This is a genomic window from Streptomyces sp. YIM S03343 (assembly GCF_054729195.1).
This window is the reverse complement of sequence record NZ_JBPUKX010000001.1, coordinates 2,693,148-2,923,833: the sequence shown is the minus strand read 5'-3', so window position 1 is coordinate 2,923,833 and position 230,686 is coordinate 2,693,148. Positions and strand designations below refer to the sequence as shown.

Below are 230,686 nucleotides of genomic sequence, written 5' to 3'. Positions count from 1 at the left end.
GACGCTCGGATCGAAGTCGTGTCCGTCGGTGTTCTGCGACAGACCCGAGGTCACCACGGGCTGCGGCACCACGGCCGTGAGCTCGCTCTGCGTCCACGGCGAGTACAGCAGGCTGTCGTAGGTGCGCACCTGCCACAGGTAGGTGCCGCCCCAGGTCATCTTCCCCGAGGGGACGGTCCAGTCACCACCGGTGATCAGCCCCGAGTCGGAGATCACCGCACCGGTGGAGGCGTCCAGGAGCTGGAACTGGTACTTCAGCGCCGAACCCGGGTAGTTGTCCGAGTCGTAGCCGTACGCCACCAGTTCGGGCTTCAGCGTCTGGGTGTTGTAGTTGTCCGGCGGGTAGGAGGCGTCGATCTGCGGGGCGACGTTCTCGTTCAGCGTCAGGTCCAGGTAGGGCCGGTAGCTGGTGGGGGCGTTGACCGAGTCGAACTGCTTCCAGTGCAGGGCGTCGGTGTTCGTCGAGTACAGCGCGAGACCGTGGTTGCTGACCGTTCCGCCGGCGATGCCGTTGAACCAGGTGGTGTTCAGCGGCACGTTCATCCACGTACCCGTGGTCCGCGAACCGCCGGAGTTGGTGCACGCCGCACCCGGGTTGGCGGTCAGCTGTCCCAGCGCGGGGCTGTCGTACGCCGGGCCTGGGTAGGACGTCACCGCCGAACCCGTCCACGAGGCACTGATCGGGGCGACGGAGAACGGCTCAGCGGTACAGGTCGCGGCCCAGATGTCGAAGAGGTGCAGGCTCGCCGCCGACACGGTGTGACCGGTGATCATGCCGGTCAGACCCGTCAGGTGCAGGAACGAGTTGGCGCTGTGCGTGCCGGAGTCGTACGAGCCGACCTTGAGCACGTCCTCCGTGGAGTGGTCGCCCGAGAGGCTGCTCTCGGCGTACGTGCTGTCGCTCACGGTCAGCGTCGGGTCCACCGTGACCGGCCACACCCGGTTCTTGGTGCCCAGCCACGAACGGTCAGCCGTCATGGTCAGGATCCAGTCGTCGCCGGACCGCGAGAGACCGTACTCCACCGCCTGCGAGGTCGTCGGCTCGCCGGACCTGCGGTTCACGCTCGAGTCCTGCATGAACGCGTGCGGAATCCGCTCCACCACGGCGCCCGAGGCGTCGGTGAACTCGACCGATCCCTGGTCGGCGAGGCGCGGCGTCAGACCCGAGGCGTCCAGCTTGAACGACCACGACGTCGGCGCCTTCGCCGAGGACAGGACGATCTTCTCCTTGACGCCGTCCGCCAGCGGTACCAGCTTCAGGTCCGTGTCCGGCAGCACGCCGGCATAGGAGACGGTGCCGTCCGCGTCCGTGACGCCCGGCACGTCCTGCGCGCCCTTCAGCGCGTACGCCACGTTGTGCCCGGAGCCGGACTCCACCGACGCCAGCCGCTCGTCGCCCGCCACACCGGCGAGGTCGACCGCCACGTCGTTGGCCTTCTCCCGCCAACGTCCGCCGGACTTCGCCGGCGTGGTGTCGATCGGCTTCCAGGAGCCGTCGGGGGCGCGGAAGTTGTGGCGGGAGAAGTACACGCGCCTGGTCGTCGTGCCGTTCGCGTTGCGGAACACGTCGACCTTCGCCGACGAGGCGGCCGCGTCGCGCTTGCTGGTCGCCGCGACGAAACCGTCACGCCCCTTGACCACCGCGGCACCCGTGGTGTGTTCCTTCGTGGCGCGGTGGTGCCGGGTGTCCGCGGGCAGTTCGCCCTTGCCGGAGCCCGGCTTGTGACCGTGGCCGCCGTTCGCGCGCGTGCGCGCCGCCGACGCGGCGTGGGCCAGCCCGCTCGCCGAACCGCCGAGCTGTTTGGGCAGCTTGAGCGGCGAGGTGTTGAGCCAGTCCCAGAGGCCGCTCAGGGTCATCTTCGGCATGGTCAGAGCCGGGAGCGTCATTCCCTGCGCCATCGCCTCTTCGGCGGACGGTATGAACGCGAGCAGGAAACTGACCATCAGGGTGACGCCGCGCGCCAACCAACGGCGGCGCAACCACCGTGGTTGCCGCGCTGAGCGGCGACGTTGAAGGGAGGACATGATCGATCCTTAGAGAAAACATTGCGAACACAAAGCAAGATCAATGTTTCCTTGGTGATCATGTTCTGACCACAATCAGTCGATCTTCTTACATGATCCTTACTGGGTATGAGGCAACTGTTGTCCGAAACCAGTCCAATATGCCTGGTTCGTAAGCGGATTGAACTCCTCGAAGGGGGTGTATCAGGACGCTCGGGTCAGAGAGGTGAGAAGTTCACGCACGTGCTCCCTCACCTTCGTCCGGTCGCCCTCCCGCACCACCGAGACGTTCGCGGAATCCGCCCCGTCGCCCACGACGACGAAATGCACGCCCTTCTGACGGGGTGCCACCGAACGCACGGCGTTCACCGGCGTCGAGCCCACCGCCACCACCACCGAACAGTGCTCCTGCACCAGGGAGTTGACGTACGGCACGACGTTCGCCTGGGTGTCCGGCCCCATCGCCGACAGGAAACTCGCCCGCGCCTTGGTCGCGAGGGAGGCGTCCTGCATGCCGGCCCACACCGGCGCTGCCGGTAGACCTGGCGAGATTCCGCGGCTGTCGGTGAGCAGACAGGCGTCCACGTCGCGGTAGGCCCGCGCCGTCGGCATCACATCGTCCTTCCCCGTGGACGGCCACAGGAAGACCGCCGCCACCGCGGCGGCGACCACGACCCCGAGTCCCACGCCGAAGACGACCGGACGCCCACGCACCGCCCCCTGCGAAGCCGACCGGATCCGCCCCAACCACTGCCACGACCACTGCATGTCCGTGTCCTTCCGGAATCCCGGAGTGACCATCACCCCGTGCGGAGGCGAGAATAGAACAGTGTTCCGACCTCAAGGGCTCTGCGTCAGCCGGGGCTTCGACCAGTGGATGAGTCGCTTGTTGCGCGGGTGCGGCTGCTTGATCAGCAGGGTCGGTCGGTGAAGGCGATCGCCAGGGCGATGGGGATGAGCGCCGCAGACGTTGTCGGGGTGCTGAATGGCGCGGTCGCGGCCTCGGGGCCGGGTCGCGGCGAGCCTCGTTGCTGGGTGAACGCCGGCTGGAGCCGCAGTGTGGATCTTGAGGGTGCGCCGCAGTGGGCGGGCCTTGACCCCGGCGCTTCCGACGCGGAGGAGGTGCGCGGCCTGGTCGCGGTGCGAAAACCGGCTCCACTTCGTCGGCGACACCGCCTTCCGCGCGGACGCCTCCAAGGTCCACACCGAGCACGGTCCGGAAAACATGGCCACGTTGCGCAGCTTCGCGATCAACTGCCTCCGTGCCGCCGGCCACCACAACATCGCCGCCGGGCTCCGCGAGATGTCCTACGAGCCGTTCACCCGTCCCCTGGCACTCCTCGGACTCCACTGACCAGCACAGACGCGCGAACAGCCGGACTTTGAAATCGCCCTGATGCCGACCTTCATGGTGTTCCGCGGCGGTGAGCCGGTGAAGTCGATGGTGGGCTCGCGGCCCGGACGGCGGCTGCGGGAGGAGCTGTCCGATGTGATCTGACCCGCGCCGGTCGGCGCTGACCTGCGGCGATGTGCTCCCGTGCGGGCGTAGGGCACACAAAAAATCCCCTGGACAATTGCGTCCGGGGGATTTTCTCGCGTATATTCGTCCATTCGCGACTTCGTTTCATCGAGCCGCAGAAGAACTTCACTGACCACAGTATATGGCTGCGGGAGCAGAATTGTCAAACAGCGAATTTCCGGACGATGAATTGCGCCGGGAGCAGGAATTCATCGACGGGCTGTACACGCGCGTCGACGCGCTGCGCGGCCACACCGAGGCCGGTGTCACCGACGCGCTCGCGCAGGGCAACACGCCCATGCAGGCCCGGCTGGAGCGGGACATCCTGGTCGCCGAGCGCTCCGGGCTGCTCGCCGCGCTGAACGCCGTCGACGGCTCGCTCTGCTTCGGCCGTATCGACCTCACCTCCGGCACCCACCACCACATCGGCCGTATCGGCCTGCGCGCCGACGACACCGAGCACACTCCGCTGCTGATCGACTGGCGCGCGGACGTCGCCCGGCCCTTCTATCTGGCCACCGGCCACACCCCGATGGGGCTGCGCCGCCGCCGGCACATCGCCACCGACGGCCGCAGGGTGAGCGCGCTGCACGACGAGATCCTCGACCTTGGCGACGCCACCCGCACCGGCCACGAGGACCCGACCGGCGACGCCGTGCTGCTGGCCGCCCTCAACTCCGCGCGCACCGGCCGGATGGGCGACATCGTGCGGACCATCCAGGCCGAGCAGGACGAGATCATCCGGGCACCGCACCGCGGGGTGCTGGTGGTCGAGGGCGGCCCGGGCACCGGCAAGACGGCCGTCGCCCTGCACCGGGCGGCCTATCTCCTCTACGAACACCGGGAGTTGCTGGCCCGCCGCGCCGTCCTGATCGTCGGGCCCAACCCCGCGTTCCTCGGTTATATCGGCGAGGTGCTGCCCTCGCTCGGCGAGACCGGCGTGCTGCTGGCCACCGTCGGTGAGCTGTACCCCGGCGTACGGGCCACCGCTGCCGACACCCCCGAGGCCGCCGCGGTGAAGGGCCGCGCCGCCATGGCCGACGTGCTCGCCGAGGTCGTACGGGACCGGCAGGCGCTGCCCGATCCGGTCATCGCCATCGAGCACGACCGTGAACTCCTGCTGCTCGACGACGGGTTGGTGAGCGTCGCCCGGGAACGCACCCGGGCCGCGCAGCTCCCGCACAACGCGGCGCGCGAGTACTTCGAGGGCCACATTCTCAACACCCTCACCGACATGGTCGCCGAGCGCATCGGCACGGACCCCTACGACGGCAGCAATCTGCTCGACGCCAGCGACATCACCCAGATCCGCGACGATCTCGCCGAGAACCCCGAAGTCTGGTCAGCCATCGACCAGTTGTGGCCCAGGATCACCCCGCGCCGGCTGATCGCCGACTTCCTCGCCGAGCCCGACGGCTACCTTCCGCCCGAGGACGCCGACGCCGTACGCCGCCCGGTGACCCGGCGCTGGACCGTCGCGGACGTGCCGCTGCTCGACGAGGCCGCCGAACTCCTCGGCACCGACGACCGGTTGGCTCGCGCCCGGGCCGAGCGCGAGCGGGAGACCCAGGTCGCCTACGCGCAGGGCGTGCTCGACGTGTCGTACGCCTCCCGCACCTACGAGTTCGACGGCCTGGACGACGAGGACAGCGAGGTGCTGTCCGCGCACGACATCATCGACGCCGAACGGTTCGCCGAGCGCCAGGAGGAGGAGGACTTCCGCAGCGCCGCCGAACGCGCCGCCGCCGACCGGACCTGGGCGTTCGGGCACATCATCGTCGACGAGGCGCAGGAACTGTCGCCGATGGCCTGGCGGCTGCTGATGCGGCGCAGCCCCACCCGCTCCATGACCCTGGTCGGCGACCCGGCCCAGACGTCGGAGGCGGCGGGCGTCGGCGCGTGGGCGGACATCCTCAGCCCGTATGTCGAGGACCGCTGGGAGCACACCCGCCTCGGCGTCAACTACCGCACCCCCGCCGAGATCATGGACGTCGCGGCGGCCGTGCTGCGCGCCGAGGACCCCGGCTTCCGGCCGCCGAGCTCGGTCCGCTCCACCGGGGTACGTCCCTGGGCGCGCGCCACCGACGACCTGCCCGGCGCGGTGGCCAAGGCCGTCGGCGAACTCACCCCGGACGAGGGGCGGCTGGCGGTGATCGCGCCGCGCGAGCTGCACCGTGCGCTCGCCGCGCGGCTCGACGGGGTGACGGCCGGTGCCGAGCCCGATCTCACCCGGACCGTCGTCCTCCTCGACCCCCGCCAGGCGAAGGGGCTGGAGTTCGACTCCGTCCTCGTGGTCGAGCCCGGCCGGTTCGGCACCAGCGATCTCTATGTGGCGCTCACCCGGGCCACCCAGCGGCTCGGCATCGTGCACGCGGCAGCGCTGCCGGAGCCGCTGGCGTCGGCCCTCGCCTCGGCCCTTGCGGCGGGAGCGGGCGGTGGTGCCGGTGCTGCTACGCGGGCCGCAGCCACACCGTCGCCAGAGGCGGCAGGGTGAGCCCGATGCTCGCCGGTCGGCCGTGCTGCCCCTGCGGGTCCGGCTTGACCGGATCCGGATTGACGATGTCACCGCCGCCGTAGCGCGCGCTGTCGGTGTTGAGGACCTCGTACCAGGCCGGTACGCCGTCGGGAACGCCCAGCCGGTAGTCGTGGCGGACCACCGGCGAGAAGTGGGACACCGCGAGCAGCGGGTTCCCGGCGGCGTCGTAGCGCAGGAACGCGAGCACGTTGTCGTCGGCGGCGTCGCCCACGATCCACTGGAAGCCGGACGGGTCGGTGTCGCGCTCCCACAGCGCGGGGTTCGCCCGGTAGACGGTGTTGAGGTCGCGGACCAGGTCGCGCACCCCACGGTGGTCGGCCTCGGCGCCGTAGGCCGGGTCCAGCAGCCACCAGTCCGGGCCGTGCGTCTCGGACCACTCGGCGCCCTGGGCGAACTCCTGCCCCATGAAGAGGAGTTGCTTGCCGGGATGGGCCCACATGAAGCCGAGGTAGGCGCGCTGGTCGGCCCGCTGCTGCCACCAGTCGCCGGGCATCTTCGACACCAGGGACCGCTTGCCGTGCACCACTTCGTCGTGCGAGACGGGCAGCACGTAGTTCTCGCTGTACGCGTACACCATCGAGAACGTCATCTCGTGGTGGTGGTACTTGCGATGTACCGGCTCGTGGCTCATGTACTCCAGCGAGTCGTGCATCCAGCCCATGTTCCACTTCAGCCCGAAGCCGAGCCCGCCGAAGCCGCTCGGGCCCTTGTGGTGCGTGGCCCGCGTGACACCGTCCCAGGCGGTGGACTCCTCGGCGATGGTGACCACGCCCGGCGCCCTGCGGTACACGGTCGCGTTCATCTCCTGGAGGAACGCCACCGCGTCCAGGTTCTCCCGGCCGCCGCGCTCGTTCGGGGTCCACTGGCCCGGCTCGCGCGAATAGTCGAGGTAGAGCATCGAGGCGACGGCGTCCACCCGCAGCCCGTCGATGTGGAACTCCTCGCACCAGTAAACGGCGTTCGCCACCAGGAAGTTGCGCACCTCACGGCGCCCGAAGTCGAACTCCAGGGTGCCCCAGTCGGGATGCGCGGCCCGCAGCGGGTCCTCGTGCTCGTACAGAGGCCGCCCGTCGAACTCCGCCAACGCCCAGTCGTCGCGCGGGAAGTGCGCGGGCACCCAGTCCATCAGCACACCGATCCCGGCCCGGTGCAGCGCGTCGACCAGACACCGGAAGTCGTCCGGGGTGCCGAGCCGCGCGGTCGGCGCGTAGAAACCGGTGACCTGGTAACCCCAGGAACCGCCGAAGGGATGCTCGGCGACGGGCATCAGCTCGACATGCGTGAAGCCGAGATCCCTCACGTACGAAGGGAGTTGCTCGGCGAGCTGGCGATACGTCAGCCCGGGCCGCCAGGACGGCAGATGCACCTCGTACACCGAGAACGCCGCCTCGTGCGCGGGCCGTTCCGCACGCCGCGCCAGCCACTCCTCGTCACCCCACTCGAAGTGCGAGGACGTCACCACCGACGAGGTGGCCGGCGGGGCCTCGGTGGCGCGGGCCAGCGGGTCGGCGCGCAGGGTCTTCGAGCCGTCAGGCCGGGTGATCTCGAACTTGTACAGTTCGCCCTCGCCGATGTCCGGCACGAACAGCTCCCACACCCCGGAGGAGCCCAGCGAGCGCATCGGATGCCCCGTGGCGTCCCAGAAGTTGAAGGTACCGGCCACCCGCACGCCCCGGGCGTTCGGCGCCCACACCGAGAACCGGGTGCCGGTCTCGCCCTGGTGGGTCATCGGGTGCGCCCCGAGCACCTGCCAGAGCTGCTCGTGGCGCCCCTCGCCGATCAGATGCAGGTCCAGCTCACCGAGGGTGGGCAGCAGGGCGTACGCGTCCACGACGTCCTGCACCGTCCCCTCGTACGCCACGAGCAGCCGGTACGACGGCACGTCCGTGAGCGGCAGCACCGCCGAGAAGAACCCCTCCCCGTCGTCGTGCAACTCGGCCCGCATCTCCCCGGCGACGACACTCACCCCGAGCGCATACGGCCGGAACACCCGGAAAGCGACCCCGCCACCGGGGTGGGCGTGGGCCCCGAGCACGGAGTGGGGGTCATGATGCGCACCGGCGAGCAGCCGCGCGCGGTCGTCGTCGCCGAGAGCGGCTGCCGCCGGTTCGGCGGGGGCGGGGGTGTGCGGGGTTGGTTCGGCGGGTGCCGGAGCGGCTGCGGCCGGGGTGAGCGGAGCCGGAGCGGCCGGGGCCGGGGTGAGCGGTGCCGGAGCGGCTGCGGCCGGGGTGAGCGGTGCCGGAGCGGCCGGGGCCGGGGTGAGCGGTGCCGGAGCGGCTGCGGCCGGGGTGAGCGGTGCCGGAGCGGCTGCGGCCGGGGTGAGCGGAGCCGGAGCGGCCGGGGCCGGGGTGACCTTTTTGGCGGGGGGTTTCTGGGCGGCGGTGGCCTTTCGGGCTGCGGGCTTCGGAGCGGTCGCCTCGGTGGTGGCGGCCTTCGCGGCGGGAGCCTTGGCGGGGGCGGGCGCCTTCTTCGTGGCCGCGGTGGTCCCGGCGGCTGTGGTCTTTGCCGCCGTCCGCTTGGCGACGCCCTTCTTGCTGACGCCCTTCTCGGCAGTTGCCTTCTTGGCAGTCGCCTTCTCGGCGGGGGTGGCCTTCTTCGCCGTGGTCTTCTTGGCGGCGGCCTTGGCAGGCGTGCTCTTGGCCGGGGCCTTCTTCGAGGGGGTCTTCTTCGCCGAGGCCATGATCGCCGCTGTCGCTCCGACGAGGGCAGTGTCCCCGGGCGGTGTCGTGGCGGGCGCTTCTTCGGGCGCCGCAGTCTTCGCCGTGGCCTTCGCGGGCGCGGCCTTCTTCGCGCCGGTCTTGACCGCCGCCTTCTTGGCGCCGGTCTTCTTGGCGGCCGTCTTCGCCACGGCCTTCGTGGCCCCCGCGTCCCGTGCGGGGACCGTGTCCCCGGGTGCTGCCGGCGCGGCGACAGCCTTCTCGGGCCCCGCTGTCCCCCCGGTGGCGCCCGCAGCCGTCGCCTTCTTGGCGGGAGCCGTCTTCTTCGCCGCGGTCTTCTTGGCGGCGGTGGGTTTCCTCGTAGCCGCCTTCGTTGCCGGAGCCTTCTTCCCCACCGTCTGCTCGGCGGGGACCTCGGCCCCGGGCGCCGTCGCGGCGACGGCCTCCTTCTCCGTGGCGGCGGCCGGCGTGGCCTTCTTCGCCACCGTCTTCCCGGCGGGAGCCGTCTTCGTGGGCGTCGGGTGTTGTTCCGGACCGCTGGACGGGGAACGGGGGGTCACGTGCGGTGCCTCCTCGGCGAGGGTGCTGGAGTGTGCGGCAAGGAGTGGAGTGAATGTGTTCAGATGACGTCGGTCGTGGCCAGGCGGCGCACCGCGGAGAGCGGTACGGGCAGCCAGTCGGGCCGGTGCCGGGCCTCGTAGACCACCTCGTAGACCGCCTTGTCGGTCTCGTAGGCCCGCAGCAGCACCGGATCGGTGCGCGGATCGCGGCCGCCGGCCTCCGCGTACCCGGTGCAGTACGCCGCCCGGCAGGCCGCCGCCCACGGCCCGGGCGCGCCCGCCGAATAGGCGGCGTAGTCGAAGGAGCGGAGCATCCCCGCCACGTCCCGGGCCACCGGCTGCGGCATCCGGCGCTCGGCGAGCGGCTTGGCGGGCTCCCCCTCGAAGTCGATCAGCGACCACTCCCCGGACGGTGAGCGCAGACACTGCCCGAGATGCAGATCGCCGTGGACGCGCTGGGCGGTCCACGTCCCGCCCTCGGCCGCGAGGTCGGCCAGCGCCTCGAACGCCGAGTACAGCCCGGGGACGTAGGGATGCAGCGCCGGTACCGCCTGCGCCGCCGCCTCCAGACGCTCGACCATGCCGTCCACCAGCAGCCGCAGCTGGGCGTGGCCCAGGGTGGCCGTCGGCAGGGCGCGGGCCAGCGCGGTGTGGACCTCGGCCGTGGCCCGGCCCAGGGCATGCGCCTCGGCGACGAAGTCCTCACCCTTGGCCACCTCGCGCAGCGCCAGCTCCCAGCCGTCGGCGGCGCCCTGGACGTAGGGCTGGAGGACACCGAGGACGTACGACTCGTCCGCCACCTCCGCCGTCAGCCAGGCCGTCGGCGCGGGCACCCGGGGGCAGCCCTCGCGGGCCAGGGCCAGCGGGAGCTCCAGATCGGGGTTGACGCCGGGCACGATCCTGCGCAGCAGCTTCAGGATGTACCGGTCGCCGTAGATCACGGACGAGTTGGACTGCTCACCGGTCAGCAGCCGTGGCACGAGATCGCCGCGGATGTCCTGCCGCAGGTCCCGTTCGAAGCGAAGCCCGCCGATGCGGGCCTGGGAGCGCAGCGCCTCCAGGAGCAGTTCGGCGGGCCGGGTGTCGTGCAGGGCCTCGTACACCGTGCGTCCGGCGAGCGGTCCGTCCGGTACATGCCCGATGAGCGCGGGCGCCAGCCGCGGCGGCAGCGCCTCGCGCTCGCCTATCAGGAGCTGGTAGCAGTCCCCGGGATGCGTCTCGGCGCCCAGCGCACTGGGCTGGTGGGCCCGCACCAGCAGATGGTGCAGGCCGAGCTTGCCGAGGGGGGCGCCGCCCTGCCCGGACGAGGCCGAGAGCGCCGAGAGCTTGGGGGAGGGCAGTAGCTCGGTCGCCGCGACCGGGGTGAAACCGGTGACCGGACGCCCCTTGCCGGCGAACCAGCGCTGCCGCGGCAGCCATTCCCGCAGCAGGGGATCCAGGGAAGCGAGGAGGCCCGGCCCGCTGGTGGTGACGGAGTGTGTCGCTGCGTCCGACATGGCGTGGCGTCCTTTCCCCGGATCGTCGGGGTGTGAGTGATGCGTGCCCCTGGTGGGGCGGGGAAAACCGCCCCGCCCCCGTGGTTCTGTCTCGCTCTGTCCACTCCGTGAACGGTCCGGCGGGTGACCGGTCCGTTCCGTGAACGGTGCGGCTAGTGATCGGTCCGTCCTATGACCGGTCCGGCCGGTGACCGGTCCGTCCTATGACCGGGTTGCCGGGACAGCCCCTTCCCATGCGCTGCCGACGCCGCGTAAAGGCCCTGCACGGCGTCTTGCACGGCGCCTTACACGGCGTCCTTGCGGAGCCGGAACCAGTAGAACCCGTGCCCCGCGAGGGTCAGCAGATACGGCAGCTCGCCGATCGCCGGGAATCGCACCCCGCCGAACAGCTCCACCGGGTGCCTCCCCTCGAACGCCCGCAGATCCAGCTCCGTCGGCTGCGCGAACCGGGAGAAGTTGTTGACGCACAGCACCAGGTCGTCCTCGTACTCCCGCAGGAAAGCGATCACCGCCGGGTTGGAGGAGGGCAGTTCGGTGTAGGAGCCGAGGCCGAAGGCGTGGTTCTGTTTGCGGATCTCGATCATGCGGCGGGTCCAGTGCAGCAGGCTGGAGGGCGAGGACATGGAGGCCTCGACGTTGGTGACCTGGTAGCCGTGGACGGGGTCCATGATCGTGGGCAGGAAGAGGCGGCCGGGGTCGCAGGAGGAGAAGCCGGCGTTGCGGTCGGGGGTCCACTGCATGGGGGTGCGGACGGCGTCGCGGTCGCCGAGCCAGATGTTGTCGCCCATGCCGATCTCGTCGCCGTAGTAGAGGATCGGGCTGCCCGGCAGGGACAGCAGCAGGGCGGTGAAGAGTTCGATCTGGTTGCGGTCGTTGTCGAGGAGGGGGGCGAGACGGCGGCGGATGCCGATGTTGGCGCGCATCCGCGGGTCTTTCGCGTACTCGGCCCACATGTAGTCGCGTTCCTCGTCGGTGACCATCTCCAGGGTGAGCTCGTCGTGGTTGCGCAGGAAGATGCCCCACTGGCAGTTGGACGGGATGGCGGGGGTCTTGGCGAGGATCTCGGAGACGGGGTAGCGGGACTCGCGGCGCACCGCCATGAAGATGCGGGGCATGACAGGGAAGTGGAACGCCATGTGGCACTCGTCGCCGCCGCTGGGGTAGTCGCCGAAGTAGTCGACCACGTCCTCCGGCCACTGGTTCGCCTCCGCCAGCAGCACCGTGTCGGGGTACTGCGTGTCGATCTCCTTGCGCACCCGCTTCAGGAACTCGTGCGTCGCCGGCAGGTTCTCGCAGTTGGTGCCCTCCTCCTGATAGAGGTACGGCACCGCGTCCAGCCGGAACCCGTCGATACCGAGGTCCAGCCAGAACTTCAGCGCGGAGATGATCTCCTCCTGCACGGCCGGGTTCTCGTAGTTGAGGTCCGGCTGATGGGCGAAGAAGCGGTGCCAGTAGTACTGCTTGCGGACCGGGTCGTAGGTCCAGTTGGACACCTCGGTGTCGACGAAGATGATCCGCGCGTCCTGGTACTGCTTGTCGTCGTCGGCCCATACGTAGTAGTCGCCGTACGGCCCGTCCGGGTCTCTTCTCGACTCCTGGAACCACGGGTGCTGGTCGCTGGTGTGGTTCATGACGAAGTCGATGATGACGCGCATGCCGCGGTGGTGGGCGGCGTCCACGAACTCCACGAAGTCGGCGAGGTCGCCGAACTCGGGCAGCACGGCGGTGTAGTCGGAGACGTCGTAGCCGCCGTCCCGCAGGGGGGACTTGAAGAACGGGGGCAGCCACAGGCAGTCCACGCCGAGCCACTGGAGATAGTCCAGCTTGGCGGTCAGCCCCTTGAGGTCGCCGACGCCGTCGCCGTTGCTGTCCTGGAAGGAACGGACGAGGACCTCGTAGAAGACGGCGCGTTTGAACCAGTCGGGGTCCCGGTCCTTGGCCGGGGTGTCCTCGAAGGTGTCCGGGACGGGCTCGTTGACGATCATGTTGTGGGTGACCCTCCGATCTGCGGGGTGGACGGTCGCAGGACGCTGAACACGTGCGCCGGCCGGACTCCCGGCTCCAGACGCACATAGTTGGTCCTGCCCCAGTGATAGGTCTCGCCGGTGAGCTCGTCGCGCACCGGCAGTGACTCGTGCCAGTCGAGTCCGAGGCGCGGCAGGTCGAGGGACACCGTCGCCTCCTGTGTGTGCTCAGGGTCGAGGTTGGCCACGACCAGAACCGTGTGGGACCCGCTGCGCCGGGAGTACGCGATCACCGCGTCCTGGTCCGCGTGATGGAAGTGGAGGTCGCGCAGTTGCCGGAGCGCCGGATTCTGCCGCCGGACCGTGTTGAGACGCTCGATGAGGGGCGCGATGCTGCGTCCCTCGCGTTCGGCGCTCTCCCAGTCACGGGGCCGGAGCTGGTACTTCTCCGAGTCCAGATACTCCTCGCTGCCCTCCCGCAGCGGGACGTTCTCGCACAGTTCGTAGCCGCTGTACACCCCCCAGGTCGGAGACAGGGTGGCGGCCAGCACGGCACGCACCTCGAACGCGGGCCGTCCGCCGTGCTGAAGATACGCGTGCAGGATGTCGGGGGTGTTGACGAAGAGATTCGGCCGCATGTACGCCGCCGCCTCACCCGACAATTCGGTCAGGTACTCGGTGAGCTCCTGCTTGCTGGTGCGCCAGGTGAAATAGGTGTACGACTGCTGGAAACCGATCTGCCCCAGGGTGTGCATCATCGCCGGGCGGGTGAACGCCTCCGCCAGGAACACCACGTCCGGGTCGGTGCGGGCGATCTCGCCGAGCACCCGCTCCCAGAACACCACCGGCTTGGTGTGCGGATTGTCCACCCGGAAGATCCGCACCCCCGTGCTCATCCAGTGCCGCAGCACCCGCAGCGTCTCCGCGACCAGCCCGTCCATGTCCGCGTCGAACGCGATCGGATAGATGTCCTGGTACTTCTTCGGCGGGTTCTCCGCGTAGGCGATGGTGCCGTCCGCGCGGTGGTGGAACCACTCCGGGTGCTTGTCCACCCACGGATGGTCCGGCGAGCACTGCAGCGCGAAGTCCAGGGCGACCTCCAGGCCCAGCTCCCGCGCCCGCTGAACGAACCAGGCGAAGTCCTCCAGGGTGCCGAGGCGCGGGTGCACGGCGTCGTGCCCGCCCTCCGGCGAGCCGATCGCCCACGGCACCCCCACGTCCTCCGGGCCGGCGGACAGCGCGTTGTTGCGGCCCTTGCGGAACGTCGTCCCGATCGGGTGGATGGGCGGCAGGTAGACCACGTCGAAGCCCATCCGCGCGATCGCCTCCAGCCGGCGGGCCGCGGTGCGGAACGTGCCGTGCGGCTCGGCGGCCGTGCCCTCCGAGCGGGGGAAGAACTCGTACCAGGACCCGAACAGCGCCCGTTCCCGCTCCACCTGCAGCGGCAGCGGCTCGGAGGCGGTCACCAGCTCCCGCAGCGGATGCCGGGCCAGCACCGCGTCCACCTCCGGCGTCAGCGCCGCCGCCAGCCGCGTCGCGGCCGGTCGGCTCTCGTCGCGCAGGGCGGCCACGGCGGCCAGGACGACATCCCGCTGCTCCTTGCCGGGCACGCCCTCGGCGGCCCGCTCATGGAGCCGGGCGCCGTCCGCCAGGACGAGCGCGGTGTCGATCCCGGCCGGGATCTTGATCTGCGCGTGGTGGCGCCAGGTGCTGACCGGATCGCCCCACGCCTCCACGTGGTAGGTCCACCGGCCGGGCCGGTCCGGCGTGACATCGGCGCCCCACCGGTCGGTGCCGGGGGCGAGTTCGCGCATCGGCGTCCAGGGGCCCGGCGTGCCGTCCGGGTCGGTGAGGACGGCATTCGCGGCGACAGCGTCATGGCCCTCCCGGAAGACGGTGGCCGAAACCTGGAACGTCTCGCCGGTGACCGCCTTGGCGGGCCTGCGGCCGTGCTGGACGACGGGGCGGACGTCGAGCACCGGTATACGGCCTACGGCGGGCCGGGTGACTGCGGCGGTGGTTTTGGCGGTGGCGGGTTTCCTGCTGCCGGGTGTACTGCCGCCGCCGGACCGGCCGCCGGACGTGCCGCCCGACCGCTTGCCCTTGCTGCTGTTTTTGCCGCTACCTTTACTGTTGCTTGTCCTGCCGCTGGATGTGTCGCCGGTCGGAGGGGACGGCGAGCTGGTCGAGGGGGCTGACGAGTGGTGCGTGGCGGGCATGACCGCTCCTGTCCGCGTCAACGAGGGTGTGGGCGGATGGATGGTGGGGGAGTGTGGTCCAGCTGATACACCGGTGAGGCGTATCCGAGGAGCCTTCCCACCCTATTCGGATGGGCAATCCGGAACTTTGTTGACTACTCCCGTGTATGTCTACACACAAATCCGGCCCCGTCCGGTGGCAACGGGGCCGATGACCGGCACTCTGCCACTACGACCACGGAACGTGCAGCAGTTTCCCCGGAGATCCGGACCCCGCCTCCGACACCACGCCGGACACGGCGCGCCCTCCCAGTGTCGCTCACGTCGGTCGCGGACGTGACGGCGACCCCGGGGGCGAACAGGTCCGGCGCGCCGCCCCAGTTCCATCCGGTCCCCCCTCCTCGGCCCCTCCTCAGGTGTGTGCCGTACGGCAGCCGCGACACGCCGGTACGCATGCGGGTGCACGCGGTGGTGGCCGACGGCAGTCGGCGAAAACGCCACCTGGGCAGCCTCTCGTGCCTGGTGGACCGCCACAAGGACGCGTGCGGGGGTGAAATCGGCCAACCCGGCCGAGGGGTGTTCTCGCCCCCGCCGCCCCTTCCCGTTCCCGTCCCTGGGGGCTGCGCCCCCAGACCCCCATATCGGCCCTTCGGGCCTCGTCCTCAAACGCCGGACGGGCTATATCAAGCCCCAGGAGCGGGGGTGCGGGGGCGAAGCCCCCGGGCCGGGTCGGGAAGGGGCGGCGGGGGCGAGTCACGCCGCGCCGCGCTCGGAGGCACCATGGTTGAAGAGCACCCCGCACCGATAACGTCTGGGGTCATGACGGGGCGCACACCGACGTGCGTCCTCATACGCACACCCCGCGTGAGGTGGAATGTGAAGGCGATCCGTCGGTTCACCGTCCGTCCCGTTCTCCCGGAACCTCTCCGGCCGCTCAGCGAGCTGGCGCGCAATCTGCGCTGGTCATGGCATGCGGAGACCCGTGATCTGTTCCAGTCCGTCGATCCCGAGCTGTGGTCCGACTGCGGCGGCGACCCGGTACGGCTGCTCGGCGGGGTTCGCCCCGCGCGCCTGGCCGAGCTGGCCGAGGACCGCCGTTTCCTGCGCCGTCTCACCGCCGCCGCCGACGACCTGGACGACTATGTGACCGGGCAGCGCTGGTACCAGGCGCAGTCCGCCGACCTCCCGGCCGCCGTGGCCTACTTCTCGCCCGAGTTCGGCGTCACCGCCGCCCTGCCCCAGTACTCCGGCGGCCTCGGCATCCTCGCCGGTGACCATCTGAAGGCGGCCAGCGACCTCGGCGTCCCGCTGATCGGCGTCGGCCTGCTCTACCGGCACGGCTACTTCCGGCAGTCCCTGTCGAGGGACGGCTGGCAGCAGGAGCACTACCCGGTGCTGGACCCCAACGAGCTGCCCGTGGCCCTCCTCCCGGAGGCCGACGGCACCCCCGCCCAGGTCTCCCTGGGCCTGCCCGGAGGCCGTCGGCTGCGCGCCCGGATCTGGGTCGCCCAGGTCGGCCGGGTCCCGCTGCTGATGCTGGACTCCGACGTCGAGGAGAACGACCCCGGCGAGCGCGGTGTCACCGACCGGCTCTACGGCGGCGGCAGCGAGCACCGGCTGCTCCAGGAGATGCTGCTCGGCATAGGAGGGGTGCGCGCGGTGCGGACGTACTGCCGGCTGACTGGGCACCCCCAGCCGGAGGTGTTCCACACCAACGAGGGCCACGCCGGTTTCCTCGGTCTGGAGCGCATCGCCGAGCTCGCCGACGAGGGGCTGGACTTCGACGCCGGCCTGGAGGCGGTGCGCGCCGGCACGGTGTTCACCACGCACACCCCGGTCCCGGCCGGTATCGACCGCTTCGACCGCGATCTGGTCGCCCGTCACTTCGGCCCCGACGCCGAACTGCCCCGTATCGACGTCGAGCGGATCCTCCGGCTCGGCAGGGAGACCTACCCGGGCGGCCAGGACAGCCTGTTCAACATGGCCGTGATGGGCCTGCGCCTCGGCCAGCGCGCCAACGGCGTCTCGCTGCTGCACGGCCAGGTCAGCCGGGAGATGTTCGCGGGCCTGTGGCCGGGCTTCGACGCCACCGAGGTGCCGATCACCTCCGTGACCAACGGCGTGCACGCGCCGACCTGGGTGGCCCCCGAGGTGTTCCGCCTCGGCGCCCGCCAGATCGGCCCCCAGCGCACCGAGGACGCGCTCAGCGTGGGCGCCTCGGACCGCTGGGACTCGGTCGGCGAGATCCCCGACCTGGACATCTGGGAGCTGCGGCGCGAGCTGCGCGAACAACTCGTCACGGAGGTCCGCGAGCGGCTGCGCGCCTCCTGGCGGCAGCGCGGCGCGGGCACCGCCGAGCTGGGCTGGATCGACGGCGTCCTCGACCCCGACGTGCTCACCATCGGCTTCGCCCGGCGGGTGCCGTCGTACAAGCGCCTCACCCTGATGCTGCGCGACCGCGACCGGCTGATGGACCTGCTGCTCCACCCGGAGCGGCCGGTCCAGATCGTCGTCGCGGGCAAGGCGCACCCGGCGGACGACGGCGGCAAGCGGCTGGTGCAGGAACTGGTCCGGTTCGCCGACGACCCCCGGGTACGGCACCGGATCGTGTTCCTGCCCGACTACGGCATGGCGATGGCGCAGAAGCTCTACCCGGGCTGCGACATCTGGCTCAACAACCCGCTGCGCCCGCTGGAGGCGTGCGGCACGAGCGGGATGAAGGCCGCCCTCAACGGCTGCCTCAACCTGTCCGTCCTGGACGGCTGGTGGGACGAGTGGTTCCAGCCCGACTTCGGCTGGGCCATCCCCACGGCGGACGGTGTGGGCACCGACCCGGACCGGCGCGACGACATAGAGGCCGCCGCGCTCTACGACCTGCTGGAGCAGCGGGTCGCGCCGCGCTTCTACGAGCGCGGCCAGGGCGGACTGCCCGACCGCTGGATCGAGATGGTCCGCCAGACCCTCACCCATCTCGGCCCGAAGCTCCTGGCGGGCCGCATGGTCCGCGAGTACGTGGAACGTCTCTACGCCCCCGCGGCCCGCGCCCACCGCGCCATGAACCCCTCCTCGGCGCGTGAACTCGCCGCCTGGAAGAGCAAGGTGCGGGCGGCCTGGCCGGATATCACCGTCGACCACGTCGAGACGACCGCCACGGCTGCCACCGCGGAACTCGGCACCACGCTCGGCCTGCGGGTCCGCGTCGGCCTCGGCGCACTCGGCCCGGACGACGTCGAGGTCCAGGCGGTCTCCGGCCGCGTCGACCCCGACGACACCATCGCGGACGCGGTCACGGTCCCGCTGAAACCGGCGGGCAACCCCGACGCCGAGGGCCGCTGGTGCTACGAGGGCCCCCTCTCCCTGGACCGCACGGGCCCGTACGGCTACACGATCCGCATTCTCCCGGCCCACCCGCTGGTGGCATCGGGGGCGGAGATGGGGCTGGTGGCGGTGCCGTCGGAGGAACTGGCGGCAGCGGCGGGGGTGTTGATGCGGTAGGAAGGCTGGTCGTGCGGCCTGGGCCGCAACTTTGAGGCCCAGGCCGGCACACATTCAGCCCGTCCGGCGTTTGAGGACGAGGCCGAAGGCCGATAGCCGGGGGTCCGGGGGGCGGCAGCCCCCCGGACGCTCACTCAAACTCGGCGCACAGTTTGCGAAGAACCGCCCCGCACCGCCGCGCATACGCCTGCTGCAACCCCCGGGTCGCAGGCCCACCTGCCCGCGCATACCACTTCGCAGCCCGGCTGAACGCGCTGATCGTGAGCCAGACGGTGCCATCCCCGGTCCGGTCCACGACAAATGCCTCCTCACCGCACTCCGGGTGACCGGGCAGCGTGCCGTAGGCCCACCCCGCCCGCCGGTACTCCTGCACCGTCCACACCACCCGGCACGGCGCCTTGATCACCCCGGCCAGGGTCACCGTGACATCGACGCCGGGCGCGGCCCGCTCGGCCGCGGCATCGACGCCCACGCCGATCGCGCGGTGCAACTCCCAGGTGAGCAGCGCCTCGGAGGCCCGTAGGAACACCTGCTCGCCCTCTCCCACCCGGGTGCGTACATGGAGCGGATGGAAGCCGGGCGGGTACGCGTCAGGGCTCTTGCGTGTCGCGCCGACGGCCTCGTACGTGAAGTCCTGCGAAGACATGGCACCCAAGAGTAGGGCGGCACCCGGGGTGAATGCGCCCCCAGGTGCCGCCGTTTTCAACTACCGGACTCTCGACTGCCGTGCGGTCAGCTGACGTTGACCCCGGACCAGGCCGCGGCGACCGCGTTGTACTCGGTGCTGCCGGAGCCGTACAGCGCGGCGGCGGCGCTGAGGGTGCCGGTGCGGGCCGACTTGTAGTTGGTGGTCGACGTGAAGTACGTCGTCAGCGCCTTGTACCAGATCGCGAGCGCCTTGGCGCGGCCGATGCCGGTGACCTTGGAGCCGTTGGACGTCGGCGAGTTGTAGGTCACGCCGTTGATGGTCTTCGAACCGCTGCCCTCGGAGAGCAGGTAGAAGAAGTGGTTCGCGACACCCGACGAGTAGTGCACGTCGAGGTTGCCGACCGACGAGGACCAGTAGTTGGCGGAGGCGCCGTCCTTGCTGGGCTGGTCCATGTAGCGCAGCGGGGTGCCGTCGCCGTTGATGTTGATCTTCTCGCCGATGAGGTAGTCGCCGACGTCGGAGGAGTTGGCGGCGTAGAACTCCACGCCGGTGCCGAAGATGTCGGAGGTGGCCTCGTTCAGCCCGCCGGACTCGCCGCTGTAGTTGAGGCCGGCGGTGGCGGAGGTGACACCGTGGCTCATCTCGTGGCCGGCCACGTCGAGCGCGGTGAGCGGGTGGGTGTTGCCGGAGCCGTCGCCGTACGTCATGCAGAAGCAGCTGTCGTCCCAGAACGCGTTGACGTAGCTGCTGCCGTAGTGGACGCGGGAGTAGGCGGCGGTGCCGTTGTTCTTGATGCCGTTGCGGCCGAAGGTGTTCTTGTAGAAGTCCCAGGTCTCCTGGGCGCCGTAGGCGGCGTCGGCGGCGGCCGTCTGGTCGGTGGTGGAGCTGGAGGCGGCGCCGGTGCCCCACACGTCGTCGGCGTCGGTGAACAGGGTCCCTTGCGAGGAGCTGCTGCTGTGGGCCTTGTTGTAGACCTTGTGGCCGCCGCGCGTGGTGTCGTAGAGCTGGTACGTCGAGCCCGACAGCGTGGTGTTGAGGGTCACCGTGCCCGAGTAGAGGGTCTTGCCGGTGCCGGTCTCGACGCCCTGGTACTCGTAGAGCTTCTTGCCGGTGGCCGCGTCGGTGATGACGTGGAGCTGGTTCGGGGTGCCGTCGTCCTGGAAGCCGCCCACGACCGTCTCGTACGCGAGGACCGGGGTGCCGGAGCCCGCCCAGATGACCTTGCGCGCGCCGTCGGCGGTGGTCTTCGCGGAGCCGAGGGACGTGGCGGCGGTGAGCGCCTGCTTCTCGGCCTTGGCGGCGGTGACCTGCGGCTTGAGCGAGGCGACCTTGATGGTGCTCTTGGTGGCCTTGGTGACGCCCTCGGTCGCACCGGACTTCGCGGTGTGCACGACCAGGTCGCCGCCGAGCACGGGCAGGCCCGCGTAGGTGCGCTCGTAGCGGGTGTGCACGGTGCCGTCGGCGTCCTTGACGACGTCCTTGACGATCAGCTTCTCCTGGGCGCCGAGGCCTATGTGCCGCGCGGTGCCGGCGGCGTCGGCCTGGGCCTTCTGTATCAGGGTGGTGCGGGCCGCCGCCGAGAGCGCGGTCGGCGCGGCGGCGAGGTGGGCGGTCTTGCCGGAGGCGGCGGCCGGGGTCTGGGCCGAGGCGCTGGTGGCAAGACCGGTGGTGAGGAGGGCTCCGGCCGCGACGGCGGTGGCGATGGCCAGAGTGGTGCGCTTGTGACGCGCGTAGAGGGGGCTCACGCAAGCTCCTTCTCGTGGGGGATTGCCGGTCAGCGTGGGGCACTGGCCGGGCGGTGCTGTGGCTGTACTGCTTGCGGCGTGGAGAGAGAGTGACACCCAGGGCGCGTACATGTCAGGACCCTGTCGTGATGTTGGCTCAAAGCGGGACGGTGGGTGAATGTTTCGGGGGTGTGAACGGGTGTTACAGGGGGCGGCCGGAGTGCCGAGAGGCGGTGTCGGCATGACATCTCGGCGCACACCCGCCACGACGATCCGTGTTCGATCCCCGCGCCCCGGGACGCCCGGTGCCGCAGAACCGTTTGCTCTCAACTGCCTTGTTCAACAAGGAACTTCGACATCCCCACACTCCCGGCAGCGCCACTGCCGACCCCCGCACCCCTCACACCACTCCGCCATCCCCCGCCTCGAAGCCACCACCACGGACCGCCCCCCCACCCACCGCTGTCAAGACGCGCCGCACCCTCGCACACCCGCCCCCCGCTTGGCGCGTTTTCACCCCCGCCGCACCCCCCGCACCGGACACACCTCCCCACCGAACCCCTTGTTCGACCACACCGCCGCTACGCCGCCCCTACACCCCCGCTAAACCGCCGCATCCCCGTGCCAGGTGTGCCACAGCGCCGCGTACGCCCCGCCCGCCGCCACCAGCTCGTCGTGGGTGCCGAGTTCGGTGATGAGACCGTCCTCCATGACGGCCACCCGGTCGGCGTCGTGCGCGGTGTGCAGCCGGTGCGCGACGGCGATGACGGTGCGCCCCTCAAGTACGGCGGCCAGGGCGCGCTCGGTGTGCCGGGCGGTCGTCGGATCGAGCAACGCCGTTGCCTCGTCGAGGATCAGGGTGTGCGGGTCGGCCAGCACCACCCGGGCCAGGGCGAGTTGCTGGGCCTGCGAGCCGTCCGTACGCCGACGCTCCGAACCCAGTGCCGTATCAAGGCCGTCGGGCAGCTCACGCACCCAGCCGTCCGCCCCGACCGCCGAGAGTGCCGCCCACAACTCCTCGTCGGAAGCCCCCGGTTCGGCGATCAGCAGATTGTCGCGGACCGTGCCCAGGAACACATGGTGCTCCTGTGTGACCAGCACCACCTGCCGCCGCAGCACCTCCGGCGCGAGCCCCGACACCGGCACCCCGCCCACGGTGACCGCACCGGTGCCCGGCGCGTCCACGCCCGCCAGCAGCCTGCTCAGCGTGGACTTCCCCGCCCCGGACGGCCCGACCACCGCCAGCCGCTCCCCGGGAGTCACCGTCAGGTCCACCCCGCGCAGCACCTCCCCGCCGTGCTCGTAGGAGTAGCGCACCCCGGTCACATCGATGCGGTCGCCGTCCGGCACCGGCGATACCGGCCCGGACCCGGCCCGCGGGGCTGCCGCGAGGCCCTCCACACGGGCGAACGAGGCACCGCTGCTCTGGAGTTGCTCCACATGCATCAGGATCTGGTCCAGCGGTTCGGTGAACTGCCGCAGATACAGCGCCGCCGCCACCACCGCGCCCAGGCTCACCGCCCCGTGCGCGTGCAGCGCGCCCCCGGCCAGCAGCACACCCGCCACCGGCAGCGAGTACGACGCCTCGACCACCGGGAAGAACACGGTGCGCAGCCACAGCGTGTGGAACCGGGTCCGCTTCGACTCGTCCAGCGCGTCCCGGCTCGCCGCGATCCGCCGTTCCTCCAGCCGGAACGCCTCCACGGTGCGTGCTCCGGCAGCGGTCGCGGCGAGGATCTCCGCGACCTCCGACGTGGCCGCGCCCTCGGCGAGATAGCCGTCCCGGGCGCGGCGCAGATACCAGCGCAGCACCAGCCAGACCGGCGTCAGCGCCAGGATTCCCACGGCACCCAGCAGCGGGTCGATGGCGAACACCGCGACCAGCACGAACAGTGCGTGCATGGCGTTCACCAGCAGTTCGGGCCCGATGTCCCGCAGCGCGGTGCCCACGGCGGCCACATCCGCCGTGCCGCGCGTGGTGAGGTCACCGGTACCGGCCCGCTCCACCGCCGACGCGGGCAGCGCGAGTGCCCGGTCCACGAACTCCTCCCGCACCCGGGCCAGGGTGCGCTCCCCGAGCCGGTAGCCCCGCTCGCGGGCCCAGCGCGCCAGCAGGAGCTGCGCCGCCGCGCACCCCAGGATCAGCGGCGCCAGCCGGTCCACGGCCCCGGTGCCCTGCCCGGCGCGCACCTCGTCGACGATCCGTCCCAGCAGCCACGGCCCGGCCGCTCCGGCCGCAGCGGCCACCACGTTCAGCGCCAGCACGGCGGCGAAGGCCCGCCCGTCGGCCCGCACCAGCCGCACCGCCGCCCGCCGCACCTCGGCCCGCCCCGCGACGGGCAGCCGCCCCGCCGTCGCGCTCACCCGGACACCTCCGACGCCTGTGACACGCCCGACGCGTGTGACACTTCCGCCCCCGCATCCGTCTCGTCATCCGGCTCGGCATCCGTCTGGTCATCCGTCTTGGCATACGTCTCGTCGTCCGCGTCCCGTGCGACCAGCGCCCGGTACCCCGGCTCCGCCGCCAGCAGCTCACGGTGCCGTCCGGTCGCCGCGACCTTGCCGTCGACCAGGTGGTGCACGGTGTCCGCGTGGTCCAGGACCAGCGGGGAGGTGGTGGTGACGACCGTCGTACGGCCCTCGCGGGCACCCCGCAGCCGTGCGGCGACGGTGGCCTCGGTGTGCGCGTCCAGAGCCGAGGTCGGCTCCACGGCCAGCAGCACCTCGGGATCGGCGAGCAGCGCCCGCACCAGCCGTACCCGCTGTCGCTGACCGCCCGACAGACTGCGGCCCTGCGCCGCCACGGCCGTGTCGAGCCCGTCGGGCAGCCCCTGCACGATGTCGTCGGCCGCCGCCGCCCGCACCGCCCGTGCCACCGCCCCGGCGTCCCGCTCCCGGCGCCCCCGCACCGTCTCGCGCAGGGTGCCCGCGAAGAGGTCGGCCTCGTTGTCCGCGACCAGGATCCGCTCCCGCACCTGACACAGGGGCACGGCGTCGACGCGTACGCCGCCCCACGTGACGTCGGACGGGGCGTACCGGCCGAGCCGGTCGACGATCTCGGCGGCGTCGCCGGGGCGGGCGCCGACCAGGGCGGTGAGGTGACCGGGTGAGACCCGTACGCCCGACTCCGGGTCGTGCAGCACGGCCGGGGCATCGGGTGCCGCGGCGCCGCCGTGGTCCGGCTCGGCCTCCAGACGCAGCAGCCCCACCACCCGCCGGGCGGCGACCATGCCCCGGTTGAGCTCGTAGCCCATCTCGACGAGGAACGCCACCGGCCCCACCAGGACCGCGACATAGCCGTACACCGACACCAACTCGCCCACCGTGATGTCCCCCTGGGCGGCGAGCCGCGCCGCGAGCCGGGTCACCACGGCAAGGAACAGCGTCGGCAGGCCCATCCCGAACGCCTGGATCCAGCTCGCCACCGCGCCGACCCGGTAGCCCTGTTCCCGCAGCCGCCGCGAGTCGTTCCGGAAGGCGTCCGCGAACAGCCCCTTGCCGCCCAGCCCGTTGAGGACGCGCAGGCCGCCCGCGAGGTCCCCGATCCGGGCGGTCAGCACGCTCTGCCGCTCCCGGTACTCGCCCTCCGCGCTCTGCAACCGCCCCAGCAGCGGCCCCGTCAGCACGGCGAGCACCGGCAGACCTAAGAGCACCACACCGGCCAGCAGCGGCGACATCGACAGCAGCAGCCCGGACACGACGGCGTAGACCACGAGGGCCCCGACGCCCGGACCGGTGATCGTCAGCGCCTGGCTGATGGTCTTGACATCGCTCACCCCGACCGTGACGACCTCCCCGGCTCCGGCCCGCCGCGGCAGCGCCGCCCCCAGCCGCACCGCCTGCCCGACGACCGCCTTCACGGTCCGGAAGTTGCCGTCCATCCGCACCCGGGTCATCGTGCGGTGCCGCACGATGCTCACCCAAGAGTTGAACATCCCGATGACCAGCAGTACGCCCGTCCACCCGGCCAGCGCCCACGGATCGCCCGCCACGATCCCCTCGTCCACGGCCCTGGCCAGCGAGTACGGCGTCACGGCCATCAGCACCATCCACACCGCGGACAGCACCGCCCCGGCCACCGCCCGCCCCGGCTGGCAGCGCACCAGCCACCACAGATACCGCCATCCGCCCCGCCGCTCGGGCGTCCCCGGATCCTCGTAGGCGTCGATCAACCCGTCCCCCTTCTCAGGCCGGTCGGTCTGGCAGGCGCTGTTGGAGGCTACCGAGGGGGACGACGGTCGCCCATCGAATAAATCGTTCGGCGATTGCTTCGAAGCGCGCGCACGCAGTACGCCCCCGGCCAGGGCACGCAGTCCGCCCCCGGCCAGGGCACGCAGTCAGCCCCCGGTCGGGAACAGGGCCCGCGACCGGGGGCGAATAGGACACCGCTCGGGCTAATGCCCGTCGAGGGCTTTGTCCAGGGTGATGGCCGCGTCGATGAGCGCGAGGTGTGTGAACGCCTGGGGGAAATTGCCCAGTTGGCGGCCCGTCAGGCCGATCTCCTCCGAGTACAGGCCCAGATGGTTGGCGTACCCCATCATCTTCTCGAACACCAGCCGTGCCTTGTCCGTCCGCCCCGCACGGGCGAGGGCGTCGACGTACATGAACGTGCACAGCGAGAAGGTGCCCTCAGAGCCGCGCAGGCCGTCGGGTGAGGCCGACGGGTTGTAGCGGTAGACGAGGCTGTCGCTGACCAGTTGCTGGTCGATGGCGTCCAGGGTCGATGCCCACATCGGATCCTCGGGGCTGACGAACCCGACCGTCCCCATGCGCAGCAGCGAGGAGTCCAGTACGTCACTGCCGTAGTGCTGGACGAACGCCTGCTGTTCCTCGCTCCACCCCTTGGCCATGACCTGTTCGTAGACGGCGTCCCGCTCGGTCTGCCAGCGCCCGGCCTCCGACGGCCAGCCCTTCGACTCGGCGAGGCGCAGCGCGCGGTCGAGCGCCACCCACGACATGACCCGGCCGTAGGTGAAGTTCTGTTTCCCGCCGCGGGTCTCCCAGATACCCTCCTCCGCCTGGTCCCAGTGGTCGTCCAGCCAGTCGAGGTTCGCCAGCATCGAGGTCCATCCCGCGTACCCGATCTGGAGTCCGTGCCGGTGCGCGAAGTAGATGCTGTCCAGCGCCTCGCCGTAGATGTCGAGCTGGAGTTGCGTCGCGGCGCCGTTGCCGATCCGTACCGGCCAGGAGCCCTCATACCCCTCCCAGTGTTCGAGGGTCTGTTCGTCCAGGTCGGATGAGCCGTCGACCTTGTACATGATGTTGAGCGGGCCCGTGTTCGTGCTGCTGCCGGCCCGCTCCTTGACCCGGTCGCTCAGCCAGGCGAGGAATGCCCGGGCTTCCTCGGTGAAGCCCAGCCCCAGCAGGGCGTACACGGAGAAGGAGGCGTCACGGATCCAGGTGAAGCGGTAGTCCCAGTTGCGTTCGCCGCCCAGTTGCTCCGGAAGAGCCGCCGTCGGGGCGGCCACCACGGCACCGCTGGGTGCGTAGGTCATGAGCTTCAGTGTGATCGCGGAACGCTCCACCTCCTCCCGCCAGCGCCCTGTGTAGCGGGACTGCGCCAGCCAGGAGCGCCAGAACGCCGTGGTCTCCTCGAAGAGCCGTTCGTATGCGGCCAGGCGGACCTCGGCGGGTGGCCCCTCAGCGTCCATCTCCAGAACCAGCCCCCGCTGCTGACCGGCCTGCAGCGTCAGCGAGAGATTCAGGTCGGCACCCTGGTTCGTGAGAACGTGGGCGAGCCGCTCGTCCTCCGGTTCACGGATGAGGTGCACGGTGAGTTCCGTGCCGTCCTCCGCGGCGAAGACCGCTCCGTGCGGGGTGATGTGCACCTCGTGCTTCCCGCGCCCGTAGTCGAACCGCGGGGCGATCTCCACCTGGAACGTCATGCTGCCGCGCACACAGCGGACCAGACGCACCAGCCGGTGGCGGGAGGTGACCGTGGTACCGGTCACGGGCATGAAGTCGACCACCTCACCGGCGCCCGCCTCGGTGATGAACCGGGTCACCAGGACCGCCGTGTCGGGCAGGTACAACTGCTTGGTCGCATGGGTCCCGTCCGCCGGCCGGACCGTGCAGTGCCCGCCCTTCCCTTTGTCCAGGAGCGCCCCGAAGACACTCGGAGAGTCGAACCGCGGGGAGCAGAACCAGTCGATCGCTCCCTCGGTGGACACCAGTGCCGCGGTCTGCAGATCGCCGATGAGACCGTGGTTCTCGATCAGTGGGTAGCCGTCCATCGGAGGGCCCCTTTCAGTGGCAGCGGCCAGTGCGGCTAATGCGGCTGATGCGGCTAGTGGGCCTTCCAGTTCGCATTGTCGGGGATCGCCTTTTCAGGCACTCGTACCTGGATGAGGGACGGGCTGCCGGAGTTCTCCAGCGCGCCCTTCATGGCGTCCCCCAACTCTCCGTACGTGCTGACTTCCCACCCCTGGCAGCCGAAGACGTCCGCCAGCATGCTGTAGTTCCACCGGTGCAGCAGGCACGGCCTGTAGAACGGCTCGGCGGAATGGAACACCGCCGCATCGGCGAGCCATTGCTCCACGGCGTAGACGCCGTTGTCGATGACGAAGACGATCGGATCGAGCCCGAACCGGGTCTGTGTCGAAAGGCATTGGGCGGTCATCTGGAAGCCGCCGTCACCGGAGAGGACGATGACCTTCTGGTCGGGATGCTTGGCCAGGCAGATGCCCGTCGCGGCCGGCGCGCTGTAACCGATCGACGAGTAGGAGGACTGGACGATGAACCCTCCCGGGCTCGGCACATCGAGCAGCAGGCTCCCGAAGTAGTTCATGCTCGCGTCGGCGCTGACGATGGTGTCTCTGTCGACGTACTGCTGGATGTAGTTGTAGAACCCCTGGTACGTGATGAAATCGGCCTCGTCCACGGTCGGCGCGGTGTGAGCCGGCTTTTCTGGCAGTTTCGGTGTCTTGGGCGCGATCGTTTCCGCCAGGATGCCGTCGATCAGGTGCTCCAGCGCGACCTGTCCGCCGAAGTAGGTGCCGAACTTGACCGCGTCGAACGACGCGAACGCGGTCTTGTCGTAGTCCGGGTCCCAGCCCAGCGCGTTGATGTCGGTCAGCCATACACCGAGGGCCAGGACGAAGTCGGACGCGTCGACCAGATCCATCACGGCCTTCGAGGACGCCTGGCCGTCGAACACGCCGGCGAACAGCGGATCGTCCTCGGAAAGGACGGCCTTGCTCAGGAGTTCCGTGACGAACGGGACGTTCAGTTGCCGGATCAGGGTCATGGCCTTGTCCTGAAGGCCGCTCCGGTCGATCTCCACGCCGAGCCAGATGAGCGGATTCTCGGCGCTCTCGAGCTGTGCGGAGATACGCGCGACCGACTGTTGGAGGCTGGTCTCGTCCGACAATTTCCTGGTCGGCTCGAGAACACCCCTCGGCGGCTCGCATTCCAAATCGACCATGTCCTGGAGCAACTCGATATAGATCGGGCGCCGTTCACTGATGCACCGGGTCAGGGCATAATCGATCAGCCCCGGTGCGAGGTCCGGATTGTCGATCCGTATGGCCGCTGTCGTCAGGTGCTCGAACGACTGAAGATCCGTTTCGCGACCGGTGATGAAGTGATGTGCACTGAAGCCGGTCTGCTCGAAGGTGAGGGTCTTCTTGATGCTCGGTGTGCCGTTGATCAGCACGAGCGGCACCTTTTCGACATACGCACCGGCAACGGCGTTCACGGCACACAAGGCGCCTGCGGAGTAGGTGACGCAGAGGGCGCCGATACCCTTCATCCTGGCGTATCCGTCCGCCGCGTAACCGGCGTTCACCTCATTGACTTCCTCGACGATATTGATACCGCCGGGCGCGACGTACCGGTTCAGCCACTCTATCGAGTAGTCGCCCGCGATGGTGAACAGGTGCTCCAGTCCGACTTGACGGAGCCGGTCTACCAGGTACCGTCCTACAGTGCAGCCCTCGTTCATGGTCGGACACCTCCGTGGTCAGTAGTCGCTCGCGCCGCCGAACAGCCGGGGCATGTAGATGTCGAAGATCCCCGGGCACCCGCGTTCCGGATACCGCTGCAGCATGAAATTCTTGAAGGCGTCGTCCGCCAGCCCGTCACCGATCGCCTGCCGAGCGGCAGAAAGGTACTCGATGTTGCGGGCGACTTCGTTCTTGTCAGCCGGCAGGCCATGGCCCGGCATGAACAACTCGTAGTCCGACACCAGCATGTCCTGCAGCACCCGAGTCCAGTGGTCCATGTGTTTCGTCAGGTACAGATGGGTGCCGCTGTAGATCAGGTCCTGAGCGAAATACACCCCCAGCTCAGGAAGCCTGATGGTGAGGTCGTAGTCGATTTCGGTGTCCGTCACCCGATCGAAGACATATCTGACCCCGTCGATCGTCTCCTCACCCGGACTGGCGACGTTCTTGGGAACGACTACGCGCTCCGGAAGGAGGTCGCCGAGTTTCCAGTGGTCACTTCTCGACTCTTCACCGTGCTCGTGGATGAAGGCCATGGTCTCGGACAGCGCATAGACCGCGACGTCGGTGAACCCGGTCCCCAGACCGAACCAGTGGTCAGGGTGCCGGTGAGAGAGATACAGCCTTTCGATCGGCTTGTTCAGGCTGTCCGCGTAGTCCCTGAACGCCCTTGCGTAGGGGGCGAGAAACTGCGCGTCGACGAGAACCAGCTGGTTCCTGGTTTCGATGATGTGCGTGGCGTTCGCGATGTTGTTGTGTGTGAAGGACGCGACGAAAGTGTGAATGCGGACATCGTCCGTCTGCTTCACGACCATGGCGATGTGATCTGACACCTGAGCCGGCATGCGAGCCTCCCCGCGGTTATGTGGTCTGCTTCCGCAGTTCCTCCAACGCGTCCCTCGCGACGTCGTAGGCGCTGTCCACGCCGGGCACCGGGTCGTCCTCGCCGGGCCGCCAGAAACGCCGGCGCGCCATGCGCATGGAGCTGTCGAACGGCGGAATCGCGTTGAACACTTCGATCAGGTACGGCCCGCGGAACACCGGCTCGATCACGTTCGAGATGATGTCCCACGGGATCCAGCTGTCCTTCACCGCGCCCCGGTCGGGTGCGGACAGGTGGACGTAGTACAGCCGGTCCTGTCGTGTCGCCCGCGCGACGTTCTCCTTGAAGACCGAGGGCCCCTGACTCTCCATCATGACCTGTGCCGTGTCGATCGTCACGCCGCCCTGCGGGTGCTCGAGGCATTCGAGGAAGTCCAGTGCCTCCGAGACCATGTTGGGCGGCGGTGTCTCCCAGCTCTTGACGGGCTCGACGGCGAGCTTCACCCCTCGCGCCGCGGCGTACTCCAGCAGCTCCTCGAAGACGGAACGCGCCGCGTGGTAGCGCGGCTTCATCCAGTCCTGCAGGGCGTCGCTCCAGATCGGCTCACCGGTGTCCGTGACCGGGAAGACCCCGTAGGGGTAGATGAACGGCCCGGACATGATCGAGTCGCCGCCCAGGACCCGTGTGATGTCGACGCGTGACTTGAGGTAGGACAGGGCCTGTGCGCGCTGCTCCTCGTAGGGCGACGTCGGGTCGAAGGTCCGTGTGGTCCCGACGTTGGTGGTGAACTTCACGTCCCCCAGGCCTGCCCTCTCGAAGGCCTTCTTGAGGCCCGTGTAGTGGTCGACCTCGACCTTGTGATCGACGGTCGGGGGCTGGGCGGCGATATGCACGTCGAAGCCGTCGTAGCCCATGTCGGTCAGGACTTCGAGGTGATGGATCAAGGTCTGGGTGTACCGGGCGTCCTGTGGCCGCAGATCGGCCGTGAACATGAAGAAGCTGAAGTAGACGTCTCGTCCGTCTCGTCTAGGTGTTGCGTTCATCGTCACCACCCCAGAACGTCGGCGAGGTAGGCGCGGGCCTTCTTGGCGTACTCGAGCGGGACGGCCTTGTTCGGGTCCTGCTCGGCTTCCACGACCAGCCACCCCTGGTAATGCGCGTCGGCCAGCACGTCGAGGATGGGCCGGAAGTCGATCGCCCCGTCCCCGGGCACGGTGAAGACGCCGAGCTCGATGCCCTCCTGGAACGACAGGCCTTCCTCACGCACCCGGCTCACCACCTCGGGCCGGACGCTCTTCATATGGACATGGCCGATGCGATCGGCGTAGGCCCGGGCCACGTCCAGCGGATCCTCGCCGGCGAAGGCCATGTGGCCGGTGTCGAGCAGCAGGTGGACGAGGTCCGGATCGGTCGAGGCCATCAGCCGGTCGATGTCGGCCCGCGTCATGACGCCGGTGCCCATGTGGTGGTGATAACTGAGCTTCATCCCGGCCGAGTCGGCGATCTTGCCGAGCTTGTCCAGGCCCGACGTCAGGGCGTCCCACTGGGCGTCGGTGAAGACCGGGCGGTTGGCGAACACGTCCACCGGAAGCAGATGCGACGACGCACCGAACTCGGCGACGACCAGCTCGTTTCCGCCCAGTGCCTTGATATGGGCCAGCGTCTCCTCGAAAGCGGCGATCGTCTTCTGCCGCATCCTGTCGATCGTGAAGTACGTACTCGTCCACGGCTCGGACACCCTGAGGCCGCGGAGATCGAGGGTGGCCTTCAGCTCGGCCGCGTCCGACGGGTACTTGTGCCCGAGGCTGCAGCCCTGGAAGCCCGCGAGCGCCATCTCGCTCACGGCCTGGCCGAAGGAGATACCGGCGTCGATGGTGGGGAAGTCGTCGTTCCACCACAGGGTGCAGCACACACCGAGCTTCACCTTGTCCGGGCTGAGGCGTTCGGCTACGACTGTCATCTTGTCGCCCCTTTGAGGTAGCGGTCCGCGATACGAGGTGGCTGGGCCCAGGAGCCGTACCCGGGTGCCTTGGCACCCGGAGGATTGGCCGCGATGGCCCGCCACAGCAGCCCCTCCGGGTAGGAGGCGGCGGCGATCGTGGAGGTCTGTGCCGGCGTATGGGCTCCGTAGCGGTCGGTCCACTCGGGTGGCAGCGCGTACCACATCCCCGAGTACCAGAGCTTGATCACCGTGCGGGCCACCGGCCCGAGCCGGTCGTCGCTGAAGATCCGGTGACGCAGGGCCCGGTCGAACAGATCGCGGTCGAGCGGGGTCCGGGCACGGCTTCCGGCCTCACCCGCCGCGTCGGCCCGGGCTGCCCGGTGGGCGTCCAGGAGGTCGGTGACGACCTCGTCGCCGCAGGCGGCCCGCACTTTCGCCAGATAGGGGTGGGCCATGCCGGTACCGAGCAGATCGGTCTCCTCGAAGGCGGTGAGGTCGACCGACAGCAGGAGGAACTTGTCGAACGACGGGACGGTCATGGCGTCACCGCCCGGGTCGTCTCGTCAGTACCGGGTGAGCCGTGCGGGTCGGACCCGACCGCGCCCGGAATCTCGAAGGTGGGAGCGGCGTGCAGGCCGCCGCTGCCCGGCAGGGGGTTGCGTATCAGCCGGCTGAACTCGTCGCGCAGGCGGAACATCTCGACGACGGCGTCCTGCAGGAGGTCCGGCTGTCCGTCGAACGCCTTGGTGAGCAGGGCGAGGAAGGCAGCGTAGTCGGCGTTGAAGTCCCGGGCGACACGGGCGAGTTCTGATCCCGCCGGGTAATCGGCCAGCTTGGCGCTCACCTTCACGTCGTAGACATCGTCCCAGGAGATGCTCAGCGGAGCTCCCGAGGGCGAATCAGGGCCGTCGCCCGCCTGGTAGTAGCGCCCGAGCTGGAGCTGTCGGAACCGGTAGTAGTGGGCCAGTTCCCCTTCCGCGTCCCATATACCCGAATCGAGGCCCTCGCCCTGGGCGGCGATGAAGTGCAGCGCGCGCTGGGCCGAGTCCAGGTCGGAGACGACGCTGATGTCCCCGCCGGCGGAGTAGAAGTACTCGGGCCCCACCTGCTGGGCCGGATCCCCGCAGAAGAGTGTGGGGTCGTCCTCCGCCACCTTCTCCAGCCCTTCGATGATCTCCTCATAGAACTCACCGATGCTGTAGAAGCGCATTCCCTCGGCCGTGGGGCTGGAGACCAGGAGCGGAGCCCTGTCATCCGGTTCCTGTATCAGCCGCACTTCGGCACTGGGGGCCTTGGCCGGCCGCTCGATCTTGCAGAACGTCTCCACCGCCTCGGGGGAGAAGGACCGCAGATCGACCGTGAAGTCGTCCTCCCCGTCGGGCAGATAGGCCGGATACGACGGCACGAAGCCGGGGACCGTCAGGTCGGGCTTCCCGCCGATGGCGTTCAGGACGTTGGCGACGAGGGTCAGGTGCAGCATCTCCTCCACCACGGCCACCCGGATGATGTGGGCGGCATCGGAGTTGGTGGTGGAGCGTATGGAGTAGTACGCGGTCAGGTACGGGGGGATGGTCGCGTGCTCGAGCGCCATCGCCGCGTCCAGATAGCGGACCAGGTCGTCGCGGTTCTCGATGGTCGTTTCGTTCACCGGGCTACCTCCCCTGAAGTCGGCGCTGTTGCGGCGCCGGTCGAGGTGATCTCGATCGGTGCGGTGTCGGAGTCGAGCTGGGCCAGCATGGCCCGGACGCTGCGCAGGCACAGGGCGGCGATGGTGAGCGTCACGTTCGACGTGCCCACGGTCGGCATGCTTCCCCCGCCGACCAGATAGAGGTTCTCGTGGTCCCAGCACCGCTGATCCGCGTCGACCACCGAGGCCGACGGGTCACTGCCCATCACATGGGTTCCGGCGAGATGGTTGCCCCCGCGGATCTCGTACCCCTCGCCGTCGTGGACGGCGTAGCCCCAGAAGTTCGGGTCGTATTGGGTGTGGTCCTCGGCCCCCAGGCGGGCGAAGATCCGTTTCGACAGCTGCCGGGCGTACGCCACCCCCCGCATCGTGTACTCGGGGATGTCGTAGGTGAGGACGGGCCGCATGTTCCCCAGCCGGTCGGTGAAGTCCGGGATCACGGTGACCCGGTTGCTCGGGTCGGCGGGGACCTCGACCATGAACGCGAGCTGAAGCTGGCGGGACACCCGGTCCACCAGACCCTGACGGAGGGAATCGCCGTAGCGGCCACCGGAGTCCACCAGGTCCATCAGGTCGGTCATCGGCGCGCCCCGGGCCCAGCCCCAGCCGTCGTTGTGGATGTCGACGCCGAACGCCGCCTGACGGCTGCGGAAGCGGCCCCCGCGCAGATCGGTGATGCCGCCCGTGCAGTTCGTGCCACGGAAGGTGCCGGCCACCTCCGGCAGCAGGCTCCACGCCAGCAGATAGGCGTGGTCCATGAAGTTCCGCCCCATCAGGCCGCTCGAACCGTGCAGACCGGAGGCCAGCATCAGCCGGGGGTTCTCCACCGCGTTGGCGGCCAGGATGAACAGCCGGCCGCGGGCTCTCCTGGTGGTGAAGGCCGTGCTGTCGGGGCGCTCGTAGCGGCGGTACTCGATCTCGGTCACCCGGTGCGTGTCCTCGTCGATGTGCACCTTGTGGGCCACCGCCTGGGCCACCATGTCGACCCGGCCGCTCCTCAGCGCCACAGCGAGGGTCTTGCCGGCGTTGTACTTGGCCTGCACCGGGCAGATGGGCACACAGTTGTTGTTGCCCTGGCACCGCTCGCCGACCTCGACCTGGTACGTGCTCACCGCCCCTTGCGGCACATAGCCCTTCCCGCCGTCGTAGTCCGGGTTCGGTATCCCGTTCCGGCCCTGCGGGAACGGCCGGACCCGCAGCTCCCGCTGCTCCCCGTCGAGTTCGACCGGCATCCCGTCGACGTCCTTGGCGACCATCTGGTCCAGATAGGACAGGGGCAGTCCCTTCATGGGGTACACGTAGTCCTCGTCGAAGGTGATCCCCAGGTAGGCCTGGTCCTCCACGTCGGCGGAGACACCGATCTCGCGCTCGGCCTCGTTGTAGTACGGGGCGAGGTCCTCGTAGGTGAGCGGCCAGTCGGCCCCCTCGCCGTAGAGCGTCCGCATCCGGAAGTCCTCGGGCAGCATCCGCAGCGTCTTGCCCTCCCAGTGCATGGTGGTGCCGCCGAGGACCCGCGTATAGGTGGTGTCCGTGGCGAAGGGCCCGCTCTGGACGAGGTAGGCGGAGGCGTCGGGCGCACCCGGGGTGATACGCCGTACGTCGGTGCCGCGGGGCATCGGGGCGTTGGAGACGACCGGGTAGGGGGCCTGGTTGTCCTTGCTGATGGCCGAGTAGAACCGGTCGAGGTAGTCCTCGTAGCGTCTCAGGCTCAGGTCCTCGGCCGGGCCCGCTTCGAGGATCAGCACCGTCTTGCCGGCCGCGCTCAGCCGCGAGGCGATGATGGCGCCGGAGATCCCGCCGCCGACGATGACGGCGTCGTAGACGACCTCGGCCGCATGGGTGCCGGTGTGCTTCGCCGCCCCCCTGGGGAACTTCTCGTACATGAGGCAGTCACTCCTTCTCTGCCAGGCGCAGCCGGGACCGGCGCGGCGGCCGGGTTTCGGTGTGGCGGTCGGCTTCGAGTCGGTCGGCCACGGTCACACGGCGGCCCGGGCTCGCATGGCGGACAGGTAGGCGGCGTAGCTCCACGTCAGATTGCGGACACTGCGCTGGTAGCCGGTGGTGCCGTCGAACTGCTCGGAGAGCTCCAGATGATCGCTGTGGTAGACGACGGCCATCACCATGGCGTCACCGGTGGCCTTCAGGGCCGCGGCGGCCACCGCGGGGGCCGCCGACGCGTCGACGCCGGACTGGGCGAAGAAGGGCGCGGACAGGTCGTCCACGGGAACTCTGCCGCTCGACCTGATCTCGGCGGCCAGCTTGTAGTGCAGCTCGGCAGCGTTGCATGTGGAGAGGGCCCAGGGGTGGCCGCCGAGCATCGGGTGCGCCGTGTCACCGTCGTAGACGTCGCCCGGGTAGCGGCCGAACATCGGCCCGATGCCGAACTGTTCCCTGTCCGACTTGTTGATCGGGTAGAAGGCGATGCCGCCCTCTTCCCACTGCGAGCGCAGCTGGGCCGCCGTGGCCAGCAGCTTGGTGTCGACGACGGGAACAGCGCCGTAGAGGGCCGCCTGGACGATGTCGATGTTCGGGTCGTATCCACTGACGACGGGATTCTGCGGCGAGGGCCGGCCCCCGGGACCCGGGTCGGCCAGCATGCTCACGTACGTGTTTCCGTCCCAGTGGCCCGCGAGCGCCTGGCGCAGCCAGTCGACGGCGGGCTGCAGCCCGGCCGGCTTGTCGATGCCGGCGACGGTCGAGGCCTGGATCTCCTCGAAGCAGCGCAACTGGGCGGCGCGGGCGAAGAAGCTGAACCCGGTGTGCTCCTCCCACAGGTTCGTGGTGGGGTACTCGTAGACGTCGAGGAGGTAGGCCACGTTCGCGTTCACCAGGTCGACCGCCCGCTTCTGGACAACGGGGTCGAGCTGGTCGTAGGCGGCCAGAACGGTGATCGTCTGCAGGGCCGGACCGTCGTTCTGCTCGGTCCACGGGCGGGCGTCGCCGGCGATGTTGAAGCAGGCGTGGCCTTTGGTCAGCGGCGGTTGGGCGCTGGAGTGGCAGAGGTCGGCGAACTGCACGTAGTCGTTGAGCGTCTGCACCGTCCCGCCCGGGCTCACGGGCAGGTCGGCCTGCGCCACCTCCATCGCCGTAATGGCCCCGTCGCGCACCCAGTTGAAGACGTAGTCCTCGTCGATACCGGGGGTCAGGGCAGGGAAGGACGGGGCGGCGATGATGCAACCCGGCTTCGAGTCACGGGAAACGTCGCCCGGCGACTGAGGATCGCTGTAGACGAAGCCGTCGCTCGCGATGTTCCGGAACATGAAGGTGAACATGATCGGCGCGAGCGACGGCAGATCGACCGCTCCCGGGGCAAGGGAGGTCTGGACGCTCGCCCGCGCTCGGGAAGCGTCGGCCGGACGGTTGGTGCGGGCGCGCATGTCGGGCGTGGGGGACTCGGACATTGCTGAACTCCGTCATCTTCCGAGCGGATCTGTCGGATCGAGTCGGCGGTCGGCGTCCTGGTCATGTGCGTCACGTGCGTCACGAGCGTCACGAGCGTCACGAGCGAGCGTCACGTGCAGAGAAAGGCTTGGAACCGAGTGCTGTCCATGGGCTGCCGCCACGGATACGCGGCATTCCGGCGCGAGCAAGCCGGATGGACGGCGCAAGTGAGTGCAGATTGTTCGTAGAAACTAGAAACTTCGATGGTCAACCAGCGTGTTGGTATCTGCCGGTAACGCCTGACGCGCAGACCACAGCTGCGTCATCCACCCTACGCGGAAACCGCCAAGATCGCCGATTGGGACCGCGCCGGTGACCTGAATGTATATCAGAACCCGTTTCGTGGGCGCGCGGACATCGTAAATTTCACGTGTTGTCAGCTCAGCTGCCCGGCGGCGGCCGTGTTGCGGTCTTCCCCGCCGGTGTTTCCATGGAAATGGAGGCATACGTGCAGGCAGATATTCGCGGAAACTCGGCGAACGTACGATGTCCCGCCAATCATGTGCGCCGCGGAGGGAAGAAACCTCATGCCCACCAAGGTCATCCGCCACCCGGAAGGCAAGGGGAGGCCGCAGAACGCTCCCTGGTACACGTTGTATCCCAGACGGTGGTGGTCCCGGATCTCAGGGGCAACGGGCAAGCGGTGGCGTACGTTCAGAACCAGACGAGAGGCGCACAGGAGCATCGTCCCCAATCGTAGTTGGCGCCGCTGGAACCTCTCCCAGGGCCGCGTGCTGCGGGCATTCGCCTTCCTCGGAGCGGTTCTGCTTTTCTTTATGGTGGGAATGGCCATTTATGATTCCGTGAACGGGGCTCCACACCGCTCATCGGTCCATAAGATGCGCAAGACCGAATGGTTCAGGACCGGCTCGGACATCGTGGAGCCTATTCTGATGGGCGCCCTGATACTGGCATTTTTCCTTCTCTTCTGGTACCACAAGACCAAGAAGCCGCTCGTTGCCAAGGCGTGTACGCGTCCACATGATCTGGTCCCCACGGCTGGAACCCTCGTCAACCGGATCGTCGGACGCCACGAACTGTCCCAGGTGATAGTCCAGACACTTCGCGACTGGAACACCCGAAAGCCTTATCTGCTCGTCGGTGGCGTGGGCGTCGGCAAGACAGCCGTTCTGGTGGAACTCACTCGGATGCTGGCGGAGCAGTCCGCCGTTCCCGTGCCCATCAACCTGCGCGACATGAAGGGCGACGGTGAACTCGACTTCGAGGAAATGGCGCGGCGCCGCTTCATGGAGGAAGCGAACCAAGGACTGCTTGCCGGCGGCGCCATCGACAAGACGTGGCGGCAGCTCAGACTCGACGACAAGGCTGTCGTCATCGCCGACGGCCTGGAAGAGGCTCTCCTCGACGAGAGGTACCAGGAGGACCGCGACAACATCATCCGACGGGCGATAGACCGAGCGGATCGCCAGAAGCTGCCCTTGGTCATCGCCTCGCGCCCGCACACACCGCTGGAGGGCACCCGGGCCGTCATCGCCAACCTGGAACCGTTGAACGAGGAAGCGGCCCTCGAATATCTGAGAGGAGAATCCGGTGAGCTGGACGAGCGCCGCATCGACTGGGTGGTGGAGACCGCCGAGGTCACGGACTCGCCGATCTACCTGCGGATCGCCCGGCTGCTGCAGCGGTGCGGGCTGCTGGAGCACCTGACACTCCGCGAGGAAGGCGCCCGCCTGGACACCCGCAGCAACGACTGCTCCACTCTCAGACTCTGGCTTCTGAACACCTACCGTCAGGCCATCGAAGACGGCCGCATATACGACAAGCTGGTGATGGACCGCGGGGAACGCCGGGAGACCACGTGGGTCCTGTCGGCGCTGGCCTGTCTGGGACTGTTGCAGGACAGTCTCGAGGTGACGTTCGAGGATTTCGTCAGCGCACACGTGGAGGACCTTCGTCACCACAGGCATTCTCAGGGCAATCAAGAGGAATCGCCGGGCAGTGCCCATCAATATGGGACTCGGCTTTCAGTTTCCCCGACACAACGCGACGCGATATGGGGCGTATTGAGTCGGAAGATCGGCGGGTCGGCGCCCTGGCTCAACACCCTGGATTACCCCAACGAGTGCCGTACCGAGTTGGCGCGAGCCATCGCCAACGGACAGCTCCTCGGGCTGGTGTACGGCAGCGAGAACAGGGTTCGGTTCCCGCACAGCATCCTCCAGGCATATCTGGGCTATCGCCTGCTGCGGGAGCTGGGGGACGACGAGATCGCCGCGGTCGTCGAACCGGCACTTCACAGCCCGGGCCCGTCCCGGGAACTGCTCATCGCTCTGGTGCTGCTGTCACGTCACCGGGCAGGGAGTGCCCGGAGCGGTCATGGAACGTCGCTGAGACTGTCCGAGCTGCTCAGCAATGCCGCAGCGAACCGGTACGACGCAAAGTACTTCGACCTGTACGCCGCAGCCCTGGAAATAGATTGCGTCGATCCGGCGCCGATCCAGGACAAGCTGGCCCAACAGCTCGAAGAACAATGGGCGGACCTCGACATCAGAGGTGATCAGCGGACCACCGAGGAGGCGAAGCTGGGGTTGGTGCGGCGCTTCGGAGCCGCTCTGCGTGAACGGGAGCGCCGCAGCAGGAGGGATCGTCCGCTCCTGGGCAAGGAGCCCGCGCAGCCGTCCCTTCCCTACATGCGCCTCTTCCGGATCGGTACCTGCGAGTCCTCCCATCCTGTCCGGATCGCGATCGCCCATCAGATAGCCGCCGGTGGCGACGCGGCCTTCCAGGACCTGCGCACGGAGTTCCCCGTCGGAGCCGATCCGATATCCCAGTACCTGGGGAAGACCGGTGCGGCCAAGCGGAAGTTCGACCATGACTGCACCGCCTGGCTCAATGAACAAGAATCGAACCCTGTTGCCGACCCGGAGGCAGTGGAAAAGAGACAGCGGCAGCATGACCGGATCGTGGACGAGTACGAGCAGAGCCGCACCGCATGGTGGCGCCACTTCGCCCTCCGGGCCTGGCTCGTTCCCATGTTCGTCGGGTCTGTCTCCGAAAAGTACCGTGACGAGGCAAAGGAGCGGCTGAACCTCTGGATGCACAACCTGACCGCCCCGACCGCCCGCCAGAACCCGCTCATGCCGCTCTCCTTGGAAAACGCTCTGGCGCAGGGCTTCAAGAACGCGGCGAACCGCCGGAAACGGCACCCGGACGCCTACGAAGAGGCCCGGGCCTACCTGGTGAAACAGGCGGAGAAGATGCTCACCTGCACTCGCTACTGGTACGCGCAGTTGAGTCTGCTCCATGCCCTGTGCCTGTGGGAGCTTCCCGACACCGTCGGACGCACCACCGGGTCCAACGCGTCGAACGGGCACCGCCGCCGTCCCACCTCACCGGCCACCCAGCTCACGAAGGACGGCGACGTGGCATCCCGCGGTCCCATGGAGCCCATGAGGTCGGTCACCCGATGGCTCGCGATGGCGGGCAGCGCACACGAGACTGCGGGCCCGGGCGGCGCCGGACACGAACGCCGTGCTGAAAAGGTCCTCCACCCGTTTGTCGCCGAAGCCGGCGATCTGGTGACCCTGGCCCTGGAGACGGGACACCCCGAGCGGTTCATCTGGATCGATGAGAACGGAGCCGTCGACAATGTGGGTTCCACCCCGGCCGATCCGGAGCGCTACCGCAAGCACAACCTGTGGATCGCCCCGTCCGTCGGCTGGAGCATCCTGCACCCACGAGCGCAACGCCTTGTCGCCGACGTACTGGTCATGGTCAATCTCACCGAGGGCAACGGGAGCCCTGACGATGTCGAGGAACGTCTGAACCTCGCCAACAAGGACGACCTCCCGCACTGTCTCACCCACGACCGCAGCCGGCTCCACCCCGAACGCAGTGTCGGCCAGGCCGACAGGGACGAATCCCGCACCACCTGCCTGTCCCCGTGCGAGTTCCGTCTGTGCCCCTATCCCCCCAAGGCCGGAAAGGCACAGACGGAGGTGGAAGAGCTGTTCTGCCGGCAGCAGCAGGCGCTCCTGCACAGCCGCTTCCGCTGGCGTCTGCCGGCCGTCAGCAGGCACACCGCGCCATGGGTGAGCATCCCCGTCAGGGAGTTGCACGCCTTCTGGGAAACGATGGCCAACCGGAAGCGCAAGACCACCGACGACGACGAATACCTCCTCTGAGCCGTCAGGCGAGACTGTCCCGCCAGGCCCGGTGCAGCGCGGAGAAGCGGCCCGTGCCGGCGATCAGGGCGGCCGGTTCGCCGTCCTCCACGATCCGGCCGTGCTCCATCACCAGCACCCGGTCGGCGATCGCCACGGTCGACAGCCGGTGCGCGATCACCACCGCCGTACGGCCCCGCAGCACCGTCGCCATCGCGTGCTGCACGGCCCGCTCCCCGGGGACGTCCAGCGAACTGGTCGCCTCGTCGAGGATCAGCACCGCCGGATCGGCCAGCAACGCCCTGGCGAACGCGACCAGTTGCCGCTGCCCGGCGGAGATACGGCCGCCCCGCTTGCGGACGTCGGTGTCATAGCCGTCGGGCAGCGCGGTGATGAACTCGTGGGCGCCGATGGCCTTCGCCGCCGCCTCGATCTCCGCGCGGCCCGCGTCCGGGCGGCCGATGGCGATGTTCTCGGCGACGGTCCCGGAGAACAGGAACGCCTCCTGCGTCACCATCACCACCCCGCGCCGCAGTTCGGGCACCGCCAGATCGCGCAGGTCCACCCCGTCGAGCAGCACCCGGCCCTCGGTGGGGTCGTAGAAGCGGGCCAGCAGCTTCGCCAGCGTGGACTTGCCCGCGCCGGTCGCCCCGACCACCGCGACCGTCTGCCCGGCGGGCAGCGTCAGATCGAAGCGGGGCAGTACCTCGCCACCGGTGCGGTACGCGAACCGCACCCCGTCGAACACGACCTCGCGGCCCGGGAGTTCGGACACCGGCGCGGGGAGCGGCCGGGGCTTCGCGGGCTCCGGCACGGACGGCGTCTGCGCCAGCAGCCCCGCGATCTTCTCCAGCGATGCCGCCGCCGACTGGTAGGAGTTGAGGAACATCGCCAGCCGGTCGATGGGGTCGTACAGCCGCCGCAGGTACAGCACCGCCGCCGCCAGCACACCCAGCTCCAGCGAGCCGTCCGCCACCCGGTAGGCGCCCCACAGCACGGCCACCGCGACCGTCGCGTTGGCCAGGACCCTGGATGCGACGACGTAGTTCGCCATCTCCAGGAGCGCGTCGCCGTTGGTGCGCTCGAGCCTGCGGTTGAGGACCCGGAAGTCCGCGTCGTTCGCCGCCTCGCGGCGGAACGCGCGCACCGGGCGGATGCCGTTCATCGTCTCGACGAACTTCACGATCACCCGCGCGATCGCCGTCGACCGCAAGGTGAACACCTCGCCCGCGCGTCGCCGGTAGCGCCGTACGAACAGATACAGCGGCCCGAGCGACAGCACCGCGACCGCGCCGAGACCGAGGTCCAGCCACAGCAGCAGCGCCGAGATGTAGAAGAAGGAGAGGATCACCACGACCAGTTCCTGGAGCCCCTCGCCGAGCAGTTCGCGCAGCGACTCCACGTCCGTGGTGGAGCGGGAGATCAGCCGGCCCGAGGTGTAACGCTCGTGGAAGTCGACGCTGAGCGCCTGCGCGTGCCGGAAGATACGGCCGCGCAGATCCAGCAGCACATCCTGGCTGACCCGCGCGGACGCCCCGATGAACGCGTACTGGAACACCCCGGAGGCCAGCGCGCACAGCAGATATCCGGCGCCCACCGCGATCAGCGGCCCCCGGTCGCCGTGGTCGCGCAGCGCCGGTACGGCACTGTCGATGGCGTACGCCACCAGCAGGGGTCCCAGCTGTGCGGCGGCCTGCTGGAGCAGCAGCAGGACGACGGACAGCGCGACCCGGGCCCGCAGCGGACGCAGCAGTGAGCGCAGCAGGGTGGCGGTGGCGCCGGGGCGGGTGGGCAGGACGTCCCGGTCGAAGGGGTCGCCCGCGGTGTCGTCCGGGTCGGGGAGGCCGTCCGCCGCGTCTGCCCCGTCGGCCCAGTCGTCGCGGTCGTCGCGGTCATTCGGCTCGTCGCGGTCGGAGACGGACGTGGTGGGCGCCGTCATCGGCGGACCTCCTGCGGGTCGTGCTGCGGCTCGTCCTGCGGGGTGGCCTGCCGGGTGGGCTGCGGGTCGTGCGGGTCGTCCTGCCGGGTGTCCTGTGGGTGGTCCTGTGGGGTGTCTTCCGTTCCCGACATCAGGTGGGCGTACTCGGGGTTCGTGCGTAGCAGGTCGTGGTGGGTGCCGACCGCGGTGATACGGCCGTCCGACAGCAGCGCGACCCGGTCGGCCAGCAGGACCGTGGAGGGGCGGTGGGCCACGATCAGGGCCGTGGTGTCCGCGAGCACCCGGCGCAGGGCGGCCTCCACCGCGGCCTCTGTGTGCACGTCCAGGGCGGACAGCGGATCGTCCAGGACCAGGAACCGGGGCCGTCCGACCACCGCCCGCGCCAGCGCCAGCCGCTGCCGCTGACCGCCCGACAGACTCAGTCCCTGCTCGCCGACCTGGGTCTGCGTGCCCTCGGGCAGCGCGTGCGCGAAGTCGGCCTGCGCCACGCCCAGCGCCCGGTTCAGCTCGGCGTCCCCCGCGGCGTCCCCCGCGCCCATCAGGACGTTCTCCCCGACGGTCGCCGAGAACAGGGTCGGCTCCTCGAAGGCCATGGAGACCAGAGAGCGCAGCTCCGCCCGCGTCATGGCGCTGATGTCGGTGCCGTCCAGGGTGATCCGGCCCGAGGTCACCTCGTGCAGCCGGGGGACCAGCGCCGTCAGTGTCGTCTTGCCGCTGCCGGTCGCACCGACCAGGGCCATGGACTCGCCCGGGCGGATGTGCAGGTCGATGCCGTCCAGGACGGGACGCGAACCGGGCGGGGCGTCGGGGTAGCGGAACCGCACACCGTGGAAGTGCAGCCCGTCCTCGCCCGGGGCCTCGGCACCTTCCGTGGCCCCCGCTTCCTCCGGCTCCGCGTCCATCACCTCGAAGTACCGTTCGGTGGCCGTCGCGGCCTCCTGGCTCATCGCCAGCAGGAAGCCCATCGCCTCCACCGGCCAGCGCAGCGCCAGCGCCGTCGTCAGGAAGGCGACCAGCGTGCCCGCGGACAGCCCGCCGTGCGCGACCTGCACACTCCCCAGCACCAGCGCCGCCCCGATGGCCACCTCGGGCAGTGTCACGATCACCGCCCAGATCCACGCCAGCAGCCGCGCCTTGCGCAGCTCCGTGCCGCGCAACGTGCCCGACAGCTCGCGGAACGCCCGCGCCTGGCTGCGGTGCCTTCCGAACCCCTTGATGATGCGGATGCCGAGCACGCTCTCCTCGACGACCGTCGTCAGATCGCCCACCTGGTCCTGGGCCAGCCGCGCCACGTTCGCGTACCGCTCCTCGAAGATCACGCACAGCACGACCACCGGCACACCCGGCCCCAGGATCACCAGCCCGAGCGTCCAGTCCTGCAGCAGCATGATCACCACGCCGACCAGGATCGTCACCCCGTTGACCAGCAGGAACGTCAGCGGAAAGGCGAGGAACATACGCAGCAGCATCAGATCGGTCGTCGCCCGGGACAGCAGCTGGCCCGAGGGCCAGCGGTCGTGGAACGCCACCGGCAGCCGCTGGAGATGCCGGTAGAGATCCGCCCGCATCTCCGCCTCGACGCGCGACAGCGGGCGCGCGACCAGCCAGCGCCGCGTCCCGAACAGCAGGGCCTCCGTGACGCCGAGCAGCAGCAGGTACAGCGCCCCCAGCCATACCCCGGCGGGGTCCCGGTGGGCGACCGGGCCGTCCACCATCCACTTCAGGACGAGCGGGATCACCAGGCCCAGGCAGGACGCCACGATCGCTACGAAGGCGGCCGTGAACACGCGTGCGCGTACGGGTCTCACGTAGGGCCACAGGCGGAGCAGGGTGCGTACGGCGCTGCGCTGTGCGGGGCGGTCTGCGGCGGTTGCACGTGTCGTGGGCATCATGGCGAGCCTACGGATCGGTGAGGGGCGCGCCCAGCGAGTTTTGGACGGACCTGGGTCGGGCTTCGGTCCTACGACCTCGGGTGAGCTGCGGCGTTTCTTGCGCCCCCGCCGCCCCTTCCCGTTCCCGACCCCGGGGGCTCTGCCCCCGGACCCCCGCTCCTCAAACGCCGGAGGGGCTGGGTGGGGGCGCTGGGTGGGTGGGGTGGGGTATGCGGGGGGCTGGGTGGGAGGCGCTGGGTGGGTGAGTGGGTGGGAGGGGGTGGGGGTGGGGGTATGCGGAGGGACTGGATCGATGTCTGTCCTAGGGCTGCACCGCCCGCAGGAACAGCACCGACCTTCCCGGCACCCGGATCGTCGACCCCGCCTGATGCACCTCCGCCGGAGCCGCGGACTGGTTCTCCTGCGAGGTGTCGATCACGACTTCGTACCGCTCCGCCCACGGCGGGCCCGGCAGCACGTACTCCGTCTCGGCGGACCCGGCGTGCAGGATCGTGAGGAAGCTGTCGTCGAGGATCTTGGCGCCCTGCTCGTCGCGGCCGGGGATGTCCCGGCCGGAGAGATACATGCCGAGGGTGGCGGCGGGGGCGTACCAGTCGCCCTCCGTCATTTCCGTGCCGCGGGCGGTGAACCAGGCGAGGTCGCGAAGTCCGTCCGCCGAGTGCGCCCGCCCCGAGAAGAACGCCCTGCGGCGCAGTACCGGATGGCGGTGGCGCAGCTCGATCAGGCGGGCGGTGAGGTCGAACAGGGCGGCGCAGCCGGGGTCGTCGCGCAGGCTCCAGTCGAGCCAGCTGATCTCGTTGTCCTGGCAGTAGGCGTTGTTGTTGCCGCCCTGGGTGCGGCCCAGCTCGTCGCCGGCGACCAGCATCGGCACGCCGGTGGACAGCAGCAGGGTGGTGAGGAGGTTGCGCAGCTGGCGGCGGCGCAGGGTGCGGATGTCCTCGTCGGTGGTCTCGCCCTCGGCGCCGCAGTTCCAGGACCGGTTGTCGTCGGAGCCGTCGCGGTTGCCCTCGCCGTTGGCCTCGTTGTGCTTGTGGTGGTACGTCACCAGGTCGCGCAGGGTGAAGCCGTCGTGCGCGGTGACGAAGTTGACCGAGGCGTAGGGGCGCCGCCCGCCCCAGGCGTACAGGTCGCTGGAGCCGGACAGCCGGTAGCCGAGGTCCCGTACGTCCGGCAGCGCGCCGCGCCAGAAGTCCCGTACGGCACCGCGATAGCGGTCGTTCCATTCGGTCCACAGCGGCGGGAACGCGCCGACCTGATAGCCGCCCGAGCCCACGTCCCACGGCTCGGCGATCAGCTTGACCCGGCGCAGCACCGGGTCCTGGGCGATGACGGCGAGGAACGGGGAGAGCATGTCGACGTCGTGCATGGAGCGGGCGAGCGCCGCGGCGAGGTCGAAGCGGAAGCCGTCGACGCCCATCTCGGTCACCCAGTAGCGCAGCGAGTCGGTGATCAGCCGCAGCACCTGCGGCTGGACCACGTGCAGGGTGTTGCCGCAGCCGGTGTAGTCGGCGTAGCGGCGGGCGTCGTCCTGGAGACGGTAGTAGCCGCGGTTGTCGATGCCCTTCATCGACAGGGTGGGGCCCAGCTCGCCCGCCTCCGCGGTGTGGTTGTAGACCACGTCGAGGATGACCTCGATCCCGGCCGCGTGCAGCGCGCGCACCATCCGCTTGAACTCGCCGACCTGCTGTCCCGTCGTACCGGAGGCGGCGTAGGCGGCGTGCGGGGCGAAGTAGCCGATGGAGTTGTAGCCCCAGTAGTTCTTCAGACCGCGGCGCAGCAGATGGTCCTCGTGCGCGAACTGGTGGACCGGCAGCAGCTCCACGGCGGTGACGCCCAGCCGGACCAGGTGTTCGATCGCGGCGGGGTGGGCGAGTCCGGCGTAGGTGCCGCGCAGTTCCTCGGGGATGCCGGGGTGGCGCCGGGTGAAGCCGCGGACGTGCAGCTCGTAGATGACCGAGTCGGCCCAGGGCGTCTTGGGGCGGCGGTCGTCCTCCCAGTCGTCATCGTCGTCGACGACGACGCCCTTGGGGACGTACGGCGCTGAGTCCCGGTCGTCGCGCACGGTGTCCGCGACATGCTGCTCCGGCCAGTCCCGGACATGCCCGTACACCTCCGGCGGCAGGGCGAACTCTCCGTCCACCGCGCGGGCGTACGGGTCGAGCAGCAGCTTCGCCGGGTTCCAGCGGGCGCCGATCCAGGGGTCCCAGCGGCCGTCCACCCGGTAGCCGTAGCGCTGGCCCGGCATCACCCCGGGGATGAAGCCGTGCCAGATCTCATGGGTCAGCTCGGTCAGCCGCACCCGGGTCTCACGGCTGCGGTCGTCGAACAGACACAGCTGGACGGCCTCCGCCCCAGCCGCCCAGAGCGCGAAGTTGGTGCCGGCGACACCGTCCGGTCCGGTCCGGAAACGGGCGCCCAGCGGGGTCGGCGAGCCCGGCCACACCGGCACACCGGGCGGCGTCGGACGCGGTACCCCGTCGCGTCCCGTGGCGGACGGGCGCGTCCCCTCCGTGGCGTGCCCCTGCGCCACGGCCCGCTTCTCAGCTGCGTCAGCTGCGCTCGTCACTTGCTGGCCTCCTGCGGCTCATGGAACGGCGTCGGAAAAAGGCATGCGGCGTCCCGGCCGCGGCTTCCTGCCGCGTCGTTCTCCACTGTTCTGCCCAGAGCTTGCGTCGCACTCACGTTTCCCCAGGGCGGTGCTGGTCGTTGAGCACCCGTGAGGCATGCACAAGGGCGCGCACGGCGCGCGAGAGCCGCGCTGACCGCGCCGGCAACCGTACTGTCAGGGGCCGCACGGGCTCCGTTCGCTCGACTCGCCGCCCTGTTCACCTGGGCCGCCCTGCTGGCCGCGGCCGCCGGCTGCGCCGCCCCCGGCCCCGCCGGGACCGGCCTCGGCGGGCTGTTCGGCAGGGCGCCCACCGCCGCCGACGTCATCCGGGTGTCCCCGCTGGACGGCCACCGCGCGGTCGGCCCCCGTGCGGCGCTCCGGGTGCGGGTCTCGGACGGGCGGCTGGAGTCCGTACGGGTCGTCAGGGTCCAGGCCGGACAACGCGTCCCCGTGCCCGGCAGGCTCTCCCCCGACGCCCTGACCTGGGAGCCCGACGACCGGCGGCTGCTGCTCGGCGCCCGCTACACCGTGGACGCGGCGGCGCTGGACGCCCAGGGCCACCGCTGGAAGCGGCACGCCGCCTTCGCGGCGTACACACCGGCCCGGCGCTTCGTCGCCGACGTTCTGCCCGGGGACCGTACGACCGTCGGCACCGGGATGATCGTCTCCCTGGCGTTCAGCCGGGAGATCCGCGACCGCGCCGCCGTCGAGCGCGCCGTTCGCGTCACCGCGCGGCCCGCCGTCGAGATCCGGCCGCACTGGTTCGGTTCCGACCGCCTCGACTTCCGCCCCGAGCACTACTGGAGACCCGGCACCAAGGTCACGGTGGCGCTGCGCCTCAACGGTGTCGAGGGTTCGCCCGGTGTCTACGGGCTCCAGGAACGGACGTACTCCTTCACCGTCGGCCGCAGCCAGGTCTCCCTGGTCGACGCGGCCCGCCACACCATGCAGGTACGGCGCGACGGGGCTCTGCTGGCCACCGTGCCCATCACCGCGGGCGCCCCGAAGACGGCCACCTACAACGGGAAGATGGTGGTGATGGACATGGAGCGGGTGACCCGTATGGACGGCCGCACAGTCGGCTTCGGCAACGCCTACGACATCAAGGACGTCCCGCACGCCATGCGGCTCACCGACTCCGGGACCTTTCTGCACGGCAACTACTGGGCGCCGGACGCCCCCGGGAACGAGAACGTCAGCCACGGGTGTGTGGGGCTCAGGGATGTGAAGGGCGGTGCGTCCGACACCCCCGCCGGCTGGTTCTTCGACCGCAGTCTGATCGGTGATGTGATCGAAGTGATCCACAGTGATGACCGAACGGTCGCGCCCGGCAACGGTCTTGGCGGGTGGAACATGGGGTGGGCGCAGTGGAGGGCGGGCGGTGCATCGGGCTGACCACGGCGGGACCCGGGCGGTGCATCGGGCTGACCACGGCGGGACCCGCGTGGGGACCCTGCGGCGAGCGGCCGGAAGTTGCTGCTGAACGGTGACATTCACCTGACACTTCCCTCAAAACCAGGCGGTTAATATGCGCCAATAGCGTGCGCGGGACACGCAGGGGTGGGGCCTGACCGGCCCCTTGGAGGGGAGCAGAGTTGAACGTGCGTCCGATATCGGGGGCGTCGGCTGACGAGCGCCGCAGCGGGGGGCGGGGCACGACGAAGGGGCGGATGGCGCTCATAGCCGGCGCTCTGCTGCTGGGCGTCACTGCGTGCGGCGGCGGGTCGGGATCCGGTGGCACCGGTTCCGATGCCGGCAAGAACGCGGACAAGCAGCAGAGCAAGCAGTCCGAGGCCGTCGTCACCATCGCGCCCAAGGACGGCGCGAAGTCCGTCGACACCAGCGGCGCCCTCAAGGTCAGCTCGGCCAAGGGCAAGCTGACCGACGTGGAGGTCAAGGACGCCAAGGGCAAGACGGTCGACGGGGCGATCACCGGCGGCGGCACCACCTGGACGCCGTCCACCCATCTGGCTGCGTCCACCAAGTACACGGTCCACGCGACCGCCAAGGACTCCGCGGGCCGCGAGGCCGCCGAGGACGCCAGCTTCACCACTCTGACGCCGCAGAACACCTTCGTCGGCTACTTCACCCCCGAGGACGGTTCCACCGTCGGCGTCGGGATGCCGTTCTCCGTCCGCTTCACCCGGGGCATCACACACCCCGAGGACGTCGAGAAGGCCATCAGCATCAAGACCGAGCCCGCCGTGGACGTCCAGGGCCACTGGTTCGGCAACGACCGCCTCGACTTCCGCCCCGAGCAGTACTGGAAGTCCGGCACCAAGGTCACCGTCAAGCTCAACCTGGACGGTGTGGAGGGCCGCTCCGGCGTCTACGGCAAGCAGACCAAGACGGTCTCCTTCACCATCGGCCGCAACCAGGTCTCCGTGGTCGACGCCAAGAAGCTCACCATGAAGGTCATGCACGACGGCAAGGTCGTCAAGACGCTGCCCGTCACCACCGGCAAGGCCGGGTACGACACCTGGAACGGCCAGATGGTCATCAGCGAGAAGCTCCGGGTGACCCGTATGAACGGCGAGACGGTCGGCTACGGCGGCGAGTACGACATCAAGGACGTGCCCGACGCGATGCGTCTGACCACCTCCGGCACCTTCATCCACGGCAACTACTGGGGCGGCGGCGCGTTCGGCAACTACAACGCCAGCCACGGCTGCGTCGGCCTCCAGGACGTGCGCGGCGGCGGCAACCGCTCCCTGCCGGCCGGCTGGTTCTTCGACCACTCGATGATCGGTGACGTGGTGGTCGTCAAGCACTCCAACGACCGTACGGTCGACCCGGACAACGGCTACAACGGCTGGAACATGTCCTGGGAGAAGTGGACCGCGTAACCCCATCGCCCATTGCCTCAGCAGGCCGCGAGGGCCCGGCACCGAGACCACGGTGCCGGGCCCTCGCGGCGTCATGGGGCTGAGACCGCAGTGCCGGGCCCTCGCCGTATCACGGGGCCGAGACCGCAGTGCCGTGCCGCGGCGCGCGTCACGGCGCCGGTGCGACTCAGGGCCTTTCGTTTGGATCATGACGCAGACGCGGGGTCTGGCACGCACGTCTGCGGCGTTGTCGTCACTCGCCGACTCCCCCGAGTTCTCGGCTGCGCTCGAACAGGGGGGACCCCCGTCGCGTCGACTCCCTCCTCCGCCTTGCAGCCGCACGCACCAGACCCCGCTGCCCGGCACTGGACATGCACCGTCGGCATCCTGCGACCTGATCCAAACGAAAGGCCCTACCGCACCGGACCCCGCCAGGTTAGTCACCGTTAACCTGCCTGCATGACCGTGAATCTCGAAGTCGCCGAGGGCGTCGGCACCCTGCGTCTCGACCGCCCGCCCATGAACGCGCTCGACGTGGCCATGCAGGACCGGCTCAAGGAACTCGCCGAGGAGGCCACGCGCCGCGAGGACGTCCGCGCCGTGGTGATCTACGGGGGCGAGAAGGTGTTCGCGGCGGGCGCGGACATCAAGGAGATGCAGGCCATGGACCACACCGCGATGGTCCTGCGCGTCCGCGACCTCCAGGACGCCTTCACCGCCGTCGCCCGCATCCCCAAGCCCGTCGTCGCCGCCGTCACGGGCTTCGCGCTGGGCGGCGGCTGCGAACTCGCCCTGTGCGCCGACTATCGCATCGCCGCCGACAACGCCAAGCTCGGCCAGCCGGAGATCCTGCTCGGCCTCATCCCCGGCGCGGGCGGCACCCAGAGGCTGGCCCGGCTGGTCGGGCCCTCCCGCGCCAAGGACCTCATCTTCACCGGACGGATGGTCAAGGCCGACGAGGCGCTGAGCCTGGGCCTGGTCGACCGGATCGTGCCCGCCGCCGACGTGTACACCGAGGCGCACGCCTGGGCGGCCAAGCTCGCACAGGGTCCGGCGCTCGCGCTGCGCGCCGCCAAGGAGGCCGTCGACACCGGTCTGGAGACGGACATCGACACCGGTCTCGCGGTGGAACGGAACTGGTTCGCGGGCCTGTTCGCCACCGAGGACCGCGAGCGCGGAATGCGCAGCTTCGTCGAGGAGGGTCCGGGCAAGGCGAAGTTCCTCTGAAAACCAGCGGTTGTGGAGGCCTGGCGGACTGTGCCGGAGCCCGGTGTTCCGCACCGCGCGGGCGGACCCTGTGAAGTTCGTGGGGGAGAGCTGGGAATCACGCCGAACCTCTTGCAATTGACATGACGTCTGATCCGGGTCCCTCGTCAGGGTGGTTTATGGGAGCCTTAAGACACTCTTAAGGCCATCTTGTCGAGGAGGCTCTCCCCTTGCCCGGAACCGAGCCTTCCGTGCAGGTCGGAGGGGCGGTGCCGGACTCCGAACTGCCAGTGGCATATGCCGATCGGATCCTCCGGAAGGGGCCCCTCCAAGGGGTGTTTTCCGCAGGAACGGCCACGCGTGGCGCTGACGGCGGTCATGATGGGGGCATGGCGGGGCTGGAGGGCATGGAACAGCCACGGGGACACAGCCGTGCGACCGCGGCGCGTTGGTCGCCCGCGGTGGAGGACGAACGAGCGGTCAAAGCGCTCGAGTTGTTCGGCAACCCGACGGAGTCCGAGGTCCATCTGCCGTCCCGCCCCGAATCCGCCGCCACCGCCCGCCGGCTCGCCCAGGTGGTGATCCTCCGGCAGTGGGGCCTCACCCCCAAGATGGCCGAGGACGCCGTCTTATTGGTGTCCGAGTTGGTCGGCAACGCCGTACGGCACACCGGCGCCCGGGTATTCGGCCTCCGGATGCGCCACCGACGTGGCTGGATCCGCATCGAGGTCCGCGATCCGTCCCGCGGGCTGCCGTGTCTGATGCCGGTTCAGGAGATGGACATCAGCGGACGCGGCCTGTTCCTCGTCGACAAGCTCGCCGACCGCTGGGGCGTCGATCTGCTGCCCCGGGGTAAGACGACATGGTTCGAGATGCGGGTCGCCGACCGCTGAAACGCCACTTCCGGCCCGCTGACCAGCAGGCGACCCGCGCCGGACGGGCAACGGGGTGAATCGCCGGTTTTCTTACCCTCCGCCCCTTAAATGGTGCGGGTGACCACGACCGACCGCCGCGGGGTGCTGCGCGCCGGTGCCGGGCTCGTCGCCGGGGGCGCCCTCGCCGCCGGCTGCTCCGCACCCGGCCCGGCCGGCGACCCCGCGGCCTCCACCGCCGTATCACCCGCAACCTCCACCGCCGTATCACCGGCGACCGACGGGCCGTCAGCCGGCGCACCGTCGCCCGGCTCGCCGACCGCTGCGAAACCCGGCTCCCTCGCGGCCCCGGCCCCCCGCGCCTACCCCGGCCGCCCCGCGCAGCTCACCCACGGCCCCCGCGACCGCCCCCAAGTCGCCCTCACCTTCCACGGCCAGGGCGACCCCGCCATGGCCGACGCCCTGCTCACCGAGGCCGAGCGGCGTGGCGCCCGGGTCACCGTGCTCGCCGTCGGCAACTGGCTCGACCAGCACCCCGGGATGGCCCGCCGTATCCTCCACGGCGGCCACGACCTCGGCAACCACACCCAGCGCCACCTGGCCGTCAACACCATGCCCGAGGCGGCGGCCCGCGCCGAGATCGGCGACTGCGCGGCACGGCTGCACCGGCTCACCGGCTCCATCGGCACCTGGTTCCGCCCCTCCCGCGCCCCGCGCGCCTCCCCGCTCGTGACCCGGCTGGCCCGGGCCGCGGGCTACCCGCACGTCCTCTCGTACGACGTCGACTCGCTCGACTTCACCGCACCTGGCGCGGCGGCTGTCACCCGCAACGTGCTCTCCGAGATCCGCAACGGGTCCGTGGTGAGCATGCACTTCGGGTACCCCGACACCGTCGCCGCCCTCCCCGCCGTCCTCGACGAACTAGGCCGCCGCGGGCTGCGCGCGGTCACCACCACGGAGCTGCTCAGCTGATGCAACGCACCCTCCAGACCCGCACGCCGGTCCGAGCCCTCGTCTGCTGTGCCGCCCTCGCCGCCCTGGCGGCCTGCGGCTCGGGCAGCACGTCCGGCACCACGTCCGGCAGACCGGCCGCCGCCACCAAGCCCGCCAAGGCCGTCGACTCGCTCGCCCCCGCCCCGGCCCGGGAGAAGATCCCGCCCGGCCTGCCCGGGATGCCGCCGGTCCTCGACCCCCACGACGTCTACGCCGCCGACCGCCCGAACCGGCTCTCCCCGGTCGTGAAGGACTTCCCCTCCCGGGTCTACGTCCCCAACACCAACTCCGACACCGTCTCCGTCATCGACCCCAAGACCTACAAGGTCATCGAGACGATCCCGGTCGGCAACCAGCCCCAGCACGTGGTGCCCTCCTGGGACCTCAAGACCCTGTGGGTCAACAACGACCGCGGCAACACCCTCACCCCCATCGACCCGCGTACCGGCGCGGCCGGCAAGCCGGTCGACGTGCACGACCCGTACAACCTCTATTTCACGCCCGACGGCAAGTACGCCGTGGTCATGGCCTCCCTCGACCGCGAGCTGGTGTTCCGCGACGCGCACACCATGCGCCGCATGAAGACCGTCCCGGTCAGCTGCTACGGCGTCAACCACGCCGACTTCTCCACCGACGGCCGGTACTTCATCGTCTCCTGCGAGTTCAGCGGGGAACTGCTCAAGGTCGACACGGCGAAGATGAAGGTGATCGGACAGCAGAAGCTGCCGTTCCACGGCTCGATGCCGCAGGACGTGAAGATCTCCCCCGACGGCAGACGCTTCTACATCGCCGACATGATGGCCGACGGCGTCTGGGTCCTCGACGGCGACACCTTCGCCACCCCCACCTTCCTGCCCACCGGCAAGGGCGCCCACGGCCTCTACATCAGCCGCGACTCCCGCGAGATGTACATCAGCAACCGGGGCGAGGGCACCGTGTCCGTCTTCGACTTCGAGCGCGGCGAGGTCACCAGGAAGTGGCACCTCCCGCACGGCGGCAGCCCCGACATGGGCGGTGTGTCGGCCGACGGCAAGGTGCTGTGGCTGTCCGGCCGCTACAACTCCGAGGTGTACGCCATCGACACCCGCACCGGCGAACAGCTGGCCCGCATCAAGGTCGGCAGCGGCCCGCACGGCCTCGCCGTCTACCCCCAGCCCGGCCGTTACTCCCTGGGTCACACCGGCATCTTCCGATGAACCGTGCCACAGCGGCCGGTTGTCAATCGCCCGGACACCGGGAGGAGTTGGACCGGGTGGCCGCCGCTCTGCGCGCCGACGTGGCCTGTTAGTTTGACCGGCGTCAGGGCGCCAATACGGCAACGGGCCAACGCAAAAGGGGCGGATCGGTGGCAGACATCGAGGAAGCACGCAAGGAGTTCCAGCGGATCGACCGAAACGGCGACGGGGTCATTACCGCCGCCGAGCTGAAGACGGCGCTGGCCGAGGGGGGCGACTGGAACGTCACGACGGAGGTCGCGGAGGCCATCATCAGGTCCCGCGACCTCAATGGCGACAAGGTGCTGTCGTTCGAGGAGTTCTGGGGCTACCTGGACAGGTGACGAGTGGGTGAGGGGGGTGTCGGTCCGGTGCCGGACCGACACCCCCCTCACCCATTTCCCCCAGTGGGCCATCAGTGGGGCCATCAGTGGGCCATTCACCCGACCACCGGCTCATAGAGTCACCGGTCCGCCACCGGCCCGCCACCGGCCCGCCTCACCGCACGGCAGCGGATCAGCGGAATAGGGACGGGAGTGACGGGGTTGGGGTGTGGGACGGGGAAGCCACACATATGCCTCCATCCCGGAAGGGCCAGTCATGAAGATCGGCATCATCGGCACGGGAAACATCGGCGGCAACCTCACCCGGCGGTTCACCGCCGTCGGCCACCAGGTGGCCGTGGCGAACTCACGCGGCCCGCAGACGCTCACAGCGCTGGCCGAGGAGACCGGCGCGACCCCGGTCCCGGTCGAGGAGGTGGCGCGTGGTGCCGAGGTCGTCGTGGTCACGGTCCCGGTGAAGGCGGTCCCGAAGCTGCCGGCCGGATTGCTGGACGGTGCCGCGCCGGACGTCGCGGTGATCGACACGGGCAACTACTACCCCCAGCAGCGTGACGGCCGTATCGCCGAGATCGAGGACGAGGGCATCACCGAGAGCCGCTGGACGGAGCGCCGGATCGGCCACCCTGTGATCAAGGCGTTCAACAGCACCTTCGCCCAGGACCTGCTGGACCGCCCGCGCCCGGCCGGTGACCCCGAGCGTATGGCGCTCGCGGTCGCGGGTGACGACGCGGCCGCCAAGGCGAAGGTCCGGGCGCTGATCGACGACATCGGCTTCGACACCGTCGACTCGGGCGGCATCGACGACTCCTGGCGCCAGCAGCCCGGCACCCCGGCCTACGGCATCAGGGAGGACGTGGAAGGAGTCAAGAAGGCCCTGGCGGAGGCGTCCCCGGAACGCAGCGCGGACTTCAGGGGCGAGTAAGTCCCGCTCCCCAAGTCCTGCTCTCCAAGTCCCGCTCTCCAAGTCCCGCTCTCTCAGCTCACCTTGGCCCAGGCCCGTAGCGCGGCCTTGTCGGTGAAGGCGGCGACGTCCTTGTCGTGCGGTGCGTCGGTGTACTGGTGGAAACGCCACTTCGCCCGGATCCGCGGATGGCCCGCGGTGACGTAGTCGGCGATCCAGAGTCCGTCCCCGGCGTACGAGGTGGTGTCGATGTTCAGCCAGAAGCTGCGGTTGGTGTAGAGCAACACGCGGTGGTGCGGCCGGAGTTCCTTCACCTTGCGGATGAAGCGGTCCTTCTCGGCGTTGCTCGCACGGGTGCCCTCGCCGGTCGTCTCCCAGTCGACGGCGAGGATGTCACCGGCTCTCTCGGGGGCCTTGGAGACGAAGTACGCGGCCTGGGCGGTGATGTCGCCCGGCCACAGGAAGTGGTAGAAGCCGACGACCAGACCCGCGTCCCGCGCCGTCTTGGTCTGTGCGGCCAGCTTCGAGTTGACGTACGAACGGCCCTCCGTCGCCTTGATGAAGACGAAGGAGAGGCCGTCCGTAGCGAAATCCGAGGACTGGTACGCGCTGACGTCGATGCCGTGGAGCATGCAGGACTTGTGCCCTCTGGCACGCGACAGGAACCTCCACCGCATTCGTACAGCTGTGTCATGTCGTCGAGTCGGCCGCCGAGTTCGGCATCGGGGCGGGTCCGGGCGGGTCCGAGCGGCGGCGCGGGCCGACTCTCCCATTCTGCCCCGGTGCGGGTGATCTTGCCGATACGATGGCGGCAACGGCGAATTGGGGGAGTCCGCGGTGGAACCCTTGACGGGCATGGTGGTCTCGGCTGTCGGCATGGTCGCCTCGGGCGCGCTGTCCGGAGCGGGCGGTGAGACGGGCCGCCGGGTTTCCGAGCGGCTGCACACCCTGCTGACCCGCGCCCGTGTGGAGGACCGTACGGTGCGTACGGCGGCCGGGGACTCCCGCGGCACACCGCCGCCCACGCTCCCGACCACCGGACCCCAACAGACTGCGGCGGCGTTACGCCTGCTCGAACTCGCCCGCAGATCACCCGAGTTCGCCCGCGAACTCACCGACTGGGTGCGCGAGGCAGGCTGGCTGGCACCACGCGCCGTACCCGCCGTCGCACACGGCGCGTCCCGTCCGCAGATGCTGCCCCCGGTGACCGCAGCCTTCACCGACCGCGAGGACGTCCTCGCCGCCGTCAGGGCCCTGCTCGACGACCCGGACCGCGCTTCCGGCGCCCCGGCCGTCGTCGCCCTCACCGGGCCCGGCGGCATCGGCAAGACCGCCGTCGCCGTCCGCTGCGCCCACGATCTGCGCGACCGCTTCCCCGACGCCGCCCTGTACGCGGACCTGCGGGGCGACTCCGCCGCCACGGCCCTCGCCCCGTCCGACGTCCTCGCCCGCTTCCTGGAAAGCCTCGGAGTACCGGCCGCCGCGGTCCCGGGCGACGAGACACGTCAGCGGGATCTGTACCTCGACTGCACGGCCGACCGGCGCATGATCGTCGTTCTGGACAACGCCCACGACGACGCCCAGGTCCTGCCCCTGCTGCCCGGCGCCCCCGGGTGCCTGGTCCTGGTGACCAGCCGCCGCCGTCCGGCCCGGTTGGTGGCCGAGCACGGGGCGCTCCCGCTGACCGTCCGGCCGCTGTCGCCCGCTGACTCGGTACGGCTGCTCACCCGGGTCGCAGGGCGCGGGCGTCCGGCGGAGGGGGAGACCGTGGCGGCAGCCGTCCGGGCGGTGGCGGAGGCGGCCGGCGGGGTGCCGCTCGCGCTGTGCACCACCGGCGCCGGGCTCGCCGTACGGGAGCATCTGGCGTGGGAGCGGGTGGCACGGCAGCTGTCCGACCGGATCGACGGTCCCGACCAGGGGGGTGGTGCCGTGTCCGGCACCGAGGCCAACACCGCAACTGACACCGGCACCGATGCCGTACGCCGTGCCTACGACGTGTCCTACGGCGACCTCGCGCCCGAGTGCGCCGCGCTCTACCGCGCCATCGCGGTGTGGCCGTGGCCCACGGTCACCGTCCCGTGCGCCGCGCACGCCGCAGGGGTGCCGGAGGCCGAGGCGCGGGAGCTGCTGGAGCAACTGGCCCGGGTGCATCTGCTGACCGAGGTCGGCGAGGAGCGCTACCGCTTCCACGACCTCGCCCGCGCCCACGCCCGGGACCTCGCCGTTGCCGAGGACGGCCCCGCCCGTATGGCCGCAGCGGTGCGCCGGGTCACGGTCGGAGAGCTGCGGTTCGCCGCGGAGGCCGACTTCCGGGTGATGCCGAAGCGCTGGCGCCTGGGCCCCGCGTACACCGGCCTCACCCTCCCGCCCGACCGCGAACCGTGCGACGGCAAGCGGGCGTTGGAGGCACTGCGCGAGGAGCGGGAGAACCTCGCCGCCGTCGTCGGGGCCGCCGCGCACCATGGATTCGACGAACACGTATGGCAGTTGTGCGAGGCGATGTGGGGCTTGCATCTGCTGCTCGGCTTTCACGCGCAGTGGATCGACACGCATCTGCTCGGCGTCGAGGCGGCCCGGCGTGGCGCCGCGGAGTTCGGTGACCCGCGTGCGGTGGGCCGGATGCTGGTCCAACTGGCTTTCGCATACATGGGAGTCGGCAGCGCACGAGAGGCCGAGTCAGCGCTCACGGAGGCCGCAGCCGCGGACCAGGCATGTGCTCACCACCGGGGGCAGGCGAGCGCGGTGGAGGCGCTGGGCCTGCTGCGCCTCAAGCAGTGGCGCTACGCGGAGGCGCGGCAGTGTTTCGAGGAGGCGCGGGAGGTGCTGGCGCGCATCGGGGAGCACGATCCCGGCCGGGAGGACGTGCCTCGCGCAACCGCCTTGCTGGAAAACCACATCGGGAGGGCCGAGGCCCGCCAGGGCCACCGCGAGGCCGCTCTCACCCGCCTCAACTCCGCGCTCGCCCTCTTCCGTCGGCTCCCGGGAGGCGGCGACCCGTACAACGAGGGCCGCGTGTACATGAGTCTGGGCGAGGCCCACTTGGACGCGGGGGACCTGGAACAGTCCCGGGTCTGCCTGGACAAGGCCGTCGACGTCATGACGGCCACCGGGGCGGGCCTCCAGCTCGCCGACGCCGCCGAGTTGAGGGCCCGCTGCCATCGACTGGCGGGCCGCCCGGCCGAGGAGGCGGCGGACCTCGGTACGGCGGCCGACTGGTACGAGCGCAACGGCGACGGGGCGGGCCTGGAGCGGGTACGGGCTCGGCTGGCTGAACTGGAGCCGTAAGCAGCCCTGTTCGGCGTTCAGTCGAAGGAGAGCGGTTCGACGCGGACTGGGTGTCCGGTTGCTCCGGTCCGCACGGTGAGCGTGCCGCCGAGGACGCGGGTCAGCGACCGGCCGCCGGTGATCCACGCGTACAACGCGGAGGCGTAGGTGGCCGGATCGCAGGGATCGGCCCGCCCGTCGGCAGCCGCACCGGCCGTCAGCCGTAGCACCTCACCTCCGCGGGTGCCCACGACACACCGGTCCGGCCCGTCGACGTAGGCGACCAGCCCGCAGTACGGATACCGCGCAAGCGCCTCGGCCACCCACGCCCCGGGTGGCCCGAGCCGTGCATCGCTGGCGGCGGCGTACCGTACGACGACATCCGCGATCCGCAGCCGGGAGATCTCCCGGGTCTCCTCGTCGACGACGGTGTGCGCGCTGTCGTAGCCGTCGCACCCGGTGTCGGGGGCGGCCGGGTCACCGACGACGGCGTACCGGACGACCGAGACCTCCGGCGCCTCGGCACCGGACTCCCGCGTGAACACCCGCAACGGCGCGGTGCGGTGGGCGGGTTGATGCGGCGGGAGTGGCAGCGGGTCGAGGAGCGCCGGGTGGCCGTGGGGTTCGTCGATGCCGATGAGGCCGTAGAAGAGGGACCGCAGCAGCGCGGCGGACTCGCCGGGCGTCGAACTGACGTGTTCGGCAAGCTCTTTGTACCGGCTTGGGTAGTGCGTCTCGATGACGGAGTCGATCTGCTCCCGCAGACTGCCGCGCCGGTCGATCCACGGAGCGGTCCGCCCCAGGGCGGCGACGGGGGAGCGCGGGTCGAGATCCTCCTGAGGGAACGATCCGAGGAGGACGGGGACGCCGATGGCCGCCGCGTAGGAGGTGACGCTGGAGTGGTCGCCGAGGACGCAGTCGGCGGCGATCAGCGCCTGCCGCCAGCTGTCGAGCGGCGGTACGGCGTCCAGACCGGCCCGCTGGGCGTTGTCCAGCCAGGCCCGCACCTGGCCGGGGCCGTGGCCGTACCAGATGTTGGGGTGCAGAACGGCGACGGTGCGGTACTCGTCCGCGGGCAGTTCCGTGGCCAGCCGGGACAGCAGCCAGGGCAGCAGATCGCCGCTGCTGTCCTCTTCGGCGGTGCCGCCGAAGAGGGAGCGCGGCGCCCAGGTGGAGCTGACGACGACCAGCCGCTGCCCCGGGGCGACACCGAACGCACGGCGGAAGCGGTCGCGTTGGGGAAGTGCGGCGAGGATGCGGTCGTAGCAGGGGTCACCGGCGAGTACGGCGGTGGGGGCCGCCTCGGGGCACGAGGACCGCAGCCGCTCCAGCTGCTCCGGGTGCGACAGCACGGTCGCGTCGGCGAGCGGCCGCCCGTCCGTCAGGAGCCACTCCGGCGAGAGCCCGAAGACCGGCGCCTGGTGTCTGGTGTCCGGTGTCCGGTGTCCGGTGTCCGGTGTGGCCAATTTCTTATTGTATCCGACACCGTGTGACAGAACCGCCAACTTACCTTGTATGGTCGCAAGTTGACCGCCGTAGCTGGCGGACACGGCCAGATCGAACCGAGTCTGTCCGACCTGCTCCCACGGCAGCACCGGCAGCCCGGCCCCCTCCAGCAACTCGCTCACCCCGGCCTGGAAGGGCGACGACCCCGTGCAGGTGGCGAAGAGCTGCACCCTCAGATCGCTGTGGAACAGCGGCAGTACATCCAACAACCGCGTCGCGGACGTCACGTTGTGCACGACGAACAGCACCCGCCGGCACCCGGCCCGTGTCACCCACCGCCCGGCATCCACCCCGACAGGCACCCGCAGCCATCCGGCCCCTTGTCTCACCCCAGCCCCTCCCGGCCGCCGCCCGGTCAGACCTTGACCGCGCGTACACCCCGGCCGCACAGCATCAGCAGGTCTTCCGGGTCCGAGGTCAGGACGGTCACGGGGGCGGGAGAGGCGAGGGCGGTGGCGGCCACGATGGCATCCAGAGCGTACTTGTGGCCGTGCAGGCCGGCCGCGGCGAGCAGCTTGCTCGCATGGCGTGCGACGGCCTCGGTGGGCGGGACGATGTTCACGCGGGAGACGGCGTAGTCGAAGCGGGCCTGATGGGTCCTGGGGTCCCGGGCTTCGACGAGGGTCACCGAGCTGACCACGACGCGGATGTCCTCTGCCTCGGCCGCGGCCAGCCATTCGGTGAGTTCCGGCGTGCGGCGTACCAGGCCGGACAGGCCCTCGCAGTCCAGGACGAGCGTGCCGCTCACGCGGCGTCCACCGAGCTGGCCGCGTCGCCGCGCAGAACGGCACGCTTGGCCTCGACGGCCGCCGGGTCGACGGGACCGTGCTCGGTCTCGGCGTCCTCGATGAGCTCACGCAGCCGGTCGCGCTCCAGCTGACGCTGGATGAGGGCTTCGACGTAGGCGGACATACCGCGCTTGCCGGTGCGCGCCCTGAGCGCCGCGATGGTCCCCTCGTGGAGGGAGACCGAGACCGGACGTACGGGGCCTTCACCGGGGTTCGGAGGGAGAGCCATGAGCCTTACTTTAACAAAAGACTTGTTATTCCGTGCGGCCGCCGGAGGTGTCAGCACTCGATGATGTTCACCGCCAGCCCGCCCCGGGCCGTCTCCTTGTACTTCACCGACATGTCCGCGCCGGTGTCCTTCATGGTCTTGATGACCTTGTCCAGGGACACCTTGTGTGAGCCGTCCCCGCGCATCGCCATGCGCGCCGCGGTGACCGCCTTCACCGCGGCCATGCCGTTGCGCTCGATGCAGGGGATCTGGACGAGCCCCCCGACCGGGTCGCAGGTGAGGCCGAGGTTGTGCTCCATGCCGATCTCCGCGGCGTTCTCGACCTGTTCCGGGGTGCCGCCCAGCACCTCGGCGAGGGCGCCGGCCGCCATGGAGCAGGCGGAGCCCACCTCGCCCTGGCAGCCCACCTCGGCGCCGGAGATGGACGCGTTCTCCTTGAACAGCATGCCGATCGCGCCCGCGGCGAGGAGGAAGCGGATCACGCCCTCCTCGTCGGCGCCGGGAACGAAGTTGATGTAGTAATGCAGCACCGCCGGGATGATCCCGGCCGCGCCGTTGGTGGGGGCGGTGACCACCCGGCCGCCCGCCGCGTTCTCCTCGTTCACCGCCATCGCGTACAGCGTGATCCACTCCATCGAGCGGGCCAGCGCGTCGCCCTCCGCGCGGAGTTGACGTGCCGTCATCGCCGCACGGCGGCGCACCTTCAGCCCGCCCGGCAGGATGCCCTCCCGGGACAGCCCGCGCGCCACGCACTCCCGCATCACCCGCCAGATCTCCAGCAGGCCCGCGCGGATCTCCTCCTCGGTGCGCCAGGCGCGCTCGTTCTCCAGCATCAGCGAGGAGATCGACAGACCGGTCTCCCAGGTGCGGCGCAGCAGTTCGTCACCGGTGCGGAAGGGGTACTTCAGGACCGCGTCGTCCAGCACGATGCGGTCGGCGCCCACCGCGTTCTCGTCCACCACGAAGCCGCCGCCCACCGAGTAGTACGTCTTCGCCAGCAGCTCCGCGCCCGAGGCGTCGTACGCCCGCAGGGACATGCCGTTCGCGTGGTAGGGGAGCGTCTTGCGGCGGTGCAGGACGAGGTCGTCGTCGCAGGAGAAGGCGATCTCGTGGTCGCCGAGGAGACGGATCCGGCCCGTCGACCGGATCGCCTCCACCCGGTCGTCGGCCGTGTCGACGTCGACCGTGCGCGGGGAGACGCCCTCCAGACCGAGCAGCACCGCCTTGGGCGTGCCGTGCCCGTGACCGGTCGCGCCCAGCGAGCCGTACAGCTCCGCGCGCAGCGAGGCCACCGGCTCCAGCAGCCCCTCGTTGCGCAGCCGGCGGGCGAACATGCGCGCCGCGCGCATCGGGCCCACCGTGTGGGAGCTGGACGGGCCGATACCGACCGAGAACAGGTCGAAGACCGAGATGGCCACGGGACTCCTCCGGGCGGGAAGGGGGGTGGTGATGCGGGTGAGGGTGCGCATACGGGTCAAGTGGATCAGGTACTCAGGTACTCAGGGGATCTGGACGTCGGGACATCGGGAAATCAAGGGAGCGGCACCGCGCTCACAGGAGGCTTGCTGTGTCCAGTGTGCGCGGTGCCGCTTGAAAGCGGTTGAACCGGGGGTGACTACTTGCCCAGCTCCGGGTACAGCGGGTGCTTCTCGGTCAGCGCCGTCACCCGGGCACGCAGGGCCGCCGCGTCGTCCGCCCCGAACGGGGACGGAGCCTTCAGCGCCTCGGCGATCACGTCCGCGACCTCGGCGAAGTCCTCCGCCGTGAAGCCGCGGGTGGCCAGTGCCGGGGTGCCGATGCGCAGGCCCGACGTGACCATCGGCGGGCGCGGGTCGTCCGGCACCGCGTTGCGGTTGACGGTGATGCCGACCTCGTGGAGCCGGTCCTCGGCCTGCTGCCCGTCCAGCTCGGACTCACGCAGGTCGACCAGGATCAGATGGACGTCGGTGCCACCGGACAGCACGTTCACCCCGGCCGCCCGGGCGTCCGGCGCGGTGAGCCGTTCGGCGAGGATCCGCGCGCCCTCCAGCGTGCGGTGCTGGCGCTCCTTGAACTCCTGAGAGGCGGCGACCTTGAAGGACACCGCCTTGGCCGCGATCACATGCTCCAGCGGGCCGCCCTGGAAGCCCGGGAACACGGACGAGTTCAGCTTCTTCGCGAAATCCTTCTTCGCGAGGATGATGCCGCCGCGCGGGCCGCCCAGCGTCTTGTGCGTGGTGGAGGTGACGACATCGGCGTACTCGACCGGGTTCGGGTGCAGGCCCGCCGCGACCAGACCGGCGAAGTGCGCCATGTCCACCCACAGATACGCCCCGGCCTCGTCGGCTATCCGGCGGAACTCCGCGAAGTCGAGCTGCCGCGGGTACGCCGACCAGCCCGCGATGATCACCTTCGGCCGGTGCTCCTTGGCGAGCTGCTCGACCTCCGCCATGTTGACCAGACCGGTGCCGGGATCGACGTGGTAGGCGACGACGTCGAACTGCTTGCCGGAGAAGTTCAGCCGCATCCCGTGGGTGAGGTGGCCGCCGTGCGCCAGGTCCAGGCCCAGGATCGTGTCGCCGGGCTGGGCCAGCGCGAACAGGGCCGCCTGGTTGGCGGAGGCGCCCGAGTGCGGCTGGACGTTGGCGTACTCGGCGCCGAACAGCTCCTTCAGCCGGTCGATGGCGATCTGCTCGGCGACGTCGACGTGCTCGCAGCCGCCGTAGTAGCGGCGTCCGGGGTAGCCCTCGGCGTACTTGTTGGTGAGGACCGAGCCCTGCGCCTCCATCACCGCGAGCGGGGCGAAGTTCTCGGAGGCGATCATCTCCAGGGTGGACTGCTGGCGCTCCAGCTCGGCGTCGACCGCGGCGGCGACCTCCGGGTCGAGCTCGTGCAGCGGCGTGTTCAGGACGGACATGCGGCTACGACTCCTCGCCGGCGGTGTAGGCGGTGTACTCGTCGGCGGAGAACAGGTCCTCCGGCGCCGACGCGGCACGCACCCTGAACAGCCAGCCGCCCTCGAAGGGTTCGGAGTTCACCAGCGAGGGGTCGTCCACCACGTCCTCGTTGACCGCGGTGATCTCACCGGTGACCGGGGCGTACAGCTCGGACACCGACTTCGTCGACTCCAGCTCGCCGCAGGGCTCGCCCGCGGTCACCGTGTCGCCGACCGCCGGGAGCTGGACGTACACCACGTCACCGAGGGCGTTGGCCGCGTGCTCGGTGATGCCGACCGTCGACACGCCGTCCTGGGCGGCCGACAGCCACTCGTGTTCCTTGCTGTAGCGGAACTGCTGGGGGTTGTTGCTCATGACGTGAATTCTCCTGTACGCGAAGGACTGCGGTGACCGTGGTGACGGCAGAGACGATGATGGGCATAACTGCGACCATCCTGACCATCCTGACCACCCTGACCACCCTGACCACCCTGACCACTGTGACCGGTGGTGACCCTGCTGTGACCGCTGTGCCTGCGGCGGCAGAGGTGACTGTGGTGGCAGCAGTGATCGAGGCGACCGTGCGGGCTGTGCCCGGGCCGCCGGGGCGCGGTGGGCGCGCCCCGGGGAGACGGCTCGCGGAGAAGGCTCGTGGAGACGGCTCAGGCCGATCGCTACTTCTGGCGCCGGTAGAACGGCAGCGCCACGACCTCGTACGGCTCATGGCTGCCGCGGATGTCCACCCCGACCCCCGCCGTGCCCGGCGCCGAGTGCGCGGCGTCGACGTAGGCCATCGCGATCGGCCTGCCCAGCGTCGGGGACGGCGCCCCGGAGGTGACCTCGCCGATCACCTCGCCCCCGGCGACCACCGGGTACCCGGCGCGCGGCACCCGGCGGCCCTCGGCGACCAGGCCGACCAGGACGCGCGGCGGGCTCGCGGTGGCGCGCTCGGCGGCGGCCAGCAGCGCCTCGCGCCCCACGAAAGCGCCCTCCTTGCCGAACTTCACCACCCGGCCGAGCCCGGCGTCGAACGGCGTGAGCGCGGTGGACAGCTCGTGCCCGTACAGCGGCATGCCCGCCTCCAGGCGCAGCGTGTCACGGCAGGAGAGACCGCACGGGACCAGACCGGCCGACGCGCCCGCCTCGGTCAGCGCCTTCCACAACTTCACGGCGTCGGCCGGGGCGACGAACAGTTCGAAGCCGTCCTCGCCGGTGTACCCGGTGCGCGCGATCAGTGCCGGGACACCGGCGACGGTGCCGGGGAGTCCGGCGTAGTACTTCAGCCCGTCGAGGTCGGCGTCGGTCAGGGACTTCATGATGCCGGGGGACTCGGGGCCCTGGACGGCGAGGAGGGCGTAGTTGTCGCGGTCGTCGCGCACCTCGGCGTCGAAGCCCGTGGAGCGCTCGGTCAGCGCGTCCAGCACCACCTGGGCGTTGGACGCGTTGGCGACCACCATGTACTCGGTCTCGGCGAGCCGGTAGACGATCAGGTCGTCGAGGATGCCGCCGTCGGCCCGGCAGATCATCGTGTAGCGGGCCCGGCCCACGGCCAGCGCGGCGAGGTCGCCGACCAGCGCGTGGTTCAGCAGGGCGCCGGCCTGCGTGCCGGTCACCGTGATCTCACCCATGTGGGAGAGGTCGAACAGTCCGGCCCGGGTGCGTACGGCGTTGTGCTCGTCGCGCTCGGAGCCGTAGCGCAGCGGCATGTCCCAGCCGGCGAAGTCGGTCATCGTCGCGCCGAGCGAGCGGTGCAGGGCGTCCAGCGCGGTACGGCGCGGAGCCGCGGGGGCGGCGGGAAAGGCGGCAGGGGACAGGGCAGGGTCGGTGCTGCTCATCGGTCGTCTCCAAAGGCAAGGCGAAGCAAGACATGACAAGGGCGGGGGTCGGTCCTCGTCCTCCCCATCTGTCATCGGAACCTGAGAGGTTCGCCGTGACTCGTGGGCGCTCCCCACGGGGGTCGCCCATGCCACGGTTTGCACCTTGGGTGGGGCCGCCGGAGCCGGAGTACCGGAGTACCGCGGCGGCGGCCCGCTTTTCAGATGTGCCTCGCCCGCGCGGTATCGGGGCCTGAGAGATTCAAGGGAGGGACTTGCTCCTTCGGCGTCCCCGGAGCGCTCTGTCCGAGCGCCGCAGGGAACTCTCCCGCGCGGATTCAAGCGGCCGGTATGCAGTTGGCGCGGACATCATCGCACGCGTCCCGGGGGGACGGCAGGGCGGGCGCGGGAGCGGAATCGGCTCCGGCGGCGGCCGGAAAACGGCGCCCCGCGATGGCCGGATAAGAGTGGGCCGAGAGGGGGCCGTCATTTGCGAACCGGATTGACGCTACTGACGTCGCAATGCAAGGCAATCGGCGGCGGCGGGCATTGAATGCCGGGGTGATGGTGGGGGTGACACCTGTAAAGCGCCGTGTTGCTGCTGACGCCGGAATGCGCGGCGAGGGTGTGTCGACATCTGTGACCCGTCTGTTGCTCCTTACGGACCGGCCGCGGAACTCTGTGGATTACCTTCTCTTTACAGTCGAGGGGCACAACGCCGTCGGGACCCAAGGGGAACCCAAGGAACAACCAGGGGGGAACCAGGGAACGCTCAAGGGAGTACGCGAAGGCCCGAGGAAGGCCCGAGGGACATCCGAGGGAAGCCCGGGAGAGGCCCGAGGGAAGTCCAGGGGAGGACGAGTAAGTGAAGACCACAGTGAAAAGGACGACGACCGCATACGCCACGACCACGGGGGTCGCCCTGTCGGGACAGCCCACCGCCCCCGCCCGCGAGCGCCGCGCCGAGCGCCCCGAGCCGGTCGTCCGCGACCTGCGCGAACGCGCCGGACACAGCCCGCACGGCCTGGTCTTCGGCCCCCGTGACCTCGTCGTCGTCACCGGCCTGCCCGGCAGCGGCAAGTCCACCCTCATGCACCGCGCGGTCCGCGGCACACGCGTCGACTCCCAGGACACCCGCGACCGCTGGGCGGACCGCCTGCCCCGCTGCCTCCCGTACGCCCTCTACCGCCCTGTGGTCCGTCTCGCCCACTACGCCGGACTGCGCAGCGCCCTGCGCACCGGCCGAGGTGTCGTGGTGCACGACTGCGGCAGCCAGGCCTGGGTCCGCGGCTGGCTGGCCCGCGAGGCCCGGCGCCGGGGCGGCACCCTGCATCTGCTGCTCCTCGACGTCACCCCGGACACCGCCCTCCAGGGCCAGCTCGACCGCGGCCGGGGCGTCTCGCGCTACGCCTTCCTGCGCCACCGGCGCGCCACCGCCCGGCTGCTGCACGCCGTGGAACGCGGTGACCTGCCCGAGGGCTGCGGCGCGGCGGTGCTCCTCGACCGGGACGCGGTGGACGCGCTGCGACGGGTGACCTTCGCGGGATGAGGCGGGTGACCTTCGCGGGATGAGGCGGGTGACCGTCGCGGGATGAATGGGGTGAGTGGGGTGAACGGACCGACCCGGCCGGACCCGGGCCCGGCACCCGCTAGCCTTTCAGCCACAGCAGTGGACCCCAGCAGGCGGTAGAACAGATGGACTTCCCGGCGGCGGACTTTCCCGCGGACTACCCGGCGCAGACACACCCCCATCCGCACGGCGGTTGGCCCGGCAACGAACTGGAGGAGGTGCTCTCCGCCTCCCTCGGCGTACCCTCGGCCGCCGGCCGTGTCGTCGAGGTCCTCGGCCGCAGCTTCCTCTGGGTGCCCCTGCCCAACGGCGGCGGCCCGCAGAGCGGCCCCCTCGACCTGCCCACCATGGAGATCGCCGGCCAGGCGTACGTCCCGGTGTTCAGCTCGGAGGAGCAGTTCCGCCAGGTCGTCGGCTCCCATATGTCGTTCACCGTCGCGCCCGCCACCGAGTTCGCCCGCGGGCTGCCCGCCCAGATCGGCCTCGCCCTCAACCCGGACGGCGTCGTCGGTGTGCCCCTGCCCCCGGCCGCCGTCGCCGAGGTCGCCCGCAGCGGCCGTACCGAACTCGACGGACCGACCGGCGGCGGCCGTGTCCGTCTCTTCGAACCCGACTGGCAGGACGACCCGGTCGAGTTCCTCGCCGCCGCATCCGCCGAGTTCGGCGCCACGGGCGTCGTCCTCAGCGCCCGGCGCTGCCTCGCCGTCATCGAGACCGCCGACCCCGTCATGTTCATCGGCGTCGAACTCACCCAGTGGGAGGGCGAACTGCGGGAACTCCCGCTCGACGCCCTCGGCCGCGCCCTCGGCCGCGTCGCCGTCCCCTGGCCGGTCAACCTCGTCCTCCTCGACGTGGCCCAGGACCCCGTCGGCGACTGGCTGAAGCAACACGTACGCCCCTTCTACCAGTACGGCCAGTAGCGCGGGGGCCGTCGCCCGGCCCGACAACTGTGCAGTTCCGGGGACTGAAGTGCCCTGAAGGGGCGCGGGGCTGTACCGACATGCGGCTCCGCCGCGACGGGGGTACCTCCCTACTCGAACGAAGTTGAGAGCTCGGGGGAACGACCAGCCACGACGGCGCCGCAGACGACGAACGACAGACGACAACGCCACATCACGGCACTCTCAGCGGAGCGCCCGGCCCTTAAGCTGGTTTCATATCCGGGGCAACTTAGTGGAGGGGCGGTACAGGTGAGCGCGAGCGGCACCGCGACCGGACAGGTCGAGCACATGGTGCGCCAGGTGACGCCCGGGCGCTACGACGCCTACGAGGCCCTCCTGCGCGCCCTCGCCAGCCCCTCCTCCGGCCAGGTCTGGATGCTCCTGTGGCACGGTCAGGCCGGCTCCCCGGACGCCCAGTACGGCACCATGGAGGTCGGCGGCTACGGCTACGCGCCCTGCGTCACCTCCGCCCAGGAACTGTCGGCCAGCGGCTGGAGCCGGTCGTACGAGGTCGTCGACGGACTCGACGTCGCCCGCACCCTCTACCCCGACCACTACGGCCTCTGGCTCAACCCGCACGCCCCCGGGGGCGGTGTCGGCGTCCCGTGGCCCGACCTCCGCCGTATCGCCACCGGCCTCGACCGCCAGCCCGCCGGACCCCTGCGGCTGTCGGAACCCGGCATCGCCATCCCTCAGTTCTACGCCCTCCTCACCCAGAACGCCCACCGCACCCCGGCCCTCCGCTCCCTGCGCCGCGCCTGGGTACAGCCCGCCCTCGGCGCGCCCTACCTGGCCATCGGCCTCGACGTCTACGACACCTCGCCGCCCTCGGTCGACTCCGTGCGGGCGATGATGCAGCAGTCCATCGGCGCCGTGCCCGACGGGCTGCCGGTGTCCACGGTGGCCATGTCGGACGACTTCGACCCGGTGGTGATGTGGCTGCGCGCCAATGCCCGGCCGTTCTATGACCGTGAGGCCCATGGCGGGGCGGGCGCGGGGGCCGCCGCGGGGACGGGGTACGGGTTCCCGCCGGCTGGCGGTTACTGACCCCTCCTGTTCTGTTTGCTCGGTCGCCTCCGGGGCGCTTTGTGCCGCCCCTACGGCTCCCTCGCGGCCGACGCGTAGGCACAGCTCACGGGGGTGGGCCCTTGCCCTCGGGACACGTGACGCCGTCGGGATGTGTGGCGGGACGCCGTAGGGACACAGGACGCCGCCGCCACCCGTCAAGCCCGCCCGAAGCGGCGCAACGTGGAGATGCGTCACGCCGTAGAAAGGTTCCGGGGTTGGGCCGGGCCCCCTCCGCACCTGTTGACGCAGCTCGCCCCCCACCGCGCCCTCACGTGGCCCCCAACCCCCACCTCACCTGGCAGAATCCCCATCTGAGTCCTATTGACGCGCCTTCTTCGATAAGGCCATTGCCCGCAATGTGAGACGGGTATTGACGGGACTTCTGCATTCCGATAATCGCGCACGCGTATCCGCCGGATTTCATGCCACTGCCCTCCCTCGGACCGCGCCCGTGACCGAGCCTGCGGGCTGCCGCTATACGATCTGGTCAGTCCCGGTGCAACCCCTTTTCGCGCCGTCCGGCCGTCGGTGGGAGCCCTGGGGTGGTCAATACCTTTTCGAATCGGCCGTAAGATTCACTCAGCAAACACTTTCTCTACGCACGTAGACACAGTGACGTGTCCGAAGCGTGCCGAATTGCCGTTGAGTCGCCAACTGCTCCACATCCGGTACGCGCTACCCAGCGTTCGGATAACGGAATCCCCAGCAGTGCATCACGGTTGCGCATACATTCTCCGTCAGATCTGGCGGGTGATCGCAACCACGCTGAAGACTCCCGGTTCAAGCACATAGGGTCCTCTGACCCCGTGGACTAAGTAAGACGACAAACCCGCACAGAGCGGCAGGCGCAGCCGGTCACCACCGGCGAGAGGGGTCTGGTCACAGTGACCGCACCGATCGAGACCACCGGGGCGGCAGCCGAGGCACAGCCAGAAGCTGTCCTCGAGGGTGCCGGTAAGGGGCAGATCGAGGGCCGTTCCCTTGGACAGATCGCCTGGACTCGGTTCAAAAAGGACAGAGTTGCCGTCGTTGGCGGCGTCATCGTCATCCTGCTGATCCTGCTCGCGGTCCTGTCCCGCCCGATCCAGTCCATGTTCGGCCTGGACCCGAACGCCTTCCACCAGGACCTGATCAGCCCCGACACCTCGCTGCCCAAGAGCGGCTGGGGCGGTATGAGCCTGGAGCACCCGCTGGGCGTCGACCCGAAGTTCGGCCGCGACATCGCCACCCGCATCCTGGAGGGCTCCTGGGTGTCACTGGTGGTCGCCTTCGGCGCCACGGTGCTGTCCAACGTGATCGGCGCCATCCTCGGTGTCGTCGCCGGCTACTACGGCGGGCGCACCGACACGTTCATCAGCCGTCTGATGGACATCTTCCTGGCCTTCCCGCTGCTGCTCTTCGCGATCGCCATCTCCGCGACCCTGCAGGGCGGTGCGTTCGGCCTCAACGGGCTGCCGCTGCACCTCAGCGTGCTGATCTTCGTCATCGGCTTCTTCAACTGGCCCTACCTGGGCCGTATCGTGCGCGGCCAGACCCTGGCCCTGCGCGAGCGTGAGTTCATCGACGCATCCCGGGGCATGGGCGCCAAGGGCCCGTACATCGTGTTCCGGGAGCTGATGCCCAACCTGGTCGGTCCGATCATCGTCTACTCGACGCTGCTGATCCCGACCAACATCCTCTTCGAGGCTTCCCTGAGCTTCCTCGGCGTCGGCATCCAGCCGCCCCAGGCGTCCTGGGGCGGCATGCTCCGGGACGCGGTCACGTACTACCAGGTCGACCCCCAGTACATGATCGTGCCCGGCCTCGCCATTTTTGTGACCGTCCTGGCGTTCAACCTGCTGGGCGACGGTCTCCGTGATGCTCTCGACCCGCGCAGCCGCTGACGCCTGCCGCAGAGAGCCTGACAAAGTTTCCGACAATGAAGGGGAACCAGCCCATCATGCGAAGGTCAGCGCTGGCCGCCATTGCGGCCATCGGAAGTGCGAGTCTGCTGGTCGCAGGCTGCAGCAAGGCCGATGACAACTCTAACGACAACGGCTCCGGCTCCGCCGCTGCCAACGCCGCTACCAAGGACGTGGTCAACGCCTCCTCGAAGAAGGGCGGGACGCTCACCTACGAGCTGTCCGACGTTCCGGACTCCTTCGACCCCGGCAACACGTACTACGCGTACATGTACAACCTCAGCCGGCTCTACGCCCGCCCGCTGATGACCTTCCAGCCCGGTGCCGGTTCCAAGGGCAACACCCTGGTCCCCGACCTCGCGGCCAGCAAGGGTGTGCCGAGCGACGGCGGCAAGACCTGGACGTACAAGCTGCGCAGCGGCCTGAAGTACCAGGACGGCACGGCGATCACCTCGAAGGACGTCAAGTACGCCGTCGAGCGCTCCAACTTCGCGCGTGACGTGCTCTCCCTCGGCCCGAACTACTTCCAGGTGTTCATGGCCGACAGCGCCAAGTACAAGGGCCCCTACAAGGACAAGAGCGCCAAGGGCCTGTCCTCCATCGAGACCCCGGACGACACGACGGTCGTCTTCCACCTGAAGCAGGCCTTCCAGGAGTTCGACTACCTGGTCGCCGCCCCGCAGACGGCCCCGGTCCCGCAGTCCAAGGACAACGGCGTCGACTACGTCAAGAACATCGTGTCCTCGGGCTCGTACAAGTTCCAGAGCTACTCCGAGGGCAAGAGCGCCGTCCTCGTGCGCAACGAGAACTGGGACCCGAAGACCGACCCGCTGCGCAAGCAGCTGCCGGACAAGATCGTCGTCAACCTGAAGGTCAACGCCGAGACGATCGACAAGGACGTCCTCGCCGGCGACGCGATAGACCTCGGTGGCACCGGCGTCCAGGCCGCGACCCAGGCGCAGATCCTCACGGACTCCGCCAAGAAGGCGAACTCCGACAACACCTACGGTGGCCGCCTGGTCTACATGGCGATCAACACCAAGGTGAAGCCGTTCGACAACGTCGCCTGCCGCAAGGCCGTGCAGTACGCGATCGACAAGGTCTCCGTCCAGACCGCCGAGGGCGGTCCGGTCCGCGGTGACGTCGCCACCACCGTCCTCCCGCCGGACATCCCCGGCTACTCGAAGTCGGACGTCTACGCCTCCACCGGCAGCAAGGGCGACACCGCCAAGGCCAAGGAGCAGCTGAAGGCCTGCGGCAAGACGGCCATCAGCACCAACATCTCGGCCCGTTCCGACCGTCCGCAGGAGGTCGACGCCGCCACGGCGATCATCAACTCCCTGAAGAAGGTCGGCATCAACGCCACCCTCAAGCAGTACCCGTCGGGCAAGTACTTCACCGACTACGCGGGTGTCCCGAAGTTCACCGAGAAGCAGAACATCGGCCTGATCATGATGCAGTGGGGCGCCGACTGGCCGTCCGGCTACGGCTTCCTGCAGCAGATCCTGAACGGCAGCGCCATCGGTGCCTCCGGTAACACCAACCTGTCGCAGTACGACAACAAGGACGTCAACAACCTCCTGTCGAAGGCGATCGCGACGCAGGACACCACCGCGCGCAACGCCCTGTACACGGAGATCGACAAGAAGACGATGGACGACGCCGTCCTCGTGCCGCTGACCTACTTCAAGGTCCTGCTGGCCCGCCCGAAGGCCACCAACCTGGTGTCCACGGCGGCCTTCAGCGGCCAGTACGACTACCTCAACATCGGCGTCGAGTCGAAGTAGCAGCCCCGGAAGGCAGGTGAAGGCATTGGTGCCCGCGGGCCGCGAGGCCCGCGGGCACCAGCGCCGATCCCCGTGATCTCGTACATCCTCCGCCGGACGTTCGCGGCAGTGATCCTGCTGCTGATCGTCTCAGCGGTCACTTTTGCCATCTTCTTCCTCCTGCCGCGACTCGCCGGCCAGACAGCGGACCAGCTGGCGCAGCAGTACATCGGCAAGAGCCCGTCGAAGGCGGACGTCGTAGCGGTCAAGCACAACCTCGGTCTGGACCAGCCCGTCTATGTCCAGTACTGGCACTTCATCAAGGGGATCGTCTCCGGCGCCACCTACGACCTCGGCCCCACCACCGCGCACTGCGACGCGCCGTGCTTCGGCTACTCCTTCAAGACCCACCAGGCGGTCTGGCCCGACCTCACCTCCCGCATCCCCGTCACCGCCTCGCTGGCGGCGGGCGCGGCCGTGATGTGGCTGGTCTCCGGTGTGACCATCGGTGTCATCTCCGCGCTGAAGCCGCGCTCGTTCTTCGACCGCACCTTCATGGGTGTCGCGCTCGCCGGTGTCTCGCTGCCCATGTTCTTCACGGGCAACCTGGCACTGCTGCTCTTCACCTATCAGTGGCCGATCTTCGGCCGCACCTACGTCCCGTTCACCGAGAACCCCGCCCAGTGGGCCAACACCCTCTTCCCCGCGTGGTGCTCGCTCGCCCTCCTGTACTCCGCCATCTACGCGCGGCTCACCCGCTCGGGCATGCTGGAGACGATGAACGAGGACTTCATCCGCACGGCCCGCGCCAAGGGCCTGCGGGAGCGCACCGTGGTGACCCGGCACGGACTACGGGCCGCTCTCACCCCGATCATCACCGTCTTCGGCATGGACCTCGGTCTGCTGCTCGGCGGTGCCGTGATCACCGAAACCGTGTTCTCGTTGCACGGCGTCGGCCAGTACGCGGTACAGGGCATCACCGACAACGACCTGCCCAAGATCCTCGGCGTGACCCTGCTCGCAGCCGCCTTCGTCGTCATCGCAAACCTCCTGGTGGACGTGCTCTACGCCGCCGCCGACCCGAGGGTGAGGCTCTCGTGACCGAACTCTCCAAGACCGGCGCCGCTGTCGGCGAGCCCACCGGCTCGCCCTCCAAGGCCCCGAGCGCCTTCCTCGAAGTCCGTGACCTCAAGGTGCACTTCCCGACTGACGACGGCCTCGTCAAGTCCGTCGACGGGCTCAGCTTCCAGCTGGAGAAGGGCAAGACCCTCAGCATCGTCGGCGAGTCCGGCTCCGGGAAGTCCGTCAGCTCGCTCGCCATCATGGGCCTGCACCGGCTCGGCGCCCGCGGCAAGAACGTCCAGATGTCCGGCGAGATCTGGCTGGACGGCAATGAGCTCGTGGGCGCCTCCCCGGGCGAGGTCCGCAGGCTGCGCGGTCGCGAGATGGCGATGATCTTCCAGGACCCGCTGTCCGCGATGCACCCGTACTACAAGGTCGGCGACCAGATCGTCGAGGCCTACCGGGTCCACCACGACGTCAGCAAGAAGGTCGCCCGCAAGCGCGCCATCGAGATGCTCGACCGCGTCGGCATCCCCGAGCCCGCCAAGCGGGTCGACGGCTACCCGCACGAGTTCTCCGGCGGTATGCGCCAGCGCGCCATGATCGCCATGGCCCTGGTAAACAACCCCGAGCTGCTCATCGCGGACGAGCCGACCACCGCCCTCGACGTGACCGTCCAGGCGCAGATCCTCGACCTGATCCGCGACCTCCAGAAGGAGTTCGGCTCCGCGGTCATCCTCATCACGCACGACCTCGGCGTGGTCGCCGAGATCGCCGACGACGTCCTTGTGATGTACGGCGGCCGGTGCGTGGAACGCGGCCCGGTCGGCGACATCTTCGAGCAGCCGCAGCACCCGTACACCTGGGGCCTGCTCGGCTCGATGCCCCGCATCGACCGCGAGACCTCCGACCGGCTCACCCCGGTCAAGGGCCAGCCGCCGAGCCTCATCAACGTCCCGTCCGGTTGCGCCTTCCACCCGCGCTGCCCCTACGCGGACATCCCCAAGGGGAACGTCACCCGCACGGTGCGCCCCGAGTTGCAGCAGGTGAGCACCGGCCACTGGTCCGCCTGCCACCTCTCGGCGGAGGACCGCACGCGGATCTGGACCGAAGAGATTGCGCCGAAGCTGTGAGTGAGACCAAGAAGACGGAAGGCGCCGGTGAGGCCGTGATCCCGCAGCAGTCACCGGCCGCCGAGGGACGCAAGGGTCCCAAGGACGCCGAGGTGCTGCTCAAGGTCGAGGGCCTGAAGAAGCACTTCCCCATCAAGAAGGGGATCCTCCAGCGCCAGGTCGGCGCCGTGAAGGCCGTCGACGGCATCGACTTCGAGGTCCGCAAGGGCGAGACCCTCGGCGTCGTCGGCGAGTCCGGCTGCGGCAAGTCGACCATGGGCCGGGTCATCACCCGCCTCCAGGACCCGACGGGCGGCACGATCCACTTCGAGGGCCGGGACATCACGCACCTGAGCACCGGGAAGATGCGCCCGCTGCGCCGCGACATCCAGATGATCTTCCAGGACCCGTACGGCTCCCTGAACCCGCGTCACACCATCGGCTCGATCGTCTCGGCGCCCTTCCGGCTCCAGGGCGTGGAGCCCGAGGGCGGCATCAAGAAGGAGGTCCAGCGCCTCCTGGAGCTGGTGGGCCTCAGCCCCGAGCACTACAACCGCTACCCGCACGAGTTCTCCGGCGGCCAGCGCCAGCGCATCGGCATCGCCCGCGCCCTGGCCCTCAAGCCGAAGCTGGTCGTGGCCGACGAGCCGGTCTCCGCGCTCGACGTGTCCATCCAGGCGCAGGTGGTCAACCTCATGGACGACCTCCAGCAGGAGCTCGGCCTGACGTACGTGATCATCGCGCACGACCTCTCCGTGGTCCGGCACGTCTCGGACCGTATCGCGGTGATGTACCTCGGCAAGATCGTCGAACTGGCCGACCGCACCTCGCTGTACGAGGCGCCGATGCACCCGTACACCAAGGCCCTGATGTCGGCCGTGCCGGTGCCGGACCCGAAGCGCCAGGGCGGCAAGAGCGAGCGCATCCTGCTGCGCGGCGACGTGCCCTCGCCGATCGCCCCGCCGAGCGGCTGCCGGTTCCACACCCGGTGCTGGAAGGCCACGGAGATCTGCCGGACGACCGAGCCGCAGCTCATCGAGCTGAAGCCCGGTCAGCGGGTCGCCTGCCACCACCCCGAGAACTTCGAGGACCTGGCGCCGCGGGACACCGTCCTGCTGACGGAGGCCAAGGAGGCGGCGGAGTTGGTGCATGAGGCGGACACGGCGGTGGCTGCGGAGGCCGATGTCGCTGCTGAAGCCGAGGCCGAGGCCGCTGCTGAGGCTCAGGCCGAGCCGGAGGCCGGGGCTGCAGAGGCCGAGCCCGAGGCCGCCGAGCCTGCCGAGAAGCGCACCGCGCAGGAGGAGTCGGCCGAGTCGGCCGAGCCGACCGACAAGTAGGTCACGGAACTCCTGACCGGCACAGGGCCGCCGCACACCCGCGGCGGCCCTGTGCTGTGTTCGGGAGCGCTGTGTACGGGTGTGCCGTGTACGGGTGAAAATCCCTGTGCTGCATATGGGTGAAAATATCCCTGTGCTACAGCAACAAGAACAGCTCTTCAGCCCCGACGTCCAGCACACCATCGATGTGATCGGCATCTTCGTGTTCGCCATCTCCGGGGCGCTGCTGGCCGTCCGCAAGAACTTCGACGTCTTCGGCATCGCCGTGCTCGCCGAGGTCACCGCGCTGGGCGGCGGGCTGTTCCGTGACGTGATGATCGGGGCGGTGCCCCCGGCGGCCTTCACGGACCTGGGGTACTTCATCACACCGCTGTTCGCGGCGCTGCTGGTGTTCTTCCTCCACCCCCAGGTGGAGCGCATCCAGGTCGGAGTCAACGTCTTCGACGCGGCCGGCCTCGGCCTCTTCTGCGTCGCCGGGACGACCAAGGCGTACGACTACGGGCTCAACCTCACCTCCTCGGCGGCCCTGGGCCTGGCCACCGCCGTCGGCGGCGGTGTGCTGCGGGACATACTCGCCAACGAGGTGCCGTCGCTGCTGCGCTGGGACCGCGATCTGTACGCGGTCCCAGCGATCGTCGGCGCCACCATGGTGGTGCTGTGCATCCACTACGGGCTGCTGAGCCCGGTCACCATCGGGCTCGCGGCGGTCACCGCTTTTGTGCTGCGCCTGCTTGCGATGCGGTACCACTGGCGAGCGCCGCGTGCGTGGCACCGCCGGTCGACCGTGACCGAGGAGCAGTAGCCCCGTTCGCCCCGTCGTTCGGCACCCCGTTCCCGGCCCCGTCGCCCGTCGCGCGGGACAGCCCCAGCTGCTGGGTCAGCCAGCTGAACGACGGCACCACCTGGGGCCGCCACAGCGCCATGGTGTGCCCGCCCGCGCTCGACGGGACGAAGACGACATGCACCGTCGTCGGCGCCTTCGCGCTCTGCTCCAGTGCCATGCCCGCCTCGTAGCCGTCGCGCGGCTGACCGGAGATGTACAGCGCGATCCGGGGCGGGGTGTGCGCCTTGCGCAGCAGCAGATAGGGGTTGTTGGCGGCGCGCAGGGCGGGCGTCTGGGCGGCGAGGGAGTTCCGCTCACCGATCGGGTCGTTGTAGCCGGACATGCCGATCGCGGCCCGGTAGCGGTCCGGGTGCGCGACGGCGAGTTTCACCGCGCAGTGCGCGCCCGCCGAGTAGCCGGCCGTCGCCCAGCCGTTCGGGGCGCGCATCGCGCGGAAGTTGTCCGTCACCATCCGGGGCACGTCGATGCTGAGCCAGCTGTCCGCGTTCACGGTGCCGGGCACATTGGCGCAGCCGGTGTCCACTCCGGCGAGCAGATTGGTGCGCGGCGCCACCAGGATGAACGGCGCGACCTGCCCGCTGCGCATCAGCGGCAGCAGCTGCTCATGGGCCTTCAGCGCGCCGAACCACGCCTTCGCCGAGCCGGGGTAGCCCGACAGCAGCTCCACCACCGGGAATCTGTGATTCCGGTAGGCCGGCCGGTTGTACTGCGGCGGCAGCCAGACGTAGACCTCCGCGTTGACGCCCGACACCCGGCCCTTGAGCTGGGTGACCCGTACGCCGCCCGCCGAGTGCATGCCGGGTCCGTCGGCCGGTGTGAACGTCTGGTGCACCCGGGGCAGCTTCTTCAGCGCTATCCCGCCGGTGCCGTCCGCGCCGAGGTTGGCGGCCTGCTGGACATGGTTGCCGGTGCCGAGCAGGTCGGCCCAGTTGTCGTACAGGTTGTTCTGGTTGTTGACCAGCACGAAGACGAGGGCGACTGCGGTGCTCTGGGCGAACAGCAGCATCAGGATCCGTGCCGCCCCGCGCACCGCCCGGGGGCCCCGCAGCCGTGACCACAGGACGAGCGGCAGCACGACGGCGACCACGGACAGCGCGATCAGCGTATAGAGGAACGGCGTACCGGTGAGGCTCATGTCCTCATAGAGGGGTCCAAGGGGGCACTGGTTACGGACAGGTCCGGACACTTACCGAGAAATTGCCGGAACCTCACCCGGTAGGGCGATCGCCTTGTCATATTCATACGCGATCATGTGCCCGGTGGGTGTCGGTGCAGGTAAGGCGTCATCTGCGCTTCGCGCAACAAAGCTACCGCTCAGTAATTTCCTGTTGTACGGTTCATCCATGCCAGAAGCAGCTTCCGCCCCGGTCGCCCGGACCGCCCCGGCCGTCCCGGTTGCCCGGGTCGCCATAGGCGACAGCGAGTTCGACCGCGACACGGCGCTCACCCGGCGCGAGCCCGGTGTCTACGACATCGACCTCTCCGCCGGCTGGACGATCATCAACGCCGTCAACGGCGGCTATCTCCTGGCCGTGCTGGGCCGGGCCCTCGCCGACACCCTGCCGCACGCCGACCCCTTCACCGTCTCCGCGCACTACCTCACCGCCTCCCAGCCGGGCCCGGCGGTGGTGCGCACCCAGACCGTGCGCACCGGCCGCACCCTCTCCACCGGCCAGGCCTCGCTCCTTCAGTACGACGAGCGGGGCGAGGAGGTCGAACGCATCCGGGTCCTCGCCTCCTACGGCGACCTCGGCGCCCTCCCCAACGACGTCCGTACGACCGCCCGGCCGCCGCGGATCCCGCCGCCGGAGCAGTGCTTCGGCCCCGCGGACGGTCCCGCTCCGGTCCCGGGAAGCTCGGCCATCACCGACCGTCTGATGCTCAAGCTGGACCCCGCCACCCTCGGCTGGGCGCTCGGCGCACCGTCCGGCAAGGGCGAGATGCGCTCCTGGTTCGGCCTCGCCGACGGCCGTGACCACGACCCCCTGTCCCTGCTGCTGGCCGTGGACGCCCTGCCGCCCACCGCGTTCGAGCTCGGCCTGACCGGCTGGGTGCCGACGGTCGAGCTGACCGTGCACATCCGCTGCCGCCCGGCCCCCGGCCCGCTGCGCGTCGCCATCACCACCCGCAATCTCGCGGGCGGCTTCCTGGAGGAGGACGCCGAGGTCTGGGACGGCGCCGACCGGCTGGTCGCCCAGTCCCGGCAACTGGCGCGGGTACGGCTGGACTGAACTGGCCATCGGGGCCCCGGGAGCTGCTGTCTTGGGACGCGCTTTGCCCGACTCACAGGCTGGGGACAGAGGAGGCCCAAGCGCGGCCAATGCGCCGCTGGTTGAGTGTGGCCGCCTCAGGACTCTTTCATCTGCCTTGGAGTTGTTCCTCATGAAGCGTGCGCGTCTCGTTCCCGCCGTGGCTCTGCTGGCCCTGTCGCCGCTGCTGCTCACGGCCTGCGGTTCGAGCGACTCGACAACGTCCTCCGACAGCGGCAGCTCCGCTCAGCAGTCGTGCCGGCCGCCGTCGGGGATGCCGACCGGCAATGCCTCCGGCCGGCCCAGCGGCGCGCCGTCCGGGCTCCCCTCCGGCGCTCCGTCGGGCAAGGCCTCCGGGAAGCCGTCCGGCAACCCGTCGGGTATGCCGAGCGGCGGGCCCGGCGGCGGTCAGGGCGGCCCCGGCGGCAACAACTGCGGCGACCAGGCGCCGGCCGGCGCGACGGCTGGGGGTGGTCAGGCGCAGCAGGGCTGAAGTCCGGTTGCGGGGAGGGGCGGTGGGGCGCACAGGTCACCCCACCGCCCCTCCCCTTTCTCCGGTCCCCGCATCCCCGTCCCCTCAGTCGAGCCAGTGCTCCCGGCCGATGGTGATCAGCCGCAGCTGACGGGTCGCGACCCGTACGACCCGTGCGCGCTCCTCGGCCGTGGCGTTGGACTCCAGGGCCTCCAGGAAGAGGGAGGCCGTGGCCAGCATCTGGTCCACATAGAGCTGGGCCAGCATCAGCAGGTCGTCGTCGCTCCAGCCCGCCGCCTCGGGGTCCTTGGCCAGTTCGTCCCTCACCTCGGCGGCGAACCGCTCCAGTTGTTCCTGGATGGCCTCCCGCACGGGGCGTACGCCGCCGTGCCGTTCACGGGCGATGAAACGGACGTGCGCGGGATAGGTGTCGACGTGACGGGCGATCAACTCGATGGCCCGTGCAGCGCGTTCGTCGTTGCCGTCCGCCGAGGACACCGCCGTGCGCACCATCGGGTGCAGGCTGCTGAGCGCCTCGTCGACCAGGGCGACTCCGAGATCCTCCGTCGAGCGGAAGTGCCGGTAGAAGGCGGTCGGGGCGACTCCGACCGCTCGGGTGACCTCCCGCAGCCCCAGGCTGCTCAGGCTCTGCCCCTCCAGTAGACCGAGCGCCGCGTCGAGCAGCGCCTGCCGGGTCTTCTGCTTCTGGGCCTGCCGGATGCCGAGGGTGTGACTCATGTCATCCAGTTAACAACTGTTCTCCCGAATTGAAAAGCCGGATGCGCGCGCTAGACTCTGTAGTCAGTGAACAAGTGTTGCTACAACCGTTCACCGGAACGTCGGGACTTCACGGAAGGGGGAGACGAATCCCATGCTGTTCCTCGTCGCCGCACTCATGCTGCTCGGTATCGTCCTGGGCGCCGTGGCACATATGCCGTTGACCGTGAGCGCGGCCGGTGCCGTCGTGATCGCCGCCTGGCTCGGCATCTTCGCGCTCCGCGAGCGCCACGCCCGCCGTCGCCGTACGCCGGCCCACTGACGGCTCCCGCCGCCGAGACAACCGTCCCCACCGGCCAAGGCAACCATCCGCACCATCCGCACCATCCGCATTGTTCGTCCGTCCGTCCGCACCGATCTCGGGAGCTGATCTCGATGCAACTGACCGCACCCGTCGCGGGCCGCACTGACACCCTTACGGGTCCCCGTGACGCCGACGGGATGGCCGTCGCGTCCTTCGTCCTCGGCCTGATCGGCCTCCTCGTCCTGAACCTCTTCCTCGGCCCGATCGCCATCGCCCTGGCGGCCGTCGCCCTGTGGCGCGGCACGGCACGCCGCGGCCGGGCCTTCCTGGGCCTCGGCCTGGGCGTGGCCGACCTGGCGGTCCTGCTGCTCCTGGTGCAGATGACCGGCACAGTGTCGTGGAGCATGTGACGCGCGAGCACGTGAGACCGCGAGCACGTGAGACCGCGAGCATGTGAGACCGCGAGCATGTGAGACCGCGAGCATGTGAGACCGCGAGCGTGTGAGACCGCCCCGGACGTCACGACGGCCGGGCCTTCCCTCGGCGCGAGGACGACGGGGCGCGGACCCGCGCGCACTTCGGCCGGGCCCGGTCTGCGGACCGGCGACCCTGCCGCCGTAGAATCGGGCCCACCATGGCTTACCTCGACCACGCCGCGACCACGCCGATGCTCCCGGAGGCGGCAGAGGCCCTGACCGCCGCGCTGAGCTCCACCGGCAATGCCTCCTCCCTCCACGCGTCCGGCCGCCGGGCCCGCCGCATGGTCGAGGAGTCCCGCGAGACGCTAGCCGAAGCGCTCGGCGCCCGCCCCAGCGAAGTCGTCTACACCTCCGGCGGCACCGAGTCCGACAACCTCGCCGTCAAAGGTCTGTACTGGTCACGCAGAGACGCCGACCCGCGCCGCACCCGGGTGCTGTCCAGCCCCGTGGAGCATCACGCCGTGCTGGACGCCGTCCACTGGCTCGGTGAGCACGAGGGCGCCACCGTCGAGTACCTGCCGGTCGACCGCTACGGGCGGGTCGCCCCGGAGGCGCTGCGCGAGGCGATCGCCCGCGACCCCGGGGATGTGGCCCTGGTGACAGTCATGTGGGCCAACAACGAGATCGGCACGGTTCTGCCGGTGCGTGAACTGGCCGAGGTGGCGGGCGAGTTCGAGATCCCGATGCATGCCGACGCGGTGCAGGCGGTCGGTCAGGTGCCGGTGGCCTTCGGTGAGTCGGGGCTGGCCGCGATGACCGTGTCCGGCCACAAGATCGGGGGGCCGTACGGCATCGGCGCGCTGCTGCTCGGGCGGGCGTACACCCCGGTGCCGGTGCTGCACGGGGGCGGGCAGGAACGGCATGTGCGCTCCGGCACGCTGGACGTCCCGGCCGTAGCGTCCTTCGCGGTGGCGGCGCGGCACGCGGCCGAGCATCAGGCGTGGTTCGCCCGTGAGATCGGCGCCCTGCGCGACGACCTGATCGAGGCCGTCCGATCGGCGGTGCCGGACGCGATCCTCGGCGGTGACCCGGCGGACCGCCTCCCGGCGAACGCGCACTTCAGCTTCCCGGGCTGCGAGGGCGACTCCCTGCTGCTCCTGCTGGACGCGGCCGGCATCGAATGCTCCACCGGCTCCGCCTGCACCGCGGGCGTGGCCCAGCCCAGCCATGTCGTCCTGGCCACCGGCAGTTCCGTGGCCCTGGCCCGCGGCACCCTCCGCTTCTCCCTCGGCCATACCTCCACGGCGGCGGACGTGGAGGCGGTGGCGAAGGCGATCGGCCCGGCGGTGGAACGGGCGAGGGCGGCGGGCCTGTCGTAGCGGCTGCTGCCCGCCCGGCTGCCCCGGGCCAGGCGGCCATGGCGAAGTCGACTACGGTTCGGTTCGGCAGCGCCCTGAAGGGGCGCGGGGCTGTACCGATCTGCGGCTCCGCCGCGTGGGCGCGACCAGCAACGACGGTGCCGCAGACGACACACGACACATCGCGGCCGCCCAGCGGAGCGCTTAGCTTTCGGTGACCATGAGGGAGGCCATCATGCCCTCGTCCTCGTGCTGGAGCAGATGGCAGTGGAGCATGTACATGTACGTGTCGTCGGCGAAGTCGGTGAACTCCATCGCGATCTCGATGGAGCCGCCGCCAACCACCTCGTAGGTGTCGTACCAGCCGAGGTCGGTGCCGCTCGGGTCCTCGCCGTTGATCGAGATGAGCTGGAACGGCACATCGTGCAGATGGAAGGAATGCTCCAGCTGCGTGTTGTTCTTGACCGTCCAGATCTCCTTGGAGCCCAGGGTCGTGCTGATCATGGCCATGGAGGACATGCTGGTCCCCGCCGAGCCGTTGATCAGCATGGTCGCACCGCTCTGGCCGAGCGTGATGGTACGGGCGGTGAAGTCGGAGGTGTCGTACCGGTCGATGGTCTGCAGGGTGCTGGGAAGGTCGTCGGGGGTGTCCGTGCCGCTCGCGGTGACGGTCAGGAAGTCGTAGGTGCCGCTGCCGCCGCGGACCCAGCCGGTGGTGATGACGGCCTGGAGGGTGACGTCGTCGGAGAGGTCCATGACGACCTCAGCGCGGGCGCCCGCCACCAGCCGTACGGAGGTCACCTTGGCGGGCTCGGCGAGATAGCCCTGGTCGGTGGCGATCTGGGTCATGCTGCCGCCGTCGCTGCGCTGGACGGTGATGATGTCGGAGGGGGAAGCGTTCAGGAGCCGGAAGCGGGTGCGGGTCTTGGTGGCCTCGAAGGTGAGGGTGGTGTCGTCGACGTTCGTGCCGTTGCACAGCACCGGGAAGCTGAGACCGCTGCTGAGATAGCCGGTGAGGTTGTACTTGATCTCGCCGGAGCTGTCGGCGGCCAGGCACTGGAGGATGATCGGGATGTCGTCGACGCCGTAGTCGCTGGGGAGCGCGGCGGAGGTGTCGGTGGAGTCCTCGACGATGATCATTCCGGCGAGGCCCTTGGTCGCCTGTTCGGCGGTGGTGCCGAGGGCGTGCGGGTGGTACCAGAGCGTCTTGGCCTCGTCCTTCACCTCGAAGGTGGGGGACCAGGTCTTGCCGTCGGCGAAGGCGAGCTGGGGGCCGCCGTCCATCTTGGCGGGGACATGGGCGCCGTGGAAGTGGACGGTGGTGTCCTCGCCGAGGCTGTTGGTGATGTTCAGCAGGACGGTGTCGCCCTTGGTCCACTTCAGGGTGGGGCCGAGGAACGCCTGGTTGTACCCGGCGGTGGTGCTGGTGACACCGCTGAGCACTTCGGCGGTGCCGGTCTGGGCCTCCAGCGTGAAGGTGGTGGTGCCGTCGGACGTGGTGCCTTCGAGGAGGTCGGGCACGGTGAGGGTGTTGGTCGCCGCGGAGGCCTTGCGCCCGCTGTCGGTGAGCAGCGCGAACGCCCCTCCGGCGGCCCCGACGGCCGCCAGCCCGACACCGGCCATCCCGCCGAGGAACTTCCGCCGGTGAAGCCCCTTGCTCCCCTTGCCGCCCTTGGAGTGCCCCGCCTTCTTCTGTCCTGCCGCCGCCGAGCCGGAAATCGCGTGCGCGCCCTTGCCGGGCTCTGTGGTGTGAGTCATGGCCGGGATGCTCGACGTAAGGACTGTGTGAGCACTGGGCCGAACCTGGCAGTCGGCCGGACGGCCTGTGCGCGCGCCGTGAGCGGTGATCACGGGCCAACTGGCCTATGGACACATGGACTTGACTATGTGCAGGTCGAGGACATGACACAGCATTGGGGGGACCGGGTTGCTCACTGGATGTGACGTGCGTCACGCACGCTGGACGCTTTCCGGACGAGCCGGATGTAACGGTCCCAGTCCCAATGGGGCCCGGGGTCGGTGTGATCGGTCCCCGGCACCTCCACATGCCCCACGATGTGCTGCCGGTCGACGGGTATGCCGTAGCGCCGGCAGGTCGCGGCGGTGAGCCGGGCGGAGGCGGCGTACAGGGCATCGGTGAAGGACGAGGCGCGGTCGACGAACCCTTCGTGCTCTATACCGACGCTGCGCAGGTTGTACCCCCAATTACCGGCGTGGTAGGCGACGTCGAGCTCCCGGACCATCTGGGTGACCTGCCCGTTCTGCCGCACGATGTAGTGTGCGGCGGCCTCGTGCCCGGGGTCCTGGAAGACCTTGACGGCGCTGCGGTAGGACCCCTGGGTGACATGGATGACGACGCGGTCGACGGCGTAGTCGGCGGGCCGGTCGGCGCGCATGTAGTTGGCGGTGGATGCGGCGATCCAGTGAGCCCCGCGGAAGTCCACGGCACCCTCCACCCGGTCCTTCTCGACCCCCGGCAGCCGCCAGTACCACCGCGTCAGCCCATCCCGCGCGAGCACCCCCGCCCCCACGATCCCCAAGGCCCCGCCGACGAGCAGCGCCCGCCGCCCCAGCCGCTGCCGCCGCGCGTCCTGCTCGGCCCGCTCCGTCACGTCATCCACATCGTCCACATCCGCGATAGCCCCCATGTGATCGTCAACGGATACTCGCGGGCCCCGGTTCCCGCGTCCCCGTACCCTGGAAGGGCTATGACTGAGACCCCGCAGCCCCGTCCCCTCCGCGTCCTCGCCGCCATGTCGGGCGGTGTCGACTCCGCCGTCGCCGCCGCGCGCGCGGTGGAAGCAGGCCATGACGTCACCGGCGTCCACCTGGCCCTCTCCGCGAACCCGCAATCGTTCCGCACGGGGGCGCGGGGCTGCTGCACCATCGAGGACTCCCGCGACGCCCGCCGCGCGGCGGACGTGATCGGCATCCCGTTCTACGTCTGGGACCTCGCCGAGCGCTTCCGCGAGGACGTGGTGGAGGACTTCGTAGCCGAGTACGAGGCCGGCCGCACCCCGAACCCGTGCCTGCGCTGCAACGAGAAGATCAAGTTCGCCGCGCTGCTCGACAAGGCGCTGGCGCTGGGTTTCGACGCGGTGTGCACCGGCCACTATGCGAAGATCGTCACGCTGCCGGACGGCGTGCGTGAACTTCACCGTGCCTCGGACATGGCGAAGGACCAGTCGTACGTCCTCGGCGTCCTGGACGAGCGGCAGCTGGCGCACGCGCTGTTCCCGCTGGGCGACACGGTGACGACGAAGGACGAGATCCGCGCCGAGGCCGAGCGCCGGGGCCTGGCGGTCGCCCGGAAGCCCGACTCGCACGACATCTGCTTCATCGCCGACGGCGACACCCAGGGCTTCCTCGCCGACCGCCTGGGCCGGGCCGACGGCGACATCGTCGACGAGACCGGCACCAAGATCGGTACGCACGAGGGCGCGTACGGCTTCACGATCGGCCAGCGCAAGGGCCTGCGCATCGGCACCCCGGCCGCCGACGGCAAGCCGCGCTACGTCCTGGACATCTCCCCGGTGACCAACACGGTGACGGTGGGCCCGGCGGCGGCCCTGGACGTGGTGGCCCTCACCGCGATCAACCCCCGCTGGTGCGGCACGGCCCCCACCACCCCGGCCGCCTACACGGCCCAGCTCCGCGCCCACGGCGAGGAGACGAAGGTGACGGCGGACCCGGTGGGCGACGTCGTGGAGGTGCGCTTCACGACCCCGGTCCGCGGAGTGGCCCCCGGCCAGGCGATCGTCCTGTACGACGGCACCCGAGTGGTGGGCTCGGCGACGATCGCGTCCACGGTGCGGGCGGGGGAGCCGAGCTCGGTAGGGTGAGGCGCACCGGGAGTGTGCGGGGTGCGTCCGCACGGCCCGGACACTACGGGTCGGCCTGTGCCTCGGCCGGCTCAGGTGCCCTGTGATCCTTCCTGTTCGCCTGGTATTAGGGCTGGCTCTCAGGGCGGGCGGCGACCGGCGCGGTGCGATGGCAGATGCTGTGCGGCTCGGGTGCGGCCGCCGACCGCATGCTACGCACAACCCAGTACCGTCGGGTAACCGTCGGTGAACCCGTTGATGCCGCGCGCAGGCCGAACATGACTCGACCGTCCACTTGCTCCGCGCTTCGGCCACTCCGCCACGCGAAGACGCAGGTTCCAGGCGATGTCCATCTTCTTGATCATGTGCTCGGTCCCCACGGGTCGGCGTGCTGGCCCTGCAGGGCGCTAGCCCTGTGCTTCGCCTGCGCGGATTTTATTTCTTCTTTGCCTGATCTAGGAGGGAATTTCGGCCATGCCCGACGGTCTCCGTGCGGGTACTGGAGCCTGCAGAGTCATCGGCTGGAGAGGTGTACGGGCATGAGGGTGGTGTCCATCCTTGCAGGTGTCCGCTGCTGTTGATAGCCGCAGTTGCGGCAGCTGTCACTCTCCGGTTATGTGCAGTTGCGCATCGCTGACCGTAGAGGCAATCCGATCTTAGATTGACCGAACGCGGTCAATTCCCTCCTTGGATGACCACGGAGGTTGCATTCGCAATCCAACTTCTGTGACGTGTTGTGTCTCTGCTCATGTCCCTTTGATCCCCGATGTGGAGCAATCTTGTGTGTGCGCTGTGAGGGAAAGGGGCAGTGATTGGGGGTCTCGGAGACGGTTCTGTCCGGTGGTTTCATTCGCCTGTTTTGGTGCACGGACGTGGCTTGATCAATGTCCGCGTGGTTGCATGTGCCATTGACCACGGATGATCACGGCGGTCTCATGAAGCGGCCGTGAAAGCGGCGTAAGAACGTCGTGAACCGTTGGGGTGGGCATGGGGTTTCGTTGGCGTGCTGGGAAGACAGTTGGCGCGCGTAGACGTGCCGTGTCCTTGGTGGTGTCGGCCGCTGTGCTGGCCGCTTGGCCGGCTCTCGCGGCGCCAGCCACGGTGGCGCAGGCCGAGGGCGCGAGTGACACCAGCCAGGTGACGCCGGAGGCGCGGGCCGATGCGGAGAAGGCCGCACAGACGGGGGAACAGGTCGAGATCGTGGGCGAACGGACGCCGTACACCACGACGTTCGCCAATCCGGACGGTGTGACGTTCACGCTGAAGGACTCCGCCGTGCCGGTGCGGGCACGCCGGGCGGACGGGTCCTGGACGCAACCGGATGCGACGCTGGAGAAACGGTCGGACGGTACGGTCGGGCCGAAGGCGTCGGTCGCCAAGATCTCCTTCTCCGGCGGGGGAAGCGGCTCTGATCTGGTGAAGCTGTCCCTCGACGGGCGGTCGCTGACCGTGGGGTGGCCCGGCACGTTGCCGAAGCCGACTCTGGACGGTGACTCGGCCGTGTACGCGGATGTCCTGCCGGGCGTGGATCTGCGGATGACCGCCACCACCGAGGGCTACCGCGAGGTGCTCGTGGTCACCTCGGCATCGGCCGCCTCGAATCCGGAACTGAAGAAGCTCTCGTTTCCGGTGCGAGCCGACGGGCTGTCCCTGAAGGACGGGGGAGGCGGCGGCCTGTCCGCGGTCGACGACGATGGCAACACCGTCTTCCGTGCTCCCGCCGCCCGGCAGTGGGACTCGGCGGGCGATGCTGGCGATACCGCGACCATCTCTTCCGCGGCATCCTCCCACTCGGCGTCCCAGGCTTCGTTCACGACAACGGCGCAGGCCAGCGCTACGGATGCGACCACGAGTGACGACGGTGAGGCGACACCGGACCCGACCGAGGGGCCCGGTGACGGAGACTCCTCCGCCCGCCTTCCGGTCACCGCGGAACAGGACACGATCACGGTTACCCCGGATGCGTCCATGCTCACCGACGGTGCGGCCGTCTTCCCCCAGTACATCGACCCGGACGTGGGCATGACGGCCTCCGAGCGGACGCTGCTCTCCTCGGACGGCGACACCTTTTACAACTTCTCCGGTGGCGACAGCGGCAAGGGCGTCGGCTACTGCGACACCTACGTCACCGGCGGCTACGCCTACTACTGCGGTTCCGGCTACAAGAACCGCATGTACTTCGAGTTCTCGCCGGCGAAGCTGGCGGGAAAGCATGTCCTGGATGCCACGTTCGCCATCACGGAGAAGTGGTCGATGTCCTGCACCCCGTCGTGGGTGGACCTCGTGCGCACGGGCAATATCTCGTCGTCGACGAACTGGCCGGGACCGACGGCGAACTGGGACCTGATGGTGGACCGGAACGTGTCCGCGGGGCGCGGTTCGGCGTGTAGTCCCAGCCAGCCCGCTGCACCGATCGAGTTCAACGACAACCCCGCCGAGACGAACGAGAACCTCACCTCCACCCTGACGAAGTTCGCCAACGGCGACTTCTCCCGCCTCACGCTGATGCTCAAGGCGCACGACGAGACCGATCCGAACAGCTGGAAGCGGTTCGACGACGACGCCGAGATCGATGTGAAGTACGTGGGTATCCCGGCCAAGCCCACGAAGATCGGCCTGGTCGTCGGAACGGGCGTCGCATGCGAGACCAAGCAGTCGGACCCGTTGGTGGTCTCCGACCCGACGCCGGCGCTCACGGCGACACCGCAGACCGCGGCGGGCGGTGAGTCGGGCGCGTCGCTCAAGGCGGTCTACAGCGTGGACAAGTACACGGCGAGCAGCAGCACATGGTCGACCGTCTTCGAAACAGCACGGCCCACCAGCGGGTACGTGGGTGACAACGTCTCACCGGGCAGCGTCCCGACGTCGACGCTGACCGAGGGAACGCTGTACCGGTACCGGGCCTGGACACGGTCGTACTACAACAGCGGGGACGACTACCTGGCCGGCCCGTCGAACGCGGCCAGCAATGCCTGGTGCTACTTCAAGGTCGACCCCACCCGTCCCAAGGCCCCGGGGATCGCCCTGTCGAGCCCGTACTCGGCGTGCAACACTTCGTGCACCGCGGCGGGCGGGCCGGGTACGGACGTGACGTTCACGTTCAGTCCCGCGTCCGGCGACGCTGCCACCAACACGTACTACGAGTACAAGCTGACCTCCTCGGCCGCGTGGTCGGCGCCGATCCCCGCCTCGAAACCGACTGCGGTGTTCACCCCACCGACATCGGGCACATTCAGTGTCTTCGTGCGGGCGGAGGACTCGCTGGGCTGGGGCGCCCAGAACTCGGTGGACTTCCTGGTCGCGGAAGGTCCCGGCCCGATCGGCCTGTGGCACTTCGACGAAGCGAGCGGCGCCGCCCTCGACACGTCCACGACGGTTGCGGCGGAACAGGACAACGCGACCCTGTCCTCCTCCGGTGCCTCCCGGGACGGGCGTGGTCGGCGGGGTGTGCTGACGCATGACGCTTCGGGCGCGGAACTGGTTCCGTCGGTGATGGACACGGGCCTGACGGTGGACGGTTCGGCTGGCTACGCGGCCACCTCGGGTGCTGTGGTGGAGGCCCGGTCGTCGTACACGGTCGAGACCTGGGCCCGGATGGCCGCCACCCCGACGCACAACTACGTGGTGCTCTCCCAGACGGGCAGCGGCAGCACACAGCCCGGCTTCGCGATCTACTACTCCACCGCCTACAGCAAGTGGACCTTCAACTGGCACTGGACCGACTCGGCCGGCACCACGCACTTCGTGCGGTCGCTCGCGGACTCCGCGTCGCCCCCGGTGAAGGTGTGGACGCACCTGGCCGGCGTGTACGACGCGAAGGCGGGCACGATCCAGCTGTACATCAACGGCAAGGCCCAGGGCAGTCCGCAGGCTCTGCCGAGCGGGGAGCCGGAAGCCGTCACCGGACCGCTGGAGTTCGGCCGCGGCAACGGCAGCACCGCAGGCACTTTCACGGACTACTTCAACGGTCAGATCGACGAGGCAACCGTCTGGCAGCGGGCCCTGTCGCCGGCAGAACTGTCCACCGAGGCGCAGCTGAAGATCAACGACAGCTACGCAGCTGCTGCGATGGTGGCGGACTGGGATCCGTCCGCGGCGACCGGCACCACCGTCGCCGACACCATCTCCGGATACGGTACGTCCCTGACGCTGTCGGGCGGCGCGTCGCTGGACGGAACGGGAATCGTCCTTGACGGCACCGACGACGCCGCGACCGCACCGGGACCGCTGGTGGACGACACCGGATCCTTCACCGCGACCACCGCGGTGCAACTGGACAGCGCCGCGCTCGCAGCAAAGCCGGCCGGCTACATGGGACAGGTCCTCGGCCAGCGCAGCGCGGACGGCTCCGCCTGGGGCCTGTGGTACGAGCTGACCGGCACCGACACCGACCCCGAAACCGATGCCACGGTCCCTGTCGGGTTCTGGCACTTCGGCCGTCTCAACACCGACGGCAGCTTCACCGGAGTGGTCTCCGACCACATCGCCGACCTTGGGAGCGCGGTACGCCTGACCGGTGTGTTCGACGCCCAGTCCGGCACGGTCAGCCTTTATGTGGGCGACGCACAAAACGGTGAAGACACCGCCTACACGGCAACCCCGGGCACCGGCGACTTCGCTGTCGGCAAGGCGTACGTGAAGTCCGCCTGGGGCCACTATCTGCCCGCGACGGTCAGTGACGTCCGGGTCTATGCCGGTGCCATGGCCAGCCAGGAACAGGTCGCCGAAACAGTCAAGGACTGACGTCCCCACCGCCCGTGGTGAGGCAGCAGATGCTGCCTCACCACGGGTAAATCCCACGCTTCCTTTGCTGATGACTTCTCACATGTAAGGGGTTGTTGCCGTGCGTGCCGCCAGTGACGCGATACGCCGTAGACACCGAGTGCTCACGGTCTGCGTGACACTCGCGCTGGCCGTGGCCGGCCTGAGTCCCGTGGCCGCCCAAGCCTCGACGACCACCAAGCAACTGGTACCCGCCGTACCAGAGCAGCGCTCCGACACCGTCAAGACGGTCAAGGGGCTGGGGGCGAAGAAGGCCCGGGCACGAGTGGCCGCGGAAAAGGCTGCCAACAAGAAGCAGGCCGAACACGCTCTCACGGAGCAGAAGGCGACCTGGCCCAAGGCCGCCACCGACACCGCGCCCCTGCCCGCCTCAGGCACCGTCAAGCTGACAGCCGGCGGACTGCCCGTATCCGTGCACCGTGGCGCGGGAGCGAAATCCGCCTCGGGCACCGTCAGCGTCCGGGTCCTCAGCCGAAAGGCCGCGACAGCAGCCGGCATCAAGGGTGTGCTGCTGACCGCAGGCGCCAGCAACAACGGAGAAGCCAAGGTCAGCATCGACTACAGCGCCTTCGCCTCGGCCAACGGCGGCGACTGGGCAGGCCGCCTGCGACTGGTCACGCTGCCCGCCTGCGCGCTGACCACTCCCCAGAAGGCCGCCTGCCGCGTCCAGACGCCCCTCAAGTCCTACAACGACATTTCAGGCCAGCAGGTGTCCGCCACCGTCCGGCTCGGACAAGGCTCAGCCCGGAGCGGTGAGGAGCGGGCCTCCCGCTCCAGTGCGCGGTCCGCGCCGCTGACGGCGGACACCGCCGCTTCCGCGACCGTGCTGGCACTCGCCGCCACCTCGGGTGAGTCGACATCTGGCTCCGGCAACTATGCCGCCTCGCCCCTGTCCGCCTCCTCCACCTGGCAGGCGGGCGGCTCCTCCGGAGCTTTCGACTGGTCGTACCCGCTGAGCACCCCGCCCGCGGCGGCAGGGCCGGAGCCGTCGTTGTCGCTGGACTACGACTCCGGCAGCACGGATGGCAAGACAGCCTCCACCAACAACCAGTCCACCCAGGTCGGCGAAGGCTTCGACCTGAGTGCCACGTCGTACGTCGAACGCTCCTACGGTTCCTGCGACGACGACGGGCATGATGGCACGTACGACCAGTGCTGGAAGTACGACAACGCCTCCCTCGTCCTCAACGGCAAGTCCACCGAACTCGTCAAGGACGACACGACCGGCGCCTGGCACCTCAAGGACGACGACGCCTCCACCGTCACCCACTCCACCGGCGCCGACAACGACGACAACGACGGCGAATACTGGACCGTCACCACCAGCAACGGCACCAAGTACGTCTTCGGCCTGAACAAGCTCCCCGGCGCCGACACCGAACGCACCAACTCGGTGTGGACCGCGCCCGTCTTCGGCGACGACTCCGGCGAACCCGGCTACGACAAGGGCTCCGCCTTCGCAGACCGCTCACTCACCCAGGCCTGGCGGTGGAACCTCGACTACGTCGTCGACCTCCACGGCAACGCCATGTCCTACTGGTACACGGCCGAGACCAACTACTACCCCAAGAACGGTGCCTCCACCGCCAACACCCAATACACCCGCGGCGGATACCTCACCAAGATCCTCTACGGGCAGCGTGCCAGCACCCTGTTCACGGGCAAGGCATCCGACGAGGTCACCTTCTCCTACGACGAACGCTGCACCGCCAGCGACTGCTCCTCGCTGACCGACTCCACCGCCGACAACTGGCCGGACGTCCCGCACGACCTCATCTGCGCAAGCGGCGACGACGCCTGCCACAGCGCGAGCCCCTCATTCTTCACCCGCAAGCGCCTGACCGGCATCGACACGCTCGCCTGGAACGCGACCACCTCCGCGGACACGGCGGTGGACTCCTGGGCGCTGACGCAGAAATTCGAAGACGGCCAGGAGATCGGCAGCACCGCCGACCAGACCCTGACGCTGTCCTCCATCCAGCACACGGGGAAGAACGGCACCGACATCAAGCTCAAGCCGGTGACCTTCACCTACCAGATGCGGGACAACCGGGTGGACTCCACCTCGGATGACATCCTGCCGCTGCGCATGCCCCGCATCGGCACCATCACATCCGAGACCGGCGCCATCACCACCGTGACGCTGTCCGACCCCGAGTGTGTCCGGGGCTCGAAGATGCCGTCGTCCGAGGACGACGACACCATGAGCTGCTACCCGCAGTACTGGCACATCAACGGCGCTGACGAAGCCTCTCTGGACTGGTTCAACAAGTACCGGGTCACGGCCGTCCTCAGCTCCGACCCGACCGGCCTGGGCGAAGCGGTGGAGACCTCCTACACCTACGCCGACCCCGCCTGGCACTACGCCTTCAACCCGTTCGTCCCCGCGGACGAGCGCACCTGGTCCGAGTGGCGCGGTTTCGGCAAGGTCACCACCGTCACCGGCGCTGCGGGCGACACCCAGTCCAAGATAGTCAGCACGTACATGCAGGGCATGGACGGTGACAAGAAGTCCGACGGCACCACTGCCTCGGCCACCGTCGCCGGTATCGACACCGCTGGCCTAGACGTCGCCGACATCACCGACAGCGACCAGGACGCAGGCTTCCTGCGCGAGCAGATCACCTACAACGGCTCCGCCCCGATCGCGACCACGGTCAACACCCCCTGGTCCTCGCAGACCGCCAGCCAGCAGAAGTCCTACGCCAGCATCAAGGCCTACTACATCCGCACCGGCGCCACCTCCACCTCCAACTACCTCACCGCATCCGCGACCTGGCGCACCCACACCGTCATCACCGACTACGACTCCTACGGCATGGCCACCCAGGTGGCCGACACCGGACAGACCGGCGTCAGCGGCGACAACACCTGCACCCGCACCTGGTACGCCCGCAATCGTGCCATCGGCCTCACCGGACTCGTCTCCCGCACCCGCTCCGTGGGCAAGGACTGCTCCACCGCCGAGACCGACCTGAGCCTGCCGGCCACGTCCGGCTCCCGCGGAGACGTCCTCTCCGACACCGCGGTGGTGTACGACAACACCTCCGCCACCGCCTGGTCCGCCACCCAGACCCCGACCCTCGGCGAAGCCACGTGGACCGGCCGGGCCTCCGCCTACCCCGCCTCCGCCACCAACGGCGAGCGCTACCCCTCCTCCTGGCAGACCGCCTCCACCAGCACCTATGACGACAGCGCCGGCACCTCGGGCCTGGGCCGGCCCCTGACTGTCACCGACGCGGCTGGCAACACCACCACGACCACCTACACGCCCACCGACACCGGGCCGCTCACCAAGACCAAGACCACCAACCCCAAGGCGCAGAACACCTACACCTACACCGACTACGCCTCCGGTCTGCCGACCAAGGCCTACGACGTCAACAACAAGATCACCGAAACCAGCTACGACGCTCTCGGCCGTAAGACGGCCACCTGGCTGCCCAACCGCTCTCACTCCGCAACCCAGACCCCGAACTACACCTACGACTACGGCGTCACCAACGACGCCCCCTCTTGGACGTCGACCTCCACCCTGAAGGCCGACGGCGTGAACTACAACACCAGCTACACCATCTACGACTCCCTACTGCGTCCCTTGCAGACCCAGACGCCCACCCCCGATGGCGGCCGCCTGCTCACCGACACCCGCTACGACACCCGCGGCCTCGCCTACGAAACCTACACAGACGTCTTCGACTCCAAGAACCTGCCCTCAGGCACCTACACCCGCGCCCAGTACGGCGGCGCACCCAAGCAGACCGAGACCACCTACGACGGCGCGGGCCGCACCCTGGACAGCAGCCTGTACGTGTACGGCGTCAAGAAGTGGACGACAGCCGCCACTTACACCGGTGACTCCACCGCGACGACCGCCCTCGACGGAGGCTCGGCCACCCGCACGATCACCGACATCTTCGGCAACACCGTCGAGACCCGCACCTACTCAGGAACCAGTCCGGCCGACGCGGCCTACGGCGCCGGAACGGGTGCCGCCTACACGTCCGTCAAGTACACCAACACCCTGGACGGCAAGGCCTCCACCATTACGGGTACGGACGGCACCAAGTGGTCCTACGGCTACGACCTGTTCGGCCGGCAGACCTCGGCCACCGACCCGGACCTGGGCACCACGACCACGACGTACACGAACCTGGACCGGACGGACACCACCACCGACGCCCGCGGCAAGAAGCTGCTGTACGCCTATGACGTCCTGGGCCGTCAGACCGATCAGTGGCAGACCTCCAAGACGGACGCCAACAAGCTCGCCCACTGGGACTACGACACCCTCGCCAAGGGACAGCTGGACGACTCCATCAGCTACGTCGGCGGCACCACCGGCAGCGCCTACACCCAGAAGGTCACCGCCTACGACAGCCTTTACCACGTCACCGGCGGCCAGCTGACGCTGCCCGCCAGCGACCCCCTGGTCACCTCCAAGGCCGTCACCACGACGCTCGCCTACAGCGCCTACTACAACATCGACGGCACCCGGCAGTACTACACCGAGCCGGCCGCAGGCGGCCTGAGCAGCGAGACCGTCGACTCCGAGTACGACGACCTGGGACTGGTCACCAACGTCGGCGGTTCCACCGGTTACCTCCTGTCCGCCGACTACAACCAGCTCGGCCAGGCGAACCAATACGTCCTCGGCACCTCGGAGGACGCCACCGCCAAGAAGACCTACATCACCAACACCCACGAAGAAGGCACCGACCGGCTCACCCGCAGCCTCACCACCGACGCCACCCGAAGCGTCCAGGACCTCAACTACACCTACGACGACACCGGCAACGTCACCTCCACCTTCGACACCGCCAACCTCTCCGGCACCGGCAAGACCGACTACCAGTGCTTCACCTACGACGGCTACCAACGCCTCACCGAGGCCTGGACCCCCTCCACCGCCTCCTGCACTGCCGCCGGCCGCACCACCAGCAACCTCGGCGGCGCCTCCCCCTACTGGACCTCCTACACCTACACCAGCAGCGGCCTGCGCCAGACGGAGACCACCCACACCTCAACCGGTGACTCCACCCGCAACTACTGCTACGACACCGCCCACCCCCACCAGCTCACCGCCACCACCACCGCCACCTCCTGCACCGGCGTCACCGCGACCTACTCCTACGACTCCGGCAACACCACCACCCGCCCCAACGGCAGCGACACCCAGTCCCTGACCTGGAACGCCACCGGCAACCTCGACACCCTCACCGAGAAGTCGAGCAGCGGCACCACCAAGAGCACCACCAGCCACGTCTACGACGCCGGCGGCAGCCTCCTCATCCGCCGCAACACCAGCGGCGAAACCGTCCTCTACCTCGGCACGACCGAAGTCCACCTCGACACCTCCACCAGCACCGCCAAATACTGGGCCCAGCGCTACTACGACGCCGGCGGCACGACCGTCGCCCTGCGCACCAACAAGAGCGGCACCCAGACCCTGTCCTATCTGTCCGGCGACCCGCACGGCACCTCCACGGTCAGCCTCGACGCCACCACCCAGGCCGTCACCAAGCGCTACCTGACACCCTTCGGCAGTTCGCGGACCGGCGGCACCGGGACCTGGTCGGACGACAAGACCTTCCTAGGCAAGACCACCGACACGACCAGCGGCCTCACCTATGTCGGTGCACGCGAATACGACTCGTCCCTCGGCCGATTCATCAGCGTCGACCCCGTCCTCGCCCCCAGCGACGCCCAGTCCCTCAACGGCTACACCTACGCAGACAACAGCCCGGTTACCGAAAGTGACCCCTCCGGACTGTGCCACCCCGACCAATGTGGTGTCGGGGTGCCCAGAGGCAACGTCACCGGAGGCTCGAGCGGCACTATTACCACTGGCCCCATAGACCCAGGAAACAGCTCCGCGGGTTCGTGCCGCTACGGCGTCTGCTCCAAGAGCACGACCAAGACGCTGAAGAACGGAGGCACGAAGACTACGACCACCGTCTTCGACCTCGGCAACAAACCCATCTTTGTCCAGACGATCGTAAAGGAGCCCGTTGTTTTCCATGGCTACGCCATGGGCACCAACCCCAACTACGACTCCAGCGTCAGTGACGGCTGGATAAAGAGGGGGAAGCTGGCCACGTGGCAGAAAGTTCTTCTCGGTATCGCCACAGGCATCAGCGTGGTCGTGGCGGGTGCTCCGGTCGCGGCGGCCGTGGGCCCGGAAGCTGCCGCTGCCTGCTTGGCTGACCCCCCTGCCTGCGCCGAGGTTGTCGGCGAAGTGGCGACTGGAGGGGCTTCAGGAGGAAGTTTGCCTGGCGGGTCTCTCAAGTTTGTCAACGCGGCAGAAGACGGAGCGCCCAAGAACTGGTACAACTGTGGAGCATGTGCTATTGCGGTTGACAGCACACTCGCGGGTAAGCCCATGCAGGCTTGGGACAGTGGACCACTGCAACCAGAGGTTCTAGAAGAATACTTCGGCAGTGCGTTCAAATATCAGAAGCATGGTGCAAACGGGGTGGTGGGCGAGCTCCTTAACGCAGGTGATGGAGCAAGAGGAGTGATCTTTGCCTGGCGAGACGGCGCGGACTTAGGGCACTTCTTCAACGCGGTAAATCACGGAGGGAATGTGAAATTTCTTGACGGGCAGGCGGGAGGATATGCCGACATGGATTGGGATCATTGGGAATTCATGCACACGGGTGGCGGAAAGAAATGATCTCACTGGAGGCTGCCAAGCTAGCTGCACAAGAATTCAGGTCACGCAATCTTCCCGGAAGTGATGGATTGCAATTGGGGATTCGTTCTCGAGGTATTTCGGGGGCTGGTCTCTACCTGTTTCAGATCACCGTGAATCCACCGTCCTCGACCGGAAGGCCAAGACTTGGGGGTAGTCCTGGGATTGTCGTCGACTCAAAGAGCGGGCGTTGTCGCTTTGTGAGTCACTCGGAGTACGGGCAACTCCTACGTGAGATAGTGGCTGATCAGCCATGAGGGTCTGTTCTATTGATCAGAAACTCGTGGTGTTCGGATCCAGGATGTAACGGACGGTGGGGCTGTCGAAGCGGCCTCATATCGTCTGGCGGCTACTTCGGCGGCCCACGCGTCCGCTAGACCTTGGACGAGAACCCTGTGTGTTTCTGGCTGCTTCTACAGGTCAGAGCTGTATCCGCTGCTCAGGCCCATCATTGCGTGGAAGCGAGCTGGAAGACCTTGGCCTGACCCGGATCCTCTTCGCGTAAGTGACGACATCGGTGTCCGAGCGTCGGCCTTCCGCCGGTACGGCGAGGCGCACCTCAGCCGATTCATAGGTAGCCATTGCAGGGGTGTGGATACAGGAAATCGATAGTGATTACCGGTAGTTCGTTAGTAACGAAACTACCGGTAATCACTGAAGTGGCGACCGGAGGGGCTGCGGGAGGAAGTCTGCCTTCCTCTGGCGCCGTTCAAAGTGCGGAAGCTGCAGTAAACGCCACCCGGGGTGCGGAGGCCGCTGTGCTGGGACTGCGCAGGGATGAATATGTCGCACAACTCATTGGTGGGACAGTTGCCCCTGCGGAGACCATCGCGCGTTCCACGAAGATTCAGGAGGGGACCAAGATGGAGACGACCACTTGAAGGAGTACTTCGCGGCGCACGGCGGAGCCGAGCAGTGGGGCAAGTACGCCACCCCGCGCTCAACATTCCGGGGAGGCTAGGGAACGTTCGACGTCCACTTCTACCGAAACGAAGTGAGCGGAGAGATCTACTACTACCACCACAAGGTGAAGCTGGGCGGAGGTGAGCGAAGGTGAGAGTCCGCTATCTGGGTGTCCCGGACACGCCGCCCGACCCGCTCGACGGCAGGTACCACTTCACTTCGGGGCAGGAATAAGTCGTACTCGAACTCCATGTCCGCAGCGACGGGTCCTCCTCCCTGCGCATCGAGCACTCGCCGTGCGACCTCGCCGGTCTGTACGGCGGGAAGCACTTCGAGCAGGTGTCCGATGTCATTCCGTCCCAGTGGAGCGTGGAGATTCATCCCTGGGGCGGGCTGAGCATGGGACCGAAGGAGTGGATCGCGGGGGACTTCTGGGAACGCATGATGGAGCGCGATCCGGAAGCGGAAGCCGCCTTCGCGGCGATCCGTGACGCGATCCTGGCGGAGGATCCGATCGCCTGATCCAGCGACCTCCGCGCCCGGTGTCAGTCACGGCAGCTGTAGTTCCGGCGTCTTCCCTGGTCAGCAGCTCGCGGGGCCGGGTGGGGGTATGGGTACGGCCACCGTGATCATGAACGTTTGTGACGACGTTTCAAGAAGCGGTGGCCGTGGAGGTCACGATAGCCCAGACAGTCTGGGGCCGGGTGTTCGGGGCGGCGATGCACGTGATCGCGGACTGCTTCGTGCGGCCTGAGACTCGCACGACTGCGGCGGAGATGATCAGCGGGCTGCTGGCGGAGGTGGACACGCGGAACTGCTGGACTCTGGCCCAGGCGCTGGGGCATCCGGGTCCGCACCGGCTGCAGCACCTCCTGTCACGCGCGAAGTTCGACCACGACCGGGCCAGGACGGAGATCGCCCGTCTCGTTGCGCGTGAACTGGCAGGTCAGGATGTGGTGCTGGTGGCGGACGAGACCGGCGACGCCAAGTCGTCCACCGACTGTGTGGGAGCCGGCCGCCAGTACTCCGGCGCGCTCAAGGGCGTCGGTCTGTGCCAGATCGCCGTCCACCTCGCCGTGGTCACCGCGACAGCGCGGGTGGTGATCGACCGGGCCCTGTATCTCCCGAAGGACTGGGCCGCGGACGAGGAACGCCGCGACGCGGCCGGTGTCCCGGAAGAGATCATGTTCGCCACCAAGCCGCAGCAGACCGCCGCCATGGTCGCCAAAGCGCTCCAGTCGGGCATCGACGCACACTGGTTCGTGGGCGACGAGGTCTATTCCGGCCGCGAACTCCGCACGAAAATACGAGCGTTCGGACTCGGCTATGCAGTCGGCGTGTCCCATACACACGTGGTGACTGACGGAGCGGGCCGCAAGTGGAAGGCCCGCCAGGTGATCAACAAGGTGCTGCCTCACCAGTGGATGCGCATCCAGACCGGACACGGAACGAAGGGCACCCGCGAGTACGACTGGGCCTGGCTCGACGTCCGCGCGGACGACACCCCCGACGGACACGACGAGAACGGCACCAGCCTCCTGGTCGCCCGCCGGCACCGGTACACCGGCGAGCTCTCCTTCTTCCGCTGCTGGACGCCCGAAGATGTCACCCTCGCCCAGCTGGTGGAGGTGATCTGCCGCAGATGGCGGATCGAGGAGACCTTTCAACTCGGCAAGACCTTCACCGGTCTGGACGAAGGCCAGGTGACCTGCTGGAACTCCTGGATGCGCTGGTCCTTGTTCTCCCTGATCGCCTCCGCCGTCCTCGCACTCACAGCCGCTGCCACGGTCACAGTCGGCCCCGCCGGACCGGTCCGGCTCGTCCCACTGACCTGTCCTGAACTCGTCCGGCTTCTCCGGGTGTTCGTCCTCACACCACCCGTCCGGGAAGCGGAACACGTCCTGCACTGGATGGCCTGGCGCCGCCACCATCAAGCCGTCGCGCAAGCCTGCCACCAGCGCCGACACGAACTCCAGGACCAGCCATGATCGGAACTACAGCTGCCGTGTCAGTGGCGCTGTGGCTTGGACGTCCCTTCGTGGACGTCCACATCGGGCATCCCAAGATTATTGAAGCAATGCGGGAATCCGGTATTCCGGCTGTTGCCGCATGCTTCTTCGAGGACGAACTGCCCTGGCTCAGTGGAATCGATCGGCTTCGTTCCTGACGAGACCGCCCATCCATGAAAGTGGGTGACGGCAACCGGCGTGATCCGCAGGCCGACGTGGTTCGCCGGCACCTGGCTGCTGGCACCAGTGTCAGCAGCCAGGTGCCGGGTAAACGGAATTTCTGCATCCAGGTTTACACAACCAGAAGGTGCTGATTGATAGTGGGTATGACGCCAGTTCATCAGGCTGTCGAGATGGAAAACCTAGTAGCTCTTCGTGACCTCCTTGATCAAGGGGTCGATATTAACGAGGAGCACCAGGGGCTGACCCTGCTGCACCATGCAATCGATGTAGAGATTGACGGACATACCCAAACGGGGGAGCCGCTACACGTGGATACAACCGCGTATCTCCTTGCCCGAGGGGCTGACCCGCGAAGGCGCTCGGACGGTGGAACCGGCGTTTCGGCAGAGCACATGGCACTCGTTGATGGGCATTGGCTTGCGACCTGCTTGATTGAGGAGTGGGAGCGCACGCATCCTGAGTGAGATGACGGCTGCCGATGGCAATGGCGAGCAATCGAACTCGTGCTGAGCATCCAGATTGAGGTTTCTGAGTAGCCCGCATAAATGACTCGTACGCAGCCTGGAGGCCCTCCCGGTATCGAATACCGGTAGGGCTCCTTGGCCGTAGTCTGGAAGCAACATGCCTCGAAGGAGGAACGCGGTCCCCGCGAGGTAAAGTTCGCCTCCGGTGTCGGACCCATGGTCAGTACACCGGCACGCTGCGGACTGCCTGCACCGCAGTTCCCGCCCGCCTTGAACATCCAGTGGTTGATGGAGAAGAAGAAGTGAAGGTCGACGAGCCGCTGCCGCCCACAGCGCGCGACTTCTGGTTGCGCAAACCTGGGAGCACCACGTGAAAGTGAAGTTCATCGACTTCGGAGGTCCCGAGCAGAGTGTCCGGCAAGGGGCGGATTCCCTGCATCAGGGTCAGGTGTACGTGGTCCTTGAGGCGTACTGTCAGACGGACGGACCGAACTACTTCAGGGTCGAGTTCCATAGAGGAGAGCTTCCCGCCCTCTTCGACTCGCGACTCTTCGAGGTTGTCGACTCGGATGTGCATCCATCGTGGACGGTATCCACTGTGTGGGACGGATCGCTCAAGATGGCGCCTGCTGCCTGGCAAGTTACAGGGTTTTGGGAAGAACTCATGGACCATTCCCCTGATGCAATCGAAATCTACGAGTTCGACAGAGATGCCCTGATGCTGGGGTCTGAATAGCTAGAGCTGCCATTCTCGATTTGAGATTGGCGAAGAACGTGATCCGGTGCGGTGCCATGAGGCTGTGACCGTACCGCCTCGCGGTGACACTTCAATGGGTGGCACCCATTCTTACCTGGTAAATCTGGGGCCCTTGTCAGGTATGTCTTGGCGCCGTTGCTAAATCCGGGGTCTGCATGACGTCGGCCTGTGTGACCCAGGGTTCGTTGCGTGATCGGAATCCGTCCGGTGTGCCGGACTGGTCCGGAGTCACTGCGGTGTGCAACAGCGTGAGCAGGAGACAGCAACGAGCATGATGCTGACCCGCGCGCAGAGCGGACGTAAGCTCCTGTGCATTCTTTGCCGACGTGAGTGATGCGTCAGATGGTCGATACACCGTCCGCGACCACGTGCGCGATTTGGTAGAAGCTGAGGGCAGGTTGGCGCACAGATTCGGATGACGTGAGTCAGCCATTCTCCTGGCGCACCTTGAGGAGTGCGGCGGCGAGAGCTCCGGCTGCTGCGGCCCCGAAGACTGTCGGATTGACGTATCCGGGCAAGTCGTCCGATGTGTACCGCTCGCCTGATGTGAGTCGGCATTCGATCTGCAGCGGAAGGTAGGTGACCTCGGGCGGTGACGTGACGTGCGCGGGGATCGTTCCGGCAACTCGGCGGAGGGGCTGAGTCGGCCCCTTCGTTGCCTGCTTCGGACAGCATCACCCAGAACAGGCCCCACGCGTACATGCCCAATGCAGTTGCGATGGCGATGAGAACAAGTCCCCGCAGGCCGGACGTGGTTGACATTCTGATTCCCCTTACGGCAAGGAAGAGCGTGCCGATGACCCGACGGTCAGCGTGAACAGTACAAGCACGAGTGGGCTTCGGAACTGACGGACGTTGCGTCCAATGGCTGCTGACACGGAAGTGGGAACGGCCTCTGTGCCTGGTCGCTCAGCAGAACATGAGGTCGACGCCCTGCTCGATGCAGAAGTGCAGGACGGCGACCAGTCGGCCGGTGTCGTCGACCCGTCGTTGAACGAGTGGATCTGTGCTGTCCCCCCTCTGGTCAATGATCTCCCTGAGACGGGGCAGAAGCGCGGCGCATTGGGCCGAAGTGAGGTCCGGGCCGTCGTCGTCAGGGTGATCGAGAAGCGGTTTCAACGTGGTGGAGACATCGCTCCACGGACGCTCTCCGCCGAAGCCCCACATCTCGTCAAGGTGGAAGCCCTCGGCCTGTGCCAACCAGTGGCGGAACATGCCGAAGCCGGTATAGGACCAGGCGACGTCCGGACTGGCGACGTCTCCGTCTGCCGGGCACAACATGAGCCCCACTGCATCCTCCTGGGTCGTCCAGTCGACAGGATCGGTCCCGGGAAGGCTCACGGCAACTGAAATGATCTGGGTGGGCTGGTGTGATCACGGCGCCGGAGTGGTCTGGTCTACCTCGTGAGATCCTTCGGGGTCATTTGTGCTCCCGCTGGTCCAGTGGAGCGGGCCTTGAAGCACATTCAGTGAAGGATGTCGTCCAGTGCCTGGACCCGGACGGCGTTGACGAACGCACTGAACGCTGTTTGGCCGACGGAGAACCCGCGGGCCGGGTAGACGCTGTGCCGCAGTGCTATCCGCATGTCGTCGCGGACCGCGACCTCGACGCAGTTGTTGCCGCCTTCCTCGGAGTAGGACGACTTGTACCAGCTCAGTTCAGCCAAGGTGATTGCCTCTCACAACTCTTGGGCCACCTTGTGGATGAAATCCGCTGACTGCTCCGGAGTCAACGCCGTCTTCTCGACCAGGTCCAGTTGTCTGCGGAAGTTCTCCAGTTGCATGGGAGCTTCGTAGAAGAGGGCTCCGGCAGGGGAGTCCATGTGCACGGTGTCGAGGTGAGGGTTGGCGGCCTCGGCGTACAGCACGCTGTCTCCAGCCATCGGGAAGCCCCCTGCGCCAAACGGGATCACGCGCAACGTCACATTGTCGCGGTCCGTCGCTGCCAGCAGATGGTTGAGCTGAGCACGCGCCACCTCTCCACCCCCCAACTGCATCCTCAGGGCCGACTCGTGGATGACCCCGAGATAGGGCGTCGCAGCGGAACCGGTAATGACGGACTGTCGGGCCATGCGGTGGGCAACTCGCAGTTCCAACTCCAGCCTGGGAAGGGGCGGAACGATGAGTTCGAAGATCGCCCTTGCGTGTGCCTCGGTCTGGAAGAGCCCGGGCAGGTGAGCGGTTTGCACGGTGCGTAGCCGCACGGCGTAGTGCTCGACCTCTGACACGTCCAAGAAGCCTGGCGGGATCTTTCCCCTGTACTCGTCCCACCAGCCGGTCTTCCTGCCTCCGGTCATCTCGACCAGCGCCTCCACGAAGGCTTGGTCATTGCACTCGTAGATGCTGACAAGCCGTCGCAGTCGTTCTGCGCTGATGCCGTATCGGCCTGCCTCGATGTTCGAAATGTTGGTGCGGTCAGTTCCCAGCAGGGTGGCTGCGGTCGGCGCAGACATGCCTGCCGCCTCCCGAAGCCGCCTCAACTCCGCGCCGAACCGCCGCTGTCGGATGGTGGGGGTGGTCCGTGGTGCCATTCGATGCTCTCTCCTCGCTCGCGCACAGTGTGCCGACGTCGCTTCTGGCTCGCCACCGGTTGACGGTAATTAACTCGTTCCAGTGAATACGGTTACACGGGTTAAATCTCCGTGGGTATGGTGTGACCCGCGCCACTCATCTTCACAGGCGTACCAACCCATTTGATCGCACAGCGCATAAGGAGGTGCCGTGACGAACGTGGAACCCGGACACCCGCCGCTGATTCCGTTCGCCGAACCCTGGGAGTACGAGCTCCACTTCCCCCGTGACGCGCGTGGGCCGGCCGTTGCCCGTACGACGCTCAAAGCCGTCCTGGGGGCCCATGGGCTCGGGGAGTTCACCGACCGGGCGGAACTGCTCGCCTCCGAACTCACCACCAACGCCGTCCGTTACTCCCTCGGTCCTGCGACCGTGCGGCTGAACTGGGCCAACCCCGTCCTACGGGTCAGCGTCACCGACACCTGCCCGCTCCTCCCCGCGCCGCTGGTGCCGGGCGGGCCGGATGCCGAACGCGGGCGCGGGCTGCTGATTCTCGACCTGCTCGCCGACGACTGGGGCGGATGCAGTCTCGGGGAGTCGGTGTTCGGGGTCGGTGGCAAGAGTGTCTGGTTCGAGTTGCGGCTGGGTGGGGGTGATCCGTCGTCAGGGGGCTGCGCCAACGACGGTGGCAGTGGTAGCGGCACAGTGCCAGCGCGGCCCGTCCTGGTGGCCTGACCGTCCTGCCTGGCGCGGCAAGTGCGCTTACGCCAGGGACGGACCGGCCCTCAGGGAAGGGACCTTCGGGCTTATCGGCGGGACCCTTGGCGCGACAATGGTCCCGGTTCCGGTGGTGTCATTGGTCCCGTTTCCAGCGGTGTCAAACGGGCCGACACCGAGTCGACAAGGGAGTAGCCGCAGCATGTCCCGCCGTCCTGCCGTCCTCATCTTCGCCGTGTGTGTTCTCGCCACCGCCGCCGCGGTCGTGTCGTTCACCCGTGGTTCGTGGTTCGGGGTCGTGTGGGTGCTGCTGGCGGGGGTCACCTCCAATATGGGGTGGTACTACCTGCGGCGGGCCGGTGGGGTGCGGAAGCGAGCAACGGTGGGTGCCTGCGGGGGTGATGGGGCGGCCGCCTGTGCCGGGTGTGTTCGGCAGGTCTGCCGATGAGCGGTGCTGACTATCACGCGCTGCTCGCCCGGCGTGAAGCCATGCGGTTCCGGGACCAGTTGCTTACTCCGGGAGCCCGGGTGGGTGGTTCGGGGGGCTTGCGCTCCGCCGTTGTGGGGGTTCCTGAAGGGTCGTACGACTCCGTTCGGGATCAGGAGATCATCACCCGTGACCTTCACCTCCTCATGCCCTTCGGCGAACTCATCGACGAGCTCTACGCCGCCCTCTTCCACCGGCATCCGTATCTGCGTCAGCTCTTTCCCGACTCCATGGAGTTCCAACGCGGCCACCTGGAGCGGGCGTTCCGCTATCTGATCGAGCATCTCGACCGGCCCGCCGAACTTGCCGCCTTCTGCGCCCGGCTGGGCCGCGACCACCGCAAACTCGGTGTGCTGCCCGTGCATTACGGCGTCTTCGAGCAGGCCCTCGCCGAAGCGCTACAGCGGCGTTCCCGTGGGCGGCTCGATGTCGAGGTGACGCGGGCCTGGCTGCGTATGGTGCGGCTTGCCGCAGCCGCCATGGTGGACGGGGCCTCGGAAGCCGTGGGTGAACCCGCCTACTGGGGTGCCACCGTGACTGAGCATCAGCGGCGGCGTCCCGACCTCGCCGTCATCCGTGTGCGGCCCTTTGAGCCGTACCCCTTCCTGCCAGGGCAGTACGCCACCGTCGAGACGCCCCTCGTACCGAACACCTGGCGGCCGTACTCGCCTGCCGGACTGCCCAGTCCTGATGGTGAGTTGGAGTTCCATGTCAGGCGTACCGGGCCCGGTGGGGTGAGTGACGCGCTGGTGACCGGCACCCGTGTCGGCGACACCCTGCGCCTCGGGCCCGCTCGCGGCAACACCGTGCTCGACGACAGCCGGGCGCGCGATGTGCTCGTCATTGCAGGGGGCACCGGCTGGGCCGGCGCCCGTGCTCTCGTCGAGGACCTTGCCCTGCGCCGTGGGCCGGGGGTCTCCGCGCACCTCTTCCTCGGTGTCCGCTCCGCCGACGACCTCTACGACGGGTCCGTCCTCACCCGGCTGGAGAGCCGCTGCCCCTGGCTGCGGATCGTGCCGGTCGCCGATGACGCCGGCAGCGGGTCCGTGCGCGGGTCGGTCGTCGAGACCATGGCCGCGCACGGCGACTGGACCGGTCATGCCGCCTACGTCAGCGGGCCGCCCGGCCTAGTGATCGCCGCGGTGCGCCGACTGGCCGGGCTCGGGGTGCCGGCGGACCGGATCCGGCACGATCCCGTTCCGGCCGGGGGCTGAGTCGGGGGCTGAGTCGGGGCGCGCGCCCCGGTCATGCGGTGAAGAACTCCGCCAGCACCGGAGCCAGTACGTTCGGGTCCACCATGTGGGTCTGGTCCGCCAGGGTGCGGTACGTGCCCCTCGGCACCGCGTCCGCGACTGCCCGGGCGGCCTCGCGCATCCATGCCGGGCTGGCGCCGCCCGCCATCGCCAGTACCGGCACGGGTACGGCGGCGAGGCGGTCCCGGGGGACCCGGCCGTCGCCCATGACCGCGTCGTCGTAGGCGAGGCTCGGTGCGATGGCCTCCATGGCCTGCCACATGGGGGACTGGCGGGCGCCCCGGATCATCTCCTCGGCAAGGCCGGTGAGCCTCAGGAACAGCTCCACCGCGTCCCCGCGCCGCCCCTCGCGAAGCGCCCGCCTCAGGTTTCTGGTGTACTCGACGCGCTCCTCGGCCGCCGCCTCGTCCATCGCGAACGGCGGTTCGTACACCGCGACATGACGCACCGGCAGCCCGCTCGCCGCCGCCTCCAGCACCAGCGCGCCGCCCGACGACATGCCGTACAGCGACGCCTCGCCGCCCACCGCCTCCACCAGCGCGGCGAGATCCTCGACCTCGCGCGCGACCGCGTACGGCGGCGTGTCGCCGCTCTCCCCGCGGCCCCGGCGGTCGTACCCGACGACCGTGTAGCGGGTCGACAACAGCCCGGCGAGGGGCGCCACGGTGGCGCCCGTGGACATGGCGCCGCTCACCAGGATGACCGCCGGGCCGCGGCCGCCGCGGGTATAGGCGAGGGGCGTGCCGTCACGCGAAATCGTCTGCTTGTCCATGTCTGTGCACCTTGCCATCGCGTGCGGTCGTCACCGGCTACGACACGTCAGGCGCCCCGGATACTTCGGACGTCTCCGATACTTCCGCCTCGTAGAAGCAGAGGTGTCCCTTGATCGCCGCGACCTCCGGTTTCGGGTCCGGATAGGACCAGACGAGGTCCTTCGGCCCGTCCGGGACGGACCAGTAGGACGCCGTGCCCTTGAAGGGGCAGACGGTGTGCTTGTCGGAGGGGGTCAGGAGGTCGAGGCGTACGTCCTCGGCCGGGAGGTAGTAGCGCGGCGGGTAGCCCGTCTCGCGCAGTACCAGGGGGCGGTCGGTCTCCGCGAGGATCCTGCCGTCGTGCACCACGCGCACGTGCCGGTCGCCCTGCTCGATGGTGATCTTGTGTCCTGCGGTCATGGTTTCAAAAGCGCTTGCGGGCGCCGCGTTCTTCCCCCGTACGGTGACGCCATGCGAATCTGTGTCTTTCTCTCCGCCGCCGATCTCGACGACCGCTACACGGTCCCCGCGCGCCAGTTCGCCGGACTGGTCGGCAAGGGCGGGCACACGCTGGTGTGGGGCGGCTCCGATGTGGGCCTCATGAAGGTCGTCGCGGACGGCGTCGAGGAGGCGGGCGGCACGCTGCTCGGCGTGTCGGTGGAGTTCCTGGCGGCGGCGGCTCGGCAGGGTGTCGATCACATGGTCGTCGCCCGTGATCTCTCCGAGCGTAAGCGGCTGCTGCTTGAGTATGCCGACGCCGTGGTGATCATGGTCGGCGGCACGGGCACGCTCGACGAGGCGACGGAGATCCTTGAGCTGAAGAAGCACGGGCACTCCGAGCTGCCGGTGGTGCTGCTGAACACGGCGGGGTTCTACGACGGGCTCAAGCAGCAGTTCCGGCGGATGGAGGAGGAAGGGTTCCTTCCTCGGCCGCTGGCGGAGCTGGTGTTCTTCGCGGAGGAGCCGGTGGGGGCGCTGGCGTATCTGGAGGAGAGTCTCGGGGCCCGGTGAGACCGGAGGATCGGTGAGACCGGCGGCTCGGTGAGTGCCCCGTGATGCGAGCATGGCGGACATGGCTATTCATGTGATCACGGGAGCCGGATCGGGCATCGGCGCCGCCGTCGCGCAGTCGCTGCATGCGCGTGGGGACGAGCTTGTGCTCCACGCGCGCGACGCCGGTCGCGCGAAGGAACTGGCTGCGGCCTTTCCCGGGGCGCGGACCCTTGTCGGTGATCTCGCCGAGCCGGAGCGGCTGAGCTGGGCCTTCTCGCACCAGGAGCTGCCGGAGCGGGTGGACTCGCTGCTGCACATCGCCGGGGTCGTCGACCTGGGGACGGTCGGGGAACTGACGCCCAAGTCGTGGCGGCACCAGCTCAACGTCAATCTCATCGCGCCTGCCGAACTGACCCGCCTCCTACTTCCGCAGCTTCGGGTGGCCCGGGGGCATGTGGTGTTCGTGAACTCGGGGGCGGGGCTGAATGCGCATGCGTCGTGGTCGGCTTATGCGGCGTCCAAGCATGGGCTGAAGGCGCTGGCGGATTCGCTGCGGCAGGAGGAGCACGGGAGCGGGGTGCGGGTCACTTCCGTGTACCCGGGGCGTACGGCCAGTCCTATGCAGGTGAAGGTGCATCAGCAGGAGGGGAAGGAGTATGAGGCGGGGCGGTGGATCGAGCCGTCGTCCGTGGCTACGGCGATTCTGATGGCGCTGGATCTGCCGCGGGACGCGGAGGTCAACGACGTGACGGTTCGGCCGGGGGTGCGCTGAGCGGATTCCACGGCGAGCGTGAGGCGGAGCCCCCTGGAGGCGATGTGTGCCGCGGCACATTACGTAGGCTGCCCAGGTGAGCAACAGCGATAAGGCGAACCTCGGCGGAGCCACCGGTGTCGGGTCCATGCCCGGGGGCGACGCTCGTGAGGCCGTCAAGACCGTCACCGGGACCTTCGAGGACTTCCCCCACCTGCCCGAGCTGCCCGCCCGAGGGCCCGGCGCCGACATGATCGGCCGTACCGCCGGGATGCTCGTCGAGTTGTACGCGCGCGTGGAGCCCAGCGGCTGGCGGATCGGCGACCGGCCGGGCCGGGACACCAAGCGGGCCCGCTCCTGGCTGGGCGAGGACCTCGACGCGCTGGAGGAATTCACCCAGGGGTACGAGGGACCGCTGAAGGTGCAGGCGGTGGGGCCCTGGACGCTGGCCGCCGGTCTGGAGCTGAGGAACGGGGAGGCCGCCCTCTCCGACGCCGGGGCCTGCCGGGACCTCGCGGGCTCGCTCGCCGAGGGGCTGCGGCTGCATCTCGACGAGGTGCGGCGGCGGGTGCCGGGGGCGCGGGTCGTGCTGCAACTCGACGAGCCCTCCCTCACCGCCGTACTGCGCGGACAGGTGAAGTCGGCCAGTGGGTATCGCACGCATCGGGCCGTCGACCGGCAGGTGGTCGAGGCGACCCTGCGCGACCTCATCGGCAGCGCGGGCGCCGAGTCCGTCGTCGTGCACTCCTGCGCGCCCGACGTGCCCTTCGCACTGCTGCGGCGGGCGGGCGTCGACGCCGTCTCCTTCGATTTCTCTCTGCTCACCGAGCGTGACGACGACGCGATCGGGGAAGCAGTGGAAGGGGGCACGCGGCTGTTCGCCGGTGTGGTGGCGGGCACGGACGGCCCATTGTCAGACCCTGCCGGTAGCGTCATGGGTGTCAGGACGCTGTGGCGCAGGCTGGGGCTGCGACCGGGGCTTCTCGCGGACGTCGTCACACTCACGCCCGCGTGCGGGCTCGCGGGTGCTTCCCCGGGGTATGCCCGCGCGGCGCTCGCCCACTGCGTCCGGGCGGCGAGATCCCTCGCGGACAACCCAGAGTAACGGGAGGACCACACGGTGGCCGGCGACAAGCAAGCGGAGACGACGGTGCCCGTCGAGGCGCGGGAGCAGCACGCGCAGCTCGCTGAGCAGATCGAGGAGCATCGCTTCCGGTACTACGTGAACGACGCCCCGGTCGTCAGCGACGCGGAGTTCGACAGGCTGCTGCGCGCGCTGGAGGCGCTGGAGGCGGAGTATCCCGAGCTGCGGACGCCCGACTCGCCCACCCAGAAGGTCGCGGGCGCGTACGCGACGGAGTTCACCTCCGTGCAGCACCGGCAGCGCATGCTGTCGCTGGACAATGCCTTCGACGACCTGGAGCTGGCCGCCTGGGCGGAGCGCGTCCACAAGGACGTGGGCACTGGCGGGTACCACTTCCTGTGCGAGCTGAAGGTCGACGGCCTAGCCGTCAATCTGACGTACGAGCAAGGGCGTCTCACCCGCGCGGCGACCCGTGGCGACGGCCGGACCGGCGAAGACATCACCCCCAATGTGCGGACCATCGCGGAGATTCCGGACAGACTGACCGGTGACCGTGTTCCGGATCTCGTCGAGATCCGCGGTGAGGTCTACTTCCCGATGGAGCAGTTCGAGGAGCTCAACGCCCGTCTGGTGGAGGCCGGTGACAAGCCCTTCGCCAACCCGCGCAACGCCGCCGCCGGTTCACTGCGCCAGAAGGACCCCCGGGTCACCGCGACCCGGCCGCTGCACATGGTGGTCCACGGCATCGGGGCGCTGGAGGGATTCGAGGGGCTGACCCGGCTCTCGGAGGCGTACGACCTGCTGAGCGAGTGGGGGCTGCCGACCTCGCGCCACAACAAGGTGGTCGACGGCCTCGACGGCGTGCGGGAGTTCATCGCGTACTACGGCGAGAACCGGCACTCCGTGGAGCACGAGATCGACGGCGTCGTCGTCAAGCTCGACGAGATCCCGCTCCAGGGACGGCTCGGCTCCACCTCCCGCGCGCCGCGCTGGGCCATCGCGTACAAGTACGCGCCGGAGGAGGTCAACACCAAGCTCGTCAACATCCGTGTGGGTGTCGGCCGCACCGGCCGGGTGACGCCGTACGCGCAGGTCGAGCCGGTGACGGTGGCCGGTTCGGAGGTCGAGTTCGCCACCCTGCACAACCAGGACGTCGTCAAGGCCAAGGGTGTGCTCATCGGTGACACGGTCGTGCTGCGCAAGGCTGGTGACGTCATCCCGGAGATCCTCGGGCCGGTCGCCGACCTGCGGGACGGCACCGAGCGCGAGTTCGTGATGCCCGCCGAGTGCCCTGAGTGCGGCACCCCCCTGCGGCCGATGAAGGAGGGCGACGTCGATCTGCGCTGCCCGAACGCGCGGACCTGCCCCGCCCAGTTGCGGGAACGGCTCTTCTATCTGGCGGGCCGCAAGGCACTCGACATCGAGCACTTCGGGTATGTCGCGGCTGCGGCCCTCACCAAGCCGCTGGAACCGGCCGAGGCGCCGCTGACGGACGAGGGCGACCTGTTCGACCTCACCGTCGAGCGGCTGCTGCCCATCAGGGCGTTCGTTTACGACCAGGGCAGCGGGCTGCCCAAGCGCGACCCGAAGACCGGCGAGGAGAAGACCGCGCTGGTTTTCGCCAATCAGGACGGCGGCGCCCGCAAGAACGCGCTGGCCATGCTGGACAACATTGCCGCGGCCAAGGAGCGCCCGCTGGCCCGGGTGCTGACCGGGCTGTCGATCCGTCATGTGGGGCCCGTGGCCGCGGAGGCGCTGGCCCGGGAGTTCCGCTCCGTCGAGCGCATCGAGCAGGCCACCGAGGCGGAGCTGGCGGACACGGACGGTGTCGGCGCCATCATCGCGGCCTCGCTCAAGGAGTGGTTCGCCGAGGAGTGGCACCAGGAGATCCTGCGCAAGTGGCGGGCCGCCGGGGTGCGGATGGAGGAGGACGGGTCGGGTGAGGACGAGGGGCCGCGTCCGCTCGAAGGGCTCACCGTCGTCGTCACCGGCACTCTCGAACATTTCACCCGGGACGGGGCAAAAGAGGCGCTGCAGAGCCGCGGAGCCAAAGTCACCGGTTCCGTATCGAAAAAGACATCCTTCGTTGTTGTAGGTGACAATCCGGGATCGAAATATGACAAGGCAATGCAACTCAAAGTGCCTGTTCTGAACGAGGACGGGTTCGGTGTCCTGCTCGAACAGGGCGCGGACGCGGCGGCCGAAGTTGCCCTGCCGACCGGGGAGTAGCGGTTGAAGGCCACCCGATCGGCGCATACCAGATGCATAAGGGTGGCCGGGGCGCATTCGGGCAACCACCGGCGACCGCCGCCCGTAAGAGCCTTTCGCGGCCTACTGTTGGGATAGCGCCCGCCGTGCCCAGCAGCGGCCGGGGCAAGGTCCCGCTCCCCGATGGGCTCTCGAGGAACAGGACAAAGGGTTTTTCAACGGGGTTTTTCGACGCGGAGGCCGTTGAGGGATGTGTCGGGCATCGGGCCGCGTGGCGTGGGCACCGCCGGCCGTGAGAGGGACGGGAATGGAACCGACCGAGAGCGTCGCCCCGGTCTCACGGCTGCGCCGTGCGGCAGGGGCGTGGCGGGGGAGCCGGTGGGCGACATGGTCCTTGTCGGGACGTGAGTCCTTGTCGGGACGTGACGGCGGCACAGGCGGTACAGAAGGCCGTCCGCCCGGCCGGTCCGCGGCGACGGACCGCCCGGCCACGGACCGCCCAGCCACGGACCGGTCGGCGACGGACCGCCGCTACCCGGCGGCCGACCGGGGCGCGCAGCGGGCCGCGGACGGATCCGGGCGAGGGCGAGGACCGGGAAGCGTGTTCGCGGACGGATTCGCCGGCGTCTTCACGGACGGCCGCACTCCCGGGAGACCGCCGCGGCAGGCCGCCGACCCACGGCAGGCGGCCGGCCCCCCGTACACCAACGGCATCCGGCCGCCCGGTCGGCCTCTCCTCGCGCTGCCGCCCGGCAGCGGCGACAGCACCGGTCACGAGCGGCGCCCGGCCGTGCCCGCGCTGCCCGTCGCCGTCGTGACGGCGGCCGTCCTGGTGCTCGGCGCCGGCTTCTACCGCGCCTTCACCGGCACCCACGCCCTGTTCCCGTCCGGCACGGTCGGCTGGTCCTTCGCCGTGCTCAGCGGCATCATCGTCGGCCATCTCGTCATGCTCGGCCGCTCCCGCTGGTGGGGCGGCACGGGCTCCGGCGCCGCCCTCACCCTCGCCGTCCTCATGCTCTACGGCTGGGTGCCCGCCGGGATGGTCAGCCTCACGGTGGTCGTCCTGGTCGGCATAGCCCGCCGGGGCCGCTGGCGGTCCGGGGTGCTGCACGGCTCGGTCGACATCCTCGGCATCGGCGCCGGAGCCCTGCTGCTGGGCGCCTTCGGCCGGGTGCCGAGCGTCGAGCAGCCCTGGGACCCCGGCACCTGGACGCTCTACACCGCCCCGCAGGTGGTGCTGGTCGCGGCCGCCTATCTGCTCGTCACCCGCGCCCTGCTGTGGTACTTGCAATCCGCCCGCGGCGGGCTGCCCACGGTGGCCCGCACCGCCCTCGTCCGGCAGAGCCTCGTCGCAGTCGCCCTGCTCGGCATCGCACCGCTGGTCTGTGTGGTCGCCGTCGCCCAGCCGGTCCTGCTGCCGCTGTTCGCCGTCCCGCTGATCGCCCTCGACTCCACCCTGTGGATCGCCCGCGCCCGCGCCGAGGAGCAGCTGCGCGACCCGCTCACCGGGCTGCCCAACCGGCAGTGGCTGCTGGAGCGGATCTGGACCGCGCTCGACGACGCCGAACGCATCGGTGCGCGGGCCGCCCTGATGCTGATCGACCTCGACCGGTTCCGTTCGGTCAACGACACCCTGGGCCATCTCGCCGGTGACCGGCTGCTGCTGCAGACCGCCGACCGGCTGCGGGCGGCGCTGCCGCGCGGGGCGGAGGCCGCGCGGCTCGGCGGCGACGAGTTCGCCGTTTTACTGCCCGTCGCCGACTCCACGACATCCGCGACCCGTATCGCCCGCGGTCTCGTCGCCGCGCTCAGCTCCCCGCTCGACCTCGACGGACTCACCCTCGTCCTGGAGGCCAGCGCGGGAGTCGCCGTCTTCCCCGACCACGCCCTCGACGCCGAGGGACTGCTGCGCCGGGCCGACGTGGCGATGTACCAGGCGAAGCGGGACCGCACCGGAGTGGAGGTGTACGAGTCCAAGCGCGACTCCAACACCCCCGACCGGCTCGGTCTGCTCGGCGATCTTCGCCGCGCGCTGGACGCCCACGAGGTGCAGCTGCACTACCAGCCCAAGGTCCGCTTCGACGGCCAGGTCGCGGGCCTGGAAGCACTGGTCCGCTGGGTGCACCCGGAGCGCGGCAAGGTGCCGCCGGACGAGTTCATAGCGATAGCCGAATCGTCCGGCCTCATGCCGCATCTGACCGAGTACGTGCTGGAGACCGCGCTGGCCCAGGTCGCCCGCTGGCGCGCCCAGGGCCTGTTCGTGCCGGTCGCCGTCAACGTCTCCCCGCGCGACGTCCACACCCCCGGCTTCGCGGGCTCCGTCGCCGCCCGTCTCGCCCGGCACGGTGTCCCGGCCTCGGCGCTCCAGCTGGAGATCACCGAGCATGTCCTGCTGGAGGACCCGCAGCGGGCCGCCGACACCCTCGCCGGGCTGTCCATGCACGGCGTGAAGATGTCGCTGGACGACTTCGGCACCGGGTACTCGTCGCTGGTGCATCTGCGGCGGCTGCCGGTCAGCGAGCTGAAGATCGACCGCTCGTTCGTGGCCCGGCTGGCGTTCGACGCCGAGGACGCGGAGATCGTCCGCTGCACCGTCGACCTCGCGCACTCGCTGGGGCTGCTCGTGGTCGCCGAGGGTGTCGAGGACGACGAGACGTGGGAGCGGCTGCGGGACCTGCACTGCGACGCCGTACAGGGCTGGCTGGTCGCCGCGGCGATGCCTCCCGAGGAGACGACGGCGTGGCTGCTGGCGCGGGGGTCGCGGGGGTGGCAGCGGCCACGGGCCGCGTTGCCCGCGGCGGCTTCGGACGAGTGATCTACCCACGCGCCCGCCCGTTCGGCGTGTCCGCCCGTTCGGCCCCGTTCGGCATGTCCCCACGGTGACCGTCTCCCGTGGGGCCCGGTCACCGTCGGCGGCTGCCGCTGTCGGCCGGCTCACCGGTGACCCCGAAGGGCAGCCTCCGGCAAACCGTTTCACGGTCAACACCCCCCGCCCCCTAGGATTGGGCTCAAACCACACGCACTCACCCCCAGAGGAACGCTGCATGCCTGGCATCACGCGCGAGGAGGTCGCCCACCTCGCCCGGCTGGCGCGTCTGGAGCTGAAGCCCGAAGAGCTCGACCACTTCGCGGGACAGCTGGACGACATCATCGGCGCGGTGGCCCGCGTCAGTGAGGTCGCCGACCAAGACGTACCGCCGACCTCGCACCCGCTCCCGCTGACAAATGTCATGCGGGCGGACGAGGTCCGTCCGTCGCTCACCCCCGTGCAGGCGCTCTCCGGCGCCCCGGCCCAGGAGCAGCAGCGTTTCAAGGTGCCGCAGATCCTGGGGGAGGACTAGACAGTCATGACGGACATCATCAAGCTCACCGCGGCGGAGATCGCCGCGAAGATCGCCGCCGGTGAACTCACCGCGGTCCAGGTCACCGAGGCGCATCTCGCCCGGATCGAGGCCGTCGACGAGAAGGTGCACGCCTTCCTGCACATCGACCGCGAGGGCGCCCTGGCGCAGGCACGTGCCGTCGACGAGAAGCGCGAGCGCGGCGAGAAGCTCGGCCCGCTGGCCGGTGTGCCTCTCGCGCTCAAGGACATCTTCACCACCGAGGGCGTGCCCACGACGGTCGGTTCGAAGATCCTCGAGGGCTGGATCCCGCCGTACGACGCCACGCTCACCAAGCGGCTGAAGGCCGCCGGTGTGGTCATCCTCGGCAAGACCAACATGGACGAGTTCGCCATGGGGTCCAGCACCGAGAACAGCGCCTTCGGGCCCACCGGCAACCCCTGGGACCTCACCAAGGTCCCCGGCGGCTCCGGCGGCGGTTCCTCCGCCGCGATCAGCTCCTACATGGCGCCGCTGGCCATCGGCACCGACACCGGCGGCTCCATCCGCCAGCCCGCCGCCGTCACCGGCACCGTCGGTGTGAAGCCGACGTACGGCGCGGTCTCGCGCTTCGGCATGGTGGCGTTCTCGTCCTCCCTCGACCAGGGCGGCCCCTGCGCCCGTACGGTCCTGGATGCGGCGCTGCTGCACGAGGTGATCGCCGGACACGACCCGCTGGACTCCACGTCGATCGACGCGCCCGTCCCGCCGGTCGTCGAGGCCGCCCGCAACGGCAGCGTGCAGGGCATGCGCGTCGGCGTGGTCAAGCAGTTCCGCGGCGAGGGCTACCAGGCCGGTGTCATCCAGCGGTTCGACGAGTCCGTCGCGCTGCTGAAGGACCTGGGCGCCGAGATCGTCGAGCTGGACTGCCCGTCCTTCGACCTGGCCCTGTCGGCGTACTACCTGATCGCGCCCTCCGAGTGCTCCTCCAACCTCGCCCGCTTCGACGGCCTGCGCTACGGCCTGCGCAGCGGCGACGACGGCGGCCACTCCGCCGAGGAGGTCACCTCCCTCACCCGCGAGGAGGGCTTCGGCGCCGAGGTCAAGCGCCGGATCATGCTCGGCACGTACGCCCTCTCCAGCGGCTACTACGACGCGTACTACGGCAGCGCCCAGAAGGTCCGCACCCTCATCACGCGGGACTTCGAGAAGTCGTTCGAGCAGGTCGATGTGATCGTCTCCCCGACGACCCCGACCACCGCCTTCGCGATCGGCGAGCGCGCCGACGACCCCATGGCGATGTACCTCGCCGACCTGTGCACCATCCCGACCAACCTCGCGGGCAACGCGGCCATGTCGCTGCCCTGCGGCCTCGCCCCGGAGGACAACCTCCCGGTCGGACTGCAGATCATCGCCCCGGCGCTCCAGGACGACCGGCTCTACAAGGTCGGTGCCGCCGTCGAGGCCGCCTTCGTGGAAAGGTGGGGTCACCCGCTCCTCGAGGAGGCTCCGGCGCTGTGAGCAACGCACTGTCCAAGGCCAAGGGCTTCAAGAAGTCCCGCTCCGGTACGTACCTGTCCATCGCGACCACCGCGTTCGGCGCGATCGGCGTCGCCAAGCAGATCAAGAAGGCCAAGGCCGAGCAGGACACCCTGCGGCTGATCGACGCCACCGTCTCCGCGGTCGCGATCGTCACCGGCCTCGCCATCCTGGTCCGCGAGCTGAAGCGGCTGGGCGACGACGACGTCCTGCTGGGCTGAGAGGGAAGTTTCACCGTGACCACCACGACCGACGACCTGGTGTCGTACGAGGACGCGCTGGCGTCCTACGACCCTGTCATGGGCCTTGAGGTCCATGTCGAACTCGGCACCCGGACCAAGATGTTCTGCGGCTGCTCCACCGAACTCGGTGCCGAGCCCAACTCGCAGACCTGCCCCACCTGCCTCGGCCTGCCCGGCGCCCTCCCGGTCGTCAACGCGACCGGCGTGGAGTCGGCGATCAAGATCGGTCTCGCACTGCACTGCGAGATCGCCGAGTGGTGCCGCTTCGCCCGGAAGAACTACTTCTATCCGGACATGCCGAAGAACTTCCAGACCTCCCAGTACGACGAGCCGATCGCCTACAACGGCTATCTCGACGTACAGCTGGAGGACGGGGAGACCTTCCGCGTCGAGATCGAGCGCGCCCACATGGAGGAGGACACCGGCAAGTCGACCCACATCGGCGGCGCCACCGGCCGTATCCACGGCGCGTCCCACTCCCTGCTGGACTACAACCGCGCCGGCATCCCGCTCATCGAGATCGTCACCAAGCCGATCACCGGTGCGGGCGAGCGGGCCCCCGAGGTCGCGCGGGCGTACGTGCACGAGCTGCGCGAGCTCATCAGGGCGCTCGGCGTGTCCGAGGCCCGTATGGAGATGGGCCAGATGCGCTGCGACGTCAACCTGTCGCTGATGCCCAAGGACGCCGACAAGTTCGGCACCCGCTCGGAGACCAAGAACGTCAACTCGCTGCGTTCGGTCGAGCGCGCGGCCCGGTTCGAGATCATGCGCCACGGGGCCGTGCTCTCCTCCGGCGGGACGATCATCCAGGAGACCCGGCACTTCCACGAGGACACGGGGTCGACGACCTCGGGCCGGGTGAAGGAGGAGGCCGAGGACTACCGGTACTTCCCGGAGCCGGACCTCGTCCCGGTGGCACCCTCGCGCGAATGGGTCGAGGAGATCCGCGCCGCGCTCCCCGAGATGCCGCTGGTCCGCCGCACCCGGCTGCTCGCCGAGTGGGGCATCTCGGTCACCGAGATGCAGGCCATCATCAACGCCGGTGCGCTGGACCTGATCGTCGCCACCATCGACGCGGGTGCCGACGCCGCCTCCGCCCGTAAGTGGTGGATGGGCGAGCTGGCGCGCAGCGCCAACGAGTCCGGCACGGCGCTCGACGAACTGGCGATCACCCCGCAGCAGGTGGCCCGGGTCGCCGAGCTGGTCGCGAAGGGCGACCTGAACGACAAGCTGGCCCGCCAGGTCATCGAGGGCGTCCTCGCCGGTGAGGGCGGTCCGGACGAGGTCGTCGACAAGCGCGGTCTGAAGGTCGTCTCCGACGACTCCGCGCTCGGCGCCGCCGTCGACGAGGCCATCGCCGGCAACCCGGGCGTCGCCGACAAGATCCGCGGCGGCAAGGTGGCCGCGGCCGGTGCCCTGGTCGGCGCGGTCATGAAGGCCACCCGTGGCCAGGCGGACGCGGCCCGCGTCAAGGAACTGATCCTGGAGAAGCTGGGCGTCAGCGAAGGCTGACACCCGGACCGACCCGGACAAAAGGAGGGGGTGCGCCGACCGCGTCGCACCCCCTCCGCCGTGCCCCGGGTCCGGGGCGCTGGCCGAAAGGCGCTAGGCTCCCCGGTCATGAGCGGACGAGGCGATTCCCAAACGCAACCCGGGATACCCGAGGTGGCCGCCGAGTACGCCGAGTACGCCGAGAACCCCGAGTACGCCAAGTACGGCGAGATGCCCGAGGATGCCGAGTACGCCGAGGACGACGAGTACGACGAGGTCACGTTCACGGAGGCCCGCCGGGCCCGCTGGACGGCGACCGCCACCGGAACCCTGCTCACCCTCGCCGGACTCGGCGCGTCGCTGTTCCGGCTCACCAGGTCCGCCCCCGCCCTCGTGCCCGCCGCCTATGCCACCGGCGCCGCGATCTGCGCCCTGGCGGCCGTCCTCGGCGCCCGCGGCCGCACCCGCCGCGCCCTGTGGCTGCTGATCCTCGGCGTGATGGTGATGGCGCTGGGCGATCAGTTCGACTGAGTCACTCTGGGCCACCCGGAGCCACGCTGAGCCACCCTGAACGGCCCTCTCAACCGCCGTGTCTCTGTTACGTGTTCGTAGTCACGTGAGGCGTGTCACCCCAGGGTACAGAGTTGCCGTAACTGTCCTGTGATGTGTCTCCCACTCTTGTGAATGGGGGCACAATCCACTCAAACGATCATTTTCACCTGCGAGAGTGAACGCATTGCTCATGCGTTCTTTGCGGGCTGTTCAGTTCAGGCACGACTGTTCCCGGTCAAAGATCCACCCATCGCACGCTGGGAGCACGTTCGTGGCAGCCCTCGCACGCTGGAGTGTTCGGCACCGCCTTGTCGCGGTACTTCTGTGGGTCCTCGCCCTCGGCGGGGCCACCGCCGCCGCGGCCGTCGCGGGCTCCGCCTACTCCAACGACTACGACGTCCCCGGCACCGAGTCGGGCCGTGCGATGCAGCTGCTGGAGAAGGGCTTCCCCGGTCTCGCCGGCGACAGCGACACCATCGTCTGGCACACCACCACCGGCACCGTCCGCGCCTCGGACGTCGAGCAGACGATGACCGCCACACTCGACAAGGTCGCCGAACTGCCCGGCGTCGCCGCCGTGACCAGCCCCTACGACGGCCAGGGCGCCGGAACCATCAGCGCCGACGGACACACCGCCTACGCCACCGTCACCTTCGACAGGCAGGCCCAGGACATCGGCACGTCCGAGGCCCACGCCGTGGTGGACACCGCCAAGTCCGCCGAGACCGACGGGCTCCAGGTCGAGCTGGGCGGCACCGCGATCTCCGCCACCCAGTCCACCGGCGGGCACACGGCAGAGATCGTCGGGGTGGTCGTGGCCGCCGTCGTGCTGTTCTTCGCCTTCGGCTCGCTCGCCGCCTCGCTGCTGCCCATCGCCACCGCACTCACCGGGGTCGGCACCGCCTACGCCGGTATCGAACTGCTCGGCCACGCCATGACCGTCGCCGACTTCGCGCCCATGCTCGGCATGCTCATCGGGCTCGGCGTCGGCATCGACTACGCGCTCTTCATCGTCACCCGTCACCGGCGCGGACTGAAACGCGGACTCACCGTCACCGAGGCCGCCACCAACGCCGTGGCCACCACGGGACGCGCCGTGGTCTTCGCGGGTGCCACCGTTTGCATCGCGCTGCTCGGGATGCTGATCCTGCGGCTGAACTTCCTCAACGGCGTCGCCGTCGCAGCCTCGCTGACCGTGGTGCTGACCGTCGCCGCCTCCGTCACCCTGCTGCCCGCCCTGCTGTCCTTCATCGGCATGCGCGCCCTCAACCGGCGCGAGCGGCGCCGCCTCGCCGAACTCGGTCCCGAGCCGGAGCTGCCGACCGGGTTCGCCGCCCGCTGGTCCGCCTTCGTGGAACGCCACCCCAAGGCGCTCGGCGCCGTCGCCGTCCTCGTCATCGCCGTGCTCGCCCTGCCGACCTTCTCCCTGCGCCTCGGCACCTCCGACCAGGGCAACGACCCCAAGACCACCACCACCCGGCAGGCCTACGACCTCCTCGCCGACGGCTTCGGCCCCGGAGTCAACGGCCCCCTCACCCTCGTCACCAAGGTCGACGGCGCCGCCGACCGGCTCGCCCTGGACAACCTCGACGCCACCCTCCGCTCCACCGACGGCGTCGCGGCGGTCACCCCGGTGACCTACGGCACCGGCGGCGACAGCGCCTACCTCACCGTCGTCCCCGATTCCGCGCCCCAGTCGCAGCGCACCAGCGACCTCGTCGACCGGCTGCGCACCGAGGTGCTCCCACGGGCCGAGACCGGCACCTCCCTCGAGGTCCATGTCGGCGGGGTGACCGCGAGCTACGACGACTTCGCGGACGTCATCGTCGGCAAGATGCCGGTGTTCGTGGGCGCGGTCATAGGGCTCGGCGCCATCCTCCTGCTGCTGGCCTTCCGGTCGATCGGCATCCCGGTCAAGGCCGCCCTGATGAACATCGCCGCCGTGACCGCCGCCTTCGGGATCGTCGTCGCGATCTTCCAATGGGGCTGGGGCGGCGAACTCTTCGGCCTCGGTCGCGCCGGGCCGATCGAACCCTTCCTGCCCGTGATCATGGTGTCCGTGCTCTTCGGGCTCTCCATGGACTACCAGGTGTTCCTGGTCAGCCGGATGTACGAGGAATGGCTGGAGACCGGTGACAACCGGGTCGCCGTCCGCGTCGGCCTCGCCGAGACCAGCCGCGTGATCAACTCCGCCGCCGTCATCATGATCTCGGTCTTCCTCGCCTTCGTGCTCAGCGGCGACCGTGTGATCGCCATGTTCGGCATCGCGCTTGCCTCCGCCGTCGCCCTCGACGCCTTCGTGCTGCGCACCCTGCTCGTCCCCGCCCTCATGCACATGCTCGGCGCCGCCAACTGGTGGCTGCCCCGCAGTGTCGACCGGATCCTGCCCCGCATCAGCATCGAGCCGCCCGAGTGCCGCGCCGCGCATGAGAGGCTTGCCGCCGCGACGGGCGCCGAGGTGCCGGACGTACTGGTGGCGGACGCACTCGTGGCGGACGTACTGGTGGCGGAAGCGCTGGACGCCGACGTGCGAGTGGTGGACATACCGGCCCCACGGGCCCCGGTCGGGGAAGCGCCGGGCACCGCCGTACGGGAACCGGAGACGGAGTGGGGGGAACAGGATGTACGCGATATCCCTGGGTGACGACGGCGCCGAACTGCGGCCCCTGGAGTCCTGGCACGCCGAGGAGTTCCTCGCGCACCTCGACCGGGGACGCGAGTTCATCGGGCGGTACATCCCCTTCGGCTCCCAGGAGACCGACGCCGACTCGGCACGCGCCCTGCTGCACAGGTACGCCCAGCGGCGCGCCGAGGACGGCGGCAGCCTGCACGGCATCTGGCTCTCCGGCACCCTGGTCGGCGGCGTGCTGTTCCGCACCTTCGACGCCGCGCAGGGCGTCTGCGAGGTCGGCTGCTGGCTGGAACCCGCGGGTACCGGACGGGGGCTCGTCACGCGCGCGATGCGGGTGCTGCTCGACTGGGCCTTCGACGAGCGCGGCATCCACCGGGTGGAGTGGCATGCGGCGAGCGCCAACGAGGCGAGCGTCGGCGTCGCCCGGCGGCTAGGGATGAACCGGGATGCGGTGCTGCGCGAGAGCCATCTGCACCGGGGGGAGCGGCACGACGTCGAGATCTGGTCGGTCCTTGCCCCGGAATGGCGTGCGGCACGCGCGCGAGCCGAATATTAAGAAGCCTCTCAGACAGCCTCCGTACCGTGCGCCCCATGGCTACCACACCAGTTGACGAGGGCACGACGGACACCGGCACCGTGAGCACCGGGGAGAGGCCCGAGGGGCAGACGGCTCAGACGGCAGCCGCCACGCAGGACACGGCCGTAGAGGCCAAGGCCGAACCGGCCGGGACCGGCACCGCGGCGGACCTTGAGAAGGCGACCGCCGACGACACCGACAAGGCCGTCGACGAAAATGACGCCCAGGACGCCGAGGAAGACGCCGACCAGGACGACGTCACCGACGACACCGACGACGACCTGGCCGACGACCTCCTCGGCGACGAAGAGCCCCCCGCCGCCGAGAAGCCCACCGCGGTCGGCCAGGGCGCCGCCGCCGTGGTCTCCGCCGTCCTCGGTCTCGTCTCGCTCACCGGCGGCTGGATCGGCACGGTCGCCGCCGCGCGCGAGACGCTCATCGGCCAGCTCCACACCTCGTCGTCGGCGAGCGTCTCCAAGCAGATCAAGGAGATCTACGGCGACGCCTGGCAGACCACTGCCATGTGGGCCGGGATCTTCGCACTGACCGCACTGGTCACCGGCGTCGTCGTGCTCGCCCGCCCCGCCTTCGGCACCCCCCGCCGCGTCCAGGCCCCCTGGATCAAGTCGGTCGCATGGGCGGGCGTCGTCCTCGGTGTCGTAGGACTGCTCCTGGCCGTCCTCAAGTACACGGACGCCCTGCTGGCCCTGCCCTCGGCCAGCAGCTGACCGCACCCGCATCACCGCAGCCCGCGACGGGCCTTAGGGCCTGTCGCAGGACATCCCCGGGCACCTTAGGCACCTTACGGAGCCCAAAACCGGGCTCCTCGGCCGCGGCTAAGGCATGCCCGGTGCCGGAAGATGCGGCACTCTCCCGATGTGACAGACCCCCCTGGCGGACGACCTTGGAGGCATCGCGATCCAGCGATCACCATCCGCCAGGGAGACACCATGAACGGGTACGACGCCCACTACGACGTCCACTACGACCTCCACCACTTCCGTTCCGCCGAACTGCGCCGCGAGGCCGAGCGGCAGCGCCTCGTCCGCGAGGCCGCACGACGCCGTCGCGCCGCCCGCGCGGAAGCCACCCGGAATGCCACCAACGCTGCCGGGGACGCGACCGGGGACGTATCCGACGTATCCGACGCATCCGGGGACGACGACCACGACCGCCGTCGCCGCTGGTTCCGTGTCCCCGGGGCGGCATGAGCACCGCCTCCAGGGCCCCGGCCCGCCCGGCCGGCGCCCTGGTGCGCTCTGCTCCGCGGAAAACGGGTGCCGCGTTGTCAGACCCCCGTGCGATGCTCGGGCCCGTGGAGACCAGGTCCGTCAGTCCGGTGTTCGTCGGCCGCGCCGACGAGTTGGACACGCTGCACGACGCGCTCTCCCGCGCCGCCGCGGGAGAGCCGCAGGCGCTGCTCGTCGGCGGCGAGGCGGGCGTGGGCAAGACACGGCTGATCGAGGAGTTCGCCACGGCCGCCTGCCGCGCCGGGGCCGTCGTCGCGCTCGGCGGCTGCGTGGAGATCGGCGCCGACGGGCTGCCGTTCGCCCCGTTCTCCACCGCCCTGCGCGCCCTGCGCCGCGCCCTGCCCGCCGAACTGGCCGCGGCGGCGGCGGGCCAGGAGGAGGAACTGGCCAGACTGCTGCCCGAACTCGGTGAGGCCGGACCGGGGCGGCACGACGAGGAGGGCATGGCCCGCCTCTACGAACTCACTGCGCGCGTGCTGGAACGCGTCGCCGCCGACCGCACCGTCGTCCTCGTCCTGGAGGACCTCCACTGGGCCGACGCCTCCACCCGCCACCTCATCGCCTATCTCGTCCGCACCCTGCACACCGGCCGACTGGTCGTGCTGGGCAGCTACCGCTCCGACGACATCCACCGCCGCCACCCCCTGCGGCCCCTGCTCGCCGAACTCGACCGGCTGCGCACCGTGCGCCGTCTCGAACTCGCCCGCTTCAACCGCGCCGAGGCGAGCCGCCAGATCGCCGGCATCCTCGCCGCCGAACCCGACCCCGCCCAGGTCGACGACATCTTCCAACGCTCCGACGGCAACGCGTTCTTCGTCGAGGAACTGGCCGTAGCCCTGCACGAGGGCTGCCGCACCGGTCTGTCCGACTCACTGCGCGATCTGCTGCTGGTCCGGGTCGAGGCACTGCCGGAGACCGCGCAGCGGGTCGCCAGAATCGTCGCCGAGGGCGGCTCCACCGTCGAGTACCGGCTGCTCGCCGCCGTCGCCCGGCTCGCCGAGGACGACCTCATCGAGGCGCTGCGGGCCGCCGTGAACGCCAGCATTCTGCTCGCCGCCCCGACCGACGACGGCTACCGCTTCCGGCACTCCCTGGTCCGCGAGGCCGTCAGCGACGACCTGCTGCCCGGCGAGCGCTCCCGCATCAACCGCCGTTACGCCGAGGCCCTGGAGGCCGAACCCACACTGGTGCCCGCCGAGCAGCGCGCCACCCGCCTGGCCAGCTACTGGTACCAGGCCCACGACCCCGCCAAGGCCCTCCCCGCCGTCCTCGACGCCTCCGTCACCGCCCGCCGCAGGCACGCCTACAGCGAGCAGCTGCGGCTGCTGGAACGGGCGATGGAACTGTGGGACACGGTCCCGGAGGATGTCCGCGCGAAGCTGCGCCCCGTCGACCACACCGAGGTCTACCCTCCCTGCGGCCGCGACCCCGAGACCACCCCGCTGCGCTACCTCGACCTCATGGCCGAGGCCGCCGTCGCCGGCCGGTTCGGCGGGGAGCGGGAACGGGCCCTGAAGATCATCAAGCGTGCGCTGCGCTATCTGGAGGACGACGACGATCCGCTGCGCGCCGCCTGGTTCTGGACCCAGCGCTCCCGCCTGGTGCAGGCGCAGGGCCGCGGCGACGGCTGGCTGGAACTCGGCACCGCCCAGGACCTGGTGCGCGGCCTGCCGCCGTCCGAGGTGCACGCCGATGTGCTGGCCAACGTCGCCAACTGGTCCATGCTCCATGCCCCGGGCCCCGACGCCGTCTCCGCCGCCGAACTCGCCGTCGAGTACGCACGCATGGTGGGCGCCCACGAGATCGAGATGAACGCCCGACTCACCCTCGGCGGCCTGATGGTCGGCGCGGGCCACGTGGAGGCCGGGCTCGCCGAGATGGCCGAGGTCAAGGAACGCACCGTCGAGGACGGGATGTCCGCCGTGGCGGGCCGCGCGTATGTGAACCTCCCCAGTTACCTGGAATTCGTCGGCCGCTCCCGCGAGGCCCTGCCGATCCTGGAGGAGGGCCTCGTCCACACCCGCAGTTTCGGGCTGCTCGACTCCGAGGCGTGGATCTGGGGCAACCTCGCCGAGTCCCTCTGCACGCTGGGCCGTTGGGACGAGGCCGCCGAGGCGGGCAGGAAGGCCGAGCGCATCGGCCAGAGCGCCAAGCCCCGCGGTTTCCATGCCGCCCTGCGCGCCCAACTCGCCCTCGCCCGCGGTGATCTGATGGAGGCCGGGCACCAACTCGCCGCCGCCCGCGCCCACTACGGCACCCACGACAACGCGACCCAGCACGTGCTGCTCCTGGTCCGCCTCGCCGTCGAACTCGCCGCGAGCGAGGATCGCCTGGCGGACGCCCGCGACGAACTCGGACGCGCCCTGGACGGCGGCTTCCCGCCCGGCACCCAGCGCGAGGTGTGGCCCCTGCTGCTGGCCGCTGCCGCCGTCGAGGGCGACGCCGTGGGCCGCCCCGGCAGCGAGCCCGGCCGCGCCGGTGCCATCGAGGCCATCCGCACCGCCGCCCGGTCCGTGGCCACCGGCGTCCCCGTCTGGCAGGCCTACGACCGCTGGGTGCGCGCCGAACTGCTGCGCGCGGAGGGACGCGCCGACGCCGCGGACTGGGCCGAGGTGGTCTGCGCCGTCGAGCCCTTGGAGCGGCCCTACGACCTCGCCCGCGTCCGGTACCGCCTCGCCGAGGCGCTGCTCACCGAGGGCGGCGACGACGAGCGCGACCGCGCCGCCGAACTGCTCCGCCTCGCGCACGCCGTCGCCGCTCACCTCGGCGCCCGCCCGCTCGCCGACGCCGTCGCTCTGCTCGCCCAGCGCGCCCGCCTCCCCCTGACCGGCCCCGCCCCGCAGCCCCCCGCCCCCGCAGGGACCCTCGGCCTCACCAGCCGCGAGCACGACGTCCTGCGCCTGGTCGCCGAGGGCCGCACCAACCGCCAGATAGCCGAGGAACTCTTCATCTCCCCGAAGACGGCCAGCGTCCACGTCTCGAACATCCTGGGCAAGCTGGGCGTCTCGGGGCGCGGCGAGGCGGCGGCGGTGGCACATCGGTCGGGGCTGTTCGCAAGTGGGGCGGGAAAGGGCGCGGGAGCGGGATGATGACGCCCAGCACTGGGGAGGAGACGTGTTGTACCAGATCGAAATTCACCGAGCGCGCCGCAGCGCAGCGTGACGCGCTTCCCGAGGACCGGCGCAAGCTGCTGGAACGAGGGCTGCTGAAGCTTGCCGAAGACCCGTTCACCCCGGTCTCACAGGCCGTGAGCGGTGAGGACATCCGTGTCGTGTCCGTCGCGCCCGGCCTCACTGTGGGCTACATGGTGCACCGGGCCTTCCTGATCCTTGTGTCCGTGGCCGTCCTCGACCAGTCGCTGATAGAGGAATAGGCGAACAGACGCTCACCTGTCCCTACCGCACCCGTACCTCCAGGATCCGGTCGTCCCCCTTCTTCGGGGTGCCCCGGCCGTCCGTGTTGCTCGTCGTCAGCCAGATCTTGTCGCCGCCCGCCGCTACGACGGTGCGCAGGCGGCCGTAGGTGCCCTTCAGGAAGAACTGCGGGGCGGCGGCGAGCTTTGTGCCGTCCAGGGGGATGCGCCACAGGCGCTCACCCCTGAGCGCGGCCATCCAGATCACGCCGTCGACATAGGCGATACCGCTGGGGGAGGCGTCGTCGGTGTGCCACTGGGTGATCGGGTTCTGGAAGGCGGGGTTCGTGGACCTGGCCTCCGCTTCCGGCCAGCCGTAGTTGCCGCCCGGCTTGATCGCGTTCAGCTCGTCCCAGGTGTCCTGGCCGAACTCCGAGGCGAACAGCCGCTGTTCGCGGTCCCAGGCCAGGCCCTGCACATTGCGGTGGCCGTAGCTGTAGACGGGGGAGTCCGGGAAGGGGTTACCGGGGGCCGGTTCACCCTCCGGGGTGAGCCTCAGGATCTTGCCGCCCAGGGACTTCTTGTCCTGGGCCAGTCCGCGCTGCCCGGTCTCGCCGGTACCGGCGTACAGCATCCCGTCGGGGCCGAAGGCGATCCGGCCGCCGTTGTGGATGTAGCCCTTGGGGATGCCCTTGAACACCGTGTCGGGCGCCCCCAGTTGCTGCCCGGCCGGCTTCTTCTCGTCGTACCGCATCCGCACGATGCGGTTGTCCGACGCGGAGGTGAAGTAGGCGTAGATCATGTGATCGGAGGCGTACGAGGGGGAGAGCGCGATGCCGAGCAGGCCGCCCTCACCGGCCGCGGACACCCCGGACACCGTGCCGAGCACGGTCTTCCCTCCGGTCTTCGCGTCGACGCGGGTGATCGTGCCGTCGTCGCGCGAGGAGACCAGCAGGTCGCCGCCGGGTAGCGGCGCGAGGCCCCAGGGGGTCGTCAGACCGGTGGCGACCGTGCGCAGCACCTGGACCGAGCCCTTGGCGGGCGGGAGCGAGGCCGTGGCCCGGGTGGTGGCGGGGGTGGAGCCCGGGGCCGTGGTGCTGCCGCTTCTGCTTCCGCTCGGGGTGCCGCTTCCGCCGCCGGAGGAACAGGCGACGGCGGTCAGCAGGAGCACGGTCGCCGTCGCCATGGCGGAGACGGCCCGGCACCGCGGTTGCACGGTCATGGTCCGGCGTCGCAGTCGTACGGTCATGGTCAGCTTCCCCTTCCACACCCACCACGGCCCCGAGCCCGGCCCCGCACCACCCTTGCCGGGCGGATCAACGGCTCCGGTCTCTCCGTCCTACCTGTTCGACTCCGACCACGCCTCACGAGTTCCCGGCAGGGGACGGCCGAAGCCCGCGGAGGGCGGTCACGTCGGGCGACGCCGTCAGGGTGGTGACGGCGTCGGGCGACGTCGTCACCACCCTCAGTCCCACGACCCCCGCGCCGCCGGAAGGTCCTCGATCTCCCTCAGGTCCCGCTCCGTCAGCCGGAGGTCGGCCGCCGCGGCGTTCTCCGTGACGCAGTGCTCGCGTTTGGTGCCGGGGACCGGGATCACATGGGGGCCCTGTGCCAGGGCCCAGGCCAGGGCCACCTGGGCCGGGGTGACGTCCTCGCCGTGGCGGCGGGCGATACGGCGCAGGCCCACCACGATCGGCTGGTTGGCCGCCATCATCTCGGCGGTGAAACGGGGGTGCCGGGCGCGCAGATCGTCCGGCTCGAACCCCTCGCCCGGGGTGAGCGTGCCGGTGAGGAAACCGTTGCCCAGCGGCATCGCCGCCAGGAAGCCCACCCCGTGCGCCTCGCACCACGGCAGCAGCGCCTGAAGCGCCTCGCGCGACCACACCGACAGCTCGGCCTGCACCGCGCTCACGGGGAACACCTGCTGCACGCGACGCAGTTGACGGAGCGTCGCGTCGTACAGCCCGGCGTCGGAGCGGCGGCCGCCGCGCGCACCCACCGCGCACAGCCCCAACGCCCGTACCTTTCCCGCCTGTACGAGGTCCGCCATCGCACCCCAGGTCTCCTCGACCGGGACCTCGGGGTCGGCGCGGTGCAGCTGGTAGAGGTCGATGACATCGGCCTGGAGCCGCCGCAGCGAGGCGTCGCAGGCACGTTTCACGTACCCGGGGCGGCCGTTGGCCACGATGTGCTGGTCGCCGACCAGCAGCCCGACCTTGGTCGATATGAAGGCGTCCGCGCGGCGCTCCTTCAACACCCGCCCCAGCAGCAGCTCGTTGGTGAACGGGCCGTACATGTCGGCGGTGTCGAGCAGCGTCGCACCCACGTCCAGCGCCCGGTGCACCGCTCTGAGCGACTCGCCGCCCCGCTGCCGCGACCCGCTGTAGGCCCAGCTCATCGGCATGCACCCGAGTCCCACGGCACCCACCGCGAGTGCCCCCGCGCCGATCGTCCTGCGCTCCACCTGCCCGTTACCCTCCACTCTCCCGACCCCCCAACCTAACGTCTGCCGCCGCACACCTGACCTCTGCCCGTTGCACACGCGACCTCTGCCGCTGCACACGTGCGTGCGGCGGCATAGCCTCCTGACCATGAGTGCTGACGTATGGCTGCCCATTCCGCCGGAGGAGATCACCGGGCTCCCCGACGGGCTCAACTACCTGTTCTGGGACGGGGGCGACGACGGGACGCAGGAGTTCCCCGGCGACCCCGCGGAATGTGCCGTCTATGTGGTGCCGTACCTCAAGCGGCAGCCGGTCAAGGTGCGCCCCCTGGAGCACATGCGGGGCCTGCGGCTGATCCAGACGCTGACCGCCGGGGTCGACGACATCACCGCCGCGCTGCCGTCCATCGTGCCCGGTGTGGCGCTGTGCAACGCGCGGGGCGTGCACGAGGCCAGCACCGCCGAGCTCGCCCTCGCCCTGACCCTCGCCTCGCTGCGCGGCATCCCCGGCTTTGTCCGGGCGCAGGACCAGGGGCACTGGCAGAGCGGCTTCCATCCGGCGCTCGCCGACCGCAACGTCCTCATCGTCGGATACGGGGCCATCGGCGCCGCGATCGAGGACCGGCTCGTGCCGTTCGAGGTCGCGCGGGTGGCGCGCGTCGCGCGCTCCGAGCGCACCACGGCGCGCGGCCCCGTGCATCCGGTCACCGCCCTGCCTCAACTGCTCCCCGAGGCGGACGTGGTGATCATCGTCACGCCCCTCGACGAGGGCACCCGCGGCCTGGTCGACGCGGACTTCCTGGCCCGGATGAAGGACGGTGCGCTGCTGGTCAACGTGTCGCGCGGGGCCGTCGTGGACACCAAGGCCCTGCTGGCCGAACTCGAGCGCGGCCGTATCACCGCGGCGCTGGACGTCGTCGACCCCGAACCCCTCCCCCCGGGGCACCCGTTGTGGCATGCGCCGGGGGTGCTGATCAGCCCGCATGTCGGAGGGCCCACCTCCGCCTTCCTGCCGCGCGCCGAGCGGCTGCTGGTCGACCAGCTGACTCGTCTCGTGAACCGTCAACCACTTGCCCACGTGATCCTTGTGACGGGCTCGACCGGCCCGGCGGGCACTGAAGCGGGGGCATGACGGGTACGTAGTCCCTTCCGGGCACCCTCCGCAGTCCCGTGAGCGCGAGGAGTGCGCGCATCACGTCAACCGTCACTGAGCGTAGAGAACCCCTGTCCCTGAGTGACGAGACTGGTGTATCGTCCGGGCAGGGGCTGCGCCGCGCACCGTTCGGCGCCGGGGATGGACTTTCGGACTTGTGAGGGGGGCGACGGGCGATGCACGGCCTATGGACGAACGATCCGACGCGGCGAGACCGCCGGCGGCGACCCTGGCGCACGACCACGCGCAGACGCGGCCATCACGGCGACCGGTACAACGGCCATCGCGGCCGTCACGGTCATCACAGGAATCCGGTGGCGTCCCGCGGTCTGCGGGACTGCGGAGCGACGCTGACCGGGAGGCCCCGGTGAGCTCGCCGTCCTCTCCCACGACCACGCTCGACGCCGTGCCGCAGGCATTGCCGGCCCCCGGGGAGCCGTTCCCCGGGAGCCTGCCGCCCCGGCCGCCGTCCGGCGGTGGAGGAAGGCCGAGCCTGATGCACCAACTGGTGCTGGCCCTGGTGTGCGCGGCATACGCCGTCGGTGCCGCGTTCGACTGGGGTACGAATGAACTCGCGCTGATCATGGGTGACTTCGGGCTGGCCGCCGCGGGCGGCGCCGCCGCGGTCTCGTGCCTGCTGCACGCCCGTGATCCACGCGCCGGTTTCCGTCCCGCGTGGCTGCTGTTCGCCCTGTCCTCGGCGATGGCGGCCCTCGGCAACGGCGTCTGGGGGTGGTACGAGGTCGTCCTGCAGCGGCCCGTGCCCAACCCCAGCATCGCCGACCTGCTCTTCCTGTGCTTCGCGCCGCCCGCCATCGTGGGCCTGCTGGTGCTCGCCAAACGGCCCACCAGCAAGGCGGGCTGGATCTGTCTGGCGCTGGACGCCTGGCTGATCGGCGGCTCGCTGCTCACCCTGTCCTGGAGCCTCGCGCTCGCGCAGGCGGCCCGCTTCGACGGGCCGAGCGTGGCGCACACCGCGCTCTCCCTGGCGTATCCGCTGCTGGACATCGCCCTGGTCAGCATGGTGGTCGCGCTTCAGTTCCGGCGCTCACCGGTGAACCGGTCCGCCGTCAACACCGCGATCGGCGCGCTCGCCCTCACAGTGCTGTGCGACGCCCTGTTCACCTCGCCGCTGCTGCACAGCAACTACCACTCCGGCCAGCTCCTCGACGCGGGCTGGTTCGCGGGCTCCCTCCTGCTGGCCTACGCCCCCTGGGTCGGCCAGCGCCACGACACCCCGCGCCACGACGGGGCGTCCTACGACGGCGCGGACGCGACCGCCGCGGACCACGCCCACCTGCCCGTACAGCGCGCACCGGGCCACACCCCATGGGCCCACACCCCATGGGCTCACACTCCACTGCCGGACGGCGCACCGTCCCACCACACGACGGTCCACCACACGACGGTCCACCACGCGACGGCCCACCACCCGACGGCCATCCGTTCGACGACCGGCCACCCGGGGCATCCTCACCCGGCGGACCGCCACCCACAGAGCACTCACCCCGCGCCACAGCCGACCACACCAGCCGCACCAGAGGCAACCGAGCACACCCACCACACCCACCACACCACCCCCCGCCCCATCGCAGGTTCCCTGGCCGCTCTCACCCCGTACCTAGCGGCCGCGGTCTGCACGCTGGGGATCCTCTACAACGTGCTCGACGGGCGCAGCCCGGACCCGGTGGTGCTGGTGACCGCCGGGGCCGTGGTGCTGGCGCTGGTCGTGCGGCAGGGGATCATGCTGCTCGACAACATGAGGCTCACCCAGGAACTGGCGCAGAAGGAGAACCACTTCCGCTCCCTGGTGCAGGGCTCCAGCGACGTCATCATGATCGCCGAGCCCAACGGTGTCCTGCGCTATGTCTCCCCGGCCGCCGCCGGGGTCTACGGCCGCCCCGCCGAGGACCTCCTCGGCACCGAGCTGGCCGATCTCATCCACCCGGAGGACCTGGGCGCCGTGGTGCACGAGGTGCGCCGCTTCCTCGCGGCCAGCCCGCTGCACGAGCCCACCACCCGGATCGAGTGCCGCTTCCGCTCCGGTGACGGGGGCACCTCCCGCTCCCGCTCGATCGGAGTTGAGAGCGGGGGAGGCTGGCTCAACGTCGAGTCCACCGTCAGCCGCCACGACGGCGGTCTGATCTTCAACAGCCGTGATGTGACCGAGAGGGTGCGGCTCCAGGCGCAGTTGCAGCACAGCGCCGAGCACGACCCGCTCACCGACCTGCCCAACCGCGCCCTGTTCACCAAGCGCGTCCAGCAGGCCCTGTCCGGCCGCCGCGCCTCCGACCGGGGCGCTGCCCTGCGGGGCACGGCCGTCCTGTTCATCGATCTGGACGGCTTCAAGGCCGTCAACGACACGATCGGCCACCAGGCCGGCGACGAACTGCTCGTCCAGGCCGCCCGCAGACTCCAGGAGTCGCTCCGGCACGGCGACACGGCGTCCCGGCTCGGCGGCGACGAGTTCGCGGCGCTGATCGTGGGCGACGGCACCCGCGACCGGGCCGCCCGGGAGCGGCACATCCTGGAGCTCGCCGACCGCCTCAGGCTCACCCTCTCCCAGCCGTACGCGATCGAGGGCATCGATGTCCGCGTCGCCGCCTCCATCGGCGTCGCCTTCGCCGAACCCGGGCTCGGCGCGGGCGAGCTGCTGCGCAACGCGGACCTCGCGATGTACCGGGCGAAGGCGGGCGGCAAGAACCGCGTCGAGCTCTACCGGCCGCAGATGCAGCAGGACGTCGTACGCAAGGCGGAGCTGGCCACCCGGCTGCGCGCCGCGCTCCAGGACGGCGAGTTCACCCTGCTGCACCAGCCGGTGGTGGACCTGGAGAACGGCCGGATCACCTCGGTCGCCGCCCAGGCGCGCTGGCGCTCCTCCCAGGGCGTGCTGTTCACGCCCGCCGAGTTCCTGCGGGTCGCGGAGGACGGTGAGAAGACCGCCGAACTGGGCCGCTGGGTGCTGGAGGAAGCCGTTGCCCAGGCAGCCGAACGGGCCGCGACCGGGCTCGGTGTGCCGGTGACGGTCCGGATGGGCGCCCGGCGGCTGCTGGACCGTTCGCTGCCGCTCGGCTCGATCGAGGCACTGCTCACCCGGCACGCGCTGCCGTCGGGGGCGCTGGTCGTGGAGCTGGCCGACACCGACCCGCGGGTCTCCCTGGACGACCTGGAGCGCCGGCTCGCCGCGCTGCGCAGGCTCGGTGTGCGGATCGCGCTCGACGGCTTCGGCAGCGGCTACGCGGCGATCACGGCCCTGCGCAGGCTCCCCGTCGATGTACTGAAGCTCGACCGCAGCCTGGTCGAGGGCATCGCCGAGTCGGCTCGCCTCTACAAGATCACACGAGGGCTGCTCCGTATCGCGGGCGACCTCGGACTGCAGTCCGTGGCCGACGGCGTGGACCGGGCGGAGCAGATCACCGCCCTGCGGGCGATGGGCTGCACCCACGGCCAGGGGCTCGCGTTCGGCGGCCCGCTGGACGAGTACCGGCTGCGCCGGGCGCTCGCTTCCGGCCACTGCCCGGTCCCGCACGCCCCGACCGGACCCACGCTGACCGGACCCACGCTGACCGGACCCGGGCTGGCCGAACCCGCGCTGGCGGGAGCGGGCGGCCCCGGGATCTACACCGGCGGGTCAGCGATCGTGGCGGCCACGGCCGCCATGACGGCGGGGCCGCCGATGCCCGCCCTCCAGGCACTGCCCGCGGCGTCGGTCATCCCCGCCGTACCGGCCGTGCTGGGCGGTGCGGGCGCCCTGTGCTCACATAATGAGACCCCCATCCCACCCACTTGACATGGGGTGCGCGCCGGGGGGAGGGTCTGTGCCATGCGCACCCGAATTCTCGTACTTGGCAAGCGCGTCGGCTGAGCTGGGACTCACCGGAGGACGATCCGGAAACCCCAGCGACGACACCGGCGCGCTCCCCTCGCTTGCCTCACGGCACGAGGGGTTTTTTGTTGCACGGGCATCGCCCGTGTCAGAGCCGTAACCCGTACAAAACTCGCAAAAATCCTCAGCATCGAGAAGAGAATGCCGATGACCGAGCAGGCCTCCGGGGCCCATCCGCAGCCGCGGCCCCGATCCGGAGGACAGCAGTCCGCCCCCGAGCACGTCACGGGCGCGCAGTCCCTCATCCGCTCCCTCGAGGAGGTGGGCGCCGAGACGGTATTCGGTATTCCCGGCGGTACGATCCTTCCCGCCTACGACCCGCTGATGGACTCCAGCCGGGTCCGCCATGTCCTGGTCCGCCACGAGCAGGGCGCGGGCCACGCGGCCGAGGGCTACGCGCTGGCCACCGGCAAGGTCGGTGTCTGCATGGCCACCTCGGGACCGGGCGCCACCAACCTGGTCACGCCCATCGCCGACGCGCAGATGGACTCGGTGCCGATGGTGGCGATCACCGGTCAGGTCGCGTCCAAGGCGATCGGCACGGACGCCTTCCAGGAGGCGGACATCGTCGGCATCACCATGCCGGTCACCAAGCACAACTTCCTGGTCACCGACCCCGTCGACATCCCCCGGACGATCGCGCAGGCGTTCCACATCGCCGCCACCGGCCGCCCCGGCCCGGTCCTGGTCGACATTCCCAAGGACATCCTCCAGTCGCAGACCGTGTTCTCCTGGCCGCCCACCATCGACCTGCCCGGCTACCGCCCGGTGACCAAGCCGCACGCCAAGCAGATCCGCGAGGCGGCCAAGATGATCGTCTCGGCCCGTCGTCCCGTCCTCTATGTCGGAGGCGGCGTCATCAAGGCCCGCGCCACCGCCGAGCTGAAGGTCCTCGCCGAACTCACCGGGGCGCCCGTCACCACCACCCTGATGGCGCTCGGCGCGTTCCCCGACACCCATGAGCAGCATCTGGGCATGCCGGGCATGCACGGTTCGGTCGCTGCCGTCACCGCGCTCCAGAAGGCCGACCTGATCGTCGCCCTCGGCGCCCGCTTCGACGACCGCGTCACCGGCAAGCTGGACAGCTTCGCCCCGTACGCCAAGATCGTCCACGCCGACATCGACCCCGCCGAGATCGGCAAGAACCGGGATGTCGACGTGCCGATCGTGGGCGACGCCCGCGAGGTCATCGCCGATCTCGTCCAGGCCGTGCAGAAGGAGCACAGCGAGGGTCGCCGGGGCGACTACCGCGCCTGGTGGAAGGACCTCAGCCGCTGGCGGGAGACCTACCCGCTGGGCTACGACCAGCCCGCCGACGGATCGCTGTCCCCGCAGCAGGTCATCGAGCGCCTCGGGCAGCTCGCCCCCGACGACACGATCTTCACCTCGGGCGTCGGCCAGCACCAGATGTGGGCCGCGCACTTCATCCAGCACGAGAAGCCCTCCGCCTGGCTGAACTCCGGCGGCCTGGGGACCATGGGCTACGCGGTGCCGGCCGCCATGGGCGCCAAGGCCGGCGCCCCCGAGCGCACCGTCTGGGCGATCGACGGCGACGGCTGCTTCCAGATGACCAACCAGGAACTCACCACCTGCTCCCTGAACAACATCCCGATCAAGGTCGCCATCATCAACAACGGCGCCCTCGGGATGGTCCGCCAGTGGCAGACCCTCTTCTACAACCAGCGCTACTCCAACACGGTGCTGCACTCCGGCCCCGGCGCGGACCTCACCCAGCCGGGCTCCGGTACCCGCGTCCCCGACTTCGTCAGGCTGTCGGAGGCGATGGGCTGTTACGCGATCCGCTGCGAGTCGCCGGACGACCTCGACAAGGTCATCGAGGAGGCGAACTCCGTCAACGACCGCCCGGTCGTCGTGGACTTCATCGTGCACGAGGACGCCATGGTGTGGCCGATGGTCGCGGCCGGCACCTCCAACGACGAGATCATGGCCGCCCGGGACGTCCGCCCGGACTTCGGCGACAACGAAGACGACTGAGAGAGAGCCGAGTCCAGAACATGTCCAAGCACACGCTCTCCGTCCTGGTGGAGAACACACCGGGCATCCTCGCCCGGATCGCGGCCCTGTTCTCCCGCCGCGGCTTCAACATCGACTCCCTAGCGGTCGGCGTCACCGAGCACCCCGACATCTCCCGCATCACCATCGTGGTGAACGTGGAGGACCTGCCGCTGGAGCAGGTGACCAAGCAGCTGAACAAGCTCGTCAATGTGCTGAAGATCGTCGAGCTGGAGCCGTCGGCGGCCGTCCAGCGTGAACTCGTTCTGGTGAAGGTGCGCGCCGACAATGAGACGCGCTCCCAGATCGTCGAGATCGTCCAGCTGTTCCGTGCCAAGACGGTCGACGTCTCCCCGGAGGCCGTCACCATCGAGGCCACCGGCGGCGGCGACAAGCTGGCGGCCATGTTGAAGATGCTGGAGCCGTTCGGCATCAAGGAGCTCGTCCAGTCCGGCACGATCGCGATCGGCCGCGGCGCCCGTTCCATCACGGACCGCTCGCTGCGCGCCCTCGACCGGTCGGCGTAGGGCGCACCCGGACCGGCCGGGCAACCGGCCGGCCGGGCCCGTAAGACACCGGGCGGGCCCTGGGGCATGCCCTAGCCCGTATGCCGAGATCCCGACACGCCCCGTACGTCCCCCGTCATACGGTGGGACGCAACAGGGAGCAACACCTGCACACAAGGAGAGAACCCAAAGTGGCCGAGCTGTTCTACGACGCCGACGCCGACCTGTCCATCATCCAGGGCCGCAAGGTCGCGGTCATCGGCTACGGCAGTCAGGGCCACGCGCACGCCCTGTCGCTGCGCGACTCGGGTGTCGACGTGCGGGTCGGTCTGCACGAGGGCTCCACGTCCAAGGCGAAGGCCGAGGAGCAGGGCCTGCGTGTGGTGACGCCCGCCGAGGCGGCCGCCGAGGCCGACGTCATCATGATCCTGGTCCCGGACCCCATCCAGTCCCAGGTCTACGAGGAGTCCATCGCCCCGAACCTCAAGGACGGCGACGCCCTGTTCTTCGGGCACGGCTTCAACATCCGCTTCGGTTTCATCAAGCCCCCGGCCGGTGTGGACGTCTGCATGGTCGCCCCCAAGGGCCCCGGCCACCTGGTCCGCCGTCAGTACGAGGAGGGCCGCGGCGTGCCCTGCATCGCCGCCGTGGAGCAGGACGCCTCGGGCAACGCCTTCGCGCTGGCCCTGTCGTACGCGAAGGGCATCGGCGGCACCCGCGCCGGTGTCATCAAGACGACCTTCACCGAGGAGACCGAGACCGACCTGTTCGGTGAGCAGGCCGTGCTGTGCGGCGGCACCGCCGCCCTGGTCAAGGCGGGCTTCGAGACCCTGACCGAGGCCGGCTACCAGCCGGAGATCGCCTACTTCGAGTGCCTGCACGAGCTGAAGCTGATCGTGGACCTCATGTACGAGGGCGGCCTGGAGAAGATGCGCTGGTCGATCTCCGAGACCGCCGAGTGGGGCGACTACGTCACCGGCCCGCGCATCATCACGGACGCCACCAAGGCCGAGATGCGCCAGGTCCTCGCCGAGATCCAGGACGGCTCGTTCGCGCAGGCCTGGATGGACGAGTACCACGGCGGTCTGAAGAAGTACAACGAGTACAAGAAGCAGGACTCCGAGCATCTGCTGGAGACCACCGGCAAGCAGCTGCGCAAGCTGATGAGCTGGGTGGACGAGGAGGCGTAGGCCTCAGGGTCTGTCGGCAGGCCCAGGGCCTGCCGCGGCACCCTCGCCCGCAGGGGCCGGAGCGGTTCGATCCGGTCCGCCCGGGTGTCTCCGGCACCGCCCCGGAGATACCCGGAAAAACAACCCGGCACATCCCCCGGACGGGGTTGTCCGCCCCGTCCAGCCACGGACGGGTGATCCTTCCGCAGTGGCGCAAAGTGGCGTTCACGGCGCCATTACACTGCTGCACACATACGCGTCAGGCCCACAGCGTCGTGCGTCTTCCACGCGGCTAGCACCCCTCCACCGCCAGCGGCCGTCGGGACGGCCGTCCGCATTGGACTTGTGAGGACTCACGTGAGCTCGAAACCTGTCGTACTCATCGCTGAAGAGCTGTCGCCCGCCACCGTTGACGCGCTCGGCCCGGACTTCGAGATCCGCCACTGCAACGGGGCGGACCGGGCGGAACTGCTCCCCGCCATCGCAGATGTCGACGCGATCCTGATCCGCTCCGCCACCAAGGTGGACGCCGAGGCCATCGCCGCCAGCCGCAAGCTGAAGGTCGTGGCACGGGCCGGTGTCGGCCTCGACAACGTCGACGTGGCGGCCGCCACCAAGGCCGGCGTCATGGTCGTCAACGCCCCCACCTCCAACATCGTCACCGCCGCCGAACTGGCCTGCGGTCTGCTCGTCGCCTCCGCCCGCAACATCCCGCAGGCCAACACCGCCCTGAAGAACGGCGAGTGGAAGCGCAACAAGTACACGGGTGTGGAGCTGGCCGAGAAGACCCTCGGTGTCGTCGGCCTCGGCCGTATCGGCGCGCTCGTCGCGCAGCGCATGTCCGCCTTCGGCATGAAGGTCGTCGCCTTCGACCCCTATGTGCAGCCCGCGCGCGCCGCGCAGATGGGCGTCAAGGTGCTGACGCTCGACGAGCTGCTGGAGGTCTCCGACTTCATCACCGTGCACCTTCCCAAGACCCCCGAGACCCTCGGCCTGATCGGCGAGGACGCGCTGCACAAGGTCAAGCCGACCGTGCGGATCGTCAACGCCGCGCGCGGCGGCATCGTCGACGAGGCGGCGCTGTACTCGGCACTCAAGGAGGGCCGTGTCGCGGGCGCCGGTCTCGACGTCTACGCGAAGGAGCCGTGCACGGACTCCCCGCTGTTCGAGCTCGACGAGGTGGTGTGCACCCCGCACCTGGGCGCGTCCACCGACGAGGCCCAGGAGAAGGCCGGTATCTCCGTGGCCCGCTCGGTGCGCCTCGCGCTCGCCGGTGAGCTGGTGCCCGACGCGGTGAACGTGCAGGGCGGTGTGATCGCCGAGGACGTCAAGCCGGGCCTGCCGCTCGCCGAGCGCCTCGGCCGGATCTTCACCGCGCTGGCCGGTGAGGTCGCCGTCCGCCTCGACGTGGAGGTCTACGGCGAGATCACCCAGCACGACGTCAAGGTGCTCGAACTCTCCGCCCTCAAGGGTGTCTTCGAGGATGTCGTCGACGAGACCGTCTCCTACGTCAACGCGCCGCTGTTCGCCCAGGAGCGCGGTGTCGAGGTGCGCCTCACCACCAGCTCGGAGTCCCCGGACCACCGCAATGTCGTCACCGTGCGCGGCACCCTCGCCGACGGCGACGAGGTCTCGGTGTCCGGCACGCTGGCCGGTCCCAAGCACCTCCAGAAGATCGTCGCGGTCGGCGAGTACGACGTGGACCTCTCCCTCGCCGACCACATGGTCGTCCTGCGCTACGAGGACCGTCCCGGTGTCGTCGGCACCGTCGGCCGCATCCTCGGCGAGGCCGGTATCAACATCGGCGGTATGCAGGTCGCCCGTGCGGCGGTCGGCGGCGAGGCGCTGGCCGTGCTGACCGTGGACGACACGGTCTCCGCCACGGTCCTGGCCGAGCTGGCCTCGGAGATCGGCGCCACCTCGGCGCGTTCCGTGAACCTGGTCTGACATCGACTGTTCGGCAAACGCCGGACGGGCCGAGGAACACTCGGCCCGTCCGGCGTTTCCATGTCCCCTCAGCTGTCTTCGGCTTGCTCGTCAGCGGCGCCGATCCTCCGCAGCGTGACCGTCGCACCCACCGCCGCCCCCGCCAGCAGCACCGCTCCCGCGATCGCCGCCCCCTGCATGCCCTGGGTGAACGCCTCGCGCGCGGTCGTCACCAGGGCTTTCCCTGTTCGCTCCGGGAACCGGCCGGCCACGGCCAGCGCGCCGCTCAGCGTCTCGTGGGCCTCGGCAGGGGCGGAGTCCGGGATGCCGTGGCGGTAGATCGCCGTGCCGATGGAGCCGAGGACGGCCATGCCCAGAGCCCCGCCGAACTCCGTGCCGGTCTCCAGAAGGGAGGAGGCCGTGCCCGCCTGCTCGACCGGGGCCGTGCTCATCGCCAGATCGGTGAGCTGGGACATCACCATGACGACCCCGGAGGCCAGCACACCGGCCGCCGCGAGGACCAGCCAGAGTGCATCGGTGCCGGTGCAGGCGAGCATCGCGTAACCGGCCGCCGTGACGGCGAAGCCCGCGCCGACGACGTACCCGCGGTTGGCGCCTCGTGCGACCAGCTGGGCCGTGAGCGGGCCCGTGACGCCGATGAGGACCGAGGGGAGCAGGCTCCACAGCGCCGCGGAGAGCGGGCTCTTGCCCAGGACCGACTGCAGATACTGGGTGGTGAAGATCGCCGAGCCCATCATGCCGAACGCCGAGACCAGGGTCAGGACCAGCGCCGGGCTGAAGCCGTGGCCGTGCAGCAGGGCCGGCGGGATCAGCGGGGAGTCGGCGGTGCGCTGGCGGTGGACGAAGAGCGCGGCGAAGAACAGGCCGACGGTGATCGAGACGACGTACAGCGGGTGCCAGCCCTCGGAGGGGATCTCCTTCAGGCCGTAGACGACCGGGAGCACGGCGGCCATCGAGAGCGGGATGCTCGGCCAGTCGAAGCGGCCGGGGGCGGGGTTCCTGGACTCCGGGAGCAAGAACGGGCCCAGGACCAGCAGCATCGCCATCGCGGGCAGATTGACCAGGAAGACCGAGCCCCACCAGAAGTGCTGGACGAGGATCCCGCTCATCACCGAGCCGAGGGCGATCCCGCCGGTCATCACACCGGACCACACGCCGATCGCCTTCGCGCGCTGGCCGGGGTCGGTGAACATCGTGCGCAGCAGGGCCATCGTCGACGGCATCAGGGTCGCGCCGCCGATGCCGAGGATCGCACGGGCGGCGATCAGGGTCTCGGCGCTGTTCGCGTACGCGGCGAGGAGCGAGGCGCCGCCGAAGGCCGTGGCGCCCGTCAGCAGCAGGCGGCGGCGGCCGATGCGGTCGCCGATCGAGCCCATCGTCATCAGCAGGCCGGCCAGGACGAAGCCGTAGATGTCCAGGATCCACAGCTGCTGGGTGCCGCTCGGCTCCAGGTCGGCACCGATCGCAGGGAGGGCGAAGTAGAGGACCGAGACGTCCATCGAGGCCAGCAGCAGCGGAAGCATCAGCACGCCGAGCGCGATCCATTCGCGGCGGCCGGCCAGAGCGGTCGTCGGGGTGGTGGAGGGGGATGCGGACGGGGATGAGGTCTTGCTCGTCGGGTTCGCCATGCCAGGAAATGTACGCGCGTATTAAACGTATGTCTAGAACGCTTGTATAGAACGATCGTGTAAGTCATGTGTCTGGGACGTCTGTATGGATCCCGGGGTAGGCTGGCCCTATGGGACACCGTGAGGATCTGCTGGAAGGCGCCAAGCGCTGCCTGCTGGAGAAGGGGTTCGCGCGGACGACGGCGCGCGACATCGTGAAGGAGTCGGGGACCAACCTCGCCTCGATCGGCTACCACTACGGATCCAAGGACGCCCTGCTCGCCCAGGCCTACATCGCACTCGTGGAGGAGACGTCCTTCGAGGGCGGCGACGGGATCGCGGGCGCGCCCGGCTCGCTGGAGCGGTTCCGGGAAGTGTGGTCGAACATCGTCGACAGCATGCGCGGGCCCGGCTCGATGTGGCGGCTCGGTGTGGAGATCATGGCGATGGGCGACCAACTGCCGGTAGTCCGTGACCAGTTGGCCCGCGCCCAGCGCGAGGGTGGCCGGGGGCTGACCTCGCTGCTGATGGGCGTACCGGAGGAGGAGGTCTCCGACGAGACCGCCGACACCCTCGGCCGGTTCTATATGACCCTGATGTCCGGCGTCATCTCGCAGTGGGCCTTCGATCCGAAGACCGCCCCCGACGGCGATGTGCTGACCGAGGGCCTGCGCCAGATCATCGAGGCCGCCACGCGGACTCGGCCGAGGGTGTAAGTTCACCGCGCGGGCGGGAAATGGAGCGTGTCGCCGAACAGCGGCGAGCGTTCGACGGAGACGCTGACGCTGACGCCGTCCACCGGGTGACAGAGCCTGCCCCCGGCTGATGCCCTTGGCATGAGCACGCGGAGCATACCGGTCACCGCGGCGGCTCGCGCCGCCCCGCTGCGCAGGGCCGCGAACCGTCTCAGCTTAGGACCGCGTTCCAGTAGCGGTACCAGTCGTGCAGTGACGGGCGGGCCGAGGGGCGGTCGTCCAGGGACGCGCGGAGCAGGCGCAGGCCCGTCGGGTCGAGTACGCCCGCCAGGTCCTCGGGGTCCCGGCTGACGCTGCCCATCGCACGGCCGACGAGGGTGCGCAGCACGAAGAGGCCGTACTTGTAGCGGTCGGAGGCCACGCTCTGCACGGCCCCCCCTTCCGGCTGCGCCCACTCGGGCACATGCAGCTGGGGGAGCGGCGCGACGTTTCCGGTCAGCCGGACCGCGTCACAGTCCACCAGGAGCAGTGCGCAGCGGCCCCCGGGGTCGCTCCAGTACAGGACATTGCGCTGGTTGAGGTCGCCGTACACCGCGCCGACGCCGTGCAACAGGCCCAGCGTGACGGCCAGTTCGCGGCAGAGGGCGCCGCGCTGGCCGAGCCGCGCCGGGTGGATACCGGCCGCCTCGTTGTCCTCGGGCGGGGTCATGAGGTGCTGGACGTCGCGCGGGCGGCGGACGATCTGGCCGTTGAACCGCCGGAACTCCTGGAAGAACGGGTCCGGAATACGGCGCATCACGATGCCGCAGGCCCGGGAGCCGTCCGTGACCAGCCGTACCGGCCACATGGTGCGCTCGTCGAGGATGCGCCGGTGCCTGGGCTCCAGGCGTTCCCGCAGGGCGACGATGGCCAGCATGGGTTCCGCGAACCCGTCCGGCAGGGACCGGTGGTACTCCTTGTACACCAGCGGGCCGGGGCAGTCCGGCAGCGTCAGGTCCGGGGCGGCGTGCACCACCGCCTGGCCGCCCCGGTCGAGCGGCTCCGTGCCCCCGATCTCCTTCTTCGCCAGGACCAGATGGACGCGATTGAACGCGGTGGTCATGAGGCCCAGATCCCTACCACGGTGCGGTCGTCGGTGAAGGTGGCGCGCTGGAAGTCCACCTGCGCGGCGAAGACATGCGGGTCCGGCGGCTGCCGCCAGGCTTCGCGCAGGGCGGTGCCGACATCGCCGCTGCCGTCACCGAGCGCGTCGCCCACCCCGTCCGTCATCAGCAGTACGGCTTCGCCGGCGGCCAGCGTGAAGGGCGCCTGGTGCCAGGACTCCCGGCCGAGCAGCGGCAGCGCGGCCGTGGTGCCGGTGATCACCTCCTTGCCGCCGTCCGCCTTGAGAGCCGTGAGCGGCAGCCAGCCCTCCTCGTCGCCCAGCGTCCACGCGGTGACGTCGCCCACCCACAGCAGCAGGGAGCGCCGGGCGCCGTCGGCGTCCGCCTGTGCGGGTATGACGGCATAGACGACGGCGGCCGAGGCCAACCGGGCCAAGGTGCCCAACGGCAGGACCTCCGTCGCCCCGGTCTCCCGGGCCAGCGACTGGTGCACCGCCCGTACGACGGCCTTGGCGCTGTCGCGCACCACCTGCTCGCAGTCGACGGCGCCGGGGTCCCCGGCCGCCCGCAGTTGTGTCGCCAGGGCGCGGCAGCCGCTCTCCACGGCCGCCTCCGCCGCGAGATGGGAGAGGCTGCCCTGGGAGACGCCGTCCGCCACGGCCGCGATGAGCCAGTCGTCGGAGGCGAAGAGACAGTAGTCGTCCTGACGCGGTGCACCGCTGTGCCGGTGGCTGTCGCCGCGGGTGCTGGCCGCGCGCACCGCCAGGGGTCCGTGGCGGGCCCCGTCGAAGACGGTGTCCGGCTTGCGCCAGCCGGGGCAGGTGGGCACGGGGAAGTTCCCGTACTCCGTGTGCACCTCGGCCGGTGCGGTGAGCCTGGGAAGGATGTCCCGGTGCGAACCGGGGTCACCGATGCGGAAGGCGCCGTAGGGCATCGCCTCCTCGGCACCGGTCCTCTCAGCGGCCATGCGGATGCCTTTCGCGGGAGATGCCGTCAGGGCCGGGGAGCCGGGACTGTGCATGTGCACCGGTCAGTCCTTCCAGGGGATGTCCTCGTCCATGGGCACCGGGACGACGGCCTCGGTCTGGAAGCCGGGGTCGAGGACGAACCCGTCCTCGCCGTCCTCCGTCCCCTTCGCCGACGCCAGGACGCTCTGGATCAAGACCTGGGTGGTGTCCCTGACCGCGTCCGAGGCGGTATGCCCGTCCGCCACCGTGTAGGCCTGGAAGCGGTCCTTGGGGTGGACCAGCTCGCTCAGGGTCGCCGGATTGGTCTCGCCGACCCCGAACGGCACGACGTTCGGCCAGTTCGCGCCGGTCACCAGCGCCTCGAACTCCCGGTGCCAGACGTCGTCGGCGTCGGTCGGCTCGCCGTCGGTCAGGAAGAACACCGCGGGCCGGTGGAACGCGTAGTCGTCGACCCGCAGTTGCTGGGTGTCCATCTCGATCAGCTCGCGCACCAGCCGGAAGGCGGCGGCGTAGGAGGTCGCCCCGTCGGCGGTCAGGTCCGGCGGCTGCTGCACATTGCGCAGGTCGCTGAGCGGCACCCGCAGTTCCGCCCGGGAGGAGAACTCGACCAGGCTGAAGCGGATCTTGTCGCGCAGTGTGGGGTTCTCACGCAGCAGGTCGCACAGGGTGGGGATGATGTCGTTGACAGCGGTGATCGGCTCCCCGTCCATGGACAGAGAGGTGTCGACGACCACGTAGAAGGGCAGCAGGACGGCCTTGGCGGGCATGGCGTCTCCGGGACGGGTCGGGGCGGGATGCGGGCGGGGTAAAACAGAAGCGGAGCGAAACAGAAGCGGAGTGGCACAGCGGAGCGGAACAGCGGACAGTGCGGTACCGGAGGATTCACTTCAGGGCGGGAGCGCTGGGCTGTTCGATGAGCGCGGTGAAGACCATCGCCTGCACATGCGGCGGCCTGCCGGGCACGACGTAGCCGGGGACGACGACGTACTGGACCGGGGCCTGCGGGGAGGCGGCGGGCCAGAGCAGGTGGCGGTCGGGTGCGTACGCGGTGCCCGACGCCACCTCGAAGTCCCAGCGGAACGGGGTGCCCGTGTCGGCGATCTCGGCGCGCAGCGCGTTCACCGTGGTGCACAGCGACCTCGCCCGCTCCACCAGATCGGCCTGGGTGTCCTCCGGCACGGCCCCGGTGAACGCCTTGAGCAGATGGCGTACCTCGCGGTTCGGGGCGGGCAGCGCGCCGAACAGCAGCCGGCACAGGCGCCGGGTCAGCATCACGCGCCGCAACTGGACATCGGACTCACCGCTGTTGGGTCCGAGGCTCTCGACCTTGACGCAGAACGGCAGCACATGCAGGTTGACCAGATCCCGGAACCTGCCCGACAGATCCTGGTGCCGGACGTCGGCCGCACCGGCGAGCTCCTGCCGCAGCTGGCTGAAGCGGGCCAGCATTTCGTTCAGCCGGGTGTCCTGGTCCCGCTTCAGCTCCGCGAGCTCCTGGCGCAGCCCGCGGATGTCGTGCTGCTGCTGCCGGGACAGCCGGCCGACCTGCTCCGCGTACCAGAACAACCCCTGGCCCGCATCGTGCAGCCATTTGGCCAGTTCGCCCAGCAGGTCGTGCGGGGGTTCACCGCGATGCTGCGGTGTCGGATGGGTCATCGCTCCGCCTCACGCGCCGGTGTCGGGGTTGAAGGACAGCGTCGTCCGCAGCACGCCGCCGGTGTGCACATTGCGTGAGGTGACCTCGATCTCCGTACCGCCGAAGCGCATGGAGATCTCCACCTTCCGCTGCTCCATGGGCAGGCGCACGGCGGTGCCGAGATCCACGTCGACCGTGCCGAGCACCCGGACGCCCTCGCCCGTGCTGTAGCGGGGGTTCTTCTCACCGGACGACAGCAGGTTGTACTGCACGGACGTCTGCGCCTGCTGGACGGGGATCAGCTCCCTCGTGACGACCTGGTCGACGGCCACCGAGTCGCCGTTCTGCACGAAGATGTTGTAGCGGTCCTCGCAGTACACCTTCCCCAGGTCGTCCACGTAGCGCAGTCGCTCCGGATCCACTCCTGTCTCGAAGGGCAGAAGGCAGCTGATGCCGTAGGTGAGTTCCACGGTCCGCGAGGCCACCACCGTCGGCCGGTACGTGTAGTGCACCGCCCCGGCCAGTACCGCCCGCGCGGGATCCGGCGGGATCAGCAACTGGACCGTGGAGCCGTACCGTTGCTGTACGAACGCACTCAACTTGCTGCGCAGATAGGGCGATTGAGCGAAGCCCCCGACGAGGACGATGCGGATGGCGGCCTTGCGGTCGCCCAGCAGCTTGCGCATGTCGACGATCCGCTCCGCCACCAGATGGGTGAGCGGACGGACCACTCCCTCGAACAGGTCGTCGGCGGCCTTGGCCTCGACCAGGACGTGGAAGTCCTGTCCGCCCTGCATCCGGGCCAGCCGTTGCAGCCCTCCGCTGCTGTGCAGCAGCCCGTAGATCTTCCCGGGAATGGTGATCGACAGGGGAGCGTCCCGGCCGGTGTCGTGGTGCCGCTTCGCGCTCTCGAAGGCGTCCAGCATCTCCTGCAGCGCGTCGGGTGCCTCCCGCTCGATGCGGTCGAGCAGTTCGGGACCGAACCGGGGTCTCACCACGCCGGTGAGAAACCGCTCGTTGATGTACGCCGCCCCGAGGTCACCGCCCGCGGTGTGCCCCAACTGGGCGAGCCTGCCGTCCCCTTCCGGCCGGTAGGCGGCGATGTCGACGGTGCCGCCGCCGCAGTCCACGACCATGATCGGCAGGTCGGGGGCGCCGGACGGGGTCCGGGCGAAGGCATGGATGGCCGCCGCCTCCGGCTCCGTGATCAGCAGTAGCCGCTCCGCGGTCCCGGGGAACCCGGCGCGCTCGGCGGCCTTGCGCATCGCGTTGCGCTGGTACTCCGTCCACATCGCGGGGACGGTGAGGCACCAGCGGATCTCCTCCTCGCGGTACCCGCCGTCCGTGATGTGCTGGACGGCCACCTCCCGCAGCCGTCTCAGATAGGACGCGATCAGGGGCAGCGCCTGAGCGGGTGTGCCGTTGAGGTGTCCGTTCGCGGGGCTGTCCCCAGCCCGCAGCCACATCTTGAAACCCTGGACCAACCGGACGTTCCCGGCGCGTGCGCCCAGTCCGGCGTCGGTCAGCGCCCGCCGCGCGGAGTATCCCCAGTCGGTCACCTTGCCCGTGCCGTCCAGGAGCAGCGCGGTCAGGTTCTTCGGATAGACGACGGGCTGGTTCTGCCACTGGTCGAAGTAGTAGACGGTCCGGTCGGACACCTTGTCGTTGGCCGCGTCGACCGGACACCAGGCGAAGCCGGAGCCATGTGTCCCGAAGTCGACAGCGGCCACCACTCTGATCGTCAAATTCTCCCCCTCGGGCCCGTCGGTTCGGCGACCGCTGGACGAGCCGTGGCGTGCCGCGTGCCCGGGGGGATTGCACCGTGGGTGCCGCGGACGCTGTGCAGGACAGGTGGTTCTCCTGCGCCTCCCGCGTCCGTGAACTCCCCCGCTCACGCTGTCTTCTGGGCGTGAAAGCAGGTTGGCACAAGATCCCTGAATGGGACGGAGTGATGAAATAAACTACGTATCCATTTTCCTCGCCTGCGTCGCACGCGCCTCTGCCGTCACAGCCGGTGTGTCGGGAACGCCACCGCCGTCACAGCCGTCACAGCCGTCACAGCCGGTTCACCGGCCGTGCACAGAGGGCAGGCCACCGTCGTCACAGCCGGTCCGCCTTCAGGGCCATGTGCAGCAGCAGGCGGGACTCGCCGTCCGTGAGGTCCAGGCCGGTGAGGCGTTCCACGCGGGAGAGACGGTAGTAGAGGGTCTGACGGTGGATCCCGAGCCGGGCCGCCGTGCGGGCGGCCTGGCCCGCGCAGTCGAGGTAGATCTCCGCCGTGCGGGCCAGCTCCTGGTGGTCGGGGGTGAGCAGGGCGCGTACGGCGGGATCGGGCGGGGTCTGCGGGGGCAGCGCCGTGAGCAGGCGGAACGGGCCCAGCGCGGACCACTCCGCCACCGGCCCGAGCCGCGGTTCCGCGCGGGCCGCACGCGCCGCCGCCGATGCCTCGCGCCAGGCCGCGCCCAGCTCGGCGAGCCCGGAGCGCCCCGCCCCGACACCCGCCGCCGTACCCGCCGCCGCAGTGCCCAGCGCCGCAGTGCCCAGCGCCTCGGCGCCTGGCAGCATCCGCGCCCGTTCCAGCAGCCGTGCCGCCGCCGAGGTCGCCGGGGCCAGGCTGTCCGCCGAGCGCAGCCTGATCAGGGCCACGAGACAGCGCAGTCCGATGTCGCCGGGCAGCGCCGGACGCGCCGCGTCCCCCCACGGCACGGTGCACAGCGCGGTCGCGCCGGGCAGGGTGCGCACGGACGGCGCGTCGTCCGGATCGGCCGAGGTCCACGGGGCCACACAGATCACCGTGTGCGGCCCGTCGGCCCTGGGGCCGAGCGCGGTGCGCAGCTCCGCCACCGCCATGTCCCGCTCCCAGTCCCGCCCGGCGGTCAGCACCGCCCGCAGCTCGCGGGTGAGGTCGGCGCCGTGCTGCGCCTCGTCGGCGAGCAGCGCGCCGATGCGCACGGTGACCTCCATCGCCGCCGCCAGCTGCCGCTCGGCCGGCCCGGGATCGTCGGCCAGCAGCCACACGTAGCCGAGGACCACGCCCCGGTGCCGCACCGGCAGACAGATCCGGCCCCGCAGCACACCCGCCTCCGGGGTCGGCGGGATGCGCACCGGCCCGGTCGCCCGGGTGATGCCGAAGCCCTCGAACCAGGAACGCACCGCCGCGGTGGAGCGGCGGGTCAGGATCGAGCGGGTGCGCACCGGGTCCAGCACCGTCGGATCCAGGTCGCCTTCGCTGTCGTAGGCACCGAAGGCGATCAGCTCGAAGTCGCGGTTCTCCAAGGTCGCCGGTGCGCCGAGCAACTCGGAGATCTCGTCGACCAGCTCCTGGTAATCACCCCTGTGTTCCGACGTCACCTGGTTATTTTCCCGCATCTTCCGGCCATCCTTCATACACCTGTCTGAGATCGGTGCCGGGGATGCGTGACAGCTGTCGATGGTTCACGCTCGAAACGATCCTTAGTTTTCACGGTGGTTCTCCGTGCCGTACCCGAATCGTCGGAATCCGGCCTTTCCTGCCTGTGTGTTGGAGGTGCCCCGTGCTGGGTCCCGTGATTCTCGCCGCCTCGCGCAGCGACCGGATGCGACGCCTGATCTCGGCGGCCCCGGTGACCAAGCAGGTCGTCGACCGGTTCATCCCCGGCGAGACACTCGACGACATCGTGCCCGTCATCCAGGGCCTCACCGACCACGGGCTCGACCTCACGATGGACGTCGTCGGCGAGGACATCACCGGCCCGGAGCAGGCCGCCGCCGCGCGCGACGCCTACCTCGCGCTCGTCGGCCGGCTGAAGGAGCTGGGCCTCGGCAAGCGGGTCGAGATGTCGGTCAAGCTGTCCATGTTCGGGCAGGCCCTGCCCGGCGGCCACGACCTGGCGCTCGCCAATGTCCGCCCGGTCGTCGAGGCCGCGGCCGAGATCGGCACGACGGTCACCCTGGACGCGGAGGACCACACCACCCTCGACTCGATGTTCGCCATCCACGAGGAACTGCGGAAGGACTTCCCGCAGACCGGCTGCGTCCTCCAGGCGTATCTCTTCCGCACCGAGGCCGACGCCCGCCGGCTCGCCGCGAGCGGCAGCCGGGTACGGCTGGTCAAGGGCGCCTACAAGGAGCCCGTCGAGGTCGCCTACCAGCAGAAGCACGAGATCGACAAGGCGTACGTCCGCGTCCTGAAGATCCTGATGGCGGGCCGGGGCTACCCGATGGTCGGCTCCCACGACCCGCGCCTCATCGCCATCGCGCAGGAGCTTGCCCACCGGGCCGGGCGCAAACTGGACGAGTACGAGTTCCAGATGCTGTACGGCATCCGTGGCGAAGAGCACCTCAGGCTGGCCGCCGAGGGCCACCGCATGCGCGTCTACACCGCCTACGGCACCGACTGGTACGGCTATTTCATGCGCCGCCTGGCGGAGAAGCCGGCCAACCTGCGCTTCTTCGTCCGCTCGATGGTCAGCAAGGGGTGAGAGCCGATTGCCGTTCTTCAGCCGCCGGAGAACGGCGATCCGCAGCCGCCGGAGAACGGCTCCCCGCAGCCGCCGGAGAACGGCACTCCGCAGCCGCCGGAGAACGGCACTCCGCAGCCGCCGGAGAACGGCACTCCGCCCTGTGGCCGACCGCTGAGCCGGACACGGACCCGGACCGGACCCGATTCCGCCACCAGCGGTACGGAAGCCGTGACTCCGCCTCGGAAGAGCGCGGCCGAGGCCGCTCACGAGCTCGCCACAGCGAACCCGATACGAGCAGGCCGTGACGGTCAAGCCGTGACCACCGCCCATCATGATCCAGCGCTTCAGCTCATCCCGGTCGTAGTCCGGGAATCACTCGGAAGAGGTAACCAATGGACGCCGTGACCCAGGTCCCCACGCCTGTCAACGAGCCGGTGCACGGCTATGCCCCCGGGTCGCCCGAGCGGGCCCGGCTGGAGGTCAGGCTCAAGGAACTGGCCGAGAACCCGGTCGACCTGCCGTGCGTCATCGGCGGCGAGAAGCGGATGGGCGGCGGTGAGCCGTTCCAGGTCGTGCAGCCCCACCACCACAAGGCGGTCATCGGCACCCTGCACCACGCCACGCAGCAGGATGCGAAGGACGCCATCGACGCAGCCCTCGCCGCCGCGCCCGCCTGGCGCGCGATGTCCTTCGACGACCGCGCCGCGATCATCCTGCGCGCCGCCGAACTGCTCGCCGGGCCCTGGCGCGAGACGATCGCCGCCTCCACCATGCTCGGCCAGTCCAAGACCGTCCAGCAGGCCGAGATCGACAGCCCCTGCGAGCTGGTCGACTTCTGGCGCTTCAACGTCCACTACGCCCGCCAGATCCTCGCGGAGCAGCCCCCGGCCAACTCCCCGGGCGTGTGGAACCGTCTCGACCACCGCCCGCTGGAGGGCTTCGTCTACGCGATCACCCCATTCAACTTCAGCGCCATCGCGGGCAACCTGCCCACCGCGCCCGCGCTGATGGGCAACGTCGTGGTGTGGAAGCCGTCCCCGACCCAGACGCACTCCGCCGTGCTGCTCATGCGGCTGCTGGAGGAGGCGGGGCTGCCCAAGGGCGTCATCAACCTCGTCACCGGCGACGGCGTTGCGGTCTCCGAGGTCGCCCTGGCCCACCCGGACCTGGCCGGCATCCACTTCACCGGCTCCACCCGCACCTTCCAGTACCTGTGGAAGACGGTCGGCGCCAACATCGAGAAGTACCGCTCCTACCCGCGTCTGGTCGGTGAGACCGGCGGCAAGGACTTCCTGGTCGCCCACCCCAGCGCCGACCGGGCCGTCCTCAAGACCGCGCTGACCCGCGGCGCCTTCGAGTACCAGGGCCAGAAGTGCAGCGCCACCTCCCGCGCCTACATCCCGGCGTCCATCTGGAACGACGGCTTCCGTGAGGAGTTCGCCGCCGAGGCCGACTCCCTCACCATGGGTGACGTCACCGACCTGAAGAACTTCATCGGCGCCGTCATCGACGACCGCGCCTTCGCCAAGAACAAGGCCGCGATCGACCGCGCCCAGGAGGACCCGGCCTGCACGATCGTCGCGGGCGGCACCTACGACGACTCGGTCGGGTACTTCGTCCGCCCGACCGTGATCGAGTGCAGCGACCCGGCCAACGAGGTCTTCCGCACGGAGTACTTCGGCCCGATCCTCGCCATCCATGTCTACGAGGACGACAAGTACGACGAGATGCTGACCCAGATGGAGTCCGTCTCCGACTACGCCCTCACCGGCGCGGTCGTCGCGAACGACCGTGCTGCGGCGGCGTACACCATGGAGAAGCTGCGCTACGCAGCCGGAAACTTCTACATCAACGACAAGTCGACCGGCGCCGTGGTCGGCCAGCAGCCCTTCGGCGGCGGCCGGGCCTCCGGCACCAACGACAAGGCTGGCGCCCCGCAGAATCTGCTGCGCTGGACCCTGACCCGCGCCATCAAGGAGACCCTGGTCCCGCCGACCGACTACACCTACCCCCACATGGGCTGACCGCCCCTCCGGCACGGGCCGGGCAGCCCGACCTCCGAACGGGCTGCCCGGCCCGTCACCATGTCCGCGGCCGGTCGGCAAACGACGTAAGCGCAGGTCACAGGGGTGTGACTCACCGCACTGTCTCAGATAGTAGGAAGTCCGAGTAATGGTGGAGACAGCGGCGGCCTGCTCATCTAGCGTGGTAAGTGCCGAACGTTTCGCTCGATCCAGCGATTGGCGGTTGTGAGCCGGGCCCTGTGCAGGTGATCCCTGCGGCACGCTCTCCGCCTTCCGGCGTCTCGTAATCCTTGCCCGTACTCCCGGATGCTCTAAGGAGTCGATCCCCCATGGCCGAGACGACCGTCCGCCGCCGAGTCCGCCACACCTCCCGCTCCAGCGAGGCCGACCGCCAGAACGCCGCCGCGGCGCTCCAGCGTGCCCTCGACCGCCGCGACAACGGCGGCTCCACCGGCCACTGAGGCCGGTCACCAGCGACCCGATCCGACCCGATCCGACCCGATCCACGAGCCGCACCACCAGCCGCGAGCCGCGCCCGCTCGGTGCGGCGCGGCTGCCGGGTGCGGCGTGGTCGGCGGCGGGTGCGGCGGTCGGCGGCGGGTGCGCCCGGGTTGCGCCCGGGTGCGATCAAGGGCCTGTCGCCCGGCCCCCGCGCTCAGCTGCCGCGCCGCACCTCGAAGTGGTCGATCCGCTCGCCGCTCTGGGCCAGCGCCGACACCTTCAGCACCGGCCGCGCACCCGCCTGCGCCTCCACCGACAGGAGCGAGAAGCCCCGATAGCGCACCCGCGACCACTCCACGGTCTCCGCGTGCTGGGTCCGGGCCTTGGTCCAGTGGAAGGTCTGCACCGACTCGACGCGGGTCACATGCCCCTCGTAACTCTCCTTGGCGCCCGCCGGGAACGAGTACAGGTCCCGCCCGCCGCCGCCCGCGGTGACGTAGACGATGCCGTCCCGGGTCGGGTCCGTGGAGCCGCCGACCGGCACCGCGCGGCCGACGCGGCCGTTCTTCACGGCGTCGGTGCGTTCGTACACATGGTTGTGGCCGTTGATCACCAGGTCCACCTGGTGCTTGGTGAACAGCGGCAGCCATGCGTCGCGGATCCCGCCGTCGGAGGCGTGCGATGAGGTGGAATAGGCGCAGTGGTGGAAGAAGACCACGATGAAGTCGACGTCCTCGGCCGCACGCAGCCGGCCGAGCGTCCTGTCGAGCCACGCGGTCTGCTTGCCGTGCGTGCAGCCGAAGTTGGCGGGGATCTCGTACGACACGTCGTTCGCGTCGAGGGCGACGAAGCCGACATTGCCGTAGACGAAGGAGTACACCCCCGGCGCCGTACGGGCGTCGGGGCCGCTGCCGGGCAGGGACCAGCGGGCGAGCTGTCCGCCGTAGCCGTCCGGCGAGTACCAGGCCTCCATGTCGTGGTTGCCGGTCGTCACCATCCACGGCACCGAACGGGCCACCGGCTCCGTCTGCTTGAGGAAGAGGTCCCAGTACGTGGCGTCGTAGCCGTCGGACTTCTTGCCCTGGCCGTTGACGTCGGCGTAGCAGATGTCGCCGGCGTGGAGGTGGAGGGCGGGCTTCAGCCGCTGGAGCACGCTGTCGTTGGCGGCGGCGCTGGTGCTGACGCCCTGGTCGCCGAAGGCGGTGAAGGTGAAGGTCCCCGGACGGGCGGGCGCCGTGCGGAACGTGGCGACGGTGCCGCGGTGCGCGGCGGAGGCCGGGTCGTAGCCCTCGTGGCCGACTCCGTAGTAGTACGTCGTGCCGGGCACGAGGCCGTCCAGGGCGGCGTGCATGTAGTACTGCTCGACCGCCGGACGCACTCCCGTGACCCCCGGGGTGTGCAGATCGCGGATCTCGGCCGAGATGCGGTGGCTCAACTGGTCGGGGCGCAGCCCGACGCGCACGTACGGCCTCTGCACCGCGGCCGGTACCTGCCAGGAGATCCGCATCTGGGTCTTCGGGTCGGCGTCGAAGGCGAGATGGCGGCCGAACGGGGTGACGAAGGCGCCGCGCACCTTGGAGGTCCGGGGCGACGGGAGCACCGACGAGACGGAGGCGCCGGAGGACGCGGACGCCACGCCCGGCGACGACGCGCCGCCGCAGCCGGTGAGCAGCCCGCCCGCGGCCACCATGCCGGTCGTCACCAGGGAGCGGCGCCGGAACAGCTTGGTGTGCAGGTACTCGTGCTGCTCGGCCATGGTCATGCGCTCGGCCAGCCGCGGCGGAATGCCGAAGTCGGGGGTCTCCATGTCGGTGAAGTTCCCAGCGCATGCCAACGAGCGCCACACATACGAGTGAACCGTGGCCAAAAGGATGACGCCCATGCGGGACCCGGACACGGCCGCTCGTCACCCGGCGGGTCACCTCGGTGCGGTGCTGTCCGCATCGCGGACACGTCATGTCATTCCATGGGACGAGGAGTAGGGTGCCGACATGTCTCGCAGCATCGATCTCGCAGTGATCCCCGGTGACGGCATCGGCCAGGAAGTCGTGGCCGAAGGCCTCAAGGTCCTCTCCGCCGTCCTCCCGCAGGATGTGAAGCTGGAGACCAAGGAGTACGACTTCGGCGCCAAGCGCTACCACGCGACGGGCGAGACCCTCACCGACGCCGACCTCGAAGCCCTGAAGCAGCACGACGCCATCCTGCTCGGCGCGATCGGCGACCCGTCCGTGCCGTCCGGCGTCCTGGAGCGCGGCTTCCTGCTCAAGCTCCGCTTCGCCTTCGACCACCACGTCAACCTGCGGCCGAGCAAGCTGCTGCCCGGCGTCGCCACCCCGCTCGCCGGTGAGCCGAGCATCGACTTCGTGGTCGTCCGCGAGGGCACCGAGGGCCCGTACACCGGCAACGGCGGCACCATCCGGAAGGGCACCCCGCACGAGGTCGCCACGGAGGTCTCCGTGAACACGGCCTACGGCGTCGAGCGCGTCGTCCGTGACGCCTTCGCCCGTGCCCAGGCCCGCCCGCGCAAGAAGCTCACGCTGGTCCACAAGAACAACGTGCTGACCTTCGCCGGCCATCTGTGGACGAACATCTTCAACAAGGTCGCCGCGGAGTACCCCGAGGTCGAGACCGACTACCTCCATGTCGACGCGGCGACCATCTTCCTGGTCACCCAGCCCGAGCGGTTCGACGTCATCGTCACCGACAACCTCTTCGGCGACATCATCACCGACCTCGCCGCGGCCGTCTCCGGCGGTATCGGCGTGGCCGCCTCGGGCAACATCAACCCGGGCCGCGAGTTCCCGTCCATGTTCGAGCCGGTCCACGGCTCGGCCCCGGACATCGCAGGCCAGGGCAAAGCCGACCCCACGGCCACCGTCCTGTCCGCCGTCCTCCTGCTGCGCCACCTCGGCTACGACGCCGAGGCGACCCGGATCGAAGAAGCCGTCTCCGCCGACCTAGCGGAGCGCACCGGCAAGCCCGCCCGCAGCACCGCCGAGATCGGCGACGCGCTCGCCGTACGAGTAGCCGGCTGATCCCGCCGTACTCGAACCCCCACTTCGAAGCCGCCGGGTCGCATCCGCACCCGGCGGCTTCTCCTGTGCTCCGCCGGGTGACACCATCGACCCGGGCCGCATTCACACCCATTCCAGCCACGACGGACCCCGCGCGATAATCGAACGCGGGGCCGCGAGCCCGGGAATGAGGCACTGCTCGGACGTCTTGCCACCGGCCGCCGGGCCGGGACGGATGTGAGCGCGGCCCGTCACTACAACCGGTGAAGGACACACCACTCATGACGACGCCCACGATCGAGCTCAAGCCCTCCGCGAGTCCTCTTGCCGCCGCCGAGCGCGAGGCGCTCCTGGCCAACCCCGGGTTCGGCCGCCACTTCACCGACCACATGGTGACGATCAAGTGGACCGAGGGCCGCGGCTGGCACGACGGGCAGCTCGTTCCCTACGCGCCGATCCCCCTCGACCCCGCCACCAGCGTCCTGCACTACGCGCAGGAGATCTTCGAGGGCCTCAAGGCGTACCGGCTGCCCGACGGCTCCGTCGCCACCTTCCGCCCCGACCGCAACGCCCGCCGCTTCCAGGCGTCCGCCCGCCGGCTCGCCATGCCCGAGCTGCCGGTCGAGACCTTCATCGAGGCCTGCGACGCACTCGTCCGCCAGGACAAGGACTGGGTCCCGGCACACGGCGGCGAGGATTCCCTCTATCTGCGCCCGTTCATGATCGCCACGGAGGTCGGGCTCGGCGTCAGGCCCGCCAACGAGTATCTGTTCGTCGTCATCGCCTCCCCGGCCGGCGCCTACTTCCCCGGCGGCGTCAAGCCGGTCTCCATCTGGGTCTCCGAGGACCACGTCCGCGCCGTCCCCGGCGGCATGGGCGACGCCAAGACCGGCGGCAACTACGCCGCCTCCCTGCTCGCCCAGGCCGAGGCCGCCGCGGAGGGCTGCGCCCAGGTCTGCTACCTCGACGCGGTCGAGCGCACGTGGGTCGAGGAACTCGGCGGCATGAACCTGTACTTCGTCTACGGCGACCGGATCGTCACCCCGACCCTCACCGGCTCCATCCTGGAGGGCGTCACCCGCGACTCCCTCCTCGCCCTCGCCCGCGACCTCGGCTACCAGGCCGAGGAAGCCCGCGTCTCCATCGACCAGTGGCAGCGCGACTCGGAGAACGGCACCCTGACCGAGGTCTTCGCCTGCGGCACCGCCGCCGTGATCACCCCGGTCGGCACCGTCAAGCGCACCGGCGCCGACTGGCAGCAGTCGGGCGGCGAGCCCGGCGAGGTCACCATGCGGCTGCGCCAGGCCCTGCTGGACGTCCAGCGCGGTATCGCCGAGGACACCCACGGCTGGATGCACCCGCTGGGGTGAACACCGTGAGGTGAGCATGGCCCGGGGTAGGGGAGAGGTGGCAGACCGCCGTCTCTTCCCCACCGGCGGTCTCTCCGGCGGTGGGGAACAGACGGCGGTGGTGGCACCTACCGCACGACTACTCGGCAGCAGCCCAGGATCTAACAGGATCAAGAGGATCAAGGAGCAGGGAGGGGCGTATGGCCGGTGGGCGCAGGCAGGCCCCGCCCCGCGAGGAGGTCCTCGCTGCTGCCATGAGCATGATCGCCGAGCGCGGTCTGGAGAAGCTCACCATGGCGGCGCTCGGCCGCGAGGTCGGGATGAGCAGCGGTCATCTGCTCTACTACTTCGGCTCAAAGGACGAACTCCTGCTGCGCACCCTGGAGTGGACCGAGAGCCGCCTCGGCGCCGAACGCGACCGCCTCCTCAGCGGCCCGGCCCCGGCCCGCGAACGCCTCGACGCCTACGTCGACCTCTACGTCCCCGACGGCCCCCGCGACCCGCACTGGACGCTGTGGCTGGAGGTCTGGAACCGCTCGCAGTACGCCGACGAGGACGCCCGTGCCCGCCAGGCCGCCATCGAGGCCGCCTGGCACAGCGACCTGACAGCCCTCATCGCCGACGGCGTCGCACACGGCGAGTTCCGCCCCGTGGACCCCGACCGCTGCGCCACCCGCCTGCGTGCCCTGCTCGACGGCTTCTCCATCAACGTGGCCGTAGGCCTGCGCGGCACGGACCGCGCGAAGGTGCTGACGCATGTGGGGGAGCTGCTGGACGAGACCCTGGGCGGCGACACCGCACCTGCGTGACGACGGAGGGCCACAGGGTGTCGGCGGGCGACCGCATTCTGAGACGGCTGTGAGCTGCGGGCACTGCTGTGCCAGACTGCCCCCGTGCTCTCGTTCGCCATGATTATTGGCAGCAGGCGCGCCGGTCCGCAGTGACCGCCCTTGTACGACCAGGTACGGGCGGCCATCGTCGTCTCGACCCGCGCGCAGACCTCTCGCACCCGCGAGAGGTTTTTTCGTTTTCCTGGCCCATCCACAACCGGGAGCGAGAGCGCGAGGGATCATGGGGGACGGTGGAGCCGGTTCTTCCGGTACGACCGAGAACCAAACAGGAGCCTTGACACCATGACCGCATCCAGCGAGCTCGACGATTCGTTCCACGTCTTCGACACCACCCTGCGCGACGGGGCCCAGCGCGAGGGCATCAACCTCACCGTCGCGGACAAGCTCGCCATCGCGCGGCACCTGGACGACTTCGGCGTGGGCTTCATCGAGGGCGGCTGGCCCGGCGCCAACCCCAGGGACACAGAGTTCTTCGCCCGTGCCCAGGAGGAGATCGACTTCCGGCACGCCGAGCTGGTCGCCTTCGGCGCGACGCGGCGAGCGGGCGGAAAGGCGAAGGACGACCCGCAGGTCAGGGCGCTGCTGGAGTCCGGGGCCCCGGTGATCACCCTGGTCGCGAAGTCCCACGACCGGCATGTCGAACTGGCGTTGCGCACCACGCTGGACGAGAACTTGGAGATGGTCCGCGACACGGTGTCCTATCTGCGCGAGCAGGGCCGCCGGGTGTTCGTCGACTGCGAGCACTTCTTCGACGGCTACCGGGCCAACCCCGAGTACGCCAAGTCCGTCGTACGGGCGGCCTCGGAGGCGGGCGCGGACGTGGTGATCCTTTGCGACACCAACGGCGGGATGCTCCCGGCGCAGGTCCACGCCGTCGTCGCCACGGTGCTGGCCGACACCGGTGCCCGGCTCGGCATGCACGCGCAGGACGACAGCGGCTGCGCCGTCGCCAACACCCTCGCCGCGGTGGACGCGGGCGCGACCCACGTGCAGTGCACGGCCAACGGCTACGGCGAGCGGGTCGGCAACGCCAACCTGTTCCCGGTGGTGGCGGCGCTGGAGCTGAAGTACGGCAAGAAGGTCCTGCCGGACGGGCGGCTGCGCGAGATGACCCGCATCTCCCACGCGATCGCCGAGGTCGTAAATCTCACCCCCTCCACACACCAGCCGTACGTCGGCGTCTCCGCGTTCGCGCACAAGGCGGGCCTGCACGCGTCCGCGATCAAGGTTGACCCCGACCTGTACCAGCACATCATGCCCGAGCTGGTCGGCAACACGATGCGGATGCTGGTGTCCGACATGGCGGGCCGCGCCTCGATCGAGCTCAAGGGCAAGGAACTGGGCGTGGACCTGGGCGGTGACCGCGAGCTGGTCGGCCGGGTGGTGGAGCGCGTCAAGGAACGCGAGTTGAAGGGCTACACGTACGAGGCGGCGGACGCGAGCTTCGAACTCCTCCTCCGGGCGGAGGTAGAGGGCAAGCCCCTGACCTACTTCCGGGTCGAATCCTGGCGAGCGATCGTCGAGGACCGCCCCGACGGCACGCACGCCAACGAGGCGACGGTGAAGCTGTGGGCGAAGAGCGAGCGCATCGTCGCCACGGCGGAGGGCAACGGCCCGGTCAACGCCCTGGACCGCGCGCTGAGGGTCGCCCTGGAACGGATCTATCCCCAGCTGGCCAAGCTGGAGCTGGTGGACTACAAGGTCCGCATCCTGGAGGGCAAGCACGGTACGTCCTCCACGACGAGGGTCCTGATCTCCACCTCGGACGGCACCGGCGAATGGTCCACGGTGGGAGTGGGGGAGAACGTCATCGCCGCGTCCTGGCAGGCCCTGGAGGACGCGTACACCTACGGCCTGTTGCGAGCGGGAGTTGAGCCGGCGGAGTAACCCCCGCGGGCCTTTTGCCCTGGGGCTCCGCCCCCCTGCACCCCCGTTTGCCCACCACACCCACCCGACTCGGTCGGTCAAGAGGTGAACCCTTCAAGCTACGGAGTCGGGCCAAGCCCGGGGTTCCGGGGGCTGGAGCCCCTGGGGTCGGGAATGGGAAGGGGCGGCGGGGGCGAAGACCCGCCGCCGCCCCCGGATGGTTACTGCAAGTGCCACTTCTGGTTGGACGCCCCCGTGCACGACCAGATCTGCGCCCGCGCCCCGTTCGCGGACGAGTTGTCCGTCACGTCCAGGCACTTGTTCGCCGCCACGTTGACCACGTCGCCCGTGGAGGCGTTGTAGGACCAGCGTTGCGCGCCCGTGCCGTTGCAGTCGTAGAGCTGGACCTTCGCGCCGTCCGCGGTCGACGCCGATGCCACGTCCAGGCACTTGCCCAGTGCCTGGACCGAGCCGTCCGCCTGGACGGACCACTGCTGTGCCGTGGAGCCGTTGCAGTCGTAGAGCTGGACCGCCGTGCCGTTGGTGCTGGACGCGCCCGCCACGTCGAGGCACTTGCCGGCGAGGCCGACGAACGAACCCGTCCGGGCGCCGCCGCCCGACTGCGTGCCGGACCAGGTGAAGGTGGCCGACGTCTTGCCCGGCAGGGAGTACGTCGCGTGCTGCGAGCCCCAGTTGACGGTCACCGTCTTCGCCGAGGACGCGTCGTTGTAGGCGATCAGCGCCTTCGAGCCGTCCGGGTTGCGCCACGCCACGTTCGGCACCGCCGAGGACGCCGTCGAGGCGATCCGCTGCGCGCCCGGGCGGACGAACTTCGTGAGGTGGCCCATCGTGTAGTACTCGACGGTGTAGTCCACGGTCCCGCTCGCCCCGTCACCGTTGTGCACGGTGATCAGACCGGTGCAGGTGCCGCAACCGCCGTTGTGCGGGCCCATGTTCTGGTCCACGGCCAGCGACCACTTCGTCACCGACTTCGCCCAGTTGCGGGTGTAGTCGATGATGTTGGACATGTCCTCGCGCTGCTGGTTGGCGATCCAGGTGCCGCCCGAGTGCTCGGTGCCGAAGGCGTCCAGGTTCGGGTACTGGTTGTGGACCGAGGTCTGCTTGGCGATGTCACCGCCGTAGCCGTGCCACGCTATGCCGCCGAAGTTGGGGTGGTTGCGGATCGCCGAGTCGTCCACCGCCGCGGCGGCGTAGGAGTCGTAGACGTCCCAGTTCCAGTCGTGGGCGAGGACCTTGGTCGACAGGCCAGCCGCTTGGAGCTTCGGGAGCAGCTCGCTCTTCATGAAGTAGGCCAGGCCCGAGGCGTTCCAGCTCATCGACGGGTAGCCGGAGCAGCATGTCGGCTCGTTCTGCGGGGTGACGTACGAGACGTCGATGCCCTGGTCGCGGTAGGCCTGGAGGTACTTCACGAAGTACGAGGCGTAGGCGCCGTAGTCCTCCGACTTCAGCCAGCCGCCGTTGAGCGACCCGCTGTCCTTCATCCACGCCGGTGCCGTCCACGGCGAGGCCATCACGGTCACCGACGGGTTGAGCTGGAGGGCCTGCTTGGTCAGCGGGACGACGTCCGCCAGGTCGTGCGATATCGAGAACTTCGTCAGGTTCGGGTCCGTCTGGCCGGACGCCACGTCGTCGTAGCTGTAGCCGTAGCGCGCCAGGTCCGACGCGCCCATCGGGTTGCGCAGGAACGACAGCCCGATCCCGTCCGTCGGCGAGAACAGCTTGCGCATCGTCGCGTCCCGGGTCGACTGAGACAGGGCGCCGCTGCTGTTCATCAGCCACGCGGCCGTGTCGGTGAAGGACGCGCCGCCGCCGGTGAAGGTCTGGTAGCGGGTGTTCTCGTCGACGGTGATGTTCTCACCGCTGCCGCCGCTGCCGGACTGGAACGCGAACGGCGTCTGTGCCTCAAGGCCGCGGACGACATGGCGTCCGGCTGCGTCGTCGGTGGTGGTCAGATACGCGGTGACCGTCTCACCGGCCGCGTGAGCGGGGGCCACGGCCGCGGTGAGTCCTGCTGTGGAGAGCAGTCCGGCCAGGAGCAGCCGGACCACGCGGGGGGTTCTCCTCATGTGTGTCGCCCTTTCCGAGGACAACTTGTCTTGTATGGGGGTATGGGGGAATGGGGGGTGGTTGGGTCGGTGGTGGTGACGTGGGCTGCATGTGTGCCGTCTGACGGGGTGTCTTGACGCCGTCATGCGGGCCCAGTTAACTCACGGCGTGAGGTAAGTCCTGAGTGAACCATGAGAGTCGAGGGAAGGTCTATGCCGAGAACCGCCCTGCTCGTCTCCGCTGCTTCCGCGGCCACCGCGGCGCTGCTCGCCGCCCTGCTCCCGTCGGCCGTCGCGCGAGCGGCTTCCGCGGCCGATGATCCCGCTCCCGTCGCCGTCGACCGTTTCGAGGGCGAGGTGCCCTTCGCCGGACAGCCCGCCGAGGGGATCTTCACCTGGGGCGGCGACAGCGACGACCCGCCCGCGCTCCGGCTCGCCGAGCGCTCCGATGCCCCCGAGGGCGCCAAGGTCCTGTCCGGCACCTACGACATCAGCGGCTACGGCGGCTTCACCCACGACTTCGCCGCGAACGAGGCCCCCCACGACTGGTCCGCCCACCAGGGCATCCGCTTCTGGTGGGACGGCCAGGACAACGGGAAGAAGATCGCCTTCGAGATCAAGGACGGCGGCGCGAACGGCGAGGCCTCCGAGCTGTGGACCTCGTCCTTCACCGACGACTGGACCGGCTGGAAACAGGTCGACATCCCCTTCACCGACTTCGTGTACCGAACCGACTACCAGCCCGTCGGCGGCATCGACCACGTCCTCGGCCTTACCGGGATGTGGGGCTACGCCGTCACCCTCCCCACCGGCGCACCGGGCCGCTTCGCCATGGACGGCGTCGAGCTGTACGGGAAGGCCGATCAGGCGCTCCGGGCGAGCGTCACCACCGACTCCGCCGTCTATCCGGTGAAGGAGGGGCGTACGGCCGTCGTACGGGTCAGCGTCGCCGCCACCGGGTCCGTCCCGCTCGCCGAGCCGGTCACCGTCGTATACGACACGCGTGGCGCCGATGGCACCGGCGGCAGCGCCGAGCCCGGCAAGGACTACACCCCCGTCTCCGGCACCCTGACCTTCCCCGCCGGCACCGCCTCCGGCGCGAGCCGCACCATCGAGGTCCCGACTCTGAAGGACCGCTCCGCCGAAGCCGCCGAGACCGTCCCCGTGAAGCTCACGGTCACCGGTGCCAAGGCCCCCGCCGAGACCCCGCAGGTGGTCATCGACGCGCACGGACTGCCCTACCTGGACGCCAAGCTGCCCGTGAAGAAGCGCGTCGCGGACCTGGTCTCCCGGATGTCCCTGGCGGAGAAGGCCGGTCAGATGACCCAGGCCGAACGCGGCGCGATGAGCGCGCCGGGCGACATCGCGGCGTACGGGCTCGGCTCGCTGCTCTCCGGCGGCGGCTCCACCCCGACGCCCAACACCCCCGAAGCCTGGGCCAGGATGATCGACGGCTTCCAGCTCCGCGCGCAGGCGACCCGCTTCCAGATCCCGCTGATCTACGGCGTCGACGCCGTCCACGGGCACAACAACCTGGCCGGCGCCACGATCATGCCGCACAACATCGGCATCGGCGCCACCCGGGATCCACAACTCGCGGAGAAGACGGCCGAGGTGACGGCCAGTGAGGTGCGGGCCACCGGCGTGCCCTGGGACTTCGCGCCCTGTCTGTGCGTGAGCCGGGACGAGCGGTGGGGGCGGTCGTACGAGTCCTTCGGTGAGGACCCGGCGCTCGTCGAGTCCATGGAGACCGTCATCAAGGGCCTCCAAGGCCGCGCGGACGGCCGGGACTTGAGCCGCGGCGACAAGGTGCTCGCCACTGCCAAGCACTTCGTCGGCGACGGCGGCACCGCGTACGGCTCGTCGACCACCGGGTCGTACACCATCGACCAGGGCGTCACCACGGTCACCCGGCAGCAGTTGGAGGCCGTGCACCTCGCGCCGTACCGGACCGCCGTGGACCGCGGTATCGGCACCGTCATGCCGTCCTACTCGTCCCTCGACATCGTCGGCGACGGTCAGGGCGCGGTGAAGATGCACGCCCGCGCCGACATGATCACCGGCGTCCTCAAGGGACGTATGGGCTTCGACGGCTTCGTCATCAGCGACTGGAACGGCATCGACCAGCTGCCCGGCGACCTTCCCACTCGCGTCCGGACGTCCATCAATGCCGGACTCGACATGATCATGGTGCCGTACGGCTACAAGGACTTCACCGCCGCGCTCATCAGCGAGGCGAAGGCCGGCCGGATCAGTGAGCGCCGTATCGACGACGCCGTGTCCCGCATCCTCACCCAGAAGGTCAAGCTCGGCCTGTTCGAGAAGCCGTACGCCGACACCGGCGGCGCCGCGCGGATCGGCTCGGCGGCGCACCGGGCCGTGGCACGGCAGGCGGCCACCGAGTCGCAGGTGCTGCTGAAGAACGCGGGCTCCGTCCTGCCGCTGAAGAAGTCCCAGAAGGTCTACGTCGCCGGGTCCAACGCCGACGACATCGGCAACCAGACCGGCGGCTGGACCCTCACCTGGCAGGGCTCGTCCGGCGCCGTCACGACCGGCACCACGGTCCTCGACGGCCTGCGCAAGGCGAGCGGCGGCGCTGTCACGTACTCCAAGGACGCCTCCGCCCCGACGAGCGGCTACGACGTCGGTGTGGTCGTCGTCGGCGAGACCCCGTACGCCGAGGGCGTCGGCGACGTCGGCAACGGGCACGACCTCCAGCTCTCCGCCGCCGACAAGGCCGCCGTCGACAGGGTGTGCGCGGCGATGAAGTGCGCGGTCCTGATCGTGTCCGGGCGGCCCCAGCTGATCGGCGACCGGCTCGGCGAGATCGACGCGCTGGTGGCCTCCTGGCTGCCCGGCACCGAGGGCGACGGCGTCGCCGACGTCCTCTACGGCAGGCGGCCCTTCACCGGGCAGCTCCCGGTGACCTGGCCCAAGTCCGAGGCTCAGCTGCCGATCAACGTCGGCGACACCTCGTACGACCCGCAGTTCCCGTACGGCTGGGGTCTCACCACCCTCACCAAGGTCCCCTCGGGCGGCGCGGCCACCCTGCGCACCCTCGCTCTCGCCGCCGCGGCGGCCGAGAAGGCGGGCGCGGAGCGGACCGGACGCGAACTGGTCCGCAAGGCACGGCTGATCGTCCAGCAGAAGGCGGGACAGGACATCACCGCGGCCGTCGCCAAGCCCTTCGCCGACGCCGACCATCTGCTGCTCACCGGACGCTACGGGGCGGCCGTGCAGAAGCTCCGGGAGGCGTACGGGAAGGCCTGAGCACCCCGTCCATGGAATGACCGGCCACCGTTCGGCACATGACCGGTGAAGGACCGCTTTGGGGAGGCTTCGGGTAGTTTCTAACCATGAAGGCCGTGGTTCGGACCCGAAGCCTCCCCGGGCTGCTGACCCGAGGTCTCCCCCGGCTGCTGACCCGTGGTCTCCCGCGGCTGCTGCTGGCCCTCGCGCTCACCGCCCTGGCCGTGTTCGCCGTCGTCGGGACTTCCGCGCCGCCCGCCGCCGCGGACACCCGCGTCTCGGAGATCGGCCGGGCCCTGCGCGAGAGCCCGCTGTACATCGACCCGGCCGCCGTCGGACAGCTCTCCGCCGCCGACGCCGACGCGCTCAAGCGGAGCATCACAAGCGCCGACAAGCCGCTCTTCATCGCCGTCCTCCCGGCCGGCTACCCCACCGCGAACCTCTTCACCGACCTGCGCACCGCCACCGGCGTCACCGGCCTGTACGCCGTCCGCCTCGGCGACCGCTTCGACGCCCGGGCCGACGCCTCCGTCCTGCCGCGCGCCGCCGTGCACAACCTGGTCACCAGCGTCCAGGGCGAGTCGGCCCCGGCCCAGCTCAAGGACTTCACCGACCGCGCCCTCGTCAACATGGGCGGCTCGGCCCCGGCGTCCTGGGGCGGCTCCGGCGGCGGTGGCGTCTCGGCCGCGTCGCTGATCGCCGTGGGCGCCGTGCTGGTCGCGGGCGGCCTGGGCGCGTACGCCCTCGTACGGCGCAGCCGGCACCGCAGGCGGGAGGAGCAGCGGGCCGCGCTGGAGAAGCTGCGGGTCGTCGTGGACGAGGACATCACCGCGTTCGGCGAGGAACTGGACCGGCTGGACTTCCACCCCGCGGAGGCGGGCGCCGACGACGCCATGCGCGCGGACTACGAACGCGCCCTCGACGCCTACGAACAGGCGAAGCAGTCCATGGCCCAGGCCGCCCGGCCCGAGGACGTGCGCGCCGTCACCCAGGCCCTGGAGAACGGCCGCTTCTCGCTCGCCCAGCTCGCCGCCCGGCGCACCGGGGCACCGCTCCCGGAGCGCCGCCCGCCGTGCTTCTTCGACCCCCGTCACGGGCCCTCGGCGGCCGACGCCGACTGGACCCCGCCCGGCGGCAGCCCGCGCGAGGTCCCGGTCTGCGCGGCCGACCGCGCCCGGCTGGCCGACGGCCGCGACCCGGCGGTCCGGGAGGTGGACACCGCCGACGGACGCCGCCCCTACTGGGACGCGGGCCCGGCCTACGGCCCCTGGGCGGGCGGCTACTTCGGCGGCGGCCTGCTGCCCGGTCTGCTCGTCGGCACACTGCTCGGCAGCATGATGGCCACGCCCTCCTACGCCGCCGACTACGGCACCGGGTACGGCGACTTCGGGGCCGCGGGCTACGACGGTGGGGACGTGTCCGGGGCGGACTTCGACCCGGGGGACTTCGGCGGAGGCTTCGGCGACGGTGGGGGAGGAGACTTCGGCGGGGGCGGCGGGGACTTCGGCGGAGGGTTCTGAGGGGGTGCCCGGTGGTCGGGTCAGGTGTCCCGGCCGGGGACCAGGCCTACGGCGGGTACGCGAGCGCCCGCCCTCCGGGCTCGGGGAGTCCGGGGAGGCGGGCGCGCTCGTACGGTGGGCCGTGACGGCCGTGACGGCCGTGACCGGCCGGTGCCGGGATCAGGCGCTCTTGATCGCCGAGATGTCGAAGTTCAGCTTGATCTTGTCGGAGACCAGCACACCACCCGTCTCCAGCGCAGCGTTCCAGGTCAGGCCCCACTCGGAGCGCAGGAGCTCCGCCTTGCCCTCGAAACCCACGCGCTCGTTGCCGAACGGGTCCTTGGCGGCACCGTTGAACTCCAGGTCGATGGTGATCGGCTTGGTGACACCGAGGATGGAGAGGTCGCCCGTGATGCGGTAGTCGTCGCCGCCCAGGGCCTCCGCCTTGGTGGACCGGAACGTCATGACCGGGAACTCGTCGGTCTTGAAGAAGTCCGCCGACTTCAGATGACCGTCACGGTCCGCGTTGCCGGTGTCGATGCTCTCCATCTTCACGTCGATCGAGGCCGTCGACTTGGCCGGATCCGAACCGTCGAGGTGCAGCGCGCCGGAGAAGTCGATGAACTTGCCCTTGACGTTGGTGACCATGGCGTGGCGGGCCACGAAGCCGATCGTCGTGTGGGCCGGGTCCAGCGTGTACTCGCCGGTCAGCGCGGCGAGGTCGGGGTTGACGGCGGTGTCGGTGGCGGCCTGGTCGGAGTTCTTGTTGCCGAAGATGCCCATGAGATGCTCCCGGTGCGGGTGGTCGAGATGGTGAACGGTGATATGAACGGTGATACGAACGGTGAAGGAGATCGGCGCTCGGAGATCGCCGCTTGTTGAATCTTCAATGAGCTTCAACGACTCCGACCGTAGACCTATTCCGTTCAACTTTCAACATCATCGGGATATGAGTGCCCCAAAGGGCCGCGCTTCACCCGCGCGGCGGTACGCCCGGCGGCCGGATGTGAGCGGGGTCTCAGGCCCCGGCTTTGTGTGACTCCTACAAGGCGGATGGCCTGTGAGCAGTCGGAACGGCTGAACGCCGAAGTGGTTCTGTTCGGTGGCACCAGGAAAACGCCTCCGAGACTGTACGGAGTCGACGTCCCGCTCACCTGGCGGTGCTTCGTAAGGTCACTACATGACCGCATTGGATGAGACGACGGGTGAGCCGGCCGGTGAGCCGACGGACGCGCGCGGGCGGGTCGCCGAGCTGCACGAGATTCGTGCACAGGCCCTTGCGGGGCCGAGCGAGAAGGCGACGGCGGCGCAGCACGCCAAGGGCAAGCTGACCGCGCGGGAGCGTATCGCGCTGCTCTTGGACCCGGGGTCCTTCCGTGAAGTCGAGCAATTGCGGCGGCACCGGGCGACGGGGTTCGGTCTGGAGGCGAAGAAGCCGTACACGGACGGTGTCATCACCGGCTGGGGCACGGTGGAGGGCCGGACGGTCTTCGTGTACGCCCATGACTTCCGGATCTTCGGCGGTGCGCTCGGCGAAGCGCACGCGACGAAGATCCACAAGATCATGGACATGGCCATCGCGGCCGGGGCGCCGCTGGTGTCGTTGAACGACGGCGCGGGTGCCCGTATCCAGGAGGGCGTCGGCGCGCTCGCCGGGTATGGCGGCATCTTCCAGCGCAACACCAAGGCGTCAGGCGTCATCCCGCAGATCAGCGTGATGCTCGGCCCCTGCGCGGGCGGCGCGGCCTACTCGCCGGCGCTGACGGACTTCATCTTCATGGTCCGCGACACCTCGCAGATGTTCATCACCGGTCCGGACGTCGTGAAGACGGTCACCGGTGAGGAGATCACGCAGAACGGGCTCGGCGGCGCGGATGTGCACGCCGAGACCTCCGGCGTCTGCCACTTCGCCTACGACGACGAGGAGACCTGCCTCGCCGAGGTGCGGTACCTGCTGTCGATGCTGCCGTCGAACAACCGCGAGAACCCCCCGCGTCACGAGGCGTCCGACGCGGCCGACCGACGCAGCGACGTCCTGCTGGACCTGGTCCCCGCGGACGCCAACCGCGCCTACGACATGGCGAAGGTCATCGAGGAGATCGTCGACGACGGCGACTTCCTGGAGGTCCACGAGCGCTGGGCGCGCAACATCATCTGCGCGCTGGCCCGCCTCGACGGCCAGGTCGTCGGCATCATTGCCAACCAGCCGCAGTCCATCGCCGGTGTCCTCGACATCGAGGCGTCGGAGAAGGCCGCCCGGTTCGTCACGATGTGCGACGCCTTCAACATCCCGCTCGTCACCTTCCTGGACGTCCCGGGCTTCCTCCCCGGCGTCGGCCAGGAGCACGGCGGCATCATCCGGCACGGCGCGAAGCTCCTCTACGCCTACTGCAACGCGACCGTGCCGCGGATCTCGATGATCCTGCGCAAGGCCTACGGCGGCGCCTACATCGTGATGGACAGCCAGTCCATCGGCGCCGATCTCACCTACGCCTGGCCGACGAACGAGATCGCCGTCATGGGCGCGGAAGGTGCCGCGAACGTCATCTTCCGGCGGCAGATCGCCGCGGCCGAGGACCCCGACGCCATGCGGGCCCGCATGGTCAAGGAGTACAAGGCCGAGCTGATGCACCCCTACTACGCCGCCGAGCGCGGCCTTGTCGACGACGTCATCGACCCCGCCGAGACCCGCGAGGTGCTCATCAGGTCGCTGGCGATGCTCCAGAGCAAGCACGCGGACCTGCCTTCGCGTAAGCACGGCAACCCCCCGCAGTAACCCTCCGATCCTGCCGGTGAAACTTCTCTCACGGAGACTGACAACTATGACCACGCCTGATATTCGCGTCGAGAAGGGTCAAGCGGACCCTGAGGAAGTCGCTGCGATCACTGCCGTGCTGCTGGCTCGGGCTGCGGCCAAGTCTGACTCTGCCGGTGCTGAGGGTCATGGGCGTCGGCCCAAGGCCCGGTGGCGTCGGCTGGAACGTGAGGGCGGGTTCCGGTCGCCGCACAGCTGGCGCGGGTAGCTGATCTTCACTTGCCTGTCGGAGGCACGGACTTGGGGTCACTCGTGGAGTTGGCGGCGACCGCAACTCCCTGAGGGGCGCGGGGAACTGCGCGACAAGCCACAACGCACCCGCAGCCGACGACGACGCTTCCCAGACACGCCGAAGGGCCCCTCTCCTCCGAGAGGGGCCCTTCCGCATGTCTCGCGCCGGAGGCTACCGCAGGCGGGCCATCAGGGCGTGTTCGACCAGGGTGATCAGGGCCGACTTGGCGTCCGCGCGGTGGCGGGCGTCGGTGGTGATGATCGGGGTGTCCGGGCCGATCTGGAGCGCCTCGCGGACCTCGTCGGGCTGGTACGGCTGGCTGCCGTCGAAGCCGTTGAGGGCGACGACGAAGGGCAGTCCGCTGTTCTCGAAGTAGTCGACCGCAGGGAAGCAGTCGGCCAGACGGCGGGTGTCGACGAGGACGATCGCGCCGATCGCGCCGCGCACCAGGTCGTCCCACATGAACCAGAAGCGGTCCTGGCCGGGGGTGCCGAACAGGTACAGGATCAGGTCCTGGTCGAGGGTGATGCGTCCGAAGTCCATGGCCACCGTGGTGGTGGTCTTGTCCCCGGTGTGGGTGAGGTCGTCGATGCCGGCCGACGCGGACGTCATGACGGCCTCTGTGCGCAGCGGGTTGATCTCTGAGACGGCGCCGACGAACGTGGTCTTGCCCACGCCGAAGCCGCCCGCCACCACGATCTTCGCGGAGGTGGTGGAGCGGGAAGGACCGCCGCTAGAGCTTGCGAAGTCCACTGAGCACCCTTTCGAGCAGTGTCACGTCTGGCTGTCCACCGGCGTTCTCGTCGCCGCCGGGCTGATGGATGGCGACCAGGCCCGCCTCCGCCAGGTCGGCGACGAGGATCCTGGCCACGCCGAGGGGGATGGTCAGCAGTGCCGAGATCTCGGCCACCGACTTGATCTCCCGGCACAGGTGGCAGATCCGCTGATGCTCGGGCAGTTGGCCCTGCATCTGGTGCGGCTGTGCGGTGGTGTGCACCAGCGCCTCGATGGCGAGCTGGTACCGGGGGCGGGTCCGTCCGCCGGTCATGGCGTACGGACGCACCAAGGGGTTGTTCGACGATCCGGCGGGCGCCGGCTCAGGGGTGCGTCGCTGCGGCTGCACCGGCTGGATGCGCGGTGCGCCCGGCTGGCCGTACGGCGAGGGGCCTGGGCCCTGCGGTGGGTAGGGCTGCCGGTGGCGTGGTGCGGAAGGGAAGTTGTAGCGGTCCCCGGAGTTGTCGCCGTGACCCTGCGCGGGGCCGTACGACCAGTTTCCGGAATTCGAACCGTTTGGGGGTGTCGCCACTTTCTCTCCTCCTCCGACTGTGCCAGGCATCCGTACTCATGGAAGCCGCGTCCCGAAACCTTACGGCCCCGGGACGCCAAAACGCACCGTCTCTCTGTTAGTTGAGAAGGCTTCCCTGGAGCTCCGCACGGAGATCCGGGGTGAGAACCGTGCCGGCACGGTCCACAAGAAGCGCCATCTCGTACCCGACGAGACCGATGTCCGCCTCGGGGTGTGCCAGAACCGCGAGCGAGGAACCGTCGGAAATGGACATGATGAACAGGAAGCCCCGCTCCATCTCCACAACCGTCTGGTTCACGCTGCCGCCCTCGAAGATCCGGGAGGCGCCTGCTGTCAGCGACGTCAGACCGGAGGCGACGGCCGCGAGCTGGTCGGCCCGGTCGCGGGGGAAGCCTTCGGACATCGCCAGAAGGAGTCCGTCGGCGGAGACCACCACCGTGTGGGACACCCCCGGGGTGTTGTCCACGAAGTTGGTGATCAACCAGTTCAGGTTCTGTGCCGCCTGGCTCATCGGGCTCACACTAACGCTCCTGGTCGTAGGTGCTGTCAGGACCGTAGCCCTGGCCGTTCGTTTCACTGCCGCCTGCGCTGCGTCCGCGCTGGACGCCCCGACGCAGGTTGCTCAGTCGGCCCCGGACGTCCTCCGGGGCACGGGAGACCTGGGGGCCTCCCTGGGGGGTGGTCTCGGCGGAACCTTCGACCAGATTGGCCTTGGGCACCCGCCGGGGCAGGCCCGAGGCCGTGACCCCGCCCGCCTTCGGCTTCCGCAGCGACGACGCCTGGTGCCAGCGCTGGTCGTTGGCCGACTGCCAGTCGCTGTCGCCGCTGCTCTGCGGAGCGGCGACAGGCGCCTCCTGGGCCGCCCGGGGAGCGGCGCCGTTCGTCCCGCCCGCGGCGCCTGAGCGGCGGGGCAGTCCGGAGCCGGTCATCCCGTGGACGGAGGGTCCGGCAGCCGGTCCGGGACGGTCGAAGCCTACGGGGTCCTGCTCGGTCACATCAGCGGCCTGCACGGATCCCGCGTCCGGTACAGAGTAACCGCCGTCGTAGCCGCCCTGCTGGGGCCAGTCGTCCTGATAAGGCGCTTCGCCATAGGCCGGGAAGCCCTCGGCCGCGGCGGCCGGGTGGGCCGCCTGGGCCGCCTGGTCGTTCTGAGACGCCTCCGCATAACCGGGGTCCTGATAGCCACCGTTCGCCGCGAAGGGGTCCGCGTGCGGCAGGTGCCCGTTCGGCGCGTAGTACGGCTCCTCGTACGCCGCCGGCTGCTGCTCGTCGTACGGCGCCTGCTGCGGCTCCTCGTACGCCAGGTGCCCTCCGAACGCCGCGGGCTGCTCGGGGAACGCGCCCTGGGCGTCGTAGCCGCCCTGGCCGTCCTCGTACGCCTGCGGCGCGTCGAACGCGTCGGGGTACGCGGGAGCCCCTTCGGAGGCCTCCTGGGGGCTCTGTGCGCCCTCAGGGCCGTGCGTCTGGGCCTCCAGGGCGGCGCGGCGCTCCTCACGCAGCAGGGAGCGGCCCACCGGGTCCAGCTCGCGGATGTCGTCGGGGACCTCGGTGTAGCGGCTGTCGTCGAAGCCGAGTTCGGCCGCGGTGCGCATCGGGGGGAGCTCGGTGAAGTTCTCGCCCTGGAACTCGTTCTCCGGGATGATCTGCGAGACCGTGAAGTCGTCGCGCTCCAGCACCGGTTCGCCGCCACCGCCGTGGGTGATCGCGTCGGGCAGCATGACCAGTGAGGTGGTGCCGGCCTGCTCGCCCGAGGGGCGCAGCTGGACCCGGATGCCGTGCCGGTCGGACAGCCGGCCGACCACGAACAGACCCATGCGCTGCGAGATCGCGACGTCCACGGTCGGCGGGTTGGCCAGCTTGTGGTTGATGTCCGCGAAGTCCTCGGCGGTCAGGCCGATGCCCTTGTCATGGATCTCGATCATGACGCGGCCGTCGGGCAGCCGGGTCGCGGTGACGCGGACCTTGGTCTGCGGCGAGGAGAACGTGGTGGCGTTCTCCAGCAGCTCGGCGAGCAGATGCACGAGGTCGGTGACGGCGCGGCCGTGGATCTCGGCCTCCGGGACACCGGACAGCTCGATGCGCTCGTACTGCTCCACCTCGGAGGAGGCGGCGCGCAGCACGTCGACCAGCGGGACCGGCTGGTCCCAGCGGCGGCCGGGCTCCTCGCCGGCGAGGACGAGGAGGTTCTCGCCGTTGCGGCGCATACGGGTCGCGAGGTGGTCCAGCCTGAAGAGGTTCTCCAGCTGGTCCGGGTCGGCCTCGTTGTTCTCCAGGTCGGTGATCAGGGTCAGCTGGCCCTCGATCAGGGACTGGTTGCGGCGCGAGAGGTTGGTGAAGATCGCGTTGATGTTGCCCCGCAGCAGGGCCTGCTCGGCGGCGAGCCGGACGGCCTCGCGGTGGACCTGGTCGAAGGCGCGGGCGACCTCGCCGATCTCGTCGGTGGAGGAGATCGGGATGGGCGCGACCCGGGTGTCGACCCGGCCGGGGTCGGTGCGGGAGAGCTGGTCGACCAGCATCGGCAGCCGCTGCTCGGCGATGCCGAAGGCGGCGTTGCGCAGCTGGCGCATGGAGCGGCTCATCTGCCGGGCGACGGCGCCGGCCAGGATGAACGCGAGGAGCAGCGCGACCACGACGGCGGCACCGGTGATGTACGCGTCCTGCTTGGCGTTGTCGGCAATGCTCGACGCCTCGTTCACCGCAGCGTCGGTCATGTCCGACTCGATCTTGCGATAGGCGTCGAACTTGAGGGTGTTGACCGCCCACCAGTTCTCGGCGGTGACGCCCTGCTGGGCCAGCGCCTCGCGGGCGGTCGGGTCCGTGGTCTGGAGCTGGGCCAGCGCGGCGACCATCTTCGTCGTGGACGGCGGGGCCACGTACTGCGGGTTCTTCCCCTTGGCGGCTTCGGCCATGGCCGCGCCGTCGGTCTTGATCTTCTTCTGCGCGTTGTCGAGGTTGGCGATGTCCTGCTCGGTGCCGCCGCTCTGGTACTCCTGGATGGCGATGCCCTCCAGGTACGCGTACGAGGTGAGCGCGACCCGCTGCTGGGTGAGACTGGTGGTGCTGGTGCCGGGCTTGATCAGCAGATGCATGCCGATCGAGCGCTCCAGGGAGAGCGCGCCGTGCGCGAGGGCGACGGCGTAGACCGTGCGGCCGTAGCTGGTGATGTTGCCGGTGCCCAAGCCCAGCTCGTTGGCGAACTCGAGCAGCCGGTGCTCGATGCCGACGTAGCTCTCCTCGGTCTGCACGCCGGTCCGCTTATTGGTGTAGGCGGCGGCACGGACCTTCTGGAGCTCGGGCTCCACGGTCCGGAAGCGGTCGAGTCGGCGCTTCAGGCCGTCCTGGTCGGGCATGTTCTGCGCGGCCTGGTCGAAGGCGTCGGCCGCCTGGTCGGTCAGCTTGCGGGCCTTGACCACGGTCGGGTCGTTCTCGCCCTTGCCCTTGAGCAGGGGGGCGGCCGTGGTGTCACGCTCGACCAGCAGCGCGCTGCTGTAGGCCATCGCGGCCCGGACCAGACGGGCGGTGTTCTCGGCGTCCTTGGCGTCCTGCCAGGTGTCGATCGAGCCCTTGACCTGGAAGCCGCCCATCACGAGGCCGACCACGACAGGTATGAGCAGGATCGCGTTCAGCTTGGTGGGTACGCGCCAGTTGCGCGGGGAGAGACGGCCGCCGCTTTGCGCGGGAGCGGCCGTCGGCTCCGAACCGGGCACATTGGCGGGCGCCGCACCGCGCGGCGGCGGGGTGAAGTTGCCCCGCGCCGATGGCTCGGGACCGTTCTTGCTTCGCCTCACTCGACCAACAACCTCTCGGCGGTTCGGCACCTTCTTCGTGCCGCATTCTCTCAGAGCCAGCTGCACCGACGACCGCTACTGGGTCGGTCAGTGACCACTGGGAAGTACGTCTTTGACCAAAGGGCAGTTCAGGCATTCCAGCATGCGGGGCAGCGCACTTCCAAACACTGTGAAGGCCCGGAATGCGCCCCTGAGAGCCCCGAGAAAAACGGTCAAAAAGAACAAGCCCCGCCAAAAGGCGGGGCCATTGCGGACACAGCGGCACCGAATGACCGCGACGCGTGGCCGTGCTGGTCGATTCTTCTGCCGAAACGTTATGAACAGCGGGGCCGACCGTGTCAAAGTCCACTGCCGGCCCCCGGCGCCTACGGGAACCGTCGTACGACAATTCCCTTTTGCGGCGCCCGCGCGGTCGTCGCGACTACCGCAGCCGGGCCATGAGGGCGTGCTCGACAAGGGTGATGAGCGCGCTCTTGGCGTCGGCGCGGTGGCGGGCGTCCGTCGTGATGATCGGGGTGTCGGGCCCGATCTGGAGCGCCTCGCGGACCTCGTCCGGGGTGTAGGGCTGCTGCCCGTCGAAGCCGTTGAGGGCGATGACGAAGGGCAGTCCGCTGTTCTCGAAGTAGTCGACCGCCGGGAAGCAGTCGGCCAGGCGCCGGGTGTCCACGAGCACCACCGCGCCGATCGCACCGCGGACCAGGTCGTCCCACATGAACCAGAAGCGGTCCTGGCCGGGCGTGCCGAACAGATACAGGATCAGGTCCTGGTCGAGCGTGATACGTCCGAAGTCCATGGCCACCGTGGTGGTGGTCTTGTCCCCGGTGTGGGTGAGGTCGTCGATGCCCGCGCTCGCGGACGTCATGACGGCCTCCGTGCGCAGCGGGTTGATCTCGGAGACGGCGCCGACGAATGTCGTCTTGCCGACACCGAAGCCGCCCGCCACCACGATCTTCGCGGAGGTGGTGGCCCGACCTCCGTCAGAGCTTGCGAAGTCCACTGAGCACCCTTTCGAGCAGCGTCACGTCCGGAGCGCCGCCGTTGTTCTCGTCGCCGCCCGGCTGGTGGATTGCCACCAGTCCGGCCTCGGCGAGGTCTGCGACGAGGATCCGAGCCACGCCTAGCGGCATGGTGAGGAGAGCCGAGACCTCTGCAACCGACTTGACCTCACGGCACAGATGGCAGATGCGCTGGTGCTCCGGGAGCAGGCCCATGAGTGCTGCCGGGTCGGCCGTCGTGCTGATCAGTGCCTCGATGGCGAGCTGGTAGCGCGGCCGGGTCCGGCCACCGGTCATCGCGTACGGACGTACCAGCGGCTGGTCGCCCTCGTCGCCGTACGGCTCGGCGTACGGATCATGATGGGCGGTGGGCGGGGTCATGGAACCTCCGGGCGGGACAGCAGTGCTCGGTCAGTCGTGCCGTCCATCGTGCCGGTGGGGGGATTGTGGCGGCCGGACGGTGATTTCGTGAGGTGGGTGGTGCCGAGGCCGATCAGTGAAGCAGACTTCCCTGTAGTTCGGCACGTAGATCCGGAGTAAGGACCGCACCCGCTCGATCGACGAGGAGCGCCATCTCGTAGCCGACGAGGCCGATGTCGCACTCCGGGTGAGCCAGGACGGCCAGGGACGAGCCGTCCGACACGGACATGAGGAAGAGGAAGCCGCGTTCCATCTCGACGACCGTCTGCGCCACGTTGCCGCCCTCGAAGATCCGGGAGGCCCCGGCGGTCAGCGAGGTGAGGCCGGACGCGACGGCCGCCAGTTGGTCGGCGCGATCCCGCGGGAAGCCTTCCGACATCGCCAGAAGGAGACCGTCGGCGGACACGACGACGGTGTGGGACACCCCGGGGGTGTTGTCCACGAAGTTGGTGATCAACCAGTTGAGGTTCTGTGCCGCCTGGCTCATCTGGCTCAACTAACGCTCCTGCTGGTGAGTGGGGTTCGGGAAGCTGCCCGTCTGGCCGGTGTTGACCTGACGGCCCTGCGCGATACCCCGACGGAGATTGGTCAGCCGGCCGCGTACGTCGTCAGGCGCACGCGAGACCTGCGGACCGGTGTGGTGCTGTTGCTGCTGAGCCGTGCCCGGGACGAGGTTCGCCTTGGGCACCCGGCGCGGCAGGCCGGAGGTGGTGACACCGCCCGCCGCCGGTTTCCTGACCCGCTCCGCCTGCTTGACGTACTCGTCGTTGGGCGAAGTGCGCCAGGTGGCGGGGGGACGCTGTGGGGGAGCCGTGGGCGCCGGAGGAGCGGCGGGCGCCACGGGTGCTGCCGGTGCCGCCGCCTGGGGAGCCGGCTGAGGGGCCGGAGCGGTGCCGTTGCCCGGCTGCTGGCCCTGACCGCCGCGGAACCAGTTGGTCTCCAGCGTGTCGTACAGCGGCGTGCGTCCGTCGCCGGGACCCGGCGCGGGCGGCAGTGCCTCGGGCTCCGGGCGGCGTGCGGGCCGCTGGGGGGCCTGCGGGGCCGGCGGGCGCTGGCCGCCGTAGTCGGCGCCGTTGAACTGCGGACGCGGGAACTGGCCGGTGCCCGCCGGGTCGCCGAGGGCGTCCGGGTAGCCGGGCAGGGCGTGCTGGCCGGTGGAGCCGTTGTAGCCCTGCGCGGCGAACTGACCGGTGGAACTCGGGTCGTACGGCTGCGGGGCGGCGAACTGGCCCGTGTCGGCCGGGTTGTTCTGCCCGGCCGGTGTGCCGAACACGTCGGAGCGGACGTACTGGCCGGTGTCCTGGCTGTTGTCGACCGGAGGTATCGGGAACTGGCCGGTGTCCTGCGGGGCTCCGGCTCCCGGACGCTGGGCGTCGAAGTCGGGCCGCGGGAACTGGCCGGTGTCCGAAGGACCGCCGGGCCGCGGGGCGTTGAAGTCCGGCCGCGGGAACTCGGAGGTCGAGGACGGGATCTGCCAGTCGTCGATCCGGGGCATCGCGGAGGTCGAGTCGGGACCCTGCCGGTCGTCGATCCGGGGCATCTGCGCGGTGTGGGACGCGTCGCGCTCGTCGTGGCCGCGCGGGGCGTCCAGCGGCGTACGGCCCATGTCCCGCTGGGCGTTGTCCTCGCCCCAGGTCACCCGCGGCTGGGGGTCGCCGCCCGGCAGTTCGGGCCGCGGCGCCCCGCCGCGCGGCGGCAGCTGCGGCTGGCGGCCCTGCTCGGGACCGGCCGCCCGCTGCTGGGGGACCGGATTGCGCGGGGCGTTGCCGAAGGCGTCCCGGGCACCGAAGGCGCCCTGCGGACCGAACGGGTCCTGCTGCTGACCGGTGCCCGCGAACGGGTCCTGGGCACCGAAGGCGTCCTGCTGACCGCCGGCGAAGGCGTCCGGGGCACCGGGCCCCTGCATGCCCTGCGGGGCGGCCGGGCCCTGTCCGTAGCCACCGGCACCCGCACCGGCCGGCGCGGGCCGGCCCTGCTGCGGGGCACCGCCGGGACGCTGGCCACCGGGTGCGCCGGGGCCGCCGGGGCGTCCGCCCGCGCCGGGCAGCGCGGCACGCGGACCCTGGGCGCCGACCTGGCCGCGCGCGGCGGCGGCACCGAGCCGTGCGGAACCCGCGGCACCGCCGGCGCCGAGCGCGCCTCCGCCCTGGGCGCCCCGCCGGGCGGCGGCGGCACCGGCCGCGGCCTGCGCGGCGGCCGGACCGCCGGAGGGGCCGCCGGCACCGGGCTTGCCGGGAGCGGGCTTCTTGCCGCCCTGGGCGACATCGACGGGCAGCATGACCAGCGCGGTCGTACCACCGGAGTCGGACGGGCGGAGCTGGATGCGGATGCCGTGCCGCTGCGACAGACGACCGACCACGAAGAGGCCCATGCGCCGGGAGACGGAGACGTCCACGGTGGGCGGCGAGGCGAGCCGCTCGTTGATCGCCGCGAGGTCCTCGGGGGACAGACCGATACCGGTGTCGTGGATCTCGATCAGCACCCGGCCGTCGGGCAGGGCGTGACCGGTGACCTTGACCTTGGTCTGCGGCGAGGAGAACGAGGTGGCGTTCTCCAGCAGCTCTGCGAGCAGGTGCACGAGGTCGTTGACGACGCGTCCGGCGACCTCGGTGGTCGGGACGGCGGCGAGTTCGATGCGCTCGTACTGCTCCACCTCGGACGCGGCGGCGCGGAGCACGTCGACCAGCGGGACCGGGCGGGTCCACCGTCGGCCGGGCTCCTCACCCGCGAGGACGAGGAGGTTCTCACCGTTACGGCGCATACGGGTCGCGAGGTGGTCGAGCTTGAACAGCGAGGACAGCTGGTCGGGGTCGGCCTCGCGGGACTCGAGCTCGGAGATCAGGGACAGCTGGCGCTGGATGAGGCCCTGGGACCGGCGCGAGAGGTTGGTGAACATCGCGTTGACGTTGCCCCGCAGCAGGGCCTGCTCGGCGGCGAGGCGGACCGCCTCGCGGTGCACGTCGTCGAAGGCCGCGGCCACCTGGCCGATCTCGTCCCGGGAGTGCACACCGACCGACTCCACGGACGTGTCGACGTCCTGCGGGTCGGACTCGGACAGCTGCTTGACCAGCTCGGGCAGCCGGTCCTGGGCGACCTTGGTGGCGGTCTCCTGGAGCCGGCGCAGCGAGCGGATCATGCTCCGGGCCACGACGAAGGCGCCGACCAGGGAGATACCGAGCACGAGGAGGATCAGGACACCGGAGATGATCGCTTCCTGCTGGGAGGCGTTGCGCAGCTCACGGGCCTTCTGCTCCATGTTCTGGAGCAGGGTGTGCTCCAGCTTCTTCATCTCGAAGATCTTGGTCGAGCTGTCGTCGACCCAGTCGCGGTAGGACCGCTTGTCGAGGGTCCTGAGCCCGCCCTTGGAGCTGAGGGCACGCTTGGCGTAGGTGTCGGCGGCCTCGATGGTCGCGCTGCCGTCCTCGATGGGCGCGAGGAGTGTCTCGGCGCCCGAGGAGCCGTAGACGTTGCGGAAGATGTTGAGCTGGGAGTTCTCGCTCTCGTAGGCCGAGTCGCCGTAGAGGCGGTCGTTCTCCGAGAGGCTGCCGAAATTGTCCTTGGTGATCGGCAGGGCCGCGGCGATCACGGCGCGCTGGACCGAGGCGTACTCCTTGGCCGTCGAGAACGCGGCCAGGGCGCGGGTGCGCTGGATCATCTCCGGGTTGCTGGTCGCCTGCGCCATGTCCTGGGACAGGGCGATCAGCTGGGTGACCAGACGGTGGTACGACTCCACGGTCTGGGTGGAGTTGTCCTGCTGCTCGTACGCGGTGTTGCGGATGCGTGCGAGGTTGTCGAGGTCGCCGACGAGGCCGACGAGGGTGTCACGGACGCCCTGGAGGTTGCCGCTCTTGCTCTCGGCGTCGATCTCCTCGGCCGAGTTGATGAAGTTTTCCTTGGCCTGGTCGGTCTTCTCCCGGACGCCCTTGACCGTGTAGTCGGTCTTGGCGTTGCCACCGTGCGCCAGCGGGCCGGCGGACTGGTCGCGCTCCTCCTGGAGGGCGGTGGCCAGTGCCGTCGCCTGCCGGGTCATGTCCGTCAGCAGCTTCATGTTGTCGAGCTGCTGGATGTCGTTCATGGAGTCGTTGATGCGCAGGGCACCCAGCGAGGTCGCCGCGACCACGGGGAGCGCGAGCAGCGACACCAGTCGGGTGGAGATGCGCCAGTTGCGCAGGGCTATTCGCGGGCCCGGACCGGTCTGGGCCTTGGGGGGCTTGGCCGGTGGTGGCGGAGTGGGAGAGCCCGTGGACGGCGCGGACGGCGCCGGTGTCCCCGGACGGCCGCCGCTGTCGCCGGACGGTGCCGGCCCCTGGTTCTGGGCGTGCTGGGGCGAGGAACCACGGTCGGTCCCGCCGTGCGGCTCCGGCTGGGCCGGAGCACTGCCATCCCTCTTGAAACGTCCCTGCACTAGCGTCGCAACCTCTGGACCAGGCGCCCCTCCGGGTGAACGGAGGGACACGGTGTCGGCGTTGTAGGGGAGCGTGGGTGAAGACGCCCCCCCGGTGGTCGTGGGTGACCGGCGCTGGTTCCCCCTGTCTCGCCGCCACTCGGCGCTGCGTTGCGCCCCCTGCGCGCCGGCTCGATCCTGCAGCGGTCCGCCTGATTCCAGCACAGTGCCGGATCTCCAACAAGGGCCATAGGTCGACCTGTGACCAGCGTGACCGCCTGTGAGCGAGAGATTACAAAACGTGGAAAATGATCGCGGATAAATAGGGCGTAAATGCGCGAGTTGACGCCACCCTGCGCGTGTCCCAGTCGCCATGATCAGGAGCGGAATGATGGCTTCAGGTGTTCGATGTCCGCTTTGTCGTGGTGTGACGCAAGTCGGACTTGACCGGTTTGGGTAGGGCTCAGTGAGCAAACTCACACGAGAATCACGGGGTCTTCACGCGTTCGATGGGGAATTGCATGTTTAGCCTGACGCTTTACAAGATGGGCGAACCTGCCAACCCACGACAACCCGGGGTCGAGTACACGTTGAAGACCACTTACATGCTCCACAAGACCGCCAACCCCCGTCGCACGACGCTGGTGCACCTCGACGGCACCGACGCCCTGCGCACCCACGAGCGGCCGGAGCACTCCGTCGAACTCCCCGCCCGGACGGCCAACCCCCGGCGCACCGTCCTGGAGGACGAGCCGCTGGCCGCCGCCGCGCAGTAAGCGGAGCGCAATACGGAATCCGGTCCCGTGGCGTTCACCGCCGGTGAGACGGACGGGAACGGCCGGGAACGGACGAGAAGGGCGTCCCCCTCCGCGGGGGGCGCCCTTCTCCGTCGAAGCCCGCGCCCGAGGGCGCGCCTCCATTGTCCTGCGTCGCCGACGAGACCCGGCACGGGGGTCGGCACGGGGTCGGCGCCGCGGTTAATACGCGAGGTGGGGAACCTCTGCCGCGTTAGCCTGGACCGGCGGCTCAGATCGGCGGTTCAGCCCGTCGTCCCCTCCGCTTCCGCAATCCGCTTCCGTTATCCGCTTACTCCTCCGAAGGGTCGTAAAGGATCCCGTGCGCATCGCCAGGTTCTCCATCGACGGCAACGTCGCCTTCGGCGTGGTCGAGGGCGACAAGCAGGACGAACTCGTTCTCGACATCATCAAGGGCATCCCCTTCGCCGACTTCGAGCTCTCCGGCACCAAGGTGCCGCTGAGCAAGGTCAGGCTGCTGCCGCCGGTGCTCCCCAACAAGGTCGTGGCCTTCGGCCGCAACTACGCCGAGCACGCGAGGGAACTGGGCAACGAGGTGCCGGACGAACCGTTCGCCTTCTTCAAACCCGCCACCTCCGTGATCGGCCCCGGCGACGAGATCCAGTACCCCTCCTTCAGCCAGGACGTGCAGCACGAGGCCGAACTCGCGGTCGTGATCGGGCGGCTGTGCCGCGAGGTCCCGCGCGACCGCGTCAAGGACGTGATCCTCGGCTACACCTGCGCCAACGACGTCACCGCGCGCGACGTCCAGAAGCGCGAGAAGCAGTGGGCGCGGGCCAAGGGTTTCGACACGTCGTGCCCGCTCGGCCCCTGGGTGGAGACGGACCTGGACCCGGCCGACCTGACCGTCCAGCTCACCGTCAACGGCGCCCAACGCCAGCTCGGCCGCACCAGCGAGATGATCCACTCGATCGAGGACCTGATCGTCAACATCTCCGAGGCCATGACGCTGCTCCCCGGCGACGTGATCCTCACCGGCACCCCCGCGGGGGTCGGCCCCCTCAACGTCGGCGACGAGGTCGCCGTCACCATCGAAGGCATCGGCACTCTCACCAACAAGGTTGTCAAGCGTGGCTAGCGCACCCGGCTCCTCCGTACGCGTCCGTTTCTGCCCCTCACCCACAGGTAACCCGCATGTGGGCCTGGTGCGCACCGCCCTGTTCAACTGGGCGTTCGCCCGGCACCACCAGGGCAGCCGTGGTCAATTCGTATTCCGCATCGAGGACACCGACGCGGCCCGCGACTCCGAGGAGTCGTACAACCAGCTCCTCGAAGCGATGCGCTGGCTGGGCTTCGACTGGGACGAGGGCCCCGAGATCGGCGGCCCGCACGCGCCGTACCGCCAGTCGCAGCGCATGGACCTCTACAAGGACGTCGCCCGGAAGCTGCTCGACACCGGCCACGCCTACCACTGCTACTGCTCCCAGGAGGAGCTGGACTCCCGCCGCGAGGCCGCCCGCGCCGCCGGCAAGCCGTCCGGCTACGACGGCCACTGCCGCGACCTCACCGAGGCGCAGGTCGAGGAGTACAAGGCCCAGGGCCGAGAGCCCATCGTCCGCTTCCGGATGCCCGACGAGACGATCACCTTCAACGACCTGGTCCGCGGCGAGATCACCTATCTCCCCGAGAACGTCCCGGACTACGGCATCGTCCGCGCCAACGGCGCCCCGCTCTACACGCTGGTCAACCCGGTCGACGACGCCCTGATGGAGATCACCCACGTCCTGCGCGGCGAGGACCTGCTCTCCTCCACCCCGCGGCAGCTCGCGCTCTACGACGCGCTGATCGAACTGGGCATCGCCAAGTCGGTCCCCGCCTTCGGTCATCTCCCCTATGTGATGGGCGAGGGCAACAAGAAGCTGTCCAAGCGCGACCCGCAGGCATCCCTCAACCTCTACCGCGAGCGCGGCTTCCTCCCGGAGGGCCTGCTCAACTACCTCTCCCTGCTGGGCTGGTCCCTGTCGGCGGACCGGGACATCTTCACCACGGCCGAACTGGTCGAGGCGTTCGAGATCGCGGACGTCAACCCGAACCCGGCCCGCTTCGACCTGAAGAAGTGCGAGGCGATCAACGCCGACCACATCCGGCTGCTCGAGGTGAAGGACTTCACCGAGCGCTGCCGCCCCTGGCTGCGCGCCCCGTTCGCGCCCTGGGCGCCGGAGGACTTCGACGAGGCGAAGTGGGAGGCGATCGCACCGCACGCCCAGACCCGCCTCAAGGTCCTCTCGGAGATCACGGACAACGTCGACTTCCTCTTCCTCACGGAGCCGGTCTCCGACGAGGCGTCGTGGACCAAGGCGATGAAGGAGGGCGCCGACGCTCTCCTGATCACGGCCCGCGAGAAGCTGGATTCGGCGGACTGGATGTCCCCCGAGTCGTTGAAGGAGGCCGTCCTGGCGGCCGGCGAGGCCCACGGCCTCAAGCTCGGCAAGGCCCAGGCCCCGGTCCGGGTGGCCGTCACTGGCCGCACCGTCGGCCTCCCCCTCTTCGAGTCCCTTCAGGTCCTGGGCAAGGAGAAGACGCTGGCTCGCATCGACGCGGCGCTGGCCAAGCTGGCGGCGTGACGCGGCGTAACAGGGTCACACACGAGGGGCGGCACCGGGAGTTCCGGTGCCGCCCCTCGGCGCTACGCCGCTGTGTCTACGCCGCTATGTCTACGCCGCTATGTCACTGCGCGTCGGTCTCGTCGACCAAGTAGGCGACCTCGTCGAAGATCTCCAGCACGACGACGACCATGATCGCCCCGGCCACCATGTACTCCAGCATCACGCCGGGGGCGACGTACGCCTTGCGCAGATGCTCGTCCGGGCCCAGCTGCGCGGTGGAGTTCTTCCGGAACGGGTCGCGAGCCAGTATGCCTACCGCCCTGTCCAACTGGGCGCGGCGGTCTGCGGGCAGTGCGTCGTACGTCGCACGGGCCTCGACGGTGAACTGGACGCGGTAGTCGGTCATGACGGGCTCGCTCTCTCGCTCGGCGGTCACCCCAGGCTACGGCACAGTCCGTGCCCCGGGGGATCCGTGGTCCTGGCGACGCGCTACCGTCGGATCATGGGGATTCGAGCGGTGGTCTGGGACGTGGACGACACCCTCTTCGACTACACCACCGCGGACCGTGAGGGGATGCGGGCGCATCTGGTGGCCGAGCGGCTGCTCGGGGCGGGGGAGAGCGTCGAAGCGGCACTGGTGCGGTGGCGGGACGTCACCGACGCGCAGTGGGCGCGGTTCGCCGCCGGGGAGGTCAGTTTCGAGGAGCAGCGGCTCGATCGGGTGCGGGTGTTCCTCGGAGCCGCCCGGCTGAGCGACAGCGAGGCCGAGGAGTGGTTCCTGCGGTACGTCGCGCACTACGAGGCCGCCTGGGCGCTGTTCCCCGATGTACTGCCCGTCCTTGATCTGCTCGCCGCCAGTCACCGGCACGCCGTGCTGTCCAACTCCAGCCTCCAGGTCCAGGAACGCAAGCTGCGCATCCTCGGGGTGCGGGACCGCTTCGAGACCGTGTTGTGCGCCGCCGATCTCGGGGTCTCCAAGCCGGAGGCCGGCGCCTTCCTCACCGCCTGCGACGCCCTCGGTCTGCCTCCGCACCAGGTCGCGTACGTCGGTGACCATCCGGAGATCGACGGGCGGGGCGCCGCCGACGCCGGACTGCTGTCCGTCTTGATCGACCGTGACGACCGTGACGACCGTGCCGGGGGTGACCGGGCTCACGGGGAGGGTGCCGGGTTCCGCCGGATCGGCTCGCTCGACGAACTCCCGGCGTTGCTCGGCCCGGATACCCGTTTTGGAGCCCCGTCCACCTTCGGGTAATGTTCTTCCTGCGCCGCCGAGAGCGGGCCGAAAGGCCTGAACCGGAGGCGCTAGCTAGAACAAGGACCCCTTAGGGGCTTGCGTTCCAGTGGCCTATGGTGTAATTGGCAGCACGACTGATTCTGGTTCAGTTAGTCTTGGTTCGAGTCCAGGTAGGCCAGCTCGCAGAGCTCATCTGCAAAGCCCCCGTTGTGTAGCGGCCTAGCACGCTGCCCTCTCAAGGCAGTAGCGCCGGTTCGAATCCGGTCGGGGGTACGGTCCCGATCATGTCGGGATGCTAGGGCCCCCGTTGTGTAGCGGCCTAGCACGCCGCCCTCTCAAGGCGGTAGCGCCGGTTCGAATCCGGTCGGGGGTACTGACTGGTCTAAACCACATTGGTCTATGGTGTAATTGGCAGCACGACTGATTCTGGTTCAGTTAGTCTTGGTTCGAGTCCAGGTAGACCAGCTCGGACCTGCGGAAACGCAGGATCCACGCCCCCGTTGTGTAGCGGCCTAGCACGCCGCCCTCTCAAGGCGGTAGCGCCGGTTCGAATCCGGTCGGGGGTACGGGACGATGGCTCTTCGCCTTGGCGGTTCGCTGAGGTGGGGGGCCATTTCTGTTGTGCGGCGGGTGCGGCGTCGTGGGTGGTTCTCGCGCAGTTCCCCGCGCCCCTCAGGTATGCCGGTCTGCACGTTGCTCAGGCGTTCACGCAGTTCCCCGCGCCCCTGAAAAGCCCCGTGGCTGGTGGTTTGCGCGCGGTCCGGCTGCAGATCGTTACAGTGCCCGGCCCCTCTTGAGAGACGGACGGTCGTCCTACCTAAGGGCGCGGGGAACTGCGCGATCAGCCATGTACGACCCGCACCCGTACAACCGTCCGCTCCCATGCTTACTCCCCGTCGGGACAAGGCAGCCGCGGCGTTGGGGCTGGCCTTGGGCCGACGGGGCGGTGATCGGCTGGCTCAGCCGGTACGGCGTAGCGCCTCGGAGAGGCGGGCTGCCGAGTCGATGACCGCTTGCGCGTGCATACGGCCCGGGTGGCGGGTGAGGCGTTCGATGGGGCCCGAGACGGAGACCGCGGCGACCACGCGGTTGGAGGGGCCTCGGACCGGGGCCGAGACCGACGCCACACCGGGCTCGCGCTCGCCGATCGACTGGGCCCAGCCCCGGCGCCGTACGCCCGACAGGGCCGTGGCCGTGAAGCGGGCGCCCTGGAGGCCGCGGTGCAGCCGCTCCGGCTCCTCCCAGGCCATCAGGATCTGCGCCGAGGAGCCCGCCTTCATCGTCAGTGTGGAGCCGACCGGCACGGTGTCCCGCAGACCGGACAGCCGCTCCGCCGCGGCCACGCAGATCCGCATGTCCCCCTGCCGGCGATAGAGCTGCGCGCTCTCGCCCGTCACGTCACGGAGGTGGGTGAGTACCGGCCCCGCCGTGGCGAGCAGCCGGTCCTCGCCCGCGGCGGCCGCCAGTTCGGCGAGCCGGGGGCCGAGGATGAACCGGCCCTGCATGTCGCGAGCCACCATGCGGTGGTGTTCCAGTGCCACGGCCAGGCGGTGAGCCGTGGGTCGTGCCAGTCCGGTGGCGCCGACCAGGCCCGCGAGGGTGGCCGGACCGGACTCCAGAGCGCTCAGGACGAGGGCCGCCTTGTCCAGAACGCCGACGCCGCTACTGTTGTCCATGCAACGATACTCACGTCTCACTCTGTGAAACGCAAGTTCAATTTTCCGTGAGACGCGCAACCCTTGGAGGCACAGCGGCCCGTGGACGAGCGGGCCTGGCGGCGGGCGCCCGGGAACAGGGGAGGGCGCGGGAGTCGTCTCCTCACGATCTCGAGTTGGGCCGGTGCCCCTATGGCCGGCCGGAGGGAACAGCGATGGGTAGGACACTCGCGGAGAAGGTCTGGGACGACCATGTCGTCCGGCGCGCCGAGGGCGAGCCCGACCTCCTCTTCATCGATCTGCACCTGCTGCACGAGGTGACCAGCCCGCAGGCCTTCGACGGACTGCGGGGGGCCGGCCGCCCCGTGCGCCGCCTGGACCTGACCATCGCGACCGAGGACCACAACACCCCCACCCTCGACATCGACAAACCCATCGCCGACCCGGTCTCCCGCGCCCAGCTGGAGACCCTGCGCAAGAACTGCGCCGAGTTCGGGGTACGCCTGCACCCGCTGGGCGACGTCGAGCAGGGTGTGGTGCATGTGGTGGGCCCGCAGCTGGGGCTGACCCAGCCCGGTACGACGGTGGTGTGCGGCGACTCCCACACCTCCACGCACGGTGCCTTCGGCGCCCTGGCGTTCGGCATCGGCACCTCCCAGGTCGAGCATGTGCTGGCCACCCAGACGCTGCCGCTGGCCCGCCCCAGGACCATGGCGATCACGGTCGACGGCGAGCTGCCCGAGGGCGTCACCGCCAAGGACCTGATCCTCGCGATCATCGCCAGGATCGGTACGGGCGGTGGCCAGGGCTACATCCTGGAGTACCGCGGCTCCGCCATCGAGAAGCTCTCGATGGAGGCCCGCATGACCATCTGCAACATGTCCATCGAGGCCGGCGCCCGCGCGGGCATGATCGCCCCCGACGAGACCACCTTCGCCTACCTCAAGGGCCGCCCGCACGCCCCCGAGGGCGCCGACTGGGACGCGGCAGTCGAGTACTGGAAGACGCTCAGGACCGACGACGACGCCGTGTTCGACGTCGAGGTGCACATCGACGCCGCCGCGCTCTCCCCGTTCGTCACCTGGGGCACCAACCCCGGCCAGGGCGCACCCCTTTCGGCGTCCGTCCCCGACCCGGCCTCGTACGAAGACGCCTCGGAGCGCTTCGCCGCCGAAAAGGCCCTGGAATACATGGGATTGGCGGCCGGACAGCCGCTGCGCTCCATCACGGTGGACACCGTCTTCGTAGGTTCCTGCACCAACGGCCGTATCGAGGACCTGCGGGCCGCCGCGGACATCCTCAAGGAGCGCAAAGTCGCCGACGGCGTACGGATGCTGGTCGTGCCCGGCTCCGCCCGCGTGGGGCTCCAGGCCGTCGCCGAGGGTCTTGACGTCGTCTTCAAGGACGCCGGTGCCGAATGGCGGCACGCGGGCTGCTCGATGTGTCTGGGCATGAACCCCGACCAGCTGGCCCCGGGCGAGCGCTCCGCGTCCACCTCCAACCGCAACTTCGAGGGCAGGCAGGGCAAGGGCGGCCGTACCCATCTGGTCTCCCCGCAGGTCGCCGCCGCCACTGCGGTCCTGGGCCATCTGGCCTCCCCGGCCGATCTGTCCGACGCCGACATCCGTACGCCCGCTGGAGTCTGAGGATCATGGAAGCTTTCACCACGCACACCGGCCGGGCCGTCCCGCTGCGCCGCTCCAACGTCGACACCGACCAGATCATCCCCGCCCACTGGCTCAAGAAGGTGACCAGGGACGGCTTCGAGGACGGGCTGTTCGAGGCCTGGCGCAAGGACCCCTCCTTCATCCTCAACCAGCCCGAGCGGCAGGGTGCCACGGTGCTGGTCGCGGGCCCCGACTTCGGCACCGGCTCGTCCCGCGAGCACGCCGTCTGGGCGCTGCAGAACTACGGCTTCAAGACCGTGATCTCGTCCCGGTTCGCGGACATCTTCCGTGGCAACTCGCTCAAGAACGGCCTGCTCACCGTGGTTCTGGAGCAGAAGATCGTGGATGCCCTGTGGGAGCTCACCGAGCGTGACCCGCAGGCCGAGATCACCGTCGACCTCCAGGCCCGCGAGGTGCGCGCCGAGGGTGTCACCGCCGCCTTCGAGCTGGACGAGAACTCCCGCTGGCGGCTGCTGAACGGCCTGGACGACATCTCCATCACCCTCCAGAACGAGGCCGACATCGACGCCTACGAGGCGAAACGCCCGTCCTTCAAGCCGCGCACCCTCCAGCACTGAGCGCCGAGCCGCACCGGAAGCACACAGCAGACCGAGACAGGTCGAGTTTCGGCCACTGAAATCCCTCTCCGTACCCCCGATCGGGCCGATCGGGGGTACGGCTGTTTCTGTACCCGAACGGCCCCGATCCGGACGGCCGTTCGGGACAACTTCCCACGTTAGAGCGGTGGTTGCCGGGGTAGGCGACCGGTTGAGCCGCGATGTGCGCGGCCCCCGGAAAGGTGGTTCAAGGCGGCAGTTGCCCCCTGCGCAGGCGACAACTCGCCCCAGATGGCACAATCTGTGCATGGGACACGACGGCCAACTCAAGCTCTGGGGGGTTGTCGCGGACCGACTGAAAGAAGCGCACTCAAGAGTGCGCGCACTGCAAGTCCCGGAGGGCGTACGGATGGCGCTGACCCGGAAGCTGCTGGTCATTACGGCCGCGGCCAAGCACGATCTCGCCGACGCGGCAAGGCGTCTGGAGCGGTTCACATCGGACCTCGACGCGGGTCGATTCCCCGAAGAGGAACGCTGAACTCGTCCGGGGCAGCCGAGTTCGCTGCGGCACAAGGGTGATAAGCCCGTTTCGTGTTTGATTTGCGGTATATATCTGCCTAACGTGCGAAAAAGCTTGAACACTTTCGTTCTGGCGATGTCTCCGAAGGGGAAGACGTGAACAAGGCGCAGCTCGTAGAAGCGATTGCCGACAAGATGGGTGGCCGCCAGCAGGCCGCCGACGCCGTCGACGCGGTCCTGGACGCCATCGTCCGCGCGACCGTCGCAGGCGACCGGGTCTCGGTCACCGGCTTCGGTTCGTTCGAGAAGGTCGACCGCCCGGCCCGTTACGCCCGTAATCCGCAGACCGGTGAGCGGGTCAGGGTCAAAAAGACCTCCGTGCCGCGCTTCCGCGCGGGTCAGGGCTTCAAGGACCTGGTGAGCGGGACGAAGAAGCTCCCCCGTGGTGGCGAGGTCGCCGTCAAGAAGGCCCCCAAGGGCAGCCTGACCGGTGGCGTTTCGGCAACGGTGAAGAAGGCGGCGGCCAAGAAGACCACCGCGAAGAAGACCACGGCGCGCAAGGCGGCGGCCAAGAAGACCACGGCAGCCACCACGAAGGCCGCGGCGACCAAGGCGGCAGCGAAGAAGACCACCGCGAAGAAGGCGGCGGCCACCGGCGCGGCCAAGAAGACCGCGACGAAGAAGGCGACCGCCAAGAAGGCCCCGGCCAAGAAGGCGACCGCCACGAAGGCCCCGGCCAAGAAGTCCCCGGCGCGCAAGACCGCCGCGAAGAAGACCACCGCAGCCGGCTGAGCGAGCGCGGTACGGGGCATCACCACAAGGCACTCACGCGCCGGGCCGGACTCCTCCGGGAGTCCGGCCCGCGGCGTGTGCGAAGCCGGGCGTGCGCGGAGCCGGCTGTGTGTGAAGCCGGGCGTGCGCGAAGCCAGGTGTATGTGTTGTCAGGCGTGCGCGAAGTCAGGGCGTGCGCGAAATGACCCGTGTCCCTGCGGCATCGGGGCGTGCGCCGGGTCAGAACGTGTGCAAGGTCACCAAGGTGATCCGGCGGGCGTCGCCCTCGCCCTCCGTCTCGATGCGCACGCGCTGCCCGGGCCGCAGCAGCCGCAGCGCGCCCGCGTCGAACGCGGCGGCGTCGAAGGGCACGGGGGTGCCGTCGTCGAGCAGCACCTGCCCGCTGCGGGTCTCGGGGTCGTAGGAGTACGCGGTCGCCTGCATGAACGCAGCCTACTGCCCGGCGATCAGCAGCCGCTCCGTGGCGGCGGCCGTCCGGGGCCCCACCCCGAGCGCCAGCGCCGCGCGCAGATCGTCCCCGGTGTCCACGTCCTGCCGTACCGAGTCCACCGAGCCCAGCCGCAGTTCCACCGCTCCCGAGCCGCGGTGCAGGGCCCGGGAATCCGCGCCGAACGCCGGCCGCAATTCCTGGCCGGGGCCCGCCGTCAGCAGCGTCGTGCCGATTCCCGCCGCGTCGGGGAGAAAAGCGCGCGGGAATTGCGCCGCCGCATCCAGCACCCGGGCCAATTCCGCCGGACGCAACGCCGGGAGGTCTGCGTTGAGCGCGGCGAGCGGGCTTTGCGGGTGTGCGGACCGTACGACCGCCGCCGCATGGGCGAGCGCGGCGTTGAGGCCGCCGCCCGGCTCGTCCGCGACGATCACCGCGCCCAGCCCGGCCAGTTCCCGCGCGGCCAGCGCGTCACTCGTGACGACTGCCACATCCCGCACCGCCGGGCAGGCCAGCGCGGCCGCCACGGTGTCCTGCGCGAACGCCAGGGCGAGCCCCGGCCGCACCCCGTCGGCGGCGGTGTCCGCAAGCCTGCTCTTGGCCTGCGCAAGGGCCTTCAGGGGCATGACCAAGGTCCACTGCACCGGTGCATCTTCCCTCTCTTCTCTGCGCCATTGTCCCCCGGACCACCGGGCCCGCCGGGGGTCGGGGCGTACGGTGTTCTCGACAGACCGGCGGCCCGGGGCCACACTTGTGCGGCCCCCCGGTCAAGGTGACGACGCAAGAGGAAGGTGTCCGAGTGCCCCGCCGCAGAATCGGCTTCTGGTACCGCTTCGCCGCGGTGCTCTGCAAACCGCCACTGGTCGTTCTGATCAAGCGGGACTGGCGCGGAATGGAACACATTCCGGCCGAGGGCGGATTTATCACCGCGGTGAACCACAATTCGCACGCGGACCCCCTCGCCTACGCACACTTCCAGTACAACACCGGAAGGATGCCGCGATTCCTGGCGAAGAGCGGCCTTTTCAGCAAGGGTTTCGTCGGCGCCGCGATGCGGGGCACTGGGCAGATCCCCGTCTACCGCGAGAGCACCGACGCGCTCAGCGCGTTCCGCGCCGCGATCGACGCCGTGGAGCGCGGCGAGTGCGTCGCCTTCTACCCCGAGGGCACCCTCACCCGCGATCCGGACGGCTGGCCCATGACCGGCAAGACCGGTGCCGCGCGCGTCGCCCTGGTCACCCGGTGCCCGGTCGTCCCCGTCGCCCAGTGGGGCTGCAACGAACTTCTGCCGCCGTACGCCAAGAAGCCCGACCTCTGGCCCCGTAAGACGCACCACGTCCTCGCGGGCCCGCCGGTCGACCTGTCCGAGTTCTACGACCGTGAGCTGACCGCCGACGTCCTCAAGGAGGCCACCGAGGTCATCATGGCCGCCATCACCCGCCAGCTGGAGGAGATCCGCGGCGAGAAGGCGCCCGACGCCCCCTATGATCCGCGTCGCGAGCGGATCGAGCAGCGCCGCAGGACCGAGGCACAGACGACAACTCGTCCGCAGCCGGTGAAGGCCGTCCGGACCGCGGAAGGACCGCGGGAAGCCGCTGTGGAACAGAAGGAAGAAGAAGGGCAGGGTACGTGAGCAAGCCCGTCAAGGCGGCGGTCTTCGGTACGGGGTCATGGGGCACGGCCTTCGCCATGGTGCTCGCGGACGCGGGCTGCGAGGTCGTGCTGTGTGCACGGCGCCCCGAACTGGCCGAGGTGGTCAACTCCACTCGGATCAACCCGGACTATCTGCCCGGCGTCGAACTCCCCGAGACCGTACGGGCCACCGCGGACGCCGCCGACGCGGCCCGCGACGCCGACTTCACGGTCCTCGCCATCCCGGCCCAGACCCTGCGCGGCAATCTCGCCGAGTGGACGCCGCTGCTCGCCCCGCACACCGTCCTGGTGTCCCTGATGAAGGGTGTCGAACTCGGCACCACCATGCGGATGAGCGAGGTCGTCGAGGACGTGGCCAAGGTCCGTCCGGACCGGGTCGCCGTGGTCACCGGGCCCAATCTGTCCCGTGAGATCGCCGCGCGGATGCCCGCCGCCGCCGTGGTCGCCTGCGCCGACGAGGTCGTCGCCAAGCGGCTCCAGGCCGCCTGCCACACCCCGTACTTCCGGCCCTACACCAACACCGACGTGGTGGGCTGCGAACTGGGCGGCGCCGTCAAGAACGTCATCGGCCTCGCCGTCGGCATCGCGGACGGCATGGGACTCGGCGACAACGCCAAGGGCTCCCTCATCACCCGCGGCCTCGCGGAGACCACCCGCCTCGGTCTCGCCATGGGCGCCGACCCGCTGACCTTCGCCGGGCTCGCGGGCCTGGGCGACCTGGTGGCGACCTGCTCGTCCCCGCTGTCGCGCAACCACACCTTCGGCACCAACCTCGGCAAGGGCATGACCCTCCAGGAGACCATCGCGGTCACCAGCCAGACCGCCGAGGGCGTCAAGTCCTGCGAGTCGGTGCTGGATCTGGCCCGGCGGCACGGCGTCGACATGCCGATCACGGAGACGGTCGTCGCCATCGTCCACGAGGGCAAACAGCCCGCGGTAGCAGTGAAGGAACTGATGTCCCGCACCGCCAAACCAGAACGCCGCTGACGGACTACGCGTCCTGCGACCGACCACCTCCGCGCCGTCGCACCCGCACCCGCACCCGCTGAGCCGCGGGCAGTCGTGCCGCTGCGGGGGTCCCCCCCTGCTCGAAGAGCTTGGGGGAGGCACGGGTGGGCGCGGCGGCACCCCGTGAGCGCCGGGCTGCGCAACCCCACCCGGGTACCACCACTGGCGGTGGTGACCAGCGCCGGGCCGGTGGCCGACGTCGTACAGCCGGTGGCTCACGGGGACGGATGCCGCCAGGCCGCGGTGCACGCGCCGTGTCGGCTACCCGGCTGGGGGACATCCGGCCTGGCGGACGGGCGATACCCGGCAAGGGGCGCCGTCCGACGCTGTATCAGGCCTCTACCAACAGGTACTCTCAACGCGATATGAGCAGCGAGAACCTCCCCCAGCGCCCAGAGCAGCGCCCGTCGCAGCCGCCCCGCAAGCCGCGCGTGGCCGTCGTGTTCGGCGGCCGCAGCTCCGAACACGGGATCTCCGTGGTCACGGCCGGCGCCGTACTCCGGGCCATCGACCGCGCCAAGTACGACGTCCTGCCCATCGGCATCACCGCGGACGGCCGTTGGGCGCTCACCGCCGACGAACCCGACCGCATGGGGATCACCGACCGCCGTACGCCGAGCGTCGAGAGCCTCGCCGAGTCGTCGGAAGGCATCGTGGTGCTGCCCGTCGACCCCGCCAACCGCGAGGTCGTCTACAGCGAACCCGGCGCGGTGCCCAAGGTGCTCGGCGAGGTCGATGTCGTCTTCCCCGTGCTGCACGGCCCCTACGGCGAGGACGGCACTCTCCAGGGTCTCCTGGAGCTGTCCGGGGTGCCGTACGTGGGTTCCGGTGTGCTCGCCTCGGCCGTCGGCCAGGACAAGGAGTACATGAAGCGGGTGTTCACCTCCTTCGGGCTCAAGGTCGGCCCGTACGTGGTGATCCGGCCCCGCGAGTGGGAGCGGGACGAGTCCGCGGCCCGTAAGAAGATCGTCGACTTCGCGGGCGAGCACGGCTGGCCGCTGTTCGTGAAGCCCGCCCGCGCGGGTTCCTCGATCGGCATCACCAAGGTCGACGACCTCGCAGGACTGGACGACGCGATCGCCGAGGCCCAGCGCCACGACCCGAAGATCCTCGTCGAGGCCGCGCTGCACGGCCGCGAGATCGAGTGCGGCGTCCTGGAGTTCGAGGACGGCCCGCGCGCCTCGCTGCCCGCCGAGATCCCGCCGCCCGAGACGCACGCGTACTACGACTTCGAGGCCAAGTACATCGACTCGACGCCCGGCATCGTGCCCGCCCCGCTCACCGGGGAGGAGACCGCCGAGGTGCGGCGGCTCGCGGTGGAGGCCTTCGAGGCGGCCTCCTGCGAGGGGCTGGTGCGCGCGGACTTCTTCCTCACCGAGGACGGCGACTTCGTCATCAACGAGATCAACACCATGCCCGGTTTCACCCCGATCTCGATGTACCCGCAGATGTGGCAGGCCACCGGGATCTCCTACCCCGAACTGGTCGACCGCCTCGTCCAGGCGGCGCTGCGGCGGTCCACCGGCCTGCGGTAGCGCCCACGGCAGCGGCCGGCGGCCGACAGCCGGCCCGTGTGATCAGTCAGTTGGCGATCCCCGAGGGGATCGCCTTCTTGATGGAGGCGGCCAGATCGACCAGCACCGCCGAGCTGTCCCCGGTCCGCGCCTTCGCCAGGCTCACCTGGACGTAGGCGCGGCGGTTGGCCGTGGTGAAGCGGTACGAGCCGTCGTCCTGCTTCTCCATCAGCCAGTCCACGCCGTTCACCCCGCCCGAGACCGCGCCCGGGTCCGCGCCCTCGGCGACGTCCGGGTCGGTCATCCTGGGCGGCCTGGTGACACCGCAGCGCAGTATGATCGCCGAGCCTCCCCAGCCCGCCGTGAGGGCGGACCGGGGCTCGGGGTCGTCCCGGCCGAGGCCCGCCACCTTGGGGGGCAGCACCTCGTCCAGATTCCGGCACAGCTTCGCGGTCGTCGTGTCCGGACGGGGAACCGCGACCGTGGCCCCGCCGTCCGCCGAGGAGCAGCCCGCGGCGGCGATCAGCAGGGCGAGCACGGGAAGACCGATGAGCCGGCGGCGGTAAGAGGTCACCGGCCAAGGGTAGACGGGGGCTACAGATGCACGACCGGGCAGGTCAGGGTGCGGGTGATGCCGTCCACTTGCTGGACCTTGGCGACCACCATGCGACCGAGGTCGTCGACCGTGTCGGCTTGGGCGCGCACGATGACATCGTACGGTCCCGTCACGTCCTCGGCCTGGAGCACTCCAGGGATCTTGCTGATGGTCTCGGCGACGGTCGACGCCTTGCCGACCTCCGTCTGGATCAGGATGTACGCCTGTACCACGGAACCTCCAGGGCGGCCACGAGGATCATGTGGGGAAAAGGAACGCCACGGTATCGCGTCGCCGCTCGCCGCGGGGAGACCTGTGGAGGGCGCAGTCCCCGCGTTGGGACGCGGGGACGACAGAAGTTGACGGTCATGTCGACCGTACCGAGCCCGCGGACCGCCCGCGACCGGGCGCTATGAGCACGAGAAGAGGACGAACGATGAAGGGCACCGTGGGTGAGCTGGGCGAGTTCGGGCTCATCAGGGAGCTCACCGCCCGGCTCACCACCACCTCCGTGGTGCGGGTCGGCCCCGGCGACGACGCCGCGGTGATCGCCGCGCCCGACCGTCGGGTCGTGGCGAGCACCGACATCCTGCTGGAGGGACGGCACTTCCGCCGCGACTGGTCCACGGCGTACGACGTCGGGCGCAAGGCTGCCGCGCAGAACCTCGCGGACATCGCCGCCATGGGCGCCGTACCGACGGCGCTGCTGCTCGGTCTCGTCGTTCCGGCCGAACTCCCGGTCGCCTGGCCCACCGAGCTGATGGACGGGCTGCGCGACGAGTGCCAGGTCGCCGGTGCCTCGGTGGTCGGCGGCGATGTGGTGCGCGGTGACTCGATCATGGTGTCGATCACCGCTCTCGGTGATCTGCGCAACCAGGAGCCGGTCACCCGCGCCGGCGCCCAGCCCGGTGACCTGGTCGCGGTGACCGGCTGGCTCGGCTGGTCGGCGGCCGGGTACGCGGTGTTGTCGCGGGGGTTCCGCTCGCCGCGCGCGTTCGTCGAGGCGCACCGCCGCCCCGAACCGCCGTACCACGCGGGCCCCGCCGCCGCCGCGCTCGGCGCCACGGCCATGTGCGACGTCAGCGACGGACTGATCGCCGACCTCGGGCACATCGCGGAGGCCAGCAAGGTCCGAATCGACATCCGCTCCGGCGCCATCGACATCCCGTCGCAGATGAACGACATCGGCCAGGCCGTCGGTGTCGACCCCATGCAGTGGGTGCTGAGCGGCGGGGAGGATCACGCCATCGTCGCGACCTTCCCGCCGGACGTGAAGCTCCCGGCCCGCTGGAAGATCATCGGCGAGGTGCTCAACCCCTCGGCGCAGCCGCTGGTGACGGTCGACGGGGCACCGTGGACCAGCAAGGGCGGCTGGGACCACTTCGGGGACATCGAGCGGTGACGGCCCCGGGGACCGTCCCCTCTGTACTGACCGTGGCGGGCTCGGACTCCGGCGGGGGCGCCGGGATCCAGGCGGATTTGAAGACGATGCTCGCGCTCGGGGTGCACGGCATGAGCGTCGTGACCGCGGTCACCGCGCAGAACTCCCTCGGGGTGCAGGGGACCTGGCCGCTGCCGGTGGCGGCGGTGCTGGCGCAGTACCGCAGTGTGGTGGACGACATCGGGGTACGGGCCGTGAAGACCGGGATGCTCGGCTCGGCGGAGATCGTGGAGACGGTCGCGGAGCTGATCTGTGGCACCGACGCCCCGGCGGTGGTGGACCCGGTGGGCGTCTCCAAGCACGGCGACACCCTGCTGGCCGACTCCGCGCTGGACGCGGTGCGCACCCGGCTGCTTCCGGCGGCGACCGTGGCCACCCCGAACCTCGACGAGGTGGCCCGGTTGACCGGGGTGCGGGTCGGGTCGGAGGGCGGGCTGCGGGAGGCGGCCACCGCGGTGCTCGGCCACGGGCCGCGCTGGGTGCTGATCAAAGGCGGTCATCTGCCGGGCGACAGTGACGCCGTCGATCTGCTCACCGACGGCCGCGAGGAGCACTGGTTGCGGGCACCCCGGCTCGCCAACCGGCACACCCACGGCACCGGCTGCACCCTCGCCTCGGCGATCGCCGCCGGGCTGGCGAAGGGGCGGACGGTCCCGGAGGCGGTGCGGGCGGCGAAGGAGTACGTCACCGGGGCGATCGCAGGCGGCTTCGCGCTGGGCGGGGGGATCGGGCCGGTGGATCACGGGTGGGCGCGGCGGGCGGTGAACAGGGAGAACTGGGAGAACGGCGAGAACCGGGAGAACTGAGGGGTGACGAGGCGGGGGAGCGGCATGCTCGGCGCACGGCAAAAAGCCGGCCCACCTCTCGGTGGACCGGCTCGATGCAGCGAACCAGCAGGGGCCGCGCGTCAGCTGAGCGTCAGCGCGAGACCTTACCGGCCTTGATGCACGAGGTGCAGGCATTCACGCGCTTCGGCGTCCCGCCGACCACGGTACGCACACGCTGGATGTTGGGGTTCCAGCGGCGGGACGTACGGCGGTGCGAGTGCGAGATGTTGTTGCCGAAGCCCGGGCCCTTGCCGCAGACGTCGCAGTTGGCAGCCACGGGTCACTCCAAAGACTTCAGATGCACTTACGGTTGATCCCGGCATGCCGGGATCAGGATCACGCGATCGGTGACCGATCAGGATCTGAGTGGCGTTGCCAGGGGAATGGCCCGACCTGGATCGGGCAACCGGAGCAGCATACAACGGCTGCTCCCGTACAACGAAACTACCATGGCTGATCAGCGGCCCGCGCACGGCCCGATTTCCGGGGGACACCCGGCCGGGGTCTACGCTGCGTCCAGGGCCCGCGTCTGCGGCGTGATCCGAACGACAGGCCCTCGGTCCGGCGGGTCAAGGAGGCGTGGGTGGCGCGGGTGCCGCAGACATTCTTCGATGCTCTGGCGGTGCGCAGCTGGTGCTCCCTCGCGCTCGGTGCGCTGGGGAGGGTGCGCGAGGAGATCGACGCGATCAACGTGTACCCCGTGGCCGACGGCGACACCGGGACGAACCTGTACCTCACGCTGGAGTCGGCGGCGGCCGCCGTGGAGGCCGTCTTCGCGGGTCACGAGGCTGATCCCGGGGCGGGCGAGGGGCCCTCGCTGGCGGACGCGGTGCGCGCGATGGCCCACGGGGCGCTGATCGGGGCGCGCGGCAACTCCGGCACCATCCTGGCGCAACTGCTGCGCGGCATGGCCCAGGTGCTCGCCGACGGTGGTGAGACTCCCCACGCCGACGGGCCGGGTCTCGGACTGGCCCTGCGGCACGCCGCCGACTCCGCCCGCGAGGCCGTGGCCCACCCGGTCGAGGGCACCGTGCTGTCGGTCGCCTCGGCGGCGGCCACGGCGGCCGGGCTGGCCCGGGGCGACTGCGGGACGGTGGCCCGGGCGGCCTACGACGGGGCGTGCGCGGCGCTGGCGGCGACCCCGGGGCAGCTGGCCGTGCTGGCCAGGGCCGGGGTGGTCGACGCGGGCGGGCGAGGGCTGGTCACGGTGCTCGCGGCGCTGGTGGAGACGTTCACGGGGGAGACGCCGGGGACTTCGGCCGACGGGGCCGGGAGCGGCGCGGTCACGGGCGGTGTGTGCCCCGACGCCGTGGTGGACGAGGAAGGTCCCGCCTTCGAGGTGATCTATCTGCTGGAGGCCGGTGACGAGGCCGTGGCCCGGCTGCGGGAACGGCTCGACGGGCTCGGGGACTCCCTGGTGGTGGTCGGCGGCGACGGGCTGTGGAACGTGCATGTCCATGTGGACGACGCGGGCGCGGCCGTGGAGGCGGCCGTCGAGACCGGGCGGCCGTACCGGATCAGGATCACCCACTTCGGTGCGGGCGCGGCGCACACCAACCGGGCGGAGAGCCCGCTGCGTGAGCGCGTCCAGCGGGCCGTCGTGGCCGTCGTGGCCGGGGAGGGCCTGGCCGGGCTCTACACCGAGGCGGGCGCCACCACCGTCCTCGCGCGCCCCGGCGAGCCGCCCGCGAGCGGCGAACTGGCGGAGGCCGTACGGCGGGCCCACGCGCGCGAGGTCGTCCTGCTGCCCAACGACACCGATCTGCGGCTGACCGCGGCCGCCGCGGCCGACCAGGCCCGCGCCGAGGGCATCCGCGTCGCCCTGATCCCGACCCGCTCGCCGGTGCAGGGCATCGCGGCGCTCGCCGTGCACGAGCCGGGGCGCCGGTTCGACGAGGATGTCGTCCAGATGACCTCGGCGGCGGGCGCGACCCGTTACGCGGAGGTCACCATCGCCGAACGGCAGTCCTGGACCATGGCCGGCATCTGCCAGGCCGGGGACGTGCTCGGGCTGATCGAGGACGACGTGGCGGTGATCGGCTCGGACGTCCTGGCCACCGCCGAAACCGTCCTGGACCGCATGCTGTCGGCGGGCGGTGAACTGGTCACCCTCGTCCTCGGCGACGAGGCGCCCGACGGCATCGCCGAACGCCTGGAAGCCCGGGTACGGGAGTCCTGGCTCGCCGTCGACACCATGGTCTACCGGGGTGGCCGCCAGGGCGCGCTGCTGCTGATCGGCGTGGAGTAGCCGTGAACTCCCCTTGAACAAGCCGGAGTTGTCGCAGTCATACCCCCGCAAAATTGCTTGATCGCGACGCGCTCCGCGTGAGAGTCTACGTGGACACGTCATCTGCGGCGAGATGTGCCGATGTGGATGAGTGATGTGCAATCGCCCGTGACGTCCTCCAGATCGGAGAATTCCCGACATGACGGCAAAGTCCAGGAGTCGACTCTCGGTTGTCGCCGCCGCGGCAGCGTGCCTGATCCTGGGAACCGCCACATCCGCCAGCGCGGGCACGGACTCGCCCGGTTCCGACGCGAGCAACGGTGACGGTTATGCGTACTTCGTGTCCAACGGCGACGATTTCCGCATCCATGACAGCAAGTGCGACGGCGACACTGTCTGGGCTCAGCTGACGTGGTACAAGTCCGGAGACGGATGGCATTTCCGGACGATTCACAACACGTCCGGCTGTGGTACCACCGACACGAAGCACCCCTGGTCGGACATCCCCGAGGGCGCGGATGTGTGGGTGAGGGCCTGCGGCAGCGTGGACAGCGCCTATTCCAACAGCGGCGACGGCTACCTCGGTGCCGGTCACGACTGCGGCTCCACCGAGATGGGCATCGCCTGAGCCTGACGTTTCGGGCCGAAAGCGCCGGAAGCGCCGAAAGCAGGGTCTGGGGGCGCAGCCCCCAGGGACGGGAACGGGAAGGGGCGGCGGGGGCGAAATCCACACCCTGCCGCCCCACCCGCCTCACTCCTCCCGGAGCTCCAGCAACTGGCCCGCCTCAGCCCGCCGTGCCTGCACCGTCTCGTCCGGCCCGGCGGCCTCCTCGTAGCCCTCGTACGCCGCCAGAACCGCCCGGGCCCGCGCCGCCGCCGAGGCAGGACGCCCCAGATCGGCCTCCAGCCACCCCGCCGCCAACTCCGCACCGGTCCGGGAGTGCAGTGCCTCCGGTCCGAGGGAGGCGAACACCGTGGCCGCCTCGGTGATCTGGGCCAGCGCCGATTCGAACGCCGCCCGGATCGAGCCGTCCTCCGCGTCCTCGGCCACAGACCGGGCCAGCAGATCACCGAACTGCCGGTGGGTGTGACCGAGTTCGGCGACCACACGGAGCCGCGATTCCTCGGCGTCCTCTGCGTTCTCGGCGTCTGCCGCGTCCGCAGCGGCCCGGCACTCGTCCAGCGCCTCTCTCATCAGCGACCGCGCCGGCCCGACACCCGCGTCCGTGCCCAGCGCCAGCCACGCGCGGGCGCGCAGCGAGCGGACCAGGCCGTGCACATTGCCGACCGTCCGCCACAGCTCGCCCGCGCGTGCGTAGGCGCGGTCCGCCTCGGCGGACAGATCCGCGCGGCTCAGCGACTCGGCGGCGAGATGGGCCAGCGTGGCGTGGTCGTGCTGCTCGGGCCAGTGCCGGGCTATGTCGGCGGCCTGGAGGCGCCGTTCGGCGGCCGTCCGGTGCTCGCCGAGAGCGGCGAGACAGTCGCCCAGCCACCACAGCGTCTGCACCACCGCGCCGTCCCCGTGGGTCTCGGCGCTCAGATCGGGCAGCGCCGACTCCAGCACCTCTGCGGCCTCCGCGTACCGGCCCAGCCGCAGCAGGAAACCGCCGAGCATGTGCCGTGCCCAGGCGCCCAGCGTGGGCCCCTGACCGGCCTCGTCGGCCCAGTGCGCGGCCTGGAGGGCGTGCTCCGCGGCCTCCTCCGCCTCGCCCCGCTCACCGACCAGTTCGGCGAGCTGGAGATGCAACTGGGCCCGCCCGGTCGCCTCCACATACGGCCCGCCCAGCTCCAGGGCCGCGCGCACCGCCCGCTCGGCCTCCGCCATGTCGTCGAGCTGATGGGCGAGCGCGGCCACCCGCACCTCGTACTCCACCGCGAACCACGGCAGCCCGGACGCCGTGAACTCCCGTACCGCCATCCGGAACAGCTCCGCCGCCCGCTCCGGGTCCCCGCGGTGCTCGGCGAGTTCCGCGAGCATCGCCCGCGCCTCCGCCGACCGGGACGCCAGCCGCACATCGCTGCCGGCGTGCCCGCGGACCAGCGCCTGCAGCTCCCGTACGGCCCGTTCGGCCGCCTCGGCGGCCCCGCCGGAGCCCCCCGGGCCGCCGGTGACGACTGCGCCGGTCTCGTGTACCTCGTGCAGGCGGCGCATCAGGATCCGCGCCCTGCTCATCAGCACCGACGCGGCCTCCCGCACCCCGGTGCCCTCGTCGGCGTACAGGGCGAGGATCCCGTCGTACGGCTCCGCGACCGCCGTGAGCGCCCCGTCGAGGTCGCCCGACAGGGCCTGTACGTACGCCGCACGCGCGCGTGCCCCGAGCGACTCGCCGGCGTCGCCCGCCTCCGCGTACAGCCCGGCGGCCCGCTCGAACAGCACGGCGCCGTCGGGACCGCTCGCCATTGCCTCGTGGTCGGCGAGCTCCGCGCGCGTGCGCGCGTCCAGCTCCTCGCCCCCGGCGGCGAGTGCGACGGCCTCCCAGGCCGCCATGGCGTCCGGCTGAAGGGTGTCCGACAGCCGCCGCGCCTCTGCCAGCAGCTCCGCCAGGTCCCGCTCCGCCTTGGCCGGGGCCGCCGCGGGCGGCGGCACCACAGGGACGGCGGCGGCAGGGCGCGTCGCGCGCACGCCCAGCGGCAGCCGGTCCACCAGCGGCTCCTGCGCCATACACGCGCGCGTGCGGTCACCCACGTAGGACGTGCCGTTGCGCGCGTCGAACCGCGCCGCGAGCGCAAGCGCCTCCCCGCGCGCGTGGGCGGCGAGTTCCCGCGCGGTCCACTCCTCGCCGCTGCCGCCCGGCACCCGCTGCCCGCCGAGCCCCAGCGCGGTCAGCCGGTCCATCAGCAGCGCCACCACGGCCAGGAAGTCGAGACGGCTGCGCGGATGCCCGGTGTCCGTGAAGTACGCGGGCCGCTCCGCGAGCAGTTCCAGACCGCGCGCCTCGTTGCCGCTCAGCGCGCAGAACTCGACATGGTCCGCGAGCGCGCCGCGCATGCTCTCCATCGGCCGCACCAGCCGGAAACCGCGCAGATGGTTGGCGCGCGCCTCGTCCGGGCGGCCCAGCCTCAGCAGCGGCACCAGCGAGGACGCCAGCACTGTGTGCGGCTCGTGCGCACAGGTGAACTCACCCTCCAGCACCGGCCGCCACAGCTCCAGCGCCTCGGCGTCCCGCCCCTGCTTCACCTGCCAGTAGCCCTGCCCGTGCAGCTCGCAGGCATGGCAGTCGGCCATCGAGTCCCGCTCGGCGGCCAGCCACGCCGCGTACGCCTGCTCTGCGCGCGGTATGTCTCCCAGATGCGCGGCGACACTGAACTCGGCGCTGCGCACCGCCCGTTCGGAGTGCCCGGCCAGCCGGTAGCGGTGCTCCATCTCGCCGAGCCACTTCTCGATCGAGGCGAGCGGGACATGCGGCTGGTCCAGCATCCCGGCCGACACCCACTTGAACACCCAGTGCAGCGAGTGCGTCTCGTACTCGTCGAAGTCCCCCGGCCGTTCGTCCCACAGGCGCAGCAGCCGCGCGAACGGGACGAACATCTTGTCCTTCTCGGAGCTGTAGTTGTAGACCTTCAGCTGATGCCCGAGCGCCTCGATCACGGCGAGCGGGATGTCCAGCCGCTCGGCCGCCGCCAGCAGCCGCTCCGCGCGCGCGTTGCGCGCCGGGCCCTCCGGCTGCTCGGAGTTCTCCGCCATCGCCCGGCGCAGCGTGTCGAAGTCGGTGATCTCATCCATCAGTGGCCGTCCTCCCCATGGGTGGCCCATTCGAGGAGCCCGATGAACGCCCGGTTCAGCAGCGCCGAGTCGGCAGGGCGCAGCGGGCGCTGGGCCATCAGCAGCGCCTGCCCGTACAGCGACTCGGTGGCGGTGCCGATCAGCTCCGGGTCCTTCAATCCGCCGATCCTGCGGATCAGCGGATTGAGATGGTTGAGCACCAGACGCGCGCGCGGGGCGCTGCCGCGCAGCGAACCGAGGATGCCCGCCCACAGATCGTCCGCCTGCTCCTCGGCCTCGGCACGCGCCTGCTCGTGGCGCGCCCCCCGGTCGTCCAGATGCAGCGCCGGAACCGACAGCGGGTGGAACGCGCGCAGCACGACATCGCAGCCCAGCGTGTCGAGCCGGGCCCGAGCCGCCGCCAGGAAGCCCGCCAGGGCCAGCTCCTCCGCCGGGTCGACCGGGTCCAGATGCGCGGTCACCGTCTCCGCGTCCAGCTCCGCGACCACCGTCCCCGGCCGCACCGACGGCAGCGCCTCGACCAGTTCGCCGTCGTAGGTGTAGCCGCCGTTGATCACCCCGACACCCTGGGCGGAGGCGATCGGGGCGACCTGCCGGTACTCCTCGACGGTCCGCGTGAAGTGCACCACCGGGTGCCGCTGCGCGAACTCCTCCAGCGACAGCCGCCCGTCGGTCGTCTCGAACGGCAGCCACGGCAGCATCGTGCGCAGCATCTCCCGGTCGTGCCGCGCCAGGGACTTCACCCCCAGGTGGTGCACCGCGAGGAACGCCGCGAGCCGCTCCGGGTCACCGGCGGCGAGTGAGGTGAGCCAGGAACGAATCCTTTCCCCGAGCGCGTCCCGTACGGCGGCCAGCGTCTCGTCCTCGTACAGCGACTCCCGCGACGCCGTGGGCCGCAGACTGTCGGTGTCCAGGACACAGCGCACGAAGAACGCCCAGTCCGGCAGGAGCTGTTCGGCACGCTCGGTCAGCAGCATGCCCTTCAGATGCACCCGGTGCGTGGCCCGCTGCGCCGGGCTGACCGCCGACGGCAGCACATACGCCACCCCGCGGATCCCGGCGAGCGGCACGTCCAGCGGGATCGAGTCCAGCGGCGCGAAACCGAACAGCTCCTGGCAGTGCCGGGCCAGCGCCACCCGCCGCACCGCGGGGGAGGGGTACGGCCGGTCCCAGGGCGCGGGCAGATCGGTGACGGCCGCCTCGCCCACCCGGACGTCGTACGGCAGCAGCGACCCGAACTCCCGCGCCAGCGCCAGCACCCGCTCCTCGGCGAGCCACTCCGCGGCCCCGGCCCGCGCCACGAGATGCACGGTCGTACCGGGCTCGGGACGGGCCGAAGGGGGCAGCGTGCGTACGGTGTACGAGCCGTCGTCGCGCGCCGTCCACTCCACCGGCGGCGCATGCGGCGTACGGGCACTGCGGCTGACCACCCGGATCCGCTCGGCGACCACGAAACAGGCCAGCAGCCCGATGCCGAACTGCCCGAGGAAACCGGACCGCGCCTCCTGGAGCCCGTCGGCCCGCTTGGAGCTGCGCCCGATGGTCGCCAGCAGACTGTGCACATCGGCCTCGGTGAGCCCGATGCCGCTGTCCTCCACCCGCAGGGCGCCGCCCTCGGCGGACAGCCGCACCCGCGCCGGGGCGCCGGGCTCCTCGGCGAGCCGGGCGGTGACCGCGTCCACGGCGTTCTGGAGCAGCTCGCGGAGGTAGACCCGGGGACTGGAATACAGATGATGAGACAAAAGGTCCACCAGGCCGCGCAGATCGACCTGGAAGGTGTGAGGTGACTGAGGGGCCTGGGATGACTGTGAGGTCTGGGAGTCCATCGTCGCAGCGCCGGTGGGGGGACCAGTGCCTGTGCGGGCACCAGCGACTGGCGCGGGGTCGGGCGGTCCCGTGTGAGGCGGCGACCGCGTGGATGGCCGGAGCGCGTCATCCTACGGCTCCAGCCGCGCGCCTGACCAGGAGATTCCCGAGACGTATACGGCAATGTCAGTGGCGTGGTGTGCAATGGATCTCGTGCCCGCACTGGAACAGCCGCTGAAGAACGAGGTCGGCCCCGCCACCGCCAAGGTGATGGCCGAGCACCTCGGCCTGCACACCGTGGGCGACCTCCTGCACCACTACCCCCGCCGGTACGAGGAGCGCGGGCAGCTCACCCACCTCGCCGACCTCCCCATGGACGAGCACGTCACGGTGGTCGCCATGGTCGCCGACGCCCGGCTGCACAGCTTCGCCTCCGCCAAGGCCCCGCGCGGCAAGGGCCAGCGCCTGGAGGTCACCATCACGGACGGCAGCGGCCGACTGCAACTGGTCTTCTTCGGCTCCGGGGTGCACAAGCCGCACAAGGAACTGCTGCCGGGCACCCGCGCGATGTTCGCGGGCAAGGTCTCCGTCTTCAACCGCCGCCTCCAACTCGCCCACCCGGCCTACGAACTCCTGCGCGGCGACAGCGGAACGGCCGGAGAGGCGGTCGAGTCCTGGGCGGGCGCCCTCATCCCGCTCTACCCGGCCACCGCGAAACTGGAGTCCTGGAAGATCAGCAAGGCCGTCGACACGGTCCTGGGCCTGGCCGGCGAGGCGATCGACCCCCTGCCCGACTCCCTCCGCGAGGGGCGCGGACTGCTCTCCCTGCCCGACGCCCTGCGCCGTATCCACCGCCCGCGCACCAAGGCCGACATCGCCGCCGCCCGTGAACGCCTCAAGTGGGACGAGGCGTTCGTCCTCCAGGTCGCCCTCGCCCGGCGCCGCCACGCCGACGCCCAGCTCCCCGCCGTCCCGCGCCGCCCCGCCCCCGACGGGCTCCTCACCGCCTTCGACGACCGGCTGCCCTTCACCCTCACCGAGGGCCAGCGCAAGGTCTCGCAGGAGATCTTCGCCGACCTGGCGACCGAACACCCCATGCACCGGCTGCTCCAGGGCGAGGTCGGTTCGGGCAAGACCCTGGTCGCGCTGCGCGCCATGCTCGCCGTCGTCGACGCGGGCGGGCAGGCCGCGATGCTGGCGCCCACCGAGGTGCTCGCCCAGCAGCACCACCGCTCGGTGACCGAGATGATGGGCTCGCTCGCCGAGGGAGGCATGCTGGGCGGCGCCGAGCAGGCCACCAAGATCGTGCTGCTCACCGGCTCGATGGGCGCCGCCGCCCGCCGTCAGGCGCTGCTCGATCTCGTCACCGGCGAGGCGGGCATCGTGATCGGCACGCACGCGCTCATCGAGGACAAGGTCCAGTTCCACGACCTCGGTCTCGTGGTGGTGGACGAGCAGCATCGCTTCGGGGTCGAACAGCGCGACGCGCTGCGCGGCAAGGGCAAGCAGCCGCCGCACCTGCTGGTCATGACGGCCACCCCGATCCCGCGCACGGTCGCGATGACGGTCTTCGGCGACCTGGAGACCTCCGTCCTCGACCAGTTGCCCGCCGGGCGCTCGCCCATCGCCAGCCATGTCGTCCCGGCCGCGGACAAACCCCACTTCCTGGCGCGCGCCTGGGAGCGGGTGCGGGAGGAGGTGGGCGGCGGGCACCAGGCGTACGTCGTCTGCCCGAGGATCGGCGACGAGGAGGACGAGCCGAAGGCCGGGCGGAAGTCCCCGTCTCCGTCTCCGGAGGACGAGGCGGAGCGCCGTCCCCCGCTGGCGGTGCTGGACATCGCCGACTCGCTGTCCCGCGGGCCCCTCGCGGGGTTGCGCGTCGAGGTACTGCACGGGCGGATGCCGCCGGACGACAAGGACGCGGTGATGCGGCGGTTCTCTGCCGGTGAGACGGATGTGCTGGTCGCGACCACGGTGATCGAGGTGGGGGTGAACGTCCCCAACGCGACGGCGATGGTGATCATGGACGCGGACCGCTTCGGTGTCTCGCAGCTGCACCAGCTGCGGGGCCGCGTGGGCCGTGGGTCCGCGCCCGGCCTGTGCCTGCTGGTCACCGAGATGCCGGAGGCGAGCCCGGCTCGCGCCCGCCTCTCCGCTGTCGCGGCGACTTTGGACGGCTTCGAGTTGTCCCGAGTCGACCTCGAACAGCGCCGTGAGGGCGACGTGCTGGGCCAGGCCCAGTCCGGGGCGCGCTCCAGCCTCCGCGTCCTCGCGGTGATCGACGACGAGGAGATCATCACGGCGGCCCGCCAGGAAGCGACGACGCTGGTCGCGACCAACCCGACGCTGACCGACCTCCAGGGCCTGGAGACAGCCCTGACCGCCCTCTTGGACGAGGAGAGGGAGCAGTACCTGGAGAAGGGCTGAGGACGATTGCCCGGTGCCCATGCCTGGTGCCCGGGGCGCGGCTCGGAGGGCCCGTCGCTGCCGGGGTACCGCGGGGCTGGGGCGCGCAGCCCGGCGCTGCAGGGGTACCGCGGGGGCAGGTCGCGCAGCCCGGCACTATCGGGTTGCCGCCCGCGCCCACCCGTGCCGCCCCAGCGGCACGACTGCCCGCGGCTGGGCTGGGCTGGCACCTTTGCACGTCGGCGATGTCAGCGCCCTGAAGGGCGCGGGGCTGTGTCGATATGCGGCTCCGCCGCGTGGGCGCGATCAGCCACCTGCCCGCCCCCACGGCGCCCCGCCTGAGAGACTGAGCACGACGCTCGCGACACCGTAAAGGACCGTAAGAAATGACCCGCGTGATCGCCGGCACGGCCGGAGGACGGAGGCTGGCCGTCCCGCCGGGACAAGGCACCCGCCCGACCTCCGACCGCGCAAGAGAGGGCCTGTTCTCCAGCTGGCAGTCCCTCCTCGGCCGCCCCCTGGAAGGGCACCGCGTGCTGGATCTCTACGCCGGCTCCGGTGCCGTAGGACTGGAGGCCCTGTCCCGGGGCGCGGGGCACGCCCTGCTGGTCGAGGCCGATGCCCGCGCCGTCCGCACCCTGCGGGACAACGCGAGAAGCCTCGCCCTCCCTGGCGCCGAGGTGCGCGCGGGCAAAGCCGAGCAGATCATCAGAAGCGGAACGCCGCCAAAGCCGTACGAACTCGTCTTTCTCGACCCCCCCTACGCCGTCACGGACGACGATCTTCGGGAGATCCTGCTCACACTCCGCACCGAGGGCTGGCTCGCGGAGGAAGCCCTCGTCACCGTGGAGCGGAGCACCAGAGGCGGCGCATTCCGATGGCCGGCCGGATTCGAGGCGATCCGGTCCCGTCGCTACGGCGAGGGAACGTTTTGGTACGGTCGCGCCGCCTCTACGTGCAAAGACGCACGATGACCGGACCGAGAGCGAGGGAACTCCAGTGCGCCGCGCCGTCTGCCCCGGGTCGTTCGACCCGATCACCAATGGACATCTCGACATCATCGCCCGGGCCTCCAAGCTGTACGACGAGGTCTATGTCGCAGTGATGATCAACAAAGCGAAGAAGGGCCTGTTCGAGATCGACGAACGGATCGACCTGATCCGCCAGGTCACCGCCGAGTACGGCAACGTACGCGTAGAGGCGTTCCACGGACTGCTCGTCGACTTCTGCAAGCAGCGCGAGATCCCCGCGATCGTCAAGGGACTGCGCGCCGTCAGCGACTTCGACTACGAACTCCAGATGGCCCAGATGAACATCGGCCTGTCGGGCATCGAGACCCTCTTCGTGCCGACCAACCCCACCTACAGCTTCCTGTCGTCCTCCCTGGTCAAGGAGGTCGCGACCTGGGGCGGCGACATCTCCCATCTGGTCCCGCCGGCGGTGAACGAGGCCCTCGCCGAGCGCCTGCGCCGGGACTGACCAGCGCCGCACGAACCGCACCGGACCTCCACGGAACCTGACAGTCCGTCACCCGGTGTCCCACGGTCGGCCCGGAGTCGTACAGTCGTCCCGTCCGTCTCCAACACATCGGCAGGAAGTGGCGAGCACACGGTGGACGTGCAGAAGAAGCTCGACGAGATCGTCACCGCGGTCTCCAGCGCCCGGTCCATGCCCATGTCGGCTTCGTGCGTGATCAACCGCGCCGAACTGCTCGCCCTGCTGGAGGAGGTGCGCGAGGCGCTGCCCGGCTCGCTCGCGCAGGCCCAGGAACTGATCGGCGACCGCGAGCACATGGTCGAGCAGGCCCGCCAGGAGGCCGAGCGGATCATCGGGCAGGCGCACGCCGAACGCGGCTCGATCGTCTCCGACACCGAGATCGCCCGCCGCTCCCAGACGGAGGCCGACCGCATCCTCGCCGAGGCCCGCCAGGAATCCGAGGAGGTCCGTGCGGAGGCCGACGACTACGTCGACTCCAAACTCGCCAACTTCGAGGTCGTCCTCACCAAGACCCTCGGCTCCGTCGGCCGCGGACGCGAGAAGCTCCTGGGCACCGGCCCCGGCCTCGACGAGGAGGGCTACGAGGACGAGGACGCCCCTGAGCGCAGCCACGACCCGGAGACCCTGCGCCGTACCGCCGACGAGTACGTCGACGTCAAGCTCGGCGCTTTCGAGGCGGTGCTCGCCAAGACCCTGGAGGCGGTCGGCCGCGGCCGGCAGAAGCTGCACGGCCGGATCGCCACCGACGACCTCGGCGCCCTCGCCGACGACACCACGACCTTCAAGCACTCCAGTGACGCCGACTACCTCGCCGACCTCGCCGCGCTCGCGGACCCCGAGCCCGCCCAGTCGCGGCCCGTGATCCCGCAGCAGCAGCCGCCCCAGCCGCCCGCCCAGCAGCCGCAGTACGACCAGCAGGTTGCGTACGGCTACCAGCAGCAGCCCGACGCCTACGCGGACTACTCCCAGCAGGGCTACGCCCAGCAGGACCCCTACGGCTACCAGCAGCAGCCCGACCCGTACGCCGCCTACCAGGGCTACGAGCCCCAGCAGACCGGCTACGACCCCACACAGGTCCAGCAGGGCTACGGCCAGCCCGCCCTGCCCGCCCCGCCCTCCGCGCACACCCTCGACGAGACCAGCCTCTTCGACACCAGCATGATCAGCGCGGAGCAGCTGCGCGCCTATGAGCAGGGCCGTGGCCAGGGCTGACCACGGTTGACCACCGGATTGGGCCCTCGGCGAAAGGTCCAGTATCCTGACTGTTCGGTCGCGTGTACGTCCGCGATCAGCGCTGCCCCGGAACACCGCCGGGCGGCGTCCCCTCCCAGAGCTCGGAAGATCGAAAACAGGAATGGCTTCTCACGCCCGCCTCGACCACCGCAACCCCCTCGTGTTCGACACGCACGAGCTGGGCCGGCGTCCTGGTGCGCTGCAGCGGCTGACCCGTACGGTCGACGCCCCCCGGGACCTCGGTCTCCAGGGAGTCGTCGGAGTGCCGGAAGGCGCCCCGTTGGAGCTCGCCCTCCGGCTCGAGTCCGTCATGGAAGGGGTGCTCGTCACGGGCACCGCCCGTGCACGGGCCGAGGGGGAGTGCGTAAGGTGTCTGGAGCCGCTCGGGCTGGATGCCGAAGCGGAATTCCAGGAACTGTTCGCGTACCCCGACGCCGACGACCGGGGCCGTGTGATCACGGAACCGGGCGATGACGCCGAGGACGACGAGGACAGGTACTTCCTCGAGGACGGACTCTTCGACCTCGAACCTCTGCTGCGCGATGCGGTGGTGCTCGCACTGCCGATGCAGCCGGTGTGCCAGGAAGACTGCCCGGGACTGTGCTCCGAGTGCGGAGCGCGGCTCGCGGACGACCCGGACCACCACCATGACGCCGTCGACATCCGTTGGGCGGCACTGCAGGGACTCGCCGGAACCATGTCGGACGGCGAGAAGGACGAGATGAGCGGCGCCGGAACTGGCGTCGACGAGAAGCAGGAGAAGTAGCCGTGGCTGTTCCGAAGCGGAAGATGTCGCGCAGCAACACGCGCCACCGCCGGTCGCAGTGGAAGGCTGCGGTCCCCACCCTGGTTGCGTGCGAGCGCTGCCACGAGCCCAAGCTGCAGCACATCGCGTGCCCGTCGTGCGGCACCTACAACAAGCGCCAGGTCCTCGAGGTCTGAGCGGCTGGTGAGAGGCACCGTGTCCACGGCGAAGAAGAACGCTTCCCGCCTCGGCGGAAGTGACCCATCGGACCATACGGCCTCGTCCCACACGCTTCTGGAAGGGCGGCTCGGCTACCAGCTCGAGTCCGCCCTTCTGGTGCGTGCGCTGACCCACCGTTCCTACGCGTACGAGAACGGCGGTCTGCCGACGAACGAGCGGCTGGAGTTCCTCGGGGACTCTGTGCTCGGCCTCGTCGTCACGGACACGCTGTACCGCATCCACCCCGACCTGCCCGAGGGCCAGCTGGCCAAGCTCCGGGCCGCGGTGGTCAACTCGCGCGCGCTCGCCGAGGTCAGCCGCGGGCTCGACCTGGGCGCCTTCATCCGGCTCGGCCGCGGTGAAGAGGGCACGGGCGGCAGGGACAAGGCATCCATCCTCGCCGACACCCTGGAAGCGGTGATCGGCGCGGTCTATCTCGACCAGGGCCTCGACTCGGCGTCCGAGCTGGTGCACCGGCTCTTCGACCCGCTGATCGAGAAGTCCTCCAACCTCGGAGCCGGCCTGGACTGGAAGACCAGCCTCCAGGAGCTCACCGCGACCGAGGGGCTCGGCGTCCCCGAGTACCTGGTCACGGAGACCGGCCCCGACCACGAGAAGACCTTCACTGCTGCCGCCCGCGTCGGAGGCGTCTCGTACGGCACCGGCACCGGCCGCAGCAAGAAGGAGGCGGAGCAGCAGGCCGCGGAGTCCGCCTGGCGGGCCATCCGGGCCGCCGCCGACGAACGCGCCGAGACGGCCGCCAAGGCCGCCGCCGACGGCGCGGACCCGTCGTCCCCCGCCTCCGCCTGACGGCACCAGGGCACGCCCTGGGCCCGACGGCACCGGCACCACCCGAGCGCCCGACCCCGTCCGGGGCGGGCGCTCGGTGCACCACCGACAGTCAGCACAACTGGTCACGGGGGTCCCGATGCCCGAGTTGCCCGAGGTCGAGGTCGTCCGGCGCGGGCTGGAGCGCTGGGTCGCCGACCGCACGGTCGCCGACGTAGAGGTGCTGCACCCGCGCGCCGTACGCCGTCACCTCGCCGGTGCCGACGACTTCGCGCACCGGCTCAAGGACCATCGCATGGGGGTGCCCAGCCGCCGCGGCAAATATCTGTGGCTGCCCCTCACCGACACCGGCCAGGCCGTCCTCGCCCACCTCGGCATGAGCGGCCAACTGCTGGTCCAGCCGCTCACCACGCCCGACGAGAAGCACCTGCGCGTCCGGATCCGGTTCGCCGACACACTCGGCACGGAACTCCGCTTCGTCGACCAGCGCACCTTCGGCGGGCTGTCGCTGCACGACACCACCCCCGACGGACTGCCCGACGCCATCGCGCACATCGCGCGGGACCCCCTCGACCCGCTGTTCGACGACGAGGCGTTCCACCAGGCGCTGCGCCGCCGCCGGTCCACCGTCAAACGCGCCCTGCTGGACCAGTCGCTGATCAGCGGCGTCGGCAACATCTACGCGGACGAGGCCCTGTGGCGCGCCCGGCTGCACTACGAGCGTCCGACCGCGAACTTCACCCGCCCCCTCACCACCCGCCTGCTCGGCCATGTGCGGGACGTGATGAACGCGGCGCTGGCCGTCGGCGGCACCAGCTTCGACAGCCTGTACGTCAACGTCAACGGCGAGTCCGGCTACTTCGACCGCTCGCTCGACGCCTACGGCCGTGAGGGTCTGCCCTGCCGGCGCTGCGGCACGCCGATGCGCCGCCGTCCGTGGATGAACCGGTCCAGCTACTTCTGCCCGAGGTGTCAGAGGGCGCCGCGCGTGTCGTCGTAGCTCCTGCGCGCCGCCAGCACGTCGCCCATCCGGCCCTCCACGAAGTGGATGAGGCTCAGCAGCCGCCCGGCCACCTCATGGCCGAGCGGCGTCAGTTCGTAGTCCACCCGGGGCGGGTTGGTGGGCTGGGCCTCGCGGTGCACCAGACCGTCGCGCTCCAGGGCGTGCAGAGTCTGGGAGAGCATCTTCTCGCTCACGCCGTCCACTCGGCGGCGCAGCTCGTTGAAACGGACCGGCCCCTCCGACAGGGCGCCGAGCGTGAGCGCGCCCCAACGGCCGGTGACATGTTCCAGCGTGCCGCGCGAGGGACACGACTTCGCGAACACGTTGTACGGGAGCTCCTGCCGCTCCTGCTCCTCCACGGTGCGGTTCATAGCCCAAGCGTACTCGAGCACAGCGCGAACCGACAGGTTGCACTAACCAGAAGTTAGTGCTTACCTTTTCTCATCGTTCGTGAGCTGCCCATCAGCTCCCATCAGAGGAGTTTCAGCATGACCAGCCCCGCCGCCGTTCCGGCCGGACCCGTTGTCTCCATCGCCTACCACTCCGGCTACGGCCACACCGCCGTCCTCGCCGAGGCCGTCCGCGCCGGTGCCGAGGAGGCCGGAGCCCAGGTGCACCTGATCAAGGTGGACGAGATCACCGACGAGCAGTGGGCCCTGCTCGACGCGTCCGACGCCATCGTGTTCGGCTCGCCCACCTACATGGGCACCGCATCCGGTGCCTTCCATGTCTTCGCCGAGGCGTCCTCGAAGCGCTGGTTCGGACAGGACTGGAAGGACAAGCTGGCGGCCGGATTCACCAACTCCGGTTCCAAGAGCGGCGACAAGCTGCACACCCTGCAGTTCTTCCAGATCCTCGCCGCACAGCACGGCATGCACTGGATCAACCTCGGCCTGCACCCCGGCTGGAACAACAGCGAGGGCTCCGAGCACGACCTCAACCGCCTCGGCGTCTTCGCCGGCGCGGCAGCCCAGACCAACGTCGACGAGGGCCCGGACGCCGTACACAAGGCAGACATCCAGACAGCGGAACACCTGGGCCGCAGGGTGACACAGACTGCCCGCACCTTCACACGCGGGCTGGTGTCGGCAGGCAGCTGACGGTGCCTATGAACGCCGGAGGGTGGACAAACTCAGGGGCGCGGGGCAGTGCCGATATGCGGCTCCGCCGCGATGGGGGTACCTCCCTGCTCGAACGAAGTTGAGAGCTTGGGGGAGCGACCAGCCCCCACGCACCCGCAGCCGAAACACAACCGGCTAATAGCCGAAGTCCTGCGTCCACCAGGGCCCACCGGACCCATAGTGCACACCGACCCCCAGGGTCTTGAAATCGCAGTTCAGAATATTGGCCCGATGCCCCGCACTGTTCATCCACGCATCCATGACCGCGGCAGCGTCGGCCTGCCCCCGGGCTATGTTCTCGCCCCCAAGGTTGCTGATCCCCAGCTTCGACGCCCGGTCCCACGGAGTGGCCCCGCTCGGATCGGTGTGGTCGAAGAAGTTCTGCTCGTCCATCGCGACACTGAACTTCTCGGCGAGCGTCGTCAGTGAGCTGTTCGCGGCGACCGCGCTGCACCCGACCTTGGCCCGCTGCTCGTTGACCAGCCTGAGCACTTCCGCCTCGGCGGCGGCCTCCGCGGAGACCGTCACCGGGGCGGTGGTCTTCTTCGCCGGAGAGGTCTTCTTCGCGGCGGGCGCCTTGGTCTTCTTCGGCTTCTTGCTCGGCGTGGCCGACGGCTTCTCGGTGGCCGTCTTGCTCGGCGAGGCCGAGGCAGAGGTCGACGCCGAGGCGGACGGGGACGCCGAGGGCGAGGTGGTACGGCCCGCGGTCCCGCTGCCTGCCGTCACGCTGCTGCCGGCGCCGGTGTCGGCGCTGCCCGAGGTGCCGCCCTGCTCGGTGGCCGAGTTGGTGGGCTGGTCGGCCGCCTGCACATTGTCGCCGGAGCTGCTGGTGCCGCCGCCTATGCGGAGGTTCTGGAGTCCGGGCACCGCGCCGGTGGCCACCGCGGCCGTGCCGATGGCAACGGCGGCGGACACACCGAGCAGCCCGGTGCGGACCGGGGTGCCGGCCTTCTTCTTGCGGCGCCGGTGCGCGCTGTTCCCGGGACCGTCGCCGGATGCAAACCCCGCCTCGGGGAGGAACATCGTGCCGGTGTTCCGGGCGTACTCGTCGTCGGTCGCGTAGAGGTATTCCTGGCTACGGTCGTGCGGTCCCCTCTGCGCCGGTATATACGGTCCGCTCTGCGTCTGTGGGTACGGTCCGCTCTGCGCCTGCAGATAGGGGGCCGTCCCCAGGGGCGGCGGGTCGCCCTCGTACGAGAAGTCGTATGCGAAGTCGTGCGGGTCGTGGCTGTCCGTGTACGAGCCGTGCGTCTCAGTGGCCCCCGTGGCGCGGCCCGTGGCGGCGCGGCCGGCGTCGGAGCGTCGGTGGCGTCCCATGTCCTGGCCTTCCTCGTCCTTGCGGTCAACCCCACATCATCCGATCGGCCCTGCGGAGTAAGCCGCATCACACGATCGAGTGAGTTTCATATGAGATTCATTGGGTGGGGACGGTACCGCATGACGGACGGGACGGATGTGTCCGAGGAGACTCCCGCCCGCTAAGTTGCAGGCATGAGCGAGCATGCAAGGCTGGTCGCCTGGGTACGCGGAAGCGTCCAAGGTGTGGGTTTCCGCTGGTTTACACGCGCCAAGGCGCTCGAACTCGGCGGACTGAGTGGCTTTGCTCTCAATTTGGCCGACGGGCGCGTACAGGTCGTGGCCGAGGGCCCCCGCGCACGGTGCGAGGACCTCCTCGATTGGCTCCGTGATGGCGACACGCCCGGGTTCGTGGACGGTGTCACAGAGATCTGGGACACACCTCGCGGCGGGTACGACGGCTTCGCCATCCGCTGAGCCGATTGCATACGACGGGTGCGGCGGACCGGAGATCACCGGAGGGACCTGCCACCGGCAACTGCCCAACCGGAAATGCCCTGGTGGTTGCCAAGAAAGGCGTCCCATGGCAGGCTGCGCACCCAAGAATGATCGTCACCCGAAGAGGGCCCCGCAGATCGCAGCGCCGCCGTTTCCCGGCCGCGCGACGCAGGGCTGCCCGCCGATACGGGGTGTGATCGTGTTGACCGTCAAACTTTTTGGTGAGACGCTGAAAGCCCCGCGCACCTTAACTGTTTGGCATGCAGGAACGGCAGAGAACCACTCGAGTGTGCCAGGCACTCCGGGTGCGAATCCCTCACGACCCACACCGATTCGGTCGGTCACTCAGTGTGGAGGACCATCCATCATGGCAAAGGCGCTTCTCGGTTACGTCGGCGGCTCCGACCCGCGACTCCTCGCCGAGATGCGACGGCTCCAGCAGCGCGTTCAGGACCTGGAATCCGAGCTTGTACGGATCCAGGCGGAGAACGACTCGCTGCAGGCTGCCGCTTCTCACGACGCGCTTCTGGAGAGCATCGACGCACGCCAGGCGGAGCCTGCGCTCACCTGATCGCTGCAGCGCCGCACGACGGCATACGCAGCGGTTGGGCCGCCCGTATCAACCGCTTCAGTTGTCAGAGTTGCAAGGGACGCTTCGGCGTCCCTTCTTTCTTTCCCCCGCACCCTTTCAGTGTCTTTAACGTTTGGTGTGCCCTGGACGTTCAAAGGTGAAACCGCGGGGTTGCGACGGTTCATGGAGTGAGATACGGGCGAAAGGTAGAGTCCGACGGCGTGCACCTCAAAGCCCTGACCCTCCGCGGCTTCAAGTCGTTCGCCTCGGCGACCACGCTCCGGTTCGAACCGGGGATCACCTGCGTCGTCGGCCCGAACGGCTCGGGAAAGTCCAATGTCGTGGACGCGCTGAGCTGGGTGATGGGGGAACAGGGCGCGAAATCCCTGCGCGGCGGCAAGATGGAAGACGTGATCTTCGCCGGCACCACCGGCCGCCCGCCGCTCGGCCGCGCCGAGGTGTCCCTGACCATCGACAACACCGACGGTGCCCTCCCCATCGAATACACCGAGGTCACCATCACGCGGATCATGTTCCGCAACGGCGGCAGCGAATATCAGATCAACGGCAACACCTGCAGACTCCTCGACATCCAGGAACTCCTCTCCGATTCCGGTATCGGCCGCGAGATGCATGTGATCGTCGGCCAGGGCCAGCTCGATTCCGTGCTGCACGCCGACCCCACCGGCAGACGCGCCTTCATCGAGGAGGCGGCCGGCGTCCTCAAACACCGCAAGCGCAAAGAGAAGGCGCTGCGGAAACTCGACGCCATGCAGGCCAACCTGGCGCGCGTGCAGGACCTCACCGACGAACTGCGCCGCCAGCTCAAGCCGCTCGGCCGCCAGGCCGCCGTGGCCCGCCGCGCCGCCGTGATCCAGGCCGACCTGCGCGACGCCCGCCTGCGGCTGCTCGCCGACGACCTCGTACGGCTGCGCGAGGCGCTCACCGCCGAGGTCGCCGACGAGGCCGCGCTCAAGGATCGCAAGGAGGCCGCCGAGCAGGAACTGCGCAAGGCCCTGCAGCGCGAGGCCCTGCTGGAGGACGAGGTGCGGCGGCTCGCCCCCCGCCTGCACGGCGCCCAGCAGACCTGGTACGAGCTTTCCCAGCTCGCCGAACGGGTGCGCGGCACCATCTCGCTGGCCGACGCCCGCGTGAAGAGCGCCACCTCGACGCTCCCCGACGAACGCCGCGGCCGCGAGCGCGAGGACCCCGAGGTCATGGAGCGCGAGGCCGCCCGCATCCGCGAGCAGGAGGCCGAGCTGGAGGCGGCCCTGGAGGCGGCCCAGCACGCCCTGGAGGACACCGTCACCCACCGCGCCGAGCTGGAGCGCGAGCTCGCCGTCGAGGAACGCCGTCTCAAGGACGCCGCCCGCGCCATCGCCGACCGCCGCGAAGGCCTCGCCCGGCTCAGCGGCCAGGTCAACGCCGCCCGCTCGCGCGCCGCGGCCGCCCAGTCCGAGATCGACCGCCTCGCCGCCGCCCGCGACGAGGCCCAGGAACGGGCCGTCGCCGCCCAGGAGGAGTACGAGACGCTCCAGGCCGAGGTCGACGGACTCGACGCCGACGACGCCGAACTCGCCGGACGCCACGACAGCGCCCGGGCCGCGCTGCGCGAGGCCGAGACCGGGCTGAGCGCCGCCCGCGAGGCCGCCACCGCCGCCGAACGCCGCCGCGCCGCCACCCAGGCCCGCCACGAGGCGCTCGCCCTGGGCCTGCGCCGCAAGGACGGCACGGGCGCCCTCCTCATGGCGCAGGATCGTCTCTCCGGGCTGCTCGGTCCGGCCGCCGAACTGCTCACTGTCACCCCGGGCCACGAGGTGGCGCTGGCCGCCGCCTTCGGCGCCGCCGCCGACGCGCTCGCCGTGACCACCCCCGCCTCCGCCGCCGAGGCCATCCGGCTGCTGCGCAAACAGGACGCGGGCCGCGCCGCCCTGCTGCTCGCCTCCGCCCCCGAGGACCCGGCCGCCGCAGGGCCGGCCGCCGTGCAGCCGGGCCCGGACGGACTGTCGTACGCCGCCGGTCTGGTGCGCGGTCCCGACGAGCTGATGCCGGCCGTACGGCGTCTGCTGCGCGGGATCGTCGTCGTCGGCACCCTCGAGGACGCCGAGGACCTCGTCTACGCGCACCCGGGGCTCACCGCCGTCACCGCCGAGGGCGATCTGCTGGGCGCGCACTTCGCGCACGGCGGCTCCGCGGGCGCGCCGAGCCTGCTGGAGGTCCAGGCCTCCGTGGCCGAGGCCGCCGCGGAGCTGGCCGAGCTCGCCGTACGGTGCGACGAGCTGACCGCCGCGCAGGACGCGGCGGGGGAGCGGCGCAGGGAGTGCGCCGCGCTGGTCGAGGAGCTGGGGGAGCGGCGGCGGGCCGCCGACCGGGAGAAGTCGGCCGTGGCCCAGCGGCTCGGACGGCTCGCGGGCCAGGCGCGCGGCGCCGCCGGTGAGGCGGAGCGGTCCACCGCGGCGGCGGCGCGTGCCCAGGAGGCGCTCGACAACGCCGTACTCGACGCCGAGGAACTGGCCGAACGGCTCGCCGTGGCCGAGGAGCTGCCGTTCGAGGAGGAGCCGGACACCTCCGTACGGGACCGGCTCGCGGCCGACGGCGCCAACGCGCGCCAGACCGAGATGGAGGCCCGCCTCCAGACCCGTACCCACGAGGAACGGGTCAGGGGACTGGCCGGACGGGCCGACTCCCTCGACCGGGCGGCCCGCGCGGAACGCGAGGCACGCGCGCGTGCCGAGCAGCGGCGGGCGCGGCTGCGGCACGAGGCGGCCGTGGCGGAGGCGGTCGCCTCCGGGGCCCGGCAACTGCTGGCGCACGTCGAGGTGTCGCTCGGCCGGGCCGAGCGGGAGCGGGCCGCCGCCGAGGCCGCCAAGGCGCGGCGCGAGCAGGAGCTGGCCGCCGCCCGCGGCGCCGGACGCGACCTCAAGGCCGAGCTGGACAAGCTCACCGACTCGGTGCACCGCGGCGAGGTGCTCGGTGCCGAGAAGCGGATGCGGATCGAGCAACTGGAGGCCAAGGCGCTGGAGGAACTGGGCGTGGAGCCCGCCGGGCTGGTCGAGGAGTACGGCCCCCACCAGCCGGTGCCGCCGTCCCCGCCCGCCGAGGGCGAGGAACTGCCCGAGGACCCCGAGCACCCCCGCAACCAGCCGAAACGGTTCGTACGGGCCGAGCAGGAGAAGCGGCTCAAGGCCGCCGAGCGCGCCTACCAGCAGCTCGGCAAGGTCAACCCGCTCGCCCTGGAGGAGTTCGCGGCGCTGGAGGAACGCCACAAGTTCCTCAGCGAGCAGCTGGAGGACCTGAAGAAGACCCGCGCCGACCTCCTCCAGGTGGTGAAGGAGGTCGACGAGCGCGTCGAGCAGGTCTTCACCGAGGCCTACCGGGACACGGCCCGGGAGTTCGAGGGCGTGTTCAGCCGGCTCTTCCCCGGAGGCGAGGGACGCCTCGTCCTGACCGATCCCGACAACATGCTCACCACCGGTGTGGACGTCGAGGCGCGTCCGCCGGGCAAGAAGGTCAAGCGGCTGTCGCTGCTGTCCGGCGGCGAGCGGTCGCTGACGGCGGTCGCGCTGCTGGTGTCGATCTTCAAGGCGCGGCCGAGCCCGTTCTACGTCATGGACGAGGTCGAGGCCGCCCTCGACGACACCAACCTCCAGCGGCTGATCCGCATCATGCAGGAGCTCCAGGAGAGCTCGCAGCTGATCGTGATCACCCACCAGAAACGCACGATGGAGGTCGCCGACGCGCTGTACGGCGTGTCCATGCAGGGCGACGGTGTGTCGAAGGTCATCTCGCAGCGGCTGCGCTAGCCGACCCCCGTCGGTGCCCGCTGTGACCTGCGCTTCCCGTCTTGTGTTCACTTGCTGAACAGTGCTCGGCGAGCTCCGCCCCGCTGTTCCGTTGTTACCGATATCGACTTTCGGCTTGACTTCGACACTTGAACGCATAATCTCTGAAACGTCACTCTTACCTTCAGGGCTTACCTGGAGGAGATGTGCTGACCGCCCCTTGGACCCGAGGAGACGGGCACAGTCCCCGCCGCCCCTCTCCTCGACCTCGTGACCGCCGCCCCGGCTCGACTGCACCCCGAGCCGGGGCGGCGGTCCGTGCATGTCCGTCAGTCCCGCGACCGTGTTCTGTCAGTCCTGCAACGCCGGGATCACCTGCTCGGCGAACAGCCGCAGACTGCGCCACCCCTCCTCGACGGGCATCCCGCCCGCGAGGGGGTGGAGCACATGGTTGTCCAGCCCCAGCGCCACGCACGCCTCCGGCGTGAGGATGCGGTAGACGCCCTCGGCGCGTAGCTCGTCGACGGTCGCCGCCCCCGACCGCACCGCCGAGCGGATGTCGCCCGACTGCCAGGAGGCGTAGGTCCGGGCCTCGTGCAGGAAATGCTCGCCGTACCGGTCCCACGCCCGGTCGGGGTCGTCCGCGATGTGGAGCAGCGGGGTCTCGGCCGCCGGCATCATCGTCCAGCCCTCCGTGCCGTACTCGACGAGCCGCTCCTTGTAGTACGACTCCAGCTCCGGCAGATGGGCGCTGGGGAAGAACGGCAGCCCGAGCCGGGCGGCGCGGCGGGCGGCGGCCTTGGAGGAGCCGCCGACGAGGAGGAGGGGATGCGGGTCGCTGAACGGCCGTGGGGTGACCCGTACGGTGCGTCCCCGGTACTCGAACGGCTCTCCCGTCCACGCCTTCAGCACCGTTTCCAGCAGCTCGTCCTGGAGTCGGCCGCGGCGCTTCCACTCCACGCCGAAGTGGGCGTACTCCTCGGGCCGGTACCCGATCCCTGCGACGGTCACCAGACGCCCTCCGCTGAGCAGATCGAGCACCGCGATGTCCTCCGCGAGCCTCAGCGGGTCGTGCAGCGGGCCGATCACCGCGGACACCGTGACCGCGACGTGCTGCGTCGCTCCGAACACCGCGCCCGCGAAGACGAAGGGGGAGGGCAGCCAGCCGTTCGCCACTCCGTGGTGCTCCTCGGTCTGCACGGTGGTGATCCCGTGCGCGTCGGCGTACCTCGCCATCTCCAGGGCGGCGTGGTAGCGGGCGCGGAGGGTTGCGTGGGTGGCGTGGGGGTCGACCAGATTGAACCGTACGACGGTGACGGGCATGGGGTTCCCCTTCGCGGGGGCGGGTGGGGTGGGGTGGGGACGATAGCTGACGGAGTGTCAGTTGGCCATGGGTTCGCGCGGGTCCATGCCGGGTGCGGGTGGCTGGTGGCTGGTCGCGCAGTTCCCCGCGCCCCTTGGGGGCCGGCGGTCGGTGGGCATCTGCGGGTGGGTGGGGCTCGTTCGCGCAGTTCCCCGCGCCCCTTCGCGATCGGTGGTGGATCCCCTTCGCCATGGGCGGGTGCGGGTGGCTGGTGGCTGGTCGCGCAGTTCCCCGCGCCCCTTTTGGGGCGCTGCCGGGTCCGGCGCGCAGAAGTGCCGGGACGCACGCCCGCCTCGCCCAGCCGCGGGCAGTCGTGCCGCTGCGGGGGTCCCCCCTGCTCGAAGAGCTTGGGGGAGGCACGGGTGGGCGCGGGCGGCAACCCGACAGCGCCGGGCTGCGCGACCTGCCCCTGCGGTACCCCGTCCGCGCCGGGCTGTGTGACCTTCCCAGGGCGGTAGGCCATCGGCACCGGGCTTGAGGCCTACGGCGGTAGGCCATCGGCACTGGGCTGTGAGGCCTACGGCGGTAGCCATCGGCACCGGGCTGCGAGGCCCACGGCGTAGCCATCGGTACCGGCCTGTTCCGTCAGCGCACCCACCGGGAGGCAACCCGCCGGGAGGTGACCGTTCGAGTCAGCCCGACTCTGACAACGTCGGGATGGATACTGGACGCGTTATGGAAACCGTCATCCTTGCTGTAGTCATCGCCGTGGTAGTGGTCGGCGTGCTCGGCGGGCTGGTCGTCGGCAGCCGACGGAAGAAGTCGCTGCCCCCGCCGCCCCCCACCACGCCCGACCTCACCGCCCCACCGGCCGAGCCGCACATCGGCGACGAGGCCGAAGCACCGCACGACGAACCGCGCCGGACCATAGAGGAGGTCGACCTCTCCGGAGGGGCACCGGCAACTGTCGAAGAGCCGCCTGTCGCGGAAGAGCTCCCGGTCCTCCCGATCGAGATCCCGGAGCCCACCGCCGGCCGTCTGGTGAGGCTCCGTGCCCGCCTCGCCCGCTCGCAGAACGCGCTGGGCAAGGGCCTGCTCACCCTCCTCTCCCGCGAGCACCTCGACGAGGACACGTGGGAGGAGATCGAGGACACCCTCCTCACCGCCGACGTCGGTGTGACCCCCACCCAGGAACTGGTCGAGCGGCTGCGTGAACGCGTCAAGGTGCTCGGCACCCGCACCCCCGCCGAGCTGCGCACCCTCCTCCGCGAGGAGTTGCTCACCCTCGTCGGCACCGGTTTCGACCGCACGGTGAAGACCGAGCCCGAGGCCAGCAAGCCCGGCATCGTGATGGTCGTCGGCGTCAACGGCACCGGCAAGACCACCACCACCGGCAAGCTCGCCCGCGTCCTCGTGGCCGACGGCCGCAGCGTGGTGCTCGGCGCTGCCGACACCTTCCGTGCCGCTGCCGCGGACCAGCTCCAGACCTGGGGCGAGCGGGTCGGCGCCTACACCGTGCGCGGCCCCGAGGGCGGCGACCCGGCCTCCGTGGCGTTCGACGCGGTCAAGGAGGGCAAGGAGATGGGCGCCGACGTGGTGCTCATCGACACCGCCGGTCGGCTGCACACCAAGACCGGGCTCATGGACGAGCTCGGCAAGGTCAAGAGGGTTGTGGAGAAGCAGGCACCGCTCGACGAGGTGCTGCTGGTCCTCGACGCCACCACGGGGCAGAACGGCCTAGTCCAGGCCAGGGTCTTCTCTGAGGTCGTCGACGTCACCGGCATCGTGCTGACCAAGCTGGACGGCACGGCCAAGGGCGGCATCGTGGTCGCCGTCCAGCGCGAGCTGGGCGTACCGGTCAAACTGGTCGGCCTAGGCGAAGGCGCCGACGACCTCGCGCCGTTCGAGCCGGAGGCGTTCGTTGACGCCCTCATCGGTGAATGACCACCACTTACCGACACCCGCAGCGCCCGCCCCCGCAGGACACAGCAGTTCGGGGACGGGCGCTTCCGTATGTATGGCCGGCCCCCTCGCCCCCTGGACCCCTGGACCCCTATGGGCAGCCTCTACGCCCGTGACCGGTGCGCCAGATACGCCAGCACCCCCAGCAGCAGCCGAGCCTCCGGCGGGCGAGTCGCCGTGTCCAGCGCGGGGGAGCGCAGCCACCGCACCGGGCCGAGGCCGCCCCGGTCCGAGGGCGGCGCCGTGATCCACGTACCGGGGCCGAGACCGCGCAGATCGAGGGCGGCCGGGTCGTCCCAGCCCATGCGGTAGAGCAGCGCCGGCAGTTCGGCGGCGGCACCGGGGGCGACGAAGAACTGCACACGGCCCTGGGGCGTCACCGCGACCGGGCCCAGCGGCAGGCCCATCCGCTCCAGCCGCACCAGCGCCCGCCGCCCGGCAGGCTCGGCGACCTCGATCACGTCGAACGTCTGTCCCACCGCCAGCAGCACCGCGGCGCCCGGCACCTCGGCCCACGCCCGGGCGACCTCGTCCAGGGTGGCCCCGGCCGGGACCCGGGGCGCGAACTCCAGCGGATGCGCGCCGGGCGCCCGGCAGCCGGCGCGCCCGCACGAGCACACACCCGCCGCGGCCCGCGCCCCCGGCACCACGTCCCAGCCCCACAGCCCGGTGTACTCCGCGACCGTGGTGCACTCCGACCAACGGGACGAACGGTCAGTGCGGCCGCGCCGACGCGCGCCGGAACGCATTTCGCGGATGCCGCCGATCGTGAAGTCCATGCCCCCTCCAACGGGTCCGGCGCGCCGGTGGTTACGAGACGGAGCCGGATAGTGACCCTCTGTTTCCGGTTTCCCCGTTTCGCACGATCCAGGCGGCGCCCGGAAGCGCCAGGGGTGGTGCGCTCGTCCGCATGCGCCCCTGCGTGCATCGCTGCGCCCGCTCCCGGCCGTCCGGTGTCAAGTGAAGCGTTAAGAGGCAACCGTTAGTTCATTCGAAGGGGTGGCGAATGGTGGCGTTTCCGGGATCGCCGTGGCTGGGACGGTGATCGTAGGATTACGGTGTGTGCACGAGTCCTGGGGACACAAGCACTCGTGGGTATGCCGGAGGCATGGTGGCATCCCGTTCGAAGGGTGAGAAGTGGCGGACGGGCGGCCGTATTTACCGGCATTCTGATAGGGCTTGGCGCGATCGGCGTCAAGTGGTCTCAGGGATGGGGGAGTTCCAGTGGGCGACAGTGGCGGAGGCGGGACAAACGCTGACAAGCGCCCCAATGAGCTGCTCGCTTCGTGGTTCGTGCGCAGCGGCTGGTCCAAGGGTGAACTGGCTCGCCAGGTCAACCGCAGGGCACGCCAGTTGGGCGCGAACCACATTTCCACCGACACTTCAAGGGTGCGCCGCTGGCTGGACGGCGAGAACCCGCGCGAGCCGATCCCCAGAATTCTCTCCGAGTTGTTCTCCGAGCGGTTCGGCTGCGTCGTCTCCGTCGAGGACCTCGGACTGCGCGCCGCACGCCAGTCACCCTCCGTCTCCGGGATCGACCTGCCGTGGACGGGCCCGCAGACCGTCGCCCTGCTCAGCGAGTTCTCGCGCAGCGACCTGATGCTGGCGCGGCGCGGCTTCCTCGGGAGCTCGCTGGTGCTGTCCGCGGGCCCGTCGCTCATCGAGCCGATGCAGCGCTGGCTCGTCCCCGGCCCCGCCGCCCCGCGCGACGACGCCGACACCCCGTCCCCCGGCCGGGCCCGCGGCCGGCTCTCCAAACCCGAGCTGGAACTGCTGGAGTCCACCACGGTGATGTTCCGCCAGTGGGACGCCCAGTGCGGCGGCGGACTGCGCCGCAAGGCCGTCGTGGGACAGCTCCACGAGGTGACCGACCTCCTCCAGGAGCCCCACCCCGCCGCCACCGGCCGCACCCTGTTCAAGGTCGCCGCCGAACTCGCCGAACTCGCGGGCTGGATGAGCTACGACGTCGGTCTCCAGCCCAGCGCCCAGAAGTACTTCGTCCTCGCCCTGCACGCCGCCAAGGAAGCCGGTGACCGCCCCCTCGGCTCGTACATCCTCTCCAGCATGAGCCGCCAGATGATCCACCTCGGCCGCCCCGACGACGCCCTGGAGCTCATCCACCTCGCCCAGTACGGCAGCCGTGACTGCGCCGGCCCCCGCACCCAGGCCATGCTGTATGCGATGGAGGCCCGCGCGTACGCCAACATGGGCCAGCCCGGCCGCTGCAAGCGCGCCGTCCGCATGGCCGAGGACACCTTCGCCGACGCCGCCGACTGGGACGAGCCGGACCCCGACTGGATCCGCTTCTTCAACGAGGCCGAGCTGTACGCCGAGAACAGCCACTCCTTCCGCGACCTCGCCTATGTCGCCGGCCGCAGCCCCGCCTACGCCTCGCTCGCCGAACCCCTCATGCAGAGAGCCGTGGAGCTGTTCGCCGAGGACACCGAGCACCAGCGGTCGTACGCGCTCAACCTGATCGGCATGGCCACCGTGCATCTGCTGCGCCGCGAACCCGAGCAGGGCGCCGACTACGCCCGGCAGGCCATGCGTGTCGCAAAAAAGGTGCGCTCCGAGCGCGTCAACACTCGTATTCGAAAGACCGTCGACACAGCGGTCCGCGACCACGGCGACCTCGCCGAGGTCGTCGAGCTCGGCGAACAGCTCGTCGTGGACCTCCAGGAGGCCGCCGAAGCGGTCTGAACGGCCCGCACCACCCCGAGACCCCGGCCGCGGCCGGTCCTCCCGAACTGCCCGACTCGGCTCCCCCATGCCAGGTCATCCGGAGGACCACCGTGGCCGGGCACCCCTTTGCGCCTAAACCGGCGCCGCTCTCGCGGACGTGGTTGCTCGCCGTCTGGGTTGCTCAATTGATGGTTGCGGTGGTCGTCGCCGCCTCATCCGGTTCCCGTATGACGGAGCTCGTTCCTCCCACCCGCCGAAGGTTGCGCCACGATAACGATAGAAACGCCCCGCATCCGGCAGTTCATTCACCCGTAACACGCAAGGCGCCTTCGTCACTGCGGCGAAACAACGAGGGGCGTCGACCGAAACGGCGCTGCGAAATTCTCATGGCGCATAACCGGCCCACCCCTCACTGACCGGACCGCTCAGGCTTCGCCCGCACGGGGCCGTACCAACCGACGAGGAGACGCCGATGGCACCAGCCATCACGCTTGCCGCGGAAGCACCCAAGCTGTCATCCGCGAACACCGGCTTCATGCTCATCGCATCCGCCCTGGTGTTGATCATGACTCCCGGACTGGCCTTCTTCTACGGAGGCATGGTCCGGGTCAAGTCCACCCTCAACATGCTGATGATGAGCTTCATCAGCATGGGTGTCGTGACCATCCTCTGGGTGCTCTACGGCTTCTCCATGAGCTTCGGCACCGACCACGGCTCCCTCATCGGCTGGACCGGTGATTACGTCGGCTGGGCCGGCATCGACAAGATGGACCTGTGGCCGGGCTACACCATCCCGGTGTTCGTCTTCGCCGTCTTCCAGATGATGTTCGCGATCATCACACCGGCCCTGATAAGCGGCGCCCTCGCGGACAGAGTCAAGTTCAGCGCCTGGACCCTGTTCCTGCTGCTGTGGGCCACCATCGTGTACTTCCCGGTCGCCCACTGGGTCTGGGGCACCGGCGGCTGGGCCTACGAACTCGGCGTGATCGACTTCGCGGGCGGAACGGCGGTCCACATCAACGCGGGCGCCGCGGCACTCGGCGTGATCCTCGTCATCGGCAAGCGCGTCGGCTTCAAGAGAGACCCGATGCGCCCGCACAGCCTCCCGCTGGTCATGCTCGGCGCGGGCCTCCTGTGGTTCGGCTGGTTCGGCTTCAACGCCGGATCCTGGCTCGGCAACGACGACGGCGTCGGCCCGCTGATGTTCGTCAACACCCAGATCGCCACCGGCGCCGCCATGCTCGCCTGGCTCGGCTACGAGAAGATCCGCCACGGCGCCTGCACCACCCTCGGTGCCGCCTCCGGCGCAGTCGCCGGCCTCGTCGCCATCACCCCCTCCGGCGGCGCGGTCTCCCCGCTCGGCGCGATCGCCGTCGGCGCCGTCGCCGGTGTCGCCTGCGCCTCGGCCGTCGGCCTGAAGTTCCGCTTCAACTACGACGACTCCCTCGACGTCGTCGGCGTCCACATGGTCGGCGGCATCACCGGCTCCCTCCTCATCGGCCTCCTCGCCAGCGGCAAGGGCCAGTCGGACGTCAAGGGCCTGTTCTACGGCGGCGGGATGCACCAGTTCTGGATCCAGTGCGCCGGAGTCTTCGCCGTCCTCGCCTACTCCCTGATCGTCTCCGCGGTCCTCGCCTTCCTCCTCGACAAGACCATCGGCATGCGGGTCAGCGAGGACGAAGAGGTGTCCGGCATCGACCAGGCCGAGCACGCCGAGACCGCATACGACTTCAGCGGCACGGGCGGCGGCATCGTCGGCAGCTCCGCCGCACCCGCCCCGGCCACGGCGCAGGGCACGACGCAGAGCAAGAAGGTGGACGCATGAAGCTCATCACCGCCGTCGTGAAGCCTCACCGGCTCGACGAGATCAAGGAAGCCCTCCAGGCCTTCGGAGTACACGGGCTGACCGTCACCGAGGCCAGCGGCTACGGTCGCCAGCGGGGACACACCGAGGTCTACCGGGGTGCCGAGTACACGGTCGACCTGGTCCCCAAGATCCGCATCGAGGTCCTGGCCGAGGACGACGACGCCGAGCAGCTGATCGACGTCATCGTCAAGGCCGCCCGCACCGGCAAGATCGGTGACGGCAAGGTGTGGTGCCTCCCGGTCGAGACGGCCGTCCGGGTACGCACCGGCGAGCGCGGCCCCGACGCGCTCTGACCAGCAGAAGAACAGGAGTCGCCGGG

The 230,686-nt window shown here is 70.0% G+C and carries 175 protein-coding genes, 5 tRNA genes, 2 pseudogenes and 1 riboswitch (2 of these 183 only partly in view); of the genes and pseudogenes, 108 read left to right on the top strand and 74 right to left on the bottom strand.

Features of this window, described 5'->3' with window-relative positions; translation table 11 throughout:
• Positions 1 to 1,944 carry the beginning of a LamG-like jellyroll fold domain-containing protein gene (locus ACSYGN_RS12265; RefSeq protein WP_460394815.1) on the bottom strand. The gene continues 8,559 nt to the left of window position 1, outside the view, so 1,944 of the gene's 10,503 nt are visible here — the first part of the coding sequence; the start codon lies at positions 1,942 to 1,944; its stop codon lies off the left edge, out of view.
• Between the two features lie 264 nt (positions 1,945 to 2,208).
• Positions 2,209 to 2,772, bottom strand: coding sequence for a BMP family ABC transporter substrate-binding protein (locus ACSYGN_RS12260; RefSeq protein WP_460394812.1), 564 nt, complete (start codon positions 2,770 to 2,772; stop codon positions 2,209 to 2,211).
• A gap of 457 nt (positions 2,773 to 3,229) precedes the next feature.
• Here ACSYGN_RS12260 and ACSYGN_RS12255 point away from each other — a divergent pair, with 457 nt between their 5' ends.
• The 3 genes and pseudogenes from ACSYGN_RS12255 to ACSYGN_RS12245 form a co-directional block, all read left to right on the top strand.
• Positions 3,230 to 3,358 carry a hypothetical protein gene (locus ACSYGN_RS12255; RefSeq protein WP_460394810.1) on the top strand — a complete coding sequence of 43 codons (129 nt, stop codon included), beginning with the start codon at positions 3,230 to 3,232 and terminating at the stop codon, positions 3,356 to 3,358.
• 39 nt (positions 3,359 to 3,397) lie between these two features.
• Positions 3,398 to 3,502 (top strand): annotated as a pseudogene (locus ACSYGN_RS12250) (thiol reductase thioredoxin); the annotation flags it as partial.
• Between the two features lie 163 nt (positions 3,503 to 3,665).
• A pseudogene (locus ACSYGN_RS12245) lies at positions 3,666 to 4,310 on the top strand (ATP-dependent DNA helicase); the annotation flags it as partial.
• 1,663 nt (positions 4,311 to 5,973) lie between these two features.
• Here ACSYGN_RS12245 and glgB read toward each other — a convergent pair.
• The 4 genes from glgB to ACSYGN_RS12225 form a co-directional block, all read right to left on the bottom strand.
• A complete protein-coding gene (glgB, locus tag ACSYGN_RS12240) occupies positions 5,974 to 9,276 on the bottom strand; it encodes a 1,4-alpha-glucan branching enzyme (protein ID WP_460394807.1) in 3,303 nt (1,100 codons plus the stop codon).
• A gap of 59 nt (positions 9,277 to 9,335) precedes the next feature.
• Positions 9,336 to 10,772 (bottom strand): maltokinase N-terminal cap-like domain-containing protein, encoded by a 1,437-nt coding sequence (locus ACSYGN_RS12235; RefSeq protein WP_460394804.1) that lies wholly within the window; start codon positions 10,770 to 10,772, stop codon positions 9,336 to 9,338.
• Positions 10,773 to 11,056: 284 nt separating this feature from the next.
• A complete protein-coding gene (treS, locus tag ACSYGN_RS12230) occupies positions 11,057 to 12,757 on the bottom strand; it encodes a maltose alpha-D-glucosyltransferase (RefSeq protein WP_460394801.1) in 1,701 nt (566 codons plus the stop codon).
• On the bottom strand, positions 12,754 to 14,955 hold the full coding sequence (locus ACSYGN_RS12225; RefSeq protein ID WP_460394798.1) for an alpha-1,4-glucan--maltose-1-phosphate maltosyltransferase: 2,202 nt from the start codon (positions 14,953 to 14,955) through the stop codon (positions 12,754 to 12,756). The genes treS and ACSYGN_RS12225 overlap by 4 nt, the downstream gene beginning before the upstream one ends.
• 855 nt (positions 14,956 to 15,810) lie before the next feature.
• Between ACSYGN_RS12225 and ACSYGN_RS12220 the strand changes: the two genes are divergently transcribed.
• A complete protein-coding gene (locus ACSYGN_RS12220; protein WP_460394795.1) occupies positions 15,811 to 18,429 on the top strand; it encodes a glycosyltransferase family 1 protein in 2,619 nt (872 codons plus the stop codon).
• A 130-nt stretch (positions 18,430 to 18,559) separates the two neighbouring features.
• On the opposite strand, the gene ACSYGN_RS12215 is transcribed toward ACSYGN_RS12220, so the two are convergent.
• From ACSYGN_RS12215 to ACSYGN_RS12155, 13 genes are all read right to left on the bottom strand, one after another.
• On the bottom strand, positions 18,560 to 19,075 hold the full coding sequence (locus ACSYGN_RS12215) for a DUF1990 family protein (protein ID WP_460394793.1): 516 nt from the start codon (positions 19,073 to 19,075) through the stop codon (positions 18,560 to 18,562).
• An 86-nt stretch (positions 19,076 to 19,161) separates the two neighbouring features.
• Positions 19,162 to 20,823 carry a M4 family metallopeptidase gene (locus ACSYGN_RS12210; RefSeq protein WP_460394791.1) on the bottom strand — a complete coding sequence of 554 codons (1,662 nt, stop codon included), beginning with the start codon at positions 20,821 to 20,823 and terminating at the stop codon, positions 19,162 to 19,164.
• Positions 20,824 to 21,405: 582 nt separating this feature from the next.
• Positions 21,406 to 23,166, bottom strand: coding sequence for an ABC transporter ATP-binding protein (locus ACSYGN_RS12205; protein ID WP_460394788.1), 1,761 nt, complete (start codon positions 23,164 to 23,166; stop codon positions 21,406 to 21,408).
• On the bottom strand, positions 23,163 to 24,974 hold the full coding sequence (locus ACSYGN_RS12200; RefSeq protein ID WP_460394785.1) for an ABC transporter transmembrane domain-containing protein: 1,812 nt from the start codon (positions 24,972 to 24,974) through the stop codon (positions 23,163 to 23,165). Before ACSYGN_RS12200 ends, ACSYGN_RS12205 begins: the two co-directional genes overlap by 4 nt.
• 222 nt (positions 24,975 to 25,196) lie before the next feature.
• Positions 25,197 to 27,035 (bottom strand): glycoside hydrolase family 15 protein, encoded by a 1,839-nt coding sequence (locus ACSYGN_RS12195; RefSeq protein ID WP_460394782.1) that lies wholly within the window; start codon positions 27,033 to 27,035, stop codon positions 25,197 to 25,199.
• A 53-nt stretch (positions 27,036 to 27,088) separates the two neighbouring features.
• Positions 27,089 to 28,744 carry an alpha-keto acid decarboxylase family protein gene (locus ACSYGN_RS12190; RefSeq protein ID WP_460394779.1) on the bottom strand — a complete coding sequence of 552 codons (1,656 nt, stop codon included), beginning with the start codon at positions 28,742 to 28,744 and terminating at the stop codon, positions 27,089 to 27,091.
• A gap of 18 nt (positions 28,745 to 28,762) precedes the next feature.
• A complete protein-coding gene (locus tag ACSYGN_RS12185; protein ID WP_460394776.1) occupies positions 28,763 to 29,590 on the bottom strand; it encodes an MBL fold metallo-hydrolase in 828 nt (275 codons plus the stop codon).
• A gap of 16 nt (positions 29,591 to 29,606) precedes the next feature.
• Entirely contained in the window at positions 29,607 to 30,611 is a 1,005-nt protein-coding gene (locus ACSYGN_RS12180) for a sugar phosphate isomerase/epimerase family protein (RefSeq protein WP_460394774.1), read from the bottom strand.
• A 2-nt stretch (positions 30,612 to 30,613) separates the two neighbouring features.
• Positions 30,614 to 31,528 (bottom strand): myo-inosose-2 dehydratase, encoded by a 915-nt coding sequence (gene iolE, locus ACSYGN_RS12175; RefSeq protein WP_460394772.1) that lies wholly within the window; start codon positions 31,526 to 31,528, stop codon positions 30,614 to 30,616.
• Positions 31,525 to 32,049 (bottom strand): hypothetical protein, encoded by a 525-nt coding sequence (locus ACSYGN_RS12170; RefSeq protein ID WP_460394770.1) that lies wholly within the window; start codon positions 32,047 to 32,049, stop codon positions 31,525 to 31,527. The genes iolE and ACSYGN_RS12170 overlap by 4 nt, the downstream gene beginning before the upstream one ends.
• On the bottom strand, positions 32,046 to 33,158 hold the full coding sequence (locus ACSYGN_RS12165; protein ID WP_460394768.1) for a ferritin-like domain-containing protein: 1,113 nt from the start codon (positions 33,156 to 33,158) through the stop codon (positions 32,046 to 32,048). Before ACSYGN_RS12165 ends, ACSYGN_RS12170 begins: the two co-directional genes overlap by 4 nt.
• Entirely contained in the window at positions 33,155 to 35,080 is a 1,926-nt protein-coding gene (locus ACSYGN_RS12160; RefSeq protein WP_460394766.1) for a GMC family oxidoreductase, read from the bottom strand. The genes ACSYGN_RS12165 and ACSYGN_RS12160 overlap by 4 nt, the downstream gene beginning before the upstream one ends.
• A gap of 93 nt (positions 35,081 to 35,173) precedes the next feature.
• The gene (locus tag ACSYGN_RS12155) at positions 35,174 to 36,598 is read right to left on the bottom strand and encodes a glycoside hydrolase family 15 protein (protein WP_460394764.1); all 1,425 of its coding nucleotides are present in this window, start codon (positions 36,596 to 36,598) and stop codon (positions 35,174 to 35,176) included.
• Between the two features lie 567 nt (positions 36,599 to 37,165).
• Here ACSYGN_RS12155 and ACSYGN_RS12150 point away from each other — a divergent pair.
• Positions 37,166 to 40,783 carry an ATP-binding protein gene (locus ACSYGN_RS12150; RefSeq protein ID WP_460394762.1) on the top strand — a complete coding sequence of 1,206 codons (3,618 nt, stop codon included), beginning with the start codon at positions 37,166 to 37,168 and terminating at the stop codon, positions 40,781 to 40,783.
• Positions 40,784 to 40,787: 4 nt separating this feature from the next.
• Here the strand turns inward: ACSYGN_RS12150 and ACSYGN_RS12145 are convergent, their stop codons facing one another.
• The 3 genes from ACSYGN_RS12145 to glgX all read right to left on the bottom strand — a co-directional run bounded on the left by ACSYGN_RS12145 (position 40,788) and on the right by glgX (position 47,159).
• Positions 40,788 to 42,701: an ABC transporter ATP-binding protein gene (locus ACSYGN_RS12145; protein ID WP_460394760.1), complete on the bottom strand. Its 1,914-nt coding sequence runs from the start codon at positions 42,699 to 42,701 to the stop codon at positions 40,788 to 40,790.
• Positions 42,698 to 44,590: an ABC transporter ATP-binding protein gene (locus ACSYGN_RS12140; RefSeq protein WP_460394758.1), complete on the bottom strand. Its 1,893-nt coding sequence runs from the start codon at positions 44,588 to 44,590 to the stop codon at positions 42,698 to 42,700. Before ACSYGN_RS12140 ends, ACSYGN_RS12145 begins: the two co-directional genes overlap by 4 nt.
• A 304-nt stretch (positions 44,591 to 44,894) precedes the next feature.
• The gene (glgX, locus tag ACSYGN_RS12135) at positions 44,895 to 47,159 is read right to left on the bottom strand and encodes a glycogen debranching protein GlgX (protein WP_460394756.1); all 2,265 of its coding nucleotides are present in this window, start codon (positions 47,157 to 47,159) and stop codon (positions 44,895 to 44,897) included.
• A gap of 150 nt (positions 47,160 to 47,309) precedes the next feature.
• Between glgX and ACSYGN_RS12130 the strand changes: the two genes are divergently transcribed.
• The 8 genes from ACSYGN_RS12130 to ACSYGN_RS12095 all read left to right on the top strand — a co-directional run bounded on the left by ACSYGN_RS12130 (position 47,310) and on the right by ACSYGN_RS12095 (position 55,577).
• Complete coding sequence (locus ACSYGN_RS12130) at positions 47,310 to 48,596, top strand: L,D-transpeptidase (protein WP_460394754.1); 1,287 nt, start codon at positions 47,310 to 47,312, stop codon at positions 48,594 to 48,596.
• Positions 48,597 to 48,796: 200 nt separating this feature from the next.
• A complete protein-coding gene (locus tag ACSYGN_RS12125; protein ID WP_460394752.1) occupies positions 48,797 to 50,047 on the top strand; it encodes a L,D-transpeptidase in 1,251 nt (416 codons plus the stop codon).
• Positions 50,048 to 50,485: 438 nt separating this feature from the next.
• Positions 50,486 to 51,253, top strand: coding sequence for an enoyl-CoA hydratase/isomerase family protein (locus ACSYGN_RS12120; protein ID WP_460394750.1), 768 nt, complete (start codon positions 50,486 to 50,488; stop codon positions 51,251 to 51,253).
• A 368-nt stretch (positions 51,254 to 51,621) separates the two neighbouring features.
• Complete coding sequence (locus tag ACSYGN_RS12115) at positions 51,622 to 52,125, top strand: ATP-binding protein (protein ID WP_460394748.1); 504 nt, start codon at positions 51,622 to 51,624, stop codon at positions 52,123 to 52,125.
• Between the two features lie 90 nt (positions 52,126 to 52,215).
• Positions 52,216 to 53,076, top strand: a complete 861-nt coding sequence (locus ACSYGN_RS12110; protein WP_460394746.1) for a polysaccharide deacetylase family protein — start codon at positions 52,216 to 52,218, stop codon at positions 53,074 to 53,076.
• Entirely contained in the window at positions 53,076 to 54,293 is a 1,218-nt protein-coding gene (locus ACSYGN_RS12105) for a YVTN family beta-propeller repeat protein (RefSeq protein WP_460394744.1), read from the top strand. Before ACSYGN_RS12110 ends, ACSYGN_RS12105 begins: the two co-directional genes overlap by 1 nt.
• A gap of 149 nt (positions 54,294 to 54,442) precedes the next feature.
• Positions 54,443 to 54,655 carry an EF-hand domain-containing protein gene (locus tag ACSYGN_RS12100; RefSeq protein WP_460394742.1) on the top strand — a complete coding sequence of 71 codons (213 nt, stop codon included), beginning with the start codon at positions 54,443 to 54,445 and terminating at the stop codon, positions 54,653 to 54,655.
• 256 nt (positions 54,656 to 54,911) lie between these two features.
• The gene (locus ACSYGN_RS12095) at positions 54,912 to 55,577 is read left to right on the top strand and encodes an NADPH-dependent F420 reductase (protein WP_460394740.1); all 666 of its coding nucleotides are present in this window, start codon (positions 54,912 to 54,914) and stop codon (positions 55,575 to 55,577) included.
• Between the two features lie 53 nt (positions 55,578 to 55,630).
• Here ACSYGN_RS12095 and ACSYGN_RS12090 read toward each other — a convergent pair whose 3' ends face one another.
• Complete coding sequence (locus ACSYGN_RS12090; RefSeq protein ID WP_460394738.1) at positions 55,631 to 56,188, bottom strand: glycoside hydrolase family 25 protein; 558 nt, start codon at positions 56,186 to 56,188, stop codon at positions 55,631 to 55,633.
• 205 nt (positions 56,189 to 56,393) lie between these two features.
• On the opposite strand from ACSYGN_RS12090, the gene ACSYGN_RS12085 reads away from it, so the two are divergent.
• Positions 56,394 to 58,841 (top strand): NB-ARC domain-containing protein, encoded by a 2,448-nt coding sequence (locus tag ACSYGN_RS12085; RefSeq protein WP_460394736.1) that lies wholly within the window; start codon positions 56,394 to 56,396, stop codon positions 58,839 to 58,841.
• A 17-nt stretch (positions 58,842 to 58,858) separates the two neighbouring features.
• Here ACSYGN_RS12085 and ACSYGN_RS12080 read toward each other — a convergent pair whose 3' ends face one another.
• The 7 genes from ACSYGN_RS12080 to gcvT all read right to left on the bottom strand — a co-directional run bounded on the left by ACSYGN_RS12080 (position 58,859) and on the right by gcvT (position 66,093).
• A complete protein-coding gene (locus ACSYGN_RS12080) occupies positions 58,859 to 60,286 on the bottom strand; it encodes a hypothetical protein (protein ID WP_460394734.1) in 1,428 nt (475 codons plus the stop codon).
• Positions 60,287 to 60,681: 395 nt separating this feature from the next.
• Positions 60,682 to 61,074, bottom strand: coding sequence for a type II toxin-antitoxin system VapC family toxin (locus ACSYGN_RS12075; RefSeq protein ID WP_460394732.1), 393 nt, complete (start codon positions 61,072 to 61,074; stop codon positions 60,682 to 60,684).
• Complete coding sequence (locus tag ACSYGN_RS12070; protein WP_460394730.1) at positions 61,071 to 61,343, bottom strand: hypothetical protein; 273 nt, start codon at positions 61,341 to 61,343, stop codon at positions 61,071 to 61,073. Before ACSYGN_RS12070 ends, ACSYGN_RS12075 begins: the two co-directional genes overlap by 4 nt.
• Positions 61,344 to 61,393: 50 nt before the next feature.
• Positions 61,394 to 62,761, bottom strand: coding sequence for an L-serine ammonia-lyase (locus ACSYGN_RS12065; RefSeq protein ID WP_460394728.1), 1,368 nt, complete (start codon positions 62,759 to 62,761; stop codon positions 61,394 to 61,396).
• Between the two features lie 197 nt (positions 62,762 to 62,958).
• On the bottom strand, positions 62,959 to 64,239 hold the full coding sequence (locus ACSYGN_RS12060; protein WP_460394726.1) for a serine hydroxymethyltransferase: 1,281 nt from the start codon (positions 64,237 to 64,239) through the stop codon (positions 62,959 to 62,961).
• Positions 64,240 to 64,243: 4 nt separating this feature from the next.
• Entirely contained in the window at positions 64,244 to 64,633 is a 390-nt protein-coding gene (gene gcvH / locus ACSYGN_RS12055) for a glycine cleavage system protein GcvH (protein WP_460394724.1), read from the bottom strand.
• A gap of 299 nt (positions 64,634 to 64,932) precedes the next feature.
• Positions 64,933 to 66,093, bottom strand: coding sequence for a glycine cleavage system aminomethyltransferase GcvT (gene gcvT / locus ACSYGN_RS12050; protein ID WP_460394722.1), 1,161 nt, complete (start codon positions 66,091 to 66,093; stop codon positions 64,933 to 64,935).
• A 210-nt stretch (positions 66,094 to 66,303) separates the two neighbouring features.
• A riboswitch (glycine riboswitch) is annotated at positions 66,304 to 66,413 on the bottom strand.
• Between the two features lie 524 nt (positions 66,414 to 66,937).
• Between gcvT and ACSYGN_RS12045 the strand changes: the two genes are divergently transcribed.
• The 9 genes from ACSYGN_RS12045 to ACSYGN_RS12005 all read left to right on the top strand — a co-directional run bounded on the left by ACSYGN_RS12045 (position 66,938) and on the right by ACSYGN_RS12005 (position 77,631).
• Entirely contained in the window at positions 66,938 to 67,621 is a 684-nt protein-coding gene (locus ACSYGN_RS12045) for an AAA family ATPase (protein WP_460394720.1), read from the top strand.
• A 146-nt stretch (positions 67,622 to 67,767) separates the two neighbouring features.
• Positions 67,768 to 68,562 (top strand): enhanced serine sensitivity protein SseB, encoded by a 795-nt coding sequence (locus ACSYGN_RS12040; RefSeq protein WP_460394718.1) that lies wholly within the window; start codon positions 67,768 to 67,770, stop codon positions 68,560 to 68,562.
• Between the two features lie 270 nt (positions 68,563 to 68,832).
• Positions 68,833 to 69,630 carry an enhanced serine sensitivity protein SseB C-terminal domain-containing protein gene (locus ACSYGN_RS12035; RefSeq protein ID WP_460394716.1) on the top strand — a complete coding sequence of 266 codons (798 nt, stop codon included), beginning with the start codon at positions 68,833 to 68,835 and terminating at the stop codon, positions 69,628 to 69,630.
• A 905-nt stretch (positions 69,631 to 70,535) separates the two neighbouring features.
• Complete coding sequence (locus tag ACSYGN_RS12030; protein ID WP_460394714.1) at positions 70,536 to 71,534, top strand: ABC transporter permease; 999 nt, start codon at positions 70,536 to 70,538, stop codon at positions 71,532 to 71,534.
• Positions 71,535 to 71,590: 56 nt separating this feature from the next.
• On the top strand, positions 71,591 to 73,339 hold the full coding sequence (locus ACSYGN_RS12025) for an ABC transporter substrate-binding protein (RefSeq protein ID WP_460394712.1): 1,749 nt from the start codon (positions 71,591 to 71,593) through the stop codon (positions 73,337 to 73,339).
• Between the two features lie 72 nt (positions 73,340 to 73,411).
• Positions 73,412 to 74,419 carry an ABC transporter permease gene (locus ACSYGN_RS12020; protein WP_460394710.1) on the top strand — a complete coding sequence of 336 codons (1,008 nt, stop codon included), beginning with the start codon at positions 73,412 to 73,414 and terminating at the stop codon, positions 74,417 to 74,419.
• Entirely contained in the window at positions 74,416 to 75,513 is a 1,098-nt protein-coding gene (locus ACSYGN_RS12015) for an ABC transporter ATP-binding protein (RefSeq protein ID WP_460394708.1), read from the top strand. Before ACSYGN_RS12020 ends, ACSYGN_RS12015 begins: the two co-directional genes overlap by 4 nt.
• Positions 75,510 to 76,829 (top strand): ABC transporter ATP-binding protein, encoded by a 1,320-nt coding sequence (locus ACSYGN_RS12010; protein ID WP_460394706.1) that lies wholly within the window; start codon positions 75,510 to 75,512, stop codon positions 76,827 to 76,829. The genes ACSYGN_RS12015 and ACSYGN_RS12010 overlap by 4 nt, the downstream gene beginning before the upstream one ends.
• A gap of 133 nt (positions 76,830 to 76,962) precedes the next feature.
• On the top strand, positions 76,963 to 77,631 hold the full coding sequence (locus ACSYGN_RS12005; RefSeq protein WP_460394704.1) for a trimeric intracellular cation channel family protein: 669 nt from the start codon (positions 76,963 to 76,965) through the stop codon (positions 77,629 to 77,631).
• Here the strand turns inward: ACSYGN_RS12005 and ACSYGN_RS12000 are convergent.
• Positions 77,537 to 78,808 (bottom strand): alpha/beta hydrolase, encoded by a 1,272-nt coding sequence (locus ACSYGN_RS12000; RefSeq protein WP_460394702.1) that lies wholly within the window; start codon positions 78,806 to 78,808, stop codon positions 77,537 to 77,539. The two genes, ACSYGN_RS12005 and ACSYGN_RS12000, sit on opposite strands and share 95 nt — an antisense overlap.
• 208 nt (positions 78,809 to 79,016) lie before the next feature.
• On the opposite strand from ACSYGN_RS12000, the gene ACSYGN_RS11995 reads away from it, so the two are divergent.
• Both ACSYGN_RS11995 and ACSYGN_RS11990 read left to right on the top strand, forming a co-directional pair.
• Positions 79,017 to 79,904, top strand: a complete 888-nt coding sequence (locus tag ACSYGN_RS11995) for a thioesterase family protein (protein ID WP_460394700.1) — start codon at positions 79,017 to 79,019, stop codon at positions 79,902 to 79,904.
• A 151-nt stretch (positions 79,905 to 80,055) separates the two neighbouring features.
• A complete protein-coding gene (locus ACSYGN_RS11990) occupies positions 80,056 to 80,415 on the top strand; it encodes a hypothetical protein (protein ID WP_460394698.1) in 360 nt (119 codons plus the stop codon).
• Positions 80,416 to 80,499: 84 nt separating this feature from the next.
• On the opposite strand, the gene ACSYGN_RS11985 is transcribed toward ACSYGN_RS11990, so the two are convergent.
• Positions 80,500 to 81,132: a TetR family transcriptional regulator gene (locus ACSYGN_RS11985; protein WP_460394696.1), complete on the bottom strand. Its 633-nt coding sequence runs from the start codon at positions 81,130 to 81,132 to the stop codon at positions 80,500 to 80,502.
• A gap of 133 nt (positions 81,133 to 81,265) precedes the next feature.
• Here ACSYGN_RS11985 and ACSYGN_RS11980 point away from each other — a divergent pair, with 133 nt between their 5' ends.
• The 3 genes from ACSYGN_RS11980 (at position 81,266) to ACSYGN_RS11970 (ending at position 83,213) form a co-directional block, all read left to right on the top strand.
• Complete coding sequence (locus ACSYGN_RS11980; protein WP_460394694.1) at positions 81,266 to 81,433, top strand: hypothetical protein; 168 nt, start codon at positions 81,266 to 81,268, stop codon at positions 81,431 to 81,433.
• A gap of 113 nt (positions 81,434 to 81,546) precedes the next feature.
• Positions 81,547 to 81,825: a DUF4190 domain-containing protein gene (locus ACSYGN_RS11975; RefSeq protein ID WP_460394692.1), complete on the top strand. Its 279-nt coding sequence runs from the start codon at positions 81,547 to 81,549 to the stop codon at positions 81,823 to 81,825.
• Between the two features lie 224 nt (positions 81,826 to 82,049).
• Positions 82,050 to 83,213: a cysteine desulfurase family protein gene (locus ACSYGN_RS11970; RefSeq protein WP_460394690.1), complete on the top strand. Its 1,164-nt coding sequence runs from the start codon at positions 82,050 to 82,052 to the stop codon at positions 83,211 to 83,213.
• Positions 83,214 to 83,396: 183 nt separating this feature from the next.
• Here the strand turns inward: ACSYGN_RS11970 and ACSYGN_RS11965 are convergent, their stop codons facing one another.
• Both ACSYGN_RS11965 and ACSYGN_RS11960 read right to left on the bottom strand, forming a co-directional pair.
• Positions 83,397 to 84,950, bottom strand: coding sequence for a multicopper oxidase family protein (locus ACSYGN_RS11965; RefSeq protein WP_460394688.1), 1,554 nt, complete (start codon positions 84,948 to 84,950; stop codon positions 83,397 to 83,399).
• Positions 84,951 to 85,123: 173 nt separating this feature from the next.
• On the bottom strand, positions 85,124 to 85,840 hold the full coding sequence (locus ACSYGN_RS11960) for an N-acetylmuramoyl-L-alanine amidase (RefSeq protein WP_460394686.1): 717 nt from the start codon (positions 85,838 to 85,840) through the stop codon (positions 85,124 to 85,126).
• 60 nt (positions 85,841 to 85,900) lie between these two features.
• Here ACSYGN_RS11960 and mnmA point away from each other — a divergent pair, with 60 nt between their 5' ends.
• The 5 genes from mnmA (at position 85,901) to ACSYGN_RS11935 (ending at position 101,380) form a co-directional block, all read left to right on the top strand.
• Positions 85,901 to 87,034, top strand: coding sequence for a tRNA 2-thiouridine(34) synthase MnmA (mnmA, locus tag ACSYGN_RS11955; protein WP_460394684.1), 1,134 nt, complete (start codon positions 85,901 to 85,903; stop codon positions 87,032 to 87,034).
• Between the two features lie 1,026 nt (positions 87,035 to 88,060).
• On the top strand, positions 88,061 to 91,756 hold the full coding sequence (locus tag ACSYGN_RS11950; RefSeq protein WP_460394682.1) for a laminin G domain-containing protein: 3,696 nt from the start codon (positions 88,061 to 88,063) through the stop codon (positions 91,754 to 91,756).
• A gap of 181 nt (positions 91,757 to 91,937) precedes the next feature.
• On the top strand, positions 91,938 to 98,471 hold the full coding sequence (locus ACSYGN_RS11945; RefSeq protein ID WP_460403396.1) for an RHS repeat-associated core domain-containing protein: 6,534 nt from the start codon (positions 91,938 to 91,940) through the stop codon (positions 98,469 to 98,471).
• Positions 98,472 to 99,761: 1,290 nt separating this feature from the next.
• On the top strand, positions 99,762 to 99,914 hold the full coding sequence (locus ACSYGN_RS11940; protein ID WP_460394680.1) for a hypothetical protein: 153 nt from the start codon (positions 99,762 to 99,764) through the stop codon (positions 99,912 to 99,914).
• 119 nt (positions 99,915 to 100,033) lie between these two features.
• Positions 100,034 to 101,380 (top strand): IS701 family transposase, encoded by a 1,347-nt coding sequence (locus ACSYGN_RS11935; protein WP_460394678.1) that lies wholly within the window; start codon positions 100,034 to 100,036, stop codon positions 101,378 to 101,380.
• Positions 101,381 to 101,400: 20 nt separating this feature from the next.
• Here the strand turns inward: ACSYGN_RS11935 and ACSYGN_RS11930 are convergent, their stop codons facing one another.
• The gene (locus ACSYGN_RS11930; RefSeq protein WP_460394676.1) at positions 101,401 to 101,742 is read right to left on the bottom strand and encodes a hypothetical protein; all 342 of its coding nucleotides are present in this window, start codon (positions 101,740 to 101,742) and stop codon (positions 101,401 to 101,403) included.
• Between ACSYGN_RS11930 and ACSYGN_RS11925 the strand changes: the two genes are divergently transcribed.
• A complete protein-coding gene (locus ACSYGN_RS11925) occupies positions 101,728 to 102,048 on the top strand; it encodes an ankyrin repeat domain-containing protein (RefSeq protein WP_460394674.1) in 321 nt (106 codons plus the stop codon). The two genes, ACSYGN_RS11930 and ACSYGN_RS11925, sit on opposite strands and share 15 nt — an antisense overlap.
• Positions 102,049 to 102,418: 370 nt before the next feature.
• A complete protein-coding gene (locus ACSYGN_RS11920) occupies positions 102,419 to 102,784 on the top strand; it encodes a hypothetical protein (RefSeq protein ID WP_460394672.1) in 366 nt (121 codons plus the stop codon).
• A gap of 930 nt (positions 102,785 to 103,714) precedes the next feature.
• On the opposite strand, the gene ACSYGN_RS11915 is transcribed toward ACSYGN_RS11920, so the two are convergent.
• The 3 genes from ACSYGN_RS11915 to ACSYGN_RS11905 form a co-directional block, all read right to left on the bottom strand.
• On the bottom strand, positions 103,715 to 104,086 hold the full coding sequence (locus tag ACSYGN_RS11915) for a hypothetical protein (RefSeq protein ID WP_460403394.1): 372 nt from the start codon (positions 104,084 to 104,086) through the stop codon (positions 103,715 to 103,717).
• A 185-nt stretch (positions 104,087 to 104,271) separates the two neighbouring features.
• Positions 104,272 to 104,472: a DUF397 domain-containing protein gene (locus ACSYGN_RS11910; protein ID WP_460394670.1), complete on the bottom strand. Its 201-nt coding sequence runs from the start codon at positions 104,470 to 104,472 to the stop codon at positions 104,272 to 104,274.
• Between the two features lie 12 nt (positions 104,473 to 104,484).
• A complete protein-coding gene (locus ACSYGN_RS11905; protein WP_460394668.1) occupies positions 104,485 to 105,336 on the bottom strand; it encodes a helix-turn-helix domain-containing protein in 852 nt (283 codons plus the stop codon).
• A 190-nt stretch (positions 105,337 to 105,526) separates the two neighbouring features.
• Between ACSYGN_RS11905 and ACSYGN_RS11900 the strand changes: the two genes are divergently transcribed.
• The gene (locus tag ACSYGN_RS11900; RefSeq protein WP_460394666.1) at positions 105,527 to 106,051 is read left to right on the top strand and encodes an ATP-binding protein; all 525 of its coding nucleotides are present in this window, start codon (positions 105,527 to 105,529) and stop codon (positions 106,049 to 106,051) included.
• A gap of 426 nt (positions 106,052 to 106,477) precedes the next feature.
• Entirely contained in the window at positions 106,478 to 107,734 is a 1,257-nt protein-coding gene (locus tag ACSYGN_RS11895) for a globin domain-containing protein (protein WP_460394664.1), read from the top strand.
• A 31-nt stretch (positions 107,735 to 107,765) separates the two neighbouring features.
• On the opposite strand, the gene ACSYGN_RS11890 is transcribed toward ACSYGN_RS11895, so the two are convergent.
• Positions 107,766 to 108,545 (bottom strand): alpha/beta fold hydrolase, encoded by a 780-nt coding sequence (locus ACSYGN_RS11890; RefSeq protein WP_460394662.1) that lies wholly within the window; start codon positions 108,543 to 108,545, stop codon positions 107,766 to 107,768.
• Positions 108,546 to 108,582: 37 nt separating this feature from the next.
• Entirely contained in the window at positions 108,583 to 108,945 is a 363-nt protein-coding gene (locus ACSYGN_RS11885; protein WP_460394660.1) for a DUF427 domain-containing protein, read from the bottom strand.
• 51 nt (positions 108,946 to 108,996) lie between these two features.
• Between ACSYGN_RS11885 and ACSYGN_RS11880 the strand changes: the two genes are divergently transcribed.
• The 16 genes from ACSYGN_RS11880 to ACSYGN_RS11805 all read left to right on the top strand — a co-directional run bounded on the left by ACSYGN_RS11880 (position 108,997) and on the right by ACSYGN_RS11805 (position 128,537).
• Positions 108,997 to 109,536, top strand: coding sequence for an LOG family protein (locus tag ACSYGN_RS11880; protein ID WP_460394658.1), 540 nt, complete (start codon positions 108,997 to 108,999; stop codon positions 109,534 to 109,536).
• 52 nt (positions 109,537 to 109,588) lie between these two features.
• Positions 109,589 to 110,290 carry an SDR family oxidoreductase gene (locus ACSYGN_RS11875; protein WP_460394656.1) on the top strand — a complete coding sequence of 234 codons (702 nt, stop codon included), beginning with the start codon at positions 109,589 to 109,591 and terminating at the stop codon, positions 110,288 to 110,290.
• A 127-nt stretch (positions 110,291 to 110,417) separates the two neighbouring features.
• Entirely contained in the window at positions 110,418 to 111,374 is a 957-nt protein-coding gene (locus ACSYGN_RS11870; protein ID WP_460403392.1) for a methionine synthase, read from the top strand.
• Between the two features lie 15 nt (positions 111,375 to 111,389).
• Positions 111,390 to 113,582, top strand: a complete 2,193-nt coding sequence (ligA, locus tag ACSYGN_RS11865) for an NAD-dependent DNA ligase LigA (RefSeq protein ID WP_460394654.1) — start codon at positions 111,390 to 111,392, stop codon at positions 113,580 to 113,582.
• Positions 113,583 to 113,868: 286 nt separating this feature from the next.
• On the top strand, positions 113,869 to 116,376 hold the full coding sequence (locus tag ACSYGN_RS11860; RefSeq protein WP_460394652.1) for a putative bifunctional diguanylate cyclase/phosphodiesterase: 2,508 nt from the start codon (positions 113,869 to 113,871) through the stop codon (positions 116,374 to 116,376).
• A 229-nt stretch (positions 116,377 to 116,605) separates the two neighbouring features.
• Positions 116,606 to 116,902, top strand: coding sequence for an Asp-tRNA(Asn)/Glu-tRNA(Gln) amidotransferase subunit GatC (gatC, locus tag ACSYGN_RS11855; RefSeq protein ID WP_073498632.1), 297 nt, complete (start codon positions 116,606 to 116,608; stop codon positions 116,900 to 116,902).
• A gap of 6 nt (positions 116,903 to 116,908) precedes the next feature.
• A complete protein-coding gene (gatA, locus tag ACSYGN_RS11850) occupies positions 116,909 to 118,402 on the top strand; it encodes an Asp-tRNA(Asn)/Glu-tRNA(Gln) amidotransferase subunit GatA (protein ID WP_460394649.1) in 1,494 nt (497 codons plus the stop codon).
• On the top strand, positions 118,399 to 118,641 hold the full coding sequence (locus ACSYGN_RS11845; RefSeq protein ID WP_460394647.1) for a hypothetical protein: 243 nt from the start codon (positions 118,399 to 118,401) through the stop codon (positions 118,639 to 118,641). Before gatA ends, ACSYGN_RS11845 begins: the two co-directional genes overlap by 4 nt.
• Positions 118,642 to 118,656: 15 nt before the next feature.
• Positions 118,657 to 120,174: an Asp-tRNA(Asn)/Glu-tRNA(Gln) amidotransferase subunit GatB gene (gene gatB / locus ACSYGN_RS11840; RefSeq protein WP_460394645.1), complete on the top strand. Its 1,518-nt coding sequence runs from the start codon at positions 118,657 to 118,659 to the stop codon at positions 120,172 to 120,174.
• A gap of 108 nt (positions 120,175 to 120,282) precedes the next feature.
• Complete coding sequence (locus tag ACSYGN_RS11835) at positions 120,283 to 120,684, top strand: hypothetical protein (RefSeq protein WP_460394643.1); 402 nt, start codon at positions 120,283 to 120,285, stop codon at positions 120,682 to 120,684.
• A 292-nt stretch (positions 120,685 to 120,976) separates the two neighbouring features.
• Positions 120,977 to 123,349 carry an MMPL family transporter gene (locus ACSYGN_RS11830; RefSeq protein WP_460394641.1) on the top strand — a complete coding sequence of 791 codons (2,373 nt, stop codon included), beginning with the start codon at positions 120,977 to 120,979 and terminating at the stop codon, positions 123,347 to 123,349.
• The gene (locus ACSYGN_RS11825; RefSeq protein WP_460394639.1) at positions 123,327 to 123,893 is read left to right on the top strand and encodes a GNAT family N-acetyltransferase; all 567 of its coding nucleotides are present in this window, start codon (positions 123,327 to 123,329) and stop codon (positions 123,891 to 123,893) included. The genes ACSYGN_RS11830 and ACSYGN_RS11825 overlap by 23 nt, the downstream gene beginning before the upstream one ends.
• 35 nt (positions 123,894 to 123,928) lie before the next feature.
• On the top strand, positions 123,929 to 124,642 hold the full coding sequence (locus tag ACSYGN_RS11820; protein WP_460394637.1) for a hypothetical protein: 714 nt from the start codon (positions 123,929 to 123,931) through the stop codon (positions 124,640 to 124,642).
• Positions 124,643 to 124,864: 222 nt separating this feature from the next.
• Positions 124,865 to 125,125: a hypothetical protein gene (locus tag ACSYGN_RS11815; RefSeq protein ID WP_460394635.1), complete on the top strand. Its 261-nt coding sequence runs from the start codon at positions 124,865 to 124,867 to the stop codon at positions 125,123 to 125,125.
• A 92-nt stretch (positions 125,126 to 125,217) separates the two neighbouring features.
• Positions 125,218 to 128,253, top strand: coding sequence for a helix-turn-helix transcriptional regulator (locus ACSYGN_RS11810; protein WP_460403390.1), 3,036 nt, complete (start codon positions 125,218 to 125,220; stop codon positions 128,251 to 128,253).
• Positions 128,253 to 128,537 (top strand): hypothetical protein, encoded by a 285-nt coding sequence (locus ACSYGN_RS11805; RefSeq protein WP_460394633.1) that lies wholly within the window; start codon positions 128,253 to 128,255, stop codon positions 128,535 to 128,537. The genes ACSYGN_RS11810 and ACSYGN_RS11805 overlap by 1 nt, the downstream gene beginning before the upstream one ends.
• Positions 128,538 to 128,559: 22 nt before the next feature.
• Here the strand turns inward: ACSYGN_RS11805 and ACSYGN_RS11800 are convergent, their stop codons facing one another.
• Both ACSYGN_RS11800 and ACSYGN_RS11795 read right to left on the bottom strand, forming a co-directional pair.
• Entirely contained in the window at positions 128,560 to 129,738 is a 1,179-nt protein-coding gene (locus tag ACSYGN_RS11800) for a PQQ-dependent sugar dehydrogenase (RefSeq protein WP_460403388.1), read from the bottom strand.
• Positions 129,739 to 129,981: 243 nt separating this feature from the next.
• Complete coding sequence (locus ACSYGN_RS11795; RefSeq protein ID WP_460394631.1) at positions 129,982 to 130,980, bottom strand: aldo/keto reductase; 999 nt, start codon at positions 130,978 to 130,980, stop codon at positions 129,982 to 129,984.
• A gap of 127 nt (positions 130,981 to 131,107) precedes the next feature.
• Between ACSYGN_RS11795 and ACSYGN_RS11790 the strand changes: the two genes are divergently transcribed.
• The 6 genes from ACSYGN_RS11790 to serA all read left to right on the top strand — a co-directional run bounded on the left by ACSYGN_RS11790 (position 131,108) and on the right by serA (position 141,633).
• Positions 131,108 to 132,091 carry a 2-hydroxyacid dehydrogenase gene (locus tag ACSYGN_RS11790; protein WP_460394629.1) on the top strand — a complete coding sequence of 328 codons (984 nt, stop codon included), beginning with the start codon at positions 131,108 to 131,110 and terminating at the stop codon, positions 132,089 to 132,091.
• A 388-nt stretch (positions 132,092 to 132,479) separates the two neighbouring features.
• Positions 132,480 to 135,902 (top strand): EAL domain-containing protein, encoded by a 3,423-nt coding sequence (locus ACSYGN_RS11785; RefSeq protein WP_460394627.1) that lies wholly within the window; start codon positions 132,480 to 132,482, stop codon positions 135,900 to 135,902.
• A 243-nt stretch (positions 135,903 to 136,145) separates the two neighbouring features.
• Positions 136,146 to 137,993 (top strand): acetolactate synthase large subunit, encoded by a 1,848-nt coding sequence (locus tag ACSYGN_RS11780; protein ID WP_460394625.1) that lies wholly within the window; start codon positions 136,146 to 136,148, stop codon positions 137,991 to 137,993.
• Positions 137,994 to 138,013: 20 nt separating this feature from the next.
• The gene (gene ilvN, locus ACSYGN_RS11775) at positions 138,014 to 138,538 is read left to right on the top strand and encodes an acetolactate synthase small subunit (RefSeq protein ID WP_460394623.1); all 525 of its coding nucleotides are present in this window, start codon (positions 138,014 to 138,016) and stop codon (positions 138,536 to 138,538) included.
• A gap of 170 nt (positions 138,539 to 138,708) precedes the next feature.
• Positions 138,709 to 139,707, top strand: a complete 999-nt coding sequence (ilvC, locus tag ACSYGN_RS11770; protein ID WP_460394621.1) for a ketol-acid reductoisomerase — start codon at positions 138,709 to 138,711, stop codon at positions 139,705 to 139,707.
• A 336-nt stretch (positions 139,708 to 140,043) separates the two neighbouring features.
• On the top strand, positions 140,044 to 141,633 hold the full coding sequence (gene serA / locus ACSYGN_RS11765; RefSeq protein WP_460394619.1) for a phosphoglycerate dehydrogenase: 1,590 nt from the start codon (positions 140,044 to 140,046) through the stop codon (positions 141,631 to 141,633).
• Between the two features lie 68 nt (positions 141,634 to 141,701).
• On the opposite strand, the gene ACSYGN_RS11760 is transcribed toward serA, so the two are convergent.
• Complete coding sequence (locus ACSYGN_RS11760) at positions 141,702 to 143,261, bottom strand: MFS transporter (RefSeq protein WP_460394617.1); 1,560 nt, start codon at positions 143,259 to 143,261, stop codon at positions 141,702 to 141,704.
• Between the two features lie 110 nt (positions 143,262 to 143,371).
• Here ACSYGN_RS11760 and ACSYGN_RS11755 point away from each other — a divergent pair, with 110 nt between their 5' ends.
• Positions 143,372 to 143,956, top strand: coding sequence for a TetR/AcrR family transcriptional regulator (locus tag ACSYGN_RS11755; RefSeq protein WP_460394615.1), 585 nt, complete (start codon positions 143,372 to 143,374; stop codon positions 143,954 to 143,956).
• Positions 143,957 to 144,146: 190 nt separating this feature from the next.
• Here ACSYGN_RS11755 and ACSYGN_RS11750 read toward each other — a convergent pair whose 3' ends face one another.
• The 6 genes from ACSYGN_RS11750 to ACSYGN_RS11725 all read right to left on the bottom strand — a co-directional run bounded on the left by ACSYGN_RS11750 (position 144,147) and on the right by ACSYGN_RS11725 (position 151,011).
• Positions 144,147 to 145,037 (bottom strand): hypothetical protein, encoded by an 891-nt coding sequence (locus ACSYGN_RS11750; RefSeq protein ID WP_460394613.1) that lies wholly within the window; start codon positions 145,035 to 145,037, stop codon positions 144,147 to 144,149.
• On the bottom strand, positions 145,034 to 146,005 hold the full coding sequence (locus tag ACSYGN_RS11745) for a protein phosphatase 2C domain-containing protein (protein ID WP_460394611.1): 972 nt from the start codon (positions 146,003 to 146,005) through the stop codon (positions 145,034 to 145,036). The genes ACSYGN_RS11750 and ACSYGN_RS11745 overlap by 4 nt, the downstream gene beginning before the upstream one ends.
• Positions 146,006 to 146,068: 63 nt before the next feature.
• Complete coding sequence (locus ACSYGN_RS11740; RefSeq protein ID WP_460394609.1) at positions 146,069 to 146,773, bottom strand: vWA domain-containing protein; 705 nt, start codon at positions 146,771 to 146,773, stop codon at positions 146,069 to 146,071.
• Between the two features lie 115 nt (positions 146,774 to 146,888).
• Positions 146,889 to 147,662 carry a hypothetical protein gene (locus ACSYGN_RS11735; protein ID WP_460394607.1) on the bottom strand — a complete coding sequence of 258 codons (774 nt, stop codon included), beginning with the start codon at positions 147,660 to 147,662 and terminating at the stop codon, positions 146,889 to 146,891.
• A gap of 9 nt (positions 147,663 to 147,671) precedes the next feature.
• Positions 147,672 to 149,372, bottom strand: coding sequence for an Hsp70 family protein (locus tag ACSYGN_RS11730; protein ID WP_460394605.1), 1,701 nt, complete (start codon positions 149,370 to 149,372; stop codon positions 147,672 to 147,674).
• A 370-nt stretch (positions 149,373 to 149,742) separates the two neighbouring features.
• Positions 149,743 to 151,011, bottom strand: coding sequence for a PucR family transcriptional regulator (locus tag ACSYGN_RS11725; protein WP_460394603.1), 1,269 nt, complete (start codon positions 151,009 to 151,011; stop codon positions 149,743 to 149,745).
• A 164-nt stretch (positions 151,012 to 151,175) separates the two neighbouring features.
• Here ACSYGN_RS11725 and ACSYGN_RS11720 point away from each other — a divergent pair, with 164 nt between their 5' ends.
• Positions 151,176 to 152,102 carry a proline dehydrogenase family protein gene (locus tag ACSYGN_RS11720; protein WP_460394601.1) on the top strand — a complete coding sequence of 309 codons (927 nt, stop codon included), beginning with the start codon at positions 151,176 to 151,178 and terminating at the stop codon, positions 152,100 to 152,102.
• Positions 152,103 to 152,119: 17 nt separating this feature from the next.
• On the opposite strand, the gene ACSYGN_RS11715 is transcribed toward ACSYGN_RS11720, so the two are convergent.
• On the bottom strand, positions 152,120 to 152,296 hold the full coding sequence (locus ACSYGN_RS11715; protein ID WP_460394599.1) for a hypothetical protein: 177 nt from the start codon (positions 152,294 to 152,296) through the stop codon (positions 152,120 to 152,122).
• Between the two features lie 180 nt (positions 152,297 to 152,476).
• On the opposite strand from ACSYGN_RS11715, the gene pruA reads away from it, so the two are divergent.
• Positions 152,477 to 154,108 carry an L-glutamate gamma-semialdehyde dehydrogenase gene (pruA, locus tag ACSYGN_RS11710; protein ID WP_460394597.1) on the top strand — a complete coding sequence of 544 codons (1,632 nt, stop codon included), beginning with the start codon at positions 152,477 to 152,479 and terminating at the stop codon, positions 154,106 to 154,108.
• A 329-nt stretch (positions 154,109 to 154,437) separates the two neighbouring features.
• A complete protein-coding gene (locus ACSYGN_RS11705; RefSeq protein ID WP_460394595.1) occupies positions 154,438 to 154,569 on the top strand; it encodes a hypothetical protein in 132 nt (43 codons plus the stop codon).
• A 194-nt stretch (positions 154,570 to 154,763) separates the two neighbouring features.
• On the opposite strand, the gene ACSYGN_RS11700 is transcribed toward ACSYGN_RS11705, so the two are convergent.
• Entirely contained in the window at positions 154,764 to 156,356 is a 1,593-nt protein-coding gene (locus ACSYGN_RS11700; RefSeq protein WP_460394593.1) for a purple acid phosphatase family protein, read from the bottom strand.
• A 184-nt stretch (positions 156,357 to 156,540) separates the two neighbouring features.
• Between ACSYGN_RS11700 and ACSYGN_RS11695 the strand changes: the two genes are divergently transcribed.
• The 4 genes from ACSYGN_RS11695 to cimA all read left to right on the top strand — a co-directional run bounded on the left by ACSYGN_RS11695 (position 156,541) and on the right by cimA (position 161,650).
• Entirely contained in the window at positions 156,541 to 157,584 is a 1,044-nt protein-coding gene (locus tag ACSYGN_RS11695; RefSeq protein WP_460394591.1) for a 3-isopropylmalate dehydrogenase, read from the top strand.
• 260 nt (positions 157,585 to 157,844) lie between these two features.
• Positions 157,845 to 158,933: a branched-chain amino acid aminotransferase gene (locus ACSYGN_RS11690; protein WP_460394589.1), complete on the top strand. Its 1,089-nt coding sequence runs from the start codon at positions 157,845 to 157,847 to the stop codon at positions 158,931 to 158,933.
• Positions 158,934 to 159,112: 179 nt separating this feature from the next.
• Positions 159,113 to 159,721 carry a TetR/AcrR family transcriptional regulator gene (locus ACSYGN_RS11685; RefSeq protein ID WP_460394587.1) on the top strand — a complete coding sequence of 203 codons (609 nt, stop codon included), beginning with the start codon at positions 159,113 to 159,115 and terminating at the stop codon, positions 159,719 to 159,721.
• Between the two features lie 324 nt (positions 159,722 to 160,045).
• The gene (cimA, locus tag ACSYGN_RS11680; RefSeq protein WP_460394585.1) at positions 160,046 to 161,650 is read left to right on the top strand and encodes a citramalate synthase; all 1,605 of its coding nucleotides are present in this window, start codon (positions 160,046 to 160,048) and stop codon (positions 161,648 to 161,650) included.
• A gap of 200 nt (positions 161,651 to 161,850) precedes the next feature.
• On the opposite strand, the gene ACSYGN_RS11675 is transcribed toward cimA, so the two are convergent.
• Complete coding sequence (locus tag ACSYGN_RS11675; protein ID WP_460394583.1) at positions 161,851 to 163,716, bottom strand: ricin-type beta-trefoil lectin domain protein; 1,866 nt, start codon at positions 163,714 to 163,716, stop codon at positions 161,851 to 161,853.
• A 192-nt stretch (positions 163,717 to 163,908) separates the two neighbouring features.
• Between ACSYGN_RS11675 and ACSYGN_RS11670 the strand changes: the two genes are divergently transcribed.
• A complete protein-coding gene (locus ACSYGN_RS11670; RefSeq protein ID WP_460394581.1) occupies positions 163,909 to 166,965 on the top strand; it encodes a glycoside hydrolase family 3 protein in 3,057 nt (1,018 codons plus the stop codon).
• 86 nt (positions 166,966 to 167,051) lie between these two features.
• Complete coding sequence (locus ACSYGN_RS11665) at positions 167,052 to 168,464, top strand: hypothetical protein (RefSeq protein WP_460394579.1); 1,413 nt, start codon at positions 167,052 to 167,054, stop codon at positions 168,462 to 168,464.
• 159 nt (positions 168,465 to 168,623) lie between these two features.
• On the opposite strand, the gene ACSYGN_RS11660 is transcribed toward ACSYGN_RS11665, so the two are convergent.
• Positions 168,624 to 169,226: a YceI family protein gene (locus ACSYGN_RS11660; RefSeq protein WP_460403386.1), complete on the bottom strand. Its 603-nt coding sequence runs from the start codon at positions 169,224 to 169,226 to the stop codon at positions 168,624 to 168,626.
• Positions 169,227 to 169,623: 397 nt separating this feature from the next.
• On the opposite strand from ACSYGN_RS11660, the gene ACSYGN_RS11655 reads away from it, so the two are divergent.
• Together ACSYGN_RS11655 and ACSYGN_RS11650 are read left to right on the top strand one after the other, a co-directional pair.
• Entirely contained in the window at positions 169,624 to 171,219 is a 1,596-nt protein-coding gene (locus ACSYGN_RS11655) for an acyl-CoA carboxylase subunit beta (RefSeq protein ID WP_460394576.1), read from the top strand.
• A gap of 46 nt (positions 171,220 to 171,265) precedes the next feature.
• The gene (locus tag ACSYGN_RS11650) at positions 171,266 to 171,466 is read left to right on the top strand and encodes an acyl-CoA carboxylase subunit epsilon (RefSeq protein WP_460394574.1); all 201 of its coding nucleotides are present in this window, start codon (positions 171,266 to 171,268) and stop codon (positions 171,464 to 171,466) included.
• A 195-nt stretch (positions 171,467 to 171,661) separates the two neighbouring features.
• On the opposite strand, the gene ACSYGN_RS11645 is transcribed toward ACSYGN_RS11650, so the two are convergent.
• The 8 genes from ACSYGN_RS11645 to ACSYGN_RS11610 all read right to left on the bottom strand — a co-directional run bounded on the left by ACSYGN_RS11645 (position 171,662) and on the right by ACSYGN_RS11610 (position 182,404).
• Positions 171,662 to 172,243, bottom strand: a complete 582-nt coding sequence (locus tag ACSYGN_RS11645; RefSeq protein WP_054239772.1) for a GTP-binding protein — start codon at positions 172,241 to 172,243, stop codon at positions 171,662 to 171,664.
• Positions 172,224 to 172,796 carry a DUF742 domain-containing protein gene (locus ACSYGN_RS11640; protein ID WP_460394572.1) on the bottom strand — a complete coding sequence of 191 codons (573 nt, stop codon included), beginning with the start codon at positions 172,794 to 172,796 and terminating at the stop codon, positions 172,224 to 172,226. The genes ACSYGN_RS11645 and ACSYGN_RS11640 overlap by 20 nt, the downstream gene beginning before the upstream one ends.
• 97 nt (positions 172,797 to 172,893) lie before the next feature.
• Positions 172,894 to 173,307, bottom strand: coding sequence for a roadblock/LC7 domain-containing protein (locus ACSYGN_RS11635; protein ID WP_033321188.1), 414 nt, complete (start codon positions 173,305 to 173,307; stop codon positions 172,894 to 172,896).
• A 10-nt stretch (positions 173,308 to 173,317) separates the two neighbouring features.
• Positions 173,318 to 176,584, bottom strand: coding sequence for a nitrate- and nitrite sensing domain-containing protein (locus tag ACSYGN_RS11630; protein WP_460394571.1), 3,267 nt, complete (start codon positions 176,582 to 176,584; stop codon positions 173,318 to 173,320).
• Between the two features lie 421 nt (positions 176,585 to 177,005).
• On the bottom strand, positions 177,006 to 177,581 hold the full coding sequence (locus ACSYGN_RS11625) for a GTP-binding protein (RefSeq protein ID WP_385839768.1): 576 nt from the start codon (positions 177,579 to 177,581) through the stop codon (positions 177,006 to 177,008).
• Entirely contained in the window at positions 177,562 to 177,960 is a 399-nt protein-coding gene (locus ACSYGN_RS11620; protein ID WP_030168425.1) for a DUF742 domain-containing protein, read from the bottom strand. Before ACSYGN_RS11620 ends, ACSYGN_RS11625 begins: the two co-directional genes overlap by 20 nt.
• Before the next feature lie 112 nt (positions 177,961 to 178,072).
• Positions 178,073 to 178,486 carry a roadblock/LC7 domain-containing protein gene (locus ACSYGN_RS11615; RefSeq protein WP_003973453.1) on the bottom strand — a complete coding sequence of 138 codons (414 nt, stop codon included), beginning with the start codon at positions 178,484 to 178,486 and terminating at the stop codon, positions 178,073 to 178,075.
• Positions 178,487 to 178,495: 9 nt separating this feature from the next.
• The gene (locus ACSYGN_RS11610) at positions 178,496 to 182,404 is read right to left on the bottom strand and encodes a nitrate- and nitrite sensing domain-containing protein (protein WP_460394569.1); all 3,909 of its coding nucleotides are present in this window, start codon (positions 182,402 to 182,404) and stop codon (positions 178,496 to 178,498) included.
• A 524-nt stretch (positions 182,405 to 182,928) separates the two neighbouring features.
• Between ACSYGN_RS11610 and ACSYGN_RS11605 the strand changes: the two genes are divergently transcribed.
• The 3 genes from ACSYGN_RS11605 (at position 182,929) to gltX (ending at position 185,762) form a co-directional block, all read left to right on the top strand.
• The gene (locus tag ACSYGN_RS11605) at positions 182,929 to 183,159 is read left to right on the top strand and encodes a hypothetical protein (RefSeq protein ID WP_460394567.1); all 231 of its coding nucleotides are present in this window, start codon (positions 182,929 to 182,931) and stop codon (positions 183,157 to 183,159) included.
• Between the two features lie 340 nt (positions 183,160 to 183,499).
• Positions 183,500 to 184,276 carry a fumarylacetoacetate hydrolase family protein gene (locus tag ACSYGN_RS11600; RefSeq protein ID WP_460394565.1) on the top strand — a complete coding sequence of 259 codons (777 nt, stop codon included), beginning with the start codon at positions 183,500 to 183,502 and terminating at the stop codon, positions 184,274 to 184,276.
• A complete protein-coding gene (gene gltX / locus ACSYGN_RS11595) occupies positions 184,269 to 185,762 on the top strand; it encodes a glutamate--tRNA ligase (protein ID WP_460394563.1) in 1,494 nt (497 codons plus the stop codon). The genes ACSYGN_RS11600 and gltX overlap by 8 nt, the downstream gene beginning before the upstream one ends.
• 103 nt (positions 185,763 to 185,865) lie before the next feature.
• On the opposite strand, the gene ACSYGN_RS11590 is transcribed toward gltX, so the two are convergent.
• On the bottom strand, positions 185,866 to 186,180 hold the full coding sequence (locus ACSYGN_RS11590) for a hypothetical protein (RefSeq protein WP_460394561.1): 315 nt from the start codon (positions 186,178 to 186,180) through the stop codon (positions 185,866 to 185,868).
• Between the two features lie 66 nt (positions 186,181 to 186,246).
• Here ACSYGN_RS11590 and ACSYGN_RS11585 point away from each other — a divergent pair, with 66 nt between their 5' ends.
• From ACSYGN_RS11585 to ACSYGN_RS11560, 6 genes are all read left to right on the top strand, one after another.
• Complete coding sequence (locus ACSYGN_RS11585) at positions 186,247 to 186,999, top strand: HAD family hydrolase (protein WP_460394559.1); 753 nt, start codon at positions 186,247 to 186,249, stop codon at positions 186,997 to 186,999.
• An 89-nt stretch (positions 187,000 to 187,088) separates the two neighbouring features.
• Positions 187,089 to 187,160 (top strand) — tRNA-Gln (locus ACSYGN_RS11580).
• Positions 187,161 to 187,181: 21 nt separating this feature from the next.
• Positions 187,182 to 187,254, top strand: a tRNA-Glu gene (locus ACSYGN_RS11575).
• A gap of 27 nt (positions 187,255 to 187,281) precedes the next feature.
• Positions 187,282 to 187,354, top strand: a tRNA-Glu gene (locus tag ACSYGN_RS11570).
• A 20-nt stretch (positions 187,355 to 187,374) separates the two neighbouring features.
• A tRNA-Gln gene (locus ACSYGN_RS11565) sits at positions 187,375 to 187,446 on the top strand.
• 28 nt (positions 187,447 to 187,474) lie between these two features.
• A tRNA-Glu gene (locus ACSYGN_RS11560) sits at positions 187,475 to 187,547 on the top strand.
• A gap of 393 nt (positions 187,548 to 187,940) precedes the next feature.
• Here ACSYGN_RS11560 and ndgR read toward each other — a convergent pair.
• The gene (ndgR, locus tag ACSYGN_RS11555; RefSeq protein WP_460394557.1) at positions 187,941 to 188,657 is read right to left on the bottom strand and encodes an IclR family transcriptional regulator NdgR; all 717 of its coding nucleotides are present in this window, start codon (positions 188,655 to 188,657) and stop codon (positions 187,941 to 187,943) included.
• A gap of 194 nt (positions 188,658 to 188,851) precedes the next feature.
• On the opposite strand from ndgR, the gene leuC reads away from it, so the two are divergent.
• The 4 genes from leuC (at position 188,852) to ACSYGN_RS11535 (ending at position 192,171) form a co-directional block, all read left to right on the top strand.
• On the top strand, positions 188,852 to 190,282 hold the full coding sequence (gene leuC / locus ACSYGN_RS11550; RefSeq protein ID WP_460394555.1) for a 3-isopropylmalate dehydratase large subunit: 1,431 nt from the start codon (positions 188,852 to 188,854) through the stop codon (positions 190,280 to 190,282).
• Positions 190,283 to 190,287: 5 nt separating this feature from the next.
• Complete coding sequence (gene leuD / locus ACSYGN_RS11545; protein ID WP_460394553.1) at positions 190,288 to 190,881, top strand: 3-isopropylmalate dehydratase small subunit; 594 nt, start codon at positions 190,288 to 190,290, stop codon at positions 190,879 to 190,881.
• A gap of 286 nt (positions 190,882 to 191,167) precedes the next feature.
• Positions 191,168 to 191,398, top strand: a complete 231-nt coding sequence (locus ACSYGN_RS11540) for an SCO5555 family protein (RefSeq protein ID WP_460394551.1) — start codon at positions 191,168 to 191,170, stop codon at positions 191,396 to 191,398.
• A 137-nt stretch (positions 191,399 to 191,535) separates the two neighbouring features.
• Positions 191,536 to 192,171 (top strand): HU family DNA-binding protein, encoded by a 636-nt coding sequence (locus ACSYGN_RS11535; RefSeq protein ID WP_460394549.1) that lies wholly within the window; start codon positions 191,536 to 191,538, stop codon positions 192,169 to 192,171.
• A 219-nt stretch (positions 192,172 to 192,390) separates the two neighbouring features.
• On the opposite strand, the gene ACSYGN_RS11530 is transcribed toward ACSYGN_RS11535, so the two are convergent.
• On the bottom strand, positions 192,391 to 192,594 hold the full coding sequence (locus ACSYGN_RS11530; protein WP_460394547.1) for a hypothetical protein: 204 nt from the start codon (positions 192,592 to 192,594) through the stop codon (positions 192,391 to 192,393).
• 9 nt (positions 192,595 to 192,603) lie between these two features.
• Positions 192,604 to 193,242 carry a 2-phospho-L-lactate guanylyltransferase gene (gene cofC, locus ACSYGN_RS11525; RefSeq protein WP_460394545.1) on the bottom strand — a complete coding sequence of 213 codons (639 nt, stop codon included), beginning with the start codon at positions 193,240 to 193,242 and terminating at the stop codon, positions 192,604 to 192,606.
• Positions 193,243 to 193,397: 155 nt separating this feature from the next.
• On the opposite strand from cofC, the gene ACSYGN_RS11520 reads away from it, so the two are divergent.
• The 3 genes from ACSYGN_RS11520 to ACSYGN_RS11510 all read left to right on the top strand — a co-directional run bounded on the left by ACSYGN_RS11520 (position 193,398) and on the right by ACSYGN_RS11510 (position 196,794).
• Positions 193,398 to 194,231 carry a lysophospholipid acyltransferase family protein gene (locus ACSYGN_RS11520; RefSeq protein WP_460394543.1) on the top strand — a complete coding sequence of 278 codons (834 nt, stop codon included), beginning with the start codon at positions 193,398 to 193,400 and terminating at the stop codon, positions 194,229 to 194,231.
• Positions 194,228 to 195,238: an NAD(P)H-dependent glycerol-3-phosphate dehydrogenase gene (locus ACSYGN_RS11515; protein WP_460394541.1), complete on the top strand. Its 1,011-nt coding sequence runs from the start codon at positions 194,228 to 194,230 to the stop codon at positions 195,236 to 195,238. The genes ACSYGN_RS11520 and ACSYGN_RS11515 overlap by 4 nt, the downstream gene beginning before the upstream one ends.
• 386 nt (positions 195,239 to 195,624) lie before the next feature.
• On the top strand, positions 195,625 to 196,794 hold the full coding sequence (locus tag ACSYGN_RS11510; protein ID WP_460394539.1) for a D-alanine--D-alanine ligase family protein: 1,170 nt from the start codon (positions 195,625 to 195,627) through the stop codon (positions 196,792 to 196,794).
• A 46-nt stretch (positions 196,795 to 196,840) separates the two neighbouring features.
• Here ACSYGN_RS11510 and ACSYGN_RS11505 read toward each other — a convergent pair whose 3' ends face one another.
• Both ACSYGN_RS11505 and ACSYGN_RS11500 read right to left on the bottom strand, forming a co-directional pair.
• Entirely contained in the window at positions 196,841 to 197,347 is a 507-nt protein-coding gene (locus tag ACSYGN_RS11505; RefSeq protein WP_460394537.1) for a DUF3515 domain-containing protein, read from the bottom strand.
• 20 nt (positions 197,348 to 197,367) lie between these two features.
• Positions 197,368 to 197,601: an Lrp/AsnC family transcriptional regulator gene (locus ACSYGN_RS11500; protein ID WP_003993216.1), complete on the bottom strand. Its 234-nt coding sequence runs from the start codon at positions 197,599 to 197,601 to the stop codon at positions 197,368 to 197,370.
• A 203-nt stretch (positions 197,602 to 197,804) separates the two neighbouring features.
• Here ACSYGN_RS11500 and ACSYGN_RS11495 point away from each other — a divergent pair, with 203 nt between their 5' ends.
• Together ACSYGN_RS11495 and thiD are read left to right on the top strand one after the other, a co-directional pair.
• Positions 197,805 to 198,770, top strand: a complete 966-nt coding sequence (locus tag ACSYGN_RS11495) for a thiamine-phosphate kinase (protein ID WP_460394535.1) — start codon at positions 197,805 to 197,807, stop codon at positions 198,768 to 198,770.
• The gene (gene thiD / locus ACSYGN_RS11490; RefSeq protein WP_460403384.1) at positions 198,740 to 199,615 is read left to right on the top strand and encodes a bifunctional hydroxymethylpyrimidine kinase/phosphomethylpyrimidine kinase; all 876 of its coding nucleotides are present in this window, start codon (positions 198,740 to 198,742) and stop codon (positions 199,613 to 199,615) included. The genes ACSYGN_RS11495 and thiD overlap by 31 nt, the downstream gene beginning before the upstream one ends.
• Positions 199,616 to 199,727: 112 nt before the next feature.
• Here the strand turns inward: thiD and rpmB are convergent, their stop codons facing one another.
• On the bottom strand, positions 199,728 to 199,913 hold the full coding sequence (gene rpmB / locus ACSYGN_RS11485) for a 50S ribosomal protein L28 (RefSeq protein WP_003993230.1): 186 nt from the start codon (positions 199,911 to 199,913) through the stop codon (positions 199,728 to 199,730).
• Between the two features lie 306 nt (positions 199,914 to 200,219).
• On the opposite strand from rpmB, the gene ACSYGN_RS11480 reads away from it, so the two are divergent.
• Positions 200,220 to 201,884, top strand: coding sequence for a DAK2 domain-containing protein (locus tag ACSYGN_RS11480; RefSeq protein WP_460394532.1), 1,665 nt, complete (start codon positions 200,220 to 200,222; stop codon positions 201,882 to 201,884).
• Between the two features lie 178 nt (positions 201,885 to 202,062).
• Positions 202,063 to 202,491 carry a hypothetical protein gene (locus ACSYGN_RS11475; protein ID WP_460394530.1) on the top strand — a complete coding sequence of 143 codons (429 nt, stop codon included), beginning with the start codon at positions 202,063 to 202,065 and terminating at the stop codon, positions 202,489 to 202,491.
• 123 nt (positions 202,492 to 202,614) lie between these two features.
• Here the strand turns inward: ACSYGN_RS11475 and ACSYGN_RS11470 are convergent, their stop codons facing one another.
• The gene (locus ACSYGN_RS11470; RefSeq protein ID WP_460394528.1) at positions 202,615 to 205,587 is read right to left on the bottom strand and encodes a tetratricopeptide repeat protein; all 2,973 of its coding nucleotides are present in this window, start codon (positions 205,585 to 205,587) and stop codon (positions 202,615 to 202,617) included.
• Entirely contained in the window at positions 205,587 to 207,413 is a 1,827-nt protein-coding gene (locus tag ACSYGN_RS11465) for an HSP90 family protein (RefSeq protein WP_460394526.1), read from the bottom strand. Before ACSYGN_RS11465 ends, ACSYGN_RS11470 begins: the two co-directional genes overlap by 1 nt.
• Before the next feature lie 184 nt (positions 207,414 to 207,597).
• On the opposite strand from ACSYGN_RS11465, the gene recG reads away from it, so the two are divergent.
• The 8 genes from recG (at position 207,598) to mutM (ending at position 215,282) form a co-directional block, all read left to right on the top strand.
• Entirely contained in the window at positions 207,598 to 209,820 is a 2,223-nt protein-coding gene (recG, locus tag ACSYGN_RS11460) for an ATP-dependent DNA helicase RecG (protein WP_460394524.1), read from the top strand.
• Positions 209,821 to 210,185: 365 nt separating this feature from the next.
• Positions 210,186 to 210,773, top strand: coding sequence for a 16S rRNA (guanine(966)-N(2))-methyltransferase RsmD (gene rsmD, locus ACSYGN_RS11455; RefSeq protein ID WP_460394522.1), 588 nt, complete (start codon positions 210,186 to 210,188; stop codon positions 210,771 to 210,773).
• A 25-nt stretch (positions 210,774 to 210,798) separates the two neighbouring features.
• Positions 210,799 to 211,278 (top strand): pantetheine-phosphate adenylyltransferase, encoded by a 480-nt coding sequence (gene coaD / locus ACSYGN_RS11450; protein ID WP_460394520.1) that lies wholly within the window; start codon positions 210,799 to 210,801, stop codon positions 211,276 to 211,278.
• A 132-nt stretch (positions 211,279 to 211,410) separates the two neighbouring features.
• A complete protein-coding gene (locus ACSYGN_RS11445) occupies positions 211,411 to 212,508 on the top strand; it encodes an ATP synthase F0 subunit B (RefSeq protein WP_460394518.1) in 1,098 nt (365 codons plus the stop codon).
• 142 nt (positions 212,509 to 212,650) lie between these two features.
• Entirely contained in the window at positions 212,651 to 213,295 is a 645-nt protein-coding gene (locus ACSYGN_RS11440; RefSeq protein WP_460394516.1) for a YceD family protein, read from the top strand.
• A 2-nt stretch (positions 213,296 to 213,297) separates the two neighbouring features.
• Entirely contained in the window at positions 213,298 to 213,471 is a 174-nt protein-coding gene (rpmF, locus tag ACSYGN_RS11435) for a 50S ribosomal protein L32 (protein ID WP_007493396.1), read from the top strand.
• Positions 213,472 to 213,478: 7 nt separating this feature from the next.
• A complete protein-coding gene (rnc, locus tag ACSYGN_RS11430; protein WP_460394513.1) occupies positions 213,479 to 214,303 on the top strand; it encodes a ribonuclease III in 825 nt (274 codons plus the stop codon).
• Positions 214,304 to 214,421: 118 nt separating this feature from the next.
• Complete coding sequence (gene mutM / locus ACSYGN_RS11425; RefSeq protein ID WP_460394511.1) at positions 214,422 to 215,282, top strand: bifunctional DNA-formamidopyrimidine glycosylase/DNA-(apurinic or apyrimidinic site) lyase; 861 nt, start codon at positions 214,422 to 214,424, stop codon at positions 215,280 to 215,282.
• On the opposite strand, the gene ACSYGN_RS11420 is transcribed toward mutM, so the two are convergent.
• The gene (locus ACSYGN_RS11420; RefSeq protein WP_460394509.1) at positions 215,255 to 215,656 is read right to left on the bottom strand and encodes a winged helix-turn-helix transcriptional regulator; all 402 of its coding nucleotides are present in this window, start codon (positions 215,654 to 215,656) and stop codon (positions 215,255 to 215,257) included. The genes mutM and ACSYGN_RS11420 overlap by 28 nt on opposite strands.
• 117 nt (positions 215,657 to 215,773) lie before the next feature.
• Between ACSYGN_RS11420 and ACSYGN_RS11415 the strand changes: the two genes are divergently transcribed.
• Positions 215,774 to 216,385 (top strand): flavodoxin family protein, encoded by a 612-nt coding sequence (locus ACSYGN_RS11415; RefSeq protein ID WP_460394507.1) that lies wholly within the window; start codon positions 215,774 to 215,776, stop codon positions 216,383 to 216,385.
• A 156-nt stretch (positions 216,386 to 216,541) separates the two neighbouring features.
• Here ACSYGN_RS11415 and ACSYGN_RS11410 read toward each other — a convergent pair whose 3' ends face one another.
• Positions 216,542 to 217,723, bottom strand: coding sequence for a CAP domain-containing protein (locus ACSYGN_RS11410; protein ID WP_460394505.1), 1,182 nt, complete (start codon positions 217,721 to 217,723; stop codon positions 216,542 to 216,544).
• A 174-nt stretch (positions 217,724 to 217,897) separates the two neighbouring features.
• Between ACSYGN_RS11410 and ACSYGN_RS11405 the strand changes: the two genes are divergently transcribed.
• The 3 genes from ACSYGN_RS11405 (at position 217,898) to smc (ending at position 222,574) form a co-directional block, all read left to right on the top strand.
• Entirely contained in the window at positions 217,898 to 218,179 is a 282-nt protein-coding gene (locus ACSYGN_RS11405) for an acylphosphatase (RefSeq protein WP_460394503.1), read from the top strand.
• A 388-nt stretch (positions 218,180 to 218,567) separates the two neighbouring features.
• Positions 218,568 to 218,771 carry a hypothetical protein gene (locus tag ACSYGN_RS11400; RefSeq protein ID WP_460394501.1) on the top strand — a complete coding sequence of 68 codons (204 nt, stop codon included), beginning with the start codon at positions 218,568 to 218,570 and terminating at the stop codon, positions 218,769 to 218,771.
• 221 nt (positions 218,772 to 218,992) lie between these two features.
• On the top strand, positions 218,993 to 222,574 hold the full coding sequence (smc, locus tag ACSYGN_RS11395; protein WP_460394499.1) for a chromosome segregation protein SMC: 3,582 nt from the start codon (positions 218,993 to 218,995) through the stop codon (positions 222,572 to 222,574).
• A gap of 330 nt (positions 222,575 to 222,904) precedes the next feature.
• Here the strand turns inward: smc and ACSYGN_RS11390 are convergent, their stop codons facing one another.
• Positions 222,905 to 223,876, bottom strand: a complete 972-nt coding sequence (locus ACSYGN_RS11390) for an LLM class flavin-dependent oxidoreductase (protein WP_460394497.1) — start codon at positions 223,874 to 223,876, stop codon at positions 222,905 to 222,907.
• A 715-nt stretch (positions 223,877 to 224,591) separates the two neighbouring features.
• Here ACSYGN_RS11390 and ftsY point away from each other — a divergent pair.
• A complete protein-coding gene (gene ftsY / locus ACSYGN_RS11385; RefSeq protein WP_460394495.1) occupies positions 224,592 to 225,800 on the top strand; it encodes a signal recognition particle-docking protein FtsY in 1,209 nt (402 codons plus the stop codon).
• A gap of 122 nt (positions 225,801 to 225,922) precedes the next feature.
• Here the strand turns inward: ftsY and ACSYGN_RS11380 are convergent, their stop codons facing one another.
• Entirely contained in the window at positions 225,923 to 226,597 is a 675-nt protein-coding gene (locus ACSYGN_RS11380; protein ID WP_460394493.1) for a bifunctional DNA primase/polymerase, read from the bottom strand.
• A gap of 445 nt (positions 226,598 to 227,042) precedes the next feature.
• Between ACSYGN_RS11380 and nsdA the strand changes: the two genes are divergently transcribed.
• From nsdA to ACSYGN_RS11360, 4 genes are all read left to right on the top strand, one after another.
• The gene (gene nsdA, locus ACSYGN_RS11375; RefSeq protein WP_460394491.1) at positions 227,043 to 228,518 is read left to right on the top strand and encodes a transcriptional repressor NsdA; all 1,476 of its coding nucleotides are present in this window, start codon (positions 227,043 to 227,045) and stop codon (positions 228,516 to 228,518) included.
• Between the two features lie 454 nt (positions 228,519 to 228,972).
• A complete protein-coding gene (locus ACSYGN_RS11370; RefSeq protein WP_460394489.1) occupies positions 228,973 to 230,325 on the top strand; it encodes an ammonium transporter in 1,353 nt (450 codons plus the stop codon).
• The gene (locus ACSYGN_RS11365; protein ID WP_360958503.1) at positions 230,322 to 230,660 is read left to right on the top strand and encodes a P-II family nitrogen regulator; all 339 of its coding nucleotides are present in this window, start codon (positions 230,322 to 230,324) and stop codon (positions 230,658 to 230,660) included. The genes ACSYGN_RS11370 and ACSYGN_RS11365 overlap by 4 nt, the downstream gene beginning before the upstream one ends.
• A 25-nt stretch (positions 230,661 to 230,685) precedes the next feature.
• A protein-coding gene (locus ACSYGN_RS11360) for a [protein-PII] uridylyltransferase (RefSeq protein ID WP_460394487.1) crosses the window boundary here: on the top strand, position 230,686 shows a 1-nt sliver of it. Its footprint extends 2,453 nt past the window's final position; only 1 of the gene's 2,454 nt is visible here; the start codon is cut by the window's right edge — 1 of its three bases falls inside, at position 230,686; its stop codon lies beyond the right edge, outside the window.

Bases quoted from the DNA above. Each gene is read 5' to 3' on its own strand.
- ACSYGN_RS12000 (WP_460394702.1), bottom strand. From the start codon at position 78,808: ATGAGCCTCACCGGTACGCCGTTCCTCTATACGCTGATCGCGCTGTCC.
- ACSYGN_RS11605 (WP_460394567.1), top strand. From the start codon at position 182,929: ATGGGCGAACCTGCCAACCCACGACAACCCGGGGTCGAGTACACGTTG.
- ACSYGN_RS12090 (WP_460394738.1), bottom strand. From the start codon at position 56,188: ATGCTCCACGGCATCGACGTCAGCGCGTACCAGTCCTCGGATTTCGCT.
- ACSYGN_RS11980 (WP_460394694.1), top strand. From the start codon at position 81,266: ATGCTGTTCCTCGTCGCCGCACTCATGCTGCTCGGTATCGTCCTGGGC.
- ACSYGN_RS11835 (WP_460394643.1), top strand. From the start codon at position 120,283: ATGAGCGGACGAGGCGATTCCCAAACGCAACCCGGGATACCCGAGGTG.
- ftsY (WP_460394495.1), top strand. From the start codon at position 224,592: ATGGAAACCGTCATCCTTGCTGTAGTCATCGCCGTGGTAGTGGTCGGC.
- ACSYGN_RS11695 (WP_460394591.1), top strand. From the start codon at position 156,541: ATGTCTCGCAGCATCGATCTCGCAGTGATCCCCGGTGACGGCATCGGC.
- ACSYGN_RS11365 (WP_360958503.1), top strand. From the start codon at position 230,322: ATGAAGCTCATCACCGCCGTCGTGAAGCCTCACCGGCTCGACGAGATC.
- ACSYGN_RS11685 (WP_460394587.1), top strand. From the start codon at position 159,113: ATGGCCGGTGGGCGCAGGCAGGCCCCGCCCCGCGAGGAGGTCCTCGCT.
- ACSYGN_RS12105 (WP_460394744.1), top strand. From the start codon at position 53,076: ATGCAACGCACCCTCCAGACCCGCACGCCGGTCCGAGCCCTCGTCTGC.
- ACSYGN_RS11755 (WP_460394615.1), top strand. From the start codon at position 143,372: ATGGGACACCGTGAGGATCTGCTGGAAGGCGCCAAGCGCTGCCTGCTG.
- mnmA (WP_460394684.1), top strand. From the start codon at position 85,901: ATGACTGAGACCCCGCAGCCCCGTCCCCTCCGCGTCCTCGCCGCCATG.
- ilvN (WP_460394623.1), top strand. From the start codon at position 138,014: ATGTCCAAGCACACGCTCTCCGTCCTGGTGGAGAACACACCGGGCATC.
- ACSYGN_RS11870 (WP_460403392.1), top strand. From the start codon at position 110,418: ATGCCCGGGGGCGACGCTCGTGAGGCCGTCAAGACCGTCACCGGGACC.
- ACSYGN_RS12195 (WP_460394782.1), bottom strand. From the start codon at position 27,035: ATGGACGGCTACCCACTGATCGAGAACCACGGTCTCATCGGCGATCTG.
- ACSYGN_RS11585 (WP_460394559.1), top strand. From the start codon at position 186,247: ATGGGGATTCGAGCGGTGGTCTGGGACGTGGACGACACCCTCTTCGAC.
- ACSYGN_RS11655 (WP_460394576.1), top strand. From the start codon at position 169,624: ATGACCGCATTGGATGAGACGACGGGTGAGCCGGCCGGTGAGCCGACG.
- ACSYGN_RS11635 (WP_033321188.1), bottom strand. From the start codon at position 173,307: ATGAGCCAGGCGGCACAGAACCTGAACTGGTTGATCACCAACTTCGTG.
- cimA (WP_460394585.1), top strand. From the start codon at position 160,046: ATGACCGCATCCAGCGAGCTCGACGATTCGTTCCACGTCTTCGACACC.
- ACSYGN_RS11620 (WP_030168425.1), bottom strand. From the start codon at position 177,960: ATGACCCCGCCCACCGCCCATCATGATCCGTACGCCGAGCCGTACGGC.
- ACSYGN_RS12110 (WP_460394746.1), top strand. From the start codon at position 52,216: ATGGTGCGGGTGACCACGACCGACCGCCGCGGGGTGCTGCGCGCCGGT.
- ACSYGN_RS11700 (WP_460394593.1), bottom strand. From the start codon at position 156,356: ATGGAGACCCCCGACTTCGGCATTCCGCCGCGGCTGGCCGAGCGCATG.
- ACSYGN_RS11930 (WP_460394676.1), bottom strand. From the start codon at position 101,742: ATGAACTGGCGTCATACCCACTATCAATCAGCACCTTCTGGTTGTGTA.
- ACSYGN_RS12115 (WP_460394748.1), top strand. From the start codon at position 51,622: ATGGCGGGGCTGGAGGGCATGGAACAGCCACGGGGACACAGCCGTGCG.
- ACSYGN_RS11465 (WP_460394526.1), bottom strand. From the start codon at position 207,413: ATGGACTCCCAGACCTCACAGTCATCCCAGGCCCCTCAGTCACCTCAC.
- ACSYGN_RS11745 (WP_460394611.1), bottom strand. From the start codon at position 146,005: ATGGCCGCTGAGAGGACCGGTGCCGAGGAGGCGATGCCCTACGGCGCC.
- leuD (WP_460394553.1), top strand. From the start codon at position 190,288: ATGGAAGCTTTCACCACGCACACCGGCCGGGCCGTCCCGCTGCGCCGC.
- ACSYGN_RS11725 (WP_460394603.1), bottom strand. From the start codon at position 151,011: ATGCGGGAAAATAACCAGGTGACGTCGGAACACAGGGGTGATTACCAG.
- leuC (WP_460394555.1), top strand. From the start codon at position 188,852: ATGGGTAGGACACTCGCGGAGAAGGTCTGGGACGACCATGTCGTCCGG.
- ACSYGN_RS11790 (WP_460394629.1), top strand. From the start codon at position 131,108: ATGAGTGCTGACGTATGGCTGCCCATTCCGCCGGAGGAGATCACCGGG.
- ACSYGN_RS12040 (WP_460394718.1), top strand. From the start codon at position 67,768: ATGGACTTCCCGGCGGCGGACTTTCCCGCGGACTACCCGGCGCAGACA.
- ACSYGN_RS11380 (WP_460394493.1), bottom strand. From the start codon at position 226,597: ATGGACTTCACGATCGGCGGCATCCGCGAAATGCGTTCCGGCGCGCGT.
- ACSYGN_RS12145 (WP_460394760.1), bottom strand. From the start codon at position 42,701: ATGACGGCGCCCACCACGTCCGTCTCCGACCGCGACGAGCCGAATGAC.
- iolE (WP_460394772.1), bottom strand. From the start codon at position 31,528: ATGACAGTCGTAGCCGAACGCCTCAGCCCGGACAAGGTGAAGCTCGGT.
- ACSYGN_RS12025 (WP_460394712.1), top strand. From the start codon at position 71,591: ATGCGAAGGTCAGCGCTGGCCGCCATTGCGGCCATCGGAAGTGCGAGT.
- ACSYGN_RS11750 (WP_460394613.1), bottom strand. From the start codon at position 145,037: ATGACCACCGCGTTCAATCGCGTCCATCTGGTCCTGGCGAAGAAGGAG.
- ndgR (WP_460394557.1), bottom strand. From the start codon at position 188,657: ATGGACAACAGTAGCGGCGTCGGCGTTCTGGACAAGGCGGCCCTCGTC.
- ACSYGN_RS11475 (WP_460394530.1), top strand. From the start codon at position 202,063: ATGACGGCAAAGTCCAGGAGTCGACTCTCGGTTGTCGCCGCCGCGGCA.
- ACSYGN_RS11740 (WP_460394609.1), bottom strand. From the start codon at position 146,773: ATGCCCGCCAAGGCCGTCCTGCTGCCCTTCTACGTGGTCGTCGACACC.
- ACSYGN_RS12235 (WP_460394804.1), bottom strand. From the start codon at position 10,772: ATGTCGGACGCAGCGACACACTCCGTCACCACCAGCGGGCCGGGCCTC.
- ACSYGN_RS11885 (WP_460394660.1), bottom strand. From the start codon at position 108,945: ATGACCGCAGGACACAAGATCACCATCGAGCAGGGCGACCGGCACGTG.
- ACSYGN_RS12190 (WP_460394779.1), bottom strand. From the start codon at position 28,744: ATGAACGAGGGCTGCACTGTAGGACGGTACCTGGTAGACCGGCTCCGT.
- ACSYGN_RS11400 (WP_460394501.1), top strand. From the start codon at position 218,568: ATGGCAAAGGCGCTTCTCGGTTACGTCGGCGGCTCCGACCCGCGACTC.
- ACSYGN_RS12215 (WP_460394793.1), bottom strand. From the start codon at position 19,075: ATGTCTTCGCAGGACTTCACGTACGAGGCCGTCGGCGCGACACGCAAG.
- ACSYGN_RS12255 (WP_460394810.1), top strand. From the start codon at position 3,230: ATGGCCACGTTGCGCAGCTTCGCGATCAACTGCCTCCGTGCCGCCGGC.
- ACSYGN_RS11990 (WP_460394698.1), top strand. From the start codon at position 80,056: ATGAAGCGTGCGCGTCTCGTTCCCGCCGTGGCTCTGCTGGCCCTGTCG.
- ACSYGN_RS11805 (WP_460394633.1), top strand. From the start codon at position 128,253: ATGACGCCCAGCACTGGGGAGGAGACGTGTTGTACCAGATCGAAATTC.
- gatC (WP_073498632.1), top strand. From the start codon at position 116,606: ATGCCTGGCATCACGCGCGAGGAGGTCGCCCACCTCGCCCGGCTGGCG.
- ACSYGN_RS11925 (WP_460394674.1), top strand. From the start codon at position 101,728: ATGACGCCAGTTCATCAGGCTGTCGAGATGGAAAACCTAGTAGCTCTT.
- gcvH (WP_460394724.1), bottom strand. From the start codon at position 64,633: ATGAGCAACAACCCCCAGCAGTTCCGCTACAGCAAGGAACACGAGTGG.
- ACSYGN_RS11370 (WP_460394489.1), top strand. From the start codon at position 228,973: ATGGCACCAGCCATCACGCTTGCCGCGGAAGCACCCAAGCTGTCATCC.
- ACSYGN_RS11890 (WP_460394662.1), bottom strand. From the start codon at position 108,545: ATGGACAAGCAGACGATTTCGCGTGACGGCACGCCCCTCGCCTATACC.
- ACSYGN_RS12260 (WP_460394812.1), bottom strand. From the start codon at position 2,772: ATGCAGTGGTCGTGGCAGTGGTTGGGGCGGATCCGGTCGGCTTCGCAG.
- rsmD (WP_460394522.1), top strand. From the start codon at position 210,186: ATGACCCGCGTGATCGCCGGCACGGCCGGAGGACGGAGGCTGGCCGTC.
- ACSYGN_RS11825 (WP_460394639.1), top strand. From the start codon at position 123,327: ATGTACGCGATATCCCTGGGTGACGACGGCGCCGAACTGCGGCCCCTG.
- ACSYGN_RS12155 (WP_460394764.1), bottom strand. From the start codon at position 36,598: ATGTCCGAGTCCCCCACGCCCGACATGCGCGCCCGCACCAACCGTCCG.
- ACSYGN_RS11470 (WP_460394528.1), bottom strand. From the start codon at position 205,587: ATGGATGAGATCACCGACTTCGACACGCTGCGCCGGGCGATGGCGGAG.
- recG (WP_460394524.1), top strand. From the start codon at position 207,598: ATGGATCTCGTGCCCGCACTGGAACAGCCGCTGAAGAACGAGGTCGGC.
- ACSYGN_RS11960 (WP_460394686.1), bottom strand. From the start codon at position 85,840: ATGGGGGCTATCGCGGATGTGGACGATGTGGATGACGTGACGGAGCGG.
- ACSYGN_RS11810 (WP_460403390.1), top strand. From the start codon at position 125,218: ATGCTCGGGCCCGTGGAGACCAGGTCCGTCAGTCCGGTGTTCGTCGGC.
- ACSYGN_RS12150 (WP_460394762.1), top strand. From the start codon at position 37,166: ATGCCCACCAAGGTCATCCGCCACCCGGAAGGCAAGGGGAGGCCGCAG.
- ACSYGN_RS11970 (WP_460394690.1), top strand. From the start codon at position 82,050: ATGGCTTACCTCGACCACGCCGCGACCACGCCGATGCTCCCGGAGGCG.
- ACSYGN_RS11650 (WP_460394574.1), top strand. From the start codon at position 171,266: ATGACCACGCCTGATATTCGCGTCGAGAAGGGTCAAGCGGACCCTGAG.
- ACSYGN_RS11815 (WP_460394635.1), top strand. From the start codon at position 124,865: ATGAACGGGTACGACGCCCACTACGACGTCCACTACGACCTCCACCAC.
- ACSYGN_RS11760 (WP_460394617.1), bottom strand. From the start codon at position 143,261: ATGGCGAACCCGACGAGCAAGACCTCATCCCCGTCCGCATCCCCCTCC.
- ACSYGN_RS11530 (WP_460394547.1), bottom strand. From the start codon at position 192,594: ATGCAGGCGACCGCGTACTCCTACGACCCCGAGACCCGCAGCGGGCAG.
- ACSYGN_RS11880 (WP_460394658.1), top strand. From the start codon at position 108,997: ATGCGAATCTGTGTCTTTCTCTCCGCCGCCGATCTCGACGACCGCTAC.
- ACSYGN_RS11660 (WP_460403386.1), bottom strand. From the start codon at position 169,226: ATGGGCATCTTCGGCAACAAGAACTCCGACCAGGCCGCCACCGACACC.
- ACSYGN_RS12160 (WP_460394766.1), bottom strand. From the start codon at position 35,080: ATGTACGAGAAGTTCCCCAGGGGGGCGGCGAAGCACACCGGCACCCAT.
- treS (WP_460394801.1), bottom strand. From the start codon at position 12,757: ATGATCGTCAACGAGCCCGTCCCGGACACCTTCGAGGACACCCCGGCC.
- ACSYGN_RS11975 (WP_460394692.1), top strand. From the start codon at position 81,547: ATGCAACTGACCGCACCCGTCGCGGGCCGCACTGACACCCTTACGGGT.
- ACSYGN_RS11820 (WP_460394637.1), top strand. From the start codon at position 123,929: ATGGCTACCACACCAGTTGACGAGGGCACGACGGACACCGGCACCGTG.
- ACSYGN_RS11440 (WP_460394516.1), top strand. From the start codon at position 212,651: ATGGCTTCTCACGCCCGCCTCGACCACCGCAACCCCCTCGTGTTCGAC.
- ACSYGN_RS12070 (WP_460394730.1), bottom strand. From the start codon at position 61,343: ATGGCTCTCCCTCCGAACCCCGGTGAAGGCCCCGTACGTCCGGTCTCG.
- ACSYGN_RS12095 (WP_460394740.1), top strand. From the start codon at position 54,912: ATGAAGATCGGCATCATCGGCACGGGAAACATCGGCGGCAACCTCACC.
- gcvT (WP_460394722.1), bottom strand. From the start codon at position 66,093: ATGAGCAGCACCGACCCTGCCCTGTCCCCTGCCGCCTTTCCCGCCGCC.
- ACSYGN_RS12180 (WP_460394774.1), bottom strand. From the start codon at position 30,611: ATGAACGCAACACCTAGACGAGACGGACGAGACGTCTACTTCAGCTTC.
- ACSYGN_RS11915 (WP_460403394.1), bottom strand. From the start codon at position 104,086: ATGTTGTGCCCGGCAGACGGAGACGTCGCCAGTCCGGACGTCGCCTGG.
- ACSYGN_RS12120 (WP_460394750.1), top strand. From the start codon at position 50,486: ATGACCGTGAATCTCGAAGTCGCCGAGGGCGTCGGCACCCTGCGTCTC.
- ACSYGN_RS11800 (WP_460403388.1), bottom strand. From the start codon at position 129,738: ATGACCGTGCAACCGCGGTGCCGGGCCGTCTCCGCCATGGCGACGGCG.
- ACSYGN_RS11665 (WP_460394579.1), top strand. From the start codon at position 167,052: ATGAAGGCCGTGGTTCGGACCCGAAGCCTCCCCGGGCTGCTGACCCGA.
- ACSYGN_RS12170 (WP_460394770.1), bottom strand. From the start codon at position 32,049: ATGACCGTCCCGTCGTTCGACAAGTTCCTCCTGCTGTCGGTCGACCTC.
- ACSYGN_RS12185 (WP_460394776.1), bottom strand. From the start codon at position 29,590: ATGCCGGCTCAGGTGTCAGATCACATCGCCATGGTCGTGAAGCAGACG.
- ACSYGN_RS11510 (WP_460394539.1), top strand. From the start codon at position 195,625: ATGAGCAGCGAGAACCTCCCCCAGCGCCCAGAGCAGCGCCCGTCGCAG.
- ACSYGN_RS11615 (WP_003973453.1), bottom strand. From the start codon at position 178,486: ATGAGCCAGGCGGCACAGAACCTCAACTGGTTGATCACCAACTTCGTG.
- ACSYGN_RS11690 (WP_460394589.1), top strand. From the start codon at position 157,845: ATGACGACGCCCACGATCGAGCTCAAGCCCTCCGCGAGTCCTCTTGCC.
- ACSYGN_RS11860 (WP_460394652.1), top strand. From the start codon at position 113,869: ATGGAACCGACCGAGAGCGTCGCCCCGGTCTCACGGCTGCGCCGTGCG.
- ACSYGN_RS11410 (WP_460394505.1), bottom strand. From the start codon at position 217,723: ATGGGACGCCACCGACGCTCCGACGCCGGCCGCGCCGCCACGGGCCGC.
- ACSYGN_RS11415 (WP_460394507.1), top strand. From the start codon at position 215,774: ATGACCAGCCCCGCCGCCGTTCCGGCCGGACCCGTTGTCTCCATCGCC.
- ACSYGN_RS11405 (WP_460394503.1), top strand. From the start codon at position 217,898: ATGAGCGAGCATGCAAGGCTGGTCGCCTGGGTACGCGGAAGCGTCCAA.
- ACSYGN_RS11735 (WP_460394607.1), bottom strand. From the start codon at position 147,662: ATGACCCATCCGACACCGCAGCATCGCGGTGAACCCCCGCACGACCTG.
- mutM (WP_460394511.1), top strand. From the start codon at position 214,422: ATGCCCGAGTTGCCCGAGGTCGAGGTCGTCCGGCGCGGGCTGGAGCGC.
- ACSYGN_RS11495 (WP_460394535.1), top strand. From the start codon at position 197,805: ATGAAGGGCACCGTGGGTGAGCTGGGCGAGTTCGGGCTCATCAGGGAG.
- ACSYGN_RS11895 (WP_460394664.1), top strand. From the start codon at position 106,478: ATGAGCGGTGCTGACTATCACGCGCTGCTCGCCCGGCGTGAAGCCATG.
- pruA (WP_460394597.1), top strand. From the start codon at position 152,477: ATGGACGCCGTGACCCAGGTCCCCACGCCTGTCAACGAGCCGGTGCAC.
- ACSYGN_RS11420 (WP_460394509.1), bottom strand. From the start codon at position 215,656: ATGAACCGCACCGTGGAGGAGCAGGAGCGGCAGGAGCTCCCGTACAAC.
- ACSYGN_RS11965 (WP_460394688.1), bottom strand. From the start codon at position 84,950: ATGACTCACACCACAGAGCCCGGCAAGGGCGCGCACGCGATTTCCGGC.
- ACSYGN_RS11705 (WP_460394595.1), top strand. From the start codon at position 154,438: ATGGCCGAGACGACCGTCCGCCGCCGAGTCCGCCACACCTCCCGCTCC.
- gatA (WP_460394649.1), top strand. From the start codon at position 116,909: ATGACGGACATCATCAAGCTCACCGCGGCGGAGATCGCCGCGAAGATC.
- ACSYGN_RS11540 (WP_460394551.1), top strand. From the start codon at position 191,168: ATGGGACACGACGGCCAACTCAAGCTCTGGGGGGTTGTCGCGGACCGA.
- ACSYGN_RS11390 (WP_460394497.1), bottom strand. From the start codon at position 223,876: ATGCCCGTCACCGTCGTACGGTTCAATCTGGTCGACCCCCACGCCACC.
- ACSYGN_RS11670 (WP_460394581.1), top strand. From the start codon at position 163,909: ATGCCGAGAACCGCCCTGCTCGTCTCCGCTGCTTCCGCGGCCACCGCG.
- ACSYGN_RS12225 (WP_460394798.1), bottom strand. From the start codon at position 14,955: ATGCCCGCCACGCACCACTCGTCAGCCCCCTCGACCAGCTCGCCGTCC.
- ACSYGN_RS11985 (WP_460394696.1), bottom strand. From the start codon at position 81,132: ATGAGTCACACCCTCGGCATCCGGCAGGCCCAGAAGCAGAAGACCCGG.
- ACSYGN_RS11675 (WP_460394583.1), bottom strand. From the start codon at position 163,716: ATGAGGAGAACCCCCCGCGTGGTCCGGCTGCTCCTGGCCGGACTGCTC.
- ACSYGN_RS11905 (WP_460394668.1), bottom strand. From the start codon at position 105,336: ATGGCACCACGGACCACCCCCACCATCCGACAGCGGCGGTTCGGCGCG.
- ACSYGN_RS12140 (WP_460394758.1), bottom strand. From the start codon at position 44,590: ATGCCCACGACACGTGCAACCGCCGCAGACCGCCCCGCACAGCGCAGC.
- ACSYGN_RS11995 (WP_460394700.1), top strand. From the start codon at position 79,017: ATGCCAGAAGCAGCTTCCGCCCCGGTCGCCCGGACCGCCCCGGCCGTC.
- ACSYGN_RS11875 (WP_460394656.1), top strand. From the start codon at position 109,589: ATGGCGGACATGGCTATTCATGTGATCACGGGAGCCGGATCGGGCATC.
- ACSYGN_RS12060 (WP_460394726.1), bottom strand. From the start codon at position 64,239: ATGTCCGTCCTGAACACGCCGCTGCACGAGCTCGACCCGGAGGTCGCC.
- ACSYGN_RS11780 (WP_460394625.1), top strand. From the start codon at position 136,146: ATGACCGAGCAGGCCTCCGGGGCCCATCCGCAGCCGCGGCCCCGATCC.